General features: G+C 52.1%; 200 protein-coding genes, 1 tRNA gene, 2 pseudogenes and 1 riboswitch (1 of these 204 cut by a window edge). Of the genes and pseudogenes, 126 read left to right on the top strand and 77 right to left on the bottom strand.

Features of this window, described 5'->3' with window-relative positions; all coding sequences use genetic code 11:
• The 5 genes in view from arnT to arnB are tightly spaced (at most 2 nt apart) and all read right to left on the bottom strand, a layout consistent with a single transcriptional unit that may run on beyond the window.
• Positions 1-636: the 5' portion of a lipid IV(A) 4-amino-4-deoxy-L-arabinosyltransferase gene (gene arnT, locus ACLD4F_RS06740; RefSeq protein WP_000978056.1), read on the bottom strand. The gene continues 1,011 nt to the left of window position 1, outside the view; the window shows 636 of its 1,647 coding nt (coding positions 1-636); the start codon lies at positions 634-636; its stop codon lies off the left edge, out of view.
• On the bottom strand, positions 633-1,532 hold the full coding sequence (arnD, locus tag ACLD4F_RS06735; RefSeq protein WP_000169760.1) for a 4-deoxy-4-formamido-L-arabinose-phosphoundecaprenol deformylase: 900 nt from the start codon (positions 1,530-1,532) through the stop codon (positions 633-635). The genes arnT and arnD overlap by 4 nt, the downstream gene beginning before the upstream one ends.
• Positions 1,529-3,511 (bottom strand): bifunctional UDP-4-amino-4-deoxy-L-arabinose formyltransferase/UDP-glucuronic acid oxidase ArnA, encoded by a 1,983-nt coding sequence (arnA, locus tag ACLD4F_RS06730; protein WP_411010743.1) that lies wholly within the window; start codon positions 3,509-3,511, stop codon positions 1,529-1,531. Before arnA ends, arnD begins: the two co-directional genes overlap by 4 nt.
• Positions 3,508-4,491: an undecaprenyl-phosphate 4-deoxy-4-formamido-L-arabinose transferase gene (gene arnC, locus ACLD4F_RS06725; RefSeq protein ID WP_000458893.1), complete on the bottom strand. Its 984-nt coding sequence runs from the start codon at positions 4,489-4,491 to the stop codon at positions 3,508-3,510. Before arnC ends, arnA begins: the two co-directional genes overlap by 4 nt.
• Before the next feature lie 2 nt (positions 4,492-4,493).
• Positions 4,494-5,633, bottom strand: a complete 1,140-nt coding sequence (gene arnB, locus ACLD4F_RS06720) for a UDP-4-amino-4-deoxy-L-arabinose aminotransferase (RefSeq protein ID WP_001279284.1) — start codon at positions 5,631-5,633, stop codon at positions 4,494-4,496.
• 298 nt (positions 5,634-5,931) lie between these two features.
• Between arnB and pmrG the strand changes: the two genes are divergently transcribed.
• On the top strand, positions 5,932-6,537 hold the full coding sequence (pmrG, locus tag ACLD4F_RS06715; protein WP_000879258.1) for a lipopolysaccharide core heptose(II)-phosphate phosphatase PmrG: 606 nt from the start codon (positions 5,932-5,934) through the stop codon (positions 6,535-6,537).
• 44 nt (positions 6,538-6,581) lie between these two features.
• Here pmrG and nudI read toward each other — a convergent pair whose 3' ends face one another.
• Positions 6,582-7,007 carry a nucleoside triphosphatase NudI gene (nudI, locus tag ACLD4F_RS06710; RefSeq protein WP_411010742.1) on the bottom strand — a complete coding sequence of 142 codons (426 nt, stop codon included), beginning with the start codon at positions 7,005-7,007 and terminating at the stop codon, positions 6,582-6,584.
• 278 nt (positions 7,008-7,285) lie between these two features.
• Here nudI and ACLD4F_RS06705 point away from each other — a divergent pair, with 278 nt between their 5' ends.
• Together ACLD4F_RS06705 and ACLD4F_RS06700 are read left to right on the top strand one after the other, a co-directional pair.
• A complete protein-coding gene (locus ACLD4F_RS06705; RefSeq protein ID WP_001562414.1) occupies positions 7,286-7,828 on the top strand; it encodes a YfaZ family outer membrane protein in 543 nt (180 codons plus the stop codon).
• 114 nt (positions 7,829-7,942) lie between these two features.
• Positions 7,943-9,139, top strand: coding sequence for a nicotinamide mononucleotide deamidase-related protein YfaY (locus tag ACLD4F_RS06700; protein ID WP_000935684.1), 1,197 nt, complete (start codon positions 7,943-7,945; stop codon positions 9,137-9,139).
• A gap of 109 nt (positions 9,140-9,248) precedes the next feature.
• Here ACLD4F_RS06700 and sseL read toward each other — a convergent pair whose 3' ends face one another.
• From sseL to glpA, 4 genes are all read right to left on the bottom strand, one after another.
• The gene (sseL, locus tag ACLD4F_RS06695; RefSeq protein WP_079944959.1) at positions 9,249-10,271 is read right to left on the bottom strand and encodes an SPI-2 type III secretion system effector deubiquitinase SseL; all 1,023 of its coding nucleotides are present in this window, start codon (positions 10,269-10,271) and stop codon (positions 9,249-9,251) included.
• Positions 10,272-10,696: 425 nt separating this feature from the next.
• A complete protein-coding gene (gene glpC, locus ACLD4F_RS06690) occupies positions 10,697-11,887 on the bottom strand; it encodes an anaerobic glycerol-3-phosphate dehydrogenase subunit C (RefSeq protein ID WP_411010741.1) in 1,191 nt (396 codons plus the stop codon).
• Positions 11,884-13,143, bottom strand: a complete 1,260-nt coding sequence (gene glpB / locus ACLD4F_RS06685) for a glycerol-3-phosphate dehydrogenase subunit GlpB (RefSeq protein ID WP_000667152.1) — start codon at positions 13,141-13,143, stop codon at positions 11,884-11,886. Before glpB ends, glpC begins: the two co-directional genes overlap by 4 nt.
• Positions 13,133-14,761, bottom strand: a complete 1,629-nt coding sequence (gene glpA, locus ACLD4F_RS06680; protein ID WP_411010740.1) for an anaerobic glycerol-3-phosphate dehydrogenase subunit A — start codon at positions 14,759-14,761, stop codon at positions 13,133-13,135. Before glpA ends, glpB begins: the two co-directional genes overlap by 11 nt.
• A gap of 272 nt (positions 14,762-15,033) precedes the next feature.
• Between glpA and glpT the strand changes: the two genes are divergently transcribed.
• Together glpT and glpQ are read left to right on the top strand one after the other, a co-directional pair.
• Positions 15,034-16,392 (top strand): glycerol-3-phosphate transporter, encoded by a 1,359-nt coding sequence (gene glpT / locus ACLD4F_RS06675; RefSeq protein WP_000948739.1) that lies wholly within the window; start codon positions 15,034-15,036, stop codon positions 16,390-16,392.
• 4 nt (positions 16,393-16,396) lie between these two features.
• Positions 16,397-17,467: a glycerophosphodiester phosphodiesterase gene (gene glpQ / locus ACLD4F_RS06670; RefSeq protein ID WP_000858952.1), complete on the top strand. Its 1,071-nt coding sequence runs from the start codon at positions 16,397-16,399 to the stop codon at positions 17,465-17,467.
• A 115-nt stretch (positions 17,468-17,582) separates the two neighbouring features.
• On the opposite strand, the gene ACLD4F_RS06665 is transcribed toward glpQ, so the two are convergent.
• Positions 17,583-18,461 (bottom strand): LysR family transcriptional regulator, encoded by an 879-nt coding sequence (locus tag ACLD4F_RS06665; protein WP_000176719.1) that lies wholly within the window; start codon positions 18,459-18,461, stop codon positions 17,583-17,585.
• Positions 18,462-18,622: 161 nt separating this feature from the next.
• On the opposite strand from ACLD4F_RS06665, the gene ACLD4F_RS06660 reads away from it, so the two are divergent.
• Positions 18,623-19,813 (top strand): MFS transporter, encoded by a 1,191-nt coding sequence (locus ACLD4F_RS06660; protein ID WP_000660247.1) that lies wholly within the window; start codon positions 18,623-18,625, stop codon positions 19,811-19,813.
• A gap of 1 nt (position 19,814) precedes the next feature.
• Here the strand turns inward: ACLD4F_RS06660 and yfaE are convergent, their stop codons facing one another.
• The 5 genes from yfaE to ACLD4F_RS06635 all read right to left on the bottom strand — a co-directional run bounded on the left by yfaE (position 19,815) and on the right by ACLD4F_RS06635 (position 25,579).
• On the bottom strand, positions 19,815-20,069 hold the full coding sequence (gene yfaE, locus ACLD4F_RS06655; protein WP_000533921.1) for a ferredoxin-like diferric-tyrosyl radical cofactor maintenance protein YfaE: 255 nt from the start codon (positions 20,067-20,069) through the stop codon (positions 19,815-19,817).
• Positions 20,069-21,199 (bottom strand): class Ia ribonucleoside-diphosphate reductase subunit beta, encoded by a 1,131-nt coding sequence (gene nrdB, locus ACLD4F_RS06650; RefSeq protein ID WP_000332026.1) that lies wholly within the window; start codon positions 21,197-21,199, stop codon positions 20,069-20,071. Before nrdB ends, yfaE begins: the two co-directional genes overlap by 1 nt.
• A gap of 112 nt (positions 21,200-21,311) precedes the next feature.
• Positions 21,312-23,597, bottom strand: a complete 2,286-nt coding sequence (gene nrdA / locus ACLD4F_RS06645; protein ID WP_001076491.1) for a class 1a ribonucleoside-diphosphate reductase subunit alpha — start codon at positions 23,595-23,597, stop codon at positions 21,312-21,314.
• Positions 23,598-23,952: 355 nt separating this feature from the next.
• Positions 23,953-24,681: a bifunctional 2-polyprenyl-6-hydroxyphenol methylase/3-demethylubiquinol 3-O-methyltransferase UbiG gene (gene ubiG, locus ACLD4F_RS06640; protein WP_001091009.1), complete on the bottom strand. Its 729-nt coding sequence runs from the start codon at positions 24,679-24,681 to the stop codon at positions 23,953-23,955.
• Positions 24,682-24,763: 82 nt separating this feature from the next.
• A complete protein-coding gene (locus ACLD4F_RS06635; protein ID WP_001650138.1) occupies positions 24,764-25,579 on the bottom strand; it encodes a GntR family transcriptional regulator in 816 nt (271 codons plus the stop codon).
• A 118-nt stretch (positions 25,580-25,697) separates the two neighbouring features.
• On the opposite strand from ACLD4F_RS06635, the gene ACLD4F_RS06630 reads away from it, so the two are divergent.
• The 4 genes from ACLD4F_RS06630 (at position 25,698) to rcsC (ending at position 34,250) form a co-directional block, all read left to right on the top strand.
• Positions 25,698-27,023 (top strand): MFS transporter, encoded by a 1,326-nt coding sequence (locus ACLD4F_RS06630; protein WP_023219879.1) that lies wholly within the window; start codon positions 25,698-25,700, stop codon positions 27,021-27,023.
• A 14-nt stretch (positions 27,024-27,037) separates the two neighbouring features.
• The gene (locus ACLD4F_RS06625) at positions 27,038-28,240 is read left to right on the top strand and encodes a mandelate racemase/muconate lactonizing enzyme family protein (protein ID WP_000705581.1); all 1,203 of its coding nucleotides are present in this window, start codon (positions 27,038-27,040) and stop codon (positions 28,238-28,240) included.
• A gap of 409 nt (positions 28,241-28,649) precedes the next feature.
• Positions 28,650-31,286: a DNA topoisomerase (ATP-hydrolyzing) subunit A gene (gyrA, locus tag ACLD4F_RS06620; protein ID WP_016716060.1), complete on the top strand. Its 2,637-nt coding sequence runs from the start codon at positions 28,650-28,652 to the stop codon at positions 31,284-31,286.
• A gap of 117 nt (positions 31,287-31,403) precedes the next feature.
• The gene (gene rcsC / locus ACLD4F_RS06615) at positions 31,404-34,250 is read left to right on the top strand and encodes a two-component system sensor histidine kinase RcsC (RefSeq protein WP_079944070.1); all 2,847 of its coding nucleotides are present in this window, start codon (positions 31,404-31,406) and stop codon (positions 34,248-34,250) included.
• Between the two features lie 102 nt (positions 34,251-34,352).
• On the opposite strand, the gene rcsB is transcribed toward rcsC, so the two are convergent.
• Together rcsB and rcsD are read right to left on the bottom strand one after the other, a co-directional pair.
• Entirely contained in the window at positions 34,353-35,003 is a 651-nt protein-coding gene (gene rcsB, locus ACLD4F_RS06610) for a response regulator transcription factor RcsB (RefSeq protein ID WP_001061919.1), read from the bottom strand.
• A 16-nt stretch (positions 35,004-35,019) separates the two neighbouring features.
• Complete coding sequence (gene rcsD / locus ACLD4F_RS06605; protein ID WP_063808726.1) at positions 35,020-37,689, bottom strand: phosphotransferase RcsD; 2,670 nt, start codon at positions 37,687-37,689, stop codon at positions 35,020-35,022.
• Between the two features lie 728 nt (positions 37,690-38,417).
• Between rcsD and ACLD4F_RS06600 the strand changes: the two genes are divergently transcribed.
• The 5 genes from ACLD4F_RS06600 to ACLD4F_RS06580 all read left to right on the top strand — a co-directional run bounded on the left by ACLD4F_RS06600 (position 38,418) and on the right by ACLD4F_RS06580 (position 44,235).
• Positions 38,418-39,554 (top strand): porin OmpC, encoded by a 1,137-nt coding sequence (locus ACLD4F_RS06600; RefSeq protein ID WP_000865526.1) that lies wholly within the window; start codon positions 38,418-38,420, stop codon positions 39,552-39,554.
• A 114-nt stretch (positions 39,555-39,668) separates the two neighbouring features.
• On the top strand, positions 39,669-40,721 hold the full coding sequence (apbE, locus tag ACLD4F_RS06595) for an FAD:protein FMN transferase ApbE (protein ID WP_000784304.1): 1,053 nt from the start codon (positions 39,669-39,671) through the stop codon (positions 40,719-40,721).
• An 80-nt stretch (positions 40,722-40,801) separates the two neighbouring features.
• Complete coding sequence (ada, locus tag ACLD4F_RS06590) at positions 40,802-41,863, top strand: bifunctional DNA-binding transcriptional regulator/O6-methylguanine-DNA methyltransferase Ada (protein ID WP_076726907.1); 1,062 nt, start codon at positions 40,802-40,804, stop codon at positions 41,861-41,863.
• 2 nt (positions 41,864-41,865) lie between these two features.
• Entirely contained in the window at positions 41,866-42,516 is a 651-nt protein-coding gene (gene alkB / locus ACLD4F_RS06585; RefSeq protein WP_000884991.1) for a DNA oxidative demethylase AlkB, read from the top strand.
• A gap of 75 nt (positions 42,517-42,591) precedes the next feature.
• Positions 42,592-44,235 (top strand): multidrug ABC transporter permease/ATP-binding protein, encoded by a 1,644-nt coding sequence (locus ACLD4F_RS06580; RefSeq protein WP_350389577.1) that lies wholly within the window; start codon positions 42,592-42,594, stop codon positions 44,233-44,235.
• A gap of 208 nt (positions 44,236-44,443) precedes the next feature.
• On the opposite strand, the gene eco is transcribed toward ACLD4F_RS06580, so the two are convergent.
• Positions 44,444-44,938, bottom strand: coding sequence for a serine protease inhibitor ecotin (gene eco / locus ACLD4F_RS06575; protein WP_076728217.1), 495 nt, complete (start codon positions 44,936-44,938; stop codon positions 44,444-44,446).
• A gap of 413 nt (positions 44,939-45,351) precedes the next feature.
• Here eco and napF point away from each other — a divergent pair, with 413 nt between their 5' ends.
• The 15 genes from napF to ACLD4F_RS06500 all read left to right on the top strand — a co-directional run bounded on the left by napF (position 45,352) and on the right by ACLD4F_RS06500 (position 57,604).
• Positions 45,352-45,843 (top strand): ferredoxin-type protein NapF, encoded by a 492-nt coding sequence (gene napF / locus ACLD4F_RS06570; protein ID WP_000228069.1) that lies wholly within the window; start codon positions 45,352-45,354, stop codon positions 45,841-45,843.
• Positions 45,833-46,096 carry a chaperone NapD gene (napD, locus tag ACLD4F_RS06565; RefSeq protein ID WP_001260058.1) on the top strand — a complete coding sequence of 88 codons (264 nt, stop codon included), beginning with the start codon at positions 45,833-45,835 and terminating at the stop codon, positions 46,094-46,096. Before napF ends, napD begins: the two co-directional genes overlap by 11 nt.
• Entirely contained in the window at positions 46,093-48,579 is a 2,487-nt protein-coding gene (gene napA, locus ACLD4F_RS06560; protein ID WP_000778097.1) for a nitrate reductase catalytic subunit NapA, read from the top strand. The genes napD and napA overlap by 4 nt, the downstream gene beginning before the upstream one ends.
• A 6-nt stretch (positions 48,580-48,585) precedes the next feature.
• Positions 48,586-49,281 carry a ferredoxin-type protein NapG gene (gene napG / locus ACLD4F_RS06555; RefSeq protein WP_000091679.1) on the top strand — a complete coding sequence of 232 codons (696 nt, stop codon included), beginning with the start codon at positions 48,586-48,588 and terminating at the stop codon, positions 49,279-49,281.
• Positions 49,268-50,137, top strand: coding sequence for a quinol dehydrogenase ferredoxin subunit NapH (napH, locus tag ACLD4F_RS06550; RefSeq protein ID WP_080108223.1), 870 nt, complete (start codon positions 49,268-49,270; stop codon positions 50,135-50,137). Before napG ends, napH begins: the two co-directional genes overlap by 14 nt.
• 115 nt (positions 50,138-50,252) lie before the next feature.
• On the top strand, positions 50,253-50,702 hold the full coding sequence (gene napB, locus ACLD4F_RS06545; protein WP_000835182.1) for a nitrate reductase cytochrome c-type subunit: 450 nt from the start codon (positions 50,253-50,255) through the stop codon (positions 50,700-50,702).
• 9 nt (positions 50,703-50,711) lie between these two features.
• On the top strand, positions 50,712-51,314 hold the full coding sequence (gene napC / locus ACLD4F_RS06540) for a cytochrome c-type protein NapC (protein WP_000431778.1): 603 nt from the start codon (positions 50,712-50,714) through the stop codon (positions 51,312-51,314).
• A gap of 20 nt (positions 51,315-51,334) precedes the next feature.
• Entirely contained in the window at positions 51,335-51,952 is a 618-nt protein-coding gene (gene ccmA, locus ACLD4F_RS06535; protein WP_000888532.1) for a cytochrome c biogenesis heme-transporting ATPase CcmA, read from the top strand.
• Positions 51,949-52,608: a heme exporter protein CcmB gene (gene ccmB, locus ACLD4F_RS06530; RefSeq protein WP_000990033.1), complete on the top strand. Its 660-nt coding sequence runs from the start codon at positions 51,949-51,951 to the stop codon at positions 52,606-52,608. The genes ccmA and ccmB overlap by 4 nt, the downstream gene beginning before the upstream one ends.
• 51 nt (positions 52,609-52,659) lie before the next feature.
• Positions 52,660-53,397 carry a heme ABC transporter permease gene (locus ACLD4F_RS06525; RefSeq protein WP_411010739.1) on the top strand — a complete coding sequence of 246 codons (738 nt, stop codon included), beginning with the start codon at positions 52,660-52,662 and terminating at the stop codon, positions 53,395-53,397.
• Entirely contained in the window at positions 53,394-53,606 is a 213-nt protein-coding gene (ccmD, locus tag ACLD4F_RS06520) for a heme exporter protein CcmD (protein ID WP_000074108.1), read from the top strand. Before ACLD4F_RS06525 ends, ccmD begins: the two co-directional genes overlap by 4 nt.
• Positions 53,603-54,082 (top strand): cytochrome c maturation protein CcmE, encoded by a 480-nt coding sequence (gene ccmE / locus ACLD4F_RS06515; RefSeq protein ID WP_001053600.1) that lies wholly within the window; start codon positions 53,603-53,605, stop codon positions 54,080-54,082. Before ccmD ends, ccmE begins: the two co-directional genes overlap by 4 nt.
• Positions 54,079-56,010 carry a heme lyase CcmF/NrfE family subunit gene (locus ACLD4F_RS06510; RefSeq protein WP_411010738.1) on the top strand — a complete coding sequence of 644 codons (1,932 nt, stop codon included), beginning with the start codon at positions 54,079-54,081 and terminating at the stop codon, positions 56,008-56,010. The genes ccmE and ACLD4F_RS06510 overlap by 4 nt, the downstream gene beginning before the upstream one ends.
• Positions 56,007-56,564, top strand: coding sequence for a thiol:disulfide interchange protein DsbE (gene dsbE, locus ACLD4F_RS06505; RefSeq protein WP_000828299.1), 558 nt, complete (start codon positions 56,007-56,009; stop codon positions 56,562-56,564). The genes ACLD4F_RS06510 and dsbE overlap by 4 nt, the downstream gene beginning before the upstream one ends.
• Positions 56,561-57,604: a cytochrome c-type biogenesis protein CcmH gene (locus tag ACLD4F_RS06500; protein ID WP_080075178.1), complete on the top strand. Its 1,044-nt coding sequence runs from the start codon at positions 56,561-56,563 to the stop codon at positions 57,602-57,604. Before dsbE ends, ACLD4F_RS06500 begins: the two co-directional genes overlap by 4 nt.
• A gap of 43 nt (positions 57,605-57,647) precedes the next feature.
• On the opposite strand, the gene narP is transcribed toward ACLD4F_RS06500, so the two are convergent.
• The gene (gene narP / locus ACLD4F_RS06495) at positions 57,648-58,295 is read right to left on the bottom strand and encodes a nitrate/nitrite response regulator protein NarP (RefSeq protein WP_001115500.1); all 648 of its coding nucleotides are present in this window, start codon (positions 58,293-58,295) and stop codon (positions 57,648-57,650) included.
• A gap of 729 nt (positions 58,296-59,024) precedes the next feature.
• Here narP and pagL point away from each other — a divergent pair.
• Positions 59,025-59,588 carry a lipid A 3-O-deacylase PagL gene (gene pagL / locus ACLD4F_RS06490; RefSeq protein ID WP_000281868.1) on the top strand — a complete coding sequence of 188 codons (564 nt, stop codon included), beginning with the start codon at positions 59,025-59,027 and terminating at the stop codon, positions 59,586-59,588.
• A 192-nt stretch (positions 59,589-59,780) separates the two neighbouring features.
• Here the strand turns inward: pagL and ACLD4F_RS06485 are convergent, their stop codons facing one another.
• The 5 genes and pseudogenes from ACLD4F_RS06485 to ACLD4F_RS06465 form a co-directional block, all read right to left on the bottom strand.
• Positions 59,781-59,969 carry a DinI-like family protein gene (locus ACLD4F_RS06485; RefSeq protein WP_076726893.1) on the bottom strand — a complete coding sequence of 63 codons (189 nt, stop codon included), beginning with the start codon at positions 59,967-59,969 and terminating at the stop codon, positions 59,781-59,783.
• Positions 59,963-60,055, bottom strand: a pseudogene (locus ACLD4F_RS06480) (hypothetical protein); the annotation flags it as partial. The gene ACLD4F_RS06485 and the pseudogene ACLD4F_RS06480, both read right to left, overlap by 7 nt.
• A tRNA-Pro gene (locus ACLD4F_RS06475) sits at positions 60,011-60,087 on the bottom strand. The gene ACLD4F_RS06475 and the pseudogene ACLD4F_RS06480, both read right to left, overlap by 45 nt.
• 73 nt (positions 60,088-60,160) lie before the next feature.
• Complete coding sequence (yejM, locus tag ACLD4F_RS06470) at positions 60,161-61,921, bottom strand: LPS biosynthesis-modulating metalloenzyme YejM (RefSeq protein WP_000256155.1); 1,761 nt, start codon at positions 61,919-61,921, stop codon at positions 60,161-60,163.
• A gap of 31 nt (positions 61,922-61,952) precedes the next feature.
• The gene (locus tag ACLD4F_RS06465) at positions 61,953-62,180 is read right to left on the bottom strand and encodes a YejL family protein (RefSeq protein WP_001135904.1); all 228 of its coding nucleotides are present in this window, start codon (positions 62,178-62,180) and stop codon (positions 61,953-61,955) included.
• Positions 62,181-62,359: 179 nt separating this feature from the next.
• Here ACLD4F_RS06465 and yejK point away from each other — a divergent pair, with 179 nt between their 5' ends.
• Both yejK and ACLD4F_RS06455 read left to right on the top strand, forming a co-directional pair.
• Positions 62,360-63,367 (top strand): nucleoid-associated protein YejK, encoded by a 1,008-nt coding sequence (yejK, locus tag ACLD4F_RS06460; RefSeq protein WP_079944223.1) that lies wholly within the window; start codon positions 62,360-62,362, stop codon positions 63,365-63,367.
• A 27-nt stretch (positions 63,368-63,394) separates the two neighbouring features.
• On the top strand, positions 63,395-64,015 hold the full coding sequence (locus ACLD4F_RS06455; RefSeq protein WP_024797764.1) for a hypothetical protein: 621 nt from the start codon (positions 63,395-63,397) through the stop codon (positions 64,013-64,015).
• A gap of 108 nt (positions 64,016-64,123) precedes the next feature.
• Here ACLD4F_RS06455 and rplY read toward each other — a convergent pair whose 3' ends face one another.
• A complete protein-coding gene (rplY, locus tag ACLD4F_RS06450) occupies positions 64,124-64,408 on the bottom strand; it encodes a 50S ribosomal protein L25 (RefSeq protein WP_000494192.1) in 285 nt (94 codons plus the stop codon).
• Between the two features lie 124 nt (positions 64,409-64,532).
• A complete protein-coding gene (locus tag ACLD4F_RS06445; protein ID WP_000578121.1) occupies positions 64,533-66,293 on the bottom strand; it encodes a DEAD/DEAH box helicase in 1,761 nt (586 codons plus the stop codon).
• Positions 66,294-66,444: 151 nt separating this feature from the next.
• On the opposite strand from ACLD4F_RS06445, the gene rsuA reads away from it, so the two are divergent.
• The 3 genes from rsuA (at position 66,445) to ACLD4F_RS06430 (ending at position 69,093) form a co-directional block, all read left to right on the top strand.
• A complete protein-coding gene (gene rsuA / locus ACLD4F_RS06440; RefSeq protein WP_411010737.1) occupies positions 66,445-67,140 on the top strand; it encodes a 16S rRNA pseudouridine(516) synthase RsuA in 696 nt (231 codons plus the stop codon).
• A gap of 27 nt (positions 67,141-67,167) precedes the next feature.
• Positions 67,168-68,358, top strand: coding sequence for a Bcr/CflA family multidrug efflux MFS transporter (locus tag ACLD4F_RS06435; protein ID WP_000213349.1), 1,191 nt, complete (start codon positions 67,168-67,170; stop codon positions 68,356-68,358).
• A gap of 390 nt (positions 68,359-68,748) precedes the next feature.
• The gene (locus ACLD4F_RS06430) at positions 68,749-69,093 is read left to right on the top strand and encodes a YejG family protein (protein ID WP_001094639.1); all 345 of its coding nucleotides are present in this window, start codon (positions 68,749-68,751) and stop codon (positions 69,091-69,093) included.
• A gap of 3 nt (positions 69,094-69,096) precedes the next feature.
• Here ACLD4F_RS06430 and yejF read toward each other — a convergent pair whose 3' ends face one another.
• The 9 genes from yejF to yeiP form a co-directional block, all read right to left on the bottom strand.
• Positions 69,097-70,686 carry a microcin C ABC transporter ATP-binding protein YejF gene (gene yejF, locus ACLD4F_RS06425; protein ID WP_000203619.1) on the bottom strand — a complete coding sequence of 530 codons (1,590 nt, stop codon included), beginning with the start codon at positions 70,684-70,686 and terminating at the stop codon, positions 69,097-69,099.
• Position 70,687: 1 nt separating this feature from the next.
• On the bottom strand, positions 70,688-71,713 hold the full coding sequence (locus tag ACLD4F_RS06420) for an ABC transporter permease (RefSeq protein WP_001137761.1): 1,026 nt from the start codon (positions 71,711-71,713) through the stop codon (positions 70,688-70,690).
• Positions 71,713-72,807: a microcin C ABC transporter permease YejB gene (locus ACLD4F_RS06415; protein WP_000501625.1), complete on the bottom strand. Its 1,095-nt coding sequence runs from the start codon at positions 72,805-72,807 to the stop codon at positions 71,713-71,715. The genes ACLD4F_RS06420 and ACLD4F_RS06415 overlap by 1 nt, the downstream gene beginning before the upstream one ends.
• Before the next feature lie 9 nt (positions 72,808-72,816).
• The gene (locus ACLD4F_RS06410; RefSeq protein WP_000561742.1) at positions 72,817-74,622 is read right to left on the bottom strand and encodes an extracellular solute-binding protein; all 1,806 of its coding nucleotides are present in this window, start codon (positions 74,620-74,622) and stop codon (positions 72,817-72,819) included.
• A 106-nt stretch (positions 74,623-74,728) separates the two neighbouring features.
• The gene (locus tag ACLD4F_RS06405) at positions 74,729-76,285 is read right to left on the bottom strand and encodes a cyclic di-GMP phosphodiesterase (protein WP_061372118.1); all 1,557 of its coding nucleotides are present in this window, start codon (positions 76,283-76,285) and stop codon (positions 74,729-74,731) included.
• A gap of 325 nt (positions 76,286-76,610) precedes the next feature.
• Positions 76,611-77,183 carry a bifunctional murein DD-endopeptidase/murein LD-carboxypeptidase gene (gene mepS, locus ACLD4F_RS06400; protein ID WP_000241015.1) on the bottom strand — a complete coding sequence of 191 codons (573 nt, stop codon included), beginning with the start codon at positions 77,181-77,183 and terminating at the stop codon, positions 76,611-76,613.
• A 413-nt stretch (positions 77,184-77,596) separates the two neighbouring features.
• On the bottom strand, positions 77,597-78,316 hold the full coding sequence (locus tag ACLD4F_RS06395) for a phosphatase PAP2 family protein (RefSeq protein WP_000178095.1): 720 nt from the start codon (positions 78,314-78,316) through the stop codon (positions 77,597-77,599).
• 29 nt (positions 78,317-78,345) lie between these two features.
• Entirely contained in the window at positions 78,346-79,332 is a 987-nt protein-coding gene (locus tag ACLD4F_RS06390) for a CobW family GTP-binding protein (protein ID WP_000169350.1), read from the bottom strand.
• 212 nt (positions 79,333-79,544) lie between these two features.
• Positions 79,545-80,117 (bottom strand): elongation factor P-like protein YeiP, encoded by a 573-nt coding sequence (yeiP, locus tag ACLD4F_RS06385; RefSeq protein ID WP_001136822.1) that lies wholly within the window; start codon positions 80,115-80,117, stop codon positions 79,545-79,547.
• Positions 80,118-80,440: 323 nt separating this feature from the next.
• Here yeiP and ACLD4F_RS06380 point away from each other — a divergent pair, with 323 nt between their 5' ends.
• The 3 genes from ACLD4F_RS06380 (at position 80,441) to ACLD4F_RS06370 (ending at position 81,872) form a co-directional block, all read left to right on the top strand.
• The gene (locus tag ACLD4F_RS06380) at positions 80,441-80,695 is read left to right on the top strand and encodes a YkgJ family cysteine cluster protein (RefSeq protein ID WP_001523448.1); all 255 of its coding nucleotides are present in this window, start codon (positions 80,441-80,443) and stop codon (positions 80,693-80,695) included.
• Between the two features lie 387 nt (positions 80,696-81,082).
• The gene (locus ACLD4F_RS06375) at positions 81,083-81,205 is read left to right on the top strand and encodes a hypothetical protein (RefSeq protein WP_411010736.1); all 123 of its coding nucleotides are present in this window, start codon (positions 81,083-81,085) and stop codon (positions 81,203-81,205) included.
• A gap of 1 nt (position 81,206) precedes the next feature.
• The gene (locus tag ACLD4F_RS06370; RefSeq protein WP_411010735.1) at positions 81,207-81,872 is read left to right on the top strand and encodes a GNVR domain-containing protein; all 666 of its coding nucleotides are present in this window, start codon (positions 81,207-81,209) and stop codon (positions 81,870-81,872) included.
• A gap of 64 nt (positions 81,873-81,936) precedes the next feature.
• On the opposite strand, the gene setB is transcribed toward ACLD4F_RS06370, so the two are convergent.
• On the bottom strand, positions 81,937-83,118 hold the full coding sequence (setB, locus tag ACLD4F_RS06365) for a sugar efflux transporter SetB (RefSeq protein ID WP_020899020.1): 1,182 nt from the start codon (positions 83,116-83,118) through the stop codon (positions 81,937-81,939).
• Positions 83,119-83,487: 369 nt separating this feature from the next.
• Between setB and fruB the strand changes: the two genes are divergently transcribed.
• From fruB to fruA, 3 genes are read left to right on the top strand one after another with little or no spacing between them, the layout of a single operon-like run.
• Positions 83,488-84,618: a fused PTS fructose transporter subunit IIA/HPr protein gene (fruB, locus tag ACLD4F_RS06360; RefSeq protein ID WP_000487280.1), complete on the top strand. Its 1,131-nt coding sequence runs from the start codon at positions 83,488-83,490 to the stop codon at positions 84,616-84,618.
• Positions 84,618-85,556 (top strand): 1-phosphofructokinase, encoded by a 939-nt coding sequence (fruK, locus tag ACLD4F_RS06355; RefSeq protein WP_000091249.1) that lies wholly within the window; start codon positions 84,618-84,620, stop codon positions 85,554-85,556. The genes fruB and fruK overlap by 1 nt, the downstream gene beginning before the upstream one ends.
• A 16-nt stretch (positions 85,557-85,572) precedes the next feature.
• Positions 85,573-87,261 (top strand): PTS fructose transporter subunit IIBC, encoded by a 1,689-nt coding sequence (fruA, locus tag ACLD4F_RS06350; RefSeq protein WP_000854408.1) that lies wholly within the window; start codon positions 85,573-85,575, stop codon positions 87,259-87,261.
• A gap of 64 nt (positions 87,262-87,325) precedes the next feature.
• On the opposite strand, the gene nfo is transcribed toward fruA, so the two are convergent.
• On the bottom strand, positions 87,326-88,183 hold the full coding sequence (gene nfo, locus ACLD4F_RS06345; protein ID WP_000873906.1) for a deoxyribonuclease IV: 858 nt from the start codon (positions 88,181-88,183) through the stop codon (positions 87,326-87,328).
• A gap of 78 nt (positions 88,184-88,261) precedes the next feature.
• Complete coding sequence (locus ACLD4F_RS06340) at positions 88,262-89,311, bottom strand: YeiH family protein (RefSeq protein WP_000137966.1); 1,050 nt, start codon at positions 89,309-89,311, stop codon at positions 88,262-88,264.
• Between the two features lie 120 nt (positions 89,312-89,431).
• Between ACLD4F_RS06340 and yieE the strand changes: the two genes are divergently transcribed.
• From yieE to cirA, 3 genes are all read left to right on the top strand, one after another.
• A complete protein-coding gene (yieE, locus tag ACLD4F_RS06335) occupies positions 89,432-90,295 on the top strand; it encodes a DNA-binding transcriptional regulator YeiE (protein ID WP_000548316.1) in 864 nt (287 codons plus the stop codon).
• 189 nt (positions 90,296-90,484) lie between these two features.
• Entirely contained in the window at positions 90,485-91,954 is a 1,470-nt protein-coding gene (gene lysP / locus ACLD4F_RS06330) for a lysine-specific permease (protein ID WP_079945176.1), read from the top strand.
• 345 nt (positions 91,955-92,299) lie between these two features.
• Positions 92,300-94,291 carry a catecholate siderophore receptor CirA gene (gene cirA / locus ACLD4F_RS06325; RefSeq protein ID WP_000488246.1) on the top strand — a complete coding sequence of 664 codons (1,992 nt, stop codon included), beginning with the start codon at positions 92,300-92,302 and terminating at the stop codon, positions 94,289-94,291.
• A 43-nt stretch (positions 94,292-94,334) separates the two neighbouring features.
• On the opposite strand, the gene ACLD4F_RS06320 is transcribed toward cirA, so the two are convergent.
• The gene (locus tag ACLD4F_RS06320) at positions 94,335-95,657 is read right to left on the bottom strand and encodes an MFS transporter (protein WP_000023807.1); all 1,323 of its coding nucleotides are present in this window, start codon (positions 95,655-95,657) and stop codon (positions 94,335-94,337) included.
• Positions 95,658-95,689: 32 nt separating this feature from the next.
• Positions 95,690-96,577 (bottom strand): phosphoserine phosphatase SerB, encoded by an 888-nt coding sequence (gene serB, locus ACLD4F_RS06315; RefSeq protein WP_000022905.1) that lies wholly within the window; start codon positions 96,575-96,577, stop codon positions 95,690-95,692.
• 216 nt (positions 96,578-96,793) lie between these two features.
• On the opposite strand from serB, the gene ACLD4F_RS06310 reads away from it, so the two are divergent.
• A complete protein-coding gene (locus ACLD4F_RS06310) occupies positions 96,794-98,161 on the top strand; it encodes an L-serine ammonia-lyase (protein ID WP_021000519.1) in 1,368 nt (455 codons plus the stop codon).
• A gap of 4 nt (positions 98,162-98,165) precedes the next feature.
• Positions 98,166-98,555 (top strand): helix-turn-helix domain-containing protein, encoded by a 390-nt coding sequence (locus ACLD4F_RS06305; RefSeq protein ID WP_000876817.1) that lies wholly within the window; start codon positions 98,166-98,168, stop codon positions 98,553-98,555.
• Here the strand turns inward: ACLD4F_RS06305 and fghA are convergent.
• Positions 98,544-99,401 carry an S-formylglutathione hydrolase gene (gene fghA / locus ACLD4F_RS06300; RefSeq protein WP_000425488.1) on the bottom strand — a complete coding sequence of 286 codons (858 nt, stop codon included), beginning with the start codon at positions 99,399-99,401 and terminating at the stop codon, positions 98,544-98,546. The genes ACLD4F_RS06305 and fghA overlap by 12 nt on opposite strands.
• A 329-nt stretch (positions 99,402-99,730) precedes the next feature.
• On the opposite strand from fghA, the gene folE reads away from it, so the two are divergent.
• The 6 genes from folE (at position 99,731) to mglC (ending at position 106,905) form a co-directional block, all read left to right on the top strand.
• Positions 99,731-100,399, top strand: coding sequence for a GTP cyclohydrolase I FolE (gene folE, locus ACLD4F_RS06295; RefSeq protein ID WP_001139611.1), 669 nt, complete (start codon positions 99,731-99,733; stop codon positions 100,397-100,399).
• A 14-nt stretch (positions 100,400-100,413) separates the two neighbouring features.
• Positions 100,414-101,556 carry a DUF418 domain-containing protein YeiB gene (gene yeiB / locus ACLD4F_RS06290; protein ID WP_076737716.1) on the top strand — a complete coding sequence of 381 codons (1,143 nt, stop codon included), beginning with the start codon at positions 100,414-100,416 and terminating at the stop codon, positions 101,554-101,556.
• Positions 101,557-101,705: 149 nt separating this feature from the next.
• Positions 101,706-102,728: an HTH-type transcriptional regulator GalS gene (gene galS / locus ACLD4F_RS06285; RefSeq protein WP_411010734.1), complete on the top strand. Its 1,023-nt coding sequence runs from the start codon at positions 101,706-101,708 to the stop codon at positions 102,726-102,728.
• A gap of 498 nt (positions 102,729-103,226) precedes the next feature.
• Positions 103,227-104,225: a galactose/glucose ABC transporter substrate-binding protein MglB gene (mglB, locus tag ACLD4F_RS06280; RefSeq protein WP_001036943.1), complete on the top strand. Its 999-nt coding sequence runs from the start codon at positions 103,227-103,229 to the stop codon at positions 104,223-104,225.
• A gap of 133 nt (positions 104,226-104,358) precedes the next feature.
• Entirely contained in the window at positions 104,359-105,879 is a 1,521-nt protein-coding gene (gene mglA, locus ACLD4F_RS06275) for a galactose/methyl galactoside ABC transporter ATP-binding protein MglA (RefSeq protein WP_000535913.1), read from the top strand.
• Positions 105,880-105,894: 15 nt separating this feature from the next.
• Positions 105,895-106,905: a galactose/methyl galactoside ABC transporter permease MglC gene (gene mglC, locus ACLD4F_RS06270; protein ID WP_001275101.1), complete on the top strand. Its 1,011-nt coding sequence runs from the start codon at positions 105,895-105,897 to the stop codon at positions 106,903-106,905.
• A 74-nt stretch (positions 106,906-106,979) separates the two neighbouring features.
• Here the strand turns inward: mglC and preA are convergent, their stop codons facing one another.
• The 8 genes from preA to ACLD4F_RS06230 form a co-directional block, all read right to left on the bottom strand.
• On the bottom strand, positions 106,980-108,215 hold the full coding sequence (gene preA, locus ACLD4F_RS06265) for an NAD-dependent dihydropyrimidine dehydrogenase subunit PreA (RefSeq protein ID WP_000956095.1): 1,236 nt from the start codon (positions 108,213-108,215) through the stop codon (positions 106,980-106,982).
• A complete protein-coding gene (locus ACLD4F_RS06260) occupies positions 108,209-109,450 on the bottom strand; it encodes an NAD(P)-dependent oxidoreductase (RefSeq protein WP_411010733.1) in 1,242 nt (413 codons plus the stop codon). Before ACLD4F_RS06260 ends, preA begins: the two co-directional genes overlap by 7 nt.
• A gap of 204 nt (positions 109,451-109,654) precedes the next feature.
• Entirely contained in the window at positions 109,655-109,900 is a 246-nt protein-coding gene (locus ACLD4F_RS06255; RefSeq protein WP_000605187.1) for a DUF2542 family protein, read from the bottom strand.
• The gene (gene sanA / locus ACLD4F_RS06250) at positions 109,897-110,616 is read right to left on the bottom strand and encodes an outer membrane permeability protein SanA (protein WP_411010732.1); all 720 of its coding nucleotides are present in this window, start codon (positions 110,614-110,616) and stop codon (positions 109,897-109,899) included. The genes ACLD4F_RS06255 and sanA overlap by 4 nt, the downstream gene beginning before the upstream one ends.
• Positions 110,617-110,792: 176 nt before the next feature.
• Positions 110,793-111,677, bottom strand: coding sequence for a cytidine deaminase (gene cdd / locus ACLD4F_RS06245; RefSeq protein ID WP_000553526.1), 885 nt, complete (start codon positions 111,675-111,677; stop codon positions 110,793-110,795).
• A gap of 153 nt (positions 111,678-111,830) precedes the next feature.
• A complete protein-coding gene (locus ACLD4F_RS06240) occupies positions 111,831-112,526 on the bottom strand; it encodes a CidB/LrgB family autolysis modulator (protein ID WP_000989296.1) in 696 nt (231 codons plus the stop codon).
• The gene (locus ACLD4F_RS06235; protein ID WP_000045719.1) at positions 112,523-112,921 is read right to left on the bottom strand and encodes a CidA/LrgA family protein; all 399 of its coding nucleotides are present in this window, start codon (positions 112,919-112,921) and stop codon (positions 112,523-112,525) included. The genes ACLD4F_RS06240 and ACLD4F_RS06235 overlap by 4 nt, the downstream gene beginning before the upstream one ends.
• A gap of 131 nt (positions 112,922-113,052) precedes the next feature.
• Positions 113,053-113,961 (bottom strand): LysR substrate-binding domain-containing protein, encoded by a 909-nt coding sequence (locus ACLD4F_RS06230; protein ID WP_000024658.1) that lies wholly within the window; start codon positions 113,959-113,961, stop codon positions 113,053-113,055.
• 125 nt (positions 113,962-114,086) lie between these two features.
• Here ACLD4F_RS06230 and ACLD4F_RS06225 point away from each other — a divergent pair, with 125 nt between their 5' ends.
• From ACLD4F_RS06225 to dusC, 6 genes are all read left to right on the top strand, one after another.
• Positions 114,087-115,445 carry an MFS transporter gene (locus ACLD4F_RS06225; protein WP_000194214.1) on the top strand — a complete coding sequence of 453 codons (1,359 nt, stop codon included), beginning with the start codon at positions 114,087-114,089 and terminating at the stop codon, positions 115,443-115,445.
• An 11-nt stretch (positions 115,446-115,456) separates the two neighbouring features.
• A complete protein-coding gene (gtdA, locus tag ACLD4F_RS06220) occupies positions 115,457-116,494 on the top strand; it encodes a gentisate 1,2-dioxygenase (protein ID WP_001289857.1) in 1,038 nt (345 codons plus the stop codon).
• Between the two features lie 15 nt (positions 116,495-116,509).
• Complete coding sequence (locus tag ACLD4F_RS06215) at positions 116,510-117,211, top strand: fumarylacetoacetate hydrolase family protein (RefSeq protein ID WP_000170621.1); 702 nt, start codon at positions 116,510-116,512, stop codon at positions 117,209-117,211.
• 8 nt (positions 117,212-117,219) lie between these two features.
• A complete protein-coding gene (gene maiA, locus ACLD4F_RS06210; RefSeq protein WP_094897077.1) occupies positions 117,220-117,864 on the top strand; it encodes a maleylacetoacetate isomerase in 645 nt (214 codons plus the stop codon).
• 14 nt (positions 117,865-117,878) lie between these two features.
• Positions 117,879-119,072 carry a 3-hydroxybenzoate 6-monooxygenase gene (locus ACLD4F_RS06205; protein ID WP_080188327.1) on the top strand — a complete coding sequence of 398 codons (1,194 nt, stop codon included), beginning with the start codon at positions 117,879-117,881 and terminating at the stop codon, positions 119,070-119,072.
• A 108-nt stretch (positions 119,073-119,180) separates the two neighbouring features.
• On the top strand, positions 119,181-120,119 hold the full coding sequence (gene dusC, locus ACLD4F_RS06200; protein ID WP_001264837.1) for a tRNA dihydrouridine(16) synthase DusC: 939 nt from the start codon (positions 119,181-119,183) through the stop codon (positions 120,117-120,119).
• A gap of 57 nt (positions 120,120-120,176) precedes the next feature.
• Here the strand turns inward: dusC and yohP are convergent, their stop codons facing one another.
• Positions 120,177-120,260: a small membrane protein YohP gene (gene yohP / locus ACLD4F_RS06195; RefSeq protein ID WP_000698460.1), complete on the bottom strand. Its 84-nt coding sequence runs from the start codon at positions 120,258-120,260 to the stop codon at positions 120,177-120,179.
• A 317-nt stretch (positions 120,261-120,577) separates the two neighbouring features.
• On the opposite strand from yohP, the gene mdtQ reads away from it, so the two are divergent.
• A complete protein-coding gene (gene mdtQ, locus ACLD4F_RS06190) occupies positions 120,578-122,014 on the top strand; it encodes a multidrug resistance outer membrane protein MdtQ (protein WP_411010731.1) in 1,437 nt (478 codons plus the stop codon).
• Between the two features lie 65 nt (positions 122,015-122,079).
• Positions 122,080-122,841 (top strand): SDR family oxidoreductase, encoded by a 762-nt coding sequence (locus tag ACLD4F_RS06185; protein WP_000169608.1) that lies wholly within the window; start codon positions 122,080-122,082, stop codon positions 122,839-122,841.
• A gap of 48 nt (positions 122,842-122,889) precedes the next feature.
• Here ACLD4F_RS06185 and ACLD4F_RS06180 read toward each other — a convergent pair whose 3' ends face one another.
• Complete coding sequence (locus tag ACLD4F_RS06180; RefSeq protein ID WP_001523476.1) at positions 122,890-123,459, bottom strand: DedA family protein; 570 nt, start codon at positions 123,457-123,459, stop codon at positions 122,890-122,892.
• 158 nt (positions 123,460-123,617) lie between these two features.
• On the opposite strand from ACLD4F_RS06180, the gene ACLD4F_RS06175 reads away from it, so the two are divergent.
• Together ACLD4F_RS06175 and pbpG are read left to right on the top strand one after the other, a co-directional pair.
• A complete protein-coding gene (locus ACLD4F_RS06175; RefSeq protein ID WP_001017057.1) occupies positions 123,618-124,205 on the top strand; it encodes a Yip1 family protein in 588 nt (195 codons plus the stop codon).
• A gap of 165 nt (positions 124,206-124,370) precedes the next feature.
• Complete coding sequence (gene pbpG / locus ACLD4F_RS06170) at positions 124,371-125,318, top strand: D-alanyl-D-alanine endopeptidase (RefSeq protein WP_000911555.1); 948 nt, start codon at positions 124,371-124,373, stop codon at positions 125,316-125,318.
• A gap of 57 nt (positions 125,319-125,375) precedes the next feature.
• Here pbpG and dld read toward each other — a convergent pair whose 3' ends face one another.
• Positions 125,376-127,106, bottom strand: coding sequence for a D-lactate dehydrogenase (gene dld / locus ACLD4F_RS06165; RefSeq protein WP_000095234.1), 1,731 nt, complete (start codon positions 127,104-127,106; stop codon positions 125,376-125,378).
• Between the two features lie 266 nt (positions 127,107-127,372).
• Between dld and bglX the strand changes: the two genes are divergently transcribed.
• The 5 genes from bglX to ACLD4F_RS06140 all read left to right on the top strand — a co-directional run bounded on the left by bglX (position 127,373) and on the right by ACLD4F_RS06140 (position 133,596).
• On the top strand, positions 127,373-129,670 hold the full coding sequence (gene bglX, locus ACLD4F_RS06160) for a beta-glucosidase BglX (RefSeq protein WP_000871555.1): 2,298 nt from the start codon (positions 127,373-127,375) through the stop codon (positions 129,668-129,670).
• A 180-nt stretch (positions 129,671-129,850) separates the two neighbouring features.
• A complete protein-coding gene (locus ACLD4F_RS06155) occupies positions 129,851-130,768 on the top strand; it encodes an ABC transporter substrate-binding protein (protein WP_000155876.1) in 918 nt (305 codons plus the stop codon).
• Positions 130,769-130,771: 3 nt separating this feature from the next.
• Positions 130,772-131,941 carry an ABC transporter permease gene (locus ACLD4F_RS06150; RefSeq protein WP_023196787.1) on the top strand — a complete coding sequence of 390 codons (1,170 nt, stop codon included), beginning with the start codon at positions 130,772-130,774 and terminating at the stop codon, positions 131,939-131,941.
• On the top strand, positions 131,934-132,881 hold the full coding sequence (locus tag ACLD4F_RS06145) for an ABC transporter ATP-binding protein (protein WP_000569166.1): 948 nt from the start codon (positions 131,934-131,936) through the stop codon (positions 132,879-132,881). The genes ACLD4F_RS06150 and ACLD4F_RS06145 overlap by 8 nt, the downstream gene beginning before the upstream one ends.
• Complete coding sequence (locus ACLD4F_RS06140; protein WP_000824854.1) at positions 132,865-133,596, top strand: ABC transporter permease; 732 nt, start codon at positions 132,865-132,867, stop codon at positions 133,594-133,596. Before ACLD4F_RS06145 ends, ACLD4F_RS06140 begins: the two co-directional genes overlap by 17 nt.
• On the opposite strand, the gene ACLD4F_RS06135 is transcribed toward ACLD4F_RS06140, so the two are convergent.
• Together ACLD4F_RS06135 and mlrA are read right to left on the bottom strand one after the other, a co-directional pair.
• A complete protein-coding gene (locus ACLD4F_RS06135; RefSeq protein ID WP_001261696.1) occupies positions 133,577-133,684 on the bottom strand; it encodes a protein YohO in 108 nt (35 codons plus the stop codon). The two genes, ACLD4F_RS06140 and ACLD4F_RS06135, sit on opposite strands and share 20 nt — an antisense overlap.
• Before the next feature lie 59 nt (positions 133,685-133,743).
• Positions 133,744-134,475 carry an HTH-type transcriptional regulator MlrA gene (mlrA, locus tag ACLD4F_RS06130; RefSeq protein ID WP_001240418.1) on the bottom strand — a complete coding sequence of 244 codons (732 nt, stop codon included), beginning with the start codon at positions 134,473-134,475 and terminating at the stop codon, positions 133,744-133,746.
• A gap of 222 nt (positions 134,476-134,697) precedes the next feature.
• Between mlrA and ACLD4F_RS06125 the strand changes: the two genes are divergently transcribed.
• From ACLD4F_RS06125 to ACLD4F_RS06115, 3 genes are read left to right on the top strand one after another with little or no spacing between them, the layout of a single operon-like run.
• Complete coding sequence (locus ACLD4F_RS06125) at positions 134,698-136,383, top strand: sensor histidine kinase (RefSeq protein ID WP_000272850.1); 1,686 nt, start codon at positions 134,698-134,700, stop codon at positions 136,381-136,383.
• Entirely contained in the window at positions 136,380-137,099 is a 720-nt protein-coding gene (gene btsR, locus ACLD4F_RS06120; protein ID WP_058678352.1) for a two-component system response regulator BtsR, read from the top strand. Before ACLD4F_RS06125 ends, btsR begins: the two co-directional genes overlap by 4 nt.
• Positions 137,100-137,145: 46 nt before the next feature.
• Complete coding sequence (locus tag ACLD4F_RS06115) at positions 137,146-137,613, top strand: DUF1456 family protein (RefSeq protein ID WP_000950413.1); 468 nt, start codon at positions 137,146-137,148, stop codon at positions 137,611-137,613.
• Positions 137,614-137,669: 56 nt separating this feature from the next.
• Here ACLD4F_RS06115 and ACLD4F_RS06110 read toward each other — a convergent pair whose 3' ends face one another.
• The 3 genes from ACLD4F_RS06110 to metG all read right to left on the bottom strand — a co-directional run bounded on the left by ACLD4F_RS06110 (position 137,670) and on the right by metG (position 141,104).
• The gene (locus ACLD4F_RS06110) at positions 137,670-138,200 is read right to left on the bottom strand and encodes a YehR family lipoprotein (RefSeq protein WP_411010730.1); all 531 of its coding nucleotides are present in this window, start codon (positions 138,198-138,200) and stop codon (positions 137,670-137,672) included.
• A gap of 171 nt (positions 138,201-138,371) precedes the next feature.
• Positions 138,372-138,830, bottom strand: a complete 459-nt coding sequence (locus ACLD4F_RS06105) for a YehR family lipoprotein (protein WP_000703136.1) — start codon at positions 138,828-138,830, stop codon at positions 138,372-138,374.
• 240 nt (positions 138,831-139,070) lie between these two features.
• Entirely contained in the window at positions 139,071-141,104 is a 2,034-nt protein-coding gene (metG, locus tag ACLD4F_RS06100; RefSeq protein WP_411010729.1) for a methionine--tRNA ligase, read from the bottom strand.
• Between the two features lie 164 nt (positions 141,105-141,268).
• Between metG and apbC the strand changes: the two genes are divergently transcribed.
• The 6 genes from apbC (at position 141,269) to ACLD4F_RS06070 (ending at position 148,044) form a co-directional block, all read left to right on the top strand.
• Entirely contained in the window at positions 141,269-142,378 is a 1,110-nt protein-coding gene (gene apbC, locus ACLD4F_RS06095) for an iron-sulfur cluster carrier protein ApbC (protein WP_001005424.1), read from the top strand.
• A 277-nt stretch (positions 142,379-142,655) separates the two neighbouring features.
• Complete coding sequence (locus tag ACLD4F_RS06090; protein WP_000760403.1) at positions 142,656-142,937, top strand: DUF2574 family protein; 282 nt, start codon at positions 142,656-142,658, stop codon at positions 142,935-142,937.
• Positions 142,938-143,215: 278 nt separating this feature from the next.
• Positions 143,216-143,749, top strand: a complete 534-nt coding sequence (yehD, locus tag ACLD4F_RS06085) for a fimbrial protein YehD (RefSeq protein WP_076935418.1) — start codon at positions 143,216-143,218, stop codon at positions 143,747-143,749.
• A gap of 61 nt (positions 143,750-143,810) precedes the next feature.
• Positions 143,811-144,491, top strand: a complete 681-nt coding sequence (locus ACLD4F_RS06080) for a fimbrial assembly chaperone (protein WP_000871808.1) — start codon at positions 143,811-143,813, stop codon at positions 144,489-144,491.
• A gap of 28 nt (positions 144,492-144,519) precedes the next feature.
• Positions 144,520-147,006: a fimbrial biogenesis outer membrane usher protein gene (locus ACLD4F_RS06075; RefSeq protein ID WP_094887653.1), complete on the top strand. Its 2,487-nt coding sequence runs from the start codon at positions 144,520-144,522 to the stop codon at positions 147,004-147,006.
• A gap of 15 nt (positions 147,007-147,021) precedes the next feature.
• On the top strand, positions 147,022-148,044 hold the full coding sequence (locus ACLD4F_RS06070) for a fimbrial protein (RefSeq protein ID WP_076935416.1): 1,023 nt from the start codon (positions 147,022-147,024) through the stop codon (positions 148,042-148,044).
• A gap of 43 nt (positions 148,045-148,087) precedes the next feature.
• Here the strand turns inward: ACLD4F_RS06070 and rcnB are convergent, their stop codons facing one another.
• Positions 148,088-148,402 carry a Ni(II)/Co(II) efflux transporter accessory subunit RcnB gene (rcnB, locus tag ACLD4F_RS06065; protein ID WP_000837534.1) on the bottom strand — a complete coding sequence of 105 codons (315 nt, stop codon included), beginning with the start codon at positions 148,400-148,402 and terminating at the stop codon, positions 148,088-148,090.
• Positions 148,403-148,683: 281 nt separating this feature from the next.
• Positions 148,684-148,780: riboswitch (TPP riboswitch) on the top strand.
• Between the two features lie 31 nt (positions 148,781-148,811).
• Between rcnB and thiM the strand changes: the two genes are divergently transcribed.
• The 3 genes from thiM to ACLD4F_RS06050 are packed head-to-tail and all read left to right on the top strand — an operon-like array spanning position 148,812 to position 151,178.
• Positions 148,812-149,609 carry a hydroxyethylthiazole kinase gene (gene thiM, locus ACLD4F_RS06060; RefSeq protein ID WP_411010728.1) on the top strand — a complete coding sequence of 266 codons (798 nt, stop codon included), beginning with the start codon at positions 148,812-148,814 and terminating at the stop codon, positions 149,607-149,609.
• On the top strand, positions 149,596-150,396 hold the full coding sequence (gene thiD, locus ACLD4F_RS06055) for a bifunctional hydroxymethylpyrimidine kinase/phosphomethylpyrimidine kinase (RefSeq protein WP_000822242.1): 801 nt from the start codon (positions 149,596-149,598) through the stop codon (positions 150,394-150,396). The genes thiM and thiD overlap by 14 nt, the downstream gene beginning before the upstream one ends.
• Before the next feature lie 35 nt (positions 150,397-150,431).
• Positions 150,432-151,178: a GntR family transcriptional regulator gene (locus tag ACLD4F_RS06050; protein ID WP_000434062.1), complete on the top strand. Its 747-nt coding sequence runs from the start codon at positions 150,432-150,434 to the stop codon at positions 151,176-151,178.
• Here ACLD4F_RS06050 and ACLD4F_RS06045 read toward each other — a convergent pair.
• From ACLD4F_RS06045 to ACLD4F_RS06035, 3 genes are read right to left on the bottom strand one after another with little or no spacing between them, the layout of a single operon-like run.
• On the bottom strand, positions 151,152-152,117 hold the full coding sequence (locus ACLD4F_RS06045) for a PfkB family carbohydrate kinase (protein WP_001012663.1): 966 nt from the start codon (positions 152,115-152,117) through the stop codon (positions 151,152-151,154). The genes ACLD4F_RS06050 and ACLD4F_RS06045 overlap by 27 nt on opposite strands.
• Positions 152,114-153,118, bottom strand: coding sequence for an ADP-ribosylglycohydrolase family protein (locus ACLD4F_RS06040; RefSeq protein ID WP_023226716.1), 1,005 nt, complete (start codon positions 153,116-153,118; stop codon positions 152,114-152,116). The genes ACLD4F_RS06045 and ACLD4F_RS06040 overlap by 4 nt, the downstream gene beginning before the upstream one ends.
• Positions 153,115-154,386 (bottom strand): nucleoside permease, encoded by a 1,272-nt coding sequence (locus ACLD4F_RS06035; protein ID WP_000858698.1) that lies wholly within the window; start codon positions 154,384-154,386, stop codon positions 153,115-153,117. The genes ACLD4F_RS06040 and ACLD4F_RS06035 overlap by 4 nt, the downstream gene beginning before the upstream one ends.
• A gap of 253 nt (positions 154,387-154,639) precedes the next feature.
• Between ACLD4F_RS06035 and fbaB the strand changes: the two genes are divergently transcribed.
• Positions 154,640-155,692 carry a class I fructose-bisphosphate aldolase gene (gene fbaB / locus ACLD4F_RS06030; RefSeq protein WP_000129590.1) on the top strand — a complete coding sequence of 351 codons (1,053 nt, stop codon included), beginning with the start codon at positions 154,640-154,642 and terminating at the stop codon, positions 155,690-155,692.
• 52 nt (positions 155,693-155,744) lie between these two features.
• Here the strand turns inward: fbaB and yegS are convergent, their stop codons facing one another.
• Positions 155,745-156,644, bottom strand: a complete 900-nt coding sequence (gene yegS / locus ACLD4F_RS06025; RefSeq protein ID WP_411010727.1) for a lipid kinase YegS — start codon at positions 156,642-156,644, stop codon at positions 155,745-155,747.
• Between the two features lie 564 nt (positions 156,645-157,208).
• Between yegS and steD the strand changes: the two genes are divergently transcribed.
• Positions 157,209-157,544 (top strand): type III secretion system effector SteD, encoded by a 336-nt coding sequence (gene steD, locus ACLD4F_RS06020; RefSeq protein WP_079944209.1) that lies wholly within the window; start codon positions 157,209-157,211, stop codon positions 157,542-157,544.
• A gap of 328 nt (positions 157,545-157,872) precedes the next feature.
• Positions 157,873-158,289, top strand: a complete 417-nt coding sequence (locus ACLD4F_RS06015) for a CesT family type III secretion system chaperone (protein ID WP_079825359.1) — start codon at positions 157,873-157,875, stop codon at positions 158,287-158,289.
• A 9-nt stretch (positions 158,290-158,298) separates the two neighbouring features.
• Here the strand turns inward: ACLD4F_RS06015 and ACLD4F_RS06010 are convergent.
• The 11 genes and pseudogenes from ACLD4F_RS06010 to mdtA form a co-directional block, all read right to left on the bottom strand.
• Positions 158,299-158,478, bottom strand: a pseudogene (locus tag ACLD4F_RS06010) (non-LEE encoded effector protein NleB); the annotation flags it as partial.
• Positions 158,479-158,928: 450 nt separating this feature from the next.
• A complete protein-coding gene (gene yegQ / locus ACLD4F_RS06005) occupies positions 158,929-160,290 on the bottom strand; it encodes a tRNA 5-hydroxyuridine modification protein YegQ (protein WP_001517981.1) in 1,362 nt (453 codons plus the stop codon).
• Positions 160,291-160,405: 115 nt separating this feature from the next.
• Positions 160,406-162,517 carry a DUF4034 domain-containing protein gene (locus ACLD4F_RS06000; RefSeq protein ID WP_411010726.1) on the bottom strand — a complete coding sequence of 704 codons (2,112 nt, stop codon included), beginning with the start codon at positions 162,515-162,517 and terminating at the stop codon, positions 160,406-160,408.
• A gap of 10 nt (positions 162,518-162,527) precedes the next feature.
• On the bottom strand, positions 162,528-163,244 hold the full coding sequence (locus tag ACLD4F_RS05995; protein WP_001650029.1) for a DUF1266 domain-containing protein: 717 nt from the start codon (positions 163,242-163,244) through the stop codon (positions 162,528-162,530).
• On the bottom strand, positions 163,244-164,446 hold the full coding sequence (locus ACLD4F_RS05990) for a hypothetical protein (RefSeq protein WP_023138384.1): 1,203 nt from the start codon (positions 164,444-164,446) through the stop codon (positions 163,244-163,246). The genes ACLD4F_RS05995 and ACLD4F_RS05990 overlap by 1 nt, the downstream gene beginning before the upstream one ends.
• A 268-nt stretch (positions 164,447-164,714) precedes the next feature.
• On the bottom strand, positions 164,715-165,437 hold the full coding sequence (gene baeR / locus ACLD4F_RS05985; RefSeq protein WP_000137854.1) for a two-component system response regulator BaeR: 723 nt from the start codon (positions 165,435-165,437) through the stop codon (positions 164,715-164,717).
• Positions 165,434-166,837 (bottom strand): two-component system sensor histidine kinase BaeS, encoded by a 1,404-nt coding sequence (baeS, locus tag ACLD4F_RS05980; RefSeq protein WP_000870081.1) that lies wholly within the window; start codon positions 166,835-166,837, stop codon positions 165,434-165,436. Before baeS ends, baeR begins: the two co-directional genes overlap by 4 nt.
• Complete coding sequence (locus tag ACLD4F_RS05975) at positions 166,837-168,249, bottom strand: MFS transporter (protein WP_079981515.1); 1,413 nt, start codon at positions 168,247-168,249, stop codon at positions 166,837-166,839. The genes baeS and ACLD4F_RS05975 overlap by 1 nt, the downstream gene beginning before the upstream one ends.
• Positions 168,246-171,326, bottom strand: coding sequence for a multidrug efflux RND transporter permease subunit MdtC (gene mdtC, locus ACLD4F_RS05970; protein WP_080108648.1), 3,081 nt, complete (start codon positions 171,324-171,326; stop codon positions 168,246-168,248). Before mdtC ends, ACLD4F_RS05975 begins: the two co-directional genes overlap by 4 nt.
• Positions 171,327-174,449, bottom strand: coding sequence for a multidrug efflux RND transporter permease subunit MdtB (gene mdtB / locus ACLD4F_RS05965; RefSeq protein ID WP_411010725.1), 3,123 nt, complete (start codon positions 174,447-174,449; stop codon positions 171,327-171,329).
• The gene (mdtA, locus tag ACLD4F_RS05960) at positions 174,449-175,690 is read right to left on the bottom strand and encodes a multidrug efflux RND transporter subunit MdtA (RefSeq protein ID WP_079944205.1); all 1,242 of its coding nucleotides are present in this window, start codon (positions 175,688-175,690) and stop codon (positions 174,449-174,451) included. Before mdtA ends, mdtB begins: the two co-directional genes overlap by 1 nt.
• A gap of 282 nt (positions 175,691-175,972) precedes the next feature.
• Here mdtA and ibsA point away from each other — a divergent pair, with 282 nt between their 5' ends.
• A complete protein-coding gene (ibsA, locus tag ACLD4F_RS05955) occupies positions 175,973-176,032 on the top strand; it encodes a type I toxin-antitoxin system Ibs family toxin (protein ID WP_001805500.1) in 60 nt (19 codons plus the stop codon).
• Positions 176,033-176,130: 98 nt separating this feature from the next.
• Here the strand turns inward: ibsA and yegD are convergent, their stop codons facing one another.
• Positions 176,131-177,483 carry a molecular chaperone gene (gene yegD / locus ACLD4F_RS05950; RefSeq protein WP_079944204.1) on the bottom strand — a complete coding sequence of 451 codons (1,353 nt, stop codon included), beginning with the start codon at positions 177,481-177,483 and terminating at the stop codon, positions 176,131-176,133.
• 133 nt (positions 177,484-177,616) lie between these two features.
• On the opposite strand from yegD, the gene alkA reads away from it, so the two are divergent.
• Positions 177,617-178,486 carry a DNA-3-methyladenine glycosylase 2 gene (gene alkA, locus ACLD4F_RS05945; protein ID WP_076935406.1) on the top strand — a complete coding sequence of 290 codons (870 nt, stop codon included), beginning with the start codon at positions 177,617-177,619 and terminating at the stop codon, positions 178,484-178,486.
• Here the strand turns inward: alkA and ACLD4F_RS05940 are convergent.
• Positions 178,454-181,444 carry an MASE1 domain-containing protein gene (locus ACLD4F_RS05940; protein ID WP_076726853.1) on the bottom strand — a complete coding sequence of 997 codons (2,991 nt, stop codon included), beginning with the start codon at positions 181,442-181,444 and terminating at the stop codon, positions 178,454-178,456. The two genes, alkA and ACLD4F_RS05940, sit on opposite strands and share 33 nt — an antisense overlap.
• Before the next feature lie 330 nt (positions 181,445-181,774).
• Here ACLD4F_RS05940 and udk point away from each other — a divergent pair, with 330 nt between their 5' ends.
• From udk to asmA, 3 genes are all read left to right on the top strand, one after another.
• Complete coding sequence (gene udk, locus ACLD4F_RS05935) at positions 181,775-182,416, top strand: uridine kinase (protein WP_000132082.1); 642 nt, start codon at positions 181,775-181,777, stop codon at positions 182,414-182,416.
• Between the two features lie 90 nt (positions 182,417-182,506).
• Positions 182,507-183,088: a dCTP deaminase gene (gene dcd / locus ACLD4F_RS05930; protein ID WP_001234783.1), complete on the top strand. Its 582-nt coding sequence runs from the start codon at positions 182,507-182,509 to the stop codon at positions 183,086-183,088.
• Positions 183,089-183,126: 38 nt separating this feature from the next.
• On the top strand, positions 183,127-184,983 hold the full coding sequence (gene asmA / locus ACLD4F_RS05925; RefSeq protein ID WP_411010724.1) for an outer membrane assembly protein AsmA: 1,857 nt from the start codon (positions 183,127-183,129) through the stop codon (positions 184,981-184,983).
• Positions 184,984-185,068: 85 nt separating this feature from the next.
• Here asmA and ACLD4F_RS05920 read toward each other — a convergent pair whose 3' ends face one another.
• Complete coding sequence (locus ACLD4F_RS05920) at positions 185,069-186,649, bottom strand: TerC family protein (protein ID WP_411010723.1); 1,581 nt, start codon at positions 186,647-186,649, stop codon at positions 185,069-185,071.
• A gap of 674 nt (positions 186,650-187,323) precedes the next feature.
• Between ACLD4F_RS05920 and ACLD4F_RS05915 the strand changes: the two genes are divergently transcribed.
• The 38 genes from ACLD4F_RS05915 (at position 187,324) to gndA (ending at position 230,583) form a co-directional block, all read left to right on the top strand.
• Positions 187,324-188,463, top strand: a complete 1,140-nt coding sequence (locus ACLD4F_RS05915) for a polysaccharide export protein (protein WP_108638467.1) — start codon at positions 187,324-187,326, stop codon at positions 188,461-188,463.
• Between the two features lie 5 nt (positions 188,464-188,468).
• Positions 188,469-188,918, top strand: coding sequence for a low molecular weight protein-tyrosine-phosphatase Wzb (gene wzb, locus ACLD4F_RS05910; protein ID WP_000482224.1), 450 nt, complete (start codon positions 188,469-188,471; stop codon positions 188,916-188,918).
• Entirely contained in the window at positions 188,915-191,074 is a 2,160-nt protein-coding gene (wzc, locus tag ACLD4F_RS05905; protein WP_411010722.1) for a tyrosine-protein kinase Wzc, read from the top strand. Before wzb ends, wzc begins: the two co-directional genes overlap by 4 nt.
• A gap of 86 nt (positions 191,075-191,160) precedes the next feature.
• Entirely contained in the window at positions 191,161-192,003 is an 843-nt protein-coding gene (gene wcaA / locus ACLD4F_RS05900) for a colanic acid biosynthesis glycosyltransferase WcaA (RefSeq protein ID WP_000205692.1), read from the top strand.
• Between the two features lie 2 nt (positions 192,004-192,005).
• Complete coding sequence (wcaB, locus tag ACLD4F_RS05895; protein WP_000888724.1) at positions 192,006-192,494, top strand: colanic acid biosynthesis acetyltransferase WcaB; 489 nt, start codon at positions 192,006-192,008, stop codon at positions 192,492-192,494.
• Positions 192,491-193,708: a colanic acid biosynthesis glycosyltransferase WcaC gene (wcaC, locus tag ACLD4F_RS05890; protein WP_080207892.1), complete on the top strand. Its 1,218-nt coding sequence runs from the start codon at positions 192,491-192,493 to the stop codon at positions 193,706-193,708. Before wcaB ends, wcaC begins: the two co-directional genes overlap by 4 nt.
• A complete protein-coding gene (wcaD, locus tag ACLD4F_RS05885; RefSeq protein WP_000091397.1) occupies positions 193,683-194,897 on the top strand; it encodes a colanic acid polymerase WcaD in 1,215 nt (404 codons plus the stop codon). The genes wcaC and wcaD overlap by 26 nt, the downstream gene beginning before the upstream one ends.
• Before the next feature lie 12 nt (positions 194,898-194,909).
• Complete coding sequence (gene wcaE / locus ACLD4F_RS05880; protein WP_000480134.1) at positions 194,910-195,656, top strand: colanic acid biosynthesis glycosyltransferase WcaE; 747 nt, start codon at positions 194,910-194,912, stop codon at positions 195,654-195,656.
• A gap of 15 nt (positions 195,657-195,671) precedes the next feature.
• On the top strand, positions 195,672-196,226 hold the full coding sequence (wcaF, locus tag ACLD4F_RS05875) for a colanic acid biosynthesis acetyltransferase WcaF (RefSeq protein WP_001153603.1): 555 nt from the start codon (positions 195,672-195,674) through the stop codon (positions 196,224-196,226).
• A 23-nt stretch (positions 196,227-196,249) separates the two neighbouring features.
• Positions 196,250-197,371 (top strand): GDP-mannose 4,6-dehydratase, encoded by a 1,122-nt coding sequence (gmd, locus tag ACLD4F_RS05870; protein ID WP_000048160.1) that lies wholly within the window; start codon positions 196,250-196,252, stop codon positions 197,369-197,371.
• 2 nt (positions 197,372-197,373) lie between these two features.
• Positions 197,374-198,339 carry a GDP-L-fucose synthase family protein gene (locus ACLD4F_RS05865; RefSeq protein WP_001041704.1) on the top strand — a complete coding sequence of 322 codons (966 nt, stop codon included), beginning with the start codon at positions 197,374-197,376 and terminating at the stop codon, positions 198,337-198,339.
• A gap of 2 nt (positions 198,340-198,341) precedes the next feature.
• Positions 198,342-198,815: a GDP-mannose mannosyl hydrolase gene (locus ACLD4F_RS05860; RefSeq protein ID WP_001533018.1), complete on the top strand. Its 474-nt coding sequence runs from the start codon at positions 198,342-198,344 to the stop codon at positions 198,813-198,815.
• Positions 198,812-200,035 carry a colanic acid biosynthesis fucosyltransferase WcaI gene (gene wcaI / locus ACLD4F_RS05855; protein WP_411010721.1) on the top strand — a complete coding sequence of 408 codons (1,224 nt, stop codon included), beginning with the start codon at positions 198,812-198,814 and terminating at the stop codon, positions 200,033-200,035. Before ACLD4F_RS05860 ends, wcaI begins: the two co-directional genes overlap by 4 nt.
• On the top strand, positions 200,032-201,474 hold the full coding sequence (cpsB, locus tag ACLD4F_RS05850; RefSeq protein WP_000605946.1) for a mannose-1-phosphate guanyltransferase: 1,443 nt from the start codon (positions 200,032-200,034) through the stop codon (positions 201,472-201,474). The genes wcaI and cpsB overlap by 4 nt, the downstream gene beginning before the upstream one ends.
• 110 nt (positions 201,475-201,584) lie before the next feature.
• A complete protein-coding gene (gene cpsG / locus ACLD4F_RS05845) occupies positions 201,585-202,955 on the top strand; it encodes a colanic acid biosynthesis phosphomannomutase CpsG (RefSeq protein ID WP_023231091.1) in 1,371 nt (456 codons plus the stop codon).
• Positions 202,956-203,008: 53 nt separating this feature from the next.
• Positions 203,009-204,403 carry an undecaprenyl-phosphate glucose phosphotransferase gene (gene wcaJ / locus ACLD4F_RS05840; RefSeq protein ID WP_000183155.1) on the top strand — a complete coding sequence of 465 codons (1,395 nt, stop codon included), beginning with the start codon at positions 203,009-203,011 and terminating at the stop codon, positions 204,401-204,403.
• Between the two features lie 101 nt (positions 204,404-204,504).
• Positions 204,505-205,983, top strand: coding sequence for a colanic acid undecaprenyl disphosphate flippase WzxC (gene wzxC / locus ACLD4F_RS05835; RefSeq protein ID WP_411010720.1), 1,479 nt, complete (start codon positions 204,505-204,507; stop codon positions 205,981-205,983).
• Positions 205,984-206,004: 21 nt separating this feature from the next.
• The gene (gene wcaK / locus ACLD4F_RS05830; RefSeq protein WP_094964811.1) at positions 206,005-207,285 is read left to right on the top strand and encodes a colanic acid biosynthesis pyruvyl transferase WcaK; all 1,281 of its coding nucleotides are present in this window, start codon (positions 206,005-206,007) and stop codon (positions 207,283-207,285) included.
• A complete protein-coding gene (wcaL, locus tag ACLD4F_RS05825; protein WP_411010719.1) occupies positions 207,282-208,502 on the top strand; it encodes a colanic acid biosynthesis glycosyltransferase WcaL in 1,221 nt (406 codons plus the stop codon). The genes wcaK and wcaL overlap by 4 nt, the downstream gene beginning before the upstream one ends.
• Positions 208,503-208,512: 10 nt before the next feature.
• Positions 208,513-209,916 (top strand): colanic acid biosynthesis protein WcaM, encoded by a 1,404-nt coding sequence (wcaM, locus tag ACLD4F_RS05820; RefSeq protein WP_411010718.1) that lies wholly within the window; start codon positions 208,513-208,515, stop codon positions 209,914-209,916.
• 177 nt (positions 209,917-210,093) lie between these two features.
• Positions 210,094-210,987 (top strand): GalU regulator GalF, encoded by an 894-nt coding sequence (gene galF, locus ACLD4F_RS05815; RefSeq protein ID WP_080094862.1) that lies wholly within the window; start codon positions 210,094-210,096, stop codon positions 210,985-210,987.
• Between the two features lie 376 nt (positions 210,988-211,363).
• Positions 211,364-212,449 (top strand): dTDP-glucose 4,6-dehydratase, encoded by a 1,086-nt coding sequence (gene rfbB, locus ACLD4F_RS05810; RefSeq protein WP_080094861.1) that lies wholly within the window; start codon positions 211,364-211,366, stop codon positions 212,447-212,449.
• Entirely contained in the window at positions 212,449-213,348 is a 900-nt protein-coding gene (rfbD, locus tag ACLD4F_RS05805) for a dTDP-4-dehydrorhamnose reductase (protein ID WP_001023658.1), read from the top strand. Before rfbB ends, rfbD begins: the two co-directional genes overlap by 1 nt.
• 47 nt (positions 213,349-213,395) lie before the next feature.
• Entirely contained in the window at positions 213,396-214,274 is an 879-nt protein-coding gene (rfbA, locus tag ACLD4F_RS05800; RefSeq protein WP_350368304.1) for a glucose-1-phosphate thymidylyltransferase RfbA, read from the top strand.
• On the top strand, positions 214,275-214,826 hold the full coding sequence (gene rfbC, locus ACLD4F_RS05795; protein WP_080094860.1) for a dTDP-4-dehydrorhamnose 3,5-epimerase: 552 nt from the start codon (positions 214,275-214,277) through the stop codon (positions 214,824-214,826).
• Between the two features lie 5 nt (positions 214,827-214,831).
• Entirely contained in the window at positions 214,832-215,824 is a 993-nt protein-coding gene (locus ACLD4F_RS05790; protein ID WP_000018226.1) for a CDP-6-deoxy-delta-3,4-glucoseen reductase, read from the top strand.
• On the top strand, positions 215,821-216,594 hold the full coding sequence (gene rfbF, locus ACLD4F_RS05785; RefSeq protein WP_000648783.1) for a glucose-1-phosphate cytidylyltransferase: 774 nt from the start codon (positions 215,821-215,823) through the stop codon (positions 216,592-216,594). The genes ACLD4F_RS05790 and rfbF overlap by 4 nt, the downstream gene beginning before the upstream one ends.
• A gap of 4 nt (positions 216,595-216,598) precedes the next feature.
• The gene (rfbG, locus tag ACLD4F_RS05780; RefSeq protein ID WP_000565903.1) at positions 216,599-217,678 is read left to right on the top strand and encodes a CDP-glucose 4,6-dehydratase; all 1,080 of its coding nucleotides are present in this window, start codon (positions 216,599-216,601) and stop codon (positions 217,676-217,678) included.
• Between the two features lie 26 nt (positions 217,679-217,704).
• Positions 217,705-219,018, top strand: a complete 1,314-nt coding sequence (gene rfbH, locus ACLD4F_RS05775; protein WP_000126349.1) for a lipopolysaccharide biosynthesis protein RfbH — start codon at positions 217,705-217,707, stop codon at positions 219,016-219,018.
• Between the two features lie 27 nt (positions 219,019-219,045).
• Positions 219,046-219,945, top strand: a complete 900-nt coding sequence (rfbJ, locus tag ACLD4F_RS05770) for a CDP-abequose synthase (RefSeq protein ID WP_000143399.1) — start codon at positions 219,046-219,048, stop codon at positions 219,943-219,945.
• An 81-nt stretch (positions 219,946-220,026) separates the two neighbouring features.
• Positions 220,027-221,319: an MATE family efflux transporter gene (locus tag ACLD4F_RS05765; RefSeq protein ID WP_006497737.1), complete on the top strand. Its 1,293-nt coding sequence runs from the start codon at positions 220,027-220,029 to the stop codon at positions 221,317-221,319.
• Between the two features lie 4 nt (positions 221,320-221,323).
• Positions 221,324-222,325, top strand: a complete 1,002-nt coding sequence (gene rfbV, locus ACLD4F_RS05760; RefSeq protein ID WP_023201599.1) for an abequosyltransferase RfbV — start codon at positions 221,324-221,326, stop codon at positions 222,323-222,325.
• Positions 222,326-222,644: 319 nt separating this feature from the next.
• Complete coding sequence (locus tag ACLD4F_RS05755) at positions 222,645-223,706, top strand: glycosyltransferase family 4 protein (protein WP_080094858.1); 1,062 nt, start codon at positions 222,645-222,647, stop codon at positions 223,704-223,706.
• Entirely contained in the window at positions 223,707-224,651 is a 945-nt protein-coding gene (rfbN, locus tag ACLD4F_RS05750; protein ID WP_061423797.1) for an O antigen biosynthesis rhamnosyltransferase RfbN, read from the top strand.
• Positions 224,652-226,091 carry a mannose-1-phosphate guanylyltransferase/mannose-6-phosphate isomerase gene (locus ACLD4F_RS05745; protein WP_061423798.1) on the top strand — a complete coding sequence of 480 codons (1,440 nt, stop codon included), beginning with the start codon at positions 224,652-224,654 and terminating at the stop codon, positions 226,089-226,091.
• A complete protein-coding gene (gene rfbK / locus ACLD4F_RS05740; RefSeq protein ID WP_061423800.1) occupies positions 226,078-227,511 on the top strand; it encodes an O-antigen biosynthesis phosphomannomutase RfbK in 1,434 nt (477 codons plus the stop codon). Before ACLD4F_RS05745 ends, rfbK begins: the two co-directional genes overlap by 14 nt.
• A gap of 71 nt (positions 227,512-227,582) precedes the next feature.
• Positions 227,583-229,013 (top strand): undecaprenyl-phosphate galactose phosphotransferase, encoded by a 1,431-nt coding sequence (locus ACLD4F_RS05735; RefSeq protein WP_080094857.1) that lies wholly within the window; start codon positions 227,583-227,585, stop codon positions 229,011-229,013.
• A 163-nt stretch (positions 229,014-229,176) separates the two neighbouring features.
• Positions 229,177-230,583, top strand: a complete 1,407-nt coding sequence (gndA, locus tag ACLD4F_RS05730) for an NADP-dependent phosphogluconate dehydrogenase (protein ID WP_411010717.1) — start codon at positions 229,177-229,179, stop codon at positions 230,581-230,583.
• Positions 230,584-230,686 lie beyond the last annotated feature (103 nt).

Raw genomic sequence — 230,686 nt, 5'->3', positions numbered from 1 at the left:
CGCCAGCCAGCCGTATAGCAAAAAGTCCTTCCAGCGTTTCTGAACAATAACCCACGGCAGCACGCTCACCACCGGTACGGCCAGGGCGAGGAAGCCTTTAGTTAATACACCCAGACCGCAGGTTGCGCCCAGTAGCAAAAACATCCCAATCTTGCCCGTTCGGGTCGTGGCCTGCATCCCCTGCCAGAAACAACACATCCCGGCCGTAAGCCAAAGCGCGATCATCGGGTCGAGTACCGCATACGTCCCGATACTGTAAACGGCAAAGAGGGAGAGAAAGATAACGGAGGCGAGCAACGCGGTACGTTTATCCCGCCATAAGCGGAACGTCAGCCACGCCACCAGCGCTGCGGCCAGCAATGTCGTTAAAATAGCGCCGGCCCGCACGCCAAAATTGGTGGCGCCAAAAAGCCACTGACCCAGACTGTTTATCCAGTAACCGGCTATCGGTTTTTCAAAATAACGTAATCCCAGAAAATGCGGCACGATCCAGTCGCCAGACGCCAGCATCTCCCGACTTATTTCGGCATAGCGCGTTTCATCCGGCTGCCAGAGCAGGCGGCTATTGACAGGAATAACATAGTAGAGCGCAATAAACGCGGCGAAAGCCAGATAATAGCGTATCGATTTCATCATGAGGCGCTCGCGGCCTGTTGGCACCCCAGCCAACCTTCACGGCCAGGGATGTGCCCACGTACAATTTGCCCCAACGGCAGAGACTCAGGCGATGTCGGCAGAAGTTCGCCCAGAGGACAAAAGGTGATCCCCGCGTCACGTGCACGAACGAGCAAATCTTCAAACAGCGGCTGATGGACAATACCTTCGACTTCCGCATGGATGGTATATACCGGCGTGCCTTTGTCCTGCAACATACGGGAGATAATCCAGGTATTGAACGACTGCGCCTGAACGGCGGGGCCGATAACCTCATCCCATGTGGGTAAGGTGACGGGGATTTGCGGCGTCCCTGTCTGGCCCGGCATCAGTAGCGGACGGAATAAGGTGGTTCCACGGCAATCGCTGTTATACCGCAGGTTGAACGGCTCTTTCGCACGAACAACGCGCCCATCCGCTCGCCAGCCGGCCGCGGCTGAGCAGGTGACGGGTTTTCCGATAATGGCCTCAAGCGCCGTTATGCCGCGCGCGATATCTTCTTCAAGCTGGCGGATACTCCAGTGGCCGCTGTGAGTCTGCCACGCATGGTGATCCCAGGCATGTAGTCCCGTCTCATGGTATGTTGCCGTTTCACGAATAATCCCGGCATTGGCGTTGCCGATATTTTTTCCCGGCCAGGCAGTACCGGCCAGCAGAATATCCCAACCGTAGAGCGAAGCGGCGTTTGAACGTAGCATTTTCCATAAAAATCGCGGTTTTATCAGACGCCAAAGATGACGTCCCATATTGTCCGGCCCGACGCTGAAGAAAAAGCTGGCCTGAACGCCGTGGCGATGCAATGTCGCCAGCAGCCGGGGGACACCTTCACGCGTTCCTCGCAAGGTATCAACATCAATGCGTAAACCGACTTTCGTCATGATGCGCGTTCCGCGACATCTACGCTGCGCAGGAAGAAGTCCAGCGTTTCTTCAACCGTATCACGCATCGCAATAGACGGTTCCCAGTCCAGACAGCGCCTGGCATTGTCGATACTGGGTTTCCGGTGTGCGACATCCTGATAACCCTTGCCGTAATAACTACGGCTTTCGACGACCTGGAAACCGGCAAAAGGTGGGAAATGGCAGCGCAGCGGATGCTTATCAAAACTGTCGAGCAACAGTGTCGCCAGTTCCTGAATACTGGCTTCGTTTTCAGGGTTGCCGATATTAATGATTTTGCCATCGCACCGATCGCCCTCATTCACAATAATGCGGAACAATGCTTCGATCCCGTCACGAATATCGGTGAAACAGCGCTTCTGCTGACCGCCGTCGATAAGCTTGATCGGCGTCCCTTCTACCAGGTTCAGAATCAACTGCGTTATCACGCGTGAACTGCCGATACGCGCCGCGTTCAGGCTATCCAGCCGCGGCCCCATCCAGTTAAAGGGACGGAAAAGCGTGAAGCGCAATCCCTCTTTTTCGCCATAAGCCCAAATCACCCGGTCGAGAAGCTGTTTGGAAACGGAGTAAATCCAGCGTGGCTTATTCACCGGCCCGACGATCAGATTCGATTTGTCCTCGTCAAAAGAGGCGTCCGTACACATGCCGTACACTTCAGAGGTAGACGGGAAAACCACGCGTTTACGGTATTTCACGCAATAACGAATAATCCGCAGATTTTCTTCAAAATCAAGTTCAAAGACGCGCAGCGGGTTGCGGGTGTATTCAATCGGGGTAGCAATTGCTACCAGCGGCAGTACGACATCACATTTTTTGACATGATATTCGATCCATTCTGAGTGGATGCTGATATCTCCCTCCACGAAATGAAAGCGAGGGTGGAGCAGGAACCGGCTAATGGCGTTGCTGCCGATATCCATACCGTAGACCTCGTAATTCTCTTCATTCAGTAACCGTTCGGTCAAATGATTGCCGATAAAACCGTTGACGCCGAGGATGAGAACGCGAATGCGACGTTTACCGCTGGTCGCTGGTGGACGGTTCAAACGCGCGCCCGCCACCAGACCAAGCGTCTGTGCAAGCTGCGAGCCTTGTACAGTAATACCGTCTCCGGCCTGGCCGGTAATAATCTCCAGCGCGCCATCGGCGCAGGCGACCCGCAGCGGAGAGACCGAAATTACCGAGCCGGGAAGCGCGCCCTGCGCATCCGGACAAATTCGGGAAGACCAGATAGTGAATTTTTGCGAGCCGTTATAGCTGAACGCGCCGGGCCAGGGGGCGGCTACCGCCCGCACCAGGTTATGCACCGTGGAGACCGGTTTGTGCCAGTCGATAAGGCCATCTTCCGGCCTGCGGCGACCATAATATGTAGCGTCAGACTCACGCTGAGGAACAGAAGGTATATCGCCGCATTTCATGGTGGGCAGGATGCTATTAAGCAACTGGCGCGCGGCCTGACATAGCTTATGATGCAAGGTAAGCGCAACATCGTCCTGCGCAATAGCGACGCGTTGACTGGCGACAATCTCTCCGGCGTCGGCACGTTTGACCATACGATGCAGCGTTACGCCCGTTTCGCTTTCGCCGTTAACCAGAACCCAGTTTAGCGGCGCACGGCCACGATAGGCAGGTAATAGAGAACCGTGCAGATTGAATGCGCCAGCCGGGGCGAGGTGCAGAATTTCTTCGCTTAACAGGTTGCGGTAATAGAACGAAAAAATAATATCCGGCGCAAGCTCAGCGATGCGGTCGACCCAGATAGGATGATTTACGTTATCCGGCGCATAAACCGGAATCCCTAATCCTGCCGCCAGCCGGGAGACGGAGCCAAAAAAGGTGTTTTCCGCAGGATTGTCGGCATGAGTGAAAATCGCGGCAATCTCATACCCGGCATCCAGTACGGCCTGCACGCCCTGACATCCCATATCGTGATAGGCAAAAATAACGGCTTTCATTGGTGACTTTCCTCAGTAAACGGCGTGCTTTCCGGGTAGATAACTTGTTGAACAAAATAGCGGGGGCGGGCGCGGACATCGTTATAAATGCGACCGATGTATTCGCCCAGCAGTCCCATACCGATGAATTGCGCGCCGATGAAGGTAAACAGGACGGCAAAGAGCATAAATACGCCTTCCGCCGCCCACTGCGGTCCCAGCGCCAGGCGAAGTACAATAAGCAATACCGACAGGCTAAACCCGCCGATGGCGATAACGCTGCCCAGCAGACTCAACAGGCGCAGCGGCGTCGTCGTCAGGCAGGTCACCAGGTCATACATCAGGTTAATGAGACGCATAAAACTGTATTTAGAGTCGCCAAATTCACGTTCAGCGTGATGCACCGGGATCTCGGTAGCCCGACGAGCGAAAATGTTGGCCAGAATAGGGATAAAGGTGCTGCGTTCATGGCAGCGCAACATGGTATCGATAATAGGGCGGCGATAGGCGCGTAACATGCAGCCGTAATCGCCCATCGCTTTGCCCGTTGTGCGCTGGATCAGCAGATTAATGATTTTTGACGCCGATTTGCGAAACAGGCTGTCTTGTCGGTTCTGGCGCACAGTGCCTACCACATCGAACCCTTCATCGGCTTTCGCCACCAGACGTGGGATCTCTTCCGGCGGGTTTTGCAGATCGGCATCCAGCGTAATGATAAGATCGCCGCTGACATGGCTAAACCCCGCCATAATTGCTGCATGTTGACCGTAGTTACGGTTGAGTAAAATAGAGATGATATGGCTATCGGCCTCCTGGGACGCCTTAACCATCAGCTCCGCCGAGCTATCGCTGCTACCATCATCTATCAATAAAATCTCCCACGCTTTGCCCAGACTCTCGCAGGCGGTGGTGGTGCGTCTTATCAATTCCGGCAGGCTTTCCTGTTCGTTATAGACAGGAATAACCACCGAGACTTTTTTTATGGGGGCGGCGTCAAACATGCTTATTGTCCTGCTATCTGATGAAGGGCGGTAATGACCCGATCAAAGTCACTCTCGGTCATGTCCGGGAAGAGCGGCAGTGAGCAGATCCGCTCGCTGTTCCACTCGGTGTCAGGCAGCGTGAGCGTTGGGAAACGTTCGCGATAATATTTTTGCGTATGCGCGGCGCGGAAATGCAGCCCTGTGCCGATGCCTTTCGTTTTCAGCGATGCCATCAGAGCATCCCGGGTAATACCGCAGCGGGCTTCATCGACCCGGATAATGAATAAATGCCAGGCGTGAATATGTTCCCACGACGGAAGGCTCAGAGGCTGAAAAGGCAGGTCTGCCATTGCCTGGTGGTACTGCGCTGCGATGGCGGCGCGGCGAGCGTTAAGCGCATCCAGTTTCTGTAACTGAGCAAGCGCGATAGCGGCGTTGAGATCAGGCAAATTATATTTGTAGCCCGGCGCCAGGACTTCCGCTTGTGGCGCGCGTCCCCCGCTCTGTCGATCCCAGGCATCAACGCCAAGCCCGTGAAACTTGAGACTGCGCAGTTTATCGGCGAATTGCGGGTTATCCGTGACCACGATACCGCCTTCAGCGCAGGTAATGTTCTTAATGGCGTGGAAGGAGAAAATCGCGGTGCCCCTGGCGCCAATGTGGCGACCTTTGTAGCTGGTTCCTGTCGCGTGCGCCGCGTCTTCAATCACTGGAATGCCATAACGCTCGCCAAGAGCGTAAATAGCGTCCAGATCGGCGGGCGCGCCAGCGTAGTGGACGGGGATAATTGCTTTGGTTTGTGGCGTAATCGCGGCTTCGATATGTTCAGGCGTGACCATCAGCGTATCGCGATCGACATCGACCATGACGGGGTTCGCGCCGAGTAAAACGATCATATTTAGCGTAGAAACCCACGTCATTGACGGTGTAATGACCTCGTCGCCTTCACCAATGCCCAGCGCCATCAACGCGATGTGCATACCGGCAGTGGCTGAACTGACGGCAACGGCATATTGATTGCCTGTTAGCCGACAAAACGCCGCTTCCAGTTCCTGATTTTTCGGGCCAGTTGTTATCCAACCTGAGTCCAGTACGGTCTTAACGGCAGCGAGCTCTTCCGCGCCCATCGCCGGACGGGAGAAAGGCAAAAAGTCCGACATCATTTTTCCTTCAGCCATTGAAAGCCGCTTTTCAAATATTTCGGCAATAGAAAAGGGCTTATTTTTTAACGCATTTAGCTGAACCCTACTGGATGAATATTAAATTAACATTAAGAAATTAAGGTGAAGTAAAAAGATAATTTTTAACGGAATTATGCTTTGCTTTCGCCGAAAGTTTAAGGCATTTTATGCATGCCCAAAAGCTGTTTTTATGTTTCTGGCCTGGTCTTCCGTTGCGGAATTTCATTTTAATCGTATTGCTATTAAGTTAGCTGCACTGTCTGCCTGAGAGGTTAATGTGCTGGCATTTACCCTACGCTTTATTAAAAACAAACGCTATCTCGCGACTCTGGCGGGGGCGTTGGTTATTATCGCCGGGTTGACCTCACAACATGCCTGGAGTGGTAACGGTCTACCGCAGATTAACGGTAAAGCGCTGGCGGCGCTGGCGAAGCAGCATCCGGTAGTCGTGTTATTCCGCCATGCCGAGCGGTGCGATCGTTCCGATAATACCTGCCTGTCAGACAGCACGGGGATTACGGTCAACGGTGCGCAAGACGCCAGAGCGCTGGGTAAAGCCTTTAGTGCCGATATACAAAATTACAATCTCTATTCCAGTAATACGGTGCGCACCATCCAGTCGGCAACCTGGTTTTCTGCGGGCAGGTCGCTTACGGTGGATAAAAAAATGATGGATTGCGGCAGTGGTATTTATGCTTCAATCAATACGTTACTGAAAAAGTCGCAGAATAAAAATATAGTCATTTTTACCCATAATCATTGTTTGACGTATATTGCAAAAAATAAGCGCGGCGTAAAGTTTGATCCGGACTATCTTAATGCGCTCGTTATGCATGCGGAAAACGGAAAACTCTTTTTAGATGGTGAATTTGTTCCCGGCTAGCCGCATGTTAAAAGCGTAAAGACAGCCTGAAGCGGCTGTCGTCATTATAATAACCCTTTCAATGCTAATGTGTGGCGTGTCGCTACATTCAAATCATACAGCGCCAGTTCTTCTGGCTTGACCCAGGCGTAGTCCTGAAATTCATCGTTAATACATATATCGCGATTAGCGGAAACACAGTCGAAGATGAGATAAATCATATAAATCTTTTCTTGTCTGCCATCCGCGTACGTTTTAACACGGATATCGTCGCGGAAGGTCCACGGCGTAATATCGCTCAGAATCAGTTGTTCGCCGAGTTCTTCCCGAACCTCCCGACGCAGCGCCTCTTCAATGCGTTCGCCTGGCTCGACCCCACCGCCCGACAGCGCCCACTGACCGGGAAAGACGCCGCGGTTGTCGGCCATTTTGCACAGCAGATAACAGCCATCATTTTGAATTAATGGGCAAACTATAGTTCGTTGACGCATAAGTCGCTTCCTTAAACCACCAGGTCATCAGCTTAACAAATCATTCTGCGAAATTCTTTGTGAAAAATGGAAGCGATAACGCAGACTGCGTTTTTGGTTAATTTTGTTGATGCAGGCGTCGCCATGTGATGGCGCAATGATGCGTCATGGCGAAAGTAGTATTTCGTTACAATATGTTTTTGGAATGGTTTCTTAGTGCATTGATTCCTCAGCGTCTGGCAGTACAATTCTGCCGTTTTGGGGAGTTTTTCTTTATGTGCTTGCTGGAAAGGGTAAAAATGAAAAAAAGCATATTATTAGGTTTTGCCGGAATGCTGTTCGTTTCTGCATCGGCGCAGGCTATCAGTATTAGCGGCCAGGCGGGCGAAGATTACACCAACATTGGCGTGGGTTTTGGTACGGAATCGACGGGTCTGGCGCTAAGCGGTAACTGGATGCACAACGATGATGATGGCGATGCTGCGGGCGTTGGTCTGGGGCTGAACATCCCGGTTGGACCGCTGCTGGCGACGGTCGGCGGTAAAGGTATTTATACCAATCCGAAAGACAGTGATGAAGGCTATGCGGCGGCTGTCGGCGGTGGGTTACAATGGAAAATCGGCGACAGCTTCCGTCTGTTCGGCGAGTATTATTATTCACCAGATTCGCTGTCCAGCGGTATCGAAAGTTATGAAGAAGCGAATGCAGGCGCGCGTTTCACCATTATGCGCCCGCTGAGCATTGAAGCCGGTTATCGTTACCTGAACCTGGCGGGTAAAGACGGCAACCGCGATAATGCGATTGCTGACGGCCCTTATGTTGGCGTAAACGCCAGCTTTTGATGCTAACGGCGCGGCAATCGTCGCGCCATATTCCTCCTTTTCCCGTCATTCTTCTTTCCACGTCATATTCGTCTTTGCGTTATAGTGTTTTCATCATAAGAGCAGGAGAACACAATGCTAAATGTGGAAATGCTATCCACCGGGGATGAGGTGTTGCACGGACAAATCGTTGACACCAATGCCGCCTGGCTGGCTGATTTTTTCTTTCATCAGGGCGTTCCGTTATCACGGCGAAATACGGTAGGCGATAATCTGGACAGTTTGGTCGCTATCTTGCGTGAACGCAGTCAACATGCTGATGTTTTGATTGTTAATGGCGGGTTAGGGCCGACCAGCGATGATTTAAGCGCGCTCGCCGCGGCAACGGCAAAAGGCGAAGGATTAGTACTGCACCAGGCGTGGCTGACCGAAATGGAACGTTACTTTCAGCAGCGTGGTCGCGTGATGGCGCCGAGCAACCGTAAACAGGCGGAACTGCCTGCCAGCGCGGAGTTTATTAATAATCCGGTCGGCACTGCCTGTGGATTTGCGCTACAGCTCAACCGCTGCCTGATGTTTTTCACCCCCGGCGTACCGTCGGAATTTAAGGTTATGGTGGAGAAGGAAATCTTACCGCGGTTACGCGCGCGTTTTTCGCTGCCGGAGCCGCCGCTTTGCCTGCGGTTAACGACTTTTGGACGTTCAGAAAGTGACCTCGCGCAGCGTCTCGATTCACTGCCGTTGCCGCCCGGCGTGACGATGGGGTATCGCTCATCAATGCCGATCATTGAACTGAAATTGACCGGCCCGGCGACGCAACGGGAGGCGATGCTGGCGTTATGGCCAGAGGTCAAACGGGTTGCCGGGCAGAACCTGATTTTTGAAGGTACGGAAAACCTGCCGGCGCAAATAGCCCGCCGCCTGCAGGAAAGGCAGTTGAGTCTGACGTTGAGCGAGCAATACACCAGCGGTTTACTGGCGCTACAGCTTTCCCGCGCCGGGGCGCCTGTTCTTGCCAGCGAAGTCGTTCCTTCTCAGGAAGAGACGCTGGCGCAAACGGCGCACTGGACGACAGAACGGCGCAGCAATCATTATGCCGGTCTGGCGCTGGCCGTGTCGGGGCTGGAAAACGAACATCTTAATTTCGCGCTGGCGACGCCGGATGGCACGTATGCCTTACGCGTGCGTTTTAGCGCCAATCGGTATAGTCTGGCAATACGTCAGGAGGTCTGCGCGATGATGGCGCTAAATATGCTGCGCCGTTGGCTTAATGGCGAGGACATTACCAGCGAGCATGGCTGGATAGACGTGGTTGAATCATTGACGGCATAGAACTTTTAGTGGGAAGGTCTGGCCTTCCCACCCTTATATACTTATAAATTCTTCGCAGAGCATCATTTCAGGATAAGAGCCTAATGGGATAGGCTCTAAGTACTCACCATTACTGGAGACTGTATTCATATATTTGTCGCCGGGTTTGGGTGTTAAATAGTGTTTTTTCCTCTACTGGAAGCGTTAAGAAATTTTCCGCAAATTCTCGTAGTGTGGTAACAGGATCGTTTTGTCCGGCATTCGATAAGAGTTGAATTGCATGGTAACAAAATAGACCACAGCCGTTGGGTACATCATTTTGTAAATTAGTTTCAATAAAATCAATATTTTCGTTTTCTGATATGCCTGCAATTTTTGCTGCTTCTATAATCTCTTGCTTAGTATTTTCATTTAAATCATGATAACTGTTAAATATGAGACATTTTATTTTTTCTGCAAGTTTATAAAATAAACAGAGAAGCCAGTGATCTCCTGTATTTATCAGAAAGACTTCATTTTCAGATAATCCTGTTTGAGCCATCTTTTCAAGTAGCTGAGTGCGTAATATATTTTCTTTGGTGGTAGGATGAATAAGCCCAATAGGATAGTTTACCGAGAGAAAAGGTGATTCTTGAACCAGGCCTTGCGTTGCAGCTGCCAGCTCATCTGACGACAACATTCGCGCACCACACCAAAGATTTTCAACTCCTACCTGTTCTTGATCTGTCTGAGCGAACTGGTCGCCCATAATTTTATGTGCTATTTCTATTTTTTTAGAAAGGTCGGTTGTCGCGGAACCGGCCATATAAAGTAATCTGGAAGGGGCATGTAGCTTTTTCCACTCAGTATTATTTTTTGTTATATCGTTATTGGCGATTTGATGTAATACAAGGCAAGCCTGATTGATTTTTTTGTCTATATCTGGTGATCCCGATCTTTTTCCGCTAAAGAGATCAAAAAGTAATTTCTCAACTTTATGTCCCAGGTCATCGTTGCGTAACGCAAGATTGCATAACAGATCAATACAATTCTGATTACCATTCTCTACTTCGCCAATCAACAACGCAAGCGTCTCATCGCTCACCTCTTCTGCATATAAACTGTGAAATTGCGGTGTGCTCAATCGGTAAAGTGAATTTACACATATATTCATTTTGCTCTGTTTCCTGGTAGGTGAAAGTAGCGAATATGATGTAATTTATAATTATTTGTAAAAATATTATTGTTAGTGGGGGATATATTAAATCAGGCATAGACCTGATTTTATTATTATTCACATAACACTCAATTATTATTGGGATATTCAGTTATCCCCCCTCTTTAAAGGGGGCTGGTAACGCGTCGATACAAGAGATATTGCTCTATAAACAGTAACGTCGTTATCTGTCATGCCACCGTGGGTTAGCGGTCATGGTTAACCAAATAGGGCAGGTTATTGCAAAGAGACATCCGCGTTTATACCCAAAATAATCCGTAGCCAACACATAAGCAACTTGAAGTATGAAGGGTATATGTCTGATGGAAAATCGGCCCTGGTGAGTAGGGTAATGGCGCCGGAGGGGCTCCGGCGCTTTTTACTTAGCCGAGCGCCTGGGCCAGTAGCGTAATGGGGTGTTCGCAGCGTTTGCTTGTAGACATCTCAATTTGCCACTTACAGGTTTCACAATCGGTGACGACAATGTCGGCGCCGCTCTCTTCAATCTGGCGGAACAGTGGCGCGCCGATGGACTGTGATGTCGGATAGTTTTCCTTTTTAAATCCATACGTACCGGCAATGCCGCAGCACTGTGAATCAAGTACCGTCAATTCAAGCCCCGGAATTTGCCGCAATAGTTCAAGCGTGTAAAGCGTCCAGCCCATTTTTTCCATATGACACGGCGTATGGTAGACCACTTTCAGCGGCAAAGGATTAAGCGGCAGCGTTTTCCCGGCATCCAGTTTGCGCCATAGCCAGCGGGTGGCCAGCTCGATATGTTCGCGCAGCCCGGCGTTGTCCACGTCCAGCACTTCAGGATATTCATCGCGCAACGCAAACGTACAGGTAGATGACGTGGCGATGACCGGAATACCTTTGACGGCAATCGCCTCGCGTAGCGACTCCACATTGCTGATAGCCTGCTTGCGAGCTTTATCCGTAAAACCGTTAGCGATCAGCGGTACGCCGCAACACTTCTCTTTACTCAGTAACTGTACGCCGGTACCCATTGCGTTCAGCACCTTAATCAGATCTTTTCCGAGCTGCGGATGGTTGTAATTCACAAAACAGCCATGGAAAAAGGCGACCTGATCTTTGTATTTAGCCTGCTGCGCCGCCACGCTACGATACCAGCGGCGGAAGGTGCCGAAAGAGTATTTTGGTAAGGTGCGGCGATGATCGATTTTGAGCGCGTAATCAAGCAACTGGCGCACTGGCTTTAATGCGGTGGCGGTATTGACCACCGGCGCGAACGGCGTTGAAACGCTGCCCATCAGATCGGTATGGCTGAGAATAAAGTTACGCAATGACGGGCGCGTCGTATCGTATTTCGCGTGGGCGCGCTGGATGATATCGCCAATCTTCACGTCCGACGGACAGGCGACCTCACACCGTTTGCAGTTAATGCAATATTTCAGCGCCTCATCATACAGTGCGCCGTCTTTCAGACGCAGGCGTTCGCCATCCGGTCCGGCCTGTTTAGGGCCAGGGTAGCCAGGATTAACGCGGCTGACCGGGCACGCGGTGGTGCACACCGTACATTTAATACAACTTTCAAAACGTGTGTCGCTCATTGCTGTTCTCCTGCACGCTCAGCGATATGGTGCGCGGCCTGGAGGGCGCTGACTGCGCAGACGCCGCCGCCGCATCCCTCAGCTATAGGATCGAATCCCGCCAGCACAGAACCTATTGCATACAGATTTTCTACCGTATTGCCCGCAAGGGAGGGGCGGAAAGCGTCATCCGTCACGACGCCAAACTGCTGCCAGGGCTGTGGGTCGAAGAAATGTTGTTGATACCATTCGGCGCGGGTGGCCGTTTGCTGTACGTCGAGCCCTAAAATAGGTTCGCGGATCCCTTCGCGCTCGGCAACCAGACCGCTACTAAAGAAGCTACCGCTGGCAAGTACGGCAAAACGCGGGCGCAGTGGGATATCGGCATGGTTGCGGGTCCATATTTCGCTCACGGTACCGCGACGGCAGGTGACTTTCTTCACTTCATCGCCCGGCATCCAGATGCCGCCCTGACGAACAAACTGGCGCTGGAGCTGATTGTGCAGACGAATACCGAGCACCGATGGCGGCAGCGTCGGCAGCAGCGTGAGCGCGCAGGGCAGACGTTCGTTAAGCCAGCGCCACAGCGTATCGTTCGCCAGCCCGAAACAGGCGGGCATGATGATCATGTCGCAGTTTGTCGCTATTGGCGACAGCGCGTCGTACAGCAGCGGCCATTTTTCTTCGTTATCAAGCAGACGCGCAATATTGACCGCGCGAAATTCCGTCGGGTTATCACGCAGTACGTCCAGTTCCGGAAGGTCGATTTCTGCGGTTTCCACGTTGAGATCGCGTTGACGCAGCGACGCTGCCGCAAGGTGCGCCTGGAAATCCAGTAATCCGCTAACGCCGACGACGCAAATTCGCTGTGCGGATAACGGCCAGACCGGTACTTCCGGCGAGCTAAGCCAGGTTGAACGCAATGTGCCAAGCGGCGTGACACGCTGGTGCGCCTGCTGTACGTCGCCGTATAACTGCGCGCCGCTGGCGTTAAGTAGCGTTTGCGCCTGTTGCGCCAGCGTAAGGACTTTTTGCGCGCCCAAACGTGAATAAGGATGTTCAGGTGCCTGGCGGCGCAGCGCATCAAGCCCGGCGGTAATGTCGGTCACCGGTTGGCCGTCGGGCAGGGCGCTGAGTAGATCCAGCGAGCCGGAGGAAAAATGCAGTGCGCTTTGTCCGCGGGTGACGATGGCGCAGCGTAATCCATGCTGCTGGAGTTGCAGTCCGCACAGCAAACCGGCGAGACCGCCGCCCATAATAACCGTATCAAATTTCATCCTGGTGCTCCTTCTCCAGACCGCATAATCCCTGATAAACCCAGCGCGTGAATTCGCTTTCGCGCAGCGCGTCTCCCCAGGCGACAGGTTGTACGCCTTTCCAGCGCTCATTCAGAAATTCAGAGAGTTGCGTAATAGATTGCGCCGCGGTCGTCACATTAAAACGCTGCAATAGCCCGGCCGCGCGGCAGGCGCACAGCTCGCCCTGGCAAGTGCCCATCCCTACGCGGGTGCGACGACGCAGATCCAGCAGGCTATTCACGGTTAAGTTTTCGACGGCATACTGCACTTCTCCCGCCGTGACGGCCTCGCATTCACAGACCAGGCTACGGTGTTGGCGGCCTTCGCTCAGCCACCCCGGCGTGCGATCGCCATGCCGATAAACCGCCGATCCGCGTAGCGGCGCGGGAAGCGAGATAATGCGTTTCAGCGTATGTTCCGTAGACTCTTTTGAGCCAGGCAACGGCGTATCCGCCGTGATGCAGGGGCGAGTATTGCCCAACTTGCGGCACACGGCGTCGGTCGCCCATTCCGCCATCAGGCGGTAAGTCATTAGCTTCCCGCCGGTAATGGTAATGAAGCCATCAAGCCCGTCGCGTTCGGCGTGGTCGAACAACACAATACCGCGGCTGACGTTACGACCGCTGGGATCGTCATCGCTGGCCACCAGCGGGCGGACGCCGGAATACGCGCGCAGAATACGCGTCTTCGCCATGACAGGGGCCAGTTTTTCCCCTTCACGCAGCAGGATATCGACTTCATCTGCGGTGACGCGGTTGCTGTCTATCTCATTGTAATCAATATGGGTAGAGGTGGTGCCGATCAGTGAAATCGTATCGCCAGGTACCAGAATGTCGGCATCCGATGGTTTCCGGCAGCGGTTAATGACATGCTGGTTGATCCGATGGTCCATGATCAACAGCGAGCCTTTCGCCGGGAACATGCGAATACTCAGGTCGGCGTATTCGGCGATCCGTTGCCCCCAGATACCTGCCGCATTGACCACCACCGGCGCGTGAAGCGTCTGGGTTTCGCCAGTGAGATGGTTGCGCACATGGACGCCGCAGACCGTTGCGCCTTCACGAATGAGCCCGGTCACTTCATGCGCCGTTAACACGATTGCGCCATGTTCTCTGGCATCCAACATATTGGCGGCGGTAAGGCGGAAAGGGTCCACGGTGCCATCCGGCACTTTTACCGCACCGATGAGCGCAGAGTTAACGGAAGGTTCGATGATGCGAGCCTGCTGCGGATCGATGGCTTCAGCGCGAATGCCTGCCGCTTCACAGGCGCGAATAAAGGTGGCCTGAAACGCAAGATCATCTTCCGGCAACGTAATAAACAGACCATCCGTCGGTTCGACGCAATGGCGGGCGATCCGTTTTAAAATCTGGTTTTCACTAATGCACTCGCGCGCGGATTCCGCGTCGGTAACCGCATAACGAGCGCCGCTGTGCAGCAGCCCGTGGTTACGCCCGGTCGCGCCGGTCGCTATATCATGCCGTTCCACCAGAATGACACGTAAACCGCGCAGCGCGCAGTCGCGGGCGATCCCTGCGCCTGTTGCTCCACCGCCAATGATAATCACGTCACTTGCTTGCGAGTCGCGAGTTTTCATTGTTTTTCCTCACAGTTCGTTTTTTATCATTTAGCCATACAAATCATATGGAATGTTTGATTTCGCGCATAATCGCTCACTATTCGAAAATGAAACGTGATTTCGTGCGCCTTTCTGAACATTGGTCATAAAACTGTAACAATATGTGCTGTAATTCACATTAACGTGACGTATCTTTACTTAACATCGCGGCCACACTGGGAGCAGCGGGGTTGTTTGAACAAACTGCGGTGTTTACCTCTAAATAAAATACGGGCCACGGAGGCTACAATATGTTGAGTATTTTTAAACCAGCGCCGCATAAAGCGCGCTTGCCAGCGGCGGAGATTGATCCGACCTATCGCCGATTACGCTGGCAGATTTTCCTGGGGATATTCTTTGGCTATGCCGCGTATTATCTGGTGCGCAAGAACTTTGCCCTCGCGATGCCCTACCTGGTAGAACAGGGTTTTTCACGCGGCGATCTGGGCTTTGCGCTGTCCGGGATTTCCATCGCTTATGGTTTTTCGAAATTTATAATGGGTTCGGTGTCCGATCGCTCGAATCCGCGCGTTTTCCTGCCGGCAGGGTTGATTCTGGCCGCAGCAGTCATGTTGTTTATGGGCTTTGTGCCGTGGGCGACATCCAGCATCGCCGTGATGTTTGTGCTGTTGTTCCTTTGCGGCTGGTTCCAGGGGATGGGGTGGCCGCCGTGCGGACGTACGATGGTTCACTGGTGGTCGCAGAAAGAACGCGGCGGCATTGTGTCGGTCTGGAACTGTGCGCATAACGTCGGCGGCGGGATCCCGCCACTGCTGTTCCTGCTGGGGATGGCGTGGTTTAACGACTGGAAAGCGGCGCTCTATATGCCAGCCTTTGGCGCGATTGTGGTGGCGCTGTTCGCTTTCGCAATGATGCGCGATACGCCGCAATCCTGCGGTCTGCCGCCTATCGAAGAGTATAAAAACGACTATCCGGACGACTACAACGAAAAAGCGGAAGAAGAGCTGACTGCGAAGCAGATCTTCATGCAGTACGTACTGCCAAACAAACTGTTGTGGTACATCGCTATCGCCAACGTGTTTGTTTATCTGCTGCGCTACGGCATCCTCGACTGGTCGCCGACCTACCTGAAAGAAGTGAAGCATTTCGCACTGGATAAATCCTCCTGGGCCTACTTCCTGTATGAATACGCGGGTATTCCGGGCACGCTGCTGTGTGGCTGGATGTCGGATAAAGTCTTCCGCGGCAACCGCGGTGCGACCGGCGTGTTCTTTATGACCCTGGTGACTATCGCGACCATCGTTTACTGGATGAACCCGGCAGGGAACCCGAACGTTGATATGGCTTGTATGATTATCATCGGCTTCCTGATCTACGGCCCGGTAATGTTGATCGGTCTGCACGCGCTGGAACTGGCGCCGAAAAAAGCGGCGGGTACGGCGGCGGGCTTTACCGGTCTGTTTGGTTACCTGGGCGGTTCTGTCGCTGCAAGCGCCATTGTGGGTTATACCGTTGACTTCTTCGGTTGGGATGGCGGCTTTATGGTGATGATTGGCGGCAGCATTCTGGCGGTAATCCTGCTGGTGGTCGTGATGATTGGTGAAAAACGCCATCATGATGAGCTGCAGTTAAAACGCAACGGAGGCTAATAACATGAAAACCACACTGAAAAACCTTAGCGTGGCGTTAATGTTGGCAGGAATGACCATCGGAAGCGGCGCCGTGGCGGCTGAAAAAGTCGTTATCGCCCACCGTGGTGCCAGCGGTTATCTGCCGGAACATACGCTACCGGCGAAAGCGATGGCGTATGCGCAAGGGGCAGATTATCTGGAACAGGATTTAGTGATGACAAAGGACGACCATCTGGTCGTCCTCCATGACCACTACCTTGACCGGGTGACTGACGTCGCTGACCGTTTTCCGGACCGGGCGCGTAAAGATGGGCGCTATTACGCTATCGATTTTACGCTGGATGAAATTAAATCCCTGAAGTTTACCGAAGGGTTTGATATTGAAAACGGCAAAAAAGTACAAACTTATCCGGGCCGTTTCCCGATGGGAAAATCTGATTTCCGCATTCATACCTTTGAAGAGGAAATTGAATTCGTTCAGGGATTAAATCACTCTACCGGTAAAAATATCGGTATTTATCCGGAAATTAAAGCGCCGTGGTTCCATCATCAGGAAGGGAAAGATATTGCCGCGAAAACGCTGGAAGTGCTGAAGAAGTATGGTTACACCGGCAAGCAGGACAATGTCTATTTGCAGTGTTTTGATGTCGCTGAACTGAAACGTATTAAGAATGAACTGGAACCCAAAATGGGGATGGATCTCAATCTGGTTCAACTTATTGCGTATACCGACTGGAATGAAACACAGCAGAAACAGCCGGACGGTCGTTGGGTAAATTACAACTACGACTGGATGTTTAAGCCGGGCGCTATGAAGCAGGTGGCGGAATATGCGGACGGTATTGGTCCGGATTACCATATGCTGGTCGCGGAAGGCTCAACGAAAGGGAATATCAAGCTGACTGGAATGGTGCAAGACGCGCATCAGAATAAGATGGTAGTGCATCCTTACACCGTGCGTGCCGATCAATTGCCGGACTATGCCACAGACGTTAATCAGTTGTACGACATCCTGTATAACAAGGCGGGCGTCGACGGGCTGTTCACTGACTTCCCGGATAAGGCGGTCATGTTCCTGCAAAAAAATGACTAAAGGTTTGCCATAGTAGAAGTGACGCGCTGGATGAGGGCATAAACGCCTCATCCGGCCCGGCGCAACGTTTGCCAGCGTAAGTCTGGTAAACGCAATGCCATCAGGCGGTGTTGTTTTATAGCAAACCCTCATCGGTCAGTGTTTCCATACATTTTTGTAATAAAAATAGCGGACTTCCTTCTACCGGCGGTTCTTTTGCTAACAGGGAAATTTGTCGATAAAAGGTGGGTTCCAGCGCCACGGAGCATAATTTTCCTGTCGTGGCTTTTAAGGTTAATTCTGGCAATAAGGCGATACCTAATCCCTGGCGAATAAAATTCAGCGCAGTATCGGGATGGTTAAATTCATATTTAAATATCGGCTCAATACCCTTTTCTTTAAACAACGCCATAATGCTTAATTCATAACGACCTTTACTGACAATAAGTGGTTCGTCCATCAGTTCTTCAACCGTTACTGTACTATTGGCCGCCAGGGGATGATTTTCAGGCACCACTACGGTGAATTTATCCCGGTAAATGGGGACGCAATACATACCGTTGACCGGAAAAGGAACGAAACCGGCATCAATACTTCCGTCCTGCAGCGAATCAATAATAGCCGTACTATTCTCTTCATAGGGGATAATTTTTACATTTGGATGATGGCTTTCAAAATAGCGAATGACGCCGGGTAAAATGCAGGCGCAGGCGCTGGGAAAACAGCCAATCCGTAGCGTACGGGCCGGGTTCTTTTTTTCTTGTTCGGCAATCTCTTTTACCGCGTTGACGTCGCGCTGGATCGCGCGTAAATGCCTGACGATGCGGCTACCGGCGGCGGTAAGCTCAATCTCTTTACGACGCTCACGAATCAATATGTCAACGCCGAGCTCCTCCTCAAGCGCGGAGATGGCCTGGCTGACGGCGGATTGCGTCATGTATAGCCGTTTGCTGGCCTCGGTAAATCCGCCGTACTCCAGTACGGCAAGCAGGGCGTGGATTTGGGTTAGCGTCATTAGTAAAACCTAATCAATATAATTAAAACGATTAATTTTTCTAATAGAGTGCACTTGTTTATACTGTGATTCTATCGAATACATCACATTTTGACGCACCTGATAGGTGTTCAGTTGAGCTGAGCGTTGCCTGCGTGCGCCATCTGAACGGGTCGTTAAGAATGAAAGAAAAATTATGGACGAAGGATTTTTGGGCAATCACCATAGTCAGTTTTATTATCTTTTTTGTTTTTTATGTACTGCTAACTTTATTACCCATTTATATCGCTGACCGCCTGCATGCTTCTGCAGATAAGGCCGGGCTGTTAGTGACATGTTTCCTGGCCGCGGCAATTGTTATTCGGCCATTTGCCGGACAGTGGGTGGGAAAATATTCGAATAAAAAGATTCTGGTGCTCTCTTCTCTGGCTTTTTTGGTGATTACCGCGCTGTATCCGGTTTGCCATTCTATCGAGTCGCTGCTCTTTATCCGCGTACTTCATGGGATTACGTTTGGTGTTATTACCACGGTAAAAGGAACTATTTCAGCGCGGTTAATTCCGGCCTCCCGACGTGGAGAGGGCATCAGCTTTTTCTCTTTAGCGATGGGCCTGGCGATGGTCGTAGGACCGTGGATCGGTTTGAATATGGCCCGCTGGAACGCGTTCACTGCCGCATTCTGGCTTTGTTCCGCTGTAGCGGCGTTAGGGATTGTGCTTTCCCTGATTGTGACGGTCCCTCCGGTAATTCGTCATGCCGATGGTTCGAAACCGAATCTGGGTTTTGCCGCGATGTTTGACCGCGCCGCCTTGCCTTTTGCGCTGGTCACCTTTTTTATGACTTTCTCCTATGCCGGCGTGTCGGCTTTCCTGGCGCTGTATGCGCGTGAGCTGGATTTAATGGCGGCGGCCAGTAATTTCCTGCTGTGCTACGCGATTTTCCTGATGATATGCCGTACCTTCACCGGGAATATTTGTGATAAAAAAGGGCCGAAATATGTTGTTTTCCCATGTCTGTTGGCTTTTACCATCGGTCTGGTGGCGCTGGGCTACACCAATGGCAGCATCATGATGATTATTTCCGGCGGTCTCATCGGTATCGGCTACGGTTCGGTCACGCCGGTTTTCCAGACGCAAATTATCAGCTCGGTTGAACCGCATAAAATCGGCGTGGCGAATTCACTGTTCTTTAACGCGATGGATGCCGGAATGGCGATTGGCGCCTTTATCATGGGAATGATGGTTGAGTCGGTTGGCTATCGTATGATTTATGTCGCTGGCGCGGTGCTGGTGGTACTCGCTGGCGCACTGTATGCCGTGCAGATGAAAAAACGTGGCGTGATGCCTTTGGTTTCCACCAGCGAGTTGCACTGAGTTACATCTCGATTTCGATATCGCCTTTTGCCCTGCAGCAGCAGGGCAAAATCTCTCCCGGCTGGATAAACGCTAAAGGTTCCGTAATCCAGTCAACCTGGCCGGCAACCAGTCGGGTACGACAGGAGCCGCAATAACCTTCGCGGCACTGATACTCCACCTCAACGTTATGCGATTCCAGCGCGGCCAGCAGAGAAGGGTGTTCATCCTGGCACAGCAGCTGTGTGCCAGTGATACGCAGCGTGACGCGTCCCATCAGAGCTGGAAATTACTCAGATCGTCGGTATCGACTTCCGAATCGATTTGTCCGACCAGATAAGAGCTAACTTCCACTTCCTGTGGCGCGACCTGAACGTTATCGGACACCAGCCAGGTATTGATCCACGGGATTGGGTTGGAGCGGGTCTGGAACGGCAGATCCAGCCCTACCGCCTGCATACGAATATTAGTAATATATTCAACGTATTGACACAGGATATCTTTATTCAGGCCGATCATCGAACCGTCGCGGAACAGATAGTCCGCCCACTCTTTTTCCTGCTGCGCCGCCTGCACGAACAGGTCATAACATTCCTGTTTACACTCTTCGGCGATTTCCGCCATCTCCGGGTCGTCCACGCCGCTACGCAACAGGTTCAGCATATGTTGCGTGCCGGTCAGATGCAGAGCTTCGTCACGGGCGATCAGACGGATAATTTTGGCGTTGCCTTCCATCAGTTCACGCTCGGCAAATGCGAAAGAGCAGGCGAAGCTGACGTAGAAGCGGATGGCTTCCAGCGCGTTCACGCTCATCAGGCACAGATACAGTTTTTTCTTCAGCTCACGCAGATTCACGACAACCGTTTTGCCATTAACGGTATGGGTGCCTTCACCGAGCAGATGCCAGTAGCTGGTCATCTCAATAAGTTCGTCGTAGTAGGCGGAGATCCCTTCGGCGCGCTTCTGAATTTGCTCATTGGTCACGATATCGTCAAACACGACCGCCGGATCGTTGACGATGTTACGAATAATGTGGGTGTAGGATCGTGAGTGAATCGTCTCAGAAAACGCCCAGGTCTCTACCCACGTCTCCAGCTCCGGGATGGAAATGAGCGGCAGCAGGGCGACGTTCGGGCTACGTCCCTGAATGGAATCCAGCAGCGTCTGGTATTTGAGGTTGCTGATGAAGATATGTTTTTCGTGCTCCGGCAACGCCTGATAATCGATACGATCGCGGGAGACGTCGACCTCTTCCGGACGCCAGAAGAAAGAGAGCTGTTTTTCGATCAGTTTTTCGAAGATGTCATATTTCTGCTGGTCATAGCGTGCAACGTTGACCGGCTGGCCAAAGAACATGGGTTCCTTGAGCTGATCGTTTTTCGTCTGTGAAAAAGTGGTGTATGCCATTGAAGTGAATCCTTTATGGGATGAGCGCCGGATGGCGGCGCAAGCGCCTTATCCGGCCTACAAACCGTACAATCGTAGGCCGGGTAAGCATAGCGCTACCCGGCACTATTCATCAGATCTTACAAGCGCCGCTTTCGCAGCCATCGTCCTGAATAGAAGGCGCCAAATCGTCCTGCGCATCTTCCGCGCCGTCGCGGGTATTTTGATAGTACAGAGTTTTCACGCCAAACTTATACGCGGTGAGCAAATCTTTCAGCAGTTGCTGCATCGGCACTTTTCCTGACGGGAAACGTGACGGATCGTAGTTGGTATTGGCAGAAATCGACTGATCGATAAACTTCTGCATGATACCCACCAGTTGCAGATAACCGTCGTTGTTCGGCATCTCCCACAACAGTTCGTAAGCGTCTTTCAGATGCTCATAATCCGGCACGACCTGACGCAAAATACCGTCTTTCGAGGCCTTGATGCTGACGTAGCCGCGCGGCGGCTCAATGCCGTTAGTGGCGTTGGATATCTGGGACGACGTTTCCGACGGCATTAGCGCCGATAGCGTGGAGTTACGCAGACCGTGGGTTTTGATCGACTCACGCAGCTGTTCCCAGTCGTAGTGCAGCGGTTCGTTGACGATCGCATCCAGATCTTTTTTGTAGGTGTCGATCGGCAAAATGCCTTTTGCATAGGTGGTTTCGTTGAACCATGGGCAGGCGCCTTGCTCTTTCGCCAGTTCGTTGGACGCTTTAAGCAGATAGTATTGAATGGCTTCGAAGGTTTTATGCGTCAGATTATTGGCGCTGCCGTCGGAATAACGTTTACCGTTTTTCGCCAGCCAGTAGGCGAAGTTAATCACGCCAATGCCCAGCGTACGACGGCCCATTGCGCCGCGTTTGGCAGCCGGAATCGGGTAATCCTGATAATCGAGCAGAGCATCCAAAGCGCGTACTGCCAGAATAGCCAGTTCTTCCAGCTCGTCCAGAGTTTTAATGGCGCCCAGGTTGAATGCAGACAACGTACACAACGCAATTTCGCCGTTTTCATCGTTGACATCGTGCAGCGGTTTGGTCGGCAGGGCAATCTCCAGACACAGGTTAGACTGGCGTACCGGGGCGACAACCGGATCGAACGGACTGTGAGTATTGCAGTGGTCAACGTTCTGGATATAGATACGACCGGTAGAGGCGCGTTCCTGCATCATCAGCGAGAACAGTTCGACCGCTTTCACACGCTGTTTGCGGATGCTGTCGTCGTTTTCATATTTCACGTACAGGCGTTCGAATTCGTCCTGGTCGGCGAAGAACGCATCGTATAGCCCGGGTACATCGGACGGACTGAACAGCGTAATGTCGCCGCCCTTCAGCAGGCGGGTATACATCAGTTTGTTGATCTGTACGCCGTAATCCATGTGACGTACGCGGTTGCCTTCCACGCCACGGTTGTTTTTCAGCACCAGCAGGCTTTCCACTTCCAGGTGCCACATCGGATAGAACAGTGTCGCCGCGCCGCCGCGCACGCCGCCCTGCGAACAGGATTTCACCGCCGTCTGGAAGTGCTTGTAGAACGGAATACAGCCGGTGTGGAAGGCCTCGCCGCCGCGAATCGGGCTGCCCAGCGCACGAATGCGGCCAGCGTTGATGCCGATACCGGCGCGCTGAGAAACGTATTTCACGATAGCGCTGGAGGTGGCGTTGATGGAATCCAGACTGTCGCCACACTCGATCAGTACGCAGGAGCTGAACTGACGGGTTGGGGTACGCACACCGGACATGATGGGCGTCGGCAGCGAGATTTTGAACGTAGAGACCGCATCGTAAAAACGTTTTACATAGTCAAGACGCGTTTCACGCGGGTAGTTCGAGAACAGGCAGGCCGCTACCAGAATGTAGAGGAACTGTGCGCTTTCATAGATTTCGCCGGTCACGCGGTTTTGCACCAGATATTTCCCTTCCAGCTGCTTAACGGCAGCGTAGGAGAAGGTCATATCGCGATCGTGAACGATAAACGAATCCATCTGCTTGAACTCTTCTTCCGTGTAGTCTTCCAGCAGATGATTGTCGTATTTGCCAAGCTCAACCATTTTTACCACATGGTGGTAAAGTGCGGGCGGCTCAAACTGGCCGAAGGCTTTCTTACGCAGGTGGAAAATCGCCAGACGCGCAGCCAGGTATTGATAATCCGGCGCATCGCGAGAGATCAGGTCTGCGGCGGCCTTAATGATAGTTTCATGGATATCGGAGGTCTTAATCCCATCATAAAACTGAATATGCGAGCGTAGCTCGACCTGAGAAACCGATACGTTATTCAGTCCTTCTGCCGCCCAATCAAGCACGCGATGAATTTTGTCGAGATTGATGCGCTCAGTACGGCCGTCACGCTTTGTCACCAGCAGACTCTGATTCATGTGGTTTTCTACCTGTTTACCTGTCCGTGAAAGAAAAATATCCCCCCGCTTATCCACAACGCCACGTTGTGACTAACTCTGTGGATAAATACTATATATAGGGGGTAATCGATAAGTGAAACGCTATATGGTGAGTATTCTAGTAGGGATTCTTTTGAGTACAAGAGTTGATTTTGGCGTTAAATTGCGGTTGCAAAAGCGTAAGAATCGCTAAATGCGCGTCTGATAAGGCCTGGAGAGGATGTCAACAATTCATAAAAAAAAATCAAAATTTGATCGAATGCTGATTTCTTCATCGAAGAGAAAGGTTGCGCCCGATGATCTAACGCAACCCTTATAGGAAAATTCTTTGATGTCAGGCTTTTTTAGCGCGGGTATGCAACATGTAGTTAACGTCTACTCCGGGACCGAGTTTGAAAGTATTGGTTATCGGGTTGTAGTGCAGTCCGGTGATATGTTGCTCTTTCAGGACGGTTTCATCTACCCAGCTTAACAGTTCAGCAGGCTTAATGAATTTCTTCACGTCGTGCGTGCCTTTTGGCACCATGCGCAGAATATACTCAGCGCCGACGACCGCCATCAGCCAGGATTTCCCATTGCGGTTCAACGTTGAGAAGAACACCTCGCCGCCGGGTTTAACCAGTTGGGCGCAGGCGTGGACGACCGATTGCGGATCGGGAACATGCTCCAGCATTTCCATACAGGTGACGACGTCGTATTGCTGGGCGTGTTTTGCCGCATGTTCCTCAACCGTCTCCTGCACGTACTCTACCTCAATGCCGCTTTCCAGCGCATGCAGTTTGGCGACCTGCAAAGGCTCAAAGCCCATATCCAGCCCGGTGACGGTTGCGCCTTCGCGTGCCATACTTTCCGCCAGAATGCCGCCGCCGCAGCCGACGTCGAGTACCTTTTTACCAAACAGGCCGCCTGAGCGCTCAGTAATGTAGCCAAGGCGTAGAGGGTTGATGCGATGCAATGGCTTGAATTCGCCCTCCAGATCCCACCAGCGCGACGCGACGGCTTCGAATTTGGCGATTTCATTATGGTCAACGTTGTGAGCTACCGACGGTTTTTCAGTGTTCATGAGTACATGAGATTCCGCTATTGATCTATCGGGGCAGTATAGCAGGTGCAAAGTCGCTGCGTTATATCTACTGCCGTCTTTATTACGCTTTCAGCGCAAGAAGTTTTCTTGCGCGTTCTGTAAAACCGCTACCGATGTGGTGCGTGATAAAATTACAGACGCCCTCGACGTTGTTGTTTTTTAACATATCCAAAATAGTGGCATGTCCACGGTTAGAGCTGGTGATATATTCAGCGGTAAAATCCAGTCTGTAGCGAATTGCCAATAAACGTGCTGAGATCAACAGGTGTGCTTGTGAAATGTATTTATTATCGGCATATTTCACAAAAACATAATGAAAATCATGATCCAGTTTGAGGTAAGCTTGCGTATCTCGCTCTGCATTAATTTTTGCTGACTTCGATAAAATATTGCTTAATTCGACTATGACATTGTTAGCATTTTTCTCCATCGCTTCACGAATTGCGCCCTGTTCAAGGATAACCCTCATTTTGATGAGATCATTGATATCCTCGTCGGTGACAGAAAAAACAAATGTCCCACTGCGGGGAATGATGTTGACCAGGTTTTCATTATAGCTCAGCCAAATAAAAGCTTCACGAATTGGTGTTTTACTTACCATCAGAATATTTGATAGTTCATTTTCACTGATCGCTTGCCCAAGATCGAAATCGCCATGGATAATCATCTCCCTTATTTTCTCTTTAATCACCTGGGTGATGGATTTGGGTATTTCAATTGATATGTGACTAAAGTCACGCTTTAATCTATTTTTCATTTTCTTCTCCTCCATGGTTAAACCCGGCTCCATTGTAATTAATTTATTCAAAATTAACGGATCTAATATATCAGATATAAGAAAATTTACATACTTTATTGTTGTTATTGTATATTTCATTAAGTTTGCTTGCTGATATATCAGATATCACACATTAGCTTTTGAATTGTATTGTTTTTTACGTAACATCGATTCCGGTCAATACCCTTATTCATTGAATCATAAAAGGTGATGCAAAATGAGTAGTCCACAAGAAAATTTATACGATGCAATTCGTATTGTAAAAAGGAAAATCATTCCTTTGGCCTTTATTCTTTACTTTTTTAACTATATGGATCGTGTCAATATTGGGTTTGCTGCATTACGCATGAATGAATCTCTCGGTATTACGCCTGAGGATTTCGCTAATATTTCTTCTATATTCTTCATATCATATTTAGTCTTTCAAATTCCGAGTAGCATTGGTTTGCAAAAGCTTGGTGCAAGAAAATGGATTAGTTCCATTATTATCGGCTGGGGAGCGGTAACTGGGCTGATTTTTTTTGCTAAAGATACTCAACATATTTTGCTGGCTCGCATTTTTTTGGGGGTATTTGAAGCTGGATTTTTCCCGGGCATGGTTTATTATCTTGCATGCTGGTTCCCGGCTCGTGAACGCGGAAAAGTCAATAGTTTCTTCATGTTATCTATTGCTGTAGCATCGGTATTGGCTGCACCGATGTCTGGTTGGATCATCGAGCATTTGAATACCCCGGATTATGAAGGCTGGCGCTGGCTTTTTGCTATTGAAGGTATCCCTACCGTATTCCTTGGCATCCTGACATTTTATTTACTGCCTGACAGTCCAGAAAAGGCTAAATGGCTTACGCCACAGCAGATATCGGCCTTAGTTAATAAATTACGCACTGACAATGAAACCGCAGCGGCATTAAATAAAAATACCAACTCATCCTTTCTTTCAGTAATCAAAAATCCAGTTTTGCTTCAGCTTTCTTTCGCCTACATGTTGATTCAGGCGGCTGCTCTGGCGGCAAACTACTGGTTGCCGGGGTTGGTGAAGGGATTTTCAGCTGATTTTACGGATACTGACGTTGGTTTAATCATGAGTATTCCGTTTATTTTCGCTATGTTCAGCATGCCCTGGTGGGGCTGGCATTCCGATAAAAAGAATGAACGAAAATGGCATGCTGCATTACCCATGTTTCTGGCAGGCTGTGGTTTTCTGATGATTGCTCTTGTCCCCTCAATGTCGTTGAGAATGCTGGGGCTAACGTTCTATGGTGTTGGGATCCTCAGCTATTACGGACCTTACTGGGCGCTGCCTTCTGCATTATTGTCGCCGTCAGGGTTGGCTATCAGCATTGCGTTTATTAACTCATGTTCAAGTCTTGGCGGATTCCTGATTAATAAGTCACTGGGATTCGTTTCTACTCATTATGGTGCGACAGGAATATTTATTGTAGAGGCAATACTTTGCTTCGCTGCGGTAGCCGTTTTGGCGTTAATGAAAATTGATGTGAAAAAAGAAAAAAGCCAACAAACAAATGTTGTATCACGAACCTGATAAATGGAGAAATTATGAAAATTACGTCTATTGAAGTTTTTGACTGTGAATTAAAAAAAAGAGATCAAACGATGTCCTCCTATAATCCAGTACTTATTCGGGTGAATACCGACTCAGGATTAAGTGGTATTGGCGAAGTAGGACTGGCCTATGGCGCAGGCGCTAAAGCTGGCGTAGGGATCATCAGAGATCTGGCGCCATTGATTGTGGGTGAAGATCCACTAAATATTGAAAAAATTTGGGAGTTCTTTTTCAGAAAGACTTTTTGGGGGATGGGGGGCGGAAACGTTTTTTATGCCGGAATGAGCGCTATTGATATTGCTCTTTGGGATATCAAAGGTAAATATTTAGGTGTACCTGTTTATCAGCTCCTTGGCGGGAAAACTAATGAAAAATTAAGAACCTATGCTAGTCAGTTACAATTTGGTTGGGGGGATAAACGCCAGATATTAGTGACACCTGATGAATATGCTGAGGCGGCGCGTGCGGCTCTTGACGATGGATATGATGCGATTAAAGTGGATCCACTCGAAATCGATCGTAATGGCGATGACTGTGTTTTTCAGAATAAAAATCGTAACTATTCAGGATTGTTACTGGCCGATCAATTAAAAATGGGGGAAGCGCGAATTGCCGCTATGCGTGAAGCAATGGGGGATGATGCTGATATTATCGTGGAAATCCATTCTCTTCTCGGTACAAACTCAGCTATTCAATTTGCGAAGGCGATAGAAAAGTATCGTATCTTTCTTTATGAAGAACCGATTCATCCATTAAATTCTGATAATATGCAGAAAGTTTCCCGTTCAACAACGATTCCAATCGCCACTGGCGAGCGTTCCTACACAAGATGGGGATACAGGGAATTACTGGAGAAGCAGTCTATTGCCGTAGCGCAACCTGATTTGTGTCTCTGCGGCGGAATTACCGAAGGAAAGAAAATCTGTGACTATGCTAATATTTATGACACCACTGTACAGGTGCATGTTTGCGGCGGTCCTGTTTCCACGGTAGCCGCGCTGCATATGGAAACAGCAATTCCCAACTTTATTATTCATGAGCATCATACCAATGCGATGAAAGCATCTATTCGGGAACTTTGTACCCACGATTATCAGCCGGAAAATGGCTATTATGTCGCGCCGGAACAGCCCGGATTGGGTCAGGAATTAAACGATGAGGTAGTGAAAGAATACCTGGCCTATGTGATTAAATAGCATCTGGTGATACTGATTATGGTTTATGCCTCCCGGCATATCCCCTAAATAATTCGAGTTGCAGGATAAAATGGTTAACCGTCTTGAACAGCGCTTGCGCTAACCCCGACGGGGCGAGGCCCAGGGATGGGCCGAGTAACTTGCCGCCAACGCACATGAAACTTGAAGTATGACGGGTATACACGGGAGGTATTGATTTTCTAACCTCTTCCTGGCCAGGCCCCGATCTCCCCTGTGTCGCCTCTGAAGCCGATCGCCAATAAACGCCGAGACCACGCTTATAAATGAAGAGAGCATGCGGCACCCGAATAAAGCATTGTCTGGCTGCATTCCGTTTACCAGTACGTGGGCGAATGTGTTATAATTTGCGACCTTTGAATCCGGGATACAGTAGAGGGATAGCGGTTAGATGAGCGACCTTGCGAGAGAAATTACACCGGTCAACATTGAGGAAGAGCTGAAGAGCTCCTATCTGGATTATGCGATGTCGGTCATTGTTGGCCGTGCGCTGCCGGATGTCCGAGATGGCCTGAAGCCGGTACACCGTCGCGTACTTTACGCCATGAACGTATTGGGCAATGACTGGAACAAAGCCTATAAAAAATCTGCCCGTGTCGTTGGTGACGTAATCGGTAAATACCATCCCCACGGCGATTCCGCAGTGTATGACACCATCGTTCGTATGGCGCAGCCATTCTCGCTGCGTTACATGCTGGTGGATGGTCAGGGTAACTTCGGTTCTATTGACGGCGACTCCGCGGCGGCAATGCGTTATACGGAGATCCGTCTGGCGAAAATCGCCCACGAACTGATGGCCGATCTCGAAAAAGAGACGGTGGATTTCGTGGATAACTATGACGGTACGGAAAAAATTCCGGACGTCATGCCGACCAAAATTCCGAATCTGCTGGTGAACGGTTCTTCCGGTATCGCAGTTGGTATGGCGACGAATATCCCGCCGCACAACCTGACGGAAGTGATTAACGGCTGCCTGGCGTATATCGACAACGAAGACATCAGCATTGAAGGGCTGATGGAACATATTCCGGGTCCGGACTTCCCGACCGCCGCGATCATCAACGGTCGTCGTGGTATCGAAGAAGCCTACCGTACCGGTCGTGGTAAAGTGTACATTCGCGCCCGCGCGGAAGTTGAAGTTGACGCCAAAACGGGCCGTGAAACCATCATCGTCCATGAAATTCCCTATCAGGTGAACAAAGCGCGCCTGATCGAGAAAATCGCCGAGCTGGTGAAAGATAAGCGCGTGGAAGGCATCAGCGCGCTGCGTGACGAATCCGACAAAGACGGGATGCGCATCGTGATTGAAGTAAAACGCGATGCGGTGGGCGAGGTGGTGCTTAATAATCTCTACTCCCAGACCCAGCTACAGGTTTCCTTCGGTATTAACATGGTGGCGCTGCATCACGGCCAGCCGAAGATCATGAACCTGAAAGATATCATTTCAGCGTTCGTGCGCCACCGCCGTGAAGTGGTGACGCGTCGTACTATTTTTGAACTGCGTAAAGCCCGTGACCGCGCGCATATCCTTGAAGCTCTGGCGATTGCGCTGGCCAACATCGACCCGATTATCGAACTGATTCGCCGCGCGCCGACGCCGGCGGAAGCGAAAGCGGCGCTGATTTCGCGTCCGTGGGATCTGGGCAACGTTGCTGCGATGCTGGAGCGCGCTGGTGATGACGCCGCGCGTCCGGAATGGCTGGAGCCAGAATTTGGCGTACGTGACGGTCAGTACTACCTGACTGAACAGCAGGCGCAGGCGATTCTGGATCTGCGTTTGCAGAAACTGACCGGCCTGGAGCATGAAAAACTGCTCGACGAATACAAAGAGTTGCTGGAGCAGATTGCTGAACTGCTGCACATTCTGGGTAGCGCCGATCGCCTGATGGAAGTGATCCGTGAAGAGATGGAGTTAATTCGCGATCAGTTCGGCGATGAGCGTCGTACCGAAATCACCGCCAACAGCGCCGATATTAATATCGAAGATCTGATTAGCCAGGAAGATGTTGTCGTGACGCTGTCTCACCAGGGTTACGTCAAATATCAACCGCTGACGGATTACGAAGCGCAACGTCGTGGTGGGAAAGGTAAATCTGCCGCGCGTATTAAAGAAGAAGACTTTATCGACCGCCTGCTGGTGGCCAACACCCACGATACTATCCTCTGCTTCTCCAGCCGGGGCCGTCTGTACTGGATGAAGGTCTATCAGCTGCCGGAAGCCAGCCGCGGCGCGCGCGGTCGTCCGATCGTTAACCTGCTGCCGCTGGAAGCCAACGAACGTATCACCGCGATTCTGCCGGTTCGTGAGTACGAAGAGGGCGTGAACGTCTTTATGGCGACCGCCAGCGGTACCGTGAAGAAAACGGCGCTGACCGAATTCAGCCGTCCGCGTTCCGCCGGTATTATCGCGGTGAACCTCAACGACGGCGACGAGCTGATTGGCGTTGACCTGACTTCTGGTTCTGACGAAGTCATGCTGTTCTCGGCCGCGGGCAAAGTGGTGCGCTTCAAAGAAGACGCCGTCCGTGCGATGGGGCGTACCGCGACCGGTGTGCGCGGTATTAAGCTGGCGGGAGACGATAAAGTCGTCTCTCTGATCATCCCACGCGGCGAAGGCGCTATTCTGACCGTAACGCAAAACGGCTACGGGAAGCGTACCGCAGCGGACGAGTACCCGACCAAGTCTCGTGCGACGCAGGGCGTTATCTCTATCAAAGTGACCGAGCGCAACGGTTCCGTTGTCGGTGCGGTACAGGTAGACGATTGCGACCAGATCATGATGATCACGGATGCCGGTACTCTGGTGCGTACCCGTGTGTCCGAGATCAGCGTAGTGGGACGTAACACCCAGGGCGTTATCCTTATCCGCACGGCGGAAGATGAAAACGTGGTGGGTCTGCAACGCGTTGCTGAACCGGTAGATGACGAAGAACTCGACGCTATCGACGGCAGCGTGGCGGAAGGGGATGAGGATATCGCCCCGGAAGCGGAAAGCGATGACGACGTTGCGGATGACGCTGACGAGTAATGTTATTACTGTGCGAGGGCCGGATATCCGGCCCTTTTTCTTTGCCGTTGCGGGCTACGTCATTTACCGCTACCTTAGTCATACTCTATTTACATCCTGAGGCGGAGCTTCGCCCCTTTGAAATACCTTGCTTCCTTTCGAACTACGCTGAAAGTCTCGCGCTACTTATTCAGAGCGTTAGCGTTACTCATTTGGCTTTTAATCGCCTTTGTTTCGGTGTTTTACATCGTCAATGCCCTGCACCAGCGGGAATCTGAAATTCGTCAGGAGTTCAACCTTAGCTCCGATCAGGCGCAGCGTTTTATCCAGCGCACGTCGGACGTGATGAAAGAGCTCAAATATATCGCCGAGAACCGTTTAACGGCGGAAAACGGCGTCATGTCGTCGCGTGCGCGTGATGACAAAATGGTGGTGCCGGACTTTGAACCGCTATTTGCCGACTCAGACTGTGCGGCGATGGGCTCCGCCTGGCGTGGATCGCTGGAGTCGCTGGCCTGGTTTATGCGTTACTGGCGCGACAACTTTTCAGCGGCGTATGATCTTAACCGCGTTTTCCTGATTGGCAGCGATAACCTCTGTATGGCGAATTTCGGCCTGCGTGAAATGCCCGTGGAGCGCGATGATGCGTTAAAAGCGTTACATGAGCGGATTATGAAATACCGCAACGCGCCGCAGGAAGAAAGTGGGAATAACCTTTTCTGGATAAGCCAGGGCGCGCGTCAGGGCGTGGGCTACTTTTATGCGCTGACGCCGGTGTATCTGGCTAACCGTCTGCAGGCGCTGCTGGGCGTCGAGCAGTCCATCCGCATGGAAAATTTTTTCACGCCCGGCAGTTTGCCGATGGGCGTCACTATTATTGATGAGAACGGCCATTCGCTGATTTCGTTGACCGGTCCTGACGGCATTATTAAAGCGGAGCCGCGCTGGATGCAGGAGCGTTCTTGGTTTGGTTATACGCCAGGTTTTCGCGAACTGGTACTCAAAAAAAGCCTGCCGCCATCCTCGCTCAGTATTGTCTATTCTGTGCCTGTAGATTTAGTCCTGGAGCGTATTCGTATTCTTATCCTGAATGCTATCCTGCTGAACGTGCTGGTGGGCGCAGGGCTGTTTACGCTTGCGCGGATGTATGAGCGGCGAATTTTCATTCCGGCGGAGAGCGATGCTCAGCGTCTGGAAGAGCATGAACAGTTCAATCGTAAAATCGTCGCCTCCGCGCCGGTGGGGATCTGTATTCTGCGCACTATCGATGGTGTCAATATTCTGAGTAACGAACTGGCGCACACCTACCTGAACATGCTCACGCATGAAGACAGACAGCGCCTGACGCAAATCATTTGCGGCCAGCAGGTTAACTTTGTTGATGTATTGACCAGCAATAATACCAATTTGCAAATTAGCTTCGTCCATTCCCGCTATCGCAATGAAAACGTCGCGATTTGCGTGTTGGTAGATGTGAGTACGCGCGTCAAAATGGAAGAGTCGCTGCAGGAGATGGCGCAGGCGGCGGAACAGGCAAGCCAGTCTAAATCCATGTTCCTTGCAACGGTCAGCCATGAATTGCGCACACCGCTGTACGGTATCATCGGCAATCTCGATCTGCTGCAAACCAAAGAGCTGCCAAAAGGCGTGGATCGTCTGGTCACGGCGATGAATAACTCCTCCAGTCTGTTGCTGAAAATTATCAGCGACATTCTCGACTTCTCGAAAATTGAGTCGGAACAGCTAAAGATTGAGCCGCGCGAATTTTCACCGCGAGAGGTGATGAACCATATCACCGCCAATTATCTGCCGCTGGTGGTGCGTAAGCAGCTCGGCCTGTATTGTTTTATTGAGCCTGACGTGCCGGTATCGCTGAACGGCGACCCGATGCGTTTACAGCAGGTCATTTCAAACCTGTTGAGCAACGCCATTAAGTTTACCGATATTGGCTGCATCGTGCTGCATGTGCGCTGTGATGGGGATTATCTCAGCATTCGCGTGCGGGATACCGGCGTCGGTATTCCGGCAAAAGAGGTGGTTCGCCTGTTCGATCCCTTCTTCCAGGTGGGAACCGGCGTACAGCGTAACTTTCAGGGGACCGGTCTGGGGCTGGCGATTTGCGAAAAATTGATCAGCATGATGGACGGCGATATTTCCGTCGATTCGGAGCCGGGCATGGGAAGCCAGTTTACGCTGCGCATCCCGCTTTATGGCGCGCAATACCCTGTGAAAAAGAGCGTGGAAGGACTCGCCGGAACCTGCTGTTGGCTGGCGGTGCGCAATACTTCTTTGTGCCAGTTTATTGAGACCAGTCTGGCGCGTAGCGGCGTTCATACGCAGAGTTATGAAGGGCAAGAACCCGCCGCAGACGATATTTTGATTGTCGATGACGCGCTGGAGCATACCTGGCAGGGGAGGGCGGCGGTCGTCTTTTGCCGCCGTCATATCGGGATTCCATTGGAAAGAGCGCCTGGCGAGTGGGTGCATAGTGTGGCGTCGGTGCATGAGTTGCCCGCGCTGTTGGCGCGTATCTATAGTATTGAGCTGGATAGTGAAGCGCTTTCCAGCGCATTGCCGACGACGGATAAAACCGCAGATTCAAATGACGACATGATGATTCTGGTCGTTGACGATCATCCGATCAATCGCCGCTTGCTGGCCGATCAACTGGGATCTCTGGGATATCAGTGTAAGACAGCCAATGATGGCGTGGACGCTCTGAATGTGCTGAGTAAAAATGCTATCGATATTGTTCTGAGCGATGTGAACATGCCGAACATGGACGGCTATCGCCTGACGCAGCGTATCCGTCAGCTTGGGCTGACGCTGCCTGTCGTCGGCGTGACGGCGAACGCGCTGGCGGAAGAGAAACAACGTTGCCTGGAGTCCGGTATGGACAGCTGTTTGTCGAAGCCTGTGACGCTGGATGTGTTGAAACAGACGCTGGCGGTGTATGCCGAGCGGGTACGTAAAACGCGGGCATAAAAAATGCCGGATGGCGGCGTCGCCTGTCCGGCCTGCAAAAGATGAGTCGACTGGTAGGCCTGATAAGCGTAGCGCCATCAGGCTGGGTAACATAAAAGCGATTTATTCTTTGTCTGTCGGACTCAGGGTGACGGAAGAGAGATAGTTGAGCAGCGCGATATCATTCTCTACGCCCAGTTTCATCATCGCCGATTTCTTCTGGCTGCTGATGGTCTTAATGCTGCGGTTGAGCTTCTTGGCGATTTCGGTGACCAGGAAGCCCTCGGCGAACAGGCGTAATACTTCGCTCTCTTTTGGCGACAGGCGCTTGTCGCCGTAACCGCCTGCGCTGATTTTCTCCAGCAGACGAGAAACGCTTTCCGGGGTGAATTTTTTGCCTTTTTGCAGCGCGGCCAGCGCCTTAGGCAGATCGGTTGGCGCACCCTGCTTGAGTACGATCCCTTCAATATCAAGATCCAACACGGCGCTCAGGATCGCCGGATTGTTGTTCATGGTCAGAACGATAATAGACAGGCTCGGAAAATGACGCTTGATGTACTTGATCAAGGTGATCCCATCGCCGTATTTATCTCCCGGCATGGAGAGGTCAGTGATCAACACATGCGCATCTAATTTCGGCAGGTTGTTGATCAATGCTGTGGAATCTTCAAATTCGCCGACAACATTCACCCACTCGATTTGTTCAAGTGATTTGCGAATACCGAACAGTACAATCGGGTGGTCATCGGCAATAATTACGTTCATATTGTTCATGTATTGGGCTACCTTGCTACAGCAAGCTTTTGACGTAGGCGTCAATGTCGCTGATATATTTTTCTATACCTGGAGCATCTTTCTCACGAATCAGATGTTCCAGCGTTTCACATAACTGCTTGCCGGGTACCAGATTAAGCATGGCAAACACCCCTTTCAGGCGGTGGGCCGTTTGGGCCAGCGCAGCGAAATCGCTGGTTGCCGCCTCAGTATACAACCTCTTAACATCATCCGGTACTGTGTCTACAAATAGCGCATAATAGCCGCTGGCATGAAGCTCGGCATTTTCATCTCCGCCGAGCGGGGAGGCGGGAATCTCTTCCTGCGCCAGCTGCTCTTCGATAAGTTGTAGTACAGCTTCCTGCATAGCATTGCTCATATTAAAGTTGACGCGCAACTGACCCGGGCCAATTTTCCGCACGCCTGACTCATCATCGCTTAAAAGCAAGCCCGAGGCAGTAAGATTAGACGGATTATCCGTTAAAAAGAGATCATATTCTTGACTTATCTGCCTTTCATCCGGCGTGATGCAGGTGGCGCCCCAGTTTTCTAACTGACGCAGCACAATCGCGCGAACCTCGTTGGACGTCACATCGACCATCACGCTCACGTCGTCCAGCAGGCGCTCTTCGACCTGAGTATGCTGATCGTGAGGAAGCATTTTGACATGAACGGTATAGCGCGTGCCCAGCGTTTCTCGCGCTTTAATGTTGAGATGACCGCCCAGTTTGCGCGCCAGTTGATTGCACAGCCAGAAGGTAAGCGGATTCGCTTTGCCGTAACGATCGCCCTGCGTTTCATTCATATACGGGAAATGCAGATTATCAATCTCGTTTAACGTTACACCTTCGCCCGTATCCAGAATACGGAAAGTCAGACGCTCCGCGATAGATTCATCCTGCTCGACTTCAAGCGTAATTTTACCCATAGCAGTCGTCGTGACGGCATACTGAATCAACAGCAGCAAAATCCGGCGCAGGGCGTCGCGATCGCCCCAGCGTTCATCGTTGCCGCTAAGATGGTTATTAATCAGCAGTTGCAGCCCTTTACGCTTAATGGCGGGCAGCACTTCCGGCACGACTTCGTCAATAAGATCCTGAAGGGAGAACAGCGTTGCTTCGCTTTTCCATGCGTCACTTTCCAGCATATTCGCCAGTTGGATTTCATCGATCATACGTACTAATACATCCGCCTGATCCGCCAGTTTCAGGCTTTCCGGCGTGGTGACTGCCGCGGCGTTAACCGCCAGTTGGCGTACAGGCTCTTTAAGCGTGTTGCTGATATTTTGCATAAAGGCGGCGCGGCCCTGCTGATTCTTCTCATACAAACGCTGCGCCTGTTTAAGCTTCTTATTCACCAGCACTTCCCGGTCCTGATCGCGAATAATAAAGATCTGCGTGCGGGGAGCGATCTGGCTGCGAAACAGACGGATCTCATACAGTTCGTTATTAATTGTCGCCTGAATCACGCCCTGATGCTGTTCCGCCATGCTGGTAATATTTTGCAGGTTAAGATGCGGCAACAGATGATCGGCGATTTTATTGCTGATCACGGTGCGGTTTCCTTCCTGATCGTAGACCAGCAGACCCAGCGGCAGCAGAGAAACGATCTCTTCATTAATGGCGCGTAAGACGCGAAGCTCGTTATTCGCCGCGTTGCCAGATGTCGATTCCGTCGTCCGTCCCGGCTGATGACGGAACGTAGCGTAGCCAAATAACGCCAACGCCAGCAGCCCGATGTTCAGCAGTAAAGGCAGCAGAATATTTTGCAACGTATCAAGCAAAAGCGTACCGAACGGTACCTGCCAGATCAGGCGCATTCCGGTAGAGTTAAGCGCTGAGGAGATCTCTATTTTTGAACCGTTAAAGCTAATCGTGACGCTATCAGGCGCTTCCTTTTCACTGCTTCGCCCCGTCGCCTGGGTTGCGTCAGGCTCTATCCGAAAACTGTCCAGCGGCATTCCCGGCGGGATTAAATCATTAATGGGCAGATCAAACGCCACCACGGTTGCCAGATGTCCTGGCTGATTGAAGGTCGTGCGCAGCGTAAAATAGTGACCGTTTTGCCAGGCCAGTTTTCGCAATGAGGAGAAACTTTCGCGCTCATCCAGCGCATTCGCCTGCTGCAACATCTCTGCCCGGCGGGAATCGACGATATTGCCAATAGTGGACTCTTTAAAGCCGGAAGAGAGATCTTTCAACGGTAGGGTAGAGATAAGAATCAGGCTGTTATCCTGTCCGTTGAGGTAATACATTGACCACGGCACGTTTTCCGCGCCCCACAGCGTATCCAGATAGGTTGACATACGCTGCGTCATTTCCAGCGTGGCGCTGTCATGGGAACCGAAAATCAGCGCTTCAGTTTTACGTCGCGGCTTTTCAAGATAATACACATCCTGCTTCAGACGCGTTTCCTGAAGTCCTTCACCTGTCGATGGCGTAGTGGTCGCGGCGATGTTGTCATAAATTTGCCAGGTAACATACCGCCAGGTATCAACGCGTTTATGAATAGCGTGGGTGATATCGACAATTTGATAGCTTTTGTCTTTCAACCAGGCGTTGACGGCGCTCTGCACCATAACGCCCATCGTTACCAGCAGCACAATGATCAGCAATAAGAAGAAACGGGTAATGCTTCCCGGTAGAAGGGAGAATCGGGTAGAGACCGTTGTGTCAGACTGACTCATTTATGTTTACGACCTGTAAAAGCAACGCTGAAGGTGAAGGGCAGTATAAAGGGTAATGAATGAATTTCCAGACTCTTACGTCATGCCGGGCAACTTAACACGCGCTCCGTCGGCGGGACGGGAAAAGCGTACAACCTTCGCAGAACGGTACAAATATAAAGACTACTTATAAATGTTTAGCACTAAATATCAAGAAATTATTTGCTAATGTCTTACGAACGGTCGAGCAGGGGAGGGTAGTGAATAACCGTGATAGTTTTAGGCAGGTAGCATAAATCAGCCGGGTGTGTCTGAAAAAGGGTAAAAAAAACCGAATGCGAAGCATCCGGTTGAAATAGGGGTAAACAGACATTCAGAAGTGAATGACGGTAATAAATAAAGTTAATGATGATAGCGGTCACTATTTTAGTTGCGAATGAAGATTCTGTTTTATCATTCAGTGCTATGAATTTCATCAATTTAACCCATTGATTTTAAAAGTCTCGTGAATATATTTTGTCTATTTGTGCTTATTTTTACTTGATTTTTGCTTTAAAAAAGTTCCGTAAAATTCATATTTTGAAACATCTATGTGGATAACTGTAACATCTTAAAAGTTTTAGTATCATATTCGTGTTGGATTATTCTGTATTTTTGCGGAGAATGGACTTGCCGACTGGTTAATGAGGGTTAACCAGTAAGCAGTGGCATAAAAAAGCAATAAAGGCATATAACAGAGGGTTAATAACATGAAAGTTAAAGTACTGTCCCTCCTGGTACCAGCTCTGCTGGTGGCGGGCGCAGCGAATGCGGCTGAAATTTATAATAAAGACGGCAACAAATTAGACCTGTTTGGTAAAGTTGATGGCCTGCACTACTTCTCTGACGACAAAGGCAGCGACGGCGACCAGACCTACATGCGTATCGGCTTCAAAGGCGAAACGCAGGTTAACGATCAGCTGACCGGTTATGGCCAGTGGGAATATCAGATTCAGGGCAACCAGACTGAAGGCAGCAACGACTCCTGGACGCGTGTGGCGTTTGCGGGTCTGAAATTCGCTGACGCAGGTTCCTTCGATTATGGTCGTAACTACGGCGTAACCTATGACGTGACCTCCTGGACCGACGTTCTGCCGGAGTTCGGCGGCGACACCTACGGCGCTGACAACTTTATGCAGCAGCGTGGTAATGGCTATGCTACCTACCGTAACACCGACTTCTTCGGCCTGGTGGATGGTCTGGACTTCGCGTTGCAGTATCAGGGCAAAAACGGCAGCGTGAGCGGTGAAAACACCAACGGTCGCAGCCTGCTGAACCAGAACGGCGACGGTTACGGCGGATCGCTGACTTATGCGATCGGCGAAGGCTTCTCTGTCGGTGGCGCTATCACCACGTCTAAACGTACTGCCGATCAGAACAACACCGCTAACGCTCGCCTGTATGGTAACGGCGATCGCGCCACGGTTTACACCGGCGGCCTGAAATACGATGCGAACAACATCTATCTGGCAGCGCAGTATTCTCAGACCTATAACGCAACCCGTTTTGGTACCTCTAACGGTAGCAACCCGTCCACCTCTTATGGTTTTGCCAACAAAGCGCAGAACTTTGAAGTGGTTGCTCAGTACCAGTTCGACTTTGGTCTGCGTCCGTCTGTGGCTTACCTGCAGTCTAAAGGTAAGGACATCAGCAACGGCTACGGCGCCAGCTATGGCGACCAGGACATCGTAAAATATGTTGATGTCGGCGCGACTTACTACTTCAACAAAAACATGTCCACCTATGTTGATTACAAAATCAACCTGCTGGATAAAAACGACTTTACCCGCGATGCGGGCATCAACACCGACGACATCGTAGCGCTGGGTCTGGTTTACCAGTTCTAATCAGCAAAAGATGTTGCTAAAGGGCCTGCGGGCCCTTTTTTCATGCCTTATTCCGGCGTACAAATACGACGTTTTGATATACGCTTGCGTCCATTCGAATGAGGATAAACAGCGATGAAAATGACTTTTTGCCGGGCCGTGTGTCTGGCGGCGGCTTTTTTACTTATGGGCTGCGATGAGGCTCCCGAAACGACAACAGCGTCACCTGCCGCTCAGGTGCTGGAAGGTAAAACGATGGGGACCCTCTGGCGGGTGAGCGTGGTTGGTATCGATGCGAAACGCGCCGCAGAGTTACAGACTAAAATCCAGACTCAGCTTGATGCTGATGATTGGTTGCTTTCTACCTATAAAAATGACTCCGCGCTGATGCGTTTTAACCATTCACGCAGCCTTGCGCCCTGGCCGGTCAGCGAAGCCATGGCGGATATCGTGACCTCGGCGCTACGTATTGGCGCGAAGACGGATGGCGCGATGGATATCACCGTGGGCCCGCTGGTCAATCTGTGGGGGTTTGGACCGGATCGGCAGCCGCTGCATATCCCAACACCAGCACAAATCGATGCGGCAAAAGCGAAAACAGGCCTGCAACATTTGCAGGTTATCGACAGGGCTGGACATCAGTTTTTGCAAAAAGATCTGCCGGATCTTTATGTTGATCTCTCCACGGTCGGGGAGGGCTATGCGGCGGATCACCTGGCGCGTCTGATGGAGCAGGAGGGCATTGCGCGTTATCTGGTCTCGGTGGGCGGCGCATTAAGCAGTCGCGGGATGAATGCGCAAGGGCTGCCGTGGCGCGTCGCGATTCAGAAGCCGACCGACCGGGAAAACGCGGTGCAGGCGATTGTGGATATCAACGGGCATGGCATCAGCACCTCCGGCAGCTACCGTAACTATTATGAGCTGGATGGCAAGCGCGTCTCGCACGTTATCGATCCGCAAACGGGGCGCCCCATTGAACACAACCTGGTATCGGTTACGGTCATCGCGCCAACGGCGCTGGAAGCGGACGGCTGGGACACCGGCCTGATGGTGCTTGGTACGCAAAAGGCGCAAGAGGTCGTGCGGCGGGAAGGGCTGGCGGTCTTTATGATCATGAAAGAAGGTGAAGGCTTTAAAACCTGGATGTCGCCGCAGTTCAAAACGTTCCTGGTGAGCGATAAGAATTAAAACGCAAGATTACGGGTTTTTGTGGGCGGATTTACGGACACACTGCATGTAAGCAAGCACTATGCTTAATGAAGGAGTCTATGATGAAAAAAGCGTTACTTACCGATGATGAATGCTGGCTGCGGGTGCAGGCGCGCGATGCCAGCGCGGATGGGCGTTTCGTTTTTGCGGTGCGAACCACCGGCGTTTTTTGCCGCCCTTCTTGTCACTCGAAGCGGGCGTTACGTAAAAATGTTCGCTTTTTTGCCAACGCGCAGCAGGCGCTGGACGCCGGTTTTCGCCCCTGCAAGCGCTGTCAGCCGGATAATGCGCGCGCGCAGCAACGGCGGTTGGATAAGATTGCCTGCGCCTGCCGTTTACTTGAGCAGGAGACGCCGGTAACGCTGGCGTCTCTGGCGCAGGCGGTGGCGATGAGCCCGTTTCATCTGCACCGTTTGTTTAAAGCGAGCACCGGTATGACGCCGAAAGGGTGGCAGCAGGCGTGGCGCGCCCGGCGGCTGCGTGAGGCGTTGGCGAAAGGAGAGCAGATCACGGCGGCTATTTACCGCGCCGGCTTCCCGGATAGCAGTAGCTACTATCGTCATGCCGACCAGACGCTGGGCATGACGGCAAAACAGTTTCGCAAAGGCGGCGATAATGTCTCCGTTCGCTATGCGCTGACGGACTGGGTTTACGGACGGTGCCTGGTGGCGGAGAGCGAGCGGGGGATTTGCGCGATTCTCCCCGGTGATAGCGACGACGCGCTACTGGCTGAATTACACACCCTGTTCCCGGCGGCCCGCCACGAACCTGCTGACGCGCTTTTTCAGCAACGGGTGCGGCAGGTTGTCGCGGCTATCAACACACGCGATGTGCTGCTCTCGTTGCCGCTGGATATCCAGGGAACCGCGTTTCAACAGCAGGTCTGGCAGGCGTTATGCGCAATTCCCTGCGGCGAAACCGTAAGCTATCAACAGCTTGCCGCGACTATCGGCAAACCCACGGCGGTACGCGCGGTCGCCAGCGCGTGCGGCGCGAATAAACTGGCGATGGTGATCCCGTGTCATCGGGTCGTGCGTCGCGATGGCGCGCTCTCCGGTTATCGTTGGGGCGTGCGTCGAAAAGCGCAGCTATTAAAGCGAGAAGCGCAAAAAGAGGAGTAGCAATGCTGGATCTATTTGCTGATGAAGCGCCCTGGCAAGAGCCCCTGGCGCCTGGCGCGGTGGTGTTGCGCCGCTTTGCGTTTCGCGCGGCGCAGTCGCTATTAGATGATATCGGGTTTGTCGCCAGTCAGTCTCCGTTTCGTCAGATGGTGACGCCGGGCGGTTACACCATGTCGGTGGCGATGACCAACTGCGGCGCGTTAGGGTGGACCACCGATCGTCACGGTTATTGTTATGCCGTGCGCGATCCGTTGACCGATAAACCCTGGCCTGCGCTGCCGTTATCGTTTGCCAGCGTATGTCGTCAGGCGGCAATCGCGGCAGGGTATGCGAGCTTCCAACCGGACGCCTGCCTGATCAATCGCTACGCGCCCGGCGCAAAACTGTCGCTGCATCAGGATAAAGACGAGCCGGATCTGCGCGCGCCTATCGTCTCAGTTTCGTTGGGGGTGCCGGCGGTTTTTCAGTTTGGCGGCCTGCGTCGCAGCGATCCGCTCCAGCGGATCTTACTGGAGCATGGCGATATCGTGGTCTGGGGCGGCGAGTCCCGGCTGTTTTATCATGGTATCCAGCCGCTTAAAGCGGGCTTTCATCCCATGACCGGTGAATTTCGTTACAATCTCACCTTCCGTCAGGCGGCTGAAAAAGAATAAAAATAAGAATTATTATTGCTGTGCAGGTGGAGTTAGTTAAACTGCGGGCTGTTATTATCGGTCCGGGTTGTATGCATGGAACTTCTTATTCTTGTCTGGCGGCAGTACCGCTGGCCATTTATTAGCGTGATGGCGCTGAGCCTCGCCAGCGCGGCGCTGGGGATTGGCCTGATCGCGTTTATCAATCAGCGCCTGATTGAAACGGTGGACACCACCGTCATGGTGCTGCCGGAATTTCTCGGTCTGCTCCTGTTACTAATGGTCGTCACATTAGGTTCCCAACTGGCGCTCACCACTCTGGGACACCATTTCGTTTACCGCCTGCGCAGCGAATTTATCAAGCGCATTCTGGATACGCACGTTGAACGCATTGAGCAACTGGGCAGCGCCTCTTTACTGGCCGGTCTGACCAGCGATATTCGCAATATTACTATCGCCTTTGTGCGTCTGCCTGAGCTGGTGCAGGGCATTATCCTCACCGTCGGCTCGGCGGCGTATCTGGCGATGCTATCGACAAAAATGCTGCTGGTTACGGCTATCTGGATGGCGGTCACTATCTGGGGCGGATTCGTGCTGGTGGCGCGGGTTTACCAGCATATGGCGACCCTGCGCGAGACCGAAGATAAGCTGTACAACGACTATCAGACGGTGCTGGAAGGACGCAAAGAGCTGACGCTAAACCGCGAGCGTGCGGAGCAGATTTTTCAGCAATGCTATATCCCGGACGCCAAAGAGTATCGTCATCACATTATCCGTGCCGATACTTTTCATCTGAGCGCCGTTAACTGGTCGAATATCATGATGCTGGGAGCGATAGGCCTGGTCTTCTGGATGGCGAATAGTCTCGGCTGGGCGGATACCAACGTCGCGGCGACCTATTCACTGACGTTGCTGTTCCTGCGCACGCCGCTGCTGTCTGCGGTGGGGGCGTTGCCAACGCTACTGACCGCCCAGGTGGCGTTTAATAAACTGAATAAATTCGCGCTCGCCCCGTATAAGCCTGATTTTCCACAGCCGAAAGCCTTTCCCGACTGGAAGACGCTGGAGCTGCGCAACGTGGTTTTTCACTATCAGGATAACGCGTTTTCCGTGGGGCCCATCAACCTGACGATTCACCGCGGCGAACTGCTGTTTTTAATTGGCGGCAACGGTAGCGGGAAATCGACGCTGGCCATGTTATTGACCGGATTATACCAGCCGCAATCGGGAACGATTTTACTTGATGGTCAACCTATTGCCGCCGGACAGCCGGAAGATTATCGCAAACTGTTTTCTGCGGTGTTCACCGATGTGTGGTTATTCGACCGCCTGCTGGGGCCGCAGGGGAAACCCGCCAATCCCGCTCTGGTCGAAAAGTGGCTTGAGCACCTGAAAATGACGCACAAGCTGGAGCTAAACGACGGGCGCATTTTGAATATTAAACTGTCGAAAGGGCAAAAAAAGCGCATTGCACTGCTGCTGGCGCTGGCGGAAGAGCGCGATATTATTTTGCTGGATGAGTGGGCCGCCGATCAGGACCCGCATTTCCGCCGGGAGTTTTATCAGGTACTGTTGCCGTTAATGCAGGAAATGGGCAAAACCATTTTCGCCATCAGCCATGATGATCACTATTTTATTCACGCCGATCGTCTGCTTGAAATGCGTAATGGGCAGTTAACCGAACTCACCGGCGACGAACGTGACGCCGCTTCGCGTGATGCGGTTGCGCGTACTGCGTAATGGATTATGGCGCCGGATAAACCGCCTGATGGCAGCCCTACGTCCGCACGCGGGTAGGCCTGATAAGATGCCACGCGTCGACACCAGGCATCGGGGTATTTTTTGCTGCGGGCGAGCGGGTTTCCAGACGTGTTTTAAAAAGAACCCCGGAGCGCTGCGTGAGTCGGCGTGTTCAGATGCCCGGTAAGTGTGACCGGGCAGCGTAACATCATCGCGCGACGGCGTTCTGTACGTTAGCGTCCGCTTTCCAGATGCGGTATTTCACGTCCACATTCGCCGGGGTATACACCACGATCGGCAGCTTGCTGTTGTAGCGCACCATCCCGTCTTCACCCAGCCAGGCGGTGACGAATTTTTGCTCTTTCTTACCGTCAGGGCAGGCCATCATGGTTGATACCGGAGAGGTGACGTTATCAAAGACATAATAGTCATAGCCCCAGCCTTCCAGCGTTTTTGTTTCCAGCGTGCCGCCGAGGCGATGCTGGTTACAATCCACATTCAGCGTTTGGCCAATCAACAGTTCCACTTTGAGGGTAGATTCATCCTGCTGAGGGGCAAGGGTTATCACTTGCCGCTTCATTCCTTTTTCCGCCTGCGGATAGGGGGCGATTTTCTCCAGCGGCTGGGCGGTATCGCTATTGTTAGCCCAGGCAGAGGCGCTGGCGAGGGCGGCGAAGACGACGGCAGGGACAAACATCTTCATTTGATTGTTCACAGTATTTCCTTTCTGCTGTTTTCGGTATGCACGGGCAACAGATTAACACATTCATATTATCTATTAATCTGTATTTACTCATATTTTCAAGATTATTAATAAAATAGCGTCTTTTTATATAGTGGAATATTCCGATATTGATAATGTAAATGAAATTATCAACTATTAGTGATTTTCGTTATATAAGCATCTATATAACTCATTGAAATGTGAGAAAAAGCACGTTTACGGGTCTTTACCCGGCACTCTTTTGATCCGGCAACAGCATTTACCTCTATCGGGGTATGCATCTCTTACACATCCTGAAATATCTTATTTACAAAAACAACTACTCATAAATTGTACGGTTTTTATTGGTATTCACTCCCTATGGAAGCGTGTCGTTATGGAAGGGCGATATCATGGTTGATTTATCCCGTCGAAGCATGTTGACCGGCAGTTGGCGCAACGCCAGCAATGGGATTCTTCCGCCGTGGGCCAGAGAAACAACCTATTTTCTCGCACATTGTCTGCGTTGCGACGCCTGCATCCAGGCGTGTGAGGCCGACATCCTGCAGCGAGGGGCGGGGGGATATCCGAGCGTAGATTTCAAACGGGGCGAGTGCAGCTTTTGTTATGCCTGTGCGCAGGCCTGTACCGAATCGCTTTTTCTTCCGCGCCACACCAGGGCCTGGGATCTGATTTTTACGCTCACGGAAAACTGCCTCGCCAGGCAATCGGTTGAATGCCATCGCTGCCAGGACAGTTGTGAACCTATGGCCATTACCTTTCGTCCCACGCTATCCGGCATTTACCAGCCGCAGCTTGACTCGCAGGCCTGTAACGGATGCGGGGCGTGTGTGGCTATCTGTCCCGTGTCAGCCATCAAAGCGGAGAACCACCATGCGCACTAACTGGCAGGTCTGTAGCCTGGTCGTGCAGGCCAAAAGTCAGAACATCGCCGCCATTGGCACACAGTTGAACACGTTGCCGGGTTGCGAAGTCGCGTTAAGCGACGTTGAAAGCGGGCAACTGATCGTGGTGGCGGAAGCAGATCAGAGTGAAACGCTGATGCAAACAATTGAGTCAGTACGCAATGTCGAGGGCGTACTGGCGGTGTCGCTGGTTTATCACCAGCAGGATGAGCAAGGTGAGGAAACACCATGAAACTCAGTCGTCGTAGCTTTATGAAAGCTAACGCCGTTGCGGCCGCTGCGGCGGCTGCCGGTCTGAGCGTGCCGGGCGTCGCCCGCGCCGTTGTCGGGCAGCAGGAAGCCATCAAATGGGATAAAGCGCCGTGCCGTTTTTGCGGAACGGGTTGCGGTGTGTTGGTGGGAACGCAGCAGGGCCGTGTGGTCGCCTGCCAGGGCGACCCCGACGCGCCGGTCAACCGTGGTCTGAACTGCATTAAAGGCTACTTCCTGCCCAAAATCATGTACGGTAAAGATCGTCTGACGCAGCCGATGCTGCGCATGAAAGACGGCAGCTATCACAAAGACGGCGAGTTTACGCCGGTGAGCTGGGAACAGGCCTTCGATGTGATGGAAGAGAAGTTTAAAACCTCCCTGAAAGAGAAAGGACCAGAAGCGATCGGCATGTTTGGGTCGGGTCAATGGACCATCTGGGAAGGCTATGCCGCCGCAAAACTGTTCAAGGCTGGTTTCCGCTCTAACAACATTGACCCGAACGCGCGTCACTGCATGGCCTCGGCGGTGGTGGGCTTTATGCGCACCTTTGGCATGGATGAACCGATGGGCTGCTACGACGATATCGAGCAGGCCGATGCGTTTGTGCTATGGGGTTCCAACATGGCGGAGATGCACCCGATTTTATGGTCGCGCATCACTAACCGCCGTTTGTCCGACCCGAACGTGAAGGTTGCCGTCCTCTCCACCTTCCAGCACCGCAGCTTTGAACTGGCGGACAACGGTATTGTCTTTACCCCGCAAAGCGATCTGGTGATCCTTAACTATATCGCGAATTACATTATTCAGAACAACGCGGTAAATCAGGATTTCTTCACAAAGCATGTGAACCTGCGTAAAGGGGCGACGGATATCGGCTACGGCTTACGCCCGACGCACCCGCTGGAAAAAGCGGCGAAGAATCCGGGCTCCGACGCTTCCGAACCGATGAGCTTCGACGAGTATAAAGCCTTCGTGGCGGAATATACGTTGGACAAGACTGCTGAAATGACCGGCGTGCCGAAAGATCAACTGGAACAGTTGGCACAGCTCTACGCCGATCCGAATAAGCGCGTGATCTCTTACTGGACGATGGGTTTTAACCAGCATACCCGCGGCGTGTGGGCGAATAACCTGGTTTACAACCTCCATCTGCTGACCGGAAAAATCTCCCAGCCTGGCTGCGGTCCTTTCTCGCTGACCGGCCAGCCTTCCGCCTGCGGTACGGCGCGTGAAGTGGGAACCTTCTCACACCGTCTGCCCGCAGACATGGTCGTGACGAACGAAAAACACCGCGATATCTGCGAAAAACACTGGCAGATCCCTGCTGGCACTATTCCGGCAAAAGTGGGTTTACACGCGGTGGCGCAGGATCGCGCGTTGAAAGACGGCAAGCTGAACGTCTACTGGGTAATGTGTAATAACAATATGCAGGCCGGGCCGAACATCAATGAAGATCGGATGCCGGGCTGGCGCGATCCGCGTAACTTCATCATTGTCTCCGATCCTTACCCGACGGTGAGCGCGCTGTCTGCGGATCTGATCCTGCCGACCGCCATGTGGGTTGAGAAAGAAGGCGCTTACGGCAACGCCGAACGCCGCACGCAGTTCTGGCGTCAGCAAATTAAAGCGCCGGGCGAAGCTAAATCCGACCTCTGGCAACTGGTGCAGTTCTCCCGTCGTTTTAAAACCGAGGAGGTCTGGCCGGAGGCGTTGCTGGCCCAGAAGCCGGAGCTGCGCGGTAAAACGCTGTATGACGTTCTGTTCGCCACGCCGGCGGTCAGCAAATTCCCGCTGAGCGAGCTGAAAGAGGATCAGTTAAACGATGAGTCTCGTGAACTGGGCTTCTATCTGCAAAAAGGGTTGTTTGAAGAATATGCCTGGTTTGGACGTGGCCACGGGCACGATCTGGCGCCGTTCGACGATTACCACAACGCGCGCGGTCTGCGCTGGCCGGTCGTCGAAGGCAAAGAGACGCAATGGCGTTACAGCGAAGGCAACGACCCGTATGTAAAAGCGGGGGAAGGGTACAAATTCTACGGTAAACCGGATGGCAAAGCGGTGATCTTCGCGCTGCCATTTGAACCCGCGGCGGAGTCGCCGGACAACGAGTACGATCTGTGGCTTTCCACCGGTCGCGTGCTGGAACACTGGCATACCGGCAGTATGACGCGCCGCGTGCCTGAATTGCATCGCGCCTTCCCGGAAGCGGTGGTCTTTATTCACCCGCTGGATGCGAAAGCGCGCGATCTGCGTCGTGGAGATAAGGTTAAAGTGTCGTCCCGCCGCGGCGAAGTGATTTCGATTGTCGAAACGCGTGGACGTAACCGTCCGCCGCAGGGACTGGTGTATATGCCGTTCTTCGATGCCGCTCAGCTAGTGAACAACCTGACGCTGGATGCGACGGACCCGCTCTCTAAAGAGACGGACTTCAAGAAGTGCGCCGTTAAGCTGGCGAAGGTGTAACGCGTTATGTCCCGTACAGCGAAACCCCAAAATGGCCGCCGCCGCTTCCTGCGTGATGTTGTGCGCACTGCGGGCGGGCTGGCGGCGGTTGGCGTGGCGCTGGGCTTGCAACAGCAAACCGCGCGCGCAACGGGCGTGCGGCTGCGTCCGCCTGGCGCGCTGAATGAAAATGTCTTCGCCAGCGCCTGTGTGCGCTGCGGGCAGTGCGTTCAGGCGTGTCCATACGACACGCTAAAACTGGCGACGCTGGCCTCCGGGCTATCGGCAGGCACGCCCTATTTCGTCGCTCGCGACATCCCCTGCGAAATGTGTGAAGACATTCCGTGCGCCAAAGTCTGCCCCAGCGGGGCGCTGAATAAAGATATCGCCTCCATTGATGACTCGCGCATGGGGCTGGCGGTGCTGCTGGATCAGGAAAACTGCCTCAACTTTCAGGGGCTGCGCTGCGACGTTTGTTACCGCGAATGCCCGAAAATCGATGAGGCCATCACGCTGGAGCTGGATCGCAACATGCGCACCGGCAAACATGCGCGCTTTCTGCCCACCGTACACAGCGACGCCTGTACCGGCTGCGGCAAATGCGAAAAAGTCTGCGTACTGGAGCAACCAGCGATAAAAGTGTTGCCGTTGTCATTGGCGAAAGGGGAGTTAGGACACCATTACCGCTTCGGCTGGCTGGAGGGGAAAGATGGCAAATCGTAAACGCGACGCCGGGCGAGAAGCGCGGGCGAAAAAAGGCTGGTGGCGTAGCCACCGCTGGCTGGTGTTACGTCGTATCAGCCAGTTTATGGTGCTGGGGATGTTTCTCAGCGGCCCGTGGCTGGGCTTTTGGGTTTTGCATGGCAACTACAGCAGTAGTTTGCTGTTCGATACCCTCCCGTTGACCGATCCGCTGATTACCCTGGAAAGTCTCGCCAGTGGACATCTTCCCGCTACCGTGGCGCTGACGGGAGCAGTGATTATCACTGTGCTGTATGCGCTGGCGGGAAAGCGACTATTTTGCAGTTGGGTTTGCCCGCTAAACCCCGTTACCGATTTGGCTAACTGGATGCGCAGGAAATTTGACCTGAACCAGTCTGCGACGATTCCACGCCATATACGGTACGTCCTTCTGGTGGTGGTGTTAATCGGTTCGGCGTTGACCGGCACGTTGCTGTGGGAATGGATTAATCCCGTGTCGCTGTTAGGTCGTAGTCTGATTATGGGATTTAGTAGCGGCGCGTTGCTGATTATTGCTTTGTTTTTATTTGATTTATTAGTCGTTGAGCACGGTTGGTGCGGTCATATTTGCCCGATGGGCGCGCTGTATGGCGTGCTGGGCAGTAAAGGCGTAGTGACCGTGACGGCCAAAAAACGTGAGAAATGTAATCGCTGTATGGATTGTTTTCATGTTTGCCCGGAACCGCATGTGCTACGTGCGCCGGTGCTGGATGAGCAAAGCCCGGCGCAGGTCACTCACCGCGACTGCATGACCTGCGGTCGCTGCGTGGATGTCTGTTCTGAGGATGTTTTTACAATAACGATACACAATATCATTCGGGATGCATCGCGGCGATAAGCGAGGAAATCCCCAGGAGCATAGATAACGATGTGACTGGGATTTTGGAGCGCAGCCAACAAAGAGGCAGCTCGAAGGATGAAGTGTAAATGCGATGGAGTTCGGGAGCGAAACAATGAAAAGCCATGACCTGATGAAAGCGCTGTGTCAATGGATGGCCACGCTTGCCCTGGTGGTAAGTGGTGCGGTTTGGGCGGCAAACGGAGTGGATCTGAGCCAGTCGCCGGAAGTATCCGGGACGCAGGAAGGGGCGATTCGTATGCCGAAAGAGCAGGAACGTATGCCGCTAAATTACGTCAACCAGCCGCCGATGATCCCGCACAGCGTCGAGGGCTACCAGGTGACGACCAATACCAACCGCTGTCTGCAATGCCACGGCGTGGAAAGTTATCGTACGACGGGCGCGCCGCGTATCAGTCCGACGCACTTTATGGACAGCGACGGTAAAGTGTCGGGCAACGTCGCGCCGCGTCGTTATTTCTGCCTGCAGTGCCACGTACCGCAGTCTGATACCGCGCCGATTATCGACAATACCTTTACCCCCTCGCAAGGTTACGGGAAATAAGAGGTCATTATGGAAAATTCTAACCGTAAACCTGGCTGGATAAAGCGCGTCTGGCGATGGTGGCGCAGCCCCAGCCGCCTGGCGCTGGGGACGCTGCTGTTAATCGGTTTTATCGGCGGCATCATCTTCTGGGGCGGCTTCAATACCGGAATGGAAAAAGCTAACACCGAAGAGTTTTGTATTAGCTGCCATGAAATGCGCAACACGGTGTATGAGGAGTATATGGAAACCGTCCACTACAACAACCGTAGCGGCGTTCGCGCCACCTGTCCTGACTGCCATGTGCCGCATGAGTGGGGGCCGAAGATGATCCGTAAGATCAAAGCCAGTAAAGAACTGTACGCGAAGGTATTTGGGCTGATAGATACACCGCAGAAATTTGAAGCTCATCGCCTGACAATGGCACAAAATGAGTGGCGGCGCATGAAAGACAACAACTCGCAGGAATGCCGTAACTGCCACAATTTCGACTTTATGGATCTGACCGCGCAAAAAGGCGTCGCGGCGAAAATGCACGATCAGGCGGTAAAAGATGGACAGACCTGTATCGATTGCCACAAAGGGATCGCGCATAAACTGCCGGATATGCGTGATGTTAAACCAGGTTTCTGACAGGACGTTGATGAGTGGGAATGCTTGAAGCCAGAGATCTGTACTGCGAGCGGGACGAGAGGACGCTGTTTCGCGGGCTGTCGTTCACCGTGGACGCCGGGGAGTGGGTGCAGGTCACCGGCGGCAACGGCGCGGGAAAAACCACCCTGCTGCGCCTGCTGACCGGGCTGGCGCGCCCGGACGGCGGCGAGGTGTACTGGCAGGGCGAGCCCCTGCGCCGCGTGCGCGACAGCTTCCATTCCGGCCTGCTGTGGATAGGGCACCAGCCGGGGATAAAAACCCGCCTGACGGCGCGGGAGAACCTGCACTTCTTCCACCCCGGCGACGGCGCGCGTCTCCCGGAGGCGCTGGCGCAGGCCGGGCTGGCGGGATTTGAGGACGTGCCGGTCGCCCGGCTCTCGGCCGGGCAGCAGCGCCGGGTGGCGCTGGCCCGCCTGTGGCTGACCCGCGCCGCGCTGTGGGTGCTCGACGAGCCGTTCACCGCCATTGACGTTAACGGCGTGGCGCGCCTCACCCGGCGGATGGCGGCGCACACGGCGCAGGGCGGGATGGTCATTCTCACCACCCACCAGCCGCTGCCGGGGGCCGCGGACACCGTCCGCCGCCTGGCGCTGACCGGCGGGGAGGCAGGGCTGTGATGTGGCGTGTCTTCTGTCTCGAACTGCGCGTGGCGTTCCGCCACGGCGCGGACATCGCCGGCCCGCTGTGGTTCTTCCTGATGGTCATCACCCTGTTTCCGTTAAGCGTCGGGCCGCAGCCGCAGCTGCTGGCGCGTATCGCGCCGGGCATCATCCAGGTGGCGGCGCTGCTGGCCTCGCTGCTGGCGCTGGAGCGGCTGTTTCGCGACGACCTGCAGGACGGCAGCCTGGAGCAGCTGATGCTGCTGCCGGTGCCGCTGCCGGCGGTGGTGCTGGCGAAGGTGCTGGCCCACTGGGCGGTGACCGGCCTGCCGCTGATTATGCTCTCCCCGCTGGTGGCGCTGCTGCTGGGGATGGACGTGTACGGCTGGAAAATCATGGCGCTGACGCTGCTGCTCGGCACGCCGGCGCTGGGGTTTCTCGCCGCGCCGGGCGTCGGGCTGACGGCCGGCCTGCGGCGCGGCGGCGTCCTGCTGGGCATTCTGGTGCTGCCGCTGAGTGTCCCGGTGCTGATTTTCGCCGCCGCGGCGATGGACGCGGCATCGATGCATTTACCCGCTGACGGCTATCTGGCGGTGCTGGGGGCGCTGCTGGCGGGCAGCGCGACGTTAAGCCCGTTCGCCACTGCGGCGGCGCTGCGCCTCAGCGTGCAGTAGCGCCCCGGCGCGACGGACATTTTACTGGTTTCAGGAGGTCAGGTGACGACTATGTGGAAAACCCTTCATCAGCTGGCGGCGCCGCCCCGGCTGTATCAGATTTGCGGCAGGCTCGTGCCGTGGCTGGCGGCGGCCGGCATCATCGCGCTGGCCACCGGCTGGGTCCGGGGCTTTGGTTTCGCCCCGGCGGACTACCAGCAGGGGGAGGGCTACCGCATTATGTACCTGCATGTCCCGGCGGCCATCTGGTCAATGGGTATCTATGCGGCGATGGCGGTGGCGGCGTTTACCGGGCTGGTCTGGCAGATGAAAATGGCCAGCCTTGCCGTCGCGGCGATGGCGCCGGTGGGGGCGGTGTACACCTTCATCGCGCTGGTCACCGGCGCGGCGTGGGGCAAACCGATGTGGGGCACCTGGTGGGTGTGGGACGCGCGCCTGACCTCGGAGCTGGTGCTGCTGTTTCTCTACGCCGGGGTCATCGCCCTGTGGCACGCCTTTGACGACCGCCGGATGGCCGGGCGCGCGGCGGGCATTCTGGTGCTGGTCGGCGTGGTGAACCTGCCGGTTATCCACTATTCCGTCGAGTGGTGGAACACCCTGCACCAGGGCTCGACGCAGATGCAGCAGAGTATCGACCCGGCGATGCGCTCGCCGCTGCGCTGGGCCATCGCCGGCTACCTGCTGCTCTTTATGACGCTGTCGCTGATGCGGATGCGCAACCTGATTTTACTGATGGAAAAACGCCGCCTGTGGGTGAGCGAACTGATACTGAAAAGGGGGCACCGGTGAGTCCGGCATTTTCATCGTGGAGCGATTTTTTCGCCATGGGCGGGTACGCCTTTTTTGTCTGGCTGGCGGTGGCGATGACCGTGGCGCCGCTGGCGCTGCTGGCGCTGCACACGGTGCTGCAGCGCCGGGCCATTCTGCGCGGCGTGGCGCAGCAGCAGGCGCGCGAGGCGCGGATGCGTGCCGCACAGGCGCAACAGGAGGCCGCGTGAACCTGCGACGTAAAAACCGGCTATGGGTGGTCTGCGCGGTGCTGGCGGGCCTGGCGCTGACCACCGCCCTGGTCCTGTACGCGCTGCGCGCGAATATCGACCTGTTCTATACCCCCGGCGAAATCCTCTACGGCAAGCGCGAGACGCAGCAGCTGCCGGCGGCGGGCCAGCGCCTGCGCGTCGGCGGGATGGTGATGCCCGGCAGCGTCAGGCGCGACCCGGACTCGCTGAAGGTGAACTTCAGCCTCTACGACGCCGAAGGGTCGGTGACGGTGAGCTATGAGGGGATACTGCCGGACCTGTTCCGCGAGGGCCAGGGGGTGGTGGTGCAGGGCACCCTGGAGAAGGGCAACCACGTCCTGGCGCACGAGGTGCTGGCCAAACATGACGAGAACTACACCCCGCCGGAAGTGGAAAAAGCGATGCAGGAAAACCACCGCCGCCCGCAACGCGCTGATAAGGACACCTCATCATGATGCCTGAATACGGCCACGCGCTGCTGTGCCTGGCGCTCGGCGTGGCGCTGCTGCTGTCCGTTTACCCGCTGTGGGGCGTGGCGCGCGGCGACGCGCGGATGATGGCGTCGGCCGGGGTGTTCGCCTGGCTGCTGTTCATCTGCGTGGCGGGCGCGTTTTTCGTGCTGGTGCACGCCTTTGTGGTTAACGACTTCACCGTGGCCTATGTCGCCGGCAACTCGAACACGCAGCTGCCGGTGTGGTACCGGGTGGCCGCCACCTGGGGGGCGCACGAGGGCTCGCTGCTGCTGTGGGTGCTGCTGATGAGCGGCTGGACCCTGGCGGTGGCGGTGTTCAGCCGGCAGGTGCCGGCGGATATCGTCGCCCGGGTGCTGGCGGTGATGGGGATGGTCTGCGCCGGTTTTCTGGCGTTCATCCTGTTCACCTCCGGCCCGTTCACCCGCACGCTGCCGGCCTTTCCGGTGGAGGGGCGCGACCTGAACCCGCTGCTGCAGGACCCGGGGCTGATTTTCCACCCGCCGCTGCTGTATATGGGCTATGTCGGCTTCTCGGTGGCCTTCGCCTTCGCCATCGCCGCGCTGCTGAGCGGGCGTCTGGACAGCGCGTTCACCCGTTTTGCCCGCCCGTGGACGCTGGCGGCGTGGGTGTTCCTGACGCTGGGCATCGTGCTCGGCTCGGCGTGGGCCTACTACGAGCTGGGCTGGGGCGGCTGGTGGTTCTGGGACCCGGTGGAGAACGCCTCCTTTATGCCGTGGCTGGCGGGCACCGCCCTGCTGCACTCGCTGGCGGTCACGGAACAGCGCGCCGGCTTTAAGGCGTGGACGCTGCTGCTGTCCATCTGCGCCTTCTCGCTGTGCCTGCTGGGCACCTTCCTGGTGCGCTCCGGGGTGCTGGTGTCGGTGCACGCCTTCGCCTCCGACCCGGCGCGCGGAATGTTTATCCTCGCCTTTATGGTGCTGGTCACCGGCGGCTCGCTGCTGCTGTTCGCCGTGCGCGGGCACAGGGTGCGTTCGCGGGTGAACAACGCGCTGTGGTCGCGCGAGTCGCTGCTGCTCGGCAACAACGTCCTGCTGATGGCCGCCATGCTGGTGGTGCTGCTGGGCACCCTGCTGCCGCTGGTGCACAAACAGCTGGGGCTGGGCAGCATTTCGGTGGGGGAGCCGTTCTTTAACACCATGTTCACCTGGCTGATGGTCCCCTTTGCCCTGCTGCTGGGGGTGGGGCCGCTGGTGCGCTGGGGCCGGGACCGGCCGCGTAACATCAGGAAACTGCTGTGGGCTGCCGTTGTCACCACCCTGGTGCTGTCGGTACTTTTGCCATGGCTGCTGGAAGATAAAATCATCGCCATGACGGCGGTGGGGATGGCGATGGCCTGCTGGATTGCGGTGCTGGCGGTGGCCGAAGCCGTACAGCGCGTGTCCCGCGGCGCCAGGATTTCCCTCAGCTACCTGGGGATGGTGGCGGCGCACCTCGGGCTGGCGGTGACGATTACCGGCATCGCCTTCAGCCAGAATTACAGCGTGGAGCGTGACGTGCGGATGCGGGCGGGCGACAGCGTGACCATTCACGACTACCGCTTCACCTTCCGGGAGGTGCGGGACATCACCGGCCCCAACTACCGCGGCGGGGTGGCCCTCATCGGGGTGACGCGCCACGGCGAGCCGGAGGCGGTGCTGCACGCGGAGAAACGGCTCTACAACACCAGCCGGATGGTGATGACCGAGGCGGCGATTGACGGCGGGCTGACCCGCGACCTGTACGCCGCGCTCGGGGAGGAGCTGGACAACGGCGCGTGGGCCGTGCGCCTGTACTACAAACCGTTTGTCCGCTGGATATGGGCCGGGGGGCTGCTGATGGCGCTGGGCGGGCTGCTGTGCCTGGCGGACCCGCGCTACCGCCGCCGTAAACCATTGCCGGAGGCCGGATGAAACGCAACGTACTGTTATTACCGTTACTGATTTTTCTGCTGATTGCCGCGGCGCTGCTGTGGCAGCTGGCGCGCAACGCGCAGGGGGATGACCCGACGAATCTCGAATCGGCACTGACCGGAAAGCCGGTGCCGGCGTTCCGCCTGGAATCGCTGGAGACGCCGGGTCAGTACTACCAGGCGGAGGTGCTGACGCAGGGGAAACCGGTGCTGCTTAACGTCTGGGCCACCTGGTGCCCGACCTGCCGCGCCGAGCATCAGTACCTGAACCGGCTGGCCGCGCAGGGTATCCGGGTGGTGGGGCTGAACTATAAGGACGACCGGGCGAAGGCGGTGGCCTGGTTAAAGGAACTGGGCAACCCGTATGCGCTGAGTTTATCGGACAGCGACGGGATGCTGGGGCTGGACCTGGGCGTGTACGGCGCGCCGGAAACCTTCCTCATCGACGGCAGGGGGATTATCCGCTACCGCCATGCGGGCGATTTGAATGCCCGGGTATGGGAAAGTGAACTGAAACCGCTGTGGGACAGATACAGCCGGGAGGCGGCGCAATGAGACTGTTACCGGGCATGGTGATGCTGATGCTGGCGCTGGTTATCGCCGGGTCAGCGCGGGCAACCACCGACGTGATGCCGTTTAAAGATGAAGCGCAGGAGCAGCAGTTCCGCCAGCTCACGGAGCAGCTGCGCTGCCCGAAATGCCAGAACAACAGCATTGCGGACTCGAACGCGATGATAGCCACCGACATGCGCCGCAGGGTGTATGACCTGATGCAGGAGGGGAAGAGCCGCCAGGAAATCATCGATTACATGGTGGCGCGCTACGGCAACTTTGTCACCTACGACCCGCCGCTGACCCCGCTGACGGTGCTGCTGTGGGTGCTGCCGCTGGCCGCCATCGTGGCGGGCGGCTGGATAATCGTTGCCCGCACGCGCCGGCGGGTGCGCCTGCGCCGGGAGCCGCTGCCGGCGGACACCCCGGTTTGCGGCGCGCGCGCCGGGTGGGGCGTTTACGTGCCGGGGGCCGTCATTGCGCTGGCGGTCGGCGCCGGCAGCTACGCCCTGACCGGCAGCTATCAGCAGGTCAGGGCCTGGCAGCAGGCGACGGCGCAGACGCCGGGGCTGCTGGCGCGGGCGCTGGACCCGCAGGCGCAGCCGCTGAATGAAGAGGAGATGGCGCGGCTGGCGCTGGGGCTGCGCACCCGCCTGCAAAATGATGCCGGCAATGTTGAGGGCTGGCTCATGCTGGGGCGCACCGGTATGGTACTGGGTAATGCCGGTACCGCCACCGGGGCGTATGCGAACGCCTACCGTCTGGACCCGAAAAACCGCGATGCGGCGCTGGGCTACGCGGAGGCGCTGACGCGCTCGTCCGACCCGGAGGATAACCGCCGCGGCGGGGAGCTGCTGCGCCGGCTGGTGAGCCGCGACCACACGGATATCCGGGTGTTAAGCCTGTATGCGTTTAACGCCTTTGAGCAGCAGCGCTTTGGCGAGGCGGTGGCGGCCTGGGAGATGATGCTGAAGTTACTGCCGGCGGGTGACGCCCGGCGGGCGGTGATAGAGCGCAGTATCCGGCTGGCGCAGGAGAAATAATGCCCTGACGGCCCGGTGGCGTGGCGCCATCGGGCCTGGCTTGTTACTGCATTCCGCGTGTTTGTAAAAATAGAATGGTCGCCGCGACGCGCGAGCGCACGTTTAGTTTGCGAAGTAGATTACGAATGTGCACCTTAACCGTCTGCTCAGAAATATTCAGTACTGACGCAATCTGTTTGTTAGAAAGCCCCTGCGCCAGCTCATGCAAGACATCTAACTCTCGTTCGGTCAGGATACTAAAGGGATCTTCCTGCGCGCCAAACCGTTCGCGCTCACGCAGATATTCATTGACCCGATCGCTAAAGACTTTACCGCCGTTAGCGCCTTTGCGAATGGCCTCCAGCAGCACTTCCGGATCGCTATCTTTGAGCAGATAACCGTCGGCGCCGGCGTCGATCAGCGCGTAGATGTCGCTGGCGGAATCCGAGACGGTAAGAATAATAATTTGCGCCGTCACACCATCCCGGCGTAGCGCGTTCAGGGTATCTAACCCGCTCAGACCTTTCATATTCAGATCCAGCAGGATCAGATCGGGCTCAATGCGATTCGCCAGATCGATCGCACTCGCCCCGTCACCCGCTTCGGCAACGACATAAAAAGCCGGGTCCAGTTCCAGTAATTGACGAATACCTCGCCGCATAAGTGGATGGTCGTCCACAATAAGCACCTGAAAAGGTGTTACTTCAGGCATGCTATATCTCCTGAGTTTTATTAGAATGATTATTGTTTTCAGCGCGGAAATCGTCCAGATTTGCCACATTGTCAAGCGCGTAAATTTTACCCTAATTAGTGCATGGGTAAGTAGTAAAACCTGTGACAGGCTAGTAATTAGCTGAACGATAGAAAGGATAAAACAACCCGTTGTGAGAGAAAACAGAATACTCCCTGAAGTTGAATACTGGTCTGGACGCTTTTTTCGGACAATGTGACATAACAGAAGTGTGGCATATGTAGCTGCGCCCTTGCCCCCGTAAGTCCAGACTATCTTTCCTGGCAGGAAATTCCTTATTAAAAGTCATAGCGTCTAAAGTTTTTCATTATTAACAAATTATTTTAATTGAATTTATTTATGGTTTTATTAATGCCAATGAAATACATCTGAGCAGAACGAATAAACCGCGACATCTGTTAAATTAAATATTAAGTCAATAGCAGAGGTATTTTTATGCGATAAAGAGATTCTGACGATATTCTTATCATAAATGAAAATGTGGTCAGGAATGAGAGTCATTCACTTATAACTTATCCTGGATGTGCCTGAACAACACTCGCGGCGTTTTGAGCACCCGTTGGGGCGACTCAAGGGGAGAGCGTAGTGTGGATGCTATATCAGCCGTTTCTGTGAGCGTAAGCGTGGCGTAGAAAATTTTAAATATGTTAGCCGGTTAAAAATAACTATTGACATTGAAATGGTGGTGGAGTGTATATGAAGAGAATATTTATATATATATTATTACTTTGTGCATTCGCATGTTCTGCTAATGATAATGTTTTTTTTGGCAAGGGCAACAAGCATCAGATCTCTTTTGCTGCGGGAGAAAGTATAAGAAGAGGAGGGGTTGAGCACTTATATACGGCATTTCTGACATACAGTGAACCCAGCGATTTTTTCTTTTTACAGGCAAGAAATAATCTGGAGTTAGGAGGATTTAAGGCTAAGGGTAGCGATGATTGCAGTAAACATTCTGGCAGCGTTCCCTGCAATAAATATAACCAGGGCGTATTGGGTATCTCGAAGGATGTGGCGCTGGTTCATTTCGCTGGTATCTATACCGGTATTGGTCTGGGGGCTTATATAAAATCTAAGTCGCGAGATGATATGCGTGTCAATTCTGCATTTACCTTTGGAGAAAAAGCGTTTCTTGGCTGGAACTTTGGGGCTTTTTCTACAGAAGCTTATATCCGGCATTTCTCGAATGGATCACTCACGGATAAAAATTCAGGGCATAATTTTGTAGGTGCTTCAATTAGTTATAATTTCTGAAGTTGAATAACAATTAGCGAGTTGCTGGCTGAAGGAGTAATTAATCACCGTACGTTGTCTACAAAAACGTGTTGTGACTAGCCGATCATTATCGGCCCTATGGCGACAGGGAGGCTAATTGTTAGTGACAAAGAAGTGGTAGGCCGTTTACCTTACCAGAACGTTTTATTATTGCTGCGACAGATTGCTTACTCATTTACCTGCCACTGCAAACATTTCTTCCAGCATAGGGTATAGATGCGCTTTTTCTGTTTTAGTACAAAAATGGTTTACGTTATTTGCCTGCATTGACTTTACGTTGACCACTGCACGGGAAAGGTGTCCGATCAGTTCATGCAAAATAACGTCTCTGGCATCAGCTAACTTTTTAATTGCAGGCATAAAAAAACCAGCCCTGAGAGGCTGGTTTTTAAGGGGAATTTTGGTCGGCACGAGAGGATTTGAACCTCCGACCCCCGACACCCCATGACGGTGCGCTACCAGGCTGCGCTACGTGCCGACTTGTGGGTGCTAATACTACCTCTTTCCAACGCGAATGCAAGGGGAAACGGTGCTAACTGATTTATAATTAATCAGTTAGCGATAAAACGTTTCTCTTCTGTTAGCACTTGCAGCAGCAGACTGAGCTGCGGCTTCTGATCTTTGATCTTCTCGCCGTGTAAGTCATAGGTCTGATAATGACCGTTATTATTGAGCACCAGAGTCATTTGCGGCGTCGTGATTGCCAGCGTACTGCCGTCTGCCGCCGTTACCCAGTTATGGCGACGTGGAACGGTAAAGATGTCCTGGCCCTGTGAATATTCGTTCGCTGGCGTGCTGACATGTAACAGGCGTTGCATCAACGTGGTCATCACATCGGTATGATCGGTAAGCACATTAATACGCTGCGCAGGCGTCCCCGGCCAGTGGATCACCAGCGGTACTTGCAGATGACCTTGCGACCAGTCGAAGCGATTTTCTTCCGGCGTCAACGGTATGCCGCGTCCTGCGGTAATGATCACGACGGTATTGTCGAATTTACCGGCCTCTCGCAGCGCGTTCAGAACCCGATTGATTTGCGCATCCACGTCGCTGGCGGCGCTGGCGTAACGCTTAACAAAATTCTTCTGATTACTGTCATCAATGTTAGTACCGTTAAACGATACCCATGAGAACCAGCGGTTATCTTCCTGTGCGTAGCGTCCAAGCCAGTCTATCCACTGGCTGGCCGTTTGCGCATCAGACTGCGTCTGCGCTGTCGGCATCGAGAAATCGGACAGTAATGCCTGACGGTAAAGCGGGCTGGCGAAGCCATCCGAAGAAAACAGTCCCAGTTGGTAGCCTTGCTGATTCAACGCGGTAATGAGCGCCGCAGGGGTTCTGGTGGATAACACGCCATCCATATAGCCTGGCGATATGCCATAGAACAGGCCGAAAATACCGTTATCAGTGGTATTCCCTGAACTCATATGACGGGTGAAGTCGATGTTTTGCTCGGCAAATGTAGCCAGCTCCGGCATCTGCTTCTCAAAGCGAGAATAGTTCAGGCCGTCTACGGTAATGAGCAGCACATTCTGACCGGTGCCCATATCGCGATAGTGCAAATTGCTGAGCGGGTACTGAACGGAGACCGCTTCCGGATTGCCTTGCTCTACCAGACGGCGCTGATATTCCTGCGCATCCAGCAGACCGTGTTTTTCAAGAAAACGTCGCGCCGTCATCGGATAAGAGAGCGGCAGGTTTGCCCGCTGCATGGTAATCGGCCGGTAAAAATTAGCGTCTGCCCAGATGTAGATAAGATGCGATGCGATAAAGGAGACGAAAAAGAATGCCGCAAGCGGCCTTGCGAAATGGCGGCGGCGCGTGAGACTGCGCAGCTTTTGCCAACTCCATGTCGCAAATAGCATCTCAATCAATAAGATAACCGGCACGCTAATAAACATAAGCTGCCAGTCGCGCGCCATTTCGTTCTGGTCAGGGTTGATGACCAGCTCCCAGACAATGGGGTTAAGATGCAGGTGAAAACGGGTAAAGACTTCGCTGTCGATAAGCAACAACGTCATACCCGCGGTCGCCAGAATGGCTGATAAAAACCGCATCAGCCGCTGGGACATCACGATAAACGTGAGCGGAAAAAGAATAAGCAAATAGGTGGCGAACACCAGAAAGCTAAAGTGCCCGACAATGCTCAGGTAGGAGTATATGCGACCCGCAAGCGTTGTCGGCCAGTCGGCGACAAACAGGTAACGGCTGCCGAGCAACGTAGCCAACAGTATATTGAACAGAGCGAACCAGTGCCCCCAGCTAACCATCTGGGAGACTTTTTCACGGTAGCGCTGACGATGAGTTACCATACCTGTCGCTTGTTTCTCCGGAGTCGGCTTTTTAGTGCGCGTTGTCTTCGCTAATCGAAGACTGCAAGGCGCGGGCAAAAGAGTTCGCAATCGCCTGGCGTTGAGCCGGCGCCACGCTGGTGTTGATAAGGTTGGTGACCATATTTCCCAGCACCATCAGGGAAAGATCGGTCGGCGCCTTATGTTTTTCCAGTACACTGAGCAGTTCGCTCAGCAGTTGTTCAACATGTTCATCACTATAGCGGGAGAGTTGTGGCATAAATCAAAATCTGTTTGTTCATGAAAGGGCAACATATTACCGTAGCAACAGTTTTTTTTCTGCATTTTTATCCCCTAAATCATTCGCGTTACGGATAACGCCTGAAATGACAGGGCGATTGCTTGCGTCTTCCGGCAGGCGGTGGTTGAATACCGCCCGGTCTTAAAGGAGAGTTTATCATGAGTCTGGATATCAACCAGATTGCCCTGCACCAGCTTATCAAGCGCGATGAGCAAAATCTTGAGCTGGTCTTGCGCGATTCATTGCTGGAGCCGACAACCACCGTTGTCGAGATGGTGGCTGAACTGCATCGGGTCTATAGCGCCAAGAATAAGGCGTATGGCCTGTTTAGCGAAGAGAGTGAACTGGCGCAAGCGCTGCGGTTGCAACGTCAGGGGGAAGAAGATTTTCTTGCTTTTAGCCGGGCGGCGACCGGACGCCTGCGTGACGAACTGGCGAAATATCCCTTTGCGGACGGCGGCATTGTATTGTTCTGCCATTATCGTTACCTGGCGGTGGAGTATCTGCTGGTTACGGTACTGAACAACCTGAGCAGTATGCGGGTCAATGAAAATCTGGACATTAACCCGACGCATTATCTTGATATTAACCATGCGGATATCGTGGCGCGTATCGATCTTACCGAGTGGGAAACTAATCCGCAATCGACCCGCTATCTGACGTTCCTGAAAGGTCGGGTAGGGCGCAAGGTCGCTGACTTCTTTATGGATTTCCTCGGTGCCAGCGAAGGGTTGAACGCCAAAGCGCAGAATCGCGGCCTGTTGCAGGCAGTGGATGATTTCACCGCAGAAGCGCAGTTGGATAAAGCGGAACGTCAGAACGTGCGTCAGCAGGTGTACAGCTACTGCAACGAGCAGTTACAAGCCGGGGAAGAGATTGAGCTGGAATCGCTGTCTAAAGAGCTTTCCGGCGTCAGTGAAGTCAGCTTCAGCGAATTTACCGCCGAAAAAGGCTATGAGCTGGAAGAGAGCTTTCCGGCGGATCGCAGTACGCTGCGCCAGCTAACCAAATATGCCGGCAGCGGCGGCGGGTTAACGATTAACTTTGATGCGATGCTGCTGGGCGAGCGGATTTTCTGGGACCCGGCGACCGATACCCTGACTATCAAAGGGACGCCGCCGAATCTGCGCGACCAGTTGCAGCGACGCTCGTCGGGCGGGAAATAAAGGCATACGACATAAAAGGACGCCGTAGTGAGTAAAGGAATACGTCAGAAGCCGCCTGTTAATTTCAGTTTATTTCGGCAGGTTTTGTATGCGCACATTGTCGCATTTTTGATGATGTTGGTGCTCGGCATGGTGTTCACCGTTCTCTCGTTGGTACTGTTTTATACTTATGGCGCCAACTGGTTACTGAGCTTGTTCATATGCCCGCTGTTCTTGTTAAGTGGTTTATTCATTACTGGATTTGCTTTTAAATCAACCTGGTCCAGCATACGTTACTATTACGACAAGGGGCAGTTGAAACGGTATGGACTCAATCTTGATGCAACTTTGACGCATAAAGAGAAGGTGGAAATATGCATCGATAATGCAAAGCGTCAAGTGCGTGTAGATGAACTGGAGCTCCATGTCTTATTTGATTTTCAGTTTGATAGCAAGACATGGAGCTGCGGCGACTTACTGACCAATGAAAAGGTATTTGATGCGTTGAATGACGGGCAAACGATACCAATACGAATTTTGCCATGGAAACCAGAAAGTGCCAGCGTTCGTCAACGGGCATTATTCAATCGGCTTAAAGGTATGAATACCGCGGCGGAAACTACAGATCCTCGATTAGGGGAGGCGCTAATTGAATATGGCGAGGTGTAAGAAAGCAGAAAAGCAAAGTGGGTTCTCGTTGCTCTGCATGTCGTCAAATTCAATTAAACGCATAAAAAAACCCCGCCGGGGCGGGGTTTTTCTTCAACTTCCAGGCGATTACGCGCGAACGAAGTCGATGTGAGTCAGCTTCGGTTTGTAAGCGTGACGCTGTACAGCCTGAGCTTTAACTTTTACTTCTTTACCGTCAACAACGAGGGTCAGAACTTCGCTGTAGAATTCAGCTTTAGCTTGCATGTTCATCACCTGGTCGTGGTCCAGTTCGATAGCAATCGGGGCTTCAGAACCGCCGTAGATGATTGCCGGGAACTTGTTAGCGGCGCGCAGGCGGCGGCTCGCACCCTTACCCTGCTCTTTACGTACTTCTGCGTTGATAGTAAACATTTAAATCTCTCTTTAATAATTCCTGCTACAGGCGACCCAGCAACAGGTAAGTGATCTGCTTTGCGTATGCAAAGGCGGGCGGGATTCTATACTCAAATCGCCGTTACATCAATGAAAAGTACAATTAACCACGTAATTCGTGCGCCCGGCGGAAGCGGCCTTCATAGTCGAACACTTTTTCACGCACCTGCCAGTACTGGCCTTTCATCCGCGCGACCACAAAATCGGGATGCCGCAACAGCGCCTGCTGCGCGACAATATCCGCCGCCGTGATCCAGCGTAAAGGAACGCCGGGCGTGCGGGTATGCGGGCGAATAAATAGCTGTTCGAAAGCGGTACGCTGGGCGGGCGTGTGCAAGCGGAAGCGCTCACTGACATCCGCGCCGTCCTCGTCATAGTAAGTGATTTTCAGCCATTCGCCTTTCTCATCCTGCCCATGCTGCATCGTCATTCCGCTACAGCGCAGGACTAACGCATCCTTGAGCCTGAGCGCCGCTTTTAACATATCGTCCGGGTCGACCAGAATGGCGTCACATTCCCGGCAGCGTCGGGCGGCAATATCGTTTTCGGCATTACACTGCGGGCAGTTTTTGAAGCGAAAGCGAAAATCGCACTGCTCGCGATGGCCGTCGTCATCCTCAAACCAGCCCTGGCAGCGACGGCCAAAGTGTTCAATCAGCGTGCCGTCGGCAGTGGTTTTCCCCCAGAAGGTGTTGGCAAAGCCGCAGGCCGGGCAAAATACCTGGACAGGAACGTTATCGCTTTTTCCCTTCGGGCTACCGACCTCCGGGGCATACAGGTCGTGCGGGTTGCCAGCGTAATCAAGAATCAGGCAATCGGTCTTTCCCGGCGCAAGGCGCAGACCACGCCCGACAATTTGTTGGTAAAGACTAACTGACTCCGTGGGACGTAGAATCGCGATGAGATCAACGTGTGGGGCGTCAAAGCCGGTGGTCAGCACCGAGACGTTAACCAGATAGCGAAAACGCTGCGCCTTGAAATTATCAATCAGCGCGTCGCGCTCGGGCCCTGGCGTATCGCCGGTAATCAGCGCCGCGTCGTCCGCCGGAAGCAGACCGACAATCTCTTTCGCATGTTCGACCGTGGCGGCGAAAATCATCACGCCTTTGCGCGTTTGCGCAAATTCCATAATCTGGCTGATGATGTGCGGCGTAATCCGCTGCTGCTTTTTCAGCTCGCGGTTCAGGTCGGCTTCGCTGAACAGCCCATTGCTTTGGGCCTGCAGGCGGCTGAAATCGTATTGGACCACTGGCATATCAAGCCGCTCAGGCGGCGTCAGATAGCCGTGTTTAATCATATAGCGCAGCGGCAGTTCATAAATACAGTCGCGAAACAGAGCGTTGTCGTTGCCGCGCACCATACCGTGATAATGAAATTGATAAATCCAGCCTTTTCCGAGGCGAAAAGGCGTGGCGGTTAGCCCAAGCAGACGTAAGTGAGGATTAACTTTACTCAGGTGAGTGAGGATTTGCTGATACTGACTGTCTTCATCGTCACCGATGCGGTGGCATTCATCGACAATCAACAGCGAAAACTCCTCCTGGAAGGCGTCAAGATTACGCGCCACCGACTGTACGCTGCCGAACACGACTTTGCCCTGACTCTCTTTACGTTTGAGTCCGGCGGCGAAAATATCCGCTTCCAGCCCCAGCGCGCAATATTTGGCGTGGTTCTGCGCGACCAGCTCTTTCACATGCGCCAGCACCAGTACCCGTCCGCGGGCGACGCGCGCCAGTTCGGCGATCACCAGGCTTTTACCTGCGCCGGTCGGCAGAACAATCACGGCGGGCGTACGGTGGCGGCGAAAGTGGCTGAGCGTGGCGTCTACAGCTTCTTGCTGGTAGGGGCGGAGTGTAAAAATCATGGTCTCACTACGTTAAACGGTTCCGGGAATAGTATGCCATGAATCATTTCCCTTGAGGGATATAGTTAGCCCGCTATACTGAGCGGATAGCAATTCCCTTTTTTCGGGTAGAATGCCCGATTTCCGTATTATTACAGGCTAAATCACACACATGCGACTTGATAAATTTATCGCTCAGCAGCTTGGCGTCAGCCGCGCTATTGCCGGGCGTGAAATTCGTGGTAACCGCGTTACCGTCGATGGCGACATCATTAAAAATGCGGCCTTCAAACTGCTCCCGGAACATGCGGTTGCGTATGACGGCAATCCCTTAGCGCAGCAACACGGGCCACGCTATTTTATGCTTAACAAGCCGCAGGGATACGTTTGTTCAACCGATGATCCCGATCATCCAACGGTGCTGTATTTCCTGGATGAGCCGGTGGCGTATAAGCTGTATGCCGCAGGACGTCTGGATATCGATACTACCGGTCTGGTGTTAATGACAGATGACGGTCAGTGGTCGCACCGTATTACGTCGCCGCGCCATCACTGTGAAAAAACCTATCTGGTGACCCTGGAGTCGCCGGTGGCCGACGATACGGCAGCGCAATTTGCGAAAGGCGTGCAGTTGCATAATGAAAAAGATCTCACTAAACCCGCTACGCTGGAGGTGATAACGCCTGTGCAGGTCCGTCTGACCATCAGCGAAGGCCGTTATCATCAGGTGAAGCGGATGTTTGCCGCAGTAGGCAATCGCGTTCTGGAACTGCACCGCGAACGGATTGGCGCCATTACGCTGGATGAGAATCTGGCTCCCGGCGAGTACCGCCCGTTGACTGAAGAAGAAATCGCCAGCGTCGGCTAACTATCTCGTTAAATTCAGGAGTTCGATGTGACCACCCGGCAGCACTCTTCCTTTGCCATTGTCTTTATCCTTGGCCTGTTGGCCATGTTAATGCCGCTGTCGATTGATATGTATCTTCCAGCGCTGCCGGTGATTTCTGCGCAATTCGGCGTGCCTGCCGGTAGCGCGCAGATGACGCTCAGCACCTATATTTTGGGGTTTGCGCTGGGTCAGCTTATCTATGGACCGATGGCGGATAGCCTCGGGCGTAAGCCGGTCATCCTGGGCGGGACGCTGGTATTTGCCGCTGCGGCGGTCGCCTGTGCGTTGGCGCAGACTATCGATCAACTGATCGTGATGCGTTTCTTTCACGGTTTGGCGGCCGCGGCGGCAAGCGTCGTCATCAATGCGCTGATGCGGGATATTTATCCAAAGGAAGAGTTTTCGCGCATGATGTCATTTGTCATGCTGGTCACTACGATAGCGCCGTTAATGGCGCCCATTGTTGGCGGCTGGGTGTTGGTATGGTTAAGCTGGCACTATATCTTCTGGATACTGGCCATTGCGGCGATTCTGGCGTCAGTCATGATCTTTGCTCTGATTAAAGAGACGCTGCCCGTTGAGCGGCGTCAGCCTTTTCATATTCGTACCACAATAGGTAACTTTGCGGCGTTGTTTCGCCACAAACGCGTACTGAGCTATATGCTGGCGAGCGGGTTTAGTTTTGCCGGTATGTTCTCTTTTTTGAGCGCGGGGCCGTTTGTCTATATCGAAATTAATCATGTTCCGCCGCAAGATTTCGGCTACTACTTCGCGTTGAACATCGTATTTCTGTTTGTGATGACGATTATCAACAGCCGTTTTGTCAGACGGGTAGGGGCGCTAAACATGTTTCGGGCCGGGCTATGGATTCAGTTTGCGATGGCGGTGTGGATGGTTTTCAGCGCGCTGATGGGCATTGGATTCTGGGCGCTGGTGGTCGGCGTTGCGGCGTTTGTCGGCTGTGTGTCGATGGTTTCGTCCAATGCGATGGCGGTCATTTTGGATGAGTTTCCGCATATGGCCGGAACGGCGTCTTCGTTGGCGGGCACTTTCCGCTTTGGTATTGGCGCTATCGTCGGCGCGTTGCTGTCGCTGGCTACCTTTACCAGTGCGTGGCCGATGATTTGGTCGATTGCGCTTTGCGCCGCCTGTTCCATTCTGTTTTATCTCTACGCCAGCCGTCCCAAAAAACGGTGACGGGCGCGCTGTCCCTCAATGGCGCCGAAGAATGCGCAGGCGGCGTTGGGGGACGCTATCCGCTACACGATGGCAAAGCCAAACGGCTTTCATAGTTGATGTATATCAATTACCAATTCATCATTTTCCTCCTTTATGTTTATTTTATGTAAAATCCATTTATGTAAAAAGTCACATCATTGTAGTTAAAAAGGTTGAGTTAGATCGCAGAAACGGGTACATATAGCCCGCCGCTATCTCCGCGTCGGTAAAACTATTTTAACTCCCGCTTGCTGTAGAGCCACTGACGGAGAGAAGGGCGTTAGCAATCTGTTTAAGGACGGGTTGTCAATGATGTGTTAATATAAATGTAAGTAAATTGTGAAGTAATTGTGCTTCCGGGGAAAGAAAGTGAATACATTACAGCTCTCAATTGTTCACCGTCTGCCGCAAAACTATCGCTGGTCGGCGGGTTTTGCGGGGTCAAAGGTTGAACCGATTCCGCAAAACGGGCAGAGCACCGAGAATAGTCTGGTGGCGCTTAAACTGTTGAGTCCGGCAGGCGATAGCGCGTGGTCAGTGATGCATAAGCTCAGCCAGGCGCTAAGCGATATTGAAGTTCCTTGCTCCGTGCTGGAGTGCGAAGGGGAACCGTGCCTGTTCGTTAATCGTCAGGATGAGTTTGCCGCCACCTGTCGGCTGAAAAATTTCGGCGTGGCGATAGCGGAACCTTTTTCTAACAATAATCCTTTTTAGGCGTCAGCTTAACGCGAGTAGCTGACGCGTATAGGCCTGTTGCGGTGCGGTAAACACGCGCTCGCATTGCCCCTGTTCAACCACCTCCCCCTGTCGCAGCACGATAACCTGATGGCACAGCGCGCGTACTACATGCAGATCGTGGCTAATGAAGATATAGGCCAGACGGTGCTTTTGCTGGAGCGATTTCAGGAGGGCAAGAATCTGCGCCTGAACGGTTTTATCCAGCGATGAGGTCGGTTCATCCAGAATAATAAGCGACGGTTTTAAAATCAGCGCCCTGGCGACGGCGATACGTTGACGCTGGCCGCCGGAAAACTCAGCGGGGTAACGATGCCGTGTTTCCGGGTCCAGGCCGACTTCCATCATGACCGCTTTCACCTGCTGTTCGCGCTGCGCGCCTGAAAGCGTAGGCTGGTGGACGCGCAGGCCTTCTTCGATAATTTGCAACACGTTTAAACGCGGGTTTAGCGATGAGTTCGGATCCTGGAATACGACCTGGATACGGTGGCGAACAGGTAAAAGCTGGCGGCGGTTTAACGTATCCAGCGATTGACCGTCAAACACGATGCGGCCTTCGGAGCGGATAAGCCGTAACAGCGCCAGACCGGTGGTACTTTTTCCCGATCCTGACTCGCCGACCAGACCCAGCGTTTCGCCTGGATGCAGGGTGAAACTGATATTGTTAACCACCACATTATGATCCACGACGCGCTTCAGAATGCCTTTGCGGATCGGGAAGGCGACGCGCAGCCTGTCCACTTCCAGCAACGGCGTCTGCCCGGCGGGGAGCGGAACCGGATCGCCTGTGGGTTCGCTGTTGAGGAGTTTTTGCGTGTACGGATGGGTCGGCGCGGAGAGCAGCGTGTCGGCGCGTTGGTTCTCTACGCACTTGCCGTGTTGCATTACCGCCACTGAATCCGCCAGTTTTTTTACAATGCTGAGGTTATGGGTGATAAACAGCAATCCCATATTGAGCTCGCGCTGGAGTTCCCGCAGTAGAGATAAAATCTGCGCCTGTACGGAGACGTCGAGGGCGGTGGTCGGCTCATCGGCGATCAGTAATTCCGGCCGTGTTAACAGCGCCATGGCTATCATGACGCGCTGGCGTTCGCCGCCGGAAAGCTGATGAGGATAATCGCGCAGACGCTGGCTCGCCTGGCGGATACCGACCCGATCCAGACAACCGATCATCTCCGCCCTTGCCGCCTCCCGACGCATTCCCCGATGGAGCGACAGCACTTCATAGAGCTGTTTTTCCAGCGTATGCAGCGGGTTAAGTGAAACCATCGGTTCCTGAAAAATCATGGCGATTTTATTGCCGCGCACGCCGCGTAGCGTCTGCTCGCTGGCATGAAGCAATGATTCGCCGTGAAAGCGAATATCGCCGGAGAGGTAGACGGCGGGAGGGGTAGGCAAAAGACGCAGAATAGAAAGCGCCGTCACGCTTTTTCCTGACCCGGACTCGCCGACCAGCGCCAGCGTTTCCCCGGCGTTCACCTGTAACGAAATGGCGTTAACGACAGGACGCACGTGCTGTTGCTGACGGAAACCTACCGATAAATTTTCAATCGCAAGCAATGGAGATGTCATCTTATACCGCCTTAGCAGGATCAAAGGCGTCGCGTACCGCTTCGCCGATAAAAATCAGCAGCGATAGCAGAATGGCGACAGACAGAAAGGCGGCGATCCCCAGCCAGGGAGCCTGTAAGTTGTTTTTCCCCTGTAAAAGAAGTTCGCCGAGAGAAGGGGAGCCAAGCGGCAGACCAAATCCCAGAAAATCCAGCGACGTCAGGGTGGTGATGGAACTACATAAAATGAACGGTAAAAATGTCAGGGTAGCGACCATCGCATTAGGCAACATATGGCGCAGGATAATGTCACGATCGCTGACGCCAAGCGCCTGCGCGGCGCGGATATAGTCAAAATTGCGGGTCCGTAAAAATTCGGCGCGCACCACGCCCACCAGACTCATCCAGCCAAACAGTACGGTTATGGCCAGCAGCCACCAGAAGTTAGGCTGCACTACGCTGGAAAGTAAAATAATCAGAAACAGGGTCGGCATCCCCGACCAGACTTCGATGAGACGTTGTCCCCATAAATCGACTTTGCCGCCATAATAGCCCTGTAGCGCGCCCGCCAGTACGCCCATGACGCTGGAGCAAATCGTTAACATCAGACCGAATAAAATAGAAATGCGGGTGCCGTACAGGATGCGGGCGAAAACGTCGCCGCCATTCGCATCGGTGCCCAGCCAGTTTTTCGCCGAAGGCGGGGAGGGGAAAGGCTGCGTGGTGGCAAAATTAATGGTATTGGCGCCAAAGCGTACGGGGGCCCACAACACCCAGCCCCGATTCTCAAGCTGCCGTTGTAGCCAGGGGTCCTGATAGTCTGCCGTTGTCGCCAGCGGGCCGCCGAAATCGCGCTCGCTGTAATTTTTTACCAGCGGAAAATACCACTGGCCTTCATAGCGCACCAGCAATGGCTTATCGTTAGCAATCAGTTCCGCGCATAAGCTCAGGCTGAACACTACCAGGAAAATCCATAGTGACCAGTAGCCCCGGCGATTATGGCGGAAACGCGCCCAGCGGGCCTGATTGACCGGGCTTAATCGCGGCATTATCGTCCCTCAAAATCAATGCGTGGATCGACCAGCGTATAGCTGATATCGCTCAGGATATTCAGTAATAAGCCAATCAGGGTAAAGATATAAAGCGTGCCGAACATCACCGGATAGTCGCGCGAAACGGTTGCTTCATAACCCAGCAGCCCCAGGCCGTTGAGCGAGAACATGACTTCAATTAGCAACGAGCCGGTGAAAAACATACTGATAAAAGTGGCGGGAAACCCGGCGATCACCAGCAGCATGGCGTTACGAAAAACATGTTTCCAGAGAATGTTTTTTTCACTCACGCCTTTAGCGCGAGCGGTAACGACATACTGTTTACGCACCTCGTCGAGAAACGAATTTTTCGTCAGCATCGTCAGGGCGGCAAAACCGCCGATGACGGTCGCCAACACCGGTAGCGTAATATGCCACAAATAATCGGTGATTTTCTGGTACCACGGTAACGTGTCAAAGTTGGGGGAGACCAGGCCACGTAGCGGAAAGATATCGTAGTAGCTGCCGCCGGCAAAAAAGACGATTAATAAAATAGCGAACAGAAAGGCGGGGATCGCATAACCAATAATGATAAACGCGCTGCTCCACACATCAAAGCGACTGCCGTTATGGACGGCTTTGCGGATCCCCAGCGGGATAGACACCAGATAAATAATCAGCGTGCTCCATAATCCCAGGGTAATGGAGACGGGAAGGCTATCTTTGATCAGCGTTAGTACGGATGCGCTGCGAAACAGACTGTCGCCGAAGTCAAAAGAGAGATAGTCCCGTAGCATCTTGAAATAACGCTCATGCAGCGGTTTGTCGAAGCCGTAGCGATGGGTGATCTCCGCGATCACCTCCGGATCGAGTCCGCGGCCGCCGCGATAATGGCTGTCGCTGATATTGCCGACGCCGGTTTGCGCATGACTGGCGCGAACGCCTTCGCCGCTGGCACCGGGCAACGCGCCGCCCTGACCAAATTCAATCGCGGCAATCGCCTGATCGACAGGGCCGCCGGGAGCGATCTGCACGATAAAAAAGTTAATGGTAATAATGGCCCATAGCGTGGGGATCACCAGTAACAGACGGCGGATAAGATAGGCGCCCATTGATTCTTACTACCTCCTGGCTGCCGGTAGTTTGGCGGCTTTGTTGACATCATACCACCAGGTATCTAACCCGATGGTATATACCGGGCGAATCGCCGGATGGGAGAATTTATCCCACCAGGCGAGCCTGTCTTGCGCCATATACCACATCGGCAGCATGTAATAGTTCCAGGTCAGCACGCGATCCAGCGCCCGTCCCAGCGGCACCAGTTTCGCTTTATCACCCTGCGCTGCGATAATTTGCGCGATCAGTTTATCCACCACCGGGCTTTGTACGCCGGGAGCGTTATAACTGGAGTCAATGTATTCCGACGCCCATGAGATTTGTAGATCGGAGCTGGGCCAGGGCATCGCCCGCCATAGCCTCGGCATCATGTCATAGTCGCGGCTGCGCATCCGGTTGGTGAGCTGAGAATTATCAACCTGACGGATAGTCATCGTAATGCCCAGACGCTGAAGATTATGCTGGAAGGGTAGAACCCACTGGCTATTACTGCTGGCAGGAAGGAGAAGTTCAAACGTCAGAGGCTTACCGGTGACGCTATTGACCCGTTGCTGTCCGTTGATCACCCATCCGGCCTGCGTCAACAAGGCGTCAGCTTTAAGAAGATTTTCGCGATCGTAGCCGTCGCCGTTAGAGACCGGCGGCTGATAGATCTGAGTGAAGACTTCAGGAGGAAGATCTTTTTTCATCGGCGCGAGTAATACCAGCTCATCGGCGTCAGGATAATTTCTGGCGGCGTACTCGGTATTCTGGAAGTAACTGTTGGTTCGGCTCCAGGCATTATAGAACAGCGCTTTATTCATCCACTCAAAATCGAAGGCCAGGGTGACGGCTTCACGTACCCGCCGGTCTTTAAATACCGGGCGCTGAATGTTAAAGGCCAGCCAGCGTGTGTCCTGCGCCGACTCGTTTTTCTGCTCTTCTTTAATGATGTAATGATTATCGAAATTTTTACCGATGTAGCGCGTTGCCCAGTTTTTAGCGTCGTTTTCCAGCCGTAGATCAAATGCGCCCGCTTTAAACGCCTCGAAAGCGACATTATCATCAAGGTAGTAATCGTAGCGGATAGTGTCGAGGTTAAAGCGTCCACGATTGACCGGCAGATTAGCCGCCCAGTAGTTTTTGACGCGTGAATAGACAATGTACTGGCCCATTTTCCACTGAGTAATCCGGTATGGCCCGCTGGCTAAGGGCGGCGTTGAAAGCGGATCGCTGAGTTTGTGATTTTTCCAGAATTTTTCGGGCATGATCGGTAGTGAAAACAGACTAAGCATGTCTTCTTTACCAGGCTTCGCCAGCTCAATTCGCACGGTTAAAGGCGCAATCGCCTTCACGGTAGTACCTTTATAGACCAGACGGAACTGCGGTACGCCTTCGGTCATAAACTTATGAAAGGTAAAGGCCACATCGCGGGCGGTAATGGGCGTGCCATCGTGAAAACGAGCGCGGGGATTAATCGAGATTTCCACCCAGGAATAGTCGGCGGCATAGCGGGCATGGTCGGCAATCAGCGGGTAATAGCTTCCGGGTTCATCATCCGATGTGGTAAAAAGCGTATCGTAAAGGGCTTCGGTACGTACGCCGGGATTGCCGCGCAGCGAATAGCGATTGAAATTATCGAACGTACCAATGGCGGAAAGCGTCATCTGACCGCCTTTCGGCGCAGCAGGATTCACATAATCAAAGTGATCAAAGTTAAAAGCATACTTAGGTTCGCCGAGTACGGCGAAAGCGTAGCTTTCTTTGATTTCCTGGGCCTGGGCGCCAGCGCTAACCAGTGCGACAAGCAGAAGCATTACGCGCGCAATCATCTGAAGGCGGTTTCCTTATCGTATTGCCCGCTGCAAACCGGCAGGCGTTTCGCTGAATAATAAGTGACGTTGCGTCTGATGTGAATCCGTTAAAACCGTAAGGGGACTACCATTCAGGCACGGAAGGCGCCGACATCCACAGCACGAAATCTTTTAGGGGTAAAGGACGGCTAATCCAGTACCCCTGCAAGTAATTAACACCGTGATCGCGTAGCCAACGGGCCTGCTCCGGCGTTTCAACGCCCTCGGCCACCGTCAGCATATTCAGGCGTCTGGAGAGCGTCAGCACGGTATCCAGAACCGGCGACGTGACGGTTTCCGTGCCGATCGCCTGGATAAAGCCGCGATCGATTTTCAGATAATCTAAAGTAAATCGCTCCAGATAAATCAGAGCGCTATGGCCTGTACCGAAATCATCTATAGCGATTTCAAACCCGGCGGAATGCAGCCATTCGAACAGTTTGGCCGCTTCGTACTGCTGAAGCATATCGCGTTCAGTGATTTCCAGCACGATATGAAAATGGTGCGCGGGCAGGGCGTCCCTGAGCCGGAGCATATCCTCTTTAAAACTGTCGCTGTGCAGATGTTCCGGCGCGATGTTAATGCCAAATTTGGCACCGACGGGCATCACCTTCTGTAGCGTGGGAGCGTCGCGGGCGATCAGCTCGAACAGATGCTGCGTTAACGGTACGATAAGTTGTTGCGCTTCGGCATAGTGGATAAAGGCATCCGGCGGAATCTCGCCTGCCGTAGGGTGACGCCAGCGCAGTAAGACTTCAAGCCCGGTGACGCTCAGCGTACGAGTATCGACGACGGGCTGATAAACCACATAAAACTGCTCGTGTTTGATCGCCGTTAAAATCTCTTTGCCCGGTCGCGTCCGGAGGGCATAGATAAAGTAACAGATAAACCCCGCTACGATGCCGCTAATGCAGCCCAGCATCAACGCATACCACAAGTCATTGTAGGTCCAGCTATCGGCATAAAGCTGTATTTTAAGCGGCAGGCCGTTGATAGTTGCCTGTCGTGATGGCGTGCCCGGCAGCTCCGCGACGGTCAGCAGACGCGAAGAAAAGGTCGACAGCGCGGTATTGCCGACAATCAGCGCGATGCCGTTAAAATCGTCCTGGCGCGTGGTATAGAGTAAGTAGGGCGTCAGGTTAATATTCAGCGATGTGAATACGCCGCTGTCATTTAATAATGGGTTTCGATACCAAATCACCATTGTCGGTTTGTTGGGCATCATTGGCGTGCCGGGCAGAATCGCCATAGCAACGTCTTTGCGGATATCTATATCCGGTACCAGTTGCTGAAGCGGCATATTCATGGCGCCAGTGGCGGAAGAGCAGAACACTTTTTTATCTTTAATCAATAAGAAGGCGCGGACATTAAGGCTAAAAGCGGCTCTTGAGGTGAGTTCTGCGCCAACCTGCTGACAGGTGTTGATCGTCAACGGCTGAAGAATATCGGTGGTGGCTTTCAGGTCGGCGAAATAGCTGGCCAGGTAATGTTGTACATCAGAAAGGAGCGTATTGTATTTAACATCCCGTTTATGCCACGACAGGAAAAATTGCAGGCTACCAATAAGTAATGCTGCCGCTATCCCCGTAATGATACAGGTAAGCAGGATTTTCCGACCGGAAGAGGAGTCGCGTGTAAGCATAATTCCTGGTGTGACCTGAAAAGGCGGATGCCGGTTAAACTGGTTGATTTATAAGACTATAGCCTGGATTACCCCGGATAGTCATGCTTTTCTGTGATGCGCAGGAAAGCGTATTGTCGCAGTAGTCGTTGGCGGAAACGACCTGAATGTCTGATGGCGCTATGTTTATCAGGCCTATGTTCGTGTGTTGTAGGCTGGATAAGAGGCCACACGTCGCTATTCGGTAAAACGGGTTCAGAAGGGATAATAAGCAAAAGCACTGCTGAAGCAGTGCTTTTTATGTCGTCTCATCAGGTAAGCCAAGGGAGGTGCTGCCTGATGAAGATTAACTGCGGCTCAGAACTCGACGCGCTTCATTGTAGCGTTTTTTCCAGTACGGTTCGTTCATACTGGAGATAATGACGCCGCTACTGGTAGACGCATGGACAAACTGGTTATTGCCGATATAAATACCGACATGGCGACCAGTGGAACCGGCGCGGAACAGAACCAGATCGCCCGTACGCAGGTTATTGCGTGAAACCGCTTTGCCCATTTCCTGCTGTTCATAGGTTGAACGCGGAAGCTCTAAACCAAACTGTTCACGGAAGGTGCGCTGTACAAAGCTGGAACAGTCGACGCCTTTCTTAGTGCTGCCGCCCAGGCGGTAACGCACGCCTTTCCAGTCAGCATACTGATCCATAATCCGCGACTTAACGTCGAGGTTACGCACCATATTTTCAAATTCATCCTGAGAGGCTTGCAGTGAAGAGCTATCGCTATTGCCCACAGCATGCGTCTCAGAATGCATATTCTTTGCGGTATTGGTGGTTGTGCTACAAGCAGAAAGCAGAACCGCAACTGCAATCGCAGGAATCCCGCGCAAAATATATCTCAAAATCGGTTGAGATTTGACCATGTTGTTTGTTTTCCCTTGAAGTCCTTAACGATAAATATCGTTATAAAAATGCCAAACGTGATGAGACTAATTACCTGCACAGCTTGAGACAATTCTTTGTGCACAAATCTGTGGCGGAACGCACAAATTTATTCGCAATGAGAATAATTATCTGGCGAGGCAAAACGAGTTTGAGATTACCCGATTGTTGCTGTCATTGCGAGCGATTTCGCGTGATTTTTTATAAGAATTTATGATACGAAAAGTGAGCTATCAGCACGGGTCAAATTAAGCGCAAATCGTTTAAAAATCGTGCAACCTGTTCATTTTGCACAGGAATAATATGACCGAAAAATGATGGGCTGGGGGAATATCATCATAAATTACCTTCAACGATGTAAAACTATCGCTGAAGGTAATGTTAATTACATGGGTTATTTGTTTAAAATTTGTTTATTCCCGCCCGGAAGATAATTCTCAAAAAGCGCTATCGCCCGGTCGCTGAGCGGGGTCATCAGCCACCAGGGGAGGCCAATCAAAATAACCGTGAGTGACCCGACCACAATATCGGTGAACCAGTGAGCGCCAATCATAACGCGCGGAAACGCGAAAACCACAAATATAATAAGGGCGATAATCCCCGCCGTTTTGCCGAAATAACGCAGCATAAAGGCGGAAAATATCAGCAGCATCATACCGTGATCGCCTGGGAAACTGTCTTTTGACGCGTCTTTTGTCGGGATATGCAGCAACTCGCTGACGCGATAAATATGCTCAAAAGAGAGCGTTGGGCTGGCGCGCTTGACGGGGATCAGCGCCTGACCGAGTTGGTTAAGCACCACCGCTGTTAGCAGCATGACCAATCCGATTATCACAATGCGCCGCCGGCCCGATGCGTTTTCTTTTAGCCAGAAACTGAGCATCAGTCCGCCCATCGCCAGCAGCGAACAGCCGTCAAACGCCCGATTATTGGTAATAGCGACCCACCAGAGGAACGCGTGGCTTTCCACCAGTTTCTGGTTAAAGAAGTGGAATATGCCGGAATCAATGGTGAACCAGAAACCGTGATTGACGGGAAGATACCATGACAAAAACAGCGCCAGACCGGCGGCATTAAGCAGAATTATCAAGGAATAGCGGGTTTTCATCGTCATTTCGCCATAGTTTTTAAACGGTGGCAACCTTACGCGTGCGTCGCTAAACGAAGCTTCAACAAGGCCGTCTGTAACGTATTCCAGTCGGTTTCTGTGTTTGAGATAAGTTCAACCCGGCTGTCCGGCGGCGCGACACTCTGTGTTTCGATGTGCAGGTCATCGCCCTGGCGATTGATGCGTACCAGCCCCTCTTGTATGCGCATAACGCCTTTCACCCGGCCCACCGGCGCCAGACGAGCCCATTCGAGGAGGCCAATGGTGTCAAACACGGTATCGGCATCGAAAATCCAGCCGCAGGCCTGATGACCCTGTCCGCTATTAAGGCTGCGTCGCCAGCGCTGCTGGGCGGGCAGATTTAGCGCGGCGAGTCCTTTTTTACTGGCATGAGTGTGAGAATGCGCGGCGCTGGCCGGCAGTTCCGCCAGATTTTGTCGTGGTAAATCAAGAAGCTTACCGTCTATCTGTCCATGTTCGGCATGAATCAGTTGGCGATCGCCGCCGTACTGTCGCCACCACTGTTGCAGGGCGGCATCGCTCTGCGCCGTGGCGCGATCGGTCTTATTGGCGATGATAATATCGGCTGAGGCGAGCTGATCGCGGAAATTTTCATTGGCGACGCTCTGTTGGTCCAGTAGCAGGCGAGGGTCCAGGATGCAGAGCGTGGCGCGTAAATCAATCCACGGCTCATAAACCGGCGCAGTTAATAAATCCAGAATCTGTTTTGGGTGCCCCAGTCCGGTTGGTTCAATCAGCAACCGGTCAGGTTTGCCCTGGCGTAGCAGCGTGTTGAGCCCCACCTGCATAGGCAATCCATTGACGCAGCACATGCAGCCGCCGGGGATCTCTTTTAGCAGTGCGCCGCTGTCGGCAAGCAGTGCGCCGTCAATACCCACTTCGCCAAATTCATTGACCAGGACGGCCCACTTTTCAGCCGGATCTTTATGGGCTAATAAATGAAGGATAGAGGTGGTTTTTCCGCTACCGAGAAATCCAGTAATAAGATTGGTTTTGGTCACGTCAGCTCCAGAATATTGATACAACATAACAACTTTTAATAATCCTGGCGAATAAACGTGAAAAAGAGAAGCGCTGAGTTGACGAAGTCGTGCTTCTGCCATCTTAAGAGCAGAAAATGTTAAATTTTTAACGTTTCTCTTGCCTGGTGCAGAACAATCAATAAAGAAAAGGGTCAGACTGCGCCCTGGGGCGCAGCCGAAAAATGCGAAACTTAATCCGCGCGCCCCATATAACGGCGCTCTTCGATATGAATGCGGATTTTCTCACCTGCGCTCAGGTATTCAGGAACCTGAATCACCAGACCGGTGCTTAATGTCGCGGGTTTGTTACGTGCGCTGGCGGACGCCCCTTTAATACCCGGCGCGGTTTCGACGATTTCCAGATCCACGGTCTGCGGAAGCTCTAGCGCCAGCAGTTGGCCGTCCCAGGTCAGAACCTGCATATCCGGCATTCCGCCTTCAGGCATAAACAGCAACTCTTCTTCAATCTGATCTTTGGTGAAGGTATACGGCGTATAGTCTTCTTTATCCATGAACACGTATTCGTTGCCATCGACATAAGAAAAGTCAACGCCGCGACGGCTCAGGGTGACGGTATCAACGATATCGTCGCCTTTGAAACGTTCTTCCACTTTCAGACCGGTGCGGACATCAGAAAAACGCATTTTATACAGTGTGGCGGCGCCACGGGCGGTAGGCGACTGAATGTCGATATCTTTCACAATCAGCAATTTGCCGTTGTAGTTCAGTACCATACCTTTTTTGATTTCGTTCGCTCTTGGCATCGAGGAGATCCTGTTGTAGAGATTATCTAAAATATCGCGTAAAACTACTCGCGCCGGGCCGTCCAGGCAAGTGGAATTGTCACTTTTGCTGGTGCAAAAAAGGTGATACTGTTCGCCCGCTTTCCGCCCCGCATTCAACGAGAATACGCGATGGCATGTCGCCCGGAGGGGGAAGTGTGCTGTGTTGTCCCTTCTGTTTCCAGCCTTGTCTTCGGAATGTCTGAGGGCAGGCCTGATCATGATGACGTCCACATTTTAAATCTGGATTTTTCTTTGGACAAATTCTGTTATCTTTCATTTGGTTATAAATAGAGGGGCTGAGCATGGACTGTCGTAGCGGTTGTGGCGCTTGCTGTATTGCGCCTTCAATTTCGTCGCCGATACCCGGAATGCCGAATGGCAAGCCGATGAATACCAGATGCGTGCAGCTTTCGGAAGATAACTTGTGCCTTATCTTTGGCTCGCCTTTACGCCCAAAAGTGTGCTCTGGTTTGCAACCGACAGGGGACATGTGTTTAACGACCCGGGAAGAGGCCATTATTTATTTGCTGGAACTCGAACAGAAAACCTTACCATGAGCTATGCCGTTTTTGATAAACGTGCAGGGGCTTACGTTATATCCCGAAATAGTCTGCAAAAGCTGCGCCTCAAATTACCTCCTTTTACCATTAAATAGCGTAATACATGATTCCCTTATTTCGTGGCTTCTGAAGCGGTAGATGTCGCCGCTCAACCCCGTTGGTGCCTGAACGTGTACCGAATGAACCGTCACATAAAACAAAAACGATCAATTTTATTTATATGATAGTTTTTATCTATTAAAAAGAGGAATTTTGATCGATTTTAATTATTTATAACGATCGATATCATGAATTTGATAGTTTATATCTATCATTGATGTATTTACCGATCGATATAACCAGTGTGAATGTATTGTTATTTTCCTTTAAAATACTCGAATTCTTATGTGTGGGTTTTATCTTATGAAGAAATATACGTTCGCAGCCAGGGCGTTTATTTTTACGCTGGTGTCGCTTTTTGTTATTTCAGTATTCGGGTTGACTATTAGCGTTTTAAAAGGGATGTGAAATGCGGGGAGAAAATAGTGAAATTGATTTAGTCGACGTTTCCTTATTCCTTATAAGAAAATGGCTAAGTATCATGATCGCTACCTTTATTTTTGTTGCCATTGGCTATGTTTTTGTGAGCGTGCAGCATGATACAAAGGTTGTGAGTATGACAATCAAACCTAATCTGGATACGCCTGCTACCTATGCGTTATGTGGCTATACTAATGATATTCAATGTAAAACAACGGTTATCCTTAACCAGTTTAGCCATTTCTTGCCTACGGACTATAAAAATAAAATAAGTTTTGACGCGAAAAAACAGCTTGTCATTTTTAAGGCGCAGGGGAGGGAAGAAAGTGTCAATAATATTATTTCCACCCTGAAAAATAGTGTCGATAAAATGGCAGCATGGTATATCGATGACGGTGACATTAAACGTTATAGCGTGCATAAAAATATGTTACAAACGGAAACATATGCAAAGCTATCATTGTTGTCGGAGGCGGTTAAAAATAATGCTAACATTGAAGTGATAGATGTTGCTGTTACACCAAAATATAAGATGCGGCTGGTGCTGGTCCTTTGCGGGCTGATGGGCGTAATTTTCTCAATAACCGGTCTTTTATGTACGAGGGCGCTAACAGAATATCGTATTGAGAAAAAGACAATGAATGACCGCGCATGAACATTGCGCAGAGATAAACTCTGCGCTGAAATGTGTCGAAGAGTAAAAGTATCAGGCTTGCAAGTTAAACATCTTTAATACGCGCCAGGCAGAACATGGTGGCGACAATCATAACTAACGCAAACCAGAAGACCGCATGATAATTCCAGATTTCTGCGGCGATTCCCGCCAACGAACCGGCAATGATCCAGCCGACGCGAATGGTATTGGTATACAGCGTGGTGGCTGAACCCGCCTGGCCTGGCATGAGATCCTGAAAATAGAGCATGCCAATCCCGCCAAGAATGCCGATGTAAATCGCGTTCAGCAACTGCAAGCCGAGCAACGTTGCCGGCGCGTGCGCCAGCAACATACCCGCATAAAAGCACAGTCCGGCGACAACGGCGATGCACATTAACAGGCGTTTTCCCAACCGTTTGGCGAAGTAACCTGCAATCAGCATTGTGGGAATCTCCAGCCCGGCGGCGGTGCCCATCATCACGCCTGCAAGTTTTTCCGGAAGATGCAGCTCATTGATGATAAACAGCGGCATATTAATGATATACAGGCTGTTAGTTCCCCACATTAACGTACAGATGACAAACAGCAACAGCGTATCACGGCGATTACGACGCGGTGCTTCCAGCGTGCCGGTCGCCAGCGGCGCATCTTTGCGCATTGACGGTAAAAAGAACCACACCATGACGCCGCAGACGATAAAAGCTACCGCCGCGCTCAAATACATCACCGTAAAGCTAAAACCCATCGCCAGCGCATAGGCCAGCGGCGGCCCAATGACCCAGGCCAACGAGACCTGGGCGCGGAGGATTGAGCTGAACATCACCGCTTCACGACCTGTACGATCGGCATGTTCTCGGGCCAGCGCAAACATCTGCGGGTTGGCGGTAGAGCCGAAGCTACTGAGAAAGACGCCGATGAACAGCAAAATAAAGTAGTTGCGGTTCCAGGCAAACAACACGCAGGCCAACATGCCCAGCACGCAACAGAAAACGATCAGTTTTTTGCGATCGCCTTTTTTATCTGAGCGACCCGCCAGAAACTGGCTCACGATAATGCCGATAACCGCGCTGCCGGTAAAAAAGAATCCCACCATGCCGGGACGGGCGTGAACCTCATCCGTCAGAAAAATACTGAGCGTCGGCGCCTGTAGCGCACCGGCAATACCGGTGAGAAAAGCGACGATCAAAAAGGCGGTAGACGCCAGGTCAAACGATTTAGGCGCAGCGGCGGCGGGACTGTTGTGCATGTTTCTATATCAGTGGTGTGAAGAGAGGCGGAGTTTACGCTGCCCGTCAGAAAATAAACAGGCGTCTGAATCAAAATCGACACGAAAAATCAAAATAGCATTCCAGTTTGTTACCAGGGGGGTGCTGACGCAAGCTGAAAGAAAAAAGCTGAAGCCTTTTATGCGTCAGCTATTGAGGGTCTGTTGGAGAAAAAATGTGCTTCACCTCAAAAAATTGCTACAAAACCGGTAACTTTTCTTGCGTGCTGAAGCAGAAAGATCCAGACTTCTTGAAACGTTTCAGCGCGATCTGGTTTTTTTGATAACTCAGATTGGCGCTTTTTTTCTCATAGTGGCTGAATCGTTTCAATTCAGCAGGAGAGGAGACACATGTTCCAGTTATCGGTTCAGGACATTCATCCGGGCGAGCAGGCCGGAAATAAAGAAGAGGCCATTCGGCAAATCGCCGCCGCGTTAGCGCAGGCGGGGAATGTGGCGGGCGGCTATGTTGACGGTATGCTGGCGCGCGAACAGCAAACCTCGACCTTTCTTGGCAATGGTATTGCGATTCCCCATGGCACAACAGACACGCGCGATCAGGTGCTGAAAACCGGCGTCCAGGTCTTTCAATTTCCGCAGGGCGTTATCTGGGGAGAAGGCCAGGTCGCCTACGTGGCGATTGGTATTGCCGCCAGTTCGGACGAACACCTTGGCCTGCTGCGTCAGCTGACGCATGTGCTGAGCGATGACTCCGTGGCTGAACAGCTGAAATCCGCGACAACGGCGGAAGAGCTGCGCGCATTGCTGATGGGCGAGAAGCAAAGTGAACAATTAAAACTTGATAACGAGACGATGACGCTGGATGTCATCGCCAGCTCGCTGGTCACATTGCAGGCGCTAAATGCGGCGCGTCTGAAAGAGGCGGGAGCGGTTGATGCGGCGTTCGTCGCAAAAACGATTAACGATAGTCCGATGAATCTGGGACAAGGCATCTGGCTGAACGACAGCGCGGAAGGCAATTTGCGCAGTGCTGTTGCGGTAAGCCGCGCGACCCAGGCGTTTGACGTAGAGGGTGAAAAAGCAGCCTTATTAGTCACTGTCGCGATGAACGACGAGCAGCCGATTGCCGTGCTAAAACGCCTCGGCGACCTGTTGCTGAACAATAAAGCCGATCGTCTGCTGAGCGCTGACGCCGCGACGCTGCTGGCGTTGCTGACCAGTGATGATGCGCTGACGGATGACGTACTGAGCGCGGAATTTGTAGTGCGTAATGAGCATGGTCTCCATGCCCGTCCGGGCACCATGCTGGTGAATACGATTAAACAATTTAACAGTGAAATTACCGTGACAAACCTTGATGGAACCGGCAAACCGGCAAACGGACGTAGTCTGATGAAAGTGGTGGCATTAGGCGTGAAGAAAGGCCATCGTCTGCGCTTTACCGCGCAGGGTGAAGATGCTGAACAGGCGCTGAAAGCGATTGGCGATGCGATCGCCGCCGGTCTCGGGGAGGGCGCATAATGAGCAGGCGTGTCGCCACCATTACCCTTAATCCGGCTTACGATCTGGTTGGGTTTTGCCCTGAAATCGAACGCGGCGAAGTGAACCTGGTGAAAACCACGGGTCTGCACGCGGCGGGCAAAGGCATTAACGTTGCCAAGGTGCTGAAAGACTTAGGCATCGACGTCACCGTCGGCGGTTTTCTCGGTAAAGATAACCAGGACGGTTTTCAGCAATTGTTCAGCGAACTGGGCATCGCTAACCGCTTTCAGGTGGTTCAGGGCCGGACCCGCATCAACGTGAAGCTGACGGAAAAAGATGGCGAAGTGACCGACTTCAACTTTTCCGGCTTTGACGTGACCCCCGCAGACTGGGAACGCTTTGTTAACGACTCCCTGAGCTGGCTGGGCCAGTTCGATATGGTCTGCGTCAGCGGTAGCTTACCGGCTGGCGTGAGTCCGGAAGCGTTCACCGACTGGATGACGCGTCTGCGCAGCCAGTGTCCATGCATTATCTTTGATAGTAGCCGTGAAGCGTTAGTCGCCGGTCTTAAAGCTGCGCCGTGGCTGGTGAAACCGAATCGCCGCGAACTGGAAATTTGGGCGGGTCGTAAGCTCCCGGAAATGAAAGATGTAATTGATGCGGCGCACGCGTTACGCGAACAGGGTATCGCTCATGTGGTGATTTCGCTGGGGGCGGAAGGCGCGCTGTGGGTTAACGCCTCAGGAGAATGGATCGCTAAACCACCGGCGGTTGACGTGGTAAGTACCGTCGGCGCAGGCGATTCCATGGTTGGCGGATTGATTTACGGCCTGCTGATGCGCGAGTCCAGCGAACATACGCTGCGTCTGGCGACGGCGGTTGCCGCGCTGGCGGTCAGCCAGAGCAATGTGGGTATTACCGATCGTCCTCAGTTGGCCGCAATGATGGCGCGTGTCGACTTACAACCGTTTAACTGACAGCAGGAGAGGCATAATGAAAACGCTGCTGATAATTGACGCTAATCTCGGCCAGGCTCGCGCTTACATGGCGAAAACCCTGCTTGGAGCGGCGGCGCATAAAGCAAATCTGGAAATTATCGATAATCCGAATGATGCTGAGCTGGCGATCGTGTTGGGCGAATCTCTGCCGAACGACAATGCTCTGAACGGCAAAAAGGTTTGGCTGGGGGATATTGGTCGCGCCGTTGCGCATCCGGAACTGTTTCTGAGTGAAGCCAAAAGCCATGCGACCCCTTACAGCGCCCCTGCTGCGGCTGCTCCTGCGGCGAGCGGCGGTCCGAAACGCGTGGTCGCGGTAACGGCCTGCCCGACCGGCGTCGCTCATACTTTTATGGCGGCTGAAGCCATTGAAACAGAAGCGAAAAAACGCGGCTGGTGGGTAAAAGTCGAAACGCGCGGCTCCGTGGGGGCCGGCAATGCCATCACCCCGGAAGAGGTGGCGGAAGCGGATTTAGTGATTGTGGCGGCGGATATCGAAGTGGATCTGGCGAAGTTTGCCGGTCTCCCGATGTACCGCACGTCGACCGGCCTGGCGCTGAAAAAGACAGCGCAGGAGCTGGATAAAGCCGTAGCGGAAGCGACGCCGTATCAACCGGCGGGTAAGGCATCGCAAGCGGCGACCGAAGGGAAGAAAGAGAGCGCTGGCGCATACCGGCATCTGTTGACGGGCGTTTCTTACATGCTGCCTATGGTGGTTGCCGGGGGACTGTGTATTGCGCTTTCCTTCGCCTTTGGTATTGAAGCCTTTAAGGTGCCGGACACGCTGGCGGCGGCGCTGATGCAGATTGGCGGCGGTTCGGCGTTTGCGCTGATGGTGCCGGTACTGGCGGGTTATATCGCTTTCTCCATCGCGGATCGCCCAGGCCTTACGCCAGGTCTGATTGGCGGTATGCTGGCGGTTAGCACCGGTTCCGGTTTTATCGGCGGGATCATTGCCGGCTTCCTTGCCGGGTATATGGCGAAGCTTATCAGTACCAAACTGAAACTTCCGCAAAGTATGGAAGCGCTGAAGCCAATCCTGATCATCCCGTTAATTTCCAGTCTGGTGGTGGGGCTGGCGATGATTTACCTGATCGGTAAACCGGTTGCCGGGATTCTGGAAGGGCTCACCCACTGGTTGCAAACCATGGGGACGGCAAACGCGGTGCTGCTGGGCGCGATTCTCGGCGGGATGATGTGTACCGACATGGGCGGCCCGGTGAACAAAGCGGCGTATGCGTTTGGCGTTGGTCTGCTGAGTACGCAAACTTACGCGCCGATGGCGGCGATCATGGCCGCAGGTATGGTACCGCCGTTAGCGCTGGGTCTGGCGACGATGGTGGCGCGTCGTAAGTTCGACAAAGCGCAGCAGGAAGGCGGTAAAGCGGCGTTGGTGCTGGGGCTGTGCTTTATCACTGAAGGCGCTATTCCGTTTGCGGCGCGCGACCCGATGCGTGTACTGCCGTGCTGTATCGTTGGCGGCGCGTTGACCGGGGCTATTTCTATGGCGGTAGGCGCAAAATTGATGGCGCCGCATGGCGGTCTGTTTGTTCTGCTTATCCCAGGCGCAATTACGCCGGTATTGGGATACCTGCTGGCAATTGTGGCCGGTACGCTGGTGGCAGGGCTGGCTTATGCCGTCCTGAAACGTCCGGAGACGGAAGTCGCGGCAAAAGCGGCGTAAGAGAAACACGCTAAAAAAGGCAGAGCGCGCTCTGCCTTTTTTATTGCCTGAAGAACATTGAGCGTCAGGCCACCGCTTCGGCAATTTGCTGGGCTTTTAACCACGCAATCTCTTCCGCCCAGATATCAGGATTGATGGTCTCCAGTATCAGCGGAATACCGTCAAAACGCGCATCCTGCATAATCCAACGAAACGCATCGTGGCCGATATTGCCTTCACCCAGACTGTGATGGCGGTCAACGCGGCTACCGAAGGCGCTTTTGGCGTCGTTCAGGTGCATTCCGCGCAAATACTGAAATCCGACAATTTTCCCGAATTCGGCGAATGTTTTTTCGCACGCCTCTGGCGTACGCAGATCGTATCCGGCGGCAAAGGCATGGCAGGTATCGATACAGACGCCAACGCGCGACTTATCTTCCACGCCGTCGATGATGGCGGCTAACTGTTCAAACTCAAACCCCAGATTACTGCCCTGACCGGCTGTATTTTCGATAACCGCCGTAACGCCCTCGGTCTGCGCGAGGGCGATATTGATGGATTCCGCGATCCGCGCCAGGCAATCCTCCTGTGCAATCTGCATCAGATGGCTACCGGGATGAAAATTAAGCAAGGTTAAGCCGAGTTGTTCACAGCGCTGCATTTCATCGAGAAAGGCATCGCGTGATTTTTCCAGCGCTTCACTGACCGGATGGCCCAGATTAATCAGGTAACTATCGTGGGGAAGAATTTGCGCCGCCGAGAAATGATACTTTTCACAGGCGATTTTAAAGTCATCAATGACCTGGGGAGTAAGGGGGGCGGCACGCCACTGACGCTGGTTTTTTGTGAAAAGCGCAAAGGCCGTTGCGCCAATTTCAGCCGCGCGGGCAGGGGCGTTAGCCAGACCGCCAGCAGCGCTGACGTGCGCTCCGATGTATTTCATAAAAGACTCCTGTTAAACCCGCTAACGGTTCATTACGAACGCTATGATAACGGGTTAACAGGCGTGAAACGTAATAATTTATGCGATAAGGCTATGGATTAGGACGTTAATGGCGCCACCGCCAATAATCAGCCAGGCGAATAATGCCAGCGCCATCAGCAGCGGTTTCGCCCCCGCTTTTTTCAATGCGCTAACGTGAGTGGTCAGACCCAACGCCGCCATCGCCATCGCCAGCAGCACCGTGTCCAGCGTCACCAGCATATCCACCACGGCTTTCGGCAGCAGGTGGAAAGAGTTGAAGATCGCCACTACGATGAAGAAAATAGCAAACCACGGAATGGTAATTTTGCTTTTTTCCGCGCCGGTCGCCGGTGAAAGCTGTTTAACGCGTGCCGCCAGAATGATCAGGAACGGCGCCAGCATCATGACACGCAGCATCTTAGCGATAACTGCCGCATTTTCCGCATCCGGGCTAACGGCATGACCCGCGGCGACCACTTGCGCGACTTCATGCATGGTTGAGCCGATATAGATGCCGTAAGTTTCCGGGCTGAACCAGTGCGCCAGCAGCGGATACATTGCCGGATAAAGGAAAATAGCGATGGTGCCGAAAATAACGACAGTCGCGACGGCTACAGTAACCTTACTGGCTTCCGCTTTTACCACCGGTTCTGTCGCCAGTACCGCCGCCGCGCCGCAGATACTGCTACCGGCGCCAATCAGCCAGCTGGTATGCCTGTCCAGACCAAAGACTTTTTGGCCTAAGAAGCAGGCCAGCATGAACGTGCTGGAAAGCGTTAATACGTCAATCACAATACCGCTAATACCCACGTCGGCGATTTGTGAAAAGGTAAGGCGGAAGCCGTAAAGGATAATCCCTAAACGCAGTAAATGTTGTTTTGCAAACAGCACGCCGCCGTCGCATTGTTTCCATATTTGTGGATAGACGGTATTCCCGATAACCATACCCAGCAGGATAGCCAGGGTCAGGGCGCTGAACCCCGCGCCTGCAACGGCAGGGATAGCGCCGCCCCACAGGGCGACTCCTGTAATGACGGCGCTCAGAGCGAGCCCCGGTATAAAATGCCACATTGTACGACGATGATTCTGCAAGGTGAGTTCTGTCATAACCTTCTCCTGTATATGGACAATAAGGTTACGGTGATCTGGTTTAAAAATAAAATTGATTATATATTTATAATTAATCTTTATAAGTGGTAAGTGAAACGCTATCGGTGGGATACGACTATGCATATTACGCTACGACAACTTGAAGTGTTTGCTGAAGTACTGAAAAGCGGTTCAACAACCCAGGCGTCGGTCATGCTGTCATTATCGCAGTCCGCCGTTAGCGCCGCGCTCACCGATCTGGAAGGTCAGCTCGGCGTACAGTTGTTTGATCGGGTGGGGAAACGGCTGGTGGTCAACGAACATGGGCGCTTGTTATATCCGCGCGCGCTGGCGTTGCTGGAGCAAGCGGTAGAAATTGAGCAGCTATTTCGTGAAGATAACGGCGCGATACGGGTTTATGCCAGTAGCACCATCGGCAATTACATTTTACCCGCCATGATTGCCCGCTATCGCCAGCATTATCCGGCCTTACCGCTGGAACTCAGCGTGGGAAACAGCCAGGACGTGATTAACGCGGTGCTGGATTTTCGGGTTGATATCGGCCTGATTGAAGGACCATGTCACAGTACAGAGATTATTTCTGAGCCGTGGCTGGAAGATGAGCTGGTGGTCTTTGCCGCGCCGTCCTCGCCGCTGACGCAGGGGCCGGTGACGCTGGAACAGCTTGCGGCATCCCCATGGATTTTACGCGAGCGCGGTTCCGGTACGCGGGAAATTGTCGATTATTTGCTGTTGTCGCATTTGCCGCGCTTTCATATGGCGATGGAGTTGGGGAATTCAGAAGCGATCAAACATGCAGTGCGTCATGGACTGGGGATAAGCTGTTTATCGCGCCGGGTGATTGCTGAACAACTTCAGGCGGGAACCCTGGGCGAAGTCGCGGTGCCGTTACCGCGCCTGGTGCGCACGTTGTGGCGTGTTCATCATCGGCAGAAACATCTTTCTAACGCGTTGCAGCGTTTTTTGAGTTACTGTGAATAAAGGTGAAGAGGAGGGCTGCCCGGGCGGCATCGCCATTTTTAGTATCCGCTTACGTATACGTTATTCTCTGCTTTACTTATAATCCGTGGCCGGTCATGAAGGTCTCTTATAACCGCGCATTTGTGTCGGAAGGATAGTATTTCGTCTGTTACAATCGCGCCTCATTTTTTGGATGGATAGCATTTTCACATGGGTTCCAAAACTAAAACCACAGAAGCGCCCGCGCTACGTCGCGAATTAAAGGCGCGTCACCTGACGATGATTGCCATTGGCGGCTCCATCGGGACAGGTCTTTTCGTTGCATCTGGTGCGACAATTTCTCAGGCGGGGCCAGGCGGCGCGCTGTTTTCTTATATTCTGATTGGTTTGATGGTCTACTTCCTGATGACCAGTCTTGGCGAGCTGGCGGCCTATATGCCGGTATCTGGCTCGTTTGCGACATATGGTCAGAACTATGTGGAAGAAGGCTTTGGTTTCGCGCTGGGCTGGAACTACTGGTACAACTGGGCGGTGACTATCGCTGTTGACCTGGTTGCCGCACAATTGGTGATGGGCTGGTGGTTCCCGGACACGCCGGGCTGGATCTGGAGCGCGCTATTCCTCTGCGTCATTTTCTTGCTGAACTACATTTCCGTACGCGGTTTTGGCGAGGCGGAGTACTGGTTCTCGTTAATTAAAGTCGCGACCGTTATTATCTTCATCATCGTTGGCGTAGCGATGATTATCGGTATCTTTAAAGGTGTCGAGCCGGTCGGCTGGAGCAACTGGACGACGGGCGATGCGCCTTTTGCTGGCGGTTTTGCGGCAATGATTGGCGTCGCGATGATCGTGGGCTTCTCTTTCCAGGGAACTGAGCTGATTGGTATTGCCGCCGGGGAATCTGAAAACCCGGAGAAGAATATTCCGCGCGCGGTGCGTCAGGTGTTCTGGCGTATTCTGCTGTTTTATGTTTTCGCGATTTTGATTATCAGCCTGATCATTCCTTATACCGATCCAAATCTGCTGCGTAACGACGTCAAAGACATTAGCGTCAGTCCGTTTACCTTAGTGTTCCAGCATGCGGGCTTGTTGTCTGCGGCGGCGGTAATGAATGCGGTTATCCTGACAGCGGTACTGTCTGCGGGTAACTCCGGGATGTATGCCTCGACCCGTATGCTCTACACCCTGGCCTGTGACGGTAAGGCCCCGCGTATTTTTGCGAAATTGTCCCGCGGCGGCGTACCGCGCAATGCGCTTTATGCCACCACCGTGATTGCCGGTCTTTGCTTTTTGACCTCAATGTTCGGCAACCAGACGGTCTATCTGTGGCTGTTGAACACCTCCGGTATGACGGGCTTCATCGCCTGGCTGGGGATTGCTATTAGCCATTATCGCTTCCGTCGCGGTTACGTGATACAAGGGTATGATGTGAATGATTTGCCGTACCGTTCCGGGTTCTTCCCGCTGGGGCCGATTTTCGCCTTTGTACTGTGCCTGATTATTACGTTGGGGCAGAACTATGAAGCGTTCCTGAAAGATACCATCGACTGGGGCGGTGTCGCGGCGACCTATATCGGTATTCCGCTGTTCCTGATTATCTGGTTCGGCTACAAGCTGATAAAAGGTACGCATTTCGTGCGCTATAGCGAAATGCACTTCCCGGAACGCGTTAAAAAGTAACGCGGTATTCTCGTCATAGGCCAGATAGGCTTTATGCCGCTATCCGGCACGGACTGCCTGAACCTGACCCTTCTAACCCTCTCATTCGAGAGGGTTTTTTGTTTTTTCTTCATGATTGGTTCAAATGACATAATTATTAACAATTGAATTGATAATTATTATCGTTTGCTTTATCGTTACGCTCGAAATCAGAAAGGATGAAGATTCGGGCGCGACCGTCACTCATGAGCCCGACTCGCCTGCATAAAAAGAGTTCGCCGTGATAACCGTTATCGCAGGCGAAACGTAATGCGTTGTGAGCGATAACCGATTTTTTTTGTCGTATTTACCTCATGGAGAAATGGAATGTTTAGGTTTAACCCTTTCGTTCGGGTAGGGCTTTGTATGTCCGCAGTTACGTTGGCCTGGCCGGTTGCCGCGGCAACGGATGATGGTGAAACCATGGTCGTTACCGCGTCCGCCATCGAACAAAATCTGAAAGATGCGCCAGCAAGTATCAGCGTCATTACCCAGCAAGATTTACAGCGCAGGCCCGTGCAAAACCTGAAAGATGTCCTGAAAGAGGTGCCGGGCGTACAGCTCACTAACGAAGGGGATAACCGTAAAGGCGTGAGTATTCGTGGTCTGGACAGCAGTTATACGCTGATCCTGATCGACGGTAAGCGCGTTAACTCCCGTAACGCGGTCTTCCGCCATAATGATTTTGATCTGAACTGGATACCGGTTGACGCTATCGAACGCATTGAAGTGGTGCGTGGCCCCATGTCCTCGCTGTATGGCTCCGATGCGCTGGGCGGTGTGGTCAACATTATCACCAAAAAAATTGGTCAGAAATGGCACGGCAGCGTCACGGTTGACTCCACTATTCAGGAACATCGCGACCGTGGCGATACCTATAACGGTCAGTTCTTTACCAGCGGTCCGCTGATCGACGGCGTGCTGGGAATGAAAGCCTACGGTAGCCTGGCGAAACGCGAAAAAGACGAGCAGCAGAGTTCCGCCACCACCGCTACGGGTGAAACGCCGCGCATTGAAGGATTTACCAGCCGGGATGGAAACGTCGAGTTTGCCTGGACACCAAACGAAAATCATGACGTTACCGCAGGCTACGGTTTTGATCGCCAGGACCGGGACTCCGACTCGCTGGATAAAAACCGTCTGGAACGGCAAAACTACGCGTTGAGCCATAACGGACGTTGGGATCTCGGCAACAGCGAGCTCAAGTTCTACGGCGAAAAAGTGGAAAACAAAAACCCCGGCAACAGTAGCCCTATCACGTCAGAAAGCAATTCGATTGACGGGAAATACGTTCTGCCGTTAGCGCCTGTCAACCAGTTCCTCACCTTCGGCGGCGAATGGCGTCACGATAAACTGAGCGATGCGGTGAACCTGACCGGCGGTTCCAGTACTAAAACCTCCGCCAGCCAGTATGCTCTGTTCCTTGAAGATGAGTGGCGCATCTTCGAACCGCTGGCGCTGACCACCGGTATTCGTATGGATGACCATGAAACCTATGGCGATCACTGGAGCCCGCGTGCTTATCTGGTCTATAACGCAACGGATACCCTGACGGTGAAAGGTGGGTGGGCCACGGCCTTTAAAGCGCCGTCGCTATTGCAATTAAGTCCGGACTGGGCGACCAACTCCTGCCGTGGCGGATGCCGCATTATCGGTAGCCCGGATCTGAAACCTGAAACCAGTGAAAGCTGGGAGCTCGGCCTTTATTACCGGGGCGAAGAAGGCATACTGGAGGGCGTGGAAGCGAGCGTTACCACGTTCCGTAACGATGTGGACAATCGCATCAGCATTAGCCGTACTCCTGACGTTAACGCCGCGCCCGGCTATTCCAACTTTGTCGGTTTCGAAACCAACAGTCGGGGACAGCGCGTTCCGGTCTTCCGTTATTACAACGTGAATAAAGCGCGTATTCAGGGCGTGGAAACCGAGTTGAAAGTTCCGTTTAACGAGGCGTGGAAACTGTCGTTGAATTACACCTATAACGACGGACGCGACGTCAGTAATGGCGGGAACAAGCCGCTTTCCGATCTGCCGTTCCACACCGCGAACGGTACGCTGGACTGGAAACCGGCGCAGCTCGAAGACTGGTCATTCTACGTATCAGGGAATTATACCGGGCGTAAGCGGGCCGACAGCGCAACGGCGAAAACGCCGGGCGGGTACGTGGTCTGGGATACCGGCGCGGCATGGCAGGCGACGAAAAACGTTAAACTGCGTGCGGGCGTTCTGAACGTGGGCGATAAAGATCTCAAACGCGACGACTACGGTTATACCGAAGACGGACGTCGTTACTTTATGGCGGTGGATTACCGTTTCTGACAGAGACTGGCGACAGCCGCGTTTTGCCGCTGTCGCCAGAATGTTATAACCGATGCAGCCTGGAGAGCAGCGCCAGCGACAGAGTCGTTAGCAGAATGGCGATCACCGCATAGATATAAACGCCCGACCACGCCCAGCTATTTTTCACCATAATTACCGGCACACCGGCCATTGCCGCGCCGACATAGCTGAACAATCCCCGAAAGCCGGTAATCGATCCCGCCGCATCCTTATGGGTCACATCCAGACAGCCGACGGCAAAAAGCATATGCGGTCCGTATAAGGCGAAGCCCATGATGGTGAACAGAATCGCGGTGAGGGTGTAAGAGGTATCCTGAACCAGCGGCACCAGCACGATGCATATGCACAGCGCTAACGCGAAGATTAATCCGGTCATCCAGCGGTTACTTTTGAACATAAAGTCAGACAAGTAGCCTGCCAGCAACCCACCTGCCAGTCCGCCCGCCTCAAACCAGGAAATAATCGAGTTCGCTTTTATCAGGCTCCAGCCGTGAACCTGCGAATAGTAAATCTGCGGCCAGTCGTTAAGGATGGTGCGCGCAATATAAACTGACATATCACCGATAATAATGATCCATACCAGTGGATTGGTCAGGATATATTTCACAAAAATCTGCCAGAAGCTCAGGTTGACCGGGCTGGCCTTGACCTGGGCCAGTTCCGTCGGGTCGTTACGCCACTGCCCCACGTTGGGCAAACCTAACGTACCGGGACGATCTTTAATGGTAAATAGCGCCACTATCCCCATCAGCAGCGAAATGGCGCCGGGAACATAAAATCCCATTTTCCAGCTACCGCTAAAGGCGATAGCAAAACTGGTCAGCAGCGGCGCGAGGCTGCCGCCGATATTGTGCGCCGCTTCAACGATAGCCCACCAGCGTCCCCGTTCGTTTTTCGAAAACCACGAGGCCATAATTTTCGCCATCGGCGGAAAGCTGGTGCCCTGTAATATCGCGTTGAGACTGTACAGCACGTAGAATGCCGCCACGCTATCGGAAAAGCCGAACAGAATATTTACAATCCCCACGCCAATCAGCACCGGGCCGGTCATGGCTTTCGGGTTAATTTTATCGACCAGCATCCCGCCGACAAACTTCATCGCGCCATAAAGAATGTAAAAAATAGAAGACATAATGGCGAAGTCTTCTGCGGTCAGCGACGTTTCCGTCAGCATGGCCGGCATCGCGGCGGAGAAGTTTTTACGGGTAAGATAAAAGACGGCATAAGAGATAAAGACCGAGGCGATAATCTCAAAACGAAATTTTTTATAGGTCTGGTCTATCTCTTTTTTCTCTTTTACAATCGGCTTATCGGGCTGGCTGAAAATAAATGTTTTTATACTCATTTTAAAATTCCCTTCCGGCGAGGTGAGTCGCGTTATAATTCATCTTCAATAAGAAAAAGAAGCAATTCGAAACCGTGATAATTAATCTGATGGTGGATTTTTTCCCGTACAACCGGCTTCGCTTTCCAGGCAATACCGGTGCCAGCATGTTCTAACATCGGCAGATCGTTGGCGCCATCGCCGCAGGCAATAATATTCTCCGTGGCAATATTTAACCGGGCAGCCAGGTCAACCAGCGTCTGTTTTTTGTTTGCGGCATTCATAATCGGCAAGGTAATGTTATCCGTCAGAACGTTATCGCGTATTTCAACCGTATTCGAAAAGGCATAATCCAGTTGATACCGTTCTTTTAGACGCTGGGTGAATATATCCAGTCCCCCGGAGATAATCGCGGTTTTAAATCCTTTGGCCTTGATGACTGGCAGAATAGTTAACAGGCCTGGCGAAAGGGTCATGCGATCGCATACGGCGTTCAGCACTGCTTTCGGTGTGCCTTTCAACATTCCGATACGTCGGGTAAAACTGGCGTTAAAATCAAGCTTGCCCTCCATCGCCTGTTGGGTAATGGCGGTGATTTGCGTCGACATGCCAAGCTCGCGGGCAATTTCATCCACGCCTTCTTCCGCAATAAATGTCGAGTCCATATCAAACGCGATAATACCGTTAGCAGGCAGTGGCTGCGGCTTAATAAAAAAATCAAACTGCCATTGCAATGAGAGTTCGCGTAAATAGCGATAAAATTCAGGCGTCAGACATTCCGCTGGCAGCGTAAGCTTTAAATAAGCGGTATTGATAAGCGCGGCATAACGTTTATCAAATAATAGCGGAAATGGCATGATGACGGCATTAAATAACGTTTCCTGTAATTTTTTCTGAAACGTATCGATATCCTGTGTAGTAATAAAATAAATAATGCTCATATGATAACTCCTTTAATTTATGGGTATTATAATGGCTCTTTTGCGGCGTGGAATCTCGTGCTATCACAGATATCACAGCCAGAAAAGGGCTAAAAAAGCGTTGTTTTTGATACCAGGTAAAGTTCAGACACAAAAGGTATCACTTTTGATATGCCAACTGTGCGAGGATGTTATTTATTACTGAACGCGAATGAGACTGAAAGGATTGATATAACGATGGAGAGTTGCCTTGATATATTCAAAATAGTAATAGGTCCATCCAGCTCACGTACCGTAGGGCCGATGCGCGCCGCCTGTCACTTTATTTCATTGCTCAGAGAACAAGAGACGTTGCCGCTAATTCGGGAAATTGAAATCGAGCTGTATGGCGCGTTATCGTTAAGCCGCAAGTGCCACAATGTGGATACCGCCCTTTATCTTGGGCTGCTGGGTTGCCAGCCGGAGAATGTCGATCTCCGTTCGCATATGGCGGTGATTAAGCGTGCGGAAAATGAAAACAAAATCGAACTCCCGCTCTCTGACGCGGGCGGAATCACGATAAAAGTCAAGATTATCGCCAATCACCAGGCGCATCCAGGCCATCCTTATGCCATGACGTTTCGCGCCAGGGATGATTATTTTACGGTGTATGAAGAGACCTGGTTTTCTACCGGCGCCGGGCAGGTTCGTAAACATGGCGAGCCGCTGACGCCATCGCTTCCTTTGCGTACAGTGTCGCCCTTTGAATTTAGTCATGCCGCGCAGTTGCTGGCGCTGTGTCGGCGTAACGGCCTGTCCGTGGCGGCGCTGATGATGAAAAATGAGCTGTGCCGCCACTCGCCACAGACGTTGCAGAATTATCTGGCGCAAATATGGGACGTGATGCAGCAGGCGGTTTATCGCGGCCTGCATACTGAGGGGGTATTACCCGGTCCCTATCAGGTACCGCGGCGCGCCTGTGCGTTACATAAGACGTTACAGGCTAACCGCTCCGCCAGCGATTTTTTAACCGCGCTGAACTGGGTCAATGCCTTCGCGATTGCGGTAAGCGAAGAAAATGCCAGCGGCGGACAGATTGTTACCGCGCCAACCAATGGCGCGTGCGGCATCATTCCGGCAGCGCTCTGCTGGTATGATAAATTTGTCACGCCGCTGGAGCCCGGTGCTCTGACCCGTTTCTTCCTGACCGCCGCCGCTATCGCGATGTTGTTTAAACAAAACGCCTCTATTCTGGGATCTGAAGTTGGCTGTCAGGGGGAAATCGGCGTGGCGTGCTCAATGGCGGCGGCGGGCCTGGCTGAACTGATGGGCGCATCCGTGGAGCAAACGCTGAGCGCCGCTGAAATTGCCATGGAACATCATCTGGGATTGACCTGCGATCCGCTGGGCGGGCAGGTACAAATTCCCTGCATAGAGAGAAACGCCATCTCTGCCGTGAAAGCGATAAACGCGGCGACGATGGCGATGAGTCGCGTAAGCGAACCCTGTATTTCGCTCGATGAGATCATTGCTGCGATGTACGAGACCGGTAAAGACATGAGCGCTAAATACCGTGAAACGTATCATGGTTCGCTGGGGAAAATTCAGCCGCGCAAGAGAGGGTAACAGCGTGAAATACAATACGATGAATAACGACGAGATTATTCTGTCGTTGTGCGCTCGCTTAAAGGAGACGCGTCTGTCTCTTTCGATGACCCAGCAGCAGCTTGCCGATCGCGCGCACGTTGGCATCGCCACCATCAAGCGTATCGAGAAGGGGGGAGGGCTCAATCTTGATACGCTAATTTCTCTCCTGCGGGCGCTGGATAAGTTGCATAATCTTGATGCGGTGCTGTTTGAATCCGAGCTGCGTAATTTTCACGAAAGTTATGAAGGCGGAGAGGGCAGCGGCCGCCTTCAGGTACGCCAGCAGGCCGCGGATTTAAATAATAAATCTTCCGCGCCGCAGTCGGAGGAGGTGAACTACAGCGCGGCGCTGGAAAATTCATTATGTTGGTGACGTCTCACGCTCGTCCCGTAAATACCGGGCATGAAAGCGCAGATGGTCCTCGATGAAGGACGCAATAAAATAATAGCTATGATCGTAGCCAGGCTGGATTCGTAGCGTCATCGGCCAGGCGGTTTGCCGCGCGGCTTCCGCCAGTACGGCGGGCTGAAGCTGATCGGCGAGGAATTGATCGCTGTCGCCCTGATCGATGAGCACAGGAATGGCGTCCTGCGGCTGGCTGGCCAGCATTAATTCGCAGCTATCCCACTCAGTCCAGGCTGATTCATCTTCGCCGAGATAAGCGGTAAGCGCTTTGATTCCCCACGGCACGCGGCTGGGGTTGACGATAGGCGCAAAAGCAGAGACGCTGGTGTATTTGCCCGGATTTTTCAGCGCCATGATTAATGCGCCGTGGCCGCCCATCGAGTGCCCGCTGATGGCGCAACGGTCGCTGACGTTAAACTGTGTCTGGATAAGCGCCGGAAGCTCATCGCGCAGGTAATCGTACATGCGATAATGGCTGGCCCAGGGCGGCTGTGTGGCATTGAGATAAAACCCGGCGCCGTGGCCTAAATCGTATCCGCTATCGTCGGCGACCTGTTCACCGCGTGGACTGGTATCCGGCATCACCAATACAATGCCCAGTTCTGCTGCGATACGCTGCGCGCCTGCTTTGGTGGTAAAATTCTCATCATTGCAGGTCAACCCGGACAACCAGTACAGTACCGGAGGCGGTTCATTATCCTGAGTCGGCGGAAGAAAAATGCTGAATGTCATGGCGCAGTTTAGCGTGGCGGCATGATGACGCCAGCGCTGCTGCCAGCCGCCAAAACATCGGTGCTCTTCGAGCATTTCCATGCGGGGGCTCCTTTTATGGTGAACCTGATAAGGTATGCAGATTCTTCATAATACAGATTATTCACCGCGTTGTGAGTAACTTTCACTTCCGTAATACATAAACATGCTTCATCATTTAAATAACGTTGCGTTAACAAATATGCCCTTTGTCCTGCCATCATTCTCGCACCGGAAAAGATGTCATGAAAGGCAGCGACAATTTCAACAATTATGGGCGTGAATACTGGATTATGTGCGCTACCTCACGCACAATAATCACACTGTCACAATATTGACAAACTTTGCCCCATGCAGGGCAGAGGCGCCACACCTGCAGGAGAACACGATTAATGCCATCACTCAGTAAAGAAGCGGCCCTGGTTCATGACGCGCTGGTTGCCCGGGGGCTGGAAACGCCGCTGCGCCCGCCTATGGATGAACTGGATAATGAAACGCGAAAAAGTCTTATCGCAGGGCATATGACTGAGATTATGCAGTTGCTGAATCTCGATTTGAGCGATGACAGTCTGATGGAAACGCCGCATCGTATCGCTAAGATGTACGTTGACGAGATTTTCGCCGGCCTCGACTATGCCAATTTCCCGAAAATTACCCTCATTGAAAATAAAATGAAGGTGGATGAAATGGTCACCGTCCGCGATATCACGCTGACCAGCACCTGTGAACATCACTTCGTGACCATTGATGGCAAAGCGACCGTCGCGTATATCCCCAAAGATTCCGTGATCGGCCTGTCGAAAATTAACCGCATCGTGCAATTCTTCGCCCAGCGTCCACAGGTTCAGGAACGTTTGACCCAACAAATTCTGACGGCGCTGCAAACCTTGCTCGGCACCAATAATGTAGCGGTATCGATTGATGCGGTGCATTACTGCGTGAAAGCGCGCGGTATTCGTGACGCAACCAGCGCCACGACGACGACGTCGCTGGGCGGATTGTTTAAGTCCAGCCAGAATACGCGCCAGGAGTTTCTGCGTGCCGTTCGCCATCATCCATGATTAAGGCGGAGACGATGGAACGTAATGTCACGCTGGATTTTGTACGTGGCGTCGCTATCCTCGGTATCCTGCTTCTTAACATTAGCGCCTTTGGATTGCCGAAGGCGGCTTATCTCAATCCCGCCTGGTACGGCGCGATCGTTCCCGAAGACGCCTGGTCCTGGGCGATTCTCGATATTGTGGCGCAGGCTAAGTTTCTTACGCTGTTCGCGTTGTTGTTTGGCGCGGGGCTACAAATGCTGCTTCCGCGTGGTAAACAGTGGATTCAGTCGCGCTTGACGCTATTGGTACTGTTAGGTTTTATCCATGCGTTATTCTTTTGGGACGGCGACATTCTGCTGGCCTACGGTCTGGTCGGATTAATTTGCTGGCGACTGGTACGCGACGCGCCTTCGGTAAAAAGCCTGTTCAATACCGGCATACTCCTTTATCTGGTCGGGATTGGCGTGCTACTGCTGCTGGGCGTGGTATCGAGTAGCGAAACCAGCCGCGCCTGGACGCCGGATGCGTCGGCAATATTGTATGAAAAATACTGGAAGCTGAACGGCGGCATGGAGGCTATCAGCAACCGGGCAGAGATGCTGTCGAATAGTTTACTGGCGCTCGGCGCGCAGTATGGCTGGCAACTGGCAGGTATGATGCTGCTGGGCGCCGCGCTAATGCGTAGCGGCTGGCTGAAAGGTCAGTACAGTCTGCGGCACTATCGCCGTACCGGGGTTCTGCTGGTGGCGTTAGGGCTAATGATCAACCTGCCTGCGGTCATTTTACAATGGCGGCTGGAGTGGGCGTACCGCTGGTGCGCCTTCTTATTGCAGGCGCCGCGTGAACTGAGCGCGCCGTTGCAAACGCTGGGCTATGCCGCGCTGATGTTTGGCTTCTGGCCGCAGCTTAGCCGATGCAGACTGACGCTTGCCATTGCCTGCGTAGGGCGAATGGCGCTGACCAATTATCTGCTGCAGACGATCATCTGTACCACGCTGTTTTATCAGTTTGGCTTATTTATGAAATTCAATCGACTGGAACTCTTGTTCTTTGTTGTTCCGGTATGGGCAATAAACCTTCTCTTTTCCGTCATCTGGCTACGTTTCTGGCGACAGGGACCGGTCGAGTGGTTATGGCGTCAACTCACGTTGCGCGCGTCAGGATCGCTCAGATAACGATCTGGATCACATTCATTAACAAAATGGCTGTAACCGTTTCCATCCCTGTGATGTTTCTCACGCAGCCCTGGGCAGGGTGCTGACAAAATAGCCGCCTGCTAACGGGGCATTTGTGAGCATTTTTGAACTCAAACAGGGCAGTGAATATGATCACCATTCGTGATGTAGCGCGCCAGGCTGGCGTGTCTGTAGCGACCGTTTCCCGCGTACTGAATAACAGCGCGTTGGTCAGTCCCGACACCCGTGACGCCGTTATGCAGGCCGTCACCCTGCTGGGATATCGACCAAATGCGAATGCGCAAGCGCTGGCCACCCAGGTGAGCGACACCATCGGCGTCGTGGTCATGGATGTTTCCGATGCCTTTTTCGGCGCTCTGGTGAAAGCCGTAGATCTGGTCGCGCAGCAGCACCAGAAATATGTTCTCATTGGCAACAGTTATCATGAGGCGGAAAAAGAGCGCCATGCGATTGAAGTCTTGATCCGTCAGCGTTGTAACGCATTGATTGTTCACTCAAAAGCCTTAACCGATCGCGAGCTGAGCGACTTTATGGAGCAGATCCCTGGTATGGTGCTGATTAACCGTATCGTGCCGGGTTATGCGCATCGTTGTGTCTGTCTCGACAATGTGAGCGGCGCCAGAATGGCGACCCGAATGTTGCTGAATAATGGACATCAACGCATCGGCTACCTGGCCTCCAGCCACCGTATTGAAGATGATGTGATGCGCAGAGAAGGGTGGCTACACGCGCTGCAAGAGCAGGGGGTTGCTGCGTCGGAGAGCTGGATTGGCACCGGCACGCCGGATATGCAGGGCGGCGAGTCGGCAATGGTTGAGTTGCTGGGACGCAATCTGCAACTGACGGCGGTATTTGCCTATAACGATAACATGGCGGCGGGCGCGCTGACGGCGTTAAAAGATAACGGCATCGCCATTCCCTTGCATCTGTCTGTCATCGGTTTCGATGATATCCCTATTGCTCGTTATACCGATCCTCAGTTGACTACCGTGCGCTATCCTATTGCTTCTATGGCGAAAATCGCGACCGAGCTGGCGTTACAGGGGGCCGCAGGCACGCTGGATATCACGGCGACGCACTGCTTCATGCCGACCCTGGTACGGCGCCATTCGGTGGCGTGGCGACAGAATGCGGTACTGATCACTAACTGATTACGCCCCGCATGTAACCGTTTTCAATCTGTGAGTAAATTCACAGTTTATTAACATTGTGATAGCTATGATGACAACGTTTGTCGCACTGTAACTAACGTGTAACAGTTAGTTGTCAGTTTTGCTGGGGTATTTCGCTTATAAAAACCGTTATCACAATATCCCGCGACTACCGGACAAAAATAAAGAGTTGAATAAGAGCTTATCCCATTAGGGCTATTTTACTTGCCATTTTGGACCTGGGCAGTGCTCGCCAAAACGCGTTAGCGTTTTGAACGCCGCTTGCGGCGGCCCGAAGGGCGAGCGTAGCGAGTCAAACCTCACGTACTACGTGTACGCTCCGGTTTTTGCGCGCTGTCTGTGTCCAAACTGGCTGCGCCAATAACGCCTGGTGGGATAGGCTCTAAATACGCTTCGGTGTTCAGTAACACGCGTTAACGTGCTGAACAGCCGGGCATTTTTTTACGCTATACCCTACATAATAAAACCGGAGCTACCATGAATAAGAAGGTACTGACCCTTTCTGCCGTGATGGCAAGTCTGTTATTCGGCGCGCACGCGCACGCGGCTGATACTCGTATTGGCGTGACGATTTATAAATATGACGATAACTTTATGTCCGTGGTGCGTAAGGCTATTGAAAAAGATGGCAAATCCGCGCCGGATGTTCAGCTACTGATGAATGACTCGCAAAACGATCAATCTAAACAGAATGATCAAATTGACGTTTTATTGGCGAAAGGGGTTAAAGCTCTGGCGATTAACCTGGTCGACCCGGCAGCCGCCGGTACGGTGATTGAGAAAGCGCGCGGGCAAAATGTGCCGGTGGTGTTCTTTAACAAAGAGCCTTCCCGCAAAGCGCTGGACAGCTATGACAAGGCGTATTATGTCGGGACTGATTCTAAAGAATCCGGTGTGATTCAGGGCGACTTGATTGCCAAACACTGGCAGGCGAATCAGGGTTGGGATCTGAATAAAGACGGTAAAATTCAGTATGTTCTGCTGAAAGGCGAGCCGGGGCACCCGGATGCTGAAGCCCGTACGACGTATGTGGTGAAAGAGTTAAATGATAAAGGTATTCAGACCGAGCAACTGGCGTTAGACACCGCTATGTGGGATACCGCGCAGGCAAAAGATAAGATGGATGCCTGGCTGTCTGGCCCGAACGCTAACAAGATTGAAGTGGTTATCGCGAATAACGATGCGATGGCGATGGGCGCGGTAGAGGCGCTGAAAGCGCATAATAAATCGTCGATTCCGGTCTTTGGCGTCGATGCGTTACCGGAAGCTTTGGCGCTGGTGAAATCGGGCGCGATGGCCGGTACGGTACTGAATGACGCCAACAATCAGGCGAAAGCGACATTCGATCTGGCGAAAAACCTCGCCGAAGGCAAGGGCGCGGCTGACGGCACCAGCTGGAAGATTGAGAACAAAATCGTGCGCGTGCCTTATGTCGGCGTGGACAAAGACAATCTGAGCGAATTTACCCAAAAATAACTTTTCCGTCTGTGGGCGCAATTTTGTTGCGCCCTGAAACCGTGGAAGGGTGACGTGCCGCAGACCGGATAACGTATTTCTTTTGCCATCCGGCGCGGATAGTCATAATTAAAAAGGCCGACAGGGTATCATTATGGGCAGCACGATCTCTCCGTCGTCGGGTGAATATTTGTTGGAAATGCGTGGCATTAACAAATCATTTCCCGGCGTGAAAGCGCTTGATAATGTCAACTTAAACGTTCGTCCGCACTCTATTCATGCATTAATGGGCGAAAACGGCGCAGGCAAATCAACATTATTAAAATGTCTTTTCGGTATTTACCAAAAAGATTCCGGCAGCATTGTATTTCAGGGAAAAGAAGTGGACTTCCATTCGGCGAAAGAAGCGCTGGAGAATGGGATTTCGATGGTACACCAGGAGTTAAACCTGGTATTACAACGTTCGGTCATGGATAACATGTGGCTGGGACGTTATCCCACCAAAGGTATGTTTGTCGACCAGGATAAAATGTACCAGGATACCAAAGCGATATTTGATGAACTGGATATCGATATTGACCCGCGCGCGCGCGTGGGAACGTTATCCGTTTCGCAAATGCAGATGATCGAAATTGCGAAGGCGTTTTCCTATAATGCTAAGATCGTTATTATGGATGAACCGACCTCATCGTTAACTGAGAAAGAGGTTAATCATCTGTTCACCATTATTCGCAAGCTGAAAGAACGTGGCTGCGGAATTGTTTATATCTCGCATAAAATGGAAGAAATTTTTCAATTGTGCGATGAAATTACTATCTTGCGCGACGGTCAGTGGATTGCCACCCAGCCGCTGGAAGGGCTGGATATGGATAAGATCATTGCGATGATGGTCGGGCGTTCCCTGAACCAGCGCTTTCCGGATAAAGAAAATAAGCCGGGCGACGTGATCCTGGAGGTTCGTCACCTGACCTCGCTGCGCCAGCCTTCCATTCGCGATGTCTCCTTTGATTTGCACAAGGGAGAAATTCTGGGCATTGCCGGTCTGGTTGGGGCAAAGCGTACCGATATCGTCGAAACGCTGTTTGGCATTCGTGAGAAGTCGTCCGGGACAATCACTTTACATGGCAAGAAAATTAATAATCACACTGCGAACGAAGCGATTAACCACGGTTTTGCGCTGGTGACGGAAGAGCGTCGTTCCACCGGAATTTATGCCTATCTGGATATCGGATTTAACTCATTAATTTCGAATATTCGTAATTATAAAAATAAAGTGGGGTTACTGGATAATTCCCGGATGAAAAGCGATACCCAATGGGTCATTGATTCCATGCGGGTAAAAACGCCGGGGCATCGCACGCAAATTGGTTCGCTTTCCGGCGGCAATCAGCAAAAGGTGATCATTGGTCGCTGGCTATTAACGCAGCCGGAAATATTAATGCTGGACGAACCGACCCGCGGCATTGATGTCGGCGCAAAATTTGAAATTTATCAGCTTATTGCGGAACTGGCGAAAAAAGGCAAGGGGATCATCATTATCTCTTCTGAAATGCCGGAGCTGTTAGGGATTACCGATCGTATCCTGGTGATGAGTAACGGTCTCGTTTCCGGCATTGTCGATACTAAAACAACAACGCAAAACGAAATTTTGCGTCTTGCTTCTTTGCACCTTTAAGATCAGGGGCTCCTTATGAGTGCGTTAAACAAGAAAAGCTTTTTGACCTGGCTGAAAGAGGGCGGAATTTACGTCGTTCTTTTAGTGCTGCTGGCGATTATTATTTTCCAGGACCCGACTTTTTTAAGTTTGCTGAATTTAAGTAATATTCTGACGCAATCTTCGGTACGTATTATTATCGCGCTGGGCGTGGCGGGACTCATCGTCACCCAGGGGACAGACCTGTCGGCGGGGCGTCAGGTAGGGCTGGCGGCGGTCGTGGCGGCAACATTACTGCAATCAATGGAAAACGCCAATAAAGTGTTTCCGGAAATGGCGACCATGCCGATTGCGCTGGTCATCCTGATTGTCTGCGCGATTGGCGCGGTGATTGGCCTGGTGAACGGCATCATCATTGCTTACCTGAACGTGACGCCGTTTATTACCACGCTTGGCACGATGATTATCGTTTATGGGATCAACTCCCTTTACTATGACTTTGTCGGCGCTTCGCCCATTTCCGGCTTTGACAGCGGCTTTTCCACCTTTGCGCAGGGCTTTGTGGCGATGGGCAGTTTCCGGCTCTCCTACATCACCTTTTACGCCCTGATTGCGGTAGCGTTTGTCTGGGTGCTGTGGAATAAGACCCGCTTTGGTAAAAACATTTTTGCTATTGGCGGCAACCCGGAAGCGGCGAAAGTTTCTGGCGTAAACGTGGCGCTGAACCTGCTGATGATTTATGCGCTCTCCGGCGTGTTTTATGCCTTCGGCGGCTTACTGGAAGCAGGGCGTATTGGTTCTGCCACCAACAACCTCGGCTTTATGTATGAACTGGATGCGATTGCCGCGTGCGTGGTCGGGGGCGTATCGTTTAGCGGCGGAGTGGGGACGGTCTTCGGCGTGGTGACCGGCGTCATTATCTTTACCGTCATCAACTATGGCCTGACCTATATCGGGGTAAACCCGTACTGGCAGTACATTATCAAAGGCGGCATTATCATTTTCGCCGTGGCGCTGGACTCGCTGAAATACGCGCGTAAGAAGTAGTTATCCAGACGTATTACCTTGCTTATCAGATAACCCGGCGCAGCGAAACTGCGCGCCGGGCTTCATACCGTGAGCTACAGCGTTAACGCGTGTTCTTTTTCGCCTTTTTTAAATTTGACCTCGCCTAAATCAATACAGGCGACCGGGCAGACATGACCGCACAGCAGACAACCGACGCATTTTTCCGTATTGCAATGCGGCGTGCGGCTGTGTTCATCCCACTCCATCGCCTGATGGCCGCCGTCATAGCAGGAGATATAGCAACGTCCGCAGCCGACGCATTTCTCCTGATTAATCCGCGGATAGACGATATAGCTGCGATCCAGGTCTTCCGCCGGGATAATATTGCCATTCGCCAGCCCGATCATCTCCTGTAATGAGGCAAATCCCTGATCGGCCAGATAGTGGCTGAGGCCGCTCGCCATATCTTCTACAATGCGGTAACCGTATTGCATAATGCCTGTCGTCACCTGTAGGGTCGCCGCGCCCAGCAGCAGAAATTCGGCAGCGTCTTCCCAGGTTTCAATGCCGCCGATACCGCTAATCGGGAAATCGCGCAGTTCAGGGTGCATTCGCAACTGCTGGATAAAACGCAGCGCAATGGGTTTCACCGCTTTTCCTGAATAACCGGAGATACTGGATTTACCGTTAACCACCGGCATCCCGATTTTGCGGTTCAGGTCGATGTTAGTAATGGATTTCACGGTGTTGATGGTGGCGATACCGTCGGCCCCGCCGCGTTTAGCGGCCAGCGCGACTTCGCACATATCGCCAATATTCGGCGTCATTTTCGCCAGCATTGGCAAAGATGAACCGCGTTTTACGGCGCGGCAGTATTTTTCAACCAGTTCCGGGCTTTGCCCTACATCGCTTCCCATGGCGTGCGAGGTCATCTGCGGGCAAGAGAAGTTACACTCAATCATATCCGCGCCGGCTTCTTCAACCAGACGCGCCAGTTCCTGCCACTGCTGCTCATTTTCCCCCATGATAGAAGCAATCAGCACCTTGTCCGGATAATCCTGTTTTAGCCGTCGAATGGCGGCCAGATTCTCTTCCAGCGGATGTTCAGCAATTTGCTCCATGTTTTTGAAACCAATAAAACCGGTATCTTCTTTGGTCAGGTGATCAAAACGTGGAGAGACTTCGTTGGCAATAAAAAAACCAATGGTTTTAAAAACGATCCCGCCCCAGCCGGTATCATAGGCTTTGGCGCACATCTCATAACAGTTGCCTACCGGAGAAGAAGAGAGACAAAACGGATTGGGAAACTTAACGCCGCAAAAGGTAACAGACAAATCTTTTGTTAACATGAGCAGGCCTCCTCTAAATAATGATGAATAGCCTGAGCGGCTTCTTTTCCGGTTTTTACCGCATAAACGACGGTCTTATCGCCTTTAACAATATCGCCAGCGGCAAAGATCGCCGGGTCGTCGGTTTGATAATTGTGCGTGTCGATAATATTATGCTGCGCTTTTATCTCCGCAAAGTTATCCAGTCGCGCGTGCTGCCCCACGGCCAAAATAATATTTTCCGCTTCCAGCGTCAGTTCTCCTGAGTGGCGTACATGGTGGAAGGTCACTTTATTTCCGCTGACGGCGACAGGCGTAAAGCCATCAATAATCGATACGCCTAATGCCTGCGTGCTGGTAAATTCTTTTTCGCTGGCGGGAAATTGGGCTAATTCTTCCCGCGCCACGCAGGTGACGGAAGGGCAGCCGAGAATTTTTAACGTACTGGCGACATCCATCGCTACGTCGCCGCCGCCAATAATTAATGCGCTACGCGGAACGCTAATATCGCCGTCTACCTGACGGGCGCGCTGTAAAAAATCAACGGCAATCTCTACGTGACTGGCTTGCTCAAATAACGGTAAATCAGAGCCACAGGACATCCCGACGGTCATCAGCACGACGCGATATTCGGCTTTGAGTTGCGCAAGCGATAGCGACCCGCCCACGTCACAATTACATTTAATATTGACGCCCATTTCTACAATGCGGGCAATTTCCTGATCGAGTACGCTTTGCGGCAGACGAAATGCCGGGATGCCGTGACGCAGCCATCCGCCGGGCTGCGGCTGTTTTTCGTAAATGGTGACGTCATAGCCTAAATGTGTGAGCGTCACGCTTGCCTGCAAACCTGCCGGACCCGCGCCAATAATCGCGACTTTCCCGCGTGTTTTACTCCCGGGCTGATAAATCTGCATGGCAGTCTGCTGTTCAAAATCGGTAATAAAACGTTGCAGGCGTGCAATATCAATAGGTTTATCTATTCCAGAACGTGTACATCCGCGCTGGCATAATTTTTCCGTCGGACAGACTCTGGCGCAGACGGCGCCAAGCGCATTATTTTCCCGGATAGTTTCCGCTGCGCCTTTAAAATTGCGAAAGTAAATAGAACGAATAAATTTCCCCGGATCGGTTTGCGCCGGGCAAGCCTGACTACAGGGCGCATCGTGACATAATAAACAACGTGAAGCCTCTTTTATTGCCAGTAATGGCGTAAAACCAGGCGTGAGTTCATCCAGATAATTTTGTTGCGGCATATAATCTTCCTTAATGCTTGAATAAATTAAGGCGAAACGCAAATAACGCGTTTTAATGATCTAAAATCTACCGCCAGCCTAAGCATTGAAAGAAGGGTATTCTGTGAAAGAATTCACAAAAAAATGAAACCAGAATGCAAAACAGCATTTGTTCCTTATATCATAATAATAACTATTCTCAATTTTAAAGGGATAATAAATAGATTAACGATAAAAAAGAAGATAAATAATCATTCCAGTAAATAAAAAACCGCAACCGGTATAAAGAAAAAGATAAGACCAATATTGTACGGGATCGGCATGGCGATAGACATAAACCGGTTTTCGCGCATTTTTGACAACTTTATCTACCGCGCCGGTTCGCCAGCCTTTCCAGGCCTCACGGAAGCAAAAAAGCGGGAGTAGCAGAAAGGCTAATATGACAAATATCGTCTGTACATCCATGATCATTTCCCTTTTTTCTTTTCCAGTTCAAGCAATTGTTCCGGCGTAACTGCCGGATACCCCTGGGCGTCATTCGGTACCTGATGCAGCGTGGGAATAGGTACCAGCGGGCCTAAAAAACGCGGTTCGCGTTTAAAAATATAGAGATCCGCCAGCGCGCTAAAGCGGGCGCCAAATTCGCGCAGGCGCACTGTCAGCATATTTTTGGGCGAAGGTACCGCGTAACACTGCGCCTGAATGCCCATATGCAGCGCAATAAACAAGGCGCGTTCGCAGTGGAAGCGCTGAGTGATGATAATAAAGTCGTTGGTATCAAACACTTTGCGGGTACGCACAATGGAGTCAAGCGTACGGAAGCCAGCGTAATCAAGCACAATGTCCGCAGGATCGACGCCCGCCGCGATAAGGTCTTTGCGCATGGTCATCGGTTCGTTATAGCTTTGCAGGGCATTGTCGCCGCTGAGCAGCAGGTAATTGACTTTACCGCTATTGTAAGCGTTTAACGCGCCCTGGATACGATAACGATAGTACTGATTAATGACACCCTTGCGATAGTATTTGGCTGTCCCTAACACGACGCCAACCTGGCGGTAGGGGAGATCCTGTAGCTCGTCATAGATATAGGGCGCTGTTTTCCAGCTCATCCACCGATCGAGGCCAAGCACCGTCAACAGCAGCAAGCCTACCAGGACCAACAGGCTGTAAAACACGCGCTTTAACATGCAGGAAACTCGATACCAGGATGAAAGTACGATCAGGCTACTGTACCCGAAGACGTAGCGCAAGAAACCGCCGTCTGATTGCGGAGATTTTCAGCATGATTTCCCTTGTATCGGGTCGCGGGAGAGGAGAGTCAGGCCGGATAAGACGCCAGTGCGTCGCTATCCGGCACATTTGCTTAGCCGAGAAGCACGCGGTCAATATTATGGCAACCTAACGCTTTCAGCGTTGCGGCGGTGGCATCCCATTGAATTAATGCCGCATCGCCTTTTTCCGCCAGAATCGCACGCTGAATATCCGCATAGTCATAACCATTGAGACTCAGCAGGTTTAGCGCGCCTTGCAGCGGGGGAAGCGTAGGGTTAAAGGCGGCGTTTTCCGCATAGCTGCCGGTGAAAATACGGCCATCTTTACATTCCAGCGCCACGCCGCTCGGTGAGTGGCTATAAGGCATATGGCTCTTATTGGCTGCCGTAATCGCCGCTTGCGTTAGCGTATCGCCCGTTAACGTAAAGCCATGATCCTGCTCGTCCATCAGCAGCGTTTTGATCTCCAGATCTTTTGGCCCGAAAGCGTCAGGCAGATAATCGCGTAACGTATGCGGCGCGCGGCCCGGCAGATGAATGCGCAGATCCAGACCGCTGTTCAGCTCGTTCATAAACTGGCGACAGTGGCCGCAAGGGGTGTAGTTAACGGTGACGGCGGCGAGCCCTTTTTCGCCGCGTAGCCAGGCGTGGCTAATCGCGCTTTGTTCAGCATGCACAGTTTGTTGCATGGTGGCGCCCAGGAACTCCATATTTGCGCCGAAATACCAGTTGCCGCTAACGCCGCGCGCAATCGCGCCGACGTTAAAATGGGACAAATCGGTACGGGCGCAGGCCGCCGCCAGAGGTAACAGTGCGAAAGCCAGCGCGTCTTCGTCCAGTCCCGCCGTATTTTTAAGCGTCGAGACCTGCTCTGCGGTCAGCATGGCGGGAAAATGGTGGTCCGCCAGGATAGGGGCCAGCGCTGATTGCAAATTATCCGCAAGCTGGGCAAAAGCAGTTTGAAAACGTGGATGCATGGCGTTGCCTCATAACAATGTAATGGAACCGTAGTTTACGGGCCTGTCATGTCTTAATATGTGATCTAAATCTCATTGCTTATGCAACTTGTGAAACTTAAATGAAAAATGCGCGACGTATCGCAAATTTTAACCCGGTCTTTTGTCCCGTCGTTAGCGCATTACCGCCAGAATGAGCGGAAACAAAAAGGGCGCTACCAGCGAGGTAATAATGCCGCAGATCACCAGCGCCAGGGAGCTAAACGCGCCTTCCTGGTAATCCAGCTCGGCGCAGCGCGCAGTACCGAGCGCATGTGAGGCGGTCCCCATTGCCAGCCCGCGTGCGGCCTTAGTACGGATGTGCATCGCGTTTAACAGCGTGTGGCCAAACACCGCGCCCAGAATACCGACAAAAATTACGCATACCGCGCTGATCGCAGGGATGCCGCCGATGCTGCCGCCCACCGCCATCGCGATAGGCGTAGTCACGGATTTAGGCAGTACCGATGCCGCGATTTCAGGCGTTGCGCCCATCAGCAAGGCAACGGATGTCCCGGTAATCATCGCTACCAGACTGCCGACAAAACAGATGCTAATAATGGATTTCCAACGCGCGCGAATCTGGTGCAATTGTTCATAAAGGGGATAGGCCAGTGCCACTACCGCCGGTTGCAGCAGATCGTTAAGTACTTCGCTGCCTTTGAAGTAGTGCTCGTAGGGAATACCGGTCAGCAACAGAAAAGGAATAATGACTACCATTGCCACCAGCAGCGGATTCAGCAACGGCATTTTAAAATGCGCCGCCAGTCTGCGGGCGGCGAAAAATACCGCCAGCGTCAGCGGTAACGACCACCAGATATATGTCATCATTTTTTCGTTCCCTTCTGCCCAACCACTTTACGCTCACCGTGTATCAGATGTGAACTCCAGCTTACGACCACAAAAACGACCAGCGTACTGATAGCGCAAGAGACCACCACCGGGCCGAATTGCGCGCGCAGTAAATCAAAATATTGCATGACCCCGACGCCAATCGGCACAAACAGCAACGCCATATAACGAATCAGCACATAACAGCCGGGGTTAACCCACTTTGCCGGCAGAATTTGCAGCGCCAGCAATACAAACAGAATTAACATCCCGATAATGCTGCCGGGAATAGTGATAGGAAGCAGTGATGCAAGAAAAATGCCTGCGTACAAACAGGCATAAATCAATACAAAAGCGCGTATATATTGCCAGATAATATTCAGTGACTTACTCATGTTTAAAGCCCTTGATGAGATGGATTCATCATACAATTAAACGTTAAAACGTGCTACCGATCACATCATGAATTCTTAGCATAGTGGGTATAGACAGCAGGAACATCGGGCAATGCCCCTGGTCGGCGGCGTTAAACCTGGGCTAAAAAATACAAAAAGCGACTCAGGGCCAAAGACGGCGTCTCATTCTTACGCCAGAACATCCCTACGCTGCCTTTTTGCTCAATTTTTGGCAAGTTTAAAATCGCCAGTTGCCCCTGGCTGGCATAGCGTTGCGCCAGCCGTAAAGAAAGAATAGAGATCATATCGCTGCTTTGCAGCAAATTGGTGCTGACGTTCATTGACGCTGACTCAATGGTGTTTTCCGGGAGCATGACGCCGTTATCGACGAGGGCGTTATCAATACTGATGCGAATAGGGGTGCCGGTTGGCCAGACTATCCACCGCCAGTGTGCCAGATCGCTCCAGGCGATCTGCGCTCGCGCGGCCAGCGGATGGTGCGGACGCGCCACAAAGCAGACCGGCTCGGTATAAAGTACCTGATAATTAAGCGGCAGTTGCAGGGCGCGGCCGCCGACACGCCCTACCACCACATCCACCTGACCGGCAAGCAAATCGTGCAGCAGCGGCGTCATTACCTTCTCTTCAATATTCAGATGCAGCGTCGGCATTTCGTTAAGCAGGCTCAGAATCGCCTGTGATACGCAGTCAGTCGCCACGGGCGAACAGCCGATCTTCAGGCTGCCAACCAGGCCGCCCTGCTTGAAACGGGCGATTTCATACTGTGAACGCTCCAGATCGTTAATTAGGCGCTGGGCGTGCTGGAGCAGTAATTTACCGCCTTCCGAGGGCCGTAGCCCTTTACTGTGGCGCTCAAAAAGCGTGATGCCTATCTCATCTTCGAGTTGAGATAACCACTTCGATAGCGCCGGCTGGGAGATATTCATCATCCGGGCGACGTGCGTCAGGTTGCCCTGTTCGCCCAGCGCAACCAGCGTTTGCAGGTGATGTAATTTCAATTTCTGCGCCCAGTTCGCCATTCGCTATAACCTCCAGGTTATGTCTCTGCCTGAAAAGCCATTGTACATTTTATCGCTCACTCTACAAACTCGTAACATAGCAAACATAAAAACAACATCTATCTCCCTGCACTGAGGCATTAGCTATGACTCAACGACGTGATCTACAAGCCCTTATTGATGCCGCGCCCGTCGGCAAAATGCAGTGGCGCGTTATCATCTGCTGTTTTCTGGTGGTTATGCTCGATGGTTTCGACACCGCCGCGATTGGCTTCATCGCCCCGGATATTCGTACTCACTGGCAGCTAAGCGCCAGCGAACTTGCGCCGCTGTTTGGCGCAGGGCTGCTGGGGCTTACGGCTGGCGCGCTGCTATGCGGGCCGCTGGCGGATCGCTTTGGCCGCAAGCGGGTCATTGAGCTTTGCGTAGCGCTATTCGGCGCATTGAGCCTGCTTTCCGCTTTCTCGCCGGATATAGAAACCCTGGTGTTGCTGCGCTTCTTAACCGGTCTGGGACTGGGCGGAGCGATGCCGAATACCATCACCATGACGTCGGAATACCTTCCCGCTCGTCGACGCGGAGCGCTGGTCACGCTGATGTTCTGTGGTTTTACCCTGGGGTCGGCGATGGGCGGGATTGTGAGCGCGCAACTGGTGCCGCTGATTGGCTGGCACGGAATTCTGGCGCTAGGCGGCATCTTGCCTTTGCTGCTGTTTTTCGGCCTGCTGTTCGCGCTGCCGGAATCTCCCCGCTGGCAGGTACGTCGCCAACTACCGCAAGCCGTTGTCGCCCGGACGGTCAGCGCCATTACCGGCGAGCGCTATCACGATACGCAATTCTTTCTGCATGAGACGGCAGCCATCGCCAAAGGCAGTATTCGCCAGCTTTTTGCCGGGCGACAGCTTGTCATTACCCTGATGTTATGGGTGGTGTTCTTTATGAGCCTGCTCATTATCTATCTGCTTTCCAGCTGGATGCCGACGTTACTTAACCATCGCGGTATTGATCTGCAACAGGCGTCGTGGGTGACTGCCGCATTCCAGGTTGGCGGCACGCTTGGCGCGCTGTTACTCGGCGTGTTGATGGACCGGCTTAACCCGTTCCGGGTACTGGCGGTGAGCTATGCGCTGGGCGCAGTTTGCATTGTCATGATAGGCCTGAGCGAAAACGGCCTTTGGCTGATGGCGCTGGCGATTTTTGGTACCGGCATCGGTATTAGCGGTTCCCAGGTCGGGCTGAATGCTCTGACGGCGACGCTGTACCCCACCCAAAGCCGGGCGACGGGCGTGAGCTGGTCGAACGCCATTGGACGCTGCGGGGCGATTGTCGGTTCGCTCTCCGGCGGCATGATGATGGCCCTCAATTTCTCTTTCGATACGTTGTTTTTTGTCATTGCTATTCCGGCGGCTATCAGCGCGGTAATGCTTACCCTGCTGACGGTGGTTGTCCGCCTTTCGATTTCTGTACCTGACGACCTGCCGCGTGCCAGCGTCGTAAACGAATAAGGAGAATCTCCATGTCTGAAATAAATCAGAACGTAAAAGATAGCCGTCAGCAGTATTACCAGCATATTTCCGGGCAGAATCTGACGCCGCTGTGGGAATCGTTACATCACCTGGTACCGCAGACGCCAAACGCCAACTGCGCGCCGGCCTACTGGAATTATCAGGAAATTCGTCCGCTACTGATGGAAAGCGGCAATGTCATTGGCGCGAAAGAGGCGATCCGCCGGGTGCTGGTGCTGGAAAATCCGGCATTGCGCGGTCAGTCGTCGATCACGGCGACCTTATATGCTGGTTTACAGTTGATCCTGCCCGGCGAAGTCGCGCCGAGTCATCGCCATAACCAGTCGGCGCTGCGTTTTATCGTCGAAGGTAAAGGCGCATTTACCGCGGTGGACGGCGAGCGCACGCCAATGCATACCGGCGATTTTATCCTGACGCCGCAGTGGCGCTGGCACGATCATGGTAATCCGGGATCAGAGCCGGTGGTATGGCTGGATGGTCTGGATCTGCCGTTAGTCAATCTCCTGGGCTGTGGTTTTGCGGAAGACTATCCCGAAGATCAGCAGCCGGTGACGCGAAAAGAGGGCGATTATCTGCCGCGCTATGCAGCGAATATGCTGCCGCTGCGCCACCAGCGCGGGAACTCGTCGCCGATTTTCAACTACCGTTACGACCGCAGCCGCGAGGCGCTGCACGATCTGACCCGTATGGGCGATCCGGATGAGTGGGAAGGTTACAAGCTGCGTTACGTTAATCCCGTCACCGGCGGTTATCCGATGCCGTCGATGGGCGCGTTCCTGCAACTGCTGCCAAAAGGCTTTGCCTCGCGTGTGGCGCGGAGCACCGACAGCACTATCTACCACGTCGTTGAAGGGGCAGGGCAGGTCACTATCGGCAACGAAACTTTTCATTTTTCCGCAAAAGACATTTTTGTGGCGCCGACCTGGCATGAGGTGTCGTTTCGCAGCAGCGAAGACACGGTGTTATTCAGCTTTTCGGACAAGCCGGTTCAGGAAGCCCTGGGGCTGTTCCGCGAAGCACGTTATTAATTAGGGAGAGAGAACATGACCAAATATGTATTCCAGCCGCAGGCCCCAGTGACAGTACCCGTGGCGGGCAGTGATGAGCAGTTTCCGGTACGTCGCGTTTACTGCGTGGGTCGCAACTATGCCGCCCATGCCCGTGAAATGGGCTTTGATCCCGATCGCGAACCGCCGTTCTTCTTTTGTAAACCAGCGGACGCTGTCGTCCCGGTAGCGGCGGGGGATACCCTGGAACTGCCGTATCCGGCGCAGACCGATAACTACCATTATGAAATTGAGCTGGTGGTGGCGATTGGTAAAAAGGGGAGCGATATCCCGCTGGAAAAAGCCCATGAATATGTCTGGGGATACGCCACCGGTCTGGACATGACGCGTCGCGATCGTCAGATGGAAATGCGCCAGATGGGACGCCCGTGGGAAATCGGCAAAGCGTTCGATCTCTCCGCGCCCATTGCGCCATTACACAAAGCCGCTGAAACGCATAATGTGGATAACGCCCCTATTTGGTTACAGGTTAACGGCGAAGACCATCAGCGCAGCGATATTCGTCATCTGATTTGGTCGGTGAATGAAACCATCAGCTATTTGTCCGGCTTCTTTGAATTGCAGCCAGGTGATTTGATTTTCACCGGTACGCCAGAGGGGGTGGGCGCCGTGGTGAAAGGGGATGTCATCACCGGGAACGTAGAAGGTCTGACGCCGATTGCTGTGAAAATTGTCTGAGGTGAACGATGAAGCTGTACAGTTTCTTTAATAGTTCGGCGTCTTATCGTGTACGTATTGCGCTGGCGTTAAAGGGGATTGATTACCAGACGGTGGGCGTCAATATTCGTATCGGCCAGCAGAATGCGCTGGCCTACCGACGGATGAATCCGGTAGGCCTGGTGCCGACGCTGGTCACTGATGACGGCGAATCGTTGGGGCAATCGCTGGCCATCGCCGACTGGCTGGACCGACATTTTCCGCAAACGCCGCTGCTGCCGACGAGCGACCCGGCGCGCAGCCAGGCGCTGGAAATTGTCTACGCTATCGCCTGCGATATACACCCAATCAATAACATGCGCGTGTTGCGCTACCTGACCGATGAGCTGAAGGTTAGCGAAGAGGATAAAAAACGCTGGTACGCCCACTGGATACAGCAAGGGTTAAGCGCGGTAGAGCAGCTATTGCGTAAAAGTCAGTCCGGACGATTCTGCGTGGGCGACGCGCCAGGCCTTGCGGACTGCTGCCTGATTCCTCAGTGGGCGAATGCGCTCAGGATGGGCTGCGATTTATCAGGCTATCCGCGCTGTAAAGCCGTTTATGACGCCTGCGTACAGCTACCGGCGTTTATTGCCGCCGCGCCGGAAAATCAACAAGATAAAATCCCGGCCTGAAAAGGAGAATGACCATGACTCACGTGACAAGCGCAATTATTGTAGGTGGCGGAATCGGCGGCGCGGCGACCGCGCTGTCGCTGGCGCGCCAGGGAATAAAAGTCATGCTGTTGGAAAAAGCGCACGAAATTGGCGAGATTGGCGCGGGTATTCAGCTTGGGCCGAACGCTTTTTCGGCGCTGGATAGTCTCGGTGTGGGCGATGTTGCCCGCCAGCGTGCGGTGTTTACCGATCACATTACCATGATGGATGCCGTGAATGCCGAAGAAGTGGTATGCATTGAAACCGGGCAGGCGTTCCGCGACCATTTTGGCGGGCCGTATGCGGTAATTCACCGGGTAGATATTCATGCAACGGTATGGGAAGCGGTGCTGACGCACCCTGGCGTGGAGTATCGTACCTCGACCCATATTGTCGATATCCGCCAGACGCCGGATGACGTTACGGTGTTTGATGAGCAGGGAAATAGCTGGACGGCGGATATTCTCGTGGGCTGCGACGGCGTTAAATCGGTCGTGCGGCAAAGTTTACTCGGCGATGTGCCGCGCGTAACGGGGCATGTAGTCTATCGGGCGGTGATTGATTGCGACGATATGCCGGACGATTTACGTATTAACGCACCGGTGCTGTGGGCAGGCCCGCATTGCCACCTGGTCCATTATCCGCTGCGCGGAGGCCAACAGTACAATCTGGTGGTGACATTCCACAGCCGCCAGCAAGAAGAGTGGGGCGTGAAAGACGGCAGTAAAGAAGAGGTGCTCTCTTATTTTGCCGGTATTCATCCCCGCCCGCGTCAGATGTTGGACAAGCCGACCTCCTGGCGCCGCTGGTCGACCGCCGATCGCGAGCCGGTCGCGAAATGGGGAACCGAGCGTATCACTCTGGTGGGCGACGCCGCGCATCCGGTGGCGCAATATATGGCCCAGGGCGCCTGTATGGCGCTGGAAGACGCCGTCACGCTAGGCAAAGCGCTGGAACGCTGCGACGGCGACGCGCAGCAGGCATTTGCGCTGTATGAGTCGGTGCGCATTCCCCGCACGGCGCGTATCGTCTGGTCTACCCGCGAGATGGGGCGTCTCTATCACGCCGCCGGGGTGGAGCGTCAGGTGCGTAATCTGTTGTGGAAAGGGAAATCGCAGGAGGCGTTTTATCGCGGTATCGAATGGCTGTACGGCTGGAAAGAAGATAACTGTCTTGAGCCGCGTTGAGCGCCTTACGTGACGTAGCGTGGCGTTTGCGCCGCCACCCGGCAAAAAGTTTTGCTCATCGCAGAGAGGCGTTATGATAGCGCCTCTTTTTTTGCTGTGGATACCGATATGCGTGTTTTACTGGCGCCGATGGAAGGCGTGCTCGACGCGTTAGTGCGCGAGCTGCTGACCGAAGTGAATGATTACGATCTCTGCATCACCGAATTTGTGCGCGTGGTGGATCAGCTGCTGCCGGTAAAAGTGTTTCATCGCATCTGCCCGGAGTTGCATCACGCCAGCCGCACGCCGTCCGGCACGCCGGTGCGTATTCAGCTTCTGGGCCAGCATCCGCAGTGGCTGGCGGAAAACGCCGCGCGGGCGACGGCGTTGGGATCGTATGGCGTGGACCTGAACTGCGGCTGTCCGTCAAAAGTGGTGAACGGCAGCGGCGGCGGCGCGACATTGCTCAAAGATCCCGAACTCATCTATCAGGGCGCGAAAGCGATGCGGGCCGCGGTACCGTCGCATCTGCCGGTGACGGTAAAAGTGCGTCTCGGCTGGGATAGCGGCGATAGAAAATTTGAAATCGCCGATGCGGTGCAGCAGGCCGGCGCCAGTGAACTGGTGGTGCATGGTCGTACCAAAGCGCAGGGCTACCGCGCCGAGCATATCGACTGGCAGGCGATCGGCGAAATACGCCAGCGTCTGACTATTCCGGTTATCGCGAATGGCGAAATCTGGGACTGGCAGAGCGCGCAGGCATGTATGGCGACCAGCGGCTGCGATGCGGTGATGATCGGCCGTGGGGCGTTAAATATTCCTAACCTGAGCCGGGTGGTGAAGTATAACGAGCCGCGTATGCCGTGGCCGGAAGTGGTGACGTTATTACAAAAATATACCCGACTGGAAAAGCAGGGCGATACCGGTTTATATCATGTCGCGCGTATTAAACAGTGGTTGGGATATTTACGTAAGGAATATATTGAGGCGATAGAACTTTTTCAGTCGATTCGGGCGTTAAACCGTTCGTCCGAGATTGCGCGGGCGATTCAGGCTATTAAAATCTAATCTCTACAGCGTCCAGAACGTGTGCCGGGCAGATACTATCGCTGCCCGGCGCAGGAATCAGAAAATCATCTTAAACACGCCCGTTACCACCAACAGCCCAATCAGAAAAATAATTAAGATTGCCCATAGAAGAATTTTCATTGTTTGTCCCTTTATTGGTAAATACAAACAAAGTATAGGAAAGTATTAAGCCATCTGCTGCTTTGTTGGGCGCGGCGACGTTTAACTCATGAAGGCTGCTGGCGCGTATTGCAGCAAAATCGTTCATTTATTAACGGGTTAATGGGGCTTTACATTGAATCATTACATCAAAAAATGTATCAGATGAAATTATTTGCTAATCATATAAATTTCAAAATATGTCTTTTGTTGTCTGATGATGTATTGCCACGCGTAACTAAAAAATAGATCGCCGTAAGACGTACTCTCTGCGCACCTTTTTTTATCAGAACACCTCCATGAATCGTAATTCTTTCCTTGCCGCGACAGCGAGCTTACCGCTTTTTATTTTGCTGGCGGGCTGCGCCCCTATGCACGATACCCGCCAGTCGCTGACCCAGCAGACGCCCTCTTCTCATGTTGATTCCAGCCTGCCGGCGGCATTGAAAAACGGTTGGCCGGATAGCCAGTGGTGGAAGGCGTATCACGATGCGCAGCTTGACGCGCTGATTGATAATGCCATACAGCATTCGCCGGATATGCAGGTGGCTGAACAGCGTATTCAACTGGCGGAAGCGCAGGCGAAAGCGGTTGAGGCGCAGGACGGCCCGCAGCTCGACTTTTCTGCCGACATTGAGCGCCAGCGAATGTCCGCGGAAGGGCTGATGGGGCCATTCGCGATTACCGACCCTGCGGCGGGAACGACCGGGCCGTGGTATACCAACGGTACATTTGGCCTGACGGCGGGCTGGGATCTGGATTTATGGGGGAAAAACCGCGCTGAAGTTACCGCGCGGATCGGGGCGGTCAAAGCGCGCGAAGCGGAGCAGGAGCAGACCCGACAACTGCTGGCAAGCGGCGTGGCGCGACTCTACTGGGAGTGGCAGACGCAGGCGGCGCTGAAAAATGTGCTGACGCAAATCGAGCATGAGCAGCAAAACGTGGTGGCGGTAAACCGGGAGCTGTATCAACACGGTATTACTTCTTCTGTTGAAGGGGTCGAGACCGATATCGACGCCAGTAAAACCCAGCAGCAGCTGAATGACGTTAACGGTAAAATGAAGGTCATTGAAGCGCGGCTCAGCGCGTTAACCAATACGCAATCGGCGGCGCTCAAGCTACGTCAGGTGAGTCTCCCCGCCGTTGAAAGCCAGTTACCGTCGCAACTGGGGTATTCGTTGCTGGCGCGCCGGGCGGATCTGCAGGCCGCGCACTGGTACATTGAATCCTCGTTGAGCAGCATTGACGCCGCGAAGGCCGCGTTTTATCCCGATATCAATCTGATGGCTTTTTTACAGCAGGATGCGTTACATCTGAGCGATCTGTTCCGCCATTCCGCACAGCAATATGGCATTACCGGCGGGCTGACGCTGCCGATTTTCGACAGCGGCAGGCTGAATGCCAACCTCGATATCGCCAAAGCGCAAAGCAATCTTTCTATCGCCAACTACAACAAAGCGGTGGTAGATGCGGTTAATGATGTGGCGCGCGCCGCCAGTCAGGTAGAGACGCTGGCGCAGAAAAATCAGCATCAGCAGCAGATTGAGCATGACGCGCAGCGTGTGGTCGGTCTGGCGCAAGCGCGCTTTAATGCCGGCATTATTGCGGGTTCCCGCGTGAGCGAGGCCAAAATCCCGGCACTGCGCGAGCAGTGTAACGGCTTGCTGTTGCAGGGCCAGTGGCTGGATGCCTCTATTCAGCTTACCAGCGCGCTGGGCGGCGGTTATCATTCCTGATTTTTCCGGATGATTCAGACAGGGTTCCTATACTTAGGCTGTGTATGAATCATCCGGAGAGGAATATGACCAAAGTCGCAATTGTAACGGCATCAGATTCGGGAATTGGCAAAGCGTGTGCGTTGTTATTAGCACAAAACGGTTTTGATATTGGTATCACCTGGCATTCCGATGAACGCGGCGCGCAGGAGACGGCAAAAAAAGCGGCGCAGTTTGGTGTGCGGGCAGAGACCATTCATCTTGACCTGAGCCAGTTACCCGAGGGCGCGCAGGCCATTGAACATCTTATCCAGCGCCTGGGGCGCGTTGACGTGCTGGTCAATAATGCCGGGGCGATGACCAAATCCGCGTTTATTGATATGCCGTTTACGCAGTGGCGGCAAATTTTTACCGTGGACGTCGATGGCGCGTTTCTCTGCGCGCAGATCGCCGCCCGGCATATGATTAAACAAGGAGAGGGAGGGCGTATTATCAACATCACCTCCGTCCATGAGCATACGCCGCTTCCGCAAGCCAGCGCCTATACCGCGGCGAAACATGCGCTGGGGGGATTGACTAAATCCATGGCGCTGGAACTGATTGAACATCATATTTTGGTCAACGCCGTCGCGCCAGGCGCTATCGCCACGCCGATGAATGATATGGATGACAGCGACATTGAGCCGGGATCGGAACCCTCGATCCCTATCGCCCGACCGGGTTCTACGCATGAAATAGCCAGCCTCGTCGCCTGGCTGTGTTCGGAAGGAGCAAGCTATACCACCGGTCAGTCGCTGATTGTCGACGGCGGGTTTATGCTGGCAAATCCGCAATTCAACGCAAAATAAACGCCGGGTGCCGGATGGCGGCGTTATGCCATCCGGATACCATCGGGTTTAACGGGCCTCCGCTTTGCCGCGTCTTTTCAGCCACCAGCGCACGCCCACCACCAGGACGATGGCCAGAATCAGCCAGACCCCGTGCCTGAGATGCTGATCGAGGTCGTGCAGCCATGGCGCGATCACCTCGCCGCCAAGATATCCCAGCGTGGTAAACAGCAGCGCCCAGATCAGCGCGCCTACAATATTCAGCGGCAGAAAAATTTTAGGCGGCAGGCGGCTGGCGCCAATCAGCAGCGGGCCAACCACCCGGAAGCCGTACATAAAACGCGTGCCGATCACAAACAGATACGGATGGCGTTGGATCATTTTCTGCGCGCGACGAATCTTCGTATGATAACGCGGGAAACGACGCAGGATCTTCCCGCCATAGCATCGTCCTAACAGGTAAAGTAGCTGATCGCCCATCATCCCTCCCAGCGCGACGGCCGCCGCCACCAGCGGAAACTTGAGCAATCCCTGATGCGCCGCGACGCCCCCCAACAGGGTAACGGTTTCACCTTCGGCCATACTGCCGATAACCAGCGCCGCATAGCCATAATGCGTAATAAGCGTGTTGATATCCATGCGTAAACCACCTCCGGCATTAAGCATACACCCTGGCAAGAGGCGTGCGTGGCAAAGCCGACGTTTTGCCGGAGACTATTTTGCCATTGCTCATAAAATAACCAGAAACTGAATTATACTTGAACATATTGGCATCTGAGGCAGCAGAAGGGGGCAGTATGAACCATGTATGGGGGCTTTTTTCCCATCCCGATCGGGAAATGCAGGTGATCAAAAGCGAAAACGAAACCGTTTCGCATCACTATACGCACCATGTTTTGCTGATGGCGGCGATTCCCGTCGTCTGCGCCTTTATCGGCACGACGCAAATCGGCTGGAATTTTGGCGACGGCAACGTGTTACAACTCTCGCTGTTTACCGCTTTTGCGCTGGCGGTCTTGTTCTACGGCGTGATGCTGGCGGGCGTCGCGGTGATGGGACGCGTCATCTGGTGGATGGCGCGAAACTATCCGCAACGGCCATCGCTTGCGCGCTGTATGGTTTTTGCCGGCTATGTCGCGACGCCGCTGTTTTTAAGTGGTCTGGTGGCGCTCTATCCCCTGGTATGGCTATGCGCACTGGTCGGCGCTGTCGCGCTCTTTTACACCGGCTATTTGCTGTATTTGGGTATTCCGACTTTCCTTAACATTAATAGAGAGGAAGGATTAAGCTTCTCCAGTTCGACGCTCGCTATCGGCGTGCTGGTCCTGGAGGTGCTACTGGCGATCACCGTGATCCTGTGGGGATACGGCTACCGCCTGTTCTGATGCGAAAAAGGGCTGGCGCAAAAGCCAGCAATGCAGCATTTGCTGACGATTCTTCTGTAGCGGCAACGCTGGCGTGCCGCTATGATGCCACTGCTAGCTTGAGTATAATCTTAGCTCAGGCGGTGTGCGTTACGACGCGCGTGAATCATTATCAGAAATCTCATCATGCTGAAATTCCGAGCTTCATTCCTGAGCCTTGCTCTGATGTTGGCCGTACCTTTTGCCCCGCAGGCCGTGGCGAAAACGGCAGCGACAACCGCGGCGTCTCAACCTGAGATTGCCTCCGGTAGCGCAATGATTGTTGATCTCAACACCAATAAAGTGATCTATTCGAACCACCCGGATCTGGTGCGTCCGATTGCTTCAATAACCAAATTAATGACGGCGATGGTCGTGCTCGACGCGCGATTGCCGCTGGATGAAATACTGAAGGTCGATATCAGCCAGACGCCGGAAATGAAAGGGGTTTACTCCCGCGTGCGCCTGAACAGCGAAATTAGCCGCAAAAATATGTTGCTGCTGGCGTTGATGTCATCCGAAAACCGTGCGGCGGCAAGCCTGGCGCACTATTATCCTGGCGGTTATAACGCGTTTATTAAAGCGATGAATGCGAAGGCGAAAGCGCTGGGCATGACGCATACCCGCTTCGTTGAGCCGACGGGGCTGTCGATTCATAACGTCTCGACCGCGCGGGATTTAACAAAATTGCTGATTGCCACGAAGCAATACCCGCTGATTGGCCAGCTAAGCACCACGCGCGAAGACATGGCGACATTCTCGCATCCGGCGTATACGCTGCCGTTTCGCAATACCAACCATTTGGTCTACCGTGATAACTGGAATATCCAGTTAACGAAAACCGGTTTTACCAATGCGGCGGGGCATTGCCTGGTGATGCGTACCGTGATCAATAACAAACCGGTCGCGCTGGTGGTCATGGACGCGTTCGGCAAATATACCCACTTTGCGGACGCCAGTCGCCTGCGTACATGGATTGAAACCGGTAAAGTCATGCCCGTTCCGGCTGCCGCGCTGAGCTATAAAAAGCAAAAAGCCGCGCAAATGGCGGCAGCCAGCGCCAGTGCCGGGGCGCAAACCGCACAGAACGATTAAGTAGCCGCAGGCCCGGCAGGCATCGCGCCGCCGGGCTTCACGGTAAACCGCACGGTGTTAATGCGTTTCGTCGGGCGTATTTTCCTGCCAGAATTTCCGCTTACTCGTTTTGCCGATACCGGGGTTCATACTGTTGGTTGGGTCATTTTGCCGATAAAAACGCGTCAGCGTTTCCGGCGCTTTATACAGATGTCCAACGTTGTGCTCCGCCGGGTATTGTGCCCCGCGCGCCTGCAACAGCTCCAGCATTTGCGCTTTCAGCGCATGGACGTCGACGCCTTTCTTCACGATATAGTCCTGATGAAAAACGTGGCACATAAAGTGGCCGTAATAGAGTTTATGTACCAGTTGGCTGTCGATTTCCGGCGGCAGATGCTCGAACCAGTCGGTATCGTTGCGGCGCAGGGCGATATCCAGCGCCAGGATATCTTCCACTTCATCAGCGTGTACGGCCTGATAACGAATCGCTGCGCCAGCAGCGGCGAAGCGGTGCAGGAAGGCTTTGCTGCCTTCTTCCGGCGTACAGGTGAAGAAACCGCCCTCAGCGGATTTAAAAAATTCATTCAGCCAGCGTTGCGCTTCTGCGACGCCGTCTCCCGCCATTTTTAACAGCAGATGATGCTCATATTTATCGCGCCAGTTTTTCATTCGCGGCGGCAGATGGCTGGGAAACAGGTGGCCGAATTTCTGCATCGCGCGGTCGGTGAAATGCGGACGGAAAAATTTTACTTTTTCCAGCATCGCATCGGTTCGGCCTTTTAGCGTGAAAAAGAATGGCATCTTGTCGGTGCCGAGTTTATCGATCATCAGAAAGGTATCTTTACCGTACTGCTCCGCAATATCGTAGATATCGCGATGCATATATTCTCCCGCCACTGGCAGATTGTCGAAGTTCGCCAGAATATGCCGACGGATTTCAGTCAGTACCGCGGGCTGATTAGTGCCGATATAAAAAACCTGCTGATTTTTTTCCGCTGCAAAGGTATCAAGGCGAACGGCAAAAACCGCCAGTTTTCCGGCGCAGCCGGAAGATTCAAACAAACGGTCCGGGTCGGCGTTATAGCGGGCGGGCGTATCGGCGTTGATATCTCGTACCCGCGTCACATAGTCGTGATCGTGCGCATGACGACCATCGTGACGCACATCCTCATCTTTAATCCGTTCATCATCCAGCTTGCTCAGGATCTGCTCCGGGGTATGCCCAAGATCGATACCCAGATGATTGACCAGTTGCAGTTTGCCTTGCTCGTCAATACGGGCAAAGAGCGACATCTCGGTATAGGCCGGGCCGCGCTGCACCAGCGAGCCGCCGGAGTTATTACAGATGCCGCCGATGACCGACGCGCCGATACACGACGAACCAATCACCGAGTGCGGTTCACGGCCCAGCGGTTTAAGCGCTTTTTCCAGCGCATAGAGCGTCGTACCGGGCCAGGCCAGAACCTGTTGGCCGTTATCCAGTAAGTGCAGCTTATCCAGCCGCTGGGTGCTGATAATCACAATATCGCGATCGTAGTCGTTGCCGTTCGGCGTGGAGCCTTCCGTCAGACCGGTGTTGGCGGCCTGCATCAGAATAATTTTGTCAGCGTTAACGCAGGCGTTGAGCACACGCCACAGTTCCAGTAATGAACCCGGGAAAACAACGGCCAGCGCGTCGCCCTGACCGGAACGGAAACCCTTGCGATAGCGGGCGGTTTTGGCGGGGTCTGTCAGCAGGTGAGAATGGCCTACCAGGCGGGCCAGCTCATTCAGGAACGTTTTATTATCAGTCATTGTTATGGAAGACATTCTCCACTCCTTGTGGTGGGACAAAATATCAGCGTTAAGCATAGCGCTTGGTATGACAATACGCTTTCTCATTCAAATTGTCTCTGTGTTGGTGGTATTCATTTGCCGCCTTGATACCATTTGCTGGCGGTTGCGTATTCGACTGTGCGGAAAATTAGGAGAATAACCTTCGCTTTCTTCTCCTCTCGCGTTTAGGCTTATGGCAAACTGCGGTTTTTATTCTGTTTTTACCGCCTCGTCGGGATAAAGATAAAGAGAGACTCAACATGAAATGGTTATGTTCAGTAGGTGTTGCTGTGAGTCTGGCGATGCAGCCAGCATTGGCGGAAAACCTGTTTGGCAATCACCCGCTGACGCCCGAAGCGCGCGACGCGTTCGTCACGGATTTACTCAAGAAAATGACTGTCGATGAAAAAATTGGTCAGTTACGTCTGATTAGCGTCGGCCCTGATAACCCGAAAGAAGCGATTCGCGAGATGATCAAAGACGGGCAGGTAGGGGCGATTTTCAATACCGTCACCCGCCAGGATATCCGTCAAATGCAGGATCAGGTGATGGCATTGAGCCGCCTGAAAATTCCTCTCTTTTTTGCCTATGACGTGGTACACGGCCAGCGAACCGTCTTCCCGATAAGCCTCGGTCTGGCTTCTTCTTTTAATCTGGATGCGGTAAGAACCGTAGGACGCGTATCGGCGTATGAAGCGGCGGACGACGGTCTGAATATGACCTGGGCGCCGATGGTGGATGTCTCCCGGGATCCGCGTTGGGGACGCGCCTCCGAAGGCTTTGGCGAAGATACATATTTAACCTCCATCATGGGCGAAACAATGGTGAAAGCGATGCAGGGCAAAAGTCCGGCGGATCGCTACTCGGTGATGACCAGCGTGAAACATTTTGCCGCCTATGGCGCCGTTGAAGGCGGTAAAGAATACAACACCGTGGATATGAGTTCCCAGCGTCTGTTTAATGACTACATGCCGCCATACAAAGCGGGGCTGGATGCGGGGAGCGGTGCGGTGATGGTGGCGCTGAACTCGCTGAACGGTACGCCTGCGACGTCAGATTCCTGGCTATTGAAAGATGTCCTGCGCGATGAGTGGGGCTTTAAGGGAATTACCGTTTCCGACCACGGCGCTATTAAAGAACTGATTAAACACGGTACCGCGGCCGACCCGGAAGATGCGGTGCGTGTGGCGCTAAAGGCAGGGGTGGATATGAGCATGGCGGATGAGTATTACAGCAAATATCTGCCGGGTCTGATTAAGTCGGGCAAAGTGACGATGGCGGAACTGGACGACGCGACGCGCCATGTGCTCAACGTAAAATATGACATGGGATTGTTTAACGACCCCTATAGCCATCTGGGACCGAAAGAGAGCGACCCGGTGGACACCAATGCCGAAAGCCGCCTGCATCGTAAAGAGGCGCGGGAAGTGGCGCGGGAAAGTGTGGTACTGCTGAAAAACCGGCTGGAAACGCTGCCGTTGAAAAAATCGGGCACCATTGCTGTTGTTGGGCCGCTGGCCGACAGTCAACGTGATGTAATGGGAAGCTGGTCTGCTGCTGGGGTCGCGAATCAGTCGGTGACGGTGCTGGCGGGTATTCAAAATGCCGTCGGCGACGGGGCGAAGATCCTCTATGCCAAAGGGGCGAATATCACTAACGATAAAGACATCGTCGATTTCTTAAACCTGTATGAAGAGGCGGTGAAAATCGATCCGCGCTCACCGCAGGCGATGATTGATGAGGCGGTGCAGGCGGCGAAACAGGCCGATGTGGTGGTCGCGGTGGTAGGCGAGTCGCAGGGGATGGCGCATGAAGCCTCCAGCCGTACCAATATCACCATTCCGCAGAGTCAGCGCGACTTAATCACCGCTCTGAAAGCCACCGGTAAGCCGCTGGTACTGGTATTAATGAACGGCAGACCGCTGGCGCTGGTAAAAGAAGATCAACAGGCCGATGCGATTCTGGAGACCTGGTTTGCCGGGACGGAAGGCGGCAACGCCATTGCCGATGTGCTGTTTGGCGATTACAACCCGTCAGGGAAACTGCCGATCTCCTTCCCGCGTTCGGTGGGACAAATTCCGGTCTATTACAGCCATCTCAATACGGGACGCCCGTATAATCCTGAAAAGCCAAACAAATACACCTCACGTTATTTTGACGAAGCGAATGGCCCGCTCTATCCGTTTGGTTACGGTCTGAGCTACACCACATTTACGGTGTCTGACGTCACGCTCTCCTCACCGACAATGCAACGCGACGGCAAAGTCACGGCCAGCGTAGAGGTCACGAACACCGGTAAACGCGAAGGGGCTACGGTCATCCAGATGTACTTACAGGATGTCACGGCGTCAATGAGCCGCCCGGTGAAGCAATTAAAAGGCTTTGAAAAAATCACCCTCAAGCCCGGCGAAAGTAAAACCGTGAGTTTCCCGATTGATATCGAGGCGCTGAAGTTCTGGAATCAGCAGATGAAATATGACGCGGAACCCGGCAAGTTCAACGTCTTTATCGGCGTGGATTCCGCTCGCGTTAAACAAGGATCGTTCGAGCTACTGTAAGCCTGCCGTCAACAGGGCGCGATAGCAGCGCCCTGTCTGGCAATGACTTTTCCTGTCCCCCCTTTTATTGCCTGCCACGTCACTTAAACTGCCGGAAAATCCCAGGTTAAACGCAGACTTTTCAACTATGCTTTTTTCTCAAGTCTCTGAAAAAGGCCGTAAAAGGATGAGGAAAGCATCATGACGATCTCAAAGCTATGGGTAAGTTCGCTGGCGTTGCTGGCGACGGTGAGTTTACCTCTACAGGCGGCATCGCCCGTGACGGTCGGGTCAAAGATTGATACCGAAGGCGCACTGCTCGGCAACATGATTTTGCAGGTACTGGAAAGCCACGGCGTTAAAACGGTCAATAAAATTCAGCTCGGGACGACGCCAGTCGTTCGTGGCGCGATTACCGCCGGAGAGCTGGATATCTATCCGGAATACACCGGTAACGGGGCGTTCTTTTTTAAAGATGAAAACGATCCGGCATGGAAAAATGCAAAGCAAGGCTTTGAGAAAGTCAAAAAACTGGATGCGGAGCAGAATAAGCTGGTCTGGTTGACGCCTGCGCCGGCCAACAACACCTGGACCATCGCGGTACGCCAGGACATCGCGGAAAAAAATAAACTCTCCTCGCTTGCCGATCTCAGCCGTTATCTGAAAGAGGGCGGCACTTTTAAACTGGCGGCGTCTGCGGAATTTATCGAACGGGCGGATGCTCTGCCGGCATTTGAAAAAGCCTATGATTTTACCTTGAATCAGAACCAGCTCTTGTCGCTGGCGGGCGGCGATACGGCGGTCACGATCAAAGCCGCCGCGCAACAAACATCCGGCGTTAACGCCGCGATGGCGTATGGCACCGACGGCCCGGTCGCCGCGCTGGGTCTGCAAACCCTGAGCGACCCGAAAGGCGTCCAGCCTATCTATGCCCCCGCGCCGGTAGTACGTGAATCGGTGTTACAGGCCTATCCGCAGATAGCCGACTGGCTGCAACCCGTTTTCGCCAGCCTTGATGAGAAAACGCTGCAACAGTTGAACGCCAGAATCGCCGTAGAAGGGCTGGATGCGAAAAAAGTCGCCGCAGATTACCTCCGACAAAAAGGGTGGGTGAAGTAATCTGTGAGTGATGCTGCCAAAAAAATCACGGTTAATCGTGTGCTGTTGCTGTTGGTTGTTCTGACCCTGCTTGCTGTCGCGCTGCCTTTCATTAATTACGCCCCGAATCGTCTGGTGAGCGGCGAGGGGCGCCAGTTATGGGAGATCTGGCCGGCGACCATCTGGATGCTGACTGGCGCGGGATGCGCGCTGTTTACGTTGTGCTTTGTACCCGGTAAACGCGGTAGCGTACTGACGCTGATGATGGCGCAGACGCTTTTTATTGTCATGCTGTGGGGAGTCGGCAGGGCGGCGACCCAGTTGGCGCAGGAGGGCAGCCCGCTGGCGCGTACCAGTCTGGGAAGTGGATTGTGGCTGGGCCTCGGTCTGATGCTGCTGGCCTGTAGCGATGCGATCCGCCGTATTACCGTTGGGCCGCTGTGGCGCTGGTTGCTGCACGCGCAAATTGTCATTGTCCCGCTGGCGCTGCTGTTTTCAGGCACGTTCGACAACCTCTCGCTTCTGAAAGAGTATACCAACCGCCAGGATGTTTTCGATGCCGCGCTGGTGCAACATTTGATGTTACTGGCGGGCACGGTGCTGCCGGCGCTGGCGATCGGACTACCGTTGGGCGTCTGGTGTTATTTTTCCGCCTCACGCCAGGGGCCGGTGTTTACCGTGCTGAATGTGATCCAGACTATCCCTTCCGTCGCGCTGTTTGGCCTGCTGATTGCGCCGTTGGCCGGGCTGGTGAAACAGTTTCCGTGGCTTGCCGCATTCGGCGTCGCGGGAACCGGCATGACGCCTGCACTGATAGCGCTGGTGCTCTATGCGTTATTGCCGCTGGTGCGCGGCGTGGTCGCCGGGCTCAATCAGGTGCCGCGCGATGTGCTGGAGAGCGCAAGAGCAATGGGAATGAGTAGCGGCCAGCGCTTCAGGCATGTGCAACTGCCGCTGGCGCTGCCGGTCTTTTTACGTAGCCTGCGGGTAGTAATGGTTCAGACAGTGGGAATGGCCGTCGTCGCCGCGCTGATTGGCGCGGGAGGTTTCGGCGCGCTGGTGTTTCAGGGGCTATTGAGCAGCGCCATTGATTTAGTCCTGTTGGGCGTCATTCCGGTGATTGCGCTGGCGGTAGTGATCGACGCGCTGTTTGATTTATGGATCGCGTTTTTGAAGGGAGCAACCGATGATTGAATTTAACCATGTCAGTAAAACCTTCGGCGATCAACAGGCTGTTAGCGACCTCAATTTGCACTTTAGCGAAGGCAGCTTTTCGGTGTTAATTGGCACCTCCGGTTCGGGAAAATCGACCACTCTGAAGATGATTAACCGGCTGGTAGAGCATGATAGCGGAACGATCCGTTTTGCCGGGGAAGAGATCCGCAGCCTGCCGGTGCTTGAACTGCGCCGTCGCATGGGCTATGCCATTCAGTCTATCGGTCTTTTTCCCCACTGGACGGTGGCGCAAAATATCGCCACCGTACCGCAACTACAAAAGTGGTCGCGTGCGCGGATTAACGATCGTATTGATGAACTGATGGCATTATTGGGTCTGGAAAGCGCGCTGCGCGATCGTTATCCGCATCAGCTTTCCGGCGGGCAACAGCAGCGGGTCGGCGTTGCGCGGGCGCTGGCTGCCGATCCGCAGGTATTGCTGATGGACGAGCCTTTCGGCGCGCTTGATCCGGTAACGCGCGGCGCATTGCAGCAGGAGATGACCCGCATTCATCAGCTGCTGGGGCGCACCATCGTACTGGTGACGCACGACATCGACGAGGCGCTACGCCTCGCCGACCATCTGGTGCTGATGGACGGGGGCCACGTTATCCAACAGGGATCGCCGCTTTCTATGCTGACCTCGCCGGAAAATGATTTCGTGCAGGCGTTTTTTGGCCGCAGCGAGCTGGGCGTAAGGCTGCTTTCGTTACGTAGCGTAGGCGATTATGTACGCCGGCATGAACAGCTCAGCGGCGACGCGCTGGTGGAAGAGATGACGCTACGCGATGCACTATCGATGTTTGTCGCCCGTCGGTGCGACGTCCTGCCGGTGGCGAATCAGCAAGGCGAGCCCTGCGGTACGCTCCATTTCCGCGATCTGCTTTCGGAGACGTCCCCTCGTGAAACGACTGTGTGATCCGCTTCTCTGGCTTATTGTTCTGTTCTTGCTTCTGCTGTTTGGATTGCCTTATAGCCAGCCGTTCTTCGCCGCGCTGTTTCCCGATTTACCGCGCCCGGTATACCAACAGGAGAGTTTTGCCGCCCTCGCGCTCGCCCATTTCTGGTTGGTGGGCATCTCAAGTTTGTTTGCCGTCGTGGTGGGCGTCGGCGCAGGGATTGCGGTCACGCGAGAAAGTGGGAAAGAGTTTCGTCCCCTGGTGGAGACTATCGCCGCCGTCGGGCAGACCTTTCCGCCGGTCGCGGTACTGGCGATCGCGGTACCCGTCATGGGTTTTGGTCAGCAACCGGCCATTATCGCCTTGATCCTGTATGGGGTGTTGCCCATCCTGCAGGCGACCCTGGCCGGGCTGGGCGCGGTGCCTGCCAGCGTGATGAGCGTTGCCAGCGGTATGGGAATGAGCCGTCGCCAACAGTTGTATCAGGTTGAGCTGCCGCTGGCCGCGCCGGTGATTCTGGCGGGCATCCGAACCTCGGTGATTATCAATATTGGTACGGCGACCATCGCTTCAACGGTGGGGGCCAGTACGTTAGGCACGCCGATCATTATCGGGCTTAGCGGCTTTAATACGGCCTATGTTATCCAGGGGGCGCTGCTGGTGGCGCTGGCGGCGATCATTATCGATCGCCTGTTTGAAAGGCTGACGCGCGCGCTTACCCGGCACGCAAAATAAAACTGTAACCTGCCAGCATCACGCCGCCGATACCGCCAATAGCCATCAGCAGGAAAAGGGCGATCACCCCGATTTTCGCTACGCGCATTATGTACTCCTTATGTTAATAAAAGGAGTATACATTAAAGCGAATTTGTTAGCTGCTGTTTAAACGCCAAGGGGATGAATGTCGCGTCCCTGGGCGCGCCATGCCAGGAGTTGCTGCTGCTGCGCCAGCGTCTGGTTTTCTCCGCACCATACCAGTAACGTCTTGCCGTCAAACAGTTCCGGGCGGAACTGGCTAAGCGAATGCGCCAACACGTCGATTCGCCATCCCTGTTGGCTGGCGACCCAACCTTCCAGCCACAGGCGGGTGGTATCATGGATATTCCAGCCGATCACCAACGCATCTTTTCCCTGTTTCTTACGCGCAGACGCCAGGCAGAGCGCAATATAGTTGATCAGGATACCGTCAAGAATGCCGAGCAGCGCCTGAAGGGCGGGTTGTTGGCACTGTAATCGTCGCCGCAGCGGGACGAACAGGTTAGTGGTCAATGTTTGGGCTGGATAATCCTGACCGCGTTCTTTGACCCATAACCGTAAACTGTGCAGATTACTGCTTTGCAGGTAGTGCAGCAGGATCTCCTGCTGTTCGCGCCAGCCGTTAGGTTGTTCGCTACTGTCGCTACTGAGCAGCACTTTGACTTTGCTGACCTGGACGCCGTTATCTATCCAGCGCTTGATTTCGCGGATTCTGTCGATATCGGCATCGTTAAACAGACGATGACCGCCATCCGTTCGCTGTGGTTTTAAAAGTCCATAACGTCTCTGCCACGCGCGCAACGTGACAGGATTGATATCACAAAGCAAAGCCACTTCACCAATTGTGTAAAGCGCCATCGTTTCACCCTTGCTCGCGAGGTCCCGGTTTAACTTTAGACGCTCTTTTAGGAACCAGGAAGTTTTGCCTGTTTTTTATGCATTAAAACGCGAAGTAGCGGGTTGCGGCGCGGCGTTTAAGTGATCGTATTCACGAATTCATATTTTTATGCAACAGTTCAAAGAAAGTTAATCGTACTCAATGTATGTTACGCGCTTTTAATTGAAGTGTGGTTTGCGGGTATGTACGAGTTTAATCTGGTGTTGCTGCTGCTTCAGCAGATGTGCGTGTTTCTGGTCATTGCGTGGCTAATGAGTAAAACGCGCCTGTTCATCCCGCTTATGCAGGTCACGGTTCGTCTGCCGCACAAGCTTCTGTGTTACGTCACGTTTTCTATCTTCTGCATTATGGGCACTTATTTTGGGCTACATATCGAAGATTCGATTGCCAATACCCGCGCGATTGGCGCGGTGATGGGTGGCCTACTCGGCGGGCCGGTTGTCGGCGGACTGGTCGGCCTGACCGGTGGGTTACATCGGTATTCTATGGGCGGCATGACGGCGCTGAGCTGTATGATTTCCACCATCGTCGAAGGGCTGCTGGGCGGGTTGGTACACAGCGTTCTCATACGTCGCGGACGCCCGGACAAAGTGTTTAGCCCGCTGACGGCGGGAGCAATTACGTGTGTTGCCGAACTGGTGCAGATGCTGATCATTTTACTGATAGCCAGGCCGTTTGACGATGCCCTGCATCTGGTCAGTAATATTGCCGCGCCGATGATGGTGACGAATACCGTTGGCGCCGCGCTGTTCATGCGTATTTTGCTCGATAAGCGCGCCATGTTCGAAAAATATACTTCGGCATTTTCTGCTACCGCGCTGAAGGTCGCCGCGTCAACGGAGGGGATTCTGCGTCAGGGATTTAACGAAGTGAACAGTATGAAGGTGGCGCAGGTGTTATATCAGGAGCTGGATATCGGCGCCGTCGCCATCACCGATCGCGAAAAACTGCTGGCTTTTACTGGTATTGGCGACGATCACCATCTACCGGGCAAACCCATTTCATCAGGTTATACGCTGAAAGCAATTGAAACCGGAGAGGTGGTTTATGCCGATGGCAACGAAGTGCCGTATCGTTGTTCGCTCCACCCGCAGTGTAAACTCGGTTCGACGCTGGTGATCCCGCTGCGTGGCGAAAATCAGCGAGTCATGGGCACCATTAAATTGTACGAAGCGAAAAACCGACTGTTCAGCTCAATTAACCGTACTCTGGGGGAGGGTATTGCGCAGCTTTTATCCGCGCAGATCCTGGCCGGGCAGTATGAACGGCAGAAGGCGTTGCTGACGCAGTCAGAGATCAAGCTGTTGCACGCGCAGGTGAATCCGCATTTTCTGTTTAACGCGCTCAATACCATTAAAGCGGTGATTCGCCGCGACAGCGAGCAGGCCAGCCAACTGGTGCAGTACTTGTCGACCTTTTTTCGCAAAAATTTAAAACGCCCGTCGGAAATCGTCACGCTGGCGGATGAAATTGAACACGTGAACGCTTATCTGCAAATTGAAAAAGCGCGCTTTCAGTCGCGTCTGCAGGTACAGCTTGATGTTCCATCGACGCTTTCACGTCAGAAATTGCCTGCGTTTACGTTACAGCCGATTGTTGAGAACGCCATTAAACATGGCACGTCGCAACTGCTTGATACCGGCAACGTCGCTATTCGCGCCCGGCGCGAAGGGCAGCATTTGATGTTAGATATTGAAGATAATGCGGGACTGTATCAGCCTTCCGCCGGCAGTAGCGGGCTGGGGATGAGTCTGGTGGATAAACGTCTGCGCGAACACTTTGGCGATGATTATGGTATTAGCGTGGCCTGCGAGCCGGACTGTTTTACCCGAATTACATTACGACTTCCACTGGAGGAGGACGCATGATTAAAGTGCTGATTGTGGATGATGAGCCGTTAGCGCGGGAAAATCTGCGGATTTTGCTCCAGGGGCAGGATGACATTGAGATTGTGGGGGAATGCGCGAACGCGGTAGAAGCGATTGGCGCGGTACATAAGCTGCGACCTGATGTGCTGTTTCTGGATATTCAGATGCCGCGTATCAGTGGACTGGAGATGGTAGGAATGCTTGACCCGGAACACCGCCCGTATATCGTTTTTTTAACCGCGTTTGACGAATACGCCATCAAAGCCTTTGAAGAACACGCTTTTGATTATCTGCTCAAGCCGATAGAGGAGAAACGGCTGGAAAAAACGTTACATCGTCTGCGTCAGGAGCGCAGTAAACAGGATGTTTCGTTGCTGCCGGAAAACCAGCAGGCGCTTAAATTCATTCCCTGTACCGGACACAGCCGGATCTATTTGTTGCAAATGGATGATGTCGCCTTTGTCAGTAGCCGTATGAGCGGCGTTTATGTGACCAGCAGTGAAGGTAAAGAGGGGGTTACCGAGCTGACGCTGCGTACGCTGGAAAGCCGGACGCCGCTACTGCGTTGTCATCGTCAGTTTCTGGTGAATATGGCCCATTTGCAGGAAATTCGGCTGGAGGATAATGGGCAGGCAGAGCTGATTTTACGCAACGGCCTGACGGTGCCGGTAAGCCGTCGCTATCTGAAAAGTTTAAAAGAGGCGATTGGCCTGTAAAAGACTGTTAGAATATCGTTTTGCCATAGAAACGACCGAAGGCCTCATGCTGAGTAACGATATTCTGCGTAGCGTGCGCTACATTTTAAAAGCTAATAATACCGATCTGGCGCGTATCCTGGCGCTGGGTAACGTTGATGCTACGCCGGAGCAGATTGCAATCTGGTTGCGCAAAGAAGAGGAAGAGGGGTTTCAGCGTTGCCCGGATATCGTGTTGTCCTCATTTCTCAATGGCCTCATTTATGAAAAACGCGGCAAAGATGAGGCGGCGCCTGCATTGACGGCGGAACGTCGTATCAACAACAATATTGTGCTGAAAAAGCTGCGTATTGCCTTTTCGCTAAAAACAGATGATATCCTGGCGATACTTACCGGTCAGTTGTTTCGTGTCTCAATGCCAGAGATCACCGCGATGATGCGCGCGCCGGATCATAAGAACTTCCGCGAATGCGGCGATCAGTTTATGCGTTATTTTCTGCGCGGTCTGGCGGCCCGTGAACACGCGGCGAAGTAATTCTGCGGTATTGTTCCCGGCAGCGTCCTGTCTGACCGGGAAAACGCATTATTATACTAATTGATTCTATGATACCCGCTCTCTTCCAACAGTTTCTGCGAGCGAATCATTGACAGATAGTACGCGGAACAGTTGTCAATTGATGATCCTGGCAATTTACAGAGGTCGCTCATTTTTGCCTGGGTAAAATCAATATCCACATATTCCGTAGCATAGCTATCATAATAGTCGATTCGCTCAGTCAAACCCGATATACCCTGATAAGCTTCGCTGACTTGACTTAGCATTTTTTGTGCTTCTTCTTTATTATTGGCTTTCAGGGTTTTATAAAGTATTTTATTTTCAGATGATTGACGTAAAACGATATCCCCTTTGTAGTAATAGGTTAACTTGATTTCAATACCGTTGAGATTACCTGCATAGCGTTGTGTTTCCTCTGACTCTTTGTTAGCGGCTATCTTCTTGATAAACGCTGTCATGTTATTTTGCTTTCCCTGGGGAGTATCGTTTTTCTGATCGCAGCCAGTTATGCTAACCGATAGAGAGAGCGCGAATAGGGGCAGTGCCATAAGGCGTAGAACCCGCATAACAATTCCTTGTCGTTAAGTATTGGTGTGGCCAGGAATTCAGGGATTATAGGCTTTGGCGAGGGGACTTACAGCGAGGCTGTCTTTTTTCGGAATTCATAAAGAAAAGACGCTGCCGAAGCAGCGCCCTGAGCGACTTTACCAGTCGATGCAATACATTATGCCTGCCAGTTATTTCGCTTCTTTAAAACCAGCAGCTTCCAGCAGCGTCTGGGTTTGTTTCATGCTGATACCTTTGCTGGTATCGCCGGACACCATTGTCCCAGAGATTCCCTGTAACGCTTTAAAGTCCACTTTTTCCATATCCACAGAGACGTTTTCCTGGGCATAGGTATCTTCATAGGTTAATTTTTCTTCTACTCCGGCGATATTTTTATATTTCGCGCTCAGCGGATCGAGAATTTTGGCGGCATCTTCTTTCGTTTTAGCGCCTACAGTGGCATAGCTGATTTTACTTTCAGACGTCTGCTTAATGATTTTGTCACCTTTATAGGTGTAAGTAATTGAAATTTCTGTCCCCGCCAGGTTTGCGTTAAAGGTCTTTGATTCTTCTTTATCGCCACAGCCAGCAAGAGAGAACACCAGTACGGAAGCCAAAGCCGCGGACAATAACTTGCCAGAAATTTTCATCTAAAACTCCATTTTATATAATGATTGGGTTTTTAAAATAATTTCAATGAATTAATTTAACCCAGTAATAGCAATGTATCAGGGAGGGATAGAATATGACTTTTAGCCGTTATTTAGCAGTCCGGATATGGAGTCTTAGCGCTATTGCTTATTAAGGAAAAAGTTAAAACGCGCGGAGGGGGCGATATGCCAGTCAGGATTAAGCTGTTAAAAAAGCCGGAGCATGCTCCGGCTTGTTGCTTATTTCACCTGCTGGCCAGGCTTCGCGCCCTCATCAGGGCTTAACAGGAAGATATCTTTCCCGCCAGGTCCTGCGGCCATCACCATTCCCTCGGAGACGCCAAAGCGCATTTTGCGCGGCGCGAGGTTGGCGACCATTACCGTCTGGCGGCCAATCAGCGCCTGCGGGTCCGGGTAGGCGGAACGAATGCCGGAGAAGACGTTACGCTTCTCGCCGCCCAGATCCAGCGTCAGGCGCAGCAATTTGTCAGAACCGTCTACGAATTCAGCGTTTTCAATCAATGCTACGCGCAGGTCAATTTTGGCGAAATCGTCAAAGGTGATGGTTTCCTGAATCGGGAAGTCGGCTAACGGGCCGGTAACCGGCGCAGCTGCGGCTTTCACCTCTTCTTTAGACGCTTCAACCAGCGCTTCAACTTGCTTCATGTCGATGCGATTGTAGAGCGCCTTAAAGGTGTTGACCTTGTGACCGAGCAGCGGCTGTTCGATGGCATCCCAGTTCAGTTCGCTGTTCAGGAAGGCTTCAACGCGTTCAGAAAGCGTCGGCAGTACCGGTTTCAGATACGTCATCAGCACGCGGAACAGGTTGATGCCCATCGAGCAAATGGCCTGCAGGTCCGCGTCGCGGCCTTCCTGTTTAGCCACCACCCACGGCGCTTGCTCGTCAACATAACGGTTAGCGACGTCGGCCAGCGCCATAATCTCACGGATAGCTTTGCCGAATTCACGACTTTCCCATGCTTCGCCAATCACCGCTGCGGCGTCAGTAAAGGTTTTATACAATTGCGGATCGGCCAGTTCAGCCGCCAGCACGCCGTCGAAACGCTTATTGATAAAGCCTGCGTTACGCGAGGCCAGGTTGACTACTTTATTGACGATATCGGCATTGACGCGCTGGACAAAGTCTTCCAGGTTCAGGTCGATGTCATCAATGCGTGAAGAAAGCTTCGCGGTGTAGTAGTAGCGCAGGCTGTCGGCGTCAAAGTGTTTCAGCCAGGTGCTGGCCTTAATAAAGGTGCCGCGAGACTTAGACATCTTCGCGCCGTTCACCGTCACGTAACCGTGAACGAACAGGTTGGTCGGCTTACGGAAGTGGCTGCCTTCCAGCATGGCCGGCCAGAACAGGCTGTGGAAATAGACGATGTCTTTGCCGATAAAGTGGTACAGCTCGGCGTCGGAGTCTTTCTTCCAGTATTCTTCAAAGCTGGTTGTGTCGCCGCGCTTATCGCACAGATTTTTGAAGGAACCCATATAGCCAATCGGCGCGTCCAGCCAGACGTAGAAATATTTGCCCGGCGCGTTCGGGATTTCGAAACCAAAATACGGCGCGTCGCGGGAAATGTCCCACTGCTGGAGGCCGGATTCAAACCACTCCTGCATTTTGTTCGCCACCTGCTCCTGCAGCGCGCCGCTGCGGGTCCACGCCTGCAGCATTTCGCTGAATGACGGTAGGTCAAAGAAAAAGTGCTCGGAGTCACGCATTACCGGCGTCGCGCCGGACACCACGGATTTCGGCTCGATAAGTTCGGTCGGGCTGTAAGTTGCGCCGCAGACTTCACAGTTATCGCCGTACTGGTCCGCGGATTTACATTTCGGGCAGGTGCCTTTCACAAATCGGTCCGGCAGGAACATGCCTTTTTCCGGATCGTAGAGTTGAGAGATGGTGCGGTTCTTAATAAAACCGTTCTCTTTCAGGCGCGTATAAATCAGCTCGGACAGCTCGCGATTCTCGTCGCTGTGCGTTGAGTGGTAGTTGTCGTAGCTAATATTAAAACCGGCGAAATCGGTCTGGTGCTCCTGGCTCATTTCACCGATCATTTGCTCCGGCGTAATACCAAGCTGCTGCGCTTTCAGCATGATCGGCGTGCCATGAGCGTCATCGGCACAGATGAAGTTAACCTCATGGCCGCGCATTCGCTGGTAACGGACCCAGACATCAGCCTGGATGTGCTCCAGCATATGGCCGAGGTGGATAGAGCCGTTGGCGTACGGCAGCGCGCACGTTACCAGAATTTTCTTCGCGACTTGAGTCATAGTGGGTATTACTTCTTCTGTTGTAAAAAAGGGCTTTGATAGTACCAAAATGGTAATTACTGCGCCAATCGATAAGGGCATTTATCCGTAAATGAATAATTGTTACCGCTGGAGTAAACTACAAAGTTACAATCGTACTTTTCAGAACTACAAAAGGAGTCGGGATGAACGAACAATCCCAGGCCAAATCACCAGATACCCTGCGAGCGATGGTCGCCGGGACGCTGGCGAATTTTCAGCACCCAACCCTGAAGCATAACCTCACCACGCTTAAGGCGTTGCACCACGTCGCCTGGATGGATGATACGCTGCACGTTGAGCTGGTCATGCCGTTCGTCTGGAACAGCGCGTTTGAGGTCTTAAAAGAGCAATGCAGCGCCGATCTGTTACGTATTACGGGCGCAAAAGCGATCGACTGGAAACTGTCGTACAACATTGCGACGCTGAAACGCGTCAAAAATCAGCCTGGCATTAATGGCGTGAAAAACATCATTGCCGTGAGCTCCGGTAAAGGCGGGGTGGGTAAATCGTCCACGGCGGTAAACCTGGCGCTGGCGTTAGCGGCTGAAGGCGCAAAGGTCGGGGTTCTCGATGCCGATATTTACGGTCCGTCGATCCCAACCATGCTTGGCGCAGAAGATCAGCGCCCGACATCGCCAGACGGTACGCATATGGCGCCGATTATGTCTCACGGCCTGGCGACCAACTCGATCGGCTATCTGGTGACTGACGATAACGCGATGGTATGGCGCGGCCCAATGGCCAGTAAGGCGCTGATGCAGATGTTACAGGAGACGCTGTGGCCGGATCTGGATTATCTGGTACTGGATATGCCGCCGGGAACCGGGGATATTCAGCTAACGCTGGCGCAGAACATTCCTGTTACCGGCGCGGTGGTGGTGACTACGCCGCAGGATATCGCGCTAATCGACGCCAAAAAAGGTATCGTGATGTTCGAGAAGGTGGAAGTGCCGGTGCTCGGCATTGTGGAAAATATGAGTATGCATATTTGTAGCAACTGCGGCCATCACGAACCGATCTTCGGCACGGGCGGCGCGCAGAAGCTGGCGGAAAAATACCATACTCAGCTTCTGGGTCAGATGCCGTTGCATATTAGTCTGCGCGAAGATCTCGATCGTGGTACGCCGACGGTGGTTAGCCGTCCGGAGAGCGAATTTACCGCGATCTATCGCGAACTGGCCGATCGCGTTGCGGCACAGCTTTACTGGCAGGGTGAAGTGATTCCGGGAGAAATCGCCTTCCGCGCGGTGTAATCCTCCTGACGTATTCCAAAGAGAATATGACATTCACTGCATTAATATATATTGATGCAGTGAATGTATTAATAAAATAATAGCCCCCGCATTGTTAATTCCTGCTTAAACAGACAGGTGTTTATCTGAAATAATCGGCAAAAACATTATTTGAATTGATCATACCTATCCTACTGATTTATTTTTTCAATTGGTTTTAAGGTATCGATACGTTCATACTGCTCATCAGGACGGCCTGCATACTGTTTGACGTTCACCAGAGGAACAATTGCTCACTATGAAAAAATATTTGCTGATGGGAATTATAGTTTCGGCTTATGGGATAAGCGTACCTGTTTTTGCCTCCGACACCGCAACATTAACCATCAGTGGAAAAGTGACCGCGCCAACGTGCAGTACAGAAGTGGTAAACGCACAGTTGCAGCAGCGTTGCGGCAACACTATCCACGTTTCAACTCTGCAAACACCCGCCGCTACGCCGATGAGAGGTGTGACAACGCAGCTATACACGGTGCCTGGTGATAGCACCCGACAGATTATTGTTAATCATTACGACTAATTCTTATTAATTCCGCAGGCCCATATCATTGATATCAATGATATGGGCTTTTTTATTTGTTGTGTTTATATTTAAGGGCAGTAAATTTCGGAAATTAATAAGTTTACAAAATAATGATAAGCAATGATTATTTGTTGCAATTATATTGCAATCTGTAAATTGTTTTAAATCAACAAAACATCGTGTTTACATTGCGATAACCTCCTGTCTATGAGAATTTTCTTTGCAAGGGTTAATAACTCTTAACAAATAGAAATTACTTCATTAAGGAAGAGATTATGAAACGTTCACTTATTGCTGCTTCTGTATTGTCTGCTGTATTTATGAGCGCTGGGGTTTTTGCTGCTGATGAAGATATGGGGGAATTAAAAATCAACGGAGAAGTGGTGGGAACATCCTGTACTTTCGAAGGTGCAAATAGCGCGACTATTGAATTATCCCAGGTAGGTGTTGATAGATTGACTGACTTAAACCCTGGCGATATATATACAGGATACACTAGCCCAGAAGCGATTTTAAAAGTAAAATGTACGAATACAGCTAATCCACGAATTAGTTTTAACCGTTCTCAATTTGTGGATAACATGCAAATCACCAAAAATAATGCTACTAATAATGGTGCGGGCTTCGCTGTTTATCTTGATGGTATTCAGGTGAAACCGGATGAGGCGGGGAATTACACTCTGAATTCAAGTAAGTTTGAAAATGGTGTATATACCCTGAACTTTTCTGCCCGCTATGCCGCCGTTGAAAATACTGTAACACCAGGTTCTGTTGAATCTGTACTGACGATGACGGTATTAACTGATTAACAATCGTTTTTTGGCGGCTAAGCTTTTAGCCGCTTGTATCTCTTTTATAAGGTTATCGGCCATGAAATGGATGATTGCATTATGCCTGGCTTGTGCCGCTATGCCTGCGTGGAGCGGCATTTATATATATGGTACACGTATTATTTATCCGGCGCAGAAAAAAGATATTACCGTACAATTAATGAATGACGGTAAACGAAGTTCACTCATCCAGGCGTGGATTGATAACGGTGATACCAGCCTGCCGCCAGAAAAATTACAGGTTCCATTTATTATGACCCCCCCTGTAATTAGAGTTGCGGCAAATTCAGGTCAGCAATTAAAAATAAAGAAGCTCGCTAATAACTTGCCTGGCGATCGTGAAAGTCTTTTCTACCTCAATGTATTGGATATTCCACCAAATTCAGACGAGAACAAAGATAAAAATATCATTAAATTTGCGCTACAAAACCGGATAAAGTTGATCTATCGCCCACCGGGGGTACAGAAAGTCGATAAAGCAACATTTTCCCGCTTGCAGTTGCTTCGTGCGCCAGGGAGTATTAGCGTGAAAAATAATTCCGCAAACTGGATCACTATTCCAGAAATTAAAGCAAAAAGTAAAGTAAATAAAGAAACCTTATTACTGGCTCCATGGTCATCGCAGAGTATCACCACAACGGTAGTCGTAAATAGCTATACCGTGACGCTAATTGATGATTCTGGGAATTATTTAAACGAGACTGTCAAAATAGAAAATTAAAAGCGGGGAATCCACCTAAGGATAGATAATGGAAAAGTTAAACGCCATCACGCTGTCACTTTTTGCAGCATTACTTATTTCACCCGCCTGGGCTGAAGAAGAAACATTCGATACTAACTTTATGTTCGGTGGGTTGAAAGGTGAAAAGGTGTCCCGTTATCAGATTGATAGCACCAAACCCATGGCTGGCGTTTATGAAATGGACGTTTATGTCAATAAAGAATGGCGTGGAACTTATGAGGTTAATATTCAGGATGACCCCGATAGTACCTGTATTTCTCCGGATCTGATCGCCAGCCTGGGAATTAAATTTACCCCGCAGAGTACAACAGTAGAAAATGAATGTATTGCGCTGAAAACGGTGGTTCATGGAGGTAGTGTTTCTTATGACACTGCCGCTTTTAACCTTTATCTAAGCGTCCCTCAGGCTTATGTGCTGGAATATGAAGCGGGCTATGCGTCTCCAGAGACATGGGACCGTGGAATTAACGCTTTTTATACATCGTATTATGCCAGCGAATATTACAGCCATTATAAAAGCGGCGGTAGTGAGAAAAATACTTACGCAAATTTTGTCAGCGGATTGAATCTGCTTGGATGGCAATTACATTCTAACGCTAATTTTTCCAAAAGTGAAAATTCAGCTGGCAGATGGCAGAGCAATACTCTGTATCTGGAACGTGATTTCCCGGCGGTACTGGGGACAATGCGTCTGGGGGAACAGTACACCAGCGGGGATATGTTTGATACGGTGCGCTTTCGCGGGGTGCGCTTCTGGCGTGATATGCAAATGCTGCCGCACTCTAAGCAAAATTTCGCTCCGGTTGTGCGTGGCGTGGCGCAAAGTAACGCCCTGGTGACGGTTGAACAGAATGGCTTCATTGTTTATCAAAAAGAAGTTCCGCCTGGCCCCTTTGTATTTGAAGATCTTCAGCTGGCAGGGGGGGGAGCCGATCTGGACGTGAGCGTTAAAGAGGCTGACGGTACTGTTTCACGGTTTATTGTTCCGTATTCTTCCGTTCCCAATATGGTGCAGCCCGGCGTAGCAAAATATGATTTCGCCGCCGGACGAAGCAGAATTGAAGGAGCCTCTCAGCAAACTGATTTTCTCCAGGGAACCTATCAGTACGGGGTCAATAACCTGCTAACGTTGTATGGCGGAACGATGTTAGCCAGCGATTATCGCTCATTTACCCTTGGCACCGGGTGGAACACGCTGATTGGCGCGGTATCTGTCGACGGTACGTTGTCTCATAGCAAGCAGGATAATGGCGATGTTTTTGATGGGGAAAGCTACCAGGTTGCCTGGAATAAATATCTCCCGCAATCGGCCACCCATTTTTCTCTGGCAGCGTATCGCTACTCATCACGTGATTATCGCACTTTTAACGATCATGTCTGGGCTAATAACCGGGATAACTATCGTCGCGATGATGACGATATTTATGATATTGCTGATTATTATGAGAATGACTTTGGGCGTAAAAATACTTTCACTCTCAATATTAATCAGACGTTACCCGATGGGTGGGGATATTTTACTGCCAGCGCCCTGTGGCGCGACTATTGGGGGCGTAGCGGCACGGGAAAGGATTATCAGTTAAGCTACAGTAATACCTGGCAGCGGCTCAGTTTTACGCTATCGGCAACTCAGACGTATGACAGCAATAACCGTGAAGATAAGCGCTTTAATATCTATTTATCGATTCCCTTAACATGGGGAGTAAAGGAGAATGGGGGAAATCGTGATATCCATTTATCGAATTCCACCACCTTTGACGATCAAGGTTATGAGGCGAATAACACCAGCCTTAGCGGCACGTTCGGTAATCGCGATCAGTTTAATTATACGACTAACCTCAGCCAGCAGCGACAGGAACACCAAACGACATTCGGGGGATCGGTAACCTGGAACGCCCCGCTGGCGACGGTCGGCGGCAGTTACAGCCAATCCAATAAATATCATCAGGTGGGCGGAAATATTCAGGGAGGGCTGGTTGCATGGGCCGATGGCGTGCATTTAGCCTCTCGCCTTAATGATACTATCGCGATTATTAACGCGCCGTACCTGGAAGGCGCGGCGGTGCAGGGGCGTCCCTATTTACGTACCAATGCAAAAGGTTATGCCGTATTTGAAGCATTGACGCCATACCGGCAAAATTTTATCTCTCTTGATGTCTCCGAGAGTGAAAGTGATGTCGCCCTGCTGGGAAACCGTAAAGTTACAGTGCCTTATCGCGGAGCCGTAGTGGTGGTTGATTTTGAAACAGAGACCAGTAAACCTTTTTATTTCCTGGCGCGGCGTGCAGATGGCGAGCCTTTAACGTTTGGTTATGAAGTGGAAGATGACGAGGGAAATAATGTAGGACTGGTAGGTCAGGGGAGCCGGGTATTTATTCGTACTGAAAAGGTTCCCGTTTCGGTAAAAGTCGCAACAGATAAACAACAGGGTCTTTTCTGTAAGATCACTTTTGATAAACAGATTGATGAAAATAACGTTTATATTTGTCGGTAATCTTTAGGTGACGCCATGAAAAGACTACTATTTTTATTAATAATGATGCAGTTTACGCAGTTGGGTTACGCGGCGTGTAATGCGACCTTAACCAACACGAAGGATTATACGATTCAATCCGATAGCTTAATGCTGGGGGGGGAGGAGTCAGCCATTATTACAAATGGTTTCACTGATGCCAATTGTTCTAATAGTGATGTTGTGACTAAATTAGAGACATCCGATCATATTATCGGTATGGGGCCGAATGATAGTGTTAAGTTAAAATTAAAAGTTGAATGGCAAAGCAGTAGTGCGATAAATATGCGCAACCAAAACGGTGTAATTGAAGCCCCCTATAAGATAACGATTTCAGAAATAAACTCACTGGAGGCGGTGACTGTGTCTGCCAGGGGGGGATACTCGGTTACGATAGATAATATAACGGTGATGTCGGGTGCAAAGAATCAATGGAGCGGTAGCGATTGGGTGGTATTTATTTTAAAATATATCGGCTGTTGGGGGAATAGAGATTGTGTTGCGAACGTTATCACTGATCTGAATGGGAAAGGCGTTTATAAAGCCAATTTAACGATAAATTACAACCGTAAAGAAACTACCTGCGCCCCCCAGAATCTCACCATCACGCTGGACCCGGTGCCTATGACTAAACTCCGCGCTAAAGGAGAGGTTAGTGAATTTTCTAAGCAGGGTGATATTATTCTGGATTGCAAAAATCAGGTACGGAATGCGATGCTGACATCACGGCAAATAGCGGTGAATCTACGTAGTGATTTAGTCTGGGATGAGAATGAAGCAGTCCTGAAACCGGATAACGATAATGGCGTTGGGTTTATCTTAAGAGATTCAAATCGGAGCCTGCTTAAAATAAACAAAGGAGCAGCGATAAACAGTATTTTCAAAACCTATGCCAAAGGCAGTGCAGTGAATTCGGTGGAAGCTATTCCTGTCTTTGCCACATATTATGTTCTCGATCCTGCAAAAGTTAAAGCGGGGCCATTACAATCGAAAGCATTAATCGTGGTATCTTATAATTAATTTTATGCTGTACGCACTCTTTATACAAAGAGTGCGTATATCATTATCGATGATAAAAAATCTCGCCATCATAGGCTTTGATGATTTTTCCATCGGTATCGTTAATCAGTACATACGCGCCGCCCATATAGGTCCAGTGAGTACCGGCATCTGGCGCGGGCAGATTACGTAATTTCCACTGTTTAATATTGTACTCATCGGTGCGGTACATCTGCGGAACGGTATCGCCTGGCTTGAAGTGGGTGAAGTCGGCGATAAAACTTTTTAACTCATATTGATCAATGCCCGTTGTCGCGGGGGCGGCCCATGCAAAACTGGTTGCAAGCAACAGCGCGCAAGGCAGCAACTTACTTTTCATACTTTTACCCTCCACATATGCGGGTCAGTTAACATCGTGTGTATCATTTCTGCTGGTGGCGTATCTGACAAGCGCTATTTTGTTATCTCACGCCCCTTTTCGTAAAAAGTGTAAACGAAAGCGTCGTGCAGCAACATATCCGCCAGCAAGTTTGCCAGAACCGAATAGGTTTTGAGAACTATCTGATAACGCTGAAATTATCGTCCGCCGCTGGCTGTAAATTTACATTGTCTGGCGCAGACAGTATGCTTAATAGCGAAACCCCGCTTAACACGGTGGGGCTTGACGACTCGGGGTGCCCTTCGTTGTGAAGGCTGAGAAATACCCGTACCACCTGATCTGGATAATGCCAGCGTAGGGAAGTCTGACACTGCTCGTGTCCCTTCTTCACGCGGGCAGGAGCTGAACTATGCAGCCTGACCTGCACTGCCGCACGCTTGCGGCGCATACGTTAAAACACTTTCGCGCGCTCTCCCCGCTTACGCACTGTATGACGAATGACGTCGTACAAACGTTTACCGCCAATACGCTGCTGGCGCTGGGCGCTTCACCCGCCATGGTGATTGATCCCGCCGAGGCCAGACCGTTTGCCGCCATCGCCAACGCCTTGCTGGTTAATGTCGGAACATTAACCGCCTCACGCGCTGACGCGATGCGTGCGGCGGTAGAAAGCGCTTATGATGCCAAAACGCCGTGGACGCTTGATCCTGTCGCGGTGGGCGCGCTGGAATTTCGTCGGCGATTTTGCCTGGATCTCTTGTCCCTGCGCCCGGCGGCAATACGCGGCAACGCCTCGGAAATCCTGGCGTTATCCGGCATGGCGCTGGGCGGACGCGGCGTAGATACCACCGAGGCGGCGTTGGCCGCACTGCCTGCGGCGCAGGCGCTGGCGCGTCAGATAGACTGCATCGTTGTGGTTACCGGAGAGGTAGATTACGTCACTAACGGTCAGCGCACGCTGAGCATTCCCGGCGGCGATCCGTTAATGACTCGCATTGTAGGCACCGGCTGCGCGTTGTCGGCGGTCGCCGCCGCCAGTTGCGCGTTACCGGGCGCCGCGCTGGACAATGTCGCTTCGGCCTGCTGCTGGATGAAACTGGCTGGACAGGTCGCGGCAGAGCGTAGCGAAGGACCGGGCAGCTTCATCCCGGCTTTTCTTGATGCGCTCTATCATCTGGATGTGGAGGCGGCCAATGAAGAGAATTAACGCGCTGACGATTGCCGGTACCGATCCCAGCGGCGGGGCCGGTATCCAGGCGGATCTCAAGACCTTTTCTGCGCTGGGCGCGTATGGCTGTTCGGTCATCACCGCGCTGGTGGCGCAAAATACCTGTGGCGTACAGTCGGTGTACCGGATAGAGCCGGACTTTGTCGCCGCTCAACTTGATTCCGTGTTCAGCGATGTGCGCATTGATACCACGAAAATCGGGATGCTGGCGGAAACCGATATTGTCGAGGCCGTGGCGGAACGACTACAGCGCCATCATGTACGTAATGTGGTGCTGGATACGGTGATGCTGGCGAAAAGCGGCGATCCGTTGCTCTCGCCCTCTGCGATAGAAACATTACGCGTCCGGCTGTTGCCGCAGGTATCGCTGATTACGCCTAATTTGCCGGAAGCCGCAGCGTTGCTGGATGCGCCCCATGCGCGTACGGAACAGGAGATGCTGGCGCAGGGGCGGGCGTTACTGGCGATGGGGTGTGAAGCGGTATTGATGAAAGGCGGGCATTTAGAGGATGCGCAAAGCCCGGACTGGCTCTTTACCCGTGAGGGCGAGCAGCGTTTTAGCGCGCCGCGTGTGAACACCAAAAATACGCATGGGACGGGCTGTACGCTGTCGGCGGCGCTGGCGGCGTTACGGCCCCGGCATCGCTGTTGGGGAGAGACGGTAAACGAGGCGAAGGCATGGCTTTCGGCGGCGCTGGCGCAGGCGGACACGCTGGAAGTGGGGAAGGGCATTGGTCCGGTACATCATTTCCACGCGTGGTGGTAGTATACTGCCTACAGACCCGTCGTCAGGAAAGATAAATGGAACAAGCGCATACCCGGCTCATCGCGCAACTGAATGAACGAATTTCAGCGGCGGATAATACGCCGCTATACATGAAATTCGCCCAGACGGTAAAGGATGCCGTGCGCAGCGGTATTCTTGAGCACGGTAATATTTTGCCTGGCGAACGGGACCTCAGCCAGCTTACCGGCGTCTCGCGCATCACGGTACGGAAAGCGATGCAGGCGCTGGAAGAAGAGGGTGTCGTCACGCGCGCCCGTGGCTACGGTACGCAAATCAATAATATCTTTGAATATTCCCTGAAAGAGGCGCGGGGATTTTCTCAGCAGGTTGTCTTACGCGGCAAAAAACCGGATACGCTATGGGTTAACAAACGCGTGGTAAGTTGTCCGGATGAGGTCGCGCAGCATCTGGCGATCCCCGCAGGCAGCGACGTCTTTTTACTCAAACGCATTCGTTATGTTGATGAGGACGCGGTATCGATTGAAGAGTCCTGGGTGCCCGCGCATCTGATTCATGATGTCGACGCGATTGGCATTTCTCTGTATGACTATTTTCGTCGCCAGCACATTTACCCTCAGCGTACCCGATCCCGCGTCAGCGCCCGGATGCCGGATGATGAGTTTCAGTCGCATATTCAAATGGATGGTAAAGTGCCGGTGCTGGTGATTAAGCAGGTGGCGCTCGATCAGCAGCAGCGGCCTATTGAATACAGCATCAGTTATTGTCGTAGCGACCTATACGTTTTTGTGTGCGAGGAGTAGCGCCTCGCGCGTGGGCGCGCAGTCGCCGCCGCGATGCCCGACCACCCAGCTTGCCACCGCATTTCCCAGCAGTACGGCATCCGCGAGCGGCCAGCCTGACGCCAGTCCTGCCAGCACGCCGCCAGCATGGCTGTCGCCCGCGCCGATGGTATCCACCACGGTTGCCGGAAACGCTGGCACAACGCCGGAAGATTGCGCGCTAAAATACCACGCTCCGTCTTTATCATGGCGCACCACCAGCGGCGCGGAAAAGCGTTTTACCCATGCTTCGCCGAAAGTGCGCGTATCGGTCGCAAGTCCGGCGCGTTCCGCGGCGATGATGGCTTCCTGGCGATTGAGGGAGACGATGGGTCGGCAGGCCATAATGCGCGCCATTACATCGTCTGTAATATCACCGATTCGTGGGCCAAAATCGATAAAAGGCGTGACATCGTCGACGGTTTCCAGCCACTGGATCAGTGGTTCGCCACAGGACGAGGCCAGTTGATAACCGGACAGGTAGACAAGACTGCCCCGCGGTGTCCTGAGCTGCGACAGCCAGTCCGCATTCCACTGGTTTTCCACGCCGCTAAAAGACATAAACGTGCGTTCGCCATCCGGTTCGACTAACGCCAGACACCAGCCGTTATCTCCTTCAACCGCGTCAATCACGCTGGATAATCCCTCTTTTGCCAGACGGCGGCGAATCCTCTCCGCCCACACGCCCTGGCCCAGCGGCAGCGCATTGCTGGCGTCAATCCCCAGTCGTTTCAACGCCACGGCAATATTCAGCGCACAGCCGCCGACATTGACGCTCTGTTGTTGCAGTTCAATATCGCCTCCGCGACGCGGCAACGTCCAGGCGTCGGCAATGATATCGATCACTGCCGCGCCGATAACGGTGAGTGGACGCCGGGTATGCAGGGTCGGTAATAATGTCAGCAACCGTGCGCCGTTCATAGTGCCTCCCGCCGTTGACGATAACTCGCCAGCGCAACGGCATAGCGCGCAAAATCCAGCTGATTAACCTCGTCCAGCGTTTGCTTTAACTGGGGGTTAATGGCGCTTACCCCGTGCAACGCGCCGCAAATGGCGGTGGCCATCGCGCCGATAGTGTCGGTATCGCCGCCGAGGTTAGCGCACAGCACGGCACAGCGGTTAGGATCGGTATTCGCCAGTTCCACCATGGCGATAGCGCAGGGAACCGATTCAATGGTGCTGGTTCCCGCGCCGATGATCTGATAGAGCTGTTCGCTGGCAGATTCGACGCCGTCGGCGCGGCGGACAATGTTTAGCGCCAGTTCCAGACGTGCCGATAGCGAGGCGCTAAACGTGGTAATACGCGCTGTCTGCGCCTGATGGGCGACGGCGGGGAGCGAGTCGGCAATACTTTGCCACGTGTCGCCGTTAACCGCTCGCGAGACGGCCCAGGCGACAACCACGGCGCCAGCCACCGCCAGATCGGATTTATGCGTCGGGCTGGAGGCTAACGCCACTTCTGCTATAAAGGCTGTCAGGTTAGTTGGCGGCAACAGGCAGCCCAACGGCGAAACGCGCATGGCCGCGCCGTTAGTCACGCCGTTGTTTTCCAGCGCCGCGATGGGTTTGCCGTCGCGAATCGCATTCAGCGCAATTTTTGACGTCGGGCCGAGTACATTTTTATTGAACGCATCAAAGCGTTCCGCCCAGGCGAGGATGTTACGTCCAATAATCTCGGGATCAATGTTGCCTTCGCATTCGAGTAGCGCGTCGGCCAGGCAGAGCGCCATTGCGGTATCATCCGTAAACTCCGCGCGGTTAAAATAGCAGGCGGCATTATTCTCTTTTGGGCCGGGCAGAAAGCGGTCAATCCAGCCGAAATGCGCTTTGACGCGCGTTCTCGGCCACAGCTCAGAGGGCATTCCCATCGCATCCCCTAACGCTTGCCCGTAAAGAGCACCGAGAATACGTTCTGCTTTCATTTTACTTCCCCTTGTGTCAACGCAATATCGCGATCGTCAATAGCAGTGATCTCTTTGTCCGATTCGCGAAAGAAAATCATAAACAGTAGCGCGATGACGGCAATCATCACTGCGCCAAACGTCCACATGCCCGCCCAGTTGAATGTCAGACCGTTAACCGGTTGCGGATAAGCAAACATTTTTTCCATCATCACGCCGCCGAGGCGATAGCCCAGCAGGCTGCCGAATCCCTGACAGCAGAGGGTGATAAGCCCTTGCGCAGCGGTACGCATATGAACCGGCGCTTTTTTATCGACATAAATGTAGGCGGTGACGTAGTAGAAATCGTAACTTACGCCGTGCAGCAAAATACCGAGGAACAGCAGGGCGTAAGTGAAGTACGTCTCCGCGCCGCCATAGACAAAAAAGCCGTAGCGGATCGCGGCGGTAATAAGACCAAGTAATAATACCTTTTTAATGCCAAAGCGCTTAGTGAAAAAGGGCAGAGCCAGCATAAAGAAGATTTCAGAGAACTGGCCGAGCGTCATCCAGCCGGTGGCGTTCTTCATTCCCACTTCTGTCAGGTAGCCGTTAGCGAAGATGTAGTAGAAGGCCAGCGGCATCGCAAACAGGAAAGAACAGAAGAAGAAAACGAGAAAGTTTTTATCGCGCAGCAGGACCAGCGCATCCAGCCCCAGCATCACTTTAATATCCATCTTGCCGGTGCTTTTTGGCGGCGTGTCTGGCAGACAGAACGCAAATACGCCCAGCAACGCTGAACTTGCGGCGGTTATGAGCAGTGGAATGTTGGTGGGGGAAATATCGTTATAGCCTAACATTTGCGGCAGGAATCCACAGGCGAGGCCGGAGGCAATCCACCCAATGGTTCCCATAACGCGAATGCGTGGAAAATCGCGTTCAACATCCGGTACGTTAGCGAAGGCAATGCTGTTTGTCAGCGCGATGGTCGGCATATAGGTCAATGAATAGGCCAGAAGCAGCGGAAAGAATCCGACAAAGGTGGTTTGCTGCGCCGCGAAATACATCAGCACGGCGCCTGCAAACATCAGTACCGCCAGGACTTTTTGCGCTGAGAAAAAACGGTCGGTAACGGAGCCGACCAGAATCGGCGACAGGATCGCCGCAATGGCGGTACAGGCATAAGACCAGCCTATTTCACCGGCGGAAAACCCGCTTTTATTTAGCCATAGCCATAGAGGGACGAACCAGGCGCCCCAGATAAACCACTCCACGAACATCATGAACGACAGTTTAAAGGTCGTTTTCATTTTTGAATCCTTCATGACAGGTAAGGTACGCCATGACAATACCATTTAATAATACCTTTTAAATACCAATGAGCATTAATTTTGACCGATCTAACACTTTTTCGGACGTGAATCGAGTCAGCAGATAGCGCCGAAAAAATGCGCTAAAGTTGGCAAAAATGGTCGGTCAGTACCAGGCTTATTGCGACCCGCAATCTGCGGGACAGGACTATTCACCTTCCGATACCCTATCGGAACTTACGGGAGCATAGCTATGACTGATATTGCGCAGTTGCTTGGCAAAGACGCCGACAGCCTTTTACAGCATCGTTGTATGACCATTCCGTCCGATCAGCTTTATCTACCCGGCAAGGATTACGTTGACCGGGTGATGATTGACAATAATCGTCCACCAGCCGTTCTGCGTAATATGCAGACGCTCTATAATACTGGTCGCCTGGCGGGAACAGGATACCTTTCGATACTGCCCGTCGATCAGGGGGTGGAGCACTCCGCCGGCGCTTCTTTTGCGGCCAACCCGCGCTACTTTGACCCAAAAAACATTGTTGAATTGGCGATTGAGGCCGGCTGTAACTGCGTGGCCTCTACCTACGGCGTACTGGCCTCGGTTTCACGGCGTTATGCGCACCGTATTCCGTTTTTGGTCAAACTGAATCACAACGAAACATTGAGCTATCCGACAGAGTACGATCAGACCCTGTACGCCAGCGTTGAGCAGGCGTTCAATATGGGCGCCGTGGCGGTAGGCGCGACGATCTATTTCGGTTCGGAACAGTCTCGTCGCCAGATTGAAGAGATCTCCGCCGCTTTTGAGCGTGCGCATGAGCTGGGTATGGTGACCGTATTGTGGGCTTACCTGCGTAATTCTTCCTTTAAAAAAGACGGCGTCGATTACCATGTATCCGCTGACCTGACGGGGCAAGCCAACCATCTGGCCGCTACGATTGGTGCGGATATTGTGAAACAGAAAATGGCCGAGAATAATGGCGGTTATAAAGCGGTCAACTTCGGCTATACCGACGATCGCGTGTACAGCAAACTGACCAGCGATAACCCGATTGATTTGGTTCGTTACCAGTTGGCGAACTGCTATATGGGACGCGCCGGGCTTATCAACTCCGGCGGCGCGGACGGCGGCGACACCGATCTCGGCGACGCGGTTCGTACCGCGGTGATCAACAAACGAGCCGGTGGAATGGGGCTAATTCTGGGACGTAAAGCCTTTAAGAAATCAATGGCTGATGGCGTGAAGTTGATTAACGCCGTACAGGATGTCTATCTGGATAGCAAAGTCACCATCGCCTGAGTTCAACGAAGAAAAGCCGGATGTGAGCGCATCCGGCCAGCGACTGGTGTTATTAACGTAGCAACGGGCAGTCTGGCGGCAGCCGACAGCGTAATGCGCCAGGCAGCACCTCAATATGAAATTCTTGCCCGCTGAGTGGTTCGCCATCCAGATTGAACGTGATTTCATGCGGCGCATGAATATCAAACCACGCCGAGGCGCCGTCAATAATATTCGGATTGTCATCTGACTGCGTGAGTGTGGAAAACAGCGCCGGCAGCAGTTCTTCGCCGGTAAAAATCCGTAGCTGTAACAGCCCGTCGTTAATCAGCGCGGTGGAACATAATTGCTGCCCGCCGCCGGCCTGACGACCGTTGCCGATGCCGATCACCAGCGCATCTCCCTGCCAGTGAAAGTTTTCGCCACGTATTTCGCAGCGGTCAGGGGTCAGCGTATCCATTCTCATCAGACCGTGAATAAGATAGGAGACGCCGCCCAACGCGGCTTTAAGTTTTTCCGGCGTTTCGGTGGTAATGCGGGTGCCAAAACCGCCCGTCGCCATATTGATAAAACAGGTTTTATCATTGACCCTGGCCATATCAATTTCCATCGCGTTTCCGGCAATCGCCAGTTTCAGCGCTTTGTCCAGCGCTTCAGGAATACCGGCGCTGGTGGCAAAATCGTTGGCAGTGCCGAGCGGCAAAAGGCCCAGTGCAGGGGCTACGCCGTCGCGGATCTGGATGAGCGCGGTCGACACTTCATTAATGGTACCGTCTCCGCCGCCGGCAATCACCGTTTCAACGCCCAGTCTACGGGCTTCATCAACGTAACGCTGCGCGTCGCCTTTTTCCCAGGTTACCCGAACGTGAATCTGTATACCTTCGTCGCGAATTAGAGTAATGGCCTCACGTAGCGGCTGGTTATCAGCGCTTTTGCCATTGAGGATCAGTAAGCTGGCGGGAAAGTTAGCCATCCGTTATGCCTTAATAGGTTGAACAACAATCTCCAGAAAGTGTATAGCAGAAATGAAAAAGCGAGGTCAGAACAGGATGAAAATTGAAATGTTGCGCACTTATTGCTTTACCGTTTTTCTTCCTGCTGTACGCAGCGGTAAGTAAAGCATGGTTTAAGGCAAATGGCGACAAGAGAGATGCCGGTATACGCATTGAGTATCGCTTGTGAGAGTGCAGGGAAATCACAAGGGGTAGTCAGACGCTTTCCGATGTAGCGCCTTTAATAACGAAACGGAGGATTAACAAGACGAACATACGTCAGTTATCAGCATTAATTTCAAACACCACAATATCAGATAAAAACCTGATATTTATTACCAAACATACTTTTTAATAGCATAAAATCGAAATGTTCTTTAGACTGCTTTGGCAGGAACAAGGCGCACTATTAGCAGTACACTATTCTTGTTATCAAATAAAACCTATTTAGATGATGACTTAGCACGGTGTCTTATAGTCGTACCGTTGCCTGAGGTATCGCTTTTCTCATAAACATAAACAGGCATGTGCATGAAGAGGTTTATATGAATGTCACTTCAGGCGTGAATGCGCAAACGCCATTGCTCCCCCCTTCTGAACGGTGTAATGAAGAAAGTCCGGCAGCTGAAATCGTTGAGTTTAACGCTTACGGCAATAAACCCAGATGTTTAATATGCGTGGGAACCACGGCATTGTTTACAGGTATTTTCAGTGGGGTATGCTCAGGGGCTGTCGCCAGTGTCAGTAGTGGTGCTGCATATACTACCGCTCTGACGGTTTTAGGCGCATCGTTTGGCATGGGGGGAATTGGTATGATGGGAATATGTGCCGGACTATACCTTAGCGCAAATGGCGTCAGAACTTGGCCAGCCTGGCCATAAATGAGCAAACACAGCAAGTCATAGGGAAAAGATGAATTCCGACGATGACACGGGGTGTTAAGCGTCCAGACCAGAGGCTTATGACTTATACCCAAAATAATTCGAGTTGCTTAAAGGCGGCAAGAGAGTGAGTCCCCAGGAGCATAGATAACGATGTGACTGGGGTGAACGACAAATCTGCCGGGAGCAGATTTGAACGTCGTGTGCGACGGCCCGTCAGGGCGAGGCCCATGGATGGGCCGAGTAATCCGTAGCCAACACATAAGCAACTTTAAGCAACTTGAAGTATGAAGGGTATATATGGAAAATTTTTAGAGTATGGGGTGTTATGTATTCAAGAGCCGATCGCTTATTAAGACAGTTTTCACTAAAATTAAATGTCGATTCAATTGTCTTTGACGAAAACAGATTATGCTCATTTATTATAGATAACCGTTACCGTATTTTACTAACAAGCACTAACAGCGAGTATATAATGATATACGGTTTTTGCGGAAGACCTCCGGATAATAATAATCTTGCTTTTGAATTTCTCAATGCTAATTTATGGTTTGCAGAGAATAATGGACCACATTTGTGTTATGATAATAACTCACAATCATTATTACTGGCTCTCAACTTCTCACTCAATGAAAGTTCTGTAGAGAAACTTGAATGTGAAATTGAGGTGGTTATTAGATCAATGGAGAATCTGTATCACATTTTACAGGATAAAGGAATAACTCTGGATACCGATTATACGTGACGGTGGGAAGGGCGTTTGGTGATCGAGTGGTAATAGAGGATAATCAACCCCGGCAATACTTACATGGCCTGATGAAGGTGGACTGAGCGTAGGTGCGATGGTTTGAGTATTACTTTGACATGAAATCAAACCTCTAATCCGGGAAAACATTATTTTAATCCTTGTAAAAGCGGCATTAAAACGTGCCATATTTTTACACGCTTAAATTATCAGTTTTTAACCTTAATTTAATAACCTGGAAACTTTTTGTGTAAGTGCTCACAAAGTAGTTATTAATTTAATTCACTGATTTTAAACGTTAACGTCACAATGCTAAGTCCTGAGTCCGACCGGATGCGGGGAGGATTGTGACTTGCTGGCTGGCCATGAATAGGGGAGGTCTGTAAACCTAAGCGCCCATTTGCGCTTTGGTTAGTGTGGTCAATTTTGGATGTGGCGGAAAGTACCACTTTTTTATTGATTATACGCAAAAAATAAGCCTGCGTAAGGGAGATTACGCAGGCCAAGGAGGTGGTTCCTGGTACAGCTAGCATTTATGGGTTATGTTTTTCAGCGCGTTGAATAATACCCGCATTGAGCGAAGCGGTATGTGATCAATTTCTAAGAATCTTCCCGCCATGAAAAAATAACCGCAATTAACTACTTAGCATGGGGGTTACGCGTTGATTCGCCTGAGAAATTACGCATCAATAGTGCGTAATCCAGCGTAACGTCCTGCGGGACGGGCATCCAGACGGTATAGCCATCGCCAGGTGCCACCGGCATAGCGTCGCCTTTGGCGTTCTCCATCTGTTCCAGGGTGAAATTGATATTTCCCTGCGGTGTCATCAGCTCCAGACTATCGCCAACGGAGAATTTATTTTTCACCGCCACGGCCGCCAGTTGGCCTTTACGCTCGCCGGTGAACTCGCCGACAAATTGCTGGCGTTCGGAAACGGAGTACCCGTACTCGTAATTCTGGTAATCGTCGTGCGTATGGCGACGCAGGAAACCTTCGGTATAGCCGCGATGAGCCAGACCTTCCAGCGTTTCCAGCAGCGTAGGGTCGAAGGGTTTACCCGCGGCGGCGTCGTCGATGGCCTTACGGTAGACCTGCGCGGTACGGGCGCAGTAATAAAAGGATTTGGTGCGGCCTTCGATTTTCAGCGAGTGGACGCCCATTTTCGTCAGGCGCTCCACGTGGGCGATAGCGCGCAAATCTTTTGAGTTCATGATATAGGTGCCATGCTCGTCTTCGAACGCGGTCATGTATTCGCCCGGTCTTTGGGCCTCTTCTATCATAAACACTTTATCCGTCGGCGCGCCGATACCGAGCGTCGGCTCAACGTTCTGTACCGGAATCGGTTCGTGCTTATGCACGATGTTGCCGACAACGTCTTCTTTTCCTTCCTGCACGTTATATTCCCAACGGCAGGCATTGGTGCAGGTGCCCTGATTTGGATCGCGTTTATTGATGTAGCCGGAAAGCAGGCAGCGGCCGGAATAGGCCATGCATAGCGCGCCGTGGACGAAAATTTCTATTTCCATATCCGGCACCTGCTGGCGAATTTCCTCAATCTCTTCCAGCGACAGCTCGCGGGAGAGAATCACACGGGTCAGCCCCATCTGCTGCCAGAATTTTACCGTCGCCCAGTTTACGGCGTTAGCCTGTACCGACAGGTGAATCGGCATTGCCGGGAAGTGCTCGCGTACCAGCATAATCAACCCTGGATCGGACATGATCAGCGCATCCGGGCCCATCTCGACGACGGGTTTCAGGTCACGGATAAAGGTTTTGAGCTTGGCGTTATGCGGGGCGATGTTCACCACCACGTAGAATTTTTTTCCGAGCGCGTGGGCTTCGTTGATGCCAAGCTGCAAATTTTCGTGATTGAATTCGTTATTACGCACGCGTAAAGAGTAGCGCGGTTGGCCCGCATAGACGGCATCGGCACCGTAAGCGAAAGCGTAACGCATATTTTTCAGCGTTCCCGCCGGCGAAAGAAGTTCTGGTTTAAACATCATTTTCTCGTTCTGATGACAGGTCAGATCCGCCTCACCTGATGAGGCGGCTTGAGGAGAGTCCTCACTTTAAGGGCGGGCATTGTAGCGCCGTGGGAGAGGGGAGTAAACCACCTTACACCATTGAGTTGACCTGTCCCGGCAGCTCTGAATTCGGGATGCGGACGGTATACCAGGCGAAACGAAAGCGTTTCCAGAAAGAATCGAAATGCAGGTGGTCCAGGCAGTCCATAACGATTTCATTATCCGGGTAAAGCGTGAAGGCAAAATGTGCCCAGCGTGCGCTTAGCTTCATATTAAACAGCGTTCGATCGTGTTTATTACCGTGCAGGCGCGATAGGGTCACCATAGCATGTAGCGTGCCTTTGTTGGCCTCTTGTTGCACCAGTTCCAGATGCTTATGCGCCAGCGTAATATCCTTCACTTCAAAAATATTCAGCAGGAACAAGCCCCAGGCTTCTTTATGCCCGAACTGATGCGCCAGCCAGAGATTATCGAGCAGTTCTTTTTCATAAGCGGAACGTTTTTCGGTATCAAGTTCTTGTTTACTCAGACGCTGGTTGCAGATGCCAATGCTGAAATGAATATTTTTCAGGTCATTTTCATAGTCGGTATAGCCTCCGTTATCTATTAATTTGTACGGGGTGCTCTCGCGCAGCGCTAACTGCCGGTGCAAAATCTCCGCCGCGCGCTGAAAATACCCTAACGCGATGGCAGGATCGTAAGGTAGTAGGCCGTTGTTCTCTTTATTATTGTGTTCAAGACCCAGCAGGTTTAGCGCGGCGGGTATATTTCTTTGTGCGCCCAGCTCTGCCAGCGGCACGAAATGTTCCGGGAGCCCGAACCAGTTGAAATTTTTAATCGCCGCCCGCCAGTTATGGTTATATTGAATGTCGGCGACGCTATCGAGCCAGGCGAGGCCTTGCGCCTCATCCTTTTCGAAACCCAATAACCCGGCGTACTGAAAGTAGCCACGGCGGATTTTCGGCACTGCGAATTCCGTTTGCTGCGCATTCTGGCAGAGAAAATTATACATCCACCAGGTGTCAGGAAAATCGCGCAGGGCGAACTTTATCGTGCCATCAGAGAAGTAATTGTTGAGCTTAACTTTTTCCACGATCGAACGCTGAAGGGTTCGCCAGAGCGCGTCATTATCGTCCAGATCGCTATAGCAGACCCGAAGCCACTCCAGCGCGTTGTGGCGAGATTCCTGAATATGCGCTCGCAGGCTAATCTCTTCGGCTTTGGCGATAATACGTTCCTGTTCTGCCGGGGAGTCAACCTCTTTGATGCGCAGATCGCGGTGATCGTCCCACCAGATTAATAGCTCCAGATGTTCACGTTCTGCGGCAGAAAGGTGATCGCATACGCTTGATTCCAGAAATTCGCGGATTTCCTCGTGAGACCCTCCCCAGCGCGGCATACGAAACGGGATATATTCATCCAGCACGTAAAATGCCGTCGGGAAAATAGCCAGGCAGACGGCGAGCCAGTATTTTTGCCCGGCATCGTCATTGCACTCCGGCAGCACGGACGGGCGCGGCAAATTTGGGCAAACCGCGTCGGCAAACGACAGCCCGGAATGGGCCATCAGCGCGTCCACCTCCTGCGGTGAATGGCGATGATATTCAGCCAGATCTTCCATTAATGGCTGCCCGGCAACATCCGCGCCCACGAGGAACTCAACCAGCCAGTCGGGCTGGCCGAAGACTTTTGAGTTGGTGCTGGTCAGGGCCGCCGCCATCCACTGGCGCGGTTCACAGTCGATAGCATTGAGCGCGGCGATGACCATCCGTTCGTTGCAGGCGGCGGCGCAGATCCACATCGCTCGGGTGGTTTCTCTCGCCCAGCCATAGCTGCGGTAAAGCCACGCACGGTGATTCCAGTATTGCGCCTCGGCAAGCCAGGCGTGAGTGGAGCGGGGACAAGCGCGCTGCCAGTTTTTGATCAGCGCTAATCCTTGCGGCCCAGCCTCAACCAGCGTGTCCATATCGTAAAAAGGGTTGTCCATTTGATTCCAGGCGAAGAAATAGCGCTTTTCCGCTTCGCGGCTGGTAAAGCTCTCCGTCAGCGCCTGGTTGTAGCGTTCGTCCAGTTCGTCATAGCGTTCTTCGCGCAGCAGGCCGGGAATATCGGCGATATGCCATTCGCGTTGCCCGTCATTGAGGGGATTTTTGTGGTTGCACATCTCAAACATAGCGTTGAGCAGACGATCATCCTGTTCCATAAAGCGTCCTTTAAATCGGCTCGAAAATTTTGAATTCATTCCACGGCAGTTGTCGCCAGCGGCTGACCGGGTCTTGCAAATAATGGGTGGCTTCCTGTAAATCCCGTCCGGCAAGCGCTGTTGGCGTGTCACGTAGCGTGAGCCATACCCGGCGGGCGCGAACGTAGGCGGTGGCGTAATCCTCCCAGGAATCAAAACAGTCCTGAGCGCGCTGGGCGTTAAGTAATAACACCAGCCAGGCCTGATGTACGTCGCACCAGCCGAGCCCGGCGATACAGCGGGTCAGAAAGGCGGTGCGCATGCAGTCGAAAGCCAGCGCGTCGCGGACCTGGCCCTGGGCCGCCAGATGATGATAAAACGTGCGCGGCGAGCTGCCGATGCCCGCAGGCCAGCGGCGTAAGATATCCTCGACCTTGTGGCGTAACGCCGCGCCGTCGAGGTTTTCGCTCAAGCCCAGCTCTTTTTTTACCTGCTGTGCCAGATAGCGGCGTTTGTCATCGTCAAGTTTGAAGACCAGCTCAACGCCTTTGGTCGGTAGCCCGTTGCGCCGGGCGAGGATATCGGCTAGCGCCAGCGCCCATTGCCGCCGTCGGGTATCGCGACGCAGATCCTTCAGGCGATCTTTTTCTTTCTCCTCGGCGATACGGGCCGCAATCAGCGGTTTGTTTTTTTTGTAGTTGCGCCAGCTAAAAAATAGGGCGGCAATAATAAGAACAACCCAGAACATTAGCGCTCCTCCCTGGTTGCAGAAAGATAGCGCGTGGTTTGTAGCGTCAGGCTTTCAATTTCGAAAGGTTCGCTACTGGTGTTTTTCCCGGCAAGCGTAGGGTGCCATTCATGTCGTGGAAACAGCATTTCCGCAGCCGTCGCCACGTTAGGATCAACAACCTGAAGGTAGCGCAGTGCCTCCGGGGCGCTGTGCAGCAGCAGCCACTGTAAAGCTACCGGGGGAGTGGGGAAGTGTTCCATTAAATGAAAATTGTCATGCAGCACATTGAGCAGAAAATTGAGGTCATGAATATGCGTAATAAATTTCCAACCTGAATATTCCGGCGTCGATTCATAAACTATTCCCATCCCTTCGCAATCAGCGTGGCGCTCAGGAAGTGGTTGCAGATGGCGTAACAGAGATAAAACATCGTTAGCATATTTCTTAATAGGATGGCGATTTTGCTTACCTTTAATCTGATCAATGCTCAGGCCGTTATTACCAACCACCAGGCTTATTGTGACGTGGGGAATATTATTGCCGTCGCGCAGGCTGAACAGGCGAAGTTTCTGTTGTTCAATTTGCCGGGCGTAGTAATCACCGTAGCCGCCGGAAAGCGCGCCTTTATTATCAAAATCTCCGACGCAGTGTTGCATATGCCAGGATTCATACGCCATCTCACTGCGCAGGCCGGGGTTTGTTGCATCAAGCTCAACCAGCACACCGTTATTCACCGCCATCACCGGTTTTAGCGCCTCGCTGTTGGAGGGATACCAACCTTGTTCACGCAGGCGCTGCATTTTTTGATGCTCCGCTTCGCGCATTGCCAGCACGGTAAAGCAGTTGATACGCTGTAGTTTAGTTTCCAGCCGCGTTCCTTCCTGCCGCGAAAGAAATTCCACTAAATCTCTTTCCATTGCCACAAGTTGCGGGTGCTGAACGTTAAGGTAGTAAAAGCGCTCATCGCCACCCAGCTTTGGCGCCAGCCAGGCGGGGATTTCTGCATCAGCGCTAAAATAAACGGCATAATCGGCGACGGAGCGCACAGGATAAACGTGAGGAAAGTCACCAATGATCCAACGATAAAAATGGTTGCTTAACCAGCGCTGGATATTTTCGCTGTCGCCGCGTTGTTGGCTCCGGGAAAAAATAGACGATTTTACATTTGGCGCATTTATTATATTGCGTGGTTTATAGCGGTGAGATGACGTTTCTGTCATAAAAATCCATGTATAATTAAGCTGGTATTATGTTTATGTATTTTTAGATTCACTTAATGAATTAATGCGCAATAAGTTTAAAAAACTACTCACAGTATATCGGTAAACTAAAAAGAGCGGCCAAATAATTTATTGTCCCCGATCGCGTTCGTCGTGGTTTTCGGGATACCGCTCGGCCAAAGGAAAGAGGACTGTGTGTTAATTCCGCCAGAATAGCGTTGGCGGAAAATATCGTCTTACGACCTTGTTATTGTTATGCCAATAATCATTATACCAGGCGACACGCATCCGCTTCCCAGCGATATCCCACCCCGTAGACCGCGCGTATAAATGACTGTTCGGCATCCAGCGATTCCAGTTTACGGCGCAGGTTTTTAATGTGGCTGTCGATAGTACGATCGGTCACCACACGGTAGTCGTCGTAGAGGTGGTTTAACAACTGCTCGCGGGAAAAAACTTTACCCGGTTCAAGCGATAAGGTTTTTAGCAGACGGAATTCAGCGGGGGTTAAATCCAGCGCTTTACCACACCAGGAGGCCTGAAAGCGGCTTTCATCAATCATTAACGGGCTTTCGGCATCCTGCTGCTGGAGTTCGCGCTGCGGTTTACAGCGGCGCAAAATGGTTTTCACGCGGGCCACGACTTCGCGTGGGCTGTAAGGCTTACAGATATAATCATCGGCGCCGATTTCCAGCCCAAGCAGCCGGTCGATCTCTTCGATTTTGGCCGTGACCATCACAATGGGGATGTCGGAAAAACGACGAATCTCCCGGCATAGCGTCAGACCATCGGTACCCGGCAGCATCAGATCCAGCAGGATCAGATCCGGCGGCGTTTGACGCACATACGGCAGTACCTTGTCGCCATGATTGATGAGCGTGGGGGCGTAACTCGCCGCGCGTAAGTAGTCAATAAGCAGCTGTCCCAGCTTGGGTTCATCTTCAACAATCAAAATGCGCGGCGTGTTTTCATCAATGGGTAATTCAGTCATACTTCTCTCTGTAAATCGCGATCCAGCGGTAACTCTACTGTAATGCTAACCCCGCCAAAAGGCGAATGAGCGGCGTGAAGATGACCGTTATGCGCGTGTACAATATTGACGCATATCGCCAGCCCCAGTCCAGAACCGCCGCTGGCGCGGTTACGGGACACTTCCGTGCGGTAAAAACGGTCAAAAAGCTTTTGTAACTGTTCATCGCTGACGCCCGGTGCAGAATCGGCAAAGGTCAGGAATAATGATTTGTCGCGTTGTTCGGCGGAAATATGCAGGCCACCGCCGCTGTCGGTGTAGCGCAGACTGTTTTCCAGCAGATTATTAAACAGTTGCATCAGGCGATCCGGGTCGCCGAAGACGGTCATGCTATCCGGCAGCGCGTAATGTAGCGTTAGCCCCCGGCTGGTAAAGCGCTCTCTGAACGCGCCGCCAGCGACTTCCAACAGGGGGACAAGATCGACGGTCGTTTTTTGGTAAGCCAGCGCGCCCTCGTCAGACAACGACAGCTGATGCAGGTCGTCAACCAGTTTGGTAAGCGTACCGACTTCCGCCTGTAGCGAGGTAACCGATTCTGGCGTGAACTGGCGAACGCCATCCTGAATGGCTTCCAGTTCGCCGCGCAATACCGCCAGCGGCGTGCGCAGTTCGTGGGAAATATCCGCCATAAAGTCGCGGCGCATCTGCTGGTTTTTTTCCAGCGTGCTGGCAAGCTGGTTAAAGTCCTGCGCCAGTTTTCCCAGCTCATCGGCGCTGGTTGGGGTCACGCGCGTGGTAAAATCCCCCGCCGCCAGTCTGTGCGTACCCTCGACCAACCGTTTGACCGGGGCGAGCAGGCCACGCGCCAGCAAAAATGTCGCCAGCGCGGCCAGCAACGTTGATAACGCCACGATCATCCAACTGGCGCGCCGCTGCTGCATATCAAAATTAATATCCGTATTGCGCGTCAGCCGCTCGACAGGCGAGGCGATAATCGCGCCGACTTCGACGCCATTGACCAGAATGGGGCGGCGAGTACCGTCATGCGGCACCGGACCGCGTGGGCCGACCAGCACCCGGCCATTTTGATCGACGACCCAGAATTGGGTGCGCCAACCGTGCGGCGGCATACCGGGGCCGGGTTTATCGCGGTCGTTGTCATGCTCAAATGAACGCAGAATCTGGAAAACGAAGCGATCATTGTTACGTAAAAAACGCCAGTTGCCGTGTTGCTGGTACTGGTCGCCCAGCGCATCGCCCAGCATTTGTAGCCGCTGCTCGTTGCCGTGTTTGATATAGTCAATAAATCCGCGTTCAAAACTGACGCGCACGGCCCAATGCATACTGATCAGCAGCACGATGCAGGTGGCGAAAATCGCCAGAAACAGCTTGCCGGTGATTCCGGGCCGCCAGACTTTCATTACAGGCTCCTTTTACGCCGTGAAATGATCATGTTTTGCTGTGTATCGTTCGGCACGCGGGCAAAAATTATCGCCGGTAGCGCGATAATAACCGCCATACATAACCAGGTGTACATAAAGACGTGATGTGTGGCGCTACTGTCTATCCCGATATGCTGTTGGCCAAACATACCCAGCAGCATTCCGGCAATAGTGACGCCGATACTCATCGAGAGCTGCATAATCATCGATAATAAGCTATTGCCGCTGCTGGCCAGCGTATCGGGAAGGTCTTTTAGCGTTAAGGTATTCATGGAAGAAAAGCGCGCCGAGTTCACCATTCCCTGCAAAAGCAGTACCAGCGGCAGGAGATAATACCAGCCGAGCAGCGCAACCGACATAAACAACAGGCTAACCAATGCCAGTCCGAGCGTAGTCGCCACCAGAACCCGACGATAGCCAAAACGGTTAACTATCTGCACCACAATCCGCTTCATTCCCATGCTGCCCAGCACCATGGGGATCATCATCAAACCGGCATGAAACGGTGAAAAACCAAGACCAATTTGCAAAAAGACCGGCGTCATAAACGGCAGCATACCGCTGCCGATACGCCCGGCAAAACTGCCCAGCAACCCCAGTGAAAACGTGGGCGTGCGGAACAATCGCAGGCTGAATAACGCACCTGAGTTTTTTTTGGCATGGAAGAGATAGAGCAGAATGGCTGCCGCGCCGCCCGCAGCAAGTCCGGCTAATGTCCAGGGCGAAATCCCCATGCTTTTACTACCATCCAGCGCCAGCGTGAGTACCGCCATGCCGATAGCTAACAGCAGGAACCCCGGCAGATCAAAGCGCCGGGTCTCTATGGTGTAGTTTGGCATCAGCATAAAGGTTGCCATAGCGCCGACAATTCCCACCGGGATATTGATCAGAAAGATCCAGTGCCATGAAGCATATTCCACCAGCACCCCGCCCAGCGCGGGGCCGAGTAACGGCCCGATCTGTCCCGGTAGGGTGACGAAGGTCATTGCCGCCATATATTGCGTGCGCGGCACGATTTTCATGACCGTCAGGCGTCCGACCGGTACCATCATCGCGCCGCCTACGCCTTGTAAAACCCGCGCTAATACCAGTTGATTAAGCGTGCCGGAGAGGGCGCAAAACAGCGAACCCAACGTGAACAGCACAATGGCGGCAAAGAAAATATTACGCACGCCGATTTTATCTGCCAGCCAGCCGCTGGCGGGGAGCATCACGGCGACGGTAAGAACATATGACACCACTACCATGTGCATATGCAGCGGGCTTTCCCCCAGGCTTTTCGCCATGGAGGGCAGCGCAGTGTTGACGATGGTGGTATCCAGCGACTGCATAAAAAAGCCGAATGCCACAATCCAGAGTTGCCAGCGGGTGTTGTCAGGAAGTTCTGTCATATCTCTACTACCGGTTTGCTATTTTTACGCGAAAAACGCAGCCGCAGACGATCGAAAAAGAGGTACACCACCGGCGTGGTATAGAGCGTCAGGAGCTGGCTCATGACCAAACCGCCGACAATGGTTATCCCCAACGGCTGCCGTAATTCCGAACCGTCTCCGCCAGATAACACCAATGGCAGTGCGCCGAACAGCGCCGCCAGCGTGGTCATCATTATTGGACGGAAGCGTAACAAGCAGGCCTGGAAAATGGCTTGTTCCGGCGTCAGGCCGCCGCTTCGTTGCGCTTCAAGCGCAAAATCGACCATCATAATGGCGTTTTTCTTCACAATGCCAATTAATAGCATGATCCCTATCAGGGCGATTAGGCTGAAAGGGGCATTGAAGAGCTCCAGCGCCAGAAGCGCCCCAACGCCCGCCGATGGCAGAGTAGAGAGAATGGTCAGCGGATGGACGTAGCTTTCGTACAGTATCCCCAGCACAATGTAGACGGTAGCGATCGCCGCCACTATCAAAATAAGCTGCGAATTCATGGTCTGCTGGAAGACTTGCGCCGTTCCGGAAAAACTGCCGCGTACCGTCGGGGGGACGCCAAGCTGCGTCATGGTGCGATTAATGGCCTCCGTCGCCTGCGATAACGATGTGCCGGTCGGCAGGTTAAAGGCAATCGTGGACGCCGCGGAAAGTCCCTGATGGTTCACCGACAGCGGCGCATTGGCGGGCCGCCATTGGGCGAAATAAGAGAGGGGGATCGCTTTTCCGTCGCGGTTGATAACAAACATTTTCTCCAGCGCGCTGATATCCTGGCTATAGCGCGGATCGACTTCCATCACCACTTTATACTGGTTCATCGGCTGATAAATGGTGGAAATTTGCCGCTGGCCGAAAGCATTATTTAACAGACTGTTTGCGGCCTGAACATCAATACCCAGCCGTGACATGGTGTCGCGGTCGTAGATAAGGTTCATCTCCGCGCCGTTATCCTGCTGATCGGAGTTTACGTCCGCCAGTTGCGGCAGGGCCGAGAGCGCTTTGCGTATTTTCGGCTCCCACTCGCGCAGCGCCGCCAGAGAGTCAGACAGCAACGTATATTGGTAACTGGCGTTAGCCTGCCGCCCGCCGACGCGAATATCCTGTACCGCCATCAGAAACAGCCTGGCGCCGGGTTCTTTTGCCAGTTTGACCCGCAGTCGATCAATGACTTGCTGCGCCGTCTCTTTGCGTTCGCCGCGCGGCTTCAGCGTAATAAACATCATGCCGCTATTCACCCGCGAGCCGCCGGTAAAACCAGTGACATTATTCACCGCCGGATCGTCGCGAATAATTTTCATAAAATCCTGCAGCTTGCCGCGCATGGCCTGGAAAGAGATGCTTTGGTCAGCCTGAATACCGCCCATCAACACGCCGGTGTCCTGCTCCGGAAAGAATGTTTTAGGGATGGCGATATAAAGCCAGATGTTCAGCGCAACGGTGCCAAGAAAAACCACCCCGACAAGACGCGTATGGTTAAGCACCCATTTTAACGACGTGCCGTAACCCTGTTGCAAGGCGACCAGCAAACGGCCAACGCCCCGTTTACGCGGTTGGGGGCGCGGTTTGCTTGATTTAAGCATCCAGCCGCACATCATCGGCGTCAGCGTGAGCGAGACCACCAGCGAAATGCCAATCGCCACCGAGAGGGTAACGGCGAATTCCCGTAATAATCGCCCTGGCAGACCGCCCATTAACAGCAGCGGCAGAAATACCGCCACCAGCGACAGACTCATGGAGATGACCGTAAACCCGACTTCCCGCGTACCCTGTAATGCCGCCTGCAAAGGTTTCATTCCCGCCTCCAGATGGCGGGCGATATTTTCCAGCACCACAATGGCATCATCAACGACAAATCCGGTCGCGATAGTCAGCGCCATCAGCGACAGATTATTGAGGCTGAAGCCGCACAGATACATGGCGGCGAAGGTGCCGATGAGCGAAACGGGAACGGCGACGGCGGGGATTAGCGTGGCGCGCCCGGAACGCAGGAATAAAAACACCACCAGGATCACCAGTGCGACAGAGATAGCCAGCGTCTCTTCTACCTCTTGCAGTGACGCGCGAATCGTCGGCGAACGATCCTGGGCGATTTGTAAATCGATAGCGGCGGGGATCATTGCCCGCAGTTCCGGCAGTTTTGCCCGGATGCCGTCGACCGTCTGAATAATGTTGGCCTCCGGCAGCTTGCGGATCATCAACAAAATAGCGGGTTTAGCGTTCGTCATCCCGGCGTTACGGACATCCTGCACCGAGTCGGTGACGCTGGCGACGTCGCCCAGGCGTACCGCCGCGCCGTTGTTATAGTGAATAATCAGCGGCTGGTATTCGGCGGCGGTTTTCAGTTCGTCGTTGGTCTGGATTTGCCAGCGGTGCACGCTATCTTCAATTGCGCCTTGCGGTCGGCGTACGTTGGCGCTGTCGATCGCTTCGCGGACCTCATCCAGCGAGACGCCCTGGTTAAAGAGCGCCTGCGGGTTTAAGCCTACACGTACTGCGGGCAGGGAGCTGCCGCCGACGTCAACATCGCCGACGCCGTCAATTTGCGCGATGGTTTGCGCCAGTTGGGTAGAGGCGAAATCATACAGTTTGCCCTGTGACCAGCTCTCCGAGGTGAGCGTTAAAATCATAATCGGCGCGTCGGACGGGTTGGCCTTGCGATAAGTCGGGCGGCTGGGCATTCCGCCTGGCAACAAGCTTTGCGCGGCGTTAATGGCGGCCTGCACGTCGCGCGCCGCGCCGTTAATATCACGATCGAAATTAAATTCGAGAATAATGCGCGTACTGCCGAGCGAGCTGCTGGAGGTCATTTCATTGACGCCTGCAATGCGTCCCAAAGAGCGTTCCAACGGCGTCGCCACTGACGAAGCCATGGTTTCCGGCGAGGCGCCCGGCAGCGAGGCGCTAACCATAATCACCGGGAAATCGACCTGCGGCAGCGGGGCGACCGGCAGCAGACGAAAGCCCAGAATGCCGCACAGCGTAATGGCGGCGGCAATCAAAATGGTGGCGACCGGGCGGTAGATGAAAAGGGCGAAAAAGCGCATCTACGCCTCCTCTTTATGGCGCGGAAAGCGACTTTTCACGTACAGCGACAGGCGGTCAAACAGGAGATAAATCACCGGTGTGGTAAACAGAGTTAATACCTGGCTGACCAGTAAGCCGCCTACCATCGCGATCCCCAACGGGCGACGTAATTCCGCGCCAACGCCGGTACTCAACATTAATGGCAATGCCCCGAGCAACGCCGCCAGCGTGGTCATCAGAATCGGTCGAAAACGCAGCAGACAGGCCTGGAAGATAGCGTCGCGCGGGCTCATCCCCTGTTCGCGTTCGGCGGCGAGGGCGAAGTCAATCATCATGATGGCGTTTTTCTTCACGATGCCGATCAGCAAAATAATGCCGATAATGGCGATAATATCGAGCTCGCTACCAGCGATGATCAGCGCCAGCAGCGCGCCGACGCCCGCCGTAGGCAGCGTTGAGAGAATCGTGATCGGATGGATAAAACTCTCATACAGCACGCCGAGCACGATATACATCGCCACCACGGCGGCGACAATAAGCCAGACGGTGCTGCCCAGCGCCGCCTGGAAGGCGAGCGTACTGCCCTGAAACTGCGTTGTAATATCCGCTGGCAGGGCGAGCGTTTTTTCCGTATCGAGAATCGCCTGCACCGCATCGCCGAGCGAATAGCCCTCCGGCACGTTAAACGAAAATGTCGTAACCGGGAACTGATCTAAATGATTGATGGAGAGCGGAGCGAAGCGCTGCTCAATGCGGGCAATCGCGCTAAGCGGTACGGTGCCGCCGTCGCGGCTCGTCAGGCGAATCGTCTGCAGCGCCGCCAGGCCCGGCGTGCTGGCGGTATTATGTTCCAGCACGACGCGGTACTGGTTCGCCTGGGTATAAATCGTTGAAATCAGGCGTTGTCCGAACGCGTTGTAGAGCGCGTTATCCACATCCGCCATGCTGATACCCAGACGGCTGGCGCTGTCGCGGTCGACATTCACCCAGGCCGCTAATCCCCGATCTTGCCAGTCGCTGCTTACCTCAGAGAGCTGTGGTAACGACTGTAGCGCGTTCTGCAGTTTTGGCACCCAGTGGCTGAGCGCATCGAGCGTCGTGGCCTGCAGGGTAAACTGATACTGCGTGCGGCTGACCTGCGTGTCGATGGTTAAATCCTGCGTCGGCTGGAGATACAGCGCCACGCCGGGAATCGTCGCCACGGCGGTTTGCAGCCGGGAGATCACCTGCTGCACGCGGTCATCACGCGCATCCAGCGGCTTGAGGTTAATTTGCAGGCGCGCGCTATTCAGCGTGGGGTTAGCGCCGTCTACGCCAACAAAAGTCGTCAGGCTTTGCACCGCCGGGTCCGGTAATATCCGCTCCGCCACCTGGCGCTGACGTTGCGCCATACTGGCATACGATGACGATTGCGGCGCCTGCAGCGTCCCCTGGATAATGCCGTTATCCTGTACCGGAAAGAATCCTTTCGGGATGACTATCCACAGCATAACGCTGAGCAGGAGCGTGGCGAATGCCACGCTCAATGTAAGCCACGGATGGTTGAGCACTTTCGCTAATCCGCGTCCGTAGCTGGCGATCACGCGGTCAAACATCCGCTCGCAGGCGCGGGAAAAGCGGTTTTGTTTACGCAGAGATTGCTGGCTGAGCATACGCGCGCACATCATGGGCGTGAGCGTCAAAGAGACGACGGCGGAGATTAAAATCGCTACCGCCAACGTCACCGCAAATTCGCGGAACAGTCGACCAACAATATCGCCCATAAAGAGCAACGGGATCAGCACCGCAATCAGTGAAAAGGTGAGGGAAATAATGGTAAAGCCGATTTCGCCCGCGCCTTTGAGCGCCGCCGCCAGCGGTTTTTCTCCTTTTTCGATGTAGCGCGAGATGTTCTCGATCACCACAATCGCATCGTCCACCACGAAACCCGTGGCGATAGTGAGCGCCATCAGCGTCAGGTTATTAATGGAAAAATCCAAAAACACCATCACCGCAAAGGTGCCGATAAGCGACAGCGGTACGGCGACGCCGGGAATAATTGTGGCGGGAATGTTACGTAAAAACAGATAGATAATCATGACGACCAGCGCGATCGCCAGCATCAGTTCAAACTGGGTATCGCGCACGGAAGCGCGAATATTGGTGGTGCGATCGGACAGGACCGTGACCTTCACCGATTTCGGCAGGCTTTCGGTAAGCTGGGGCAGCATCTGGCGAATGCTGTCCGCTGTCGCAATGATATTGGCGCCTGGCTGGCGTTGAACGTTCATCACGATAGCCGGCGCTTGATTCGCCCATGCGCCGAGCCAGCTATTTTCCGCCCCCTGTTCGACGGTGGCGACATCGCCCAGCCGTACCGGCGCGCCGTTTTGATACGCGATGATAAGCCTGCGGTATTCGTCGGCAGACTGCATCTGATCGTTAGCAGAAAGCGTCACCGCCCGTTCGGGGCCATCCAGACTGCCTTTCGCCGAGTTGACGTTGGCGCCGGTAATTGCGGTACGGACCGTTTCGCTGGTCAGACCGAGCGCGGCGACAGCCTGAGCATTCAGTTTTACGCGTACCGCAGGGCGCTGCCCGCCGGCAAGCGTCACCAGCCCGACGCCGGAGACCTGCGAGATCTTCTGCGCCACGCGGGTTTCTACCATGTCCTCTACCTGGGTCATTGGCATCGCGTTTGAGGTGACGGCAAGCGTCATAATCGGCGGGTCCGCCGGGTTGACTTTGCTATAAATCGGCGGATTCGGCAGGTCGGAAGGCAATAAATTGGTGGCTGCGTTAATCGCCGCCTGTACTTCCTGCTCGGCAACGTCCAGCGGCAGCGTCAACTGAAACTGTAGCGTTACCACCGATGCGCCGCCGGAGCTTTGCGACGACATCTGCTTCAGTCCTGATATCTGGCCGAACTGGCGCTCAAGCGGCGCGGTGACGGCGGAGGTCATGACATCCGGGCTGGCGCCAGGGTAGAGCGTAACAACCTGAATAGTGGGGTAGTCGACCTCCGGCAAAGCGGCGACGGGCAGGAAGCGATAGCCGATAATCCCGGCGAGTAAAATCGCCGCCATCAGCAGAGTGGTGGCCACGGGGCGCAGAATAAACAGACGCGAAGGGCCGCCCGTGCTGCCCGGAGGTAATACCTGCATCAGGCGCGCGCTCCTTTTTGACCTTCATGGCGGGAAGGGGATTTTTCATCCGCCACGGTGGTTTGCGGCTCAACGACCTCGACTTTTGCGCCTTCCGTCAGCCGATCAATACCATCGGTAACGACGCGATCGCCTGCCGACAAGCCAGCGCTGATCACCACGTTTCGGTTATCCTGAATACCGATTTTTACCCGCTTCTTGCTGACGTTATTTTCGTCGTTCAGCACCCACACAAAGTGGCCCTCATTGCCCATTTGCACCGCCGCGGCAGGCACCACAACGGCATTTTGTTCGGTATCGACCAGCATCCGGGCGTTCACAAATTGATTGGGGAACAGCGTATCGTCCTGATTGGTAAAGCGCGCTTTAATTTTGATCGTTCCCGTCGTGGGATCAATCTGGTTGTCCAGACTGAGCAACACACCTTCGCTCAATTTGTGCGAGTTAGTCCGATCCCAGGCTTCTACGACCAGCGCTTTCCCCGCTTTCTGTGCCTGAACCACGGTCGCGATATCGCTTTCCGGCAGAGTAAAAATGAGATCAATCGGGTGCGTTTGCGTAATGACGACAATACCGGCGGTATCGCTGCTGGAAATCTGGTTGCCGACATCCACCTGTTTCAGACCCACGCGTCCCGAGACCGGGGCCGTGATACGACTCCAGTCGAGCTGTAACTGCGCGCTGGCGACATTGGCTTCATCCGCTTTAATGGTTCCCTGGGTTTCGTTGACCAGTGCCTGTTGCGCATCCAGTTCCTGACGGGAAACCAGATTGGTTTTTGCCAGTTGCTGATAGCGCGCCAGATCACGACGCGCATTCGCCAGCGTAGCGTTATCTTTCGCCAACTGTCCCTGAGCCTGCGCCAGGGCGACCTTAAACTGGCTGGGATCGATTTGCGCCAGCAGATCGCCTGCGTTGACCTGCTGACCTTCCTGAAAGTGCAGGGCGATGAGTTGACCATCCACGCGGCTACGCACCGTAACGGTATTCGCTGCGGTCACGGTACCCAGCCCGCTCAGATAGCGCGGTACGGCCTGCGTGGTCGCGGTCGCGGCCTGTACCGGCGCCAGAGGGCCGTCGCGCATACCGCGGCGACCTGCGGCGGCGGTATGCGGCGCTTGCGCGGCGACGCCCGGCGCGGCGGTCGGGCTTTCGCTACGGCTATGCCAGAACCAGAATGCGGCGGCGGCCACTACAACCCCAATCGCTATTGTCCAGCGGAAAGTATTACTGCCTTTCATCGGTATAAGTTTCTCATCCTGAAACGTTTTGCGGAATGTTGCTCCCTCTATTGTAGTCAGCAGGGAAGGGAGAAAAATGGAGGAATTATGGAACACGGTCGGGATTATTCTGAATGGCGACCCGCTTTGCGAGGCGCTACGCAACTCTCATCGGTGAAAATCGTTAACGCGCCGGAGTGCGGTAAAGTGGCGGCACGGCAATAAAGGTAAGCCACCGATTTCAGCAGGACGCTGAAACGGGAAAGCCCCTCCCGAGGAAGGGGCCAAAATAAGGAAAGGGTTATGATGAAGGTAGTCATCATACTGGTGATACTCTTAGTGATTAGCTTCCAGGCTTACTAAGACACCAGGGGGAGGAGGAATCCTCCCTTACCCTCACTCCTGACGTTAAGCCACATCAAGAATAATGTCAATCCATCAGCGCTGGGCTTGCGAGGCGCTTAGCGGAAAACGACCTCTGCCCAGCGAGCCAGTCCTGCGGTGACGGAGCCGAAATCATCGCCGCCAGCGACGGGTATGCCCGGTAGCTGTTCGGAAAGCGCTTTTTTAATCAATGGCGAACGGGCGCTGCCGCCGGTCAGATAGATGACATCCGGTTTTTCCTGCGCGCTGTCCAGCGCCAGTTGCACCTGTTCCAGAATACGCGCCAGCGGTTGATCCAGCGCCGCTTCCAGTCCTTGCTGGCTGATAGCGACCGCCAGGTCGTCGCTGATAAATGGCAGCCTCGCCGTAACATCCGCCTGGCCGGAAAGGGCGATTTTGCTCTCTTCCGCGCAGCGTACCAGGCGGTAACTAAGTCGCTGGCGCCAGACCTTGAGCAGCAACGCGACCTTGTCTGCTTCACGCGCGTTGCGAACCAAATCGTTCAACAGACGACCATTCGCGCTACTGTAAAAATCGCTTTGCGCCGGGACGTCGTTAATCGCCACGGCGTTCCACCACGGCAGCACCGGCAGGGCGATGCCTTTTTCGGTTTCGCCGCCCATGCCCAGCAAAGGCATCAGATTTTTAAAGGCCAGCGCGATATCCAGATCGTTTCCGCCCACGCGGCAACCGCTGTGCCCCAACAGGCTGTTTTCACGATCGGCGCGCTGACGCCACTGCGGCCCCATCAGCAGCATGGAACAGTCGGTGGTACCGCCGCCAATATCCACGACCAGCACACGCTTCTCTTCCCGCAGCGTAGCCTCGTAGTCCAGGCCCGCCGCAACCGGTTCGTACTGGAATACCACCTCCTGAAAACCGGCGCGTTTTGCCGCCCGCTCCAGAATACCCTGCGCCTGGCGGTTCGCGTCATCGCCGCCGAGTCCCTGAAAGTTGATCGGGCGACCGATCACCGCCTGGGTAATGGCCTCCGGCAATTGGCTGTGCGCCGTATGACGAATATGTACCATCATGGCGCAGACCAAATCTTCAAACAGCGCGACCTGCTGCGGTTTCAGGCCGCTGGCGCCTAAAAAGGATTTTGGCGATTTGACAAACCAGACCTCCTGGGGATCATCAATATAGTGCGCCAGCGACGCCAGACCAAACTGTACGCTTTGCGCGCCAACCTCAATATCTTCCTCGCGGTTGTAGCGCATCGCGCGGCGCAGCAGCGCCTGGGTTTCTTCGTCCGTTGCCGGCACATCATGATGGCGATACAGCCACTCGCTCACCGCCTCGCGCGTCGGCGCGCACAGCATAGACGGCAGTAATGCGCTGTTATTCTCCATTGTCAGCAACTGTGGATGCCCGTCGCGCATAATGGCGACCGAGCAGTTTGCCGTACCGTAATCAAATCCTATAAACACCTTAAAATCCCCATGCCAGTGAAGAAGGGGCGTGACTTTAGCGAAATGTCGTCGCGGCGACAACTGGAATATGAAAGCAAGGCGTTACGTGCGATTAGCGTTTATGCTGAAAGGTCAAATAAAGGAGAAAAGTATGTTTACCCTGAGCTGGCAGCCGCCTTACGACTGGTCGTGGATGTTGGGCTTTCTTGCCGCGCGTGCGGTGGACGGCGTGGAAACAGTAGGCGAGGGCTTTTATGCGCGCAGCCTGGTGGTGGGCGAGCATCGCGGACTGGTCAGCGTGAGGCCCCATCTGCCCACCCACACTGTGCAGGTTAGCGTGAGCACCGGATTACTTCCCGTCGCGCCGGCGTGTCTGGCGAAGGTTTCGCGTCTGTTTGATCTTGACTGCCAGCCCGCGCAGGTTGCCGCCGTGCTGGGGCCTCTGGGCGAGGACAGGCCGGGGCTGCGTTTACCGGGATCGGTTGATACGTTTGAACAAGGCGTGCGGGCGATACTGGGGCAACTGGTGAGTGTCGCGATGGCGGCAAGGTTGACGGCGAAAGTGGCGAGCCGCTATGGCGAGGCGTTGCCGGATGCGCCCGATTATGTCTGTTTTCCCGGTCCGGAAACGCTGGCGTTGGCCGATCCGCTGGCGCTTAAAGCTCTGGGGATGCCGCTGCGGCGCGCCGAAGCGCTGATTCATCTGGCGCAGGCGACGCTGGCGGGAAAACTGGCGCTCGCCGCGCCGCCGGATATTGAGCAGAGCGTTAAAAATTTACAAACGTTTCCGGGAATTGGCCGCTGGACGGCGAACTATTTCGCCCTGCGCGGTTGGCAGGCAAAAGATATCTTTTTACCCGATGATTACTTAATTAAGCAGCGCTTTGCCGGGATGACGGTCGCGCAGATCCGTCGCTACGCGGAGCGCTGGAAACCGTGGCGTTCCTACGCGCTACTGCATATCTGGTATACCCACGGCTGGCAACCGTCAATGGATAGCGAAATAGCTGGTATTCAGTAACAAATCCAGCGGTTGCGCTTCGGCGATAGTGTCGCCATAAATTAGATCCACGCCAATACGGGAGAGCGTATCCAGCACCTGTGGGTTTTGTACCGGCCCGGCGAGCGTTTTGATGTCCAGATGCTGGGCGTGTCCCTGGATGATCGAGGTCAGCATTTCATCCATTAAACTCTCATGAACGTTGGCGATAAGGTCGCTATCCAGCAGTAAATAATCAGCGATATGCGGGGTCAGTAAATTAAACAGCTGTAAATCGCGCCCGACATGGCTGAGAATCACCTGGCAGCCGCGTTGCCGCAGTTTTCGCAGAGTCGCAGCGGCGGTCTGCGCCTGCTTAACGATAACGTCAGCCGGGATAATCAGGTGTAATAACCGTGGCGGCAGTGGACTATGCTCCAGTTGTTCCAGCAGCTCATCAATCAGGGTCGCGCTGTATAATCCCGCGGCGGACAGCGGCAGCGCAACGCTTAATCCCTTGCTGGCGACGGCGGTCGCCGCATGGTGGAAAAACTCATGGAATACCCGTCGGTCAAGCGCGTGATGCAGCGCGGAGTCGGCTAACCCTGCCCGGAACGCGCGCTCTTCCATCACTTCCCCTTCGCTGGTCCACAGCCTGAGTGAGACCAGCCAAAAGCTGGTGGCCTCCGGCGTACGCGGCGGCGCGACGTTTCTGGCAAGCATCAGCAGGTGGTTATTTTTAATCATATGCCACTGTTCTTCCAGCGGCATCATTCCCTTTGAGGAGGTTAATGCGTGCTGCGGTTCGTACACGGTCAGACGGCCGCGACCGCTATTTTTCGCGGCGTAGCAGGCAATATCGGCCTGAGACACGACCTCTGTGAGCTGGCAGTTATGTCCATTTATCATTGTGATCCCGGCGCTGGCGCCGATCCGATGCAGGCGTCCTTCCCACATAAAGTGATATTCATTAACGGCGTTGATAAGCCGCGTCACGATAAAGCGCGCGCTGTCACTATTACAATCCGGTAGCAACAGGCCAAACTCATCGCCCCCCAGACGGGCCAGGAGATCGCCGGAGCGAAGCATACTGAGCATCAGTGACGCGAGCTCGCGCAATAAGGCGTCGCCGGCGGCATGTCCCGCGCTGTCGTTAACCGCTTTAAAACGGTCCAGATCGATAAACACCAGCGCATGATGTTGAGGCGATTCCTGTATTGTTTGCAGGCGCTGTTGAAGCTGCTTTTCAAAACTGGCGCGGTTGGCAAGATGGGTGAGGGCGTCATGCGTTGCGCTGTAGCTGAGCTGGCGTAACATTTTTCGTGATTCGGTAACGTCCTGGATAACCAGAACCGAACCAATCTTATCGCCGTCAAGCGTACTGAGCGGCGTGATACTGTAATGAATATCGTAGCTACCGCCGTTATGACAATGGAGCACTATCTCCTGTTCCATGTCCGATCGCGACCTGTCGGCGCGATAAATATCCTCCAGCAGCGGCCCCTTATCACCTGACGTAATGCGCAGAACCGTTAATAATGGCGCGCCTAAAGCATCCTCTTGCCGCCAGCCGCTCATCTTCTCGGCGATCGGGTTCATAAAGGTGATATTCATCGCGACATCAATACACACCACCGCTTCTCCGATAGAGTCAAGCGTGATGTGCAACCGTTCTTTTTCCTGAAACAGCGCGTCGTTCGCTTGTGTAATACGTTCCATCAACCGCTGGTTTTCCTGCTCGCTTTGCTTGAGATCGTTAATATCTTCAATCTGAGCAATAAAATAGAGAGGTTTATTGTCTTTATGACGAACCAGCGAGACGGCCAGTAGCGCCCAGACGACATCGCCGTTGCGGGTGTAGTAGCGTTTTTCCATGGAATAGCTATTGATGTCGCCGCGCACCAGCATGTTTAGCTGTTCAAGGTCGTTATTCAGGTCTTCCGGCCAGGTCAATTGCTGAAATGTCATCGTGCGTAATTCATCCTGGCTATAGCCAAGAAAATGGCTCAGAGATTTATTGACCTGTAGCCACTGACCCTCCGTACCGACCAGCGCCATACCAATGGCGGAATACTCCATCGCGTTGCGAAAACGGGATTCGCTCTCGGTGATATGTTTGCGCTCCGTGCGAAACGCGTACATCACCATCGTCATCATATTGGCAGGCAGCAGGATCATTAAAAAAGGCAGCCACGGCATATTAACCATCACGTCGGTTTTCGGCGTGGCGAGTAGCGTGGGGTCATTGGCCAGCATGAGCGAGACCACGATAACGGTAGCTAAAAAAATTAAAAACGCCTCCATTCGCGGCAGGCGCACCGCACTCCACATCAACAGGACGATAACGCACGTAAACGGCCACGGAATATAGCGCATAGCGAGCCAGCTTAGCGCCAGCGTAATGACCAGCGTCAATAGCGTTTCCAGCAACAGATGCGGGTCGCGATGACGCAATAGATAGTGTGGTTTAAACAGTAAACCTAACGGCACCAGCGTCAGCGCGCCGATGGCTTCCGATAATACCCAAATCAGAAACGCTTTCGAGGCGACCGCTTCCGGCGCTATCAGCCAAAATAACAGGCCGCCGAGTAGCGGCGGAATCACGGCGCTGCCGATAGCCAGACGAAACCAGTCATTCAAATTTTGTAAGGGGTTGTAGCTGGGCAGCAGTTTTCGCAGCAGTATCGCGCCAGTGGCCGCCTCGATAATATTTATTGCCGTCCAGCTAAAGTTAAGCGAGGCGGCCGGAAATAAAGTCAGTGAGGCGCCGATGCTGCCGAGCGAGCAGGCGACCGCGATCCCAGGCCACAGACGGCCCGCATGGCGGTAAAACGCGACCATCATAATGGAGGTGGGGAACCACAGCGGCGCGAGTTGGGTGCCGACACGCGATAATACGAGCGAAAAGAGCGTAAAGACAAACGCAACCAGGCCTAAACTGACCAGACGCAATAGCGGGTGGGGGACGGTAACGAAAACATGTTGGGATGGTTTACTCATTACCACTCTATCCGAATCGCCGGTAACGTCGCGGAATACCGGACGCGTCAGTTTACTCTGTGATTATGCTAGTATAAACGCGTAATGATTTATACGCTGGCTGAATATAAATTGTGGCTCCCGGCGTATTCCTCCTCCAGACGGGTCGATAAATCCGCTGTCCGCGTTAAAACTGAACGCTTTTACGTCGCGACGTCGAATGCGCCGCCAACAAATTCACCGTGGCATAGCGCCGGACTGGTATCGCGCTGCTGAAATCCCTATAATTGCCGCGTTTGGCGTTTCGGCGCCCCCCTTCCTTACATCCAGGTTAATCAGGTCGCTAAATTTATGACTGATCAGTCTCATCAGTGCGTCATTATCGGTATCGCTGGCGCATCGGCTTCCGGCAAGAGTCTTATTGCCAGTACCCTTTACCGCGAATTGCGTGAACAAGTGGGTGACGAACATATTGGCGTTATTCCCGAAGACAGTTATTACAAAGATCAAAGCCATCTGTCGATGGAAGAACGCGTAAAAACCAACTATGACCATCCGAATGCGATGGATCACAGCCTGCTATTTCAGCATCTTCAGGCGCTCAAGCGCGGTTCGGCGATTGAATTACCGGTATACAGTTATGTTGAGCATACCCGTATGCAGGAAACGGTTCGCGTAGAACCGAAGAAAGTGATTATTCTTGAAGGTATTCTGTTACTGACCGACGCGCGTTTGCGTGAAGAGATGAACTTCTCTATTTTTGTCGATACGCCGCTGGATATCTGTTTGATGCGCCGTATCAAACGCGATGTGAACGAGCGTGGTCGCTCAATGGATTCGGTGATGGCGCAATATCAGAAAACGGTGCGTCCGATGTTCCTGCAATTTATTGAGCCTTCCAAACAATATGCGGATATTATCGTGCCGCGCGGCGGTAAAAACCGCATCGCTATTGATATTCTGAAAGCGAAAATCAGCCAGTTCTTTGAATAAATCTGGCGAATTGTGTACCGTTCAGTGATAACCTGGTTAGCCCTTGATGTGCTTGATTTAAGGGCTTGATGCGCGAAAGGAGAAAGTGCCATGCGTTTATGCGACCGAGATATTGAAGCCTGGCTGGATGAAGGCCGTTTGTCTATCACCCCGCGACCTCCCGTAGAGCGCATTAACGGCGCGACGGTCGATGTACGTCTTGGCAATAAATTTCGAACCTTTCGTGGCCATACGGCGGCGTTTATCGATCTGAGCGGGCCGAAAGATGAGGTCAGCGCAGCGCTGGATCGCGTGATGAGCGATGAAATCGTTTTGCCGGATGGCGAGGCATTTTATCTGCATCCGGGCGAGTTGGCGCTGGCTGTCACCTTTGAATCCGTTACCCTGCCGCCGGATTTAGTGGGCTGGCTGGATGGTCGTTCCTCGCTGGCGCGTCTGGGGCTGATGGTGCATGTGACGGCGCACCGTATCGATCCCGGCTGGTCAGGCTGCATTGTGCTTGAGTTTTACAACTCCGGGAAGCTGCCGTTGGCGTTGCGTCCGGGTATGCTCATCGGCGCGCTGAGCTTTGAGCCGCTGTCCGGCCCGGCGGCGCGGCCTTATAACCGCCGTCAGGATGCCAAATATCGCGATCAGCAGGGCGCTGTTGCCAGCCGGATTGATAAAGACTGAGCCATTCGGCGCAATACTGCCGGTCCATTGAGGGTAGCATGAGACGATTTCTGACGACGCTGATGATTCTCCTGGTCGTGCTGGTGGCCGGATTCTCTGCGTTGGTATTGTTGGTCAATCCGAATGATTTCCGCGCCTATATGGTGCAGCAGGTTGCCGCGCGTAGTGAATATCAGTTGCAACTTGACGGGCCGCTGCGCTGGCACGTATGGCCGCAACTCAGTATCCTTTCCGGGCGAATGACGCTAACGGCGCGAGGCGCCAGCGAACCGCTGGTGCGGGCTGACAATATGCGCCTGGATGTCGCTTTATGGCCGCTGTTGAGTCATCAGCTTCATGTTAAGCAGGTGATGCTGAAAGGCGGGGTGATTCAACTGACGCCGCAAACGGAAGCGGTACGCAGCGATGATGCGCCGGTCGCGCCGAAAGATAATACCTTGCCGGACGTAGCGGAAGATCGCGGCTGGTCGTTTGATATTCGTAGCCTGCGCGTTGCCGACAGCGTGCTGGTTTTCCAGCATGAAAATGATGATCAGGTCACGGTGCGCGATATTCGTCTGAATATGGAACAAGATGCCGAGCATCGCGGCACGTTTGATTTTTCGGGACGCGTGAACCGCGATCAGCGGGATCTTGCCTTATCGTTCAGCGGAACGGTGGATGCTTCCGATTATCCGCATAATTTAACCGCGGGTATTGAGCAACTGCGCTGGCAATTGCAGGGCGCGGATCTACCGGCGCAGGGGATTGAGGGGCAGGGACAATTGCAGGCGCAGTGGCAGGAGGCGCAAAAACGTCTTTCATTTAACCACTTAAATTTAACGGCGAATGACAGTTCTCTGGCCGGGCATGTTCAGGTAACGCTGGCGGAGCAGCCGGAATGGCAAATTGACCTCCAGTCCAGCAAGCTTAATCTGGACAACCTGTTGCCGCATCATAGCACCGTGGCTCAGACGGGCGGCGCGGTGTCGCAGGGGCAAAATACGCTCCCCCTGACCAGGCCAGTTATCGCGTCGCGTGTTGGTGCGCCGCCTTATCAGGGGCTGCAAAGCTTTACGGCGGAGATTGCTTTACAGGCGGATTCAGTTCGCTGGCGGGGAATGGACTTTACCCAGGTTTCGACGAAGATGTCTAATCAGGCCGGATTGCTGGATATCACCGAGTTGCAGGGGAAACTGGCCGACGGAGAGATGTCGCTGCCCGGCACGCTTGACGCCCGCACCGCCAGTCCGCGCATCGAATTCCACCCTCGCCTCAACCATGTTGAGATTGGGACTATCCTGAAAGCCTTTAATTATCCGATTAGCCTGACCGGTAAGATGTCGCTGGTTGGCGATTTCTCCGGGGCGGATATTGACGCGGAGGCATTTCGCCACAGCTGGAAAGGAAAAGCGCATGTTGACATGAGCAATACGCGCCTCGAAGGAATGAATTTCCAGCAACTGGTGCAGCAGGCCGTAGAGCGAAGCGGCGGCGACGCGCAGCAGTCGCAGGAAAATATGGACAACGCGACCCGACTGGATCGCTTCACGACCGATCTGACGCTAAATAAGGGCACGCTGACGCTCGACGACATGGTCGGGCAATCTTCTATGCTGGCGTTAACCGGCAGCGGAACGCTGGACCTGGTTAAGCAGAGCTGTGATACGCAATTTAATCTGCGTGTGCTGGGCGGCTGGAACGGCAATAGCAACCTGATCACCTTCCTGAAAGAGACGCCGGTGCCGCTGCGCGTCTATGGCAAGTGGCAGGAGCTGAACTATACCCTGCAAGTGGATCAGTTATTGCGCAAGCATTTACAGGATGAGGCGAAGCGTCGGCTCAACGACTGGGCGGATCGCAATAAAGATACCCGTAACGGTAAAGATGTGAAGAAGCTGCTGAATAAGCTCTAGTTTTTGGCCAAAGGGCAGAGCCGGATGGCGAGGCTAACGCGCCTCCGGCCTGCCTGGTAAGCAGGCCGGGGCAGGCGAGCAGGCGTTACAACTCCTGGTCTGGCTCGCCGTTATGCAGCGGAATTAACTGCACTTTCTGCACTCGATGGCTTTCTACCTGCAATGTTTTCAGCAAATAATCGCCCACCTGAACCTCTTCACCGGTTTGCGGTATGCGCTGCAAATATTCCATCAATAATCCGGCAATCGTATGGTATTCCCGTTTTTCATCCAGCGGTAGCGGCACATACTGCACCAAATCCTCCAGCGGCATATGGCCGTTTGCTGTCCAGGAACCGTCCGGGTTCTTCTGAATATCGTGGCGGGCGTCAATTTCCTCGACTTCATTCGGCAGATTACCGGCGATAGTCTCCATGACATCGCTTAATGTCACAATGCCTTCAACCGAGCCAAACTCATCTACGACAAAGGCAAAATGGGTTCTGGCGTTACGGAACTGCTCCAGCGCAGGCAGCAGCGGCAATGTTTCCGGGAAAACCAGCGGTTGGCGAATCAGCGCCCGCAGGTTGAGCGGTTCGCCGCGCAGCGATTGTTGCAACAGATCGATGACGTGGACGACGCCGAGTAAATCTTCCTGTTCATTTTCACCCGTCACGACCAGACGCGTATGCTGGTTCTTCTCCAGCAGAGCGCGGATTTCCGCTTCTGGCGCGTTGAGATCGATATGCTCGATATCGTGACGCGACGTCATGATGCTACTTACGGTGCGCTGGTTGAGATTCAGCACCCGCTCAATCATCCTGCGCTCCTGCGGATTAAAAATCTGGCTGTCGTCATGGTCTGCCAGCATCGCGGCGGTTTCCGCATCCAGTTCGGCATCCTCTTTTTTACCGCTAATCAGCCGCATCACGGCCTCTGTTGTGCGCTGGCGCAGCGTATGGTTAGCGGAAAGAAAACGGCGGCGGTTAAAAATAGCCAGTTGGTTGAGCGCCTCGATCATCACCGAGAAACCGATAGCCGCGTACAGATACCCTTTCGGAATGTGGAAACCAAACCCTTCCGCCACCAGGCTAAAGCCGATCATTAGCAGGAAGCTAAGACACAAAATGACAATGGTGGGATGGTTGTTCACAAATCGGGTCAGGGACTTGCTGGCGAGCAGCATCAGGCTAATGGCGATTATCACTGCCGCCATCATGACCGCCAGGTGATCGACCATCCCCACGGCGGTAATCACGGAGTCGAGAGAAAAGATAGCGTCCAGCACCACGATTTGCGCGACCACCGCCCAGAATTTCGCCCCCTTACGCTGGGTAGGGTTGGCGCTATCTTTCCCTTCCAGCCGTTCGTTGAGCTCCATGGTGGCTTTAAAGAGCAGGAAGAAGCCGCCGAACAGCATAATCAGATCGCGGGCGCTGAAGCTTAACGCCTGTACGCTAAAGAGCGGCTTAGTCAAGGTGACCAGCCACGAGATTGACGCCAGCAGCAGCAGGCGCATGATCATCGCCAGTATCAGGCCGGTAATGCGCGCGCGGTCGCGCTGCCCCGGCGGTAGTTTTTCAGCGAGGATGGCAATAAAGACCAGGTTATCAATGCCGAGAACAAGTTCGATAACGATTAACGTTACCAGTCCGGCCCAGATTGACGGATCGGCAATCCATTCCATAGTAAGAGCAATACCTTCTGTAATATGACAATTGTCACAATTCGATCATGGATAATACGGCGGAAAAATGCAATGCCGCAGAGCAATTTATCTTTGTTACGCGGCTATAAAATAACTTTAAAATAGCCGTAATGTTTCTGTCGGAAACTAAATAATGTCAAGAATATATTTAGGAAATATCGCAGGTGGAGTGGAGTAAATAAATATTGTCAACATCAATAAAATCCTAAAATCATCTGTTAATTCATTTAATATTAATCTTAAAAATATAGAATGGCGGGTTTGTTACCTTGCCTGTCATTAGGTTAGCTGCAACAATTCTTGCAGGATTAAGATAGCGCTCTTAAATATCCTGTCACGACATCGAGAAAACTATTAATACGTAACCTTTATTTCGCTGAAGATTTTTATCTGAACGAGGATAAAATCGGAGGGGAATGCGAAAATTTAGAATAATCAGTGTATTGGTAGCTAAGAAGCCAGGGGCGGTAGCGTGCCTGAAAGCCTGAATATAAGCCTTTATTATTCTGTCAATAGCCTGCGGATGAATTGATTTTTTTTCAGAATGATGCCAGTTAATTTTCTCTGCCATTAACTGCAAGGTAAATGTGCACGGACGAAGCCGCTATTTAAATTGCACAGGATAATGACTCTGCCAAAGTGATAAATAATCAATGATGAAATCCAAAATGAAATTGATGCCATTATTGGCGTCGCTCAGCTTGATAAGTGGTTGCACAGTACTTCCGGGCAGCAATATGTCTACGATGGGGAAAGATGTGATCAAACAGCAAGACGCTGACTTTGATCTCGACCGGATGGTCAATGTGTATCCGCTGACGCCACGGCTGGTTGAGCAATTACGCCCGCGGCCCAATGTCGCGCAACCGAATATGTCGCTGGACCAGGAGATTGCCAGCTATCAGTATCGCGTCGGGCCTGGCGATGTGCTGAATGTCACCGTCTGGGATCACCCGGAATTGACCACGCCAGCAGGCCAGTACCGTAGCTCAAGCGATACCGGCAACTGGGTACAGCCGGACGGCACCATGTTTTATCCCTACATTGGCAAGGTTAGCGTCGTCGGTAAAACTTTGTCAGAGATTCGCAGCGATATTACCGGGCGTTTAGCGAAGTACATCGCGGACCCGCAGGTGGATGTCAATATCGCCGCTTTCCGCTCGCAAAAAGCGTACATCTCCGGCCAGGTGAATAAATCCGGTCAGCAGGCCATTACTAACGTACCGCTAACCGTCCTGGATGCGATTAACGCTGCGGGCGGCCTGACCGATATGGCGGACTGGCGCAATGTCGTGTTGACGCACAACGGCAAAGAACAGCGCATTTCGCTACAGGCGCTGATGCAAAATGGCGATCTTAGCCAGAACCGCTTGCTCTACCCTGGCGACATTCTGTATGTGCCGCGCAATGACGATCTGAAAGTCTTTGTCATGGGCGAAGTGAAAAAACAGAGCACCCTCAAAATGGATTTCAGCGGCATGACGCTCACCGAAGCATTAGGCAATGCGGAAGGCATCGATCTGACCACCTCCAGCGCCAGCGGCATTTTTGTGATTCGTCCGTTGAAAGGCGAGGGGGGACGCGGCGGCAAGATCGCCAATATCTACCAGCTTGATATGTCTGACGCCACGTCATTGGTGATGGCGACGGAATTCCGACTTCAGCCTTACGATGTGGTGTACGTCACGACCGCGCCGGTTGCTCGCTGGAACCGTCTGATCAATCAGTTGCTGCCGACCATTAGCGGTGTCCGTTATATGACGGATACGGCCAGCGACATTCATTCCTGGTAATCGTTATGTTTAACAAAATCTTAGTGGTCTGTGTGGGGAATGTTTGCCGTTCTCCGACGGCGGAACGTTTGCTAAAGCGCTTTCATCCCTCGCTGACGGTTGCATCCGCCGGATTAGGCGCGCTGGTCGGCAAAGGCGCCGATCCTGCGGCGGCGAGCGTGGCGAGCGCCCACGATCTGTCTTTGGAAAATCACTGCGCAAGGCAAATTTCCGCGCGTCTGTGCCGGGAATATGACCTGATTCTGACGATGGAGAAACGCCACATCGCCGCCCTGTGCGACATTGCGCCGGAAATGCGCGGCAAGGTAATGCTGTTTGGTCACTGGGACAGCGAGCGTGAAATACCGGACCCGTATCGCAAAAGCCGCGATGCGTTTGAGGCGGTGTACACATTACTGGAAAGGTCTGCCCGCCAGTGGGCGCAGGCACTGAATGCAGAGCAGGGAAAACCATGACAGAAAAAGTAAAACAATCTGCGGCGGCTACGGGTAGCGATGAAATCGATATCGGGCGTCTGGTCGGAACGGTGATTGAAGCGCGTTGGTGGGTGTTGGGGACGACGGCCATATTTGCGCTGTGCGCGGTAATTTATACGTTCTTCGCCACGCCCATCTATAGCGCCGATGCGCTGGTGCAGATTGAACAAAACGCCGGTAATTCGCTGGTACAGGATATCAACAGCGCATTAGCGAATAAGCCGCCGGCTTCCGATGCGGAAATTCAGCTCATTCGATCGCGCCTGGTGCTGGGGAAGACCGTTGACGATCTGGATCTGGATATTGCCGTCACCAAAAACACCTTTCCGCTCTTCGGCGCCGGGTGGGAACGGCTGATGGGACGTCACAATGAAAGGGTGAAAGTCACGACATTCACCCGACCAGAGACGATGAGCGGACAGATCTTCACCCTCAAAGTGCTGGGCGACAAACGTTATCAGTTGGTTAGCGACGGCGGATTTAGCGCGCAGGGCGTTGTGGGCCAGCCACTCAATAAAGACGGCGTGACGATGCAGGTAGAGGCGATTGACGCCCGTCCTGATACGGAATTTACGGTGAGTAAATTCTCAACGCCTGGCATGATTAATAACCTGCAAAATAACCTCACCGTAACGGAAACCGGCAAAGATACCGGCGTTCTGAGCCTGACGTTCACGGGAGAGGATCGCGACCAGATCCGCGAAATTCTCAACAGTATTACCCGTAACTATCTGCAACAGGATATTGCGCGGAAATCTGAAGAGGCGGGGAAGAGCCTGGCGTTTCTGGCAAAACAACTGCCGGAAGTCCGCAGCCGTCTGGATGTGGCGGAAAACAAGCTAAACGCTTTCCGCCAGGATAAAGACTCGGTGGATTTACCGCTGGAGGCGAAGGCGGTGCTCGATTCGATGGTTAATATCGACGCCCAGTTGAATGAGTTGACGTTTAAAGAGGCGGAAATTTCCAAGCTCTTTACCAAAGCGCATCCGGCTTACCGCACCCTGCTGGAAAAACGTAAAGCGCTGGAAGATGAAAAAGCCAAACTGAACGGGCGGGTGACGGCGATGCCGAAAACCCAGCAGGAGATTGTGCGTTTGACCCGTGATGTGGAGTCCGGCCAGCAGGTTTATATGCAACTGCTTAATAAACAGCAGGAGCTGAAAATCACCGAAGCCAGCACCGTTGGCGATGTGCGCATCGTTGACCCGGCGATTACCCAGCCGGGCGTGCTGAAGCCAAAAAAGGCGTTGATTATTCTCGGCAGCATTATTCTGGGATTAATGTTATCGATTGTCGGCGTGCTGCTGCGCTCGCTGTTTAATCGCGGTATTGAAAGCCCGCAGGCGCTGGAGGAGCACGGGATCAGCGTCTATGCCAGTATTCCGCTGTCGGAATGGCAAAAAGCGCGCGATAGCGTCAAAACCATTAAAGGGATTAAGCGTTACAAGCAGAGCCAACTGCTGGCGGTGGGCAATCCGACCGATCTGGCGATTGAGGCGATTCGCAGCCTGCGCACCAGCCTGCATTTCGCCATGATGCAGGCGCAAAATAATGTACTCATGCTCACAGGCGTCAGCCCCTCTATCGGCAAAACCTTTGTTTGCGCCAATCTGGCGGCCGTCATCAGCCAGACGCATAAACGGGTATTACTGATCGACTGCGATATGCGTAAGGGCTACACCCATGAACTGCTCGGCACCAATAACGTGGACGGCTTATCTGACATTCTGGCGGGCAAAGGCGAGATAGCCTCCTGCGCGAAACCCACGGCGATCGCTAATTTTGATCTTATTCCGCGCGGTCAGGTACCGCCTAACCCATCAGAACTGCTGATGAGCGAGCGCTTCGGCGAGCTGATCGCCTGGGCAAGCAGCCGCTACGATCTGGTATTAATCGACACGCCGCCGATTCTGGCCGTGACGGACGCCGCGATTGTGGGTCGTCACGTCGGGACGACGCTGATGGTGGCGCGTTATGCCGTCAACACTTTAAAAGAGGTGGAAACCAGTCTGAGCCGTTTTGACCAGAATGGCATTCAGGTCAAAGGCGTCATTCTCAACTCCATTTTCCGCCGGGCGACGGGCTACCAGGATTATGGCTATTACGAGTATGAATACCAGTCAGATTCCAAATAAAAAATAAGGCGTGCCGGATGGCGCGGCCTGTGACTGTAGGCCGGACAGGCGTAGCGCCATGCGGCAAAACTATCTGGGGAATAAGCATGACAACAGACAATCCGCTGATCTCAATTTATATGCCAACCTGGAACAGGCAGCAGTTGGCTATCCGGGCGATTAAATCAGTACTACGTCAGGACTACCGTCACTGGGAGATGATCATCGTGGATGATTGCTCCTCATCTTATCAGCAGCTACAACAATTTGTTGAGGAGCTGAACGACCCGCGCGTTCGTTATACTCATAACGCCATGAATACTGGCGCCTGCGCGGTACGCAATCAGGCCATTATGCAGGCGCAAGGACACTATATTACCGGTATTGATGATGACGATGAATGGACGCCCAACCGTCTGAGCGTGTTTCTGGCCCATAAACACCAGTTAACTACACACGCCTTTTTGTATGCCAACGACTATGTGTGCGAGGGCGAGGTCTACTCTCAGCCTGCCAGCCTGCCGCTGTATCCGAAATCTCCTTATTCGCGCCGCTTATTCTACAAGCGCAATATTATTGGCAATCAGGTTTTTACCTGGGCCTGGCGTTTTAAAGCGTGTTTGTTCGATACCGAACTCAAGGCGGCGCAGGACTACGACATTTTTCTGCGCATGGTGGTGGAGTATGGCGAACCGTGGAAAGTCGAAGAGGCGACGCAAATTTTACATATCAACCACGGCGAGATGCAGATTACCTCTTCGCCGAAAAAGTTCTCCGGCTATTTCCATTTTTATCGTAAGCACAAAGATAAATTCGATCGCGCCAGTAAAAAATACCAGCTTTTTACCCTGTACCAAATTCGCAATAAGCGAATGACCTGGCGCACGTTGCTGACGTTGCTCTCCGTGCGTAATAGCAAACGCCTGGCGGCCGGGCTGCGGGGGCGATAACGATGCTGGAAGACTTACGCGCGAATAGCTGGAGCTTACGCCCCTGTTGCATGGTGCTGGCCTACCGTATCGCTCATTTTTGTTCCGTCTGGCGCAAAAAGAATGTGCTGAATAATCTGTGGGCCGCGCCGGTGCTGGTGCTGTATCGTGTGATCACGGAATGCCTGTTCGGGTATGAAATCCAGGCCGCCGCGACCATTGGTCGGCGGTTCACTATCCATCATGGTTACGCGGTAGTGATCAACAAACATGTCGTCGCCGGCGACGATTTTACCATTCGCCACGGCGTCACCATTGGCAATCGCGGCGCGGACAGCCTGGCTTGTCCGGTGATTGGTCACGGCGTTGAGCTGGGGGCGAATGTCATCCTGCTTGGCGATATTACTATTGGTAATCACGTCACGATTGGCGCGGGTAGCGTGGTGCTTGACAGTATTCCGGACCATGCGCTGGTGGTGGGAGAAAAAGCACGGGTGAAGGTCAGCACATGAATATTCTGCAATTTAATGTACGGCTGGCGGAAGGCGGCGCGGCGGGAGTGGCGTTGGATCTCCATCTGCGGGCGCTGCAAAAAGGGCTGACGTCACGTTTTGTCTATGGTTATGGCAAAGGCGGAAAAAAAAGCGTCAGCCACCACCGTTATCCGCAGGTGATAAAACAGACGCCGCGCGGCACGGCAATCGCTAATATCGCGCTGTTTCGTTTCCTGAATCGCGATCTGTTTGGCAATCTCGACAATCTTTACCGCACGGTTATCCAGACATCCGGCCCGCTGGTGCTGCATTTTCATGTTCTCCACAGTTACTGGCTAAACCTGGCGGACATCGTGATGTTTTGCGAAAAAGTCAAAGCGCAAAAACCGGACGTCACGCTGGTCTGGACGTTGCACGATCACTGGAGCGTCACCGGGCGTTGCGCCTTCACCGACGGTTGCGAGGGCTGGAAAAGCGGCTGCCAAAAATGTCCGACCCTAAGCAATTATCCGCCGGTCAGGGTGGATCGGGCGCACCAGCTTATTGGCGGCAAACGTCAGCGCTTTCGGGACATGCTGCGGCTGGGCTGCCGGTTTATTTCACCGAGCCAGCACGTGGCCGAGGCCTTTAACAGCGTTTATGGCGCGGGGCGCTGCCAGATTATTAACAACGGTATCGATCTGGCGACCGAGGCGATTCTCGCGCAGCTATCACCTGTGCCGCTGAATCCGGGCAAACCGCGAATTGCCATTGTGGCGCATGACTTGCGTTATGACGGCAAAACTGACCAGCGTCTGGTACACGACATGATGGCGCTGGGCGAAAAAATTGAACTGCATACCTTCGGTAAATTTTCGCCTTTTACTGGCCAAAACGTCGTTAATCACGGTTTTGAAACCGATAAGCGCAAATTAATGAGCGCGCTCAATGAGATGGATGCGCTGGTCTTTAGCTCGCGGGTCGATAACTATCCGCTGATCTTGTGTGAAGCGCTCTCGATCGGCGTACCGGTGCTCGCTACCCACAGCGAGGCGGCGCAGGAGGTGCTGGCGAAATCCGGCGGCCAGACCTTTGCCGCTACAGATGTACTGCGCCTGGCGCAGCGGCGTAAGCCAGAGATTGCTCAGGCGGTATTTGGCGCCACGCTGGACGCCTTTCGTATGCGTAGCCGCGTCGCGTACAGCGGTCAACAGATGCTGGAGGAGTATGTCTCGTTCTATCAGAATCTGTAGCTATCTGCTGCTGCCGCTGATCTACCTACTGGTCAATGTCAAGATTGCCCAACTGGGGGAAAGCTTTCCCATTACCATCGTCACTTTTTTACCGCTGTTGCTGCTGTTATTTGTGGAACGCATTAGCGTAAAAAAATTAATGATCGCCTTAGGCATCGGCGCGGGGCTTACGGCATTTAACTTCCTGTTCGGCCAGTCGCTGAATGCCGGTAAATATGTCACGTCCACGATGCTGTTTGTCTATATTGTGGTCATTATCGGGATGGTCTGGAGTATCCGATTCAAAACCATTTCCGCGCATAACCACCGAAAGATTTTGCGTTTTTTTTATCTGGTGGTGGGTATGGTGGTCGCGCTCGCCGCGGTTGAGATGGCGCAAATTATCCTTACCGGCGGCAGCAGTATTATGGAAGGAATTTCGAAATATCTCATTTACAGTAATAGCTACGTACTGAACTTCATAAAATTTGGCGGTAAGCGTACCACTGCGCTTTATTTTGAACCGGCATTTTTCGCTTTGGCACTAATCTCAATTTGGCTGAGCATCAAACAGTTTGGTATCAAAACACCGAAAAGCGATGCTATGATTCTGGCAGGGATAATATTATCAGGATCATTTTCAGGGGTAATGACCTTTATCCTGTTTTATCTTCTGGAGTGGGCGTTCCAATATTTGAATAAGGATGCGATAAAGAAAAAACTTCCACTGGCGCTGGTCTCATTAACCCTGTTTTTGGTTGGGGTAATTATTGCATTTCCTTATATCGCGACACGACTTGGCGATTTAGGGACGGAAGGCTCATCTTCTTATTATCGTATTGTAGGCCCCTTAGTCATGGTCGGATATTCCTTGACCCATATTGATGGTGTAGTCAGATTTGGCTCACTTTATGAATATGTCGCATCATTCGGAATCTTTAACGGTGCGGATGTCGGGAAAACCATAGACAATGGATTGTATCTGCTGATTATTTATTTTTCCTGGTTCGCAGTGCTAATGACGCTGTGGTATATGGGGAAAGTTTTAAAAATGGCGCTAAATGCGTTTGGCGATAATCGCAATTTTCGGGTACAGCTCTATCTTTTTACGCCGGTGTCGCTGTTTTTTACCGGTTCAATATTTAGCCCGGAATATGCTTTTTTAATCGTCTGTCCGTTCATTTTGCGCAAGGCGTTAAAAATTTCATAACGGGGTGGTGGCATGTTTTTAAGCGTCGTTACCGTCGCCTTTCGCAATTACGAAGGGGTGGTAAAAACCTGGCGCTCGCTGCGCAATCTGGCGCGCGATCCGGGCCTGTCATTTGAATGGATCGTAGTGGATGGCGGTTCGGAGGACGGCACGCGCGAATTTCTGCAAAAACGTCACGGTGAGTTTAACCTGCGTTTTATCAGTGAAAAGGATCGCGGTATTTATGATGCCATGAACAAAGGCATTGCGCTGGCGCAGGGGCGCTATACCCTGTTTCTTAATTCCGGTGATGCGTTCCATGATGATGCCGCGCTGTTTGTCCGGCAACTGGCGCGACAAAAGGGCGAGGCGATGTATATTGGCGACGCGCTGCTGGATTTCGGCGGCGGGCATAAAATACGCCGGAAGGCTAAACCCGGGTATTATATCTACCATAGTTTGCCAGCCAGCCATCAGGCGATATTTTTCCCGACGGTAGCGTTAAAAAAGTATCCTTATGATCTGCAATATCATGTCTCTTCAGATTATGCGCTGGCGGCCCGTCTCTATAAAGCAGGCTATCCTTTTCGGCGAATTAACGGACTGGTATCTGAATTTTCGATGGGCGGCGTGTCAACCTCGAATAATCTGGAATTATGTCAGGATGCAAAAAACGTACAGCGAAAAATATTACGTGTGCCAGGGTTTTGGGCGCAATTATCCTATTTATTACGTCTGAAAACGACGGGTAAAACAAAAGCGCGGTATAACAAAGTCTAATCACCGGGAGTTATTATGCAGGATCTTAGCGGCTTTACGGTGCCGAAGGGGTTCCGCGGCGCTAATGCGCTAAAAGTACAATTATGGTGGGCGGTACAGGCGACATTATTCGCTGGGTCGCCGCAAATATTGTATCGCTGGCGAGCCTTTTTGCTGCGTCTGTTTGGCGCCAAAATTGGAAAGAATGTGGTTATCCGACCGTCAGTAAAAATTACCTATCCGTGGAAATTAACCGTCGGCGATTATGCCTGGGTAGGCGACGACGCTGTGTTATATACGTTGGGTGAAATTAATATTGGCGCACATGCGGTCATTTCACAAAAAGGGTATTTGTGTACCGGTAGCCATGATTATACCAGCGCCCATTTCGATATTAACGCCGCGCCGATTGTTATTGGCGAAAAATGTTGGCTGGCAACCGATGTTTTTGTCGCGCCCGGCGTGACGATAGGTCATGGCACCGTCGTCGGCGCACGCAGCAGCGTATTTAAATCATTACCGGCAAATGCGATTTGTCGGGGCAATCCCGCAGTGGTAACGCGCCAGCGCGTTCAGAAAGTTACTCCCTAACGGGACTATTTGAGGAAATGAAAATGTCAAAAGTCGCTCTCATTACTGGCGTAACCGGACAGGATGGGTCTTACCTGGCAGAATTTCTGCTGGAAAAAGGGTATGAGGTGCATGGTATCAAGCGCCGCGCGTCATCGTTTAATACCGAGCGCGTGGACCATATTTATCAGGATCCGCACAGCTGCAACCCGAAATTTCATCTGCATTATGGCGACCTGACCGACGCCTCCAACCTGACCCGCATTTTACAGGAAGTGCAGCCGGATGAGGTCTACAACCTGGGCGCGATGAGCCATGTGGCGGTGTCGTTTGAGTCGCCGGAATATACCGCCGATGTGGATGCGATGGGCACGCTGCGCCTGCTGGAGGCGATCCGCTTCCTCGGTCTTGAAAAGAAAACGCGGTTCTACCAGGCCTCCACCTCTGAACTGTACGGGCTGGTGCAGGAAATTCCGCAGAAAGAGACCACGCCGTTCTACCCGCGTTCCCCCTATGCGGTGGCGAAACTGTACGCCTACTGGATCACCGTCAACTACCGTGAATCCTACGGCATTTACGCCTGTAACGGCATTCTGTTTAACCACGAGTCCCCGCGTCGCGGCGAAACCTTCGTCACCCGTAAGATCACCCGCGCCATCGCCAATATCGCGCAGGGACTGGAGTCCTGCCTGTATCTCGGCAACATGGACTCGCTGCGCGACTGGGGTCATGCGAAAGATTACGTGCGAATGCAGTGGATGATGTTACAGCAGGAGCAGCCGGAAGATTTCGTGATTGCCACCGGCGTGCAGTATTCCGTACGCCAGTTTGTGGAGCTGGCGGCGGCGCAACTGGGGATAAAACTGCGCTTTGAAGGCGAAGGCATTAATGAAAAAGGGATCGTGGTATCCGTTACCGGACACGATGCGCCGGGCGTGAAACCGGGCGATGTGATTGTGGCCGTTGATCCGCGTTATTTCCGTCCGGCGGAAGTGGAAACCCTGCTGGGCGACCCGTCCAAAGCGCATGAGAAACTGGGCTGGAAACCGGAAATCACCCTGTCGGAGATGGTCTCCGAGATGGTGGCGAACGATCTGGAGGCCGCGAAAAAACACTCACTGCTGAAATCTCACGGTTACGAGGTGGCCATCGCGCTGGAGTCCTGAGAATGAATAAGCAACGAATTTTTGTGGCGGGCCATCGCGGGATGGTGGGCTCCGCCATTGTACGGCAGCTTGCGCAGCGCGGCGACGTGGAACTGGTGCTGCGCACCCGCGATGAGCTGGATCTGCTCGACGGGCGCGCGGTACAGGCGTTCTTTGCCGGGGCGGGTATCGACCAGGTTTATCTGGCGGCGGCGAAAGTGGGCGGCATTGTCGCCAACAACACGTATCCGGCGGATTTTATTTATGAAAACATGATGATAGAGAGCAACATTATTCACGCCGCGCACCTGCACAACGTGAACAAACTGCTGTTTCTCGGTTCGTCCTGTATCTATCCGAAACTGGCAAGGCAGCCGATGGCGGAAAGCGAGCTGCTGCAGGGAACGCTGGAGCCGACCAACGAGCCGTACGCCATCGCCAAGATCGCCGGGATTAAACTGTGCGAGTCCTACAACCGGCAGTACGGTCGCGACTACCGTTCGGTGATGCCAACCAACCTGTACGGCCCGCATGACAATTTCCATCCGGACAATTCACATGTGATCCCGGCGCTGCTGCGCCGCTTTCATGAGGCTGCGCAGAGCCACGCGCCGGAGGTGGTGGTGTGGGGCAGCGGCACGCCGATGCGCGAATTTCTGCACGTTGACGATATGGCGGCGGCCAGTATTCACGTGATGGAGCTGGCGCGCGAAGTGTGGCAGGAGAACACCGACCCGATGCTGTCGCACATTAACGTCGGCACTGGCGTGGACTGCACCATTCGCGAGCTGGCGCAGACCATCGCAAAGGTGGTGGGTTACCAGGGCCGGGTGGTGTTCGACGCCGCGAAGCCGGACGGCACGCCGCGTAAATTACTCGACGTCACGCGCCTGCATCAGCTTGGCTGGTATCACGAAATTTCACTGGAGGCAGGGCTTGCCGGTACTTACCAGTGGTTCCTTGAGAATCAGCAACGGTTCCGGGGGTGACAATGTTTTTACGTCAGGAAGATTTCGCCGCCGTGGTGCGGGCGACGCCCCTCATCTCCCTCGATTTCATCGTGGAAAACGGCCAGGGGGAAATTTTACTGGGCCAGCGTCTCAACCGTCCGGCGCAGGGCTACTGGTTTGTGCCGGGGGGGCGGGTGTGCAAAGACGAAACGCTGGAGGCCGCCTTTGCACGCCTGACGCAGGCGGAACTGGGCGTGCGTCTGCCGCTGGCGGCAGGGACGTTTTATGGCGTCTGGCAGCACTTCTATGACGACAACTTTTCCGGTGAGGATTTTTCAACTCACTACATCGTGCTCGGCTTTCGTCTGCGTGTGGCGGAGAGCGATTTACGCCTGCCTGACGCGCAGCATGGCAGTTACCGCTGGCTGACGCCGGAACAGCTTCTGGCAAGCGATAATGTTCATGAGAACAGTCGGGCCTACTTCCTTCCTGACGCGCCGGCGGTGGGCCTATGAAGATCCTGGTCTATGGCATTAACTATTCGCCGGAACTGACCGGTATCGGCAAATATACCGGCGAAATGGTGGCGTGGATGGCGCGGGAAGGCCATGAGGTGCGGGTAATCACCGCGCCGCCGTACTACCCGCAGTGGAAGGTCGGCGAGCGCTATTCCGCCTGGCGCTATCGCCGGGAAGAGGGCGAGGCTACCGTCTGGCGCTGCCCGCTGTATGTGCCGAAACAGCCCTCCACCCTAAAACGACTACTTCATCTGGGGAGCTTTGCATTGAGCAGTTTTTTCCCACTGATGGCGCAGCGTCGCTGGAAGCCGGATCGGATTATCGGCGTTGTACCGACGCTCTTTTGTACGCCGGGAATGCGTCTGCTGGCGACACTCTCCGGCGCGCGTACCGTACTGCATATTCAGGATTACGAAGTGGACGCCATGCTCGGCTTAGGAATGGCGGGAAAAGGCAAGCGCGGCAGCGTAGCGCGGTTAGCGACGGCCTTTGAACGCAGCGCGCTGCGTAACGTTGATAATGTTTCGACCATTTCTCGCTCCATGATGAATAAAGCGCGGGAAAAAGGCGTCGCGGCGGAAAAAATCCTCTTTTTTCCGAACTGGTCGGAGGTGGTGCGCTTTCAGGACGTTAATGACGCTGACGTGACGGCTTTGCGTCAGCAGCTTGGCTTGCCAGAGGGCAAAAAAATTGTGCTCTATTCCGGCAATATCGGCGAAAAACAAGGGCTGGAAAAGGTAATTGACGCCGCGGAACGATTACGCGATCGACCGCTGATTTTCGCGATTGTCGGCCAGGGGGGCGGCAAGGCGCGGCTGGAGAACATGGCCCGCGAACGCGGCCTGCCAAATATTAAATTCCTCCCGCTGCAGCCTTACGACGTCTTACCCGCGCTACTGAAAATGGGCGACTGCCATCTGGTGGTGCAAAAGCGCGGCGCGGCGGATGCGGTACTGCCCTCCAAGCTGACTAACATTCTGGCGGTCGGCGGCAATGCGGTAATTACCGCTGAGCCGCACACCGAATTAGGACAACTTTGCGCACGCTATCCGGGCATCGCCGTTTGCGTGGAACCGGAGTCGACCGACGCGCTGGTTAACGGGATTAGCCAGGCGCTCGCCATGCCGAAAAACAACACGACGGCACGTGAATACGCCGAACGCACGCTCAATAAAGAGAACGTGCTACGCCAATTTATTGCAGATATTCGGGGATGATAATGCGTCAGACAAAACTTTACCCGGTTGTGATGGCCGGTGGCTCCGGTAGCCGATTGTGGCCGCTTTCTCGCGTGCTTTATCCAAAACAGTTTCTGTGCCTGAAAGGCGATCTCACCATGCTGCAAACCACCATTTGCCGTCTGAACGGCGTGGAGTGCGAAAGCCCGGTGGTTATCTGCAACGAACAGCACCGTTTTATCGTTGCCGAACAGCTCCGCCAGCTCAATAAGCTGACGGAGAACATTATTCTTGAGCCCGCCGGGCGCAATACCGCGCCGGCGATTGCGTTGGCGGCGCTGGCGGCGACGCGCCAGCATACGGACTGCGATCCGCTGATGCTGGTACTGGCGGCGGATCATGCGATCGCCAATGAAGAGGCCTTCCGCGACGCGGTGCGCGGCGCCATGCCCTATGCCGACGCGGGCAAACTGGTGACCTTCGGTATCGTGCCGGATCTGCCGGAAACCGGCTATGGCTATATCCGGCGCGGTGATGTCGTGCCGGGCGCGACGGATGCGGTGGCTTTTGAGGTGGCGCAGTTCGTTGAGAAGCCGGGGCTGGAAACCGCTCAGGCCTACGTCGCCAGCGGCGATTACTACTGGAACAGCGGCATGTTTCTGTTCCGCGCCGGACGCTATCTGGAAGAGCTGAAAAAGTTCCGCCCCGATATTCTGGCCGCTTGTGAACAGGCGATGCGCGGCGTCGATCCGGATCTTGACTTCATTCGTGTGGATGAAGAGGCCTTCCTCGCCTGTCCGGAAGAGTCCATTGACTACGCGGTGATGGAACGGACGGCGGACGCGGTGGTGATGCCAATGGACGCGGGCTGGAGCGATGTCGGCTCGTGGTCCTCGCTGTGGGAAATCAGCGCCCACACCCCGGAGGGAAACGTCCACCACGGCGACGTCATCAGCCATAAAACGGAAAACAGCTACGTTTACGCCGAATCCGGCCTGGTGACCACCGTCGGCGTGAAGGATCTGGTGGTGGTGCAGACCAAAGACGCCGTGCTGATTGCCGATCGCCACGCGGTGCAGGACGTGAAAAAGGTGGTGGAGAAGATCAAGGCCGACGGACGCCATGAGCACCACATGCACCGCGAGGTTTACCGTCCGTGGGGCAAATACGACTCCATCGACGCGGGCGAGCGCTATCAGGTGAAGCGCATTACCGTCAAGCCGGGGGAAGGACTGTCGGTGCAGATGCACCATCACCGCGCCGAGCACTGGGTGGTGGTGGCGGGGACCGCCAGAGTCACCATCAACGGCGAGGTTAAGCTGCTCGGTGAAAACGAGTCCATCTATATTCCGCTGGGGGCGACCCACTGCCTGGAAAATCCGGGAAAAATACCGCTCGATTTAATTGAAGTACGTTCCGGCTCGTATCTCGAAGAGGACGACGTGGTGCGGTTCGAGGATCGTTACGGGCGGGTCTGACGCCTGCAACGGTGCCCGGTAAGCGCAACGCGCCATCCGGCAATGAACAACAATAACGATGTTGGCCATTTACGGTCAGGGCTAACTGTTGCCTGAAGAAGGGTAAGCACATGACAAAATTAACCTGTTTCAAGGCCTACGACATTCGCGGCAGGCTGGGCGAAGAGCTCAATGAAGATATCGCGTGGCGGATTGGCCGCGCTTACGGCGAATATTTAAAACCGAAAACCATCGTGCTGGGCGGCGACGTGCGCCTGACCAGCGAGGCGCTGAAGCTGGCGCTGGCGAAAGGGTTACAGGACGCGGGCGTCGACGTGCTGGATATCGGTATGTCCGGCACCGAAGAGATTTACTTCGCCACCTTCCACCTCGGCGTGGACGGCGGTATTGAAGTGACCGCCAGCCATAATCCGATGGACTACAACGGCATGAAGCTGGTGCGCGAGGGTGCCCGCCCGATAAGCGGCGACACCGGTCTGCGCGACGTTCAGCGTCTGGCGGAAGCGGGCGACTTCCCGCCGGTGAACGAGGCCGCGCGCGGCAGCTACAGACAAATCAGCCTGCGCGACGCCTACATCGACCACCTGCTGGGCTATATCAGTGTTAACAATCTCACCCCGCTGAAGCTGGTGGTGAATTCCGGCAACGGCGCGGCGGGGCCGGTCATTGACGCCATCGAAGCACGTCTGAAGGCGCTGGGCGCGCCGGTGGAGTTCATCAAAATCCACAACACCCCGGACGGCACCTTCCCGAACGGCATTCCCAACCCGTTGCTGCCGGAGTGTCGCGACGACACCCGCAAGGCCGTTATTGAACACGGGGCGGACATGGGTATCGCCTTTGACGGCGACTTCGACCGCTGCTTCCTGTTCGATGAGAAAGGGCAGTTTATCGAGGGGTACTACATCGTCGGGCTGCTGGCGGAAGCGTTTCTGGAAAAACACCCGGGGGCGAAGATTATCCACGACCCGCGCCTGACCTGGAACACGGAGGCAGTGGTGACGGCGGCGGGCGGGACACCGGTGATGTCAAAAACCGGGCACGCCTTTATCAAGGAGCGGATGCGTACGGAGGATGCCATTTATGGCGGGGAAATGAGCGCGCATCACTATTTTCGTGATTTTGCCTACTGCGACAGCGGGATGATCCCGTGGCTGCTGGTGGCGGAGCTGGTGTGCCTGAAGGGGCAGTCGCTGGGTGAACTGGTTCGTGACCGGATGGCGGCGTTCCCGGCGAGCGGGGAAATCAACAGCAGGCTGGCGGAGCCGGCGGCGGCCATCGCGCGGGTGGAAGCGCACTTCGCGGAAGAGGCGCAGGCGGTGGATCGCACGGACGGTCTCAGCATGTCATTCCCGGACTGGCGTTTCAACCTGCGCTCGTCGAACACCGAACCGGTGGTGCGCCTGAATGTGGAATCACGCGGCGATATTCCGCTGATGGAAGCGCGAACACGCACTCTGCTGGCGCTGCTGAATCAGTAACGTCAGATCTCCCCTTACCGCCTGCGGGTAAGGGGCCAATCACAGGAACAACGATGACAAATCTAAAAAAGCGCGAACGAGCCAAAACCAATGCATCGTTAATCTCTATGGTGCAACGCTTTTCAGATATCACCATCATGTTTGGCGGGCTGTGGTTCATCTGTGAAGTCAGTGGACTGCCATTCCTGTACATGCACCTGTTGGTGGCGCTGATTACGCTGGTTGTTTTTCAAATGCTGGGCGGGATAACCGATTTTTATCGCTCCTGGCGCGGCGTCAAAATGTCGACAGAGTTAACGCTGTTACTGCAAAACTGGACGCTGAGCCTGATCTTCAGCGCCGGTCTGGTGGCGTTTAATGATGACTTTGACAACCGCCTCGCCACCTGGCTGGCCTGGTATGCGCTGTCCAGCCTGGGCTTAGTGTTATGCCGTTCATTTATTCGTTTCGGCGCGGGATGGCTACGCAATCGTGGTTATAACACTCGCCGGGTCGCCGTCGCCGGAGATTTGCCTGCGGGCCAGGCGTTGCTGGATAGCTTCCGTAATGAGCCGTGGCTGGGTTTTGAGGTGGTGGGCGTCTATCACGATCCTAAACCGGGCGGCGTCTCTGCTGACTGGGCCGGGAACTTCGAGCAGTTAATTGACGATGCGAAAGCCTCGCGAATTCACAATGTTTATATCGCCATGTCAATGAGCGACGGCGCCATGGTGAAAAAACTGGTGCGCGAGCTGGCCGACACCACCTGCTCGGTGATCCTTATTCCCGATGTGTTCACCTTTAATATTCTCCACTCGCGCGTGGAGGAGATGAGCGGCGTTCCGGTCGTTCCGCTGTATGACACGCCGCTGTCAGGGATTAACCGTCTGCTTAAACGGGCAGAGGATATCGTGCTGGCGTCGCTGATTCTGCTGCTCATCTCACCGGTACTGTGCTGCATTGCGCTGGCGGTCAAATTGAGCTCGCCCGGGCCGGTGATTTTCCGTCAGACGCGCTACGGGATGGACGGCAAGCCGATCAAGGTCTGGAAGTTCCGCTCAATGAAGGTGATGGAGAACGATAAGGTCGTTACCCAGGCGACGCAAAACGATCCGCGCGTCACCCGGGTAGGTAACTTTTTGCGTCGTACCTCGCTGGATGAATTACCGCAGTTTATCAACGTGTTAACCGGCGGGATGTCCATCGTCGGTCCTCGCCCGCACGCGGTGGCGCATAACGAACAGTATCGTCAGTTGATTGAAGGTTACATGCTACGCCACAAGATGAAGCCGGGCATCACCGGCTGGGCGCAAATTAATGGCTGGCGCGGTGAGACCGATACGCTGGAGAAAATGGAAAAACGCGTGGAGTTCGACCTGGAATACATCCGCGAATGGAGTATTTGGTTCGATATCAAAATCGTTTTTCTGACGATTTTTAAAGGGTTTGTTAATAAAGCGGCGTATTAAGAACCTGACCCACAAGGCTATTTTACTTGCCATATTGCACCAGGGCAGTGCTCAATCTGGCTGCGCCAATGACGCCTTGTGAGCAGGTTCTGGAGAAAAGAATGAGTTTACGACAAAAAACGATCAGCGGCGCTAAATGGTCGGCTATCGCCACGATAGTGATTATCGGTCTGGGGTTAATTCAGATGACGGTGCTGGCGCGGATCATCGACAACCACCAGTTTGGCCTGTTGACCGTCTCGCTGGTGATTATCGCGCTGGCCGACACGATCTCGGACTTTGGCATCGCGAACTCGATTATCCAGCGTAAAACGATTGGGCATCTGGAGCTGACCACGCTCTACTGGCTAAACGTTGGGCTTGGGATTGTGGTATTTGCGGTGGTCTTTTGGCTGAGCGATGCGATTGCCCATGTTTTGCATAACCCGGATCTCGCGCCGTTAATCAAAACGTTGTCGCTGGCGTTCATCGTGATCCCTCACGGGCAGCAGTTCCGCGCGCTGATGCAAAAAGAGCTGGAGTTCAATAAGATCGGCATGATCGAAACGACCTCCGTGCTGGCGGGGTTCACCTTTACGGTGATTAGCGCCCATTACTGGCCGCTGGCGTTAACCGCGATTCTCGGCTATCTGGTGAACAGTGCGGTGCGAACGCTGCTGTTTGGTTACTTCGGCCGCAAGATTTACCGTCCGGGGCTGCATTTTTCGCTGGCATCGGTGTCCACGAACCTGCGTTTTGGCGCGTGGCTGACGGCGGACAGTATCGTCAATTACATCAACACGAATTTATCGACGCTGGTACTGGCGAGAATTCTCGGCGCAAGCGTCGCCGGGGGATATAACCTCGCGTACAACGTGGCGGTTGTGCCGCCGGCGAAGCTTAACCCCATCATTACTCGCGTGCTATTTCCGGCATTCGCCAAAATCCAGGACGATACCGAGAAGCTGCGCGTCAACTTCTATAAGTTGCTTTCCGTGGTGGGAATTATCAATTTTCCCGCGCTGTTGGGCCTGATGGTAGTGGCGAACAATTTTGTGCCGTTAGTGTTTGGCGAGAAGTGGAACAGTATTATCCCGATCCTGCAATTGCTGTGCGTGGTGGGGCTGTTGCGCTCGGTCGGCAACCCGATTGGTTCGCTGCTGATGGCGAAAGCGCGCGTGGATATCAGCTTTAAGTTCAACGTCTTTAAAACGTTTCTGTTTATCCCGGCAATTCTCATTGGCGGCCATCTGGCGGGGGCGATTGGCGTGACGCTGGGGTTCCTGGTGGTGCAAATCATCAACACCATTCTGAGCTATTTCGTGATGATTAAGCCAGTACTCGGCTCCAGCTATCGTCAGTATATTCTCAGCCTGTGGCTACCGTTTTATCTCTCATTGCCAACATTTATTACCAGCTACGGTGCAGGAAAGCTGGTCGACGGCTATTTACCGTTGTCAGGGGTATTCGCACTACAGGTTGTAGTCGGTATTTTGAGTTTTATTTTAATGATTATTTTTTCACGCAATGCGCTGGTGATGGAAATTAAAAATCAGCTTGTTGGCAGTGCAAAAATGAAAAAGTTATTACGTGTCGTATGACGGGGATATAAGAGGCTATTTATGAAATTATTAATTTTAGGCAACCACACATGCGGCAACCGTGGTGATAGCGCCATTATGCGCGGTTTGCTTGATGCCATCCGTCAACAGGCGCCAGAGGCGGAGATGGATGTGATGAGCCGTTTCCCGGTGAGTTCCGCCTGGTTGCAGGGGCGCCCGATTATTGCCGACCCGCTGTATCAGTTAAGCCAGAAACAGCAGGCGGCGGCAGGGCTTAACGGTCGGGTGAAAAAAGTATTACGTCGTCGTTTTCAGCATAAAATTTTATTGTCTAAAGTCGCCCAGGAAGGATCGCTGCGTAATTTTGCTATCGCGCCGGAATTTGCCGAATTCGCGCAATTTATTGCGCAGTATGACGCCGTCATTCAGGTGGGCGGTTCAAACTATGTCGACTTATACGGTTTGACTCACTTTGAATATCCGCTGTGCGCGTTTATGGCGAACAAACCAATTTATATGGTGGGACATAGCGTCGGCCCTTTCCAGAACCCTGACTTTAGCCAGCTCGCCAATTATGTTTTTGGACGCACCAGTGCGTTGATCCTGCGTGAAACCGTCAGCCGCGATCTGATGACCGCCGCGCAGATCGATACCCGGAAAGTGGAGCAGGGGGTGGATACCGCCTGGTTAGTCGAACGCCGTCACGACGAGTTTGTTGCCAGTTATGCTGTGCAGCACTGGCTGGACGTCACCGCGCGCCGCAAAACCGTCGCGATTACGTTGCGCGATCTGGAGCCGTTTGATAAACGCCTGGGCACCACTCAGCAGGCCTATGAGCAGGCATTTGCTCAGGTCGTGAATCGCCTGATTGCGGACGGTTATCAGGTACTGGCGCTGTCGACCTGCACCAGTATCGATCGCTATAACCGCGATGACCGGATGGTTGCGTTACGGATGGCGAAGTATGTAAACGACTCAGAACATTTCCATATCGCGATGGACGAACTCAATGACGTGGAAATCGGAAAGATCCTCGCCTCCTGCGTACTGACCATCGGGACGCGCCTGCATTCCGCCATTATCTCCATGAATTTTGGCACGCCCGCTATCGCCATTAATTATGAACATAAATCCGCCGGGATTATGCAGCAGCTAGGCCTGGCGGAATTGGCCATCGATATCCGTCACTTGCTGAACGGTTCATTACAAAGCGTGGTGGCCGATACGCTCAATCAATTGCCTGCGCTAAAGGCAAAAGTGGCTAACGCCGTTACCGAGGAGCGGGCGAAAGGGTTCACGATGATCAAATCCGTTCTCGACAGAATTCGGGAGGCGCAATGAAAGTCAGCTTTTTTCTGCTGAAATTTCCACTCTCATCGGAAACCTTTGTGCTGAATCAGATTACTGCGTTTATTGATATGGGCCATGAGGTGGAGATTGTCGCGTTACAAAAAGGCGATACCCAACATACTCACGCCGCCTGGGAGAAGTATGGCCTGGCGGCGAAAACCCGCTGGTTACAGGATGAGCCCCTGGGACGGCTGGCGAAACTGCGCTACCGGGCATGTAAAACGCTGCCGGGGCTGCATCGGGCGGCGACCTGGAAAGCGCTCAATTTTACCCGCTATGGCGATGAATCACGCAATTTGATCCTTTCCGCGATTTGCGCGCAGGTGAGCCAGCCTTTTGTGGCGGATGTGTTTATCGCACACTTTGGTCCGGCGGGCGTGACGGCGGCCAAACTACGCGAACTGGGCGTGCTTCGCGGCAAAATAGCGACTATTTTCCACGGGATTGATATCTCCAGCCGCGAGGTGCTCAGTCATTACACGCCGGAGTATCAGCAGTTGTTTCGTCGTGGCGATCTGATGCTGCCCATCAGCGATCTGTGGGCCGGTCGCCTGAAAAGTATGGGCTGCCCGCCGGAAAAGATTGCCGTTTCGCGCATGGGCGTCGACATGACGCGTTTTACTCATCGTCCGGTGAAAGCGCCAGGGATGCCGCTGGAGATGATTTCCGTCGCGCGCCTGACCGAGAAAAAAGGCCTGCATGTGGCGATTGAAGCCTGTCGGCAACTGAAAGCGCAGGGCGTGGCGTTTCGCTACCGCATTCTGGGGATTGGCCCGTGGGAACGTCGGCTGCGCACGCTCATCGAGCAGTATCAGCTAGAGGATGTCATTGAGATGCCGGGGTTTAAACCGAGCCATGAAGTGAAGGCGATGCTGGATGACGCCGATGTTTTTTTGCTGCCGTCGATTACCGGTACGGATGGCGATATGGAAGGTATTCCGGTGGCGCTGATGGAGGCGATGGCGGTAGGGATTCCCGTGGTATCTACCGTGCATAGCGGTATTCCGGAACTGGTGGAGGCCGGCAAATCCGGCTGGCTGGTGCCGGAAAACGATGCGCAGGCGCTGGCGGCCCGACTCGCTGAGTTCAGCCGGATTGACCACGACACGCTGGAGTCGGTGATCACGCGCGCCCGTGAAAAAGTGGCGCAAGATTTTAATCAGCAGGCGATTAATCGCCAGTTAGCCAGCCTGCTACAAACGATATAAACGAGGTGGTATGCCCGCGACTAAATTCTCCCGACGTACCCTCCTGACGGCAGGTTCTGCGCTTGCTGTTCTTCCTTTTCTGCGCGCCTTGCCGGTACAGGCGCGTGAACCTCGCGAGACCGTCGATATTAAGGATTATCCGGCGGATGACGGTATCGCCTCGTTCAAACAGGCCTTCGCCGACGGGCAGACCGTGGTCGTACCGCCAGGATGGGTGTGTGAAAATATCAATGCGGCGATAACGATTCCGGCGGGAAAAACGCTGCGGATACAGGGCGCGGTGCGTGGGAATGGCCGGGGACGGTTTATTTTGCAGGACGGGTGTCAGGTGGTGGGGGAGCAGGGCGGCAGTCTGCACAATGTGACGCTGGATGTTCGCGGGTCGGACTGTGTGATTAAAGGCGTGACGATGAGCGGCTTTGGCCCCGTCGCGCAAATTTTCATCGGCGGTAAGGAGCCGCAGGTGATGCGTAATCTCATTATCGATGACATCACCGTTACCCACGCCAACTACGCCATTCTCCGCCAGGGATTTCATAACCAAATGGACGGCGCGCGGATTACGCATAGCCGTTTTAGCGATTTGCAGGGGGACGCCATTGAGTGGAATGTCGCGATTCACGACCGCGACATCCTGATTTCCGATCATGTCATCGAACGCATTGATTGTACCAATGGCAAAATCAACTGGGGGATCGGCATCGGGCTGGCGGGTAGCACCTATGACAATAGTTATCCTGAAGACCAGGCAGTAAAAAACTTTGTGGTGGCCAATATTACCGGATCTGATTGCCGACAGCTTGTACACGTAGAAAATGGCAAACATTTCATCATTCGCAATGTCAAAGCCAAAAACATCACGCCCGATTTCAGTAAAAAGGCGGGTATTGATAACGCAACGATCGCAATTTATGGCTGTGATAATTTCGTCATTGATAATATTGATATGACGAATAGTGCCGGGATGCTCATCGGCTATGGCGTCGCTAAAGGAAAATACCTGTCAATTCCGCAAAACTTTAAATTAAACGCTATTCGGTTGGATAACCGCCAGGTTGCTTATAAATTACGCGGCATTCAAATCTCCTCCGGTAACACCCCCTCTTTTGTCGCCATCACCAATGTACGGATGACGCGTGCTACGCTGGAACTGCATAATCAACCGCAGCACCTCTTTCTGCGTAATATCAACGTGATGCAAACTTCAGCGATTGGCCCGGCGTTAAAAATGCATTTCGATTTGCGTAAAGATGTCCGTGGTCAATTTATGGCCCGCCAGGACACGCTGCTTTCCCTCGCTAATGTTCATGCCATCAATGAAAACGGGCAGAGTTCTGTGGATATCGACAGGATTAATCACCAAATCGTGAATGTTGAAGCAGTGAATTTTCCGCTGCCGAAGCGGGGAGGGTAAGTACCGCTATTTTTACGAAAATTCCTGGGAAAAAGTTGTTCATACTTAATGTTATGGTGCCGACTAAGACGTAATGTAGAGCGTGCCATCATTATCCCTGGCAGCAGAGTAATTCATGCTGGCGAAAACAAGCTAAAGAGCTATAATTCAGCAACCATTTTACAGGTGGAAGAAACAATGATGAATTTGAAAGCAGTTATACCGGTAGCGGGTTTGGGTATGCATATGTTGCCTGCCACCAAGGCAATCCCAAAAGAGATGCTACCGATCGTCGACAAGCCAATGATTCAGTACATTGTCGATGAGATTGTGGCTGCAGGGATCAAAGAAATCGTACTGGTGACTCACGCGTCTAAAAACGCCGTTGAGAACCACTTCGACACCTCTTATGAACTTGAATCACTTCTTGAGCAGCGCGTTAAGCGCCAGCTTTTGGCGGAAGTGCAATCTATCTGCCCACCGGGCGTGACGATTATGAACGTTCGCCAGGCGCAGCCGTTAGGGCTGGGGCACTCTATTCTGTGCGCGCGTCCGGTCGTGGGCGATAACCCTTTCATTGTGGTACTCCCGGATATTATTATCGATGATGCTACCGCCGATCCGCTGCGCTATAACCTTGCGGCGATGGTGGCGCGTTTCAATGAAACGGGTCGCAGCCAGGTGCTGGCGAAGCGCATGAAAGGTGATTTATCGGAGTATTCCGTTATCCAGACGAAAGAACCTCTGGATAATGAAGGCAAAGTCAGCCGGATTGTGGAGTTTATCGAAAAACCGGATCAGCCGCAGACGCTGGATTCCGATTTGATGGCGGTAGGCCGTTATGTGCTTTCAGCCGACATCTGGACGGAACTGGAAAGAACTGAACCGGGCGCCTGGGGCCGCATCCAGCTCACCGATGCCATTGCTGAGTTGGCAAAAAAACAGTCGGTTGACGCGATGCTAATGACGGGTGACAGCTATGACTGCGGTAAAAAAATGGGCTACATGCAGGCATTTGTGAAGTACGGGCTACGCAACCTGAAAGAAGGAGCGAAGTTCCGTAAGAGCATAGAGCAGCTTTTGCATGAATAAGTATTAACAACCGTGATAAATGGTTGGTGATAAACATAATAACGGCAGTGAACATTCGAAGCGGCAAGTCGGCTGAAACGAGTGTTGACTGCCGTTTTAGTTTTGTATAAAGGGCTTAAGTAACAAGGGGTTATCTGGAGCATTTTAATGCTGATTTTATAAGATTAATCCTTGTTTCCGGATGCAATTAATAAGACAATTAGCGTTTAAGTTTTAGTGAGCTTTGCCCTGCTGGGCGAGGTTTGTAACAAGTCGATATGTACGCAGTGCACTGGTAGCTGATGAGCCAGGGGCGGTAGCGTGTGTAACGACTTGAGCAATTAATTTTTATTGGCAAATTAAATACCACATTAAATACGCCTTATGGAATAGAAAAGTGAAGATACTTATTACTGGCGGGGCAGGTTTTATTGGATCAGCTGTTGTCCGCCATATTATTAAGAATACACAGGACACTGTAGTTAATATTGATAAATTAACCTACGCCGGTAATCTTGAATCCCTTTCTGATATTTCTGAAAGTAATCGCTACAATTTTGAACACGCGGATATTTGTGATTCCGCTGAAATAACGCGTATTTTTGAGCAGTACCAGCCGGACGCGGTGATGCATTTGGCTGCGGAAAGTCATGTGGACCGTTCGATTACCGGGCCAGCAGCATTTATTGAAACCAATATCGTCGGCACCTATGTACTTCTTGAAGTTGCGCGTAAATACTGGTCTGCACTTGGCGAAGATAAAAAAAATAATTTTCGTTTTCATCATATTTCCACTGATGAAGTTTACGGCGATTTACCGCATCCTGATGAGGTTGAAAACAGCGTTACGCTGCCGTTATTTACTGAAACGACGGCATATGCGCCAAGTAGCCCCTATTCTGCGTCAAAAGCATCCAGCGATCATTTAGTCCGTGCCTGGCGGCGTACCTATGGTCTACCAACGATCGTTACCAATTGTTCTAATAACTATGGCCCTTATCACTTCCCTGAAAAACTGATTCCACTGGTCATTTTGAATGCGCTGGAAGGAAAGTCTTTGCCAATTTATGGCAAAGGGGATCAGATTCGCGATTGGCTATATGTAGAAGATCATGCTCGCGCGCTTCATATGGTAGTGACTGAAGGCAAGGCAGGGGAGACTTATAACATTGGTGGCCACAATGAGAAGAAAAATCTCGATGTGGTATTTACCATCTGTGATCTGCTGGATGAAATTGTACCCAAAGCGACTTCTTATCGTGAACAAATCACTTATGTCGCCGATCGTCCGGGCCATGATCGTCGTTATGCCATTGATGCAGGTAAAATTAGCCGCGAATTAGGCTGGAAACCGCTGGAGACCTTTGAAAGCGGTATTCGTAAAACAGTGGAATGGTACCTTGCAAATACTCAATGGGTAAACAATGTTAAAAGTGGGGCGTATCAGAGTTGGATAGAACAGAACTATGAAGGACGCCAGTAATGAATATCTTACTTTTTGGTAAGACAGGGCAAGTAGGCTGGGAGTTGCAACGTTCTCTGGCACCAGTGGGGAATCTGATTGCCCTGGATGTCCATTCAAAAGAGTTTTGCGGTGATTTTAGCAATCCGAAAGGCGTTGCCGAAACCGTTCGTAAGCTTCGTCCCGATGTGATTGTTAACGCAGCAGCCCATACTGCAGTAGATAAAGCAGAGTCTGAACCAGAACTGGCGCAGTTACTTAACGCCACCAGTGTGGAAGCCATCGCTAAAGCAGCCAACGAAACTGGCGCATGGGTAGTGCATTATTCAACCGATTATGTATTTCCTGGTACCGGCGATATCCCATGGCAGGAAACGGACGCTACGTCGCCGCTGAATGTCTATGGCAAGACCAAACTGGCGGGAGAAAAGGCCCTGCAGGATAACTGCCCTAAGCATCTTATCTTCCGCACCAGTTGGGTTTATGCAGGTAAGGGCAATAATTTCGCAAAGACAATGCTTCGTCTGGCGAAAGAGCGTCAGACACTTTCAGTCATCAACGATCAGTACGGTGCGCCAACCGGTGCAGAATTACTGGCTGACTGCACGGCTCATGCGATCCGTGTGGCGTTAAAGAAACCAGAAGTCGCAGGTCTTTACCATCTGGTTGCCGGGGGAACCACAACCTGGCATGACTACGCGGCCTTAGTCTTTGACGAGGCGCGCAAAGCAGGGATAACGCTTGCGCTGACTGAGCTTAATGCTGTGCCGACCAGCGCCTACCCGACGCCGGCGAGCAGACCTGGAAATTCGCGTCTCAATACTGAAAAGTTTCAGCGTAATTTTGACCTTATTCTGCCGCAATGGGAATTAGGAGTTAAGCGCATGCTGACTGAAATGTTTACGACGACAACCATCTGATAAATTTAAATGCCCATCAGGGCATTTTCTATGAATGAGAAATGGAAATGAAAACGCGTAAGGGCATTATTTTAGCGGGGGGCTCCGGCACCCGTCTTTATCCGGTGACCATGGCGGTAAGTAAGCAATTGCTACCAATTTATGATAAACCGATGATTTACTATCCCCTTTCCACGCTTATGCTGGCAGGCATTCGGGATATCCTGATCATCAGTACGCCACAGGACACGCCGCGTTTTCAACAACTGCTGGGAGACGGCAGCCAGTGGGGGCTGAATCTTCAATATAAAGTACAGCCAAGCCCGGATGGCTTAGCACAGGCGTTTATTATTGGTGAAGAGTTCATTGGTAATGATGATTGTGCATTAGTGCTGGGTGACAATATCTTCTATGGTCATGATTTACCAAAGTTAATGGAAGCTGCCGTTAATAAAGAAAGTGGTGCTACCGTCTTCGCTTATCATGTAAACGATCCAGAGCGCTACGGTGTGGTTGAGTTTGATCAAAATGGTACAGCCGTTAGTCTGGAAGAAAAACCGTTACAACCGAAGAGTAATTACGCGGTAACGGGGCTGTATTTTTATGATAATAGCGTGGTGGAGATGGCGAAAAATCTTAAGCCTTCCGCTCGCGGTGAGTTAGAAATCACGGATATTAACCGTATCTATATGGAGCAGGGAAGATTGTCTGTCGCTATGATGGGGCGTGGTTATGCCTGGCTGGATACAGGGACGCATCAGAGTTTGATAGAGGCCAGTAATTTTATTGCAACCATCGAAGAACGCCAGGGACTAAAAGTGTCCTGCCCGGAAGAGATCGCATTTCGTAAAAATTTTATAAATGCACAACAGGTTATAGAACTGGCCGGGCCATTATCAAAAAATGATTATGGCAAATATTTGCTGAAGATGGTGAAAGGTTTATAAGTGATGATTGTGATTAAAACAGCAATACCAGATGTCTTGATCTTAGAGCCTAAAGTTTTTGGCGATGAGAGGGGATTCTTTTTTGAAAGTTATAACCAGCAGACCTTTGAAGAGTTGATTGGACGTAAAGTTACATTTGTTCAAGATAATCATTCAAAATCCAAAAAGAACGTACTCAGAGGGCTACATTTTCAGAGAGGAGAAAATGCACAGGGGAAGTTAGTTCGTTGTGCTGTCGGTGAGGTTTTTGATGTTGCGGTCGATATCCGAAAAGAATCGCCTACTTTTGGTCAATGGGTTGGTGTAAATCTGTCTGCTGAGAATAAGCGACAGCTTTGGATTCCAGAAGGTTTTGCTCATGGCTTTGTTACTCTTAGTGAGTATGCAGAGTTTCTGTACAAAGCAACTAATTATTACTCACCTTCATCGGAAGGTAGCATTCTATGGAATGATGAGGCAATAGGTATTGAATGGCCTTTTTCTCAGCTGCCTGAGCTTTCAGCAAAAGATGCTGCAGCACCTTTACTGTATCAAGCCTTGTTAACAGAGTAAGCATCGTGTCTCATATTATTAAGATTTTTCCATCAAATATTGAATTTTCCGGTAGAGAGGATGAATCAATCCTCGATGCTGCGCTATCGGCTGGCATCCATCTTGAACATAGCTGCAAAGCGGGTGATTGTGGTATCTGTGAGTCCGATTTGTTGGCGGGAGAAGTTGTTGACTCCAAAGGTAATATTTTTGGACAGGGTGATAAAATACTAACCTGCTGCTGTAAACCTAAAACCGCCCTTGAGCTAAATGCGCATTTTTTTCCTGAACTAGCTGGACAGACAAAAAAAATTGTCCCATGCAAGGTAAATAGTGCTGTACTGGTTTCAGGCGATGTTATGACTTTGAAGTTACGCACACCACCAACAGCAAAAATTGGCTTCCTTCCAGGGCAGTATATCAATTTACATTATAAAGGTGTAACTCGCAGTTATTCTATCGCTAATAGTGATGAGTCGAATGGTATTGAGTTGCATGTAAGGAATGTTCCCAATGGTCAGATGAGTTCGCTCATTTTTGGGGAGTTACAAGAAAATACTCTTATGCGCATTGAAGGGCCTTGCGGAACATTTTTTATTCGTGAAAGTGACAGACCTATAATCTTCCTTGCAGGCGGTACTGGATTCGCTCCAGTTAAATCAATGGTTGAGCATCTCATTCAGGGAAAATGTCGTCGTGAGATCTACATTTACTGGGGAATGCAATATAGTAAAGATTTTTACTCTGCATTACCGCAGCAGTGGAGTGAACAGCACGACAACGTTCATTATATCCCTGTTGTTTCTGGTGATGACGCCGAATGGGGGGGAAGAAAGGGATTTGTCCATCATGCCGTGATGGATGATTTTGATTCTCTAGAGTTCTTCGATATATATGCATGTGGTTCACCTGTGATGATCGATGCCAGTAAAAAGGACTTTATGATGAAAAATCTCTCTGTAGAACATTTCTATTCTGATGCATTTACCGCATCTAATAATATTGAGGATAATTTATGAAAGCGGTCATCCTGGCTGGTGGACTTGGTACCAGACTAAGTGAAGAAACAATTGTAAAACCAAAACCGATGGTAGAAATTGGTGGCAAGCCTATTCTTTGGCACATTATGAAAATGTATTCTGTGCATGGTATCAAGGATTTTATTATCTGCTGTGGTTATAAAGGATATGTGATTAAAGAATATTTTGCGAACTACTTCCTTCACATGTCAGATGTAACATTCCATATGGCTGAAAACCGTATGGAAGTTCACCATAAACGTGTTGAACCATGGAATGTCACATTGGTTGATACGGGTGATTCTTCAATGACTGGTGGTCGTCTGAAACGTGTTGCTGAATACGTAAAAGATGACGAGGCTTTCCTGTTTACTTATGGTGATGGCGTTGCCGACCTTGATATCAAAGCGACTATCGATTTCCATAAGGCTCACGGTAAGAAAGCGACTTTAACAGCTACTTTTCCACCAGGACGCTTTGGCGCATTAGATATCCAAGCTGGTCAGGTCCGGTCATTCCAGGAAAAACCGAAAGGTGATGGGGCAATGATCAATGGTGGTTTCTTTGTGTTGAATCCATCGGTTATCGATCTCATCGATAACGATGCAACAACCTGGGAACAAGAGCCATTAATGACATTGGCACAACAGGGGGAGTTAATGGCTTTTGAACACCCAGGTTTCTGGCAGCCGATGGATACCCTACGTGATAAAGTTTACCTCGAAGGGCTGTGGGAAAAAGGTAAAGCTCCGTGGAAAACCTGGGAGTAACTAGATGATTGATAAAAATTTTTGGCAAGGTAAACGTGTATTCGTTACCGGCCATACTGGCTTTAAAGGAAGCTGGCTTTCGCTATGGCTGACTGAAATGGGTGCAATTGTAAAAGGCTATGCACTTGATGCGCCAACTGTTCCAAGTTTATTTGAGATAGTGCGTCTTAATGATCTTATGGAATCTCATATTGGCGACATTCGTGATTTTGAAAAGCTGCGCAATTCTATTGCAGAATTTAAGCCAGAAATTGTTTTCCATATGGCAGCCCAGCCTTTAGTGCGCCTATCTTATGAACAGCCAATCGAAACATACTCAACAAATGTTATGGGTACTGTCCATTTGCTTGAAGCAGTTAAGCAAGTAGGTAACATAAAGGCAGTCGTAAATATCACCAGTGATAAGTGCTACGACAATCGTGAGTGGGTGTGGGGCTATCGTGAGAACGAACCCATGGGAGGGTACGATCCATACTCTAATAGTAAAGGTTGTGCAGAATTAGTCGCGTCTGCATTCCGGAACTCATTCTTCAATCCTGCAAATTATGAGCAACATGGCGTTGGTTTGGCGTCTGTGAGGGCTGGTAATGTCATAGGCGGAGGCGATTGGGCTAAAGACCGTTTAATTCCCGATATTCTGCGCTCATTTGAAAATAACCAGCAGGTTATTATTCGAAACCCATATTCTATCCGTCCCTGGCAGCATGTACTGGAGCCTCTTTCTGGTTACATTGTGGTGGCGCAACGCTTATATACAGAAGGTGCTAAGTTTTCTGAAGGATGGAATTTCGGCCCGCGTGATGAAGATGCGAAGACGGTCGAATTTATTGTTGACAAGATGGTCACGCTTTGGGGTGATGATGCAAGCTGGTTACTGGATGGTGAGAATCATCCTCATGAGGCACATTACCTGAAACTGGATTGCTCTAAAGCAAATATGCAATTAGGATGGCATCCGCGTTGGGGATTGACTGAAACACTTGGTCGCATCGTAAAATGGCATAAAGCATGGATTCGCGGCGAAGATATGTTGATTTGTTCAAAGCGTGAAATCAGCGACTATATGTCTGCAACTACTCGTTAAGAAAATAAGTTTAAGGAATCAAAGTAATGACAGCAAATAACCTGCGTGAGCAAATCTCTCAGCTTGTCGCTCAGTATGCGAATGAGGCATTGAGCCCGAAACCTTTTGTTGCAGGTACAAGCGTTGTGCCTCCTTCCGGGAAGGTTATTGGTGCCAAAGAGTTACAATTGATGGTTGAGGCGTCTCTTGATGGATGGCTAACTACTGGTCGTTTCAATGATGCCTTTGAAAAAAAACTTGGGGAATTTATTGGGGTTCCTCATGTTTTAACGACTACATCTGGCTCTTCGGCAAACTTGCTGGCACTGACTGCGCTGACTTCCCCAAAATTAGGCGAGCGAGCTCTCAAACCTGGTGATGAGGTTATTACTGTCGCTGCTGGCTTCCCGACTACAGTTAACCCGGCGATCCAGAATGGTTTAATACCGGTATTCGTGGATGTTGATATCCCGACATATAATATCGATGCCTCTCTCATTGAAGCTGCAGTTACTGAGAAATCAAAAGCGATAATGATCGCTCATACACTCGGTAATGCATTTAACCTGAGTGAAGTTCGTCGGATTGCCGATAAATATAACTTATGGTTGATTGAAGACTGCTGTGATGCCCTTGGGACGACTTATGAAGGCCAGATGGTAGGTACCTTTGGTGACATCGGAACCGTTAGTTTTTATCCGGCTCACCATATCACAATGGGTGAAGGCGGTGCTGTATTCACCAAGTCAGGTGAACTGAAGAAAATTATTGAGTCGTTCCGTGACTGGGGCCGGGATTGTTATTGTGCGCCAGGATGCGATAACACCTGCGGTAAACGTTTTGGTCAGCAATTGGGATCACTTCCTCAAGGCTATGATCACAAATATACTTATTCCCACCTCGGATATAATCTCAAAATCACGGACATGCAGGCAGCATGTGGTCTGGCTCAGTTGGAGCGCGTAGAAGAGTTTGTAGAGCAGCGTAAAGCTAACTTTTCCTATCTGAAACAGGGCTTGCAATCTTGCACTGAATTCCTCGAATTACCAGAAGCAACAGAGAAATCAGATCCATCCTGGTTTGGCTTCCCTATCACCCTGAAAGAAACTAGCGGTGTTAACCGTGTCGAACTGGTGAAATTCCTTGATGAAGCAAAAATCGGTACACGTTTACTGTTTGCTGGAAATCTGATTCGCCAACCGTATTTTGCTAATGTGAAATATCGTGTAGTGGGTGAGTTGACAAATACCGACCGTATAATGAATCAAACGTTCTGGATTGGTATTTATCCAGGCTTGACTACAGAGCATTTAGATTATGTAGTTAGCAAGTTTGAAGAGTTCTTTGGTTTGAATTTCTAATTCAATTTATTCTATCTGGTGATTGCGATGACCTTTTTGAAAGAATATGTAATTGTCAGTGGGGCTTCCGGCTTTATTGGTAAGCATTTACTCGAAGCGCTAAAAAAATCGGGGATTTCAGTTGTCGCAATCACTCGAGATGTAATAAAAAATAATAGTAATGCATTAGCTAATGTTAGATGGTGCAGTTGGGATAATATCGAATTATTAGTCGAGGAGTTATCAATTGATTCTGCATTAATTGGTATCATTCATTTGGCAACAGAATATGGGCATAAAACATCATCTCTCATAAATATTGAAGATGCAAATGTTATAAAACCATTAAAGCTTCTTGATTTGGCAATAAAATATCGGGCGGATATCTTTTTAAATACAGATAGTTTTTTTGCCAAGAAAGATTTTAATTATCAACATATGCGGCCTTATATAATTACTAAAAGACACTTTGATGAAATTGGGCATTATTATGCTAATATGCATGACATTTCATTTGTAAACATGCGATTAGAGCATGTATATGGGCCTGGGGATGGTGAAAATAAATTTATTCCATACATTATCGACTGCTTAAATAAAAAACAGAGTTGCGTGAAATGTACAACAGGCGAACAGATAAGAGACTTTATTTTTGTAGATGATGTGGTAAATGCTTATTTAACTATATTAGAAAATAGAAAAGAAGTACCTTCATATACTGAGTATCAAGTTGGAACTGGTGCTGGGGTAAGTTTGAAAGATTTTCTGGTTTATTTGCAAAATACTATGATGCCAGGTTCATCGAGTATATTTGAATTTGGTGCGATAGAGCAAAGAGATAATGAAATAATGTTCTCTGTAGCAAATAATAAAAATTTAAAAGCAATGGGCTGGAAACCAAATTTCGATTATAAAAAAGGAATTGAAGAACTACTGAAACGGTTATGAGATTTTCATGATCTTTTAATAAATAAATCGTTAACAAATTAGTCGCGTTATGTTGTAAAAACTAAGTCGTTTAATTGCATAGTGAAAGTTCAATTGTTAAAAATTCCGAGTCATTTAATTGTTGCAGGTTCATCATGGTTATCCAAAATAATAATTGCCGGGGTGCAGTTAGCAAGTATTTCATATCTTATTTCTATACTAGGTGAAGAGAAATATGCAATCTTTAGTTTGTTAACTGGTTTATTAGTATGGTGTAGCGCTGTTGATTTTGGCATAGGTACAGGACTGCAAAATTATATATCAGAATGCAGAGCCAAAAACAAAAGTTATGATGCATATATTAAATCAGCATTACATCTAAGCTTTATAGCTATTATTTTTTTTATTGCTTTATTTTATATTTTTTCTGGGGTAATTTCCGCTAAATATCTTTCTTCTTTTCATGAGATATTACAGGACAAAACCAGAATGCTCTTTTTTACCTCATGTCTGGTTTTCAGTTCTATTGGAATCGGAGCTATTGCTTATAAAATACTTTTTGCCGAATTGGTCGGGTGGAAAGCTAATCTATTAAACGCATTATCTTATATGATAGGTATGCTCGGCTTGTTATATATATACTATAGGGGGATCTCAGTTGACATAAAATTATCACTAATAGTCCTGTATCTTCCAGTGGGTATGATTTCATTGTGCTATATTGTATATAGATACATAAAGCTTTATCATGTTAAAACAACAAAATCTCATTATATAGCGATTTTACGTAGATCTTCAGGGTTTTTTCTTTTTACTTTATTATCGATAGTGGTGCTTCAAACAGATTATATGGTCATTTCTCAAAGGCTAACTCCTGCTGATATTGTCCAATATACAGTAACGATGAAAATTTTTGGTTTAGTCTTTTTTATTTATACTGCTATTTTGCAAGCATTATGGCCTATATGTGCTGAATTGAGAGTCAAACAGCAATGGAAAAAACTTAACAAAATGATAGGTGTCAATATTTTGCTTGGCTCACTATATGTTGTTGGATGTACAATATTTATTTATTTATTTAAAGAACAGATATTTTCAGTAATAGCCAAAGATATTAATTATCAAGTTTCTATTTTATCTTTTATGTTAATTGGCATATATTTCTGTATTCGCGTTTGGTGTGACACTTATGCAATGTTATTGCAAAGTATGAATTATTTAAAAATACTTTGGATATTAGTACCACTACAAGCAATAATTGGTGGAATAGCACAATGGTATTTTTCTAGTACGCTTGGAATCAGTGGAGTGCTGCTTGGCTTGATTATATCTTTTGCTTTAACTGTTTTTTGGGGGCTTCCACTAACTTACTTAATTAAGGCAAATAAGGGATAATCATATGCTTATATCATTTTGTATTCCAACTTATAATAGAAAAGAATATCTTGAAGAGTTGTTGAATAGTATAAACAATCAGGAAAAATTTAATTTAGATATTGAGATATGTATATCAGATAATGCCTCTAATGATGGTACAGAGGAAATGATTGATGTTTGGAGGAATAATTATAATTTCCCAATAATATATCGGCGCAATAGCGTTAACCTTGGACCGGATAGGAATTTTCTTGCTTCAGTATCCCTTGCGAATGGGGATTATTGTTGGATATTTGGCAGTGATGATGCTCTTGCGAAAGACTCGTTAGCGATATTACAAACTTATCTCGATTCTCAAGCAGATATATATTTATGTGACAGAAAAGAGACCGGCTGTGATTTAGTTGAGATTAGAAATCCTCATCGTTCCTGGCTCAGAACAGATGATGAGCTTTATGTGTTTAATAATAATTTAGATAGGGAAATCTATCTCAGTAGATGCTTATCTATTGGTGGTGTATTTAGCTATCTAAGTTCTTTAATAGTAAAAAAAGAACGATGGGATGCCATTGATTTTGATGCGTCCTATATTGGCACTTCCTATCCTCATGTATTTATCATGATGAGCGTATTTAATACGCCTGGGTGCCTTTTGCATTATATATCAAAACCACTCGTAATATGTCGAGGAGATAATGATAGTTTCGAGAAGAAAGGAAAGGCCAGACGAATATTAATTGATTTTATTGCATATTTAAAATTAGCTAATGATTTTTACAGTAAAAATATATCTTTAAAACTAGCATTTGAAAATGTTTTGCTAAAAGAGAGACCATGGTTATATACAACTTTGGCTATGGCATGTTATGGCAATAGTGATGAAAAAAGAGATTTATCTGAATTTTATGCAAAGCTAGGTTGTAATAAAAATATGATTAACACTGTACTTCGATTTGGGAAACTAGCATATGCAGTGAAAAATATTACCGTGCTTAAGAATCTTACTAAACGGATAATTAAATAGTAGTAAGTTATTATATTGAGATTAAATGTAGATTTAACCTTTCTGGATTCAGCTAGATTTACGTTACGAACTTTTCTTTTTAATGAAAAATCATATTTGATATATATAAATAAATTTGGATAGCTTAACTACTTAGATGTTTTTTCTGGGAATGTTAGTATAATAATATATTTCCCTTATGATTATTTTTGTGGTGTTTTACTGCCGGTATTACATTAACTCTATTATTAACAATTACACCTAGTGTAAGCTTCGTAATATTATTTATCCTTATAATTATTGCTTTAAAGATGCGTATGGAAAAACGGAGAGCTATTCAATGATCGTAAACCTATCACGTTTAGGTAAAAGTGGTACGGGAATGTGGCAATACTCGATTAAATTTTTAACGGCACTGCGAGAAATAGCTGATGTTGACGCAATAATCTGTAGCAAGGTACACGCTGATTATTTTGAAAAGCTCGGTTATGCAGTAGTTACTGTTCCGAATATTGTTAGCAACACATCAAAAACATCGCGACTTAGACCATTAGTATGGTATGTATATAGTTACTGGCTTGCGCTGAGGGTTTTAATTAAGTTTGGTAATAAAAAATTGGTGTGTACTACGCATCACACTATCCCCTTACTGAGAAACCAAACGATAACCGTACATGATATAAGACCTTTTTATTATCCAGATAGTTTTATTCAGAAAGTGTATTTTCGCTTTTTATTAAAAATGTCCGTTAAGCGATGTAAGCATATTTTAACGGTATCTTATACCGTTAAAGATAGCATTGCTAAAACTTATAATGTAGATAGTGAGAAAATATCAGTAATTTATAACAGCGTTAATAAATCTGATTTTATACAAAAAAAAGAAAAAGAGAATTACTTTTTAGCTGTTGGAGCAAGTTGGCCACATAAAAATATTCATTCATTCATAAAAAATAAAAAAGTTTGGTCTGACTCTTATAATTTAATTATTGTATGTGGTCGTACCGACTATGCAATGTCTCTCCAACAAATGGTCGTTGATCTGGAACTAACAGATAAAGTGACTTTTTTACATGAAGTCTCATTTAATGAATTAAAAGTTTTATATTCTAAAGCCTACGCGCTTGTTTATCCATCTATTGATGAGGGTTTTGGCATACCTCCTATTGAAGCGATGGCATCAAATACTCCAGTTATAGTGACCGATATACCAGTATTTCATGAAGTGTTAACCAATGGTGCATTATATGTGAATCCGGATGATGAAAAAAGCTGGCAGAGTGCAATTAAAAATATAGAGCAGTTGCCTGATGTAATTTCCCGATTTAACAACTATGTCGCACGGTATGATTTTGATAATATGAAGCAGATGGTTGGCAATTGGTTGGCGGAATCAAAATAAATGAAAATAACATTAATTATTCCCACATATAATGCAGGGTCGCTTTGGCCTAATGTTCTGGATGCGATTAAGCAGCAAACTATATATCCGGATAAATTGATTGTTATAGACTCAGGTTCTAAAGATGAAACGGTTCCGTTAGCCTCAGACCTGAAAAATATATCAATATTTAATATTGACTCTAAAGATTTTAATCATGGAGGAACCAGAAATTTAGCAGTTGCAAAAAATCTGGACGCTGATGTTATAATTTTTCTAACGCAAGATGCAATTCTCGCGGATTCGGATGCAATTAAAAATTTGGTTTATTATTTTTCAGATCCATTGATAGCAGCGGTTTGTGGTAGACAACTTCCTCATAAAGATGCTAATCCCCTTGCAGTGCATGCCAGAAATTTTAATTATAGTTCAAAATCTATTGTTAAAAGTAAGGCAGATATAGAAAAATTGGGTATTAAAACTGTATTTATGTCCAATTCTTTTGCTGCCTATCGCCGTTCCGTTTTTGAAGAGTTAAGTGGGTTTCCTGAACATACAATTCTTGCCGAGGATATGTTTATGGCGGCTAAGATGATTCAGGCGGGTTATAAGGTTGCCTACTGCGCTGAAGCGGTGGTAAGACACTCCCATAATTATACCCCGCGAGAAGAGTTTCAACGATATTTTGATACTGGTGTATTTCATGCTTGTTCTCCGTGGATTCAGCGTGACTTTGGCGGAGCCGGTGGTGAGGGTTTCCGCTTCGTAAAATCAGAGATTCAATTCCTGCTTAAAAATGCACCGCTCTGGATTCCAAGAGCTTTATTAACAACTTTTGCTAAATTCCTGGGTTACAAATTAGGCAAGCATTGGCAATCTTTACCGTTGTCTACATGTCGCTATTTTAGCATGTACAAGAGTTATTGGAATAATATCCAGTATTCTTCGTCAAAAGAGATAAAATAAATGTCTGTTCTTCCCGTAATTATGGCTGGCGGCACAGGTAGCCGTTTATGGCCGCTTTCACGCGAATATCATCCGAAGCAGTTTCTAAGCGTTGAAGGTAAACTATCAATGCTGCAAAATACTATAAAGCGATTAGCTTCACTTTCTACAGAAGAACCCGTTGTCATTTGCAATGACAGACACCGTTTCTTAGTCGCTGAACAACTCCGTGAAATTGACAAGTTAGCAAATAATATTATTCTCGAACCGGTAGGCCGTAATACTGCACCAGCGATCGCTCTTGCCGCGTTTTGTGCGCTCCAGAATGCTGATAATGCTGATCCTCTTTTGTTGGTTCTTGCTGCAGATCATGTGATCCAGGATGATATAGCTTTTACGAAAGCTGTCAGACGTGCTGAAGAATACGCCGCAAATGGTAAGCTTGTAACTTTTGGTATTGTTCCAACGCATGCTGAAACGGGTTATGGATATATTCGTCGTGGTGAGTTGATAGGAAATAACGCTTATGCAGTGGCTGAATTTGTGGAGAAACCGGATATCGATACCGCCAGTGACTATTTCAAATCAGGGAAATATTACTGGAATAGCGGTATGTTTTTATTTCGTGCAAGTTCTTATTTAAACGAATTGAAGTACTTATCACCTGAAATTTATAAAGCTTGTGAAAAGGCGGTAGGTCATATAAATCCCGATCTTGATTTTATTCGTATTGATAAAGAAGAGTTTATGTCATGCCCGAGTGATTCTATCGATTATGCAGTTATGGAGCACACACAGCATGCCGTGGTTATACCAATGAGCGCTGGCTGGTCGGATGTGGGATCCTGGTCCTCTCTATGGGATATATCGAATAAAGATCATCAGAGAAATGTTTTAAAAGGAGATATCTTCGCACATGCTTGTAATGATAATTACATTTATTCCGAAGATATGTTTATAAGTGCGATTGGTGTAAGCAATCTTGTCATTGTTCAAACAACAGACGCCTTACTGGTGGCCAATAAAGATACAGTACAAGATGTTAAAAAAATTGTCGATTATTTAAAACGAAATGATAGGAACGAATATAAACAACATCAAGAAGTTTTCCGCCCCTGGGGAAAATATAATGTGATTGATAGCGGCAAAAATTACCTCGTTCGATGTATCACTGTTAAGCCGGGTGAGAAATTTGTGGCGCAGATGCATCACCACCGGGCTGAGCATTGGATAGTATTATCCGGGACTGCTCGTGTTACAAAGGGAGAGCAGATTTATATGGTTTCTGAAAATGAATCAACATTTATTCCTCCGGATACTATTCACGCGCTGGAAAATCCTGGAATGATCCCCCTGAAGTTAATTGAGATTCAATCAGGTACCTATCTTGGTGAGGATGATATTATTCGTTTAGAACAACGTTCTGGATTTTCGAAGGAGTGGACTAATGAACGTAGTTAATAATAGCCGTGATGTTATTTATTCATCAGGTATTGTGTTTGGAACGAGTGGGGCTCGCGGTCTTGTAAAAGATTTTACACCTCAGGTATGTGCTGCTTTTACGGTTTCATTTATTGCGGTTATGCAGGAACATTTTTCCTTTGATACCGTAGCATTGGCAATAGATAATCGTCCAAGTAGTTATGGGATGGCTCAGGCGTGTGCTGCTGCATTGGCGGATAAAGGCGTTAACTGTATTTTTTATGGAGTGGTACCAACCCCAGCTTTGGCCTTTCAGTCTATGTCTGACAATATGCCTGCGATAATGGTTACGGGAAGTCATATTCCATTCGAGCGGAACGGCCTCAAGTTTTATCGTCCTGATGGTGAAATCACGAAACATGATGAGGCTGCGATCCTTAGTGTTGAAGATACGTGTAGCCATTTAGAGCTTAAAGAACTCATAGTTTCAGAAATGGCTGCTGTTAATTATATATCTCGTTATACATCTTTATTTTCTACTCCATTCCTGAAAAATAAGCGTATTGGTATTTATGAACATTCAAGCGCTGGGCGTGATCTTTATAAGCCTTTATTTATTGCATTGGGGGCTGAAGTCGTTAGCTTGGGTAGAAGCGATAGCTTTGTACCTATAGATACAGAGGCTGTAAGCAAAGAGGATCGGGAAAAAGCTCGCTCATGGGCTAAAGAGTTCGATTTAGATGCCATATTCTCGACAGATGGGGATGGTGATCGCCCTCTTATTGCTGATGAGGCCGGTGAGTGGCTAAGAGGCGATATACTAGGTCTATTATGTTCACTTGCATTGGATGCAGAAGCCGTCGCTATTCCTGTTAGTTGTAACAGCATAATTTCTTCTGGCCGCTTTTTTAAACATGTTAAGCTTACAAAAATTGGCTCGCCTTATGTTATCGAAGCTTTTAATGAATTATCGCGGAGTTATAGTCGTATTGTCGGTTTTGAAGCCAATGGCGGTTTTTTATTAGGAAGCGATATCTGTATTAACGAGCAGAATCTTCATGCCTTACCAACTCGTGATGCTGTATTACCAGCAATAATGCTGCTTTACAAAAGTAGGAATACCAGCATTAGCGCTTTAGTCAATGAACTCCCAACTCGTTACACCCATTCTGACAGATTACAGGGGATTACGACTGATAAAAGCCAATCCTTAATTAGTATGGGCAGAGAAAATCTGAGCAACCTCTTAAGCTATATTGGCTTGGAGAATGAAGGTGCAATTTCTACAGATATGACAGATGGTATGCGAATTACCTTACGTGATGGATGTATTGTGCATTTGCGCGCTTCTGGTAATGCACCTGAGTTACGCTGCTATGCAGAAGCTAATTTATTAAATAGAGCTCAGGATCTTGTAAATACAACGCTTGCTAATATTAAAAAACGATGCTTGCTGTAAAAGAATTGAATGTTATTTACTTAATATGCCTATTTTATTTACATTATGCACGGTCAGAGGGTGAGGATTAAATGGATAATATTGATAATAAGTATAATCCACAGCTATGTAAAATTTTTTTGGCTATATCGGATTTGATTTTTTTTAATTTAGCCTTATGGCTTTCATTAGGATGTGTCTATTTTATTTTTGATCAAGTACAGCGATTTATTCCTCAAGACCAATTAGATACAAGAGTTATTACTCATTTTATTTTGTCAGTAGTATGTGTCGGTTGGTTTTGGATTCGTTTGCGACATTATACATACCGCAAGCCATTTTGGTATGAGTTAAAAGAAATTTTTCGTACGATAGTTATTTTTGCTATATTTGATTTGGCTCTGATTGCGTTTACAAAATGGCAGTTTTCACGCTATGTCTGGGTGTTTTGTTGGACTTTTGCCCTAATCTTGGTGCCTTTTTTTCGCGCACTTACAAAGCATTTATTGAACAAGCTAGGTATCTGGAAGAAAAAAACTATCATCCTGGGGAGCGGACAGAATGCTCGTGGTGCATATTCTGCGCTGCAAAGTGAGGAGATGATGGGGTTTGATGTTATCGCTTTTTTTGATACGGATGCGTCAGATGCTGAAATAAATATGTTGCCGGTGATAAAGGACACTGAGACTATTTGGGATTTAAATCGTACAGGTGATGTCCATTATATCCTTGCTTATGAATACACCGAGTTGGAGAAAACACATTTTTGGCTACGTGAACTTTCAAAACATCATTGTCGTTCTGTTACTGTAGTCCCCTCGTTTAGAGGATTGCCATTATATAATACTGATATGTCTTTTATCTTTAGCCATGAAGTTATGTTATTAAGGATACAAAATAACTTGGCTAAAAGGTCGTCCCGTTTTCTCAAACGGACATTTGATATTGTTTGTTCAATAATAATTCTTATAATTGCATCACCACTTATGATTTATCTGTGGTATAAAGTTACTCGAGATGGTGGTCCGGCTATTTATGGTCACCAGCGAGTAGGTCGGCATGGAAAACTTTTTCCATGCTATAAATTTCGTTCTATGGTTATGAATTCTCAAGAGGTACTAAAAGAACTTTTGGCTAACGATCCTATTGCCAGGGCTGAATGGGAAAAAGATTTTAAACTGAAAAATGATCCTCGAATCACAGCTGTAGGTCGATTTATACGTAAAACTAGCCTTGATGAGTTGCCACAACTTTTTAATGTACTAAAAGGTGATATGAGCCTGGTTGGACCACGACCTATCGTTTCGGATGAACTGGAGCGTTATTGTGATGATGTTGATTATTATTTGATGGCAAAACCGGGCATGACAGGTCTATGGCAAGTGAGTGGGCGTAATGATGTTGATTATGACACCCGTGTTTATTTTGATTCATGGTATGTTAAAAACTGGACGCTTTGGAATGATATTGCCATTCTGTTTAAAACAGCGAAAGTTGTTTTGCGGCGAGATGGTGCGTATTAAGCTTATTGAGAAGTACTGAATAATAATTGTATAAAATAGCCTGCGTAAAATCTGAACGCATCAATCGCTACCTTAATATCATACCTTTGAGTTAACATACTATTCACCTTTAACCTGCCATGACCGTTTGTGGCAGGGTTTCCACACCTGACAGGAGTATGTAATGTCCAAGCAACAGATCGGCGTCGTCGGTATGGCAGTGATGGGGCGCAACCTCGCGCTCAACATCGAAAGCCGTGGTTATACCGTCTCCGTTTTCAACCGCTCCCGTGAAAAGACCGAAGAAGTGATTGCCGAGAATCCCGGCAAAAAGCTGGTGCCTTATTACACGGCGAAAGAGTTTGTTGAATCCCTCGAAACGCCTCGTCGTATCCTGTTAATGGTGAAAGCGGGCGCAGGTACTGATGCAGCTATCGATTCGCTGAAACCGTATCTGGAAAAAGGCGATATCATTATTGATGGCGGTAATACCTTCTTCCAGGACACAATCCGTCGCAATCGCGAGCTGTCTGCGGAAGGTTTTAACTTTATCGGTACCGGCGTTTCCGGTGGTGAAGAGGGCGCGCTGAAAGGGCCATCTATCATGCCTGGCGGTCAGAAAGATGCCTATGAACTGGTGGCTCCGATCCTGACGAAGATTGCTGCCGTGGCGGAAGATGGCGAACCGTGCGTGACCTATATAGGCGCCGATGGCGCGGGTCACTACGTCAAGATGGTCCACAATGGTATTGAATATGGCGATATGCAGCTTATCGCTGAAGCTTACTCCCTGCTGAAAGGCGGCCTGAACCTCAGCAATGAAGAGTTGGCGAACACTTTTACTGAGTGGAATAACGGCGAGCTGAGCAGTTATCTGATCGACATCACTAAAGACATCTTCACTAAAAAAGATGAAGACGGAAACTACCTGGTGGATGTCATTCTTGATGAAGCCGCCAACAAAGGGACCGGTAAATGGACCAGCCAGAGCGCGCTGGATCTGGGCGAACCGCTGTCGCTGATTACCGAATCTGTCTTTGCGCGTTACATCTCTTCGCTGAAAGCGCAACGTGTTGCCGCATCTAAAGTGCTCTCCGGACCGAAAGCGCAGCCGGCAGGCGACAAAGCGGAATTTATCGAGAAAGTGCGTCGTGCGCTGTATCTTGGCAAGATCGTCTCCTATGCGCAGGGCTTCTCGCAGCTACGCGCCGCGTCTGATGAATATCACTGGGATCTTAACTACGGCGAGATTGCTAAGATTTTCCGTGCGGGCTGTATCATTCGCGCTCAGTTCCTGCAGAAGATTACCGATGCTTACGCAGAAAACGCCGGTATTGCCAATTTGCTGTTAGCGCCTTACTTCAAGAAAATTGCTGATGAGTACCAGCAGGCGCTGCGTGATGTTGTGGCTTACGCGGTGCAGAACGGCATTCCGGTGCCGACATTCTCTGCGGCAGTGGCCTACTATGACAGCTATCGCGCCGCAGTACTGCCAGCTAACTTAATTCAGGCGCAGCGTGACTACTTTGGTGCGCACACCTATAAACGTACTGATAAAGAAGGCATTTTCCATACCGAATGGTTGGAATAATTTCTGCAAAAATGTTTAAGCCCGGTTTAATACCGGGCTTTTTTTGTCTATGGAAAACCCCCAGCTAGGCTGGGGGTTCCGGAAAGCTTTCAGCTTTAAGCCA

Source organism: Salmonella sp. 741265050_HSA (assembly GCF_046569445.1).
In the GTDB taxonomy this organism is placed as follows: domain Bacteria; phylum Pseudomonadota; class Gammaproteobacteria; order Enterobacterales; family Enterobacteriaceae; genus Salmonella; species Salmonella enterica.
This window is presented reverse-complemented; position numbering and strand designations above follow the sequence as displayed.

Bases quoted from the DNA above. Each gene is read 5' to 3' on its own strand.
- ACLD4F_RS06370 (WP_411010735.1), top strand. From the start codon at position 81,207: ATGCGGGGAGAAAATAGTGAAATTGATTTAGTCGACGTTTCCTTATTC.
- rfbJ (WP_000143399.1), top strand. From the start codon at position 219,046: ATGACCTTTTTGAAAGAATATGTAATTGTCAGTGGGGCTTCCGGCTTT.
- ACLD4F_RS06040 (WP_023226716.1), bottom strand. From the start codon at position 153,118: ATGAAAGCAGAACGTATTCTCGGTGCTCTTTACGGGCAAGCGTTAGGG.
- glpB (WP_000667152.1), bottom strand. From the start codon at position 13,143: ATGAAATTTGATACGGTTATTATGGGCGGCGGTCTCGCCGGTTTGCTG.
- maiA (WP_094897077.1), top strand. From the start codon at position 117,220: ATGAAGCTGTACAGTTTCTTTAATAGTTCGGCGTCTTATCGTGTACGT.
- ACLD4F_RS06260 (WP_411010733.1), bottom strand. From the start codon at position 109,450: ATGCCGCAACAAAATTATCTGGATGAACTCACGCCTGGTTTTACGCCA.
- ACLD4F_RS06465 (WP_001135904.1), bottom strand. From the start codon at position 62,180: ATGCCACAACTCTCCCGCTATAGTGATGAACATGTTGAACAACTGCTG.
- ACLD4F_RS06015 (WP_079825359.1), top strand. From the start codon at position 157,873: ATGTATTCAAGAGCCGATCGCTTATTAAGACAGTTTTCACTAAAATTA.
- yieE (WP_000548316.1), top strand. From the start codon at position 89,432: ATGCATATTACGCTACGACAACTTGAAGTGTTTGCTGAAGTACTGAAA.
- galS (WP_411010734.1), top strand. From the start codon at position 101,706: ATGATCACCATTCGTGATGTAGCGCGCCAGGCTGGCGTGTCTGTAGCG.
- wcaL (WP_411010719.1), top strand. From the start codon at position 207,282: ATGAAAGTCAGCTTTTTTCTGCTGAAATTTCCACTCTCATCGGAAACC.
- wcaB (WP_000888724.1), top strand. From the start codon at position 192,006: ATGCTGGAAGACTTACGCGCGAATAGCTGGAGCTTACGCCCCTGTTGC.
- ACLD4F_RS06105 (WP_000703136.1), bottom strand. From the start codon at position 138,830: ATGAAAATTTCTGGCAAGTTATTGTCCGCGGCTTTGGCTTCCGTACTG.
- napC (WP_000431778.1), top strand. From the start codon at position 50,712: ATGGAAAATTCTAACCGTAAACCTGGCTGGATAAAGCGCGTCTGGCGA.
- sanA (WP_411010732.1), bottom strand. From the start codon at position 110,616: ATGTTAAAGCGCGTGTTTTACAGCCTGTTGGTCCTGGTAGGCTTGCTG.
- bglX (WP_000871555.1), top strand. From the start codon at position 127,373: ATGAAATGGTTATGTTCAGTAGGTGTTGCTGTGAGTCTGGCGATGCAG.
- cpsB (WP_000605946.1), top strand. From the start codon at position 200,032: ATGATAATGCGTCAGACAAAACTTTACCCGGTTGTGATGGCCGGTGGC.
- arnA (WP_411010743.1), bottom strand. From the start codon at position 3,511: ATGAAAGCCGTTATTTTTGCCTATCACGATATGGGATGTCAGGGCGTG.
- yohP (WP_000698460.1), bottom strand. From the start codon at position 120,260: ATGAAAATTCTTCTATGGGCAATCTTAATTATTTTTCTGATTGGGCTG.
- steD (WP_079944209.1), top strand. From the start codon at position 157,209: ATGAATGTCACTTCAGGCGTGAATGCGCAAACGCCATTGCTCCCCCCT.
- wcaF (WP_001153603.1), top strand. From the start codon at position 195,672: ATGCAGGATCTTAGCGGCTTTACGGTGCCGAAGGGGTTCCGCGGCGCT.
- udk (WP_000132082.1), top strand. From the start codon at position 181,775: ATGACTGATCAGTCTCATCAGTGCGTCATTATCGGTATCGCTGGCGCA.
- ACLD4F_RS06045 (WP_001012663.1), bottom strand. From the start codon at position 152,117: ATGAACGGCGCACGGTTGCTGACATTATTACCGACCCTGCATACCCGG.
- alkB (WP_000884991.1), top strand. From the start codon at position 41,866: ATGCTGGATCTATTTGCTGATGAAGCGCCCTGGCAAGAGCCCCTGGCG.
- mglC (WP_001275101.1), top strand. From the start codon at position 105,895: ATGAGTGCGTTAAACAAGAAAAGCTTTTTGACCTGGCTGAAAGAGGGC.
- lysP (WP_079945176.1), top strand. From the start codon at position 90,485: ATGGGTTCCAAAACTAAAACCACAGAAGCGCCCGCGCTACGTCGCGAA.
- ACLD4F_RS06225 (WP_000194214.1), top strand. From the start codon at position 114,087: ATGACTCAACGACGTGATCTACAAGCCCTTATTGATGCCGCGCCCGTC.
- yegS (WP_411010727.1), bottom strand. From the start codon at position 156,644: ATGGCTAACTTTCCCGCCAGCTTACTGATCCTCAATGGCAAAAGCGCT.
- gtdA (WP_001289857.1), top strand. From the start codon at position 115,457: ATGTCTGAAATAAATCAGAACGTAAAAGATAGCCGTCAGCAGTATTAC.
- ACLD4F_RS06395 (WP_000178095.1), bottom strand. From the start codon at position 78,316: ATGACGATGAAAACCCGCTATTCCTTGATAATTCTGCTTAATGCCGCC.
- glpC (WP_411010741.1), bottom strand. From the start codon at position 11,887: ATGAGCGACACACGTTTTGAAAGTTGTATTAAATGTACGGTGTGCACC.
- ACLD4F_RS06320 (WP_000023807.1), bottom strand. From the start codon at position 95,657: ATGAGTATAAAAACATTTATTTTCAGCCAGCCCGATAAGCCGATTGTA.
- ACLD4F_RS06580 (WP_350389577.1), top strand. From the start codon at position 42,592: ATGGAACTTCTTATTCTTGTCTGGCGGCAGTACCGCTGGCCATTTATT.
- mdtQ (WP_411010731.1), top strand. From the start codon at position 120,578: ATGAATCGTAATTCTTTCCTTGCCGCGACAGCGAGCTTACCGCTTTTT.
- pbpG (WP_000911555.1), top strand. From the start codon at position 124,371: ATGCTGAAATTCCGAGCTTCATTCCTGAGCCTTGCTCTGATGTTGGCC.
- mglB (WP_001036943.1), top strand. From the start codon at position 103,227: ATGAATAAGAAGGTACTGACCCTTTCTGCCGTGATGGCAAGTCTGTTA.
- rfbD (WP_001023658.1), top strand. From the start codon at position 212,449: ATGAATATCTTACTTTTTGGTAAGACAGGGCAAGTAGGCTGGGAGTTG.
- ACLD4F_RS06175 (WP_001017057.1), top strand. From the start codon at position 123,618: ATGAACCATGTATGGGGGCTTTTTTCCCATCCCGATCGGGAAATGCAG.
- mglA (WP_000535913.1), top strand. From the start codon at position 104,359: ATGGGCAGCACGATCTCTCCGTCGTCGGGTGAATATTTGTTGGAAATG.
- ccmA (WP_000888532.1), top strand. From the start codon at position 51,335: ATGCTTGAAGCCAGAGATCTGTACTGCGAGCGGGACGAGAGGACGCTG.
- nrdB (WP_000332026.1), bottom strand. From the start codon at position 21,199: ATGGCATACACCACTTTTTCACAGACGAAAAACGATCAGCTCAAGGAA.
- gndA (WP_411010717.1), top strand. From the start codon at position 229,177: ATGTCCAAGCAACAGATCGGCGTCGTCGGTATGGCAGTGATGGGGCGC.
- cdd (WP_000553526.1), bottom strand. From the start codon at position 111,677: ATGCATCCACGTTTTCAAACTGCTTTTGCCCAGCTTGCGGATAATTTG.
- rfbK (WP_061423800.1), top strand. From the start codon at position 226,078: ATGAACGTAGTTAATAATAGCCGTGATGTTATTTATTCATCAGGTATT.
- ACLD4F_RS05995 (WP_001650029.1), bottom strand. From the start codon at position 163,244: ATGTTCTGGGTTGTTCTTATTATTGCCGCCCTATTTTTTAGCTGGCGC.
- ACLD4F_RS06215 (WP_000170621.1), top strand. From the start codon at position 116,510: ATGACCAAATATGTATTCCAGCCGCAGGCCCCAGTGACAGTACCCGTG.
- ACLD4F_RS06665 (WP_000176719.1), bottom strand. From the start codon at position 18,461: ATGACGCTAACCCAAATCCACGCCCTGCTTGCCGTACTGGAGTACGGC.
- ACLD4F_RS05745 (WP_061423798.1), top strand. From the start codon at position 224,652: ATGTCTGTTCTTCCCGTAATTATGGCTGGCGGCACAGGTAGCCGTTTA.
- ACLD4F_RS06705 (WP_001562414.1), top strand. From the start codon at position 7,286: ATGAAAAAAAGCATATTATTAGGTTTTGCCGGAATGCTGTTCGTTTCT.
- fbaB (WP_000129590.1), top strand. From the start codon at position 154,640: ATGACTGATATTGCGCAGTTGCTTGGCAAAGACGCCGACAGCCTTTTA.
- ACLD4F_RS06155 (WP_000155876.1), top strand. From the start codon at position 129,851: ATGACGATCTCAAAGCTATGGGTAAGTTCGCTGGCGTTGCTGGCGACG.
- ACLD4F_RS06630 (WP_023219879.1), top strand. From the start codon at position 25,698: ATGAGTAGTCCACAAGAAAATTTATACGATGCAATTCGTATTGTAAAA.
- ACLD4F_RS06635 (WP_001650138.1), bottom strand. From the start codon at position 25,579: ATGAAATATACAATAACAACAATAAAGTATGTAAATTTTCTTATATCT.
- napH (WP_080108223.1), top strand. From the start codon at position 49,268: ATGGCAAATCGTAAACGCGACGCCGGGCGAGAAGCGCGGGCGAAAAAA.
- yejM (WP_000256155.1), bottom strand. From the start codon at position 61,921: ATGGTAACTCATCGTCAGCGCTACCGTGAAAAAGTCTCCCAGATGGTT.
- ACLD4F_RS06510 (WP_411010738.1), top strand. From the start codon at position 54,079: ATGATGCCTGAATACGGCCACGCGCTGCTGTGCCTGGCGCTCGGCGTG.
- serB (WP_000022905.1), bottom strand. From the start codon at position 96,577: ATGAGCATTATTTATTTTATTACTACACAGGATATCGATACGTTTCAG.
- napG (WP_000091679.1), top strand. From the start codon at position 48,586: ATGTCCCGTACAGCGAAACCCCAAAATGGCCGCCGCCGCTTCCTGCGT.
- rfbN (WP_061423797.1), top strand. From the start codon at position 223,707: ATGAAAATAACATTAATTATTCCCACATATAATGCAGGGTCGCTTTGG.
- wcaE (WP_000480134.1), top strand. From the start codon at position 194,910: ATGTTTTTAAGCGTCGTTACCGTCGCCTTTCGCAATTACGAAGGGGTG.
- ACLD4F_RS06000 (WP_411010726.1), bottom strand. From the start codon at position 162,517: ATGGAACAGGATGATCGTCTGCTCAACGCTATGTTTGAGATGTGCAAC.
- wzxC (WP_411010720.1), top strand. From the start codon at position 204,505: ATGAGTTTACGACAAAAAACGATCAGCGGCGCTAAATGGTCGGCTATC.
- dcd (WP_001234783.1), top strand. From the start codon at position 182,507: ATGCGTTTATGCGACCGAGATATTGAAGCCTGGCTGGATGAAGGCCGT.
- ACLD4F_RS06080 (WP_000871808.1), top strand. From the start codon at position 143,811: ATGAAATGGATGATTGCATTATGCCTGGCTTGTGCCGCTATGCCTGCG.
- asmA (WP_411010724.1), top strand. From the start codon at position 183,127: ATGAGACGATTTCTGACGACGCTGATGATTCTCCTGGTCGTGCTGGTG.
- ada (WP_076726907.1), top strand. From the start codon at position 40,802: ATGATGAAAAAAGCGTTACTTACCGATGATGAATGCTGGCTGCGGGTG.
- wcaA (WP_000205692.1), top strand. From the start codon at position 191,161: ATGACAACAGACAATCCGCTGATCTCAATTTATATGCCAACCTGGAAC.
- ACLD4F_RS06075 (WP_094887653.1), top strand. From the start codon at position 144,520: ATGGAAAAGTTAAACGCCATCACGCTGTCACTTTTTGCAGCATTACTT.
- ACLD4F_RS06600 (WP_000865526.1), top strand. From the start codon at position 38,418: ATGAAAGTTAAAGTACTGTCCCTCCTGGTACCAGCTCTGCTGGTGGCG.
- glpQ (WP_000858952.1), top strand. From the start codon at position 16,397: ATGAAAACCACACTGAAAAACCTTAGCGTGGCGTTAATGTTGGCAGGA.
- yehD (WP_076935418.1), top strand. From the start codon at position 143,216: ATGAAACGTTCACTTATTGCTGCTTCTGTATTGTCTGCTGTATTTATG.
- gyrA (WP_016716060.1), top strand. From the start codon at position 28,650: ATGAGCGACCTTGCGAGAGAAATTACACCGGTCAACATTGAGGAAGAG.
- napA (WP_000778097.1), top strand. From the start codon at position 46,093: ATGAAACTCAGTCGTCGTAGCTTTATGAAAGCTAACGCCGTTGCGGCC.
- wcaJ (WP_000183155.1), top strand. From the start codon at position 203,009: ATGACAAATCTAAAAAAGCGCGAACGAGCCAAAACCAATGCATCGTTA.
- ACLD4F_RS06375 (WP_411010736.1), top strand. From the start codon at position 81,083: ATGTGTGGGTTTTATCTTATGAAGAAATATACGTTCGCAGCCAGGGCG.
- ACLD4F_RS05940 (WP_076726853.1), bottom strand. From the start codon at position 181,444: ATGAGTAAACCATCCCAACATGTTTTCGTTACCGTCCCCCACCCGCTA.
- folE (WP_001139611.1), top strand. From the start codon at position 99,731: ATGCCATCACTCAGTAAAGAAGCGGCCCTGGTTCATGACGCGCTGGTT.
- yeiP (WP_001136822.1), bottom strand. From the start codon at position 80,117: ATGCCAAGAGCGAACGAAATCAAAAAAGGTATGGTACTGAACTACAAC.
- glpT (WP_000948739.1), top strand. From the start codon at position 15,034: ATGTTGAGTATTTTTAAACCAGCGCCGCATAAAGCGCGCTTGCCAGCG.
- ACLD4F_RS06500 (WP_080075178.1), top strand. From the start codon at position 56,561: ATGAGACTGTTACCGGGCATGGTGATGCTGATGCTGGCGCTGGTTATC.
- metG (WP_411010729.1), bottom strand. From the start codon at position 141,104: ATGACTCAAGTCGCGAAGAAAATTCTGGTAACGTGCGCGCTGCCGTAC.
- ACLD4F_RS06205 (WP_080188327.1), top strand. From the start codon at position 117,879: ATGACTCACGTGACAAGCGCAATTATTGTAGGTGGCGGAATCGGCGGC.
- baeS (WP_000870081.1), bottom strand. From the start codon at position 166,837: ATGAAAGTCTGGCGGCCCGGAATCACCGGCAAGCTGTTTCTGGCGATT.
- glpA (WP_411010740.1), bottom strand. From the start codon at position 14,761: ATGAAAACTCGCGACTCGCAAGCAAGTGACGTGATTATCATTGGCGGT.
- wcaI (WP_411010721.1), top strand. From the start codon at position 198,812: ATGAAGATCCTGGTCTATGGCATTAACTATTCGCCGGAACTGACCGGT.
- alkA (WP_076935406.1), top strand. From the start codon at position 177,617: ATGTTTACCCTGAGCTGGCAGCCGCCTTACGACTGGTCGTGGATGTTG.
- arnC (WP_000458893.1), bottom strand. From the start codon at position 4,491: ATGTTTGACGCCGCCCCCATAAAAAAAGTCTCGGTGGTTATTCCTGTC.
- ACLD4F_RS06660 (WP_000660247.1), top strand. From the start codon at position 18,623: ATGAAAGAAAAATTATGGACGAAGGATTTTTGGGCAATCACCATAGTC.
- ACLD4F_RS06405 (WP_061372118.1), bottom strand. From the start codon at position 76,285: ATGCTTACACGCGACTCCTCTTCCGGTCGGAAAATCCTGCTTACCTGT.
- wcaM (WP_411010718.1), top strand. From the start codon at position 208,513: ATGCCCGCGACTAAATTCTCCCGACGTACCCTCCTGACGGCAGGTTCT.
- mdtB (WP_411010725.1), bottom strand. From the start codon at position 174,449: ATGCAGGTATTACCTCCGGGCAGCACGGGCGGCCCTTCGCGTCTGTTT.
- baeR (WP_000137854.1), bottom strand. From the start codon at position 165,437: ATGACTGAATTACCCATTGATGAAAACACGCCGCGCATTTTGATTGTT.
- nfo (WP_000873906.1), bottom strand. From the start codon at position 88,183: ATGAAATACATCGGAGCGCACGTCAGCGCTGCTGGCGGTCTGGCTAAC.
- yfaE (WP_000533921.1), bottom strand. From the start codon at position 20,069: ATGGGACGCGTCACGCTGCGTATCACTGGCACACAGCTGCTGTGCCAG.
- cpsG (WP_023231091.1), top strand. From the start codon at position 201,585: ATGACAAAATTAACCTGTTTCAAGGCCTACGACATTCGCGGCAGGCTG.
- thiM (WP_411010728.1), top strand. From the start codon at position 148,812: ATGCAGCCTGACCTGCACTGCCGCACGCTTGCGGCGCATACGTTAAAA.
- ACLD4F_RS05915 (WP_108638467.1), top strand. From the start codon at position 187,324: ATGATGAAATCCAAAATGAAATTGATGCCATTATTGGCGTCGCTCAGC.
- rfbA (WP_350368304.1), top strand. From the start codon at position 213,396: ATGAAAACGCGTAAGGGCATTATTTTAGCGGGGGGCTCCGGCACCCGT.
- ACLD4F_RS06700 (WP_000935684.1), top strand. From the start codon at position 7,943: ATGCTAAATGTGGAAATGCTATCCACCGGGGATGAGGTGTTGCACGGA.
- arnD (WP_000169760.1), bottom strand. From the start codon at position 1,532: ATGACGAAAGTCGGTTTACGCATTGATGTTGATACCTTGCGAGGAACG.
- ACLD4F_RS06525 (WP_411010739.1), top strand. From the start codon at position 52,660: ATGTGGAAAACCCTTCATCAGCTGGCGGCGCCGCCCCGGCTGTATCAG.
- ACLD4F_RS06380 (WP_001523448.1), top strand. From the start codon at position 80,441: ATGGACTGTCGTAGCGGTTGTGGCGCTTGCTGTATTGCGCCTTCAATT.
- ACLD4F_RS06050 (WP_000434062.1), top strand. From the start codon at position 150,432: ATGGAACAAGCGCATACCCGGCTCATCGCGCAACTGAATGAACGAATT.
- napB (WP_000835182.1), top strand. From the start codon at position 50,253: ATGAAAAGCCATGACCTGATGAAAGCGCTGTGTCAATGGATGGCCACG.
- ACLD4F_RS06485 (WP_076726893.1), bottom strand. From the start codon at position 59,969: ATGCCTGCAATTAAAAAGTTAGCTGATGCCAGAGACGTTATTTTGCAT.
- ACLD4F_RS05735 (WP_080094857.1), top strand. From the start codon at position 227,583: ATGGATAATATTGATAATAAGTATAATCCACAGCTATGTAAAATTTTT.
- yeiB (WP_076737716.1), top strand. From the start codon at position 100,414: ATGGAACGTAATGTCACGCTGGATTTTGTACGTGGCGTCGCTATCCTC.
- ACLD4F_RS06340 (WP_000137966.1), bottom strand. From the start codon at position 89,311: ATGACAGAACTCACCTTGCAGAATCATCGTCGTACAATGTGGCATTTT.
- wcaK (WP_094964811.1), top strand. From the start codon at position 206,005: ATGAAATTATTAATTTTAGGCAACCACACATGCGGCAACCGTGGTGAT.
- ACLD4F_RS06125 (WP_000272850.1), top strand. From the start codon at position 134,698: ATGTACGAGTTTAATCTGGTGTTGCTGCTGCTTCAGCAGATGTGCGTG.
- napF (WP_000228069.1), top strand. From the start codon at position 45,352: ATGGTTGATTTATCCCGTCGAAGCATGTTGACCGGCAGTTGGCGCAAC.
- nudI (WP_411010742.1), bottom strand. From the start codon at position 7,007: ATGCGTCAACGAACTATAGTTTGCCCATTAATTCAAAATGATGGCTGT.
- ubiG (WP_001091009.1), bottom strand. From the start codon at position 24,681: ATGAACACTGAAAAACCGTCGGTAGCTCACAACGTTGACCATAATGAA.
- ACLD4F_RS05975 (WP_079981515.1), bottom strand. From the start codon at position 168,249: ATGACAGAACTTCCTGACAACACCCGCTGGCAACTCTGGATTGTGGCA.
- ACLD4F_RS06625 (WP_000705581.1), top strand. From the start codon at position 27,038: ATGAAAATTACGTCTATTGAAGTTTTTGACTGTGAATTAAAAAAAAGA.
- fruK (WP_000091249.1), top strand. From the start codon at position 84,618: ATGAGCAGGCGTGTCGCCACCATTACCCTTAATCCGGCTTACGATCTG.
- wcaD (WP_000091397.1), top strand. From the start codon at position 193,683: ATGTCTCGTTCTATCAGAATCTGTAGCTATCTGCTGCTGCCGCTGATC.
- mepS (WP_000241015.1), bottom strand. From the start codon at position 77,183: ATGGTCAAATCTCAACCGATTTTGAGATATATTTTGCGCGGGATTCCT.
- preA (WP_000956095.1), bottom strand. From the start codon at position 108,215: ATGTTAACAAAAGATTTGTCTGTTACCTTTTGCGGCGTTAAGTTTCCC.
- rsuA (WP_411010737.1), top strand. From the start codon at position 66,445: ATGCGACTTGATAAATTTATCGCTCAGCAGCTTGGCGTCAGCCGCGCT.
- setB (WP_020899020.1), bottom strand. From the start codon at position 83,118: ATGCACAACAGTCCCGCCGCCGCTGCGCCTAAATCGTTTGACCTGGCG.
- ACLD4F_RS05755 (WP_080094858.1), top strand. From the start codon at position 222,645: ATGATCGTAAACCTATCACGTTTAGGTAAAAGTGGTACGGGAATGTGG.
- yejF (WP_000203619.1), bottom strand. From the start codon at position 70,686: ATGACATCTCCATTGCTTGCGATTGAAAATTTATCGGTAGGTTTCCGT.
- ACLD4F_RS06310 (WP_021000519.1), top strand. From the start codon at position 96,794: ATGGAGAGTTGCCTTGATATATTCAAAATAGTAATAGGTCCATCCAGC.
- nrdA (WP_001076491.1), bottom strand. From the start codon at position 23,597: ATGAATCAGAGTCTGCTGGTGACAAAGCGTGACGGCCGTACTGAGCGC.
- dld (WP_000095234.1), bottom strand. From the start codon at position 127,106: ATGTCTTCCATAACAATGACTGATAATAAAACGTTCCTGAATGAGCTG.
- mlrA (WP_001240418.1), bottom strand. From the start codon at position 134,475: ATGGCGCTTTACACAATTGGTGAAGTGGCTTTGCTTTGTGATATCAAT.
- ACLD4F_RS06230 (WP_000024658.1), bottom strand. From the start codon at position 113,961: ATGGCGAACTGGGCGCAGAAATTGAAATTACATCACCTGCAAACGCTG.
- rfbF (WP_000648783.1), top strand. From the start codon at position 215,821: ATGAAAGCGGTCATCCTGGCTGGTGGACTTGGTACCAGACTAAGTGAA.
- fghA (WP_000425488.1), bottom strand. From the start codon at position 99,401: ATGGAAATGCTCGAAGAGCACCGATGTTTTGGCGGCTGGCAGCAGCGC.
- btsR (WP_058678352.1), top strand. From the start codon at position 136,380: ATGATTAAAGTGCTGATTGTGGATGATGAGCCGTTAGCGCGGGAAAAT.
- ACLD4F_RS06070 (WP_076935416.1), top strand. From the start codon at position 147,022: ATGAAAAGACTACTATTTTTATTAATAATGATGCAGTTTACGCAGTTG.
- rplY (WP_000494192.1), bottom strand. From the start codon at position 64,408: ATGTTTACTATCAACGCAGAAGTACGTAAAGAGCAGGGTAAGGGTGCG.
- apbC (WP_001005424.1), top strand. From the start codon at position 141,269: ATGAACGAACAATCCCAGGCCAAATCACCAGATACCCTGCGAGCGATG.
- ACLD4F_RS06445 (WP_000578121.1), bottom strand. From the start codon at position 66,293: ATGATTTTTACACTCCGCCCCTACCAGCAAGAAGCTGTAGACGCCACG.
- yejK (WP_079944223.1), top strand. From the start codon at position 62,360: ATGAGTCTGGATATCAACCAGATTGCCCTGCACCAGCTTATCAAGCGC.
- ACLD4F_RS06090 (WP_000760403.1), top strand. From the start codon at position 142,656: ATGAAAAAATATTTGCTGATGGGAATTATAGTTTCGGCTTATGGGATA.
- gmd (WP_000048160.1), top strand. From the start codon at position 196,250: ATGTCAAAAGTCGCTCTCATTACTGGCGTAACCGGACAGGATGGGTCT.
- sseL (WP_079944959.1), bottom strand. From the start codon at position 10,271: ATGAATATATGTGTAAATTCACTTTACCGATTGAGCACACCGCAATTT.
- ACLD4F_RS06115 (WP_000950413.1), top strand. From the start codon at position 137,146: ATGCTGAGTAACGATATTCTGCGTAGCGTGCGCTACATTTTAAAAGCT.
- ACLD4F_RS06255 (WP_000605187.1), bottom strand. From the start codon at position 109,900: ATGATCATGGATGTACAGACGATATTTGTCATATTAGCCTTTCTGCTA.
- fruA (WP_000854408.1), top strand. From the start codon at position 85,573: ATGAAAACGCTGCTGATAATTGACGCTAATCTCGGCCAGGCTCGCGCT.
- ACLD4F_RS06410 (WP_000561742.1), bottom strand. From the start codon at position 74,622: ATGATTGCGCGCGTAATGCTTCTGCTTGTCGCACTGGTTAGCGCTGGC.
- ACLD4F_RS05990 (WP_023138384.1), bottom strand. From the start codon at position 164,446: ATGACAGAAACGTCATCTCACCGCTATAAACCACGCAATATAATAAAT.
- eco (WP_076728217.1), bottom strand. From the start codon at position 44,938: ATGAAGATGTTTGTCCCTGCCGTCGTCTTCGCCGCCCTCGCCAGCGCC.
- galF (WP_080094862.1), top strand. From the start codon at position 210,094: ATGATGAATTTGAAAGCAGTTATACCGGTAGCGGGTTTGGGTATGCAT.
- wzc (WP_411010722.1), top strand. From the start codon at position 188,915: ATGACAGAAAAAGTAAAACAATCTGCGGCGGCTACGGGTAGCGATGAA.
- rcnB (WP_000837534.1), bottom strand. From the start codon at position 148,402: ATGAAAAGTAAGTTGCTGCCTTGCGCGCTGTTGCTTGCAACCAGTTTT.
- fruB (WP_000487280.1), top strand. From the start codon at position 83,488: ATGTTCCAGTTATCGGTTCAGGACATTCATCCGGGCGAGCAGGCCGGA.
- apbE (WP_000784304.1), top strand. From the start codon at position 39,669: ATGAAAATGACTTTTTGCCGGGCCGTGTGTCTGGCGGCGGCTTTTTTA.
- ACLD4F_RS06180 (WP_001523476.1), bottom strand. From the start codon at position 123,459: ATGGATATCAACACGCTTATTACGCATTATGGCTATGCGGCGCTGGTT.
- ACLD4F_RS06110 (WP_411010730.1), bottom strand. From the start codon at position 138,200: ATGCGGGTTCTACGCCTTATGGCACTGCCCCTATTCGCGCTCTCTCTA.
- wzb (WP_000482224.1), top strand. From the start codon at position 188,469: ATGTTTAACAAAATCTTAGTGGTCTGTGTGGGGAATGTTTGCCGTTCT.
- wcaC (WP_080207892.1), top strand. From the start codon at position 192,491: ATGAATATTCTGCAATTTAATGTACGGCTGGCGGAAGGCGGCGCGGCG.
- thiD (WP_000822242.1), top strand. From the start codon at position 149,596: ATGAAGAGAATTAACGCGCTGACGATTGCCGGTACCGATCCCAGCGGC.
- rcsB (WP_001061919.1), bottom strand. From the start codon at position 35,003: ATGAACAATATGAACGTAATTATTGCCGATGACCACCCGATTGTACTG.
- mdtA (WP_079944205.1), bottom strand. From the start codon at position 175,690: ATGAAAGGCAGTAATACTTTCCGCTGGACAATAGCGATTGGGGTTGTA.
- narP (WP_001115500.1), bottom strand. From the start codon at position 58,295: ATGCCTGAAGTAACACCTTTTCAGGTGCTTATTGTGGACGACCATCCA.
- cirA (WP_000488246.1), top strand. From the start codon at position 92,300: ATGTTTAGGTTTAACCCTTTCGTTCGGGTAGGGCTTTGTATGTCCGCA.
- ACLD4F_RS06185 (WP_000169608.1), top strand. From the start codon at position 122,080: ATGACCAAAGTCGCAATTGTAACGGCATCAGATTCGGGAATTGGCAAA.
- ACLD4F_RS06415 (WP_000501625.1), bottom strand. From the start codon at position 72,807: ATGGGCGCCTATCTTATCCGCCGTCTGTTACTGGTGATCCCCACGCTA.
- mdtC (WP_080108648.1), bottom strand. From the start codon at position 171,326: ATGCGCTTTTTCGCCCTTTTCATCTACCGCCCGGTCGCCACCATTTTG.
- rfbH (WP_000126349.1), top strand. From the start codon at position 217,705: ATGACAGCAAATAACCTGCGTGAGCAAATCTCTCAGCTTGTCGCTCAG.
- napD (WP_001260058.1), top strand. From the start codon at position 45,833: ATGCGCACTAACTGGCAGGTCTGTAGCCTGGTCGTGCAGGCCAAAAGT.
- arnB (WP_001279284.1), bottom strand. From the start codon at position 5,633: ATGTCGGACTTTTTGCCTTTCTCCCGTCCGGCGATGGGCGCGGAAGAG.
- yegQ (WP_001517981.1), bottom strand. From the start codon at position 160,290: ATGTTTAAACCAGAACTTCTTTCGCCGGCGGGAACGCTGAAAAATATG.
- ACLD4F_RS05920 (WP_411010723.1), bottom strand. From the start codon at position 186,649: ATGGAATGGATTGCCGATCCGTCAATCTGGGCCGGACTGGTAACGTTA.
- dsbE (WP_000828299.1), top strand. From the start codon at position 56,007: ATGAAACGCAACGTACTGTTATTACCGTTACTGATTTTTCTGCTGATT.
- ACLD4F_RS06420 (WP_001137761.1), bottom strand. From the start codon at position 71,713: ATGCCGCGATTAAGCCCGGTCAATCAGGCCCGCTGGGCGCGTTTCCGC.
- ACLD4F_RS05860 (WP_001533018.1), top strand. From the start codon at position 198,342: ATGTTTTTACGTCAGGAAGATTTCGCCGCCGTGGTGCGGGCGACGCCC.
- ACLD4F_RS06240 (WP_000989296.1), bottom strand. From the start codon at position 112,526: ATGATGACATATATCTGGTGGTCGTTACCGCTGACGCTGGCGGTATTT.
- rfbG (WP_000565903.1), top strand. From the start codon at position 216,599: ATGATTGATAAAAATTTTTGGCAAGGTAAACGTGTATTCGTTACCGGC.
- ACLD4F_RS06035 (WP_000858698.1), bottom strand. From the start codon at position 154,386: ATGAAAACGACCTTTAAACTGTCGTTCATGATGTTCGTGGAGTGGTTT.
- ACLD4F_RS06135 (WP_001261696.1), bottom strand. From the start codon at position 133,684: ATGCGCGTAGCGAAAATCGGGGTGATCGCCCTTTTCCTGCTGATGGCT.
- ACLD4F_RS06145 (WP_000569166.1), top strand. From the start codon at position 131,934: ATGATTGAATTTAACCATGTCAGTAAAACCTTCGGCGATCAACAGGCT.
- rfbV (WP_023201599.1), top strand. From the start codon at position 221,324: ATGCTTATATCATTTTGTATTCCAACTTATAATAGAAAAGAATATCTT.
- rcsD (WP_063808726.1), bottom strand. From the start codon at position 37,689: ATGAGTCAGTCTGACACAACGGTCTCTACCCGATTCTCCCTTCTACCG.
- ACLD4F_RS06235 (WP_000045719.1), bottom strand. From the start codon at position 112,921: ATGAGTAAGTCACTGAATATTATCTGGCAATATATACGCGCTTTTGTA.
- dusC (WP_001264837.1), top strand. From the start codon at position 119,181: ATGCGTGTTTTACTGGCGCCGATGGAAGGCGTGCTCGACGCGTTAGTG.
- ACLD4F_RS05865 (WP_001041704.1), top strand. From the start codon at position 197,374: ATGAATAAGCAACGAATTTTTGTGGCGGGCCATCGCGGGATGGTGGGC.